This window comes from Streptomyces liliifuscus, assembly GCF_016598615.1.
Lineage (GTDB): Bacteria > Actinomycetota > Actinomycetes > Streptomycetales > Streptomycetaceae > Streptomyces > Streptomyces liliifuscus.
Map to the genome: position 1 here is coordinate 4,828,278 of NZ_CP066831.1, position 227,105 is coordinate 5,055,382.

At 70.9% G+C, this 227,105-nt stretch carries 199 protein-coding genes, 1 tRNA gene, 4 pseudogenes and 1 riboswitch (2 of these 205 cut by a window edge); of the genes and pseudogenes, 103 read left to right on the forward strand and 101 right to left on the reverse strand.

The window, feature by feature from the left end:
- The 5 genes from JEQ17_RS20350 to JEQ17_RS20370 form a co-directional block, all read right to left on the reverse strand.
- On the reverse strand, window positions 1-500 hold the 5' portion of the coding sequence (locus JEQ17_RS20350) for an SDR family oxidoreductase (RefSeq protein WP_200396566.1). Its footprint begins 259 nt before the window's first position; only the first 500 of its 759 coding nucleotides appear in the window; its start codon is at window positions 498-500; its stop codon lies beyond the left edge, outside the window.
- A 318-nt stretch (window positions 501-818) separates the two neighbouring features.
- Window positions 819-2,270 carry an aldehyde dehydrogenase family protein gene (locus JEQ17_RS20355; RefSeq protein ID WP_200396567.1) on the reverse strand — a complete coding sequence of 484 codons (1,452 nt, stop codon included), beginning with the start codon at window positions 2,268-2,270 and terminating at the stop codon, window positions 819-821.
- Window positions 2,271-2,307: 37 nt separating this feature from the next.
- Window positions 2,308-4,038 carry an N-acyl-D-amino-acid deacylase family protein gene (locus JEQ17_RS20360; protein ID WP_200396568.1) on the reverse strand — a complete coding sequence of 577 codons (1,731 nt, stop codon included), beginning with the start codon at window positions 4,036-4,038 and terminating at the stop codon, window positions 2,308-2,310.
- 128 nt (window positions 4,039-4,166) lie between these two features.
- Window positions 4,167-5,285 (reverse strand): LLM class flavin-dependent oxidoreductase, encoded by a 1,119-nt coding sequence (locus JEQ17_RS20365; RefSeq protein WP_200396569.1) that lies wholly within the window; start codon window positions 5,283-5,285, stop codon window positions 4,167-4,169.
- Window positions 5,286-5,395: 110 nt separating this feature from the next.
- Window positions 5,396-6,172, reverse strand: a complete 777-nt coding sequence (locus JEQ17_RS20370) for an SDR family NAD(P)-dependent oxidoreductase (protein WP_200396570.1) — start codon at window positions 6,170-6,172, stop codon at window positions 5,396-5,398.
- A 277-nt stretch (window positions 6,173-6,449) separates the two neighbouring features.
- On the opposite strand from JEQ17_RS20370, the gene JEQ17_RS20375 reads away from it, so the two are divergent.
- Both JEQ17_RS20375 and JEQ17_RS20380 read left to right on the forward strand, forming a co-directional pair.
- Complete coding sequence (locus tag JEQ17_RS20375; protein ID WP_200396571.1) at window positions 6,450-7,184, forward strand: hypothetical protein; 735 nt, start codon at window positions 6,450-6,452, stop codon at window positions 7,182-7,184.
- A gap of 90 nt (window positions 7,185-7,274) precedes the next feature.
- Window positions 7,275-8,066: a hypothetical protein gene (locus tag JEQ17_RS20380; RefSeq protein WP_200396572.1), complete on the forward strand. Its 792-nt coding sequence runs from the start codon at window positions 7,275-7,277 to the stop codon at window positions 8,064-8,066.
- Window positions 8,067-8,229: 163 nt separating this feature from the next.
- On the opposite strand, the gene JEQ17_RS20385 is transcribed toward JEQ17_RS20380, so the two are convergent.
- The 3 genes from JEQ17_RS20385 to JEQ17_RS20395 form a co-directional block, all read right to left on the reverse strand.
- Window positions 8,230-9,018, reverse strand: a complete 789-nt coding sequence (locus JEQ17_RS20385) for a response regulator transcription factor (RefSeq protein ID WP_407700067.1) — start codon at window positions 9,016-9,018, stop codon at window positions 8,230-8,232.
- A gap of 115 nt (window positions 9,019-9,133) precedes the next feature.
- Window positions 9,134-10,036 (reverse strand): LLM class F420-dependent oxidoreductase, encoded by a 903-nt coding sequence (locus JEQ17_RS20390; RefSeq protein ID WP_200401610.1) that lies wholly within the window; start codon window positions 10,034-10,036, stop codon window positions 9,134-9,136.
- 65 nt (window positions 10,037-10,101) lie between these two features.
- A complete protein-coding gene (locus tag JEQ17_RS20395) occupies window positions 10,102-11,334 on the reverse strand; it encodes an amidohydrolase family protein (RefSeq protein ID WP_200396574.1) in 1,233 nt (410 codons plus the stop codon).
- A gap of 223 nt (window positions 11,335-11,557) precedes the next feature.
- Between JEQ17_RS20395 and JEQ17_RS20400 the strand changes: the two genes are divergently transcribed.
- The 3 genes from JEQ17_RS20400 to JEQ17_RS20410 all read left to right on the forward strand — a co-directional run bounded on the left by JEQ17_RS20400 (window position 11,558) and on the right by JEQ17_RS20410 (window position 15,367).
- A complete protein-coding gene (locus JEQ17_RS20400) occupies window positions 11,558-14,524 on the forward strand; it encodes an AfsR/SARP family transcriptional regulator (protein ID WP_200396575.1) in 2,967 nt (988 codons plus the stop codon).
- A gap of 215 nt (window positions 14,525-14,739) precedes the next feature.
- A complete protein-coding gene (locus JEQ17_RS20405; RefSeq protein WP_234048289.1) occupies window positions 14,740-15,024 on the forward strand; it encodes a hypothetical protein in 285 nt (94 codons plus the stop codon).
- 190 nt (window positions 15,025-15,214) lie between these two features.
- Window positions 15,215-15,367, forward strand: coding sequence for a hypothetical protein (locus JEQ17_RS20410; RefSeq protein ID WP_200396576.1), 153 nt, complete (start codon window positions 15,215-15,217; stop codon window positions 15,365-15,367).
- A 109-nt stretch (window positions 15,368-15,476) separates the two neighbouring features.
- On the opposite strand, the gene JEQ17_RS20415 is transcribed toward JEQ17_RS20410, so the two are convergent.
- The 3 genes from JEQ17_RS20415 to JEQ17_RS20425 form a co-directional block, all read right to left on the reverse strand.
- The gene (locus JEQ17_RS20415; protein ID WP_200396577.1) at window positions 15,477-16,685 is read right to left on the reverse strand and encodes a serine hydrolase domain-containing protein; all 1,209 of its coding nucleotides are present in this window, start codon (window positions 16,683-16,685) and stop codon (window positions 15,477-15,479) included.
- 201 nt (window positions 16,686-16,886) lie between these two features.
- On the reverse strand, window positions 16,887-17,546 hold the full coding sequence (locus JEQ17_RS20420) for a response regulator transcription factor (protein WP_200396578.1): 660 nt from the start codon (window positions 17,544-17,546) through the stop codon (window positions 16,887-16,889).
- Complete coding sequence (locus JEQ17_RS20425) at window positions 17,534-18,817, reverse strand: sensor histidine kinase (RefSeq protein ID WP_200396579.1); 1,284 nt, start codon at window positions 18,815-18,817, stop codon at window positions 17,534-17,536. The genes JEQ17_RS20420 and JEQ17_RS20425 overlap by 13 nt, the downstream gene beginning before the upstream one ends.
- Before the next feature lie 204 nt (window positions 18,818-19,021).
- Between JEQ17_RS20425 and JEQ17_RS20430 the strand changes: the two genes are divergently transcribed.
- From JEQ17_RS20430 to JEQ17_RS20440, 3 genes are read left to right on the forward strand one after another with little or no spacing between them, the layout of a single operon-like run.
- Entirely contained in the window at window positions 19,022-19,321 is a 300-nt protein-coding gene (locus JEQ17_RS20430) for a hypothetical protein (RefSeq protein ID WP_200402116.1), read from the forward strand.
- Window positions 19,318-20,082: an ABC transporter ATP-binding protein gene (locus tag JEQ17_RS20435; protein WP_407700068.1), complete on the forward strand. Its 765-nt coding sequence runs from the start codon at window positions 19,318-19,320 to the stop codon at window positions 20,080-20,082. The genes JEQ17_RS20430 and JEQ17_RS20435 overlap by 4 nt, the downstream gene beginning before the upstream one ends.
- Window positions 20,083-20,086: 4 nt before the next feature.
- Window positions 20,087-22,690: an FtsX-like permease family protein gene (locus JEQ17_RS20440; RefSeq protein ID WP_200396580.1), complete on the forward strand. Its 2,604-nt coding sequence runs from the start codon at window positions 20,087-20,089 to the stop codon at window positions 22,688-22,690.
- A 98-nt stretch (window positions 22,691-22,788) separates the two neighbouring features.
- On the opposite strand, the gene JEQ17_RS20445 is transcribed toward JEQ17_RS20440, so the two are convergent.
- Window positions 22,789-24,411: a FadD3 family acyl-CoA ligase gene (locus tag JEQ17_RS20445; RefSeq protein WP_325176273.1), complete on the reverse strand. Its 1,623-nt coding sequence runs from the start codon at window positions 24,409-24,411 to the stop codon at window positions 22,789-22,791.
- A 102-nt stretch (window positions 24,412-24,513) separates the two neighbouring features.
- Between JEQ17_RS20445 and JEQ17_RS20450 the strand changes: the two genes are divergently transcribed.
- From JEQ17_RS20450 to JEQ17_RS20465, 4 genes are all read left to right on the forward strand, one after another.
- Window positions 24,514-25,668: a lipid-transfer protein gene (locus JEQ17_RS20450; RefSeq protein WP_200396581.1), complete on the forward strand. Its 1,155-nt coding sequence runs from the start codon at window positions 24,514-24,516 to the stop codon at window positions 25,666-25,668.
- 41 nt (window positions 25,669-25,709) lie between these two features.
- On the forward strand, window positions 25,710-26,135 hold the full coding sequence (locus tag JEQ17_RS20455; protein ID WP_200396582.1) for a Zn-ribbon domain-containing OB-fold protein: 426 nt from the start codon (window positions 25,710-25,712) through the stop codon (window positions 26,133-26,135).
- Complete coding sequence (locus tag JEQ17_RS20460) at window positions 26,132-26,902, forward strand: enoyl-CoA hydratase/isomerase family protein (RefSeq protein WP_200396583.1); 771 nt, start codon at window positions 26,132-26,134, stop codon at window positions 26,900-26,902. Before JEQ17_RS20455 ends, JEQ17_RS20460 begins: the two co-directional genes overlap by 4 nt.
- A 114-nt stretch (window positions 26,903-27,016) precedes the next feature.
- Window positions 27,017-27,517 (forward strand): hypothetical protein, encoded by a 501-nt coding sequence (locus tag JEQ17_RS20465; RefSeq protein WP_200396584.1) that lies wholly within the window; start codon window positions 27,017-27,019, stop codon window positions 27,515-27,517.
- Between the two features lie 416 nt (window positions 27,518-27,933).
- Here the strand turns inward: JEQ17_RS20465 and JEQ17_RS20470 are convergent, their stop codons facing one another.
- Both JEQ17_RS20470 and JEQ17_RS20475 read right to left on the reverse strand, forming a co-directional pair.
- A complete protein-coding gene (locus tag JEQ17_RS20470) occupies window positions 27,934-30,309 on the reverse strand; it encodes a serine/threonine-protein kinase (protein WP_200396585.1) in 2,376 nt (791 codons plus the stop codon).
- A 290-nt stretch (window positions 30,310-30,599) separates the two neighbouring features.
- On the reverse strand, window positions 30,600-31,358 hold the full coding sequence (locus tag JEQ17_RS20475) for a VOC family protein (RefSeq protein ID WP_200396586.1): 759 nt from the start codon (window positions 31,356-31,358) through the stop codon (window positions 30,600-30,602).
- A 135-nt stretch (window positions 31,359-31,493) separates the two neighbouring features.
- Here JEQ17_RS20475 and JEQ17_RS20480 point away from each other — a divergent pair, with 135 nt between their 5' ends.
- A complete protein-coding gene (locus JEQ17_RS20480; RefSeq protein ID WP_107015451.1) occupies window positions 31,494-32,141 on the forward strand; it encodes a TetR family transcriptional regulator in 648 nt (215 codons plus the stop codon).
- Between the two features lie 65 nt (window positions 32,142-32,206).
- On the opposite strand, the gene JEQ17_RS20485 is transcribed toward JEQ17_RS20480, so the two are convergent.
- Both JEQ17_RS20485 and JEQ17_RS20490 read right to left on the reverse strand, forming a co-directional pair.
- Window positions 32,207-32,740 carry a nitroreductase family deazaflavin-dependent oxidoreductase gene (locus JEQ17_RS20485; RefSeq protein WP_200396587.1) on the reverse strand — a complete coding sequence of 178 codons (534 nt, stop codon included), beginning with the start codon at window positions 32,738-32,740 and terminating at the stop codon, window positions 32,207-32,209.
- Window positions 32,740-33,999 (reverse strand): acyl-CoA dehydrogenase family protein, encoded by a 1,260-nt coding sequence (locus tag JEQ17_RS20490; protein ID WP_200396588.1) that lies wholly within the window; start codon window positions 33,997-33,999, stop codon window positions 32,740-32,742. The genes JEQ17_RS20485 and JEQ17_RS20490 overlap by 1 nt, the downstream gene beginning before the upstream one ends.
- Window positions 34,000-34,123: 124 nt before the next feature.
- Here JEQ17_RS20490 and JEQ17_RS20495 point away from each other — a divergent pair, with 124 nt between their 5' ends.
- On the forward strand, window positions 34,124-35,320 hold the full coding sequence (locus JEQ17_RS20495; RefSeq protein ID WP_200396589.1) for a thiolase C-terminal domain-containing protein: 1,197 nt from the start codon (window positions 34,124-34,126) through the stop codon (window positions 35,318-35,320).
- Window positions 35,321-35,574: 254 nt separating this feature from the next.
- Here JEQ17_RS20495 and JEQ17_RS20500 read toward each other — a convergent pair whose 3' ends face one another.
- The gene (locus JEQ17_RS20500; RefSeq protein ID WP_200396590.1) at window positions 35,575-36,192 is read right to left on the reverse strand and encodes a dihydrofolate reductase family protein; all 618 of its coding nucleotides are present in this window, start codon (window positions 36,190-36,192) and stop codon (window positions 35,575-35,577) included.
- 110 nt (window positions 36,193-36,302) lie between these two features.
- Window positions 36,303-36,893, reverse strand: a complete 591-nt coding sequence (locus tag JEQ17_RS20505) for a GtrA family protein (RefSeq protein WP_234048290.1) — start codon at window positions 36,891-36,893, stop codon at window positions 36,303-36,305.
- Window positions 36,894-37,160: 267 nt separating this feature from the next.
- Between JEQ17_RS20505 and JEQ17_RS20510 the strand changes: the two genes are divergently transcribed.
- Both JEQ17_RS20510 and JEQ17_RS20515 read left to right on the forward strand, forming a co-directional pair.
- Complete coding sequence (locus JEQ17_RS20510) at window positions 37,161-37,586, forward strand: pyridoxamine 5'-phosphate oxidase family protein (protein WP_200396591.1); 426 nt, start codon at window positions 37,161-37,163, stop codon at window positions 37,584-37,586.
- Between the two features lie 27 nt (window positions 37,587-37,613).
- Window positions 37,614-38,297: a pyridoxine/pyridoxamine 5'-phosphate oxidase gene (locus JEQ17_RS20515; protein WP_200396592.1), complete on the forward strand. Its 684-nt coding sequence runs from the start codon at window positions 37,614-37,616 to the stop codon at window positions 38,295-38,297.
- Between the two features lie 177 nt (window positions 38,298-38,474).
- Here the strand turns inward: JEQ17_RS20515 and JEQ17_RS20520 are convergent, their stop codons facing one another.
- Genes JEQ17_RS20520 through JEQ17_RS20530 form a run of 3 tightly spaced genes read right to left on the reverse strand, consistent with a single transcriptional unit; the run spans window position 38,475 to window position 40,011 of the window.
- A complete protein-coding gene (locus JEQ17_RS20520; protein WP_200396593.1) occupies window positions 38,475-39,071 on the reverse strand; it encodes a GNAT family N-acetyltransferase in 597 nt (198 codons plus the stop codon).
- Window positions 39,072-39,098: 27 nt separating this feature from the next.
- Window positions 39,099-39,548 (reverse strand): Zn-ribbon domain-containing OB-fold protein, encoded by a 450-nt coding sequence (locus JEQ17_RS20525; protein ID WP_200396594.1) that lies wholly within the window; start codon window positions 39,546-39,548, stop codon window positions 39,099-39,101.
- Window positions 39,549-39,561: 13 nt separating this feature from the next.
- A complete protein-coding gene (locus JEQ17_RS20530) occupies window positions 39,562-40,011 on the reverse strand; it encodes a DoxX family protein (protein ID WP_200396595.1) in 450 nt (149 codons plus the stop codon).
- Between the two features lie 209 nt (window positions 40,012-40,220).
- Here JEQ17_RS20530 and JEQ17_RS20535 point away from each other — a divergent pair, with 209 nt between their 5' ends.
- On the forward strand, window positions 40,221-41,426 hold the full coding sequence (locus JEQ17_RS20535) for a flavin-containing monooxygenase (protein ID WP_200396596.1): 1,206 nt from the start codon (window positions 40,221-40,223) through the stop codon (window positions 41,424-41,426).
- Window positions 41,427-41,622: 196 nt separating this feature from the next.
- Here JEQ17_RS20535 and JEQ17_RS20540 read toward each other — a convergent pair whose 3' ends face one another.
- A complete protein-coding gene (locus tag JEQ17_RS20540) occupies window positions 41,623-42,954 on the reverse strand; it encodes a COG1361 family protein (protein WP_200396597.1) in 1,332 nt (443 codons plus the stop codon).
- A gap of 372 nt (window positions 42,955-43,326) precedes the next feature.
- Between JEQ17_RS20540 and JEQ17_RS20545 the strand changes: the two genes are divergently transcribed.
- The 6 genes and pseudogenes from JEQ17_RS20545 (at window position 43,327) to JEQ17_RS20565 (ending at window position 50,602) form a co-directional block, all read left to right on the forward strand.
- Window positions 43,327-45,552 (forward strand): acetate--CoA ligase family protein, encoded by a 2,226-nt coding sequence (locus JEQ17_RS20545; protein WP_200396598.1) that lies wholly within the window; start codon window positions 43,327-43,329, stop codon window positions 45,550-45,552.
- 451 nt (window positions 45,553-46,003) lie between these two features.
- Window positions 46,004-46,783: an enoyl-CoA hydratase/isomerase family protein gene (locus JEQ17_RS20550; RefSeq protein WP_200396599.1), complete on the forward strand. Its 780-nt coding sequence runs from the start codon at window positions 46,004-46,006 to the stop codon at window positions 46,781-46,783.
- Between the two features lie 86 nt (window positions 46,784-46,869).
- Window positions 46,870-47,253, forward strand: coding sequence for an effector-associated constant component EACC1 (locus JEQ17_RS20555; protein WP_200396600.1), 384 nt, complete (start codon window positions 46,870-46,872; stop codon window positions 47,251-47,253).
- Window positions 47,240-47,896 (forward strand): annotated as a pseudogene (locus JEQ17_RS50080) (caspase family protein); the annotation flags it as partial. The gene JEQ17_RS20555 and the pseudogene JEQ17_RS50080, both read left to right, overlap by 14 nt.
- A 381-nt stretch (window positions 47,897-48,277) precedes the next feature.
- Window positions 48,278-49,675 (forward strand): annotated as a pseudogene (locus JEQ17_RS20560) (Hsp70 family protein); the annotation flags it as partial.
- Between the two features lie 306 nt (window positions 49,676-49,981).
- Window positions 49,982-50,602 (forward strand): flavin reductase family protein, encoded by a 621-nt coding sequence (locus JEQ17_RS20565; protein ID WP_200396601.1) that lies wholly within the window; start codon window positions 49,982-49,984, stop codon window positions 50,600-50,602.
- 24 nt (window positions 50,603-50,626) lie between these two features.
- On the opposite strand, the gene JEQ17_RS20570 is transcribed toward JEQ17_RS20565, so the two are convergent.
- Entirely contained in the window at window positions 50,627-51,973 is a 1,347-nt protein-coding gene (locus JEQ17_RS20570) for an MFS transporter (RefSeq protein WP_200396602.1), read from the reverse strand.
- A 71-nt stretch (window positions 51,974-52,044) separates the two neighbouring features.
- On the opposite strand from JEQ17_RS20570, the gene JEQ17_RS20575 reads away from it, so the two are divergent.
- Window positions 52,045-53,025 (forward strand): GlxA family transcriptional regulator, encoded by a 981-nt coding sequence (locus tag JEQ17_RS20575; RefSeq protein WP_200396603.1) that lies wholly within the window; start codon window positions 52,045-52,047, stop codon window positions 53,023-53,025.
- A gap of 169 nt (window positions 53,026-53,194) precedes the next feature.
- On the opposite strand, the gene JEQ17_RS20580 is transcribed toward JEQ17_RS20575, so the two are convergent.
- The 3 genes from JEQ17_RS20580 to JEQ17_RS20590 all read right to left on the reverse strand — a co-directional run bounded on the left by JEQ17_RS20580 (window position 53,195) and on the right by JEQ17_RS20590 (window position 56,405).
- Window positions 53,195-54,244: a Zn-dependent alcohol dehydrogenase gene (locus tag JEQ17_RS20580; RefSeq protein ID WP_200396604.1), complete on the reverse strand. Its 1,050-nt coding sequence runs from the start codon at window positions 54,242-54,244 to the stop codon at window positions 53,195-53,197.
- 10 nt (window positions 54,245-54,254) lie between these two features.
- A complete protein-coding gene (locus JEQ17_RS20585; protein ID WP_200396605.1) occupies window positions 54,255-55,415 on the reverse strand; it encodes an acyl-CoA dehydrogenase family protein in 1,161 nt (386 codons plus the stop codon).
- Window positions 55,416-55,499: 84 nt separating this feature from the next.
- Window positions 55,500-56,405: an SDR family NAD(P)-dependent oxidoreductase gene (locus JEQ17_RS20590; RefSeq protein ID WP_200396606.1), complete on the reverse strand. Its 906-nt coding sequence runs from the start codon at window positions 56,403-56,405 to the stop codon at window positions 55,500-55,502.
- Between the two features lie 96 nt (window positions 56,406-56,501).
- On the opposite strand from JEQ17_RS20590, the gene JEQ17_RS20595 reads away from it, so the two are divergent.
- A complete protein-coding gene (locus JEQ17_RS20595) occupies window positions 56,502-57,428 on the forward strand; it encodes a cyclase family protein (protein WP_200396607.1) in 927 nt (308 codons plus the stop codon).
- A 540-nt stretch (window positions 57,429-57,968) separates the two neighbouring features.
- Here JEQ17_RS20595 and JEQ17_RS20600 read toward each other — a convergent pair.
- The 4 genes from JEQ17_RS20600 to JEQ17_RS20615 form a co-directional block, all read right to left on the reverse strand.
- On the reverse strand, window positions 57,969-58,463 hold the full coding sequence (locus JEQ17_RS20600) for an ATP-binding protein (protein WP_200401615.1): 495 nt from the start codon (window positions 58,461-58,463) through the stop codon (window positions 57,969-57,971).
- 495 nt (window positions 58,464-58,958) lie between these two features.
- Window positions 58,959-59,843 (reverse strand): acyl-CoA dehydrogenase family protein, encoded by an 885-nt coding sequence (locus JEQ17_RS20605; protein WP_200396608.1) that lies wholly within the window; start codon window positions 59,841-59,843, stop codon window positions 58,959-58,961.
- A 4-nt stretch (window positions 59,844-59,847) separates the two neighbouring features.
- Window positions 59,848-61,002: an acyl-CoA dehydrogenase gene (locus tag JEQ17_RS20610; protein ID WP_200396609.1), complete on the reverse strand. Its 1,155-nt coding sequence runs from the start codon at window positions 61,000-61,002 to the stop codon at window positions 59,848-59,850.
- The gene (locus JEQ17_RS20615) at window positions 61,002-62,195 is read right to left on the reverse strand and encodes an amidohydrolase family protein (RefSeq protein WP_200396610.1); all 1,194 of its coding nucleotides are present in this window, start codon (window positions 62,193-62,195) and stop codon (window positions 61,002-61,004) included. The genes JEQ17_RS20610 and JEQ17_RS20615 overlap by 1 nt, the downstream gene beginning before the upstream one ends.
- Before the next feature lie 156 nt (window positions 62,196-62,351).
- Here JEQ17_RS20615 and JEQ17_RS20620 point away from each other — a divergent pair, with 156 nt between their 5' ends.
- Window positions 62,352-63,860, forward strand: coding sequence for a class I adenylate-forming enzyme family protein (locus JEQ17_RS20620; protein ID WP_200396611.1), 1,509 nt, complete (start codon window positions 62,352-62,354; stop codon window positions 63,858-63,860).
- Here JEQ17_RS20620 and JEQ17_RS20625 read toward each other — a convergent pair.
- Both JEQ17_RS20625 and JEQ17_RS20630 read right to left on the reverse strand, forming a co-directional pair.
- Window positions 63,839-64,351, reverse strand: a complete 513-nt coding sequence (locus tag JEQ17_RS20625) for an EF-hand domain-containing protein (RefSeq protein ID WP_200396612.1) — start codon at window positions 64,349-64,351, stop codon at window positions 63,839-63,841. The two genes, JEQ17_RS20620 and JEQ17_RS20625, sit on opposite strands and share 22 nt — an antisense overlap.
- Window positions 64,352-64,527: 176 nt before the next feature.
- Entirely contained in the window at window positions 64,528-64,902 is a 375-nt protein-coding gene (locus JEQ17_RS20630) for an STAS domain-containing protein (protein WP_200396613.1), read from the reverse strand.
- A gap of 410 nt (window positions 64,903-65,312) precedes the next feature.
- On the opposite strand from JEQ17_RS20630, the gene JEQ17_RS20635 reads away from it, so the two are divergent.
- Window positions 65,313-65,873: a sigma-70 family RNA polymerase sigma factor gene (locus tag JEQ17_RS20635; protein WP_200396614.1), complete on the forward strand. Its 561-nt coding sequence runs from the start codon at window positions 65,313-65,315 to the stop codon at window positions 65,871-65,873.
- Window positions 65,870-67,219, forward strand: coding sequence for a zf-HC2 domain-containing protein (locus JEQ17_RS20640; protein WP_200396615.1), 1,350 nt, complete (start codon window positions 65,870-65,872; stop codon window positions 67,217-67,219). Before JEQ17_RS20635 ends, JEQ17_RS20640 begins: the two co-directional genes overlap by 4 nt.
- Before the next feature lie 220 nt (window positions 67,220-67,439).
- Here the strand turns inward: JEQ17_RS20640 and purU are convergent, their stop codons facing one another.
- Entirely contained in the window at window positions 67,440-68,306 is an 867-nt protein-coding gene (purU, locus tag JEQ17_RS20645) for a formyltetrahydrofolate deformylase (RefSeq protein ID WP_200396616.1), read from the reverse strand.
- Window positions 68,307-68,453: 147 nt separating this feature from the next.
- Complete coding sequence (locus JEQ17_RS20650) at window positions 68,454-68,954, reverse strand: SCO4402 family protein (RefSeq protein WP_200396617.1); 501 nt, start codon at window positions 68,952-68,954, stop codon at window positions 68,454-68,456.
- Window positions 68,955-69,071: 117 nt separating this feature from the next.
- Here JEQ17_RS20650 and JEQ17_RS20655 point away from each other — a divergent pair, with 117 nt between their 5' ends.
- The gene (locus JEQ17_RS20655; RefSeq protein ID WP_200396618.1) at window positions 69,072-70,367 is read left to right on the forward strand and encodes an ABC transporter substrate-binding protein; all 1,296 of its coding nucleotides are present in this window, start codon (window positions 69,072-69,074) and stop codon (window positions 70,365-70,367) included.
- A gap of 55 nt (window positions 70,368-70,422) precedes the next feature.
- On the opposite strand, the gene JEQ17_RS20660 is transcribed toward JEQ17_RS20655, so the two are convergent.
- Both JEQ17_RS20660 and JEQ17_RS20665 read right to left on the reverse strand, forming a co-directional pair.
- On the reverse strand, window positions 70,423-72,618 hold the full coding sequence (locus tag JEQ17_RS20660; protein WP_234048291.1) for a hypothetical protein: 2,196 nt from the start codon (window positions 72,616-72,618) through the stop codon (window positions 70,423-70,425).
- 213 nt (window positions 72,619-72,831) lie between these two features.
- On the reverse strand, window positions 72,832-74,217 hold the full coding sequence (locus tag JEQ17_RS20665; protein WP_200396619.1) for a transcriptional regulator: 1,386 nt from the start codon (window positions 74,215-74,217) through the stop codon (window positions 72,832-72,834).
- Window positions 74,218-74,540: 323 nt separating this feature from the next.
- Here JEQ17_RS20665 and JEQ17_RS20670 point away from each other — a divergent pair, with 323 nt between their 5' ends.
- The 3 genes from JEQ17_RS20670 to JEQ17_RS20680 all read left to right on the forward strand — a co-directional run bounded on the left by JEQ17_RS20670 (window position 74,541) and on the right by JEQ17_RS20680 (window position 77,799).
- Complete coding sequence (locus tag JEQ17_RS20670) at window positions 74,541-75,200, forward strand: bifunctional DNA primase/polymerase (protein ID WP_200396620.1); 660 nt, start codon at window positions 74,541-74,543, stop codon at window positions 75,198-75,200.
- A gap of 179 nt (window positions 75,201-75,379) precedes the next feature.
- Window positions 75,380-76,174, forward strand: a complete 795-nt coding sequence (locus JEQ17_RS20675; protein ID WP_200396621.1) for an ABC transporter ATP-binding protein — start codon at window positions 75,380-75,382, stop codon at window positions 76,172-76,174.
- Window positions 76,171-77,799 carry a transporter gene (locus tag JEQ17_RS20680; RefSeq protein WP_200396622.1) on the forward strand — a complete coding sequence of 543 codons (1,629 nt, stop codon included), beginning with the start codon at window positions 76,171-76,173 and terminating at the stop codon, window positions 77,797-77,799. The genes JEQ17_RS20675 and JEQ17_RS20680 overlap by 4 nt, the downstream gene beginning before the upstream one ends.
- 95 nt (window positions 77,800-77,894) lie before the next feature.
- Here the strand turns inward: JEQ17_RS20680 and JEQ17_RS20685 are convergent, their stop codons facing one another.
- Both JEQ17_RS20685 and JEQ17_RS20690 read right to left on the reverse strand, forming a co-directional pair.
- Window positions 77,895-78,815 carry an alpha/beta fold hydrolase gene (locus JEQ17_RS20685; RefSeq protein ID WP_200396623.1) on the reverse strand — a complete coding sequence of 307 codons (921 nt, stop codon included), beginning with the start codon at window positions 78,813-78,815 and terminating at the stop codon, window positions 77,895-77,897.
- Between the two features lie 662 nt (window positions 78,816-79,477).
- Window positions 79,478-80,170 (reverse strand): metal-dependent transcriptional regulator, encoded by a 693-nt coding sequence (locus tag JEQ17_RS20690; RefSeq protein ID WP_200396624.1) that lies wholly within the window; start codon window positions 80,168-80,170, stop codon window positions 79,478-79,480.
- A gap of 283 nt (window positions 80,171-80,453) precedes the next feature.
- Between JEQ17_RS20690 and JEQ17_RS20695 the strand changes: the two genes are divergently transcribed.
- A complete protein-coding gene (locus JEQ17_RS20695) occupies window positions 80,454-81,209 on the forward strand; it encodes an SIS domain-containing protein (protein WP_200396625.1) in 756 nt (251 codons plus the stop codon).
- Window positions 81,210-81,602: 393 nt separating this feature from the next.
- Here the strand turns inward: JEQ17_RS20695 and JEQ17_RS20700 are convergent, their stop codons facing one another.
- Window positions 81,603-83,009: a PAS domain-containing protein gene (locus tag JEQ17_RS20700; protein ID WP_200396626.1), complete on the reverse strand. Its 1,407-nt coding sequence runs from the start codon at window positions 83,007-83,009 to the stop codon at window positions 81,603-81,605.
- Window positions 83,010-83,266: 257 nt separating this feature from the next.
- Between JEQ17_RS20700 and JEQ17_RS20705 the strand changes: the two genes are divergently transcribed.
- The 3 genes from JEQ17_RS20705 to JEQ17_RS20715 all read left to right on the forward strand — a co-directional run bounded on the left by JEQ17_RS20705 (window position 83,267) and on the right by JEQ17_RS20715 (window position 86,454).
- A complete protein-coding gene (locus tag JEQ17_RS20705) occupies window positions 83,267-83,818 on the forward strand; it encodes an RNA polymerase sigma factor (protein WP_200396627.1) in 552 nt (183 codons plus the stop codon).
- Window positions 83,815-84,855, forward strand: a complete 1,041-nt coding sequence (locus tag JEQ17_RS20710; RefSeq protein ID WP_200396628.1) for a hypothetical protein — start codon at window positions 83,815-83,817, stop codon at window positions 84,853-84,855. Before JEQ17_RS20705 ends, JEQ17_RS20710 begins: the two co-directional genes overlap by 4 nt.
- A gap of 573 nt (window positions 84,856-85,428) precedes the next feature.
- Window positions 85,429-86,454 (forward strand): isopenicillin N synthase family dioxygenase, encoded by a 1,026-nt coding sequence (locus JEQ17_RS20715; RefSeq protein ID WP_200396629.1) that lies wholly within the window; start codon window positions 85,429-85,431, stop codon window positions 86,452-86,454.
- A gap of 100 nt (window positions 86,455-86,554) precedes the next feature.
- On the opposite strand, the gene JEQ17_RS20720 is transcribed toward JEQ17_RS20715, so the two are convergent.
- Window positions 86,555-87,655, reverse strand: a complete 1,101-nt coding sequence (locus tag JEQ17_RS20720) for a citrate synthase 2 (RefSeq protein ID WP_200396630.1) — start codon at window positions 87,653-87,655, stop codon at window positions 86,555-86,557.
- A 301-nt stretch (window positions 87,656-87,956) separates the two neighbouring features.
- On the opposite strand from JEQ17_RS20720, the gene pdxH reads away from it, so the two are divergent.
- Window positions 87,957-88,622, forward strand: a complete 666-nt coding sequence (gene pdxH, locus JEQ17_RS20725; protein ID WP_234048292.1) for a pyridoxamine 5'-phosphate oxidase — start codon at window positions 87,957-87,959, stop codon at window positions 88,620-88,622.
- A gap of 22 nt (window positions 88,623-88,644) precedes the next feature.
- On the opposite strand, the gene JEQ17_RS20730 is transcribed toward pdxH, so the two are convergent.
- The 12 genes from JEQ17_RS20730 to JEQ17_RS20790 all read right to left on the reverse strand — a co-directional run bounded on the left by JEQ17_RS20730 (window position 88,645) and on the right by JEQ17_RS20790 (window position 106,484).
- The gene (locus JEQ17_RS20730; RefSeq protein ID WP_200396631.1) at window positions 88,645-89,310 is read right to left on the reverse strand and encodes a hypothetical protein; all 666 of its coding nucleotides are present in this window, start codon (window positions 89,308-89,310) and stop codon (window positions 88,645-88,647) included.
- A gap of 90 nt (window positions 89,311-89,400) precedes the next feature.
- Complete coding sequence (locus tag JEQ17_RS20735; RefSeq protein ID WP_234048293.1) at window positions 89,401-90,084, reverse strand: TetR/AcrR family transcriptional regulator; 684 nt, start codon at window positions 90,082-90,084, stop codon at window positions 89,401-89,403.
- A complete protein-coding gene (locus JEQ17_RS20740) occupies window positions 90,072-90,806 on the reverse strand; it encodes an enoyl-CoA hydratase family protein (RefSeq protein ID WP_200396632.1) in 735 nt (244 codons plus the stop codon). Before JEQ17_RS20740 ends, JEQ17_RS20735 begins: the two co-directional genes overlap by 13 nt.
- Window positions 90,803-92,368 carry a 4-coumarate--CoA ligase family protein gene (locus JEQ17_RS20745; protein ID WP_200401619.1) on the reverse strand — a complete coding sequence of 522 codons (1,566 nt, stop codon included), beginning with the start codon at window positions 92,366-92,368 and terminating at the stop codon, window positions 90,803-90,805. Before JEQ17_RS20745 ends, JEQ17_RS20740 begins: the two co-directional genes overlap by 4 nt.
- Before the next feature lie 46 nt (window positions 92,369-92,414).
- Window positions 92,415-93,575, reverse strand: a complete 1,161-nt coding sequence (locus JEQ17_RS20750) for an acyl-CoA dehydrogenase family protein (protein ID WP_200396633.1) — start codon at window positions 93,573-93,575, stop codon at window positions 92,415-92,417.
- Between the two features lie 105 nt (window positions 93,576-93,680).
- Entirely contained in the window at window positions 93,681-95,552 is a 1,872-nt protein-coding gene (locus JEQ17_RS20755; RefSeq protein WP_200396634.1) for an acetyl/propionyl/methylcrotonyl-CoA carboxylase subunit alpha, read from the reverse strand.
- Window positions 95,553-95,560: 8 nt separating this feature from the next.
- Window positions 95,561-97,159, reverse strand: a complete 1,599-nt coding sequence (locus JEQ17_RS20760; protein ID WP_200396635.1) for an acyl-CoA carboxylase subunit beta — start codon at window positions 97,157-97,159, stop codon at window positions 95,561-95,563.
- Window positions 97,156-98,904, reverse strand: coding sequence for an acyclic terpene utilization AtuA family protein (locus JEQ17_RS20765; protein ID WP_200396636.1), 1,749 nt, complete (start codon window positions 98,902-98,904; stop codon window positions 97,156-97,158). Before JEQ17_RS20765 ends, JEQ17_RS20760 begins: the two co-directional genes overlap by 4 nt.
- On the reverse strand, window positions 98,901-99,701 hold the full coding sequence (locus JEQ17_RS20770) for a TIGR03084 family metal-binding protein (protein ID WP_200396637.1): 801 nt from the start codon (window positions 99,699-99,701) through the stop codon (window positions 98,901-98,903). Before JEQ17_RS20770 ends, JEQ17_RS20765 begins: the two co-directional genes overlap by 4 nt.
- 595 nt (window positions 99,702-100,296) lie before the next feature.
- Window positions 100,297-101,307 (reverse strand): EamA family transporter, encoded by a 1,011-nt coding sequence (locus JEQ17_RS20775; protein WP_407700069.1) that lies wholly within the window; start codon window positions 101,305-101,307, stop codon window positions 100,297-100,299.
- A 153-nt stretch (window positions 101,308-101,460) separates the two neighbouring features.
- Entirely contained in the window at window positions 101,461-102,927 is a 1,467-nt protein-coding gene (gene rox / locus JEQ17_RS20780) for a rifampin monooxygenase (RefSeq protein ID WP_407700070.1), read from the reverse strand.
- Between the two features lie 329 nt (window positions 102,928-103,256).
- Entirely contained in the window at window positions 103,257-106,484 is a 3,228-nt protein-coding gene (locus JEQ17_RS20790) for an FAD-binding and (Fe-S)-binding domain-containing protein (protein WP_234048294.1), read from the reverse strand.
- Window positions 106,485-106,674: 190 nt separating this feature from the next.
- Here JEQ17_RS20790 and JEQ17_RS50085 point away from each other — a divergent pair, with 190 nt between their 5' ends.
- From JEQ17_RS50085 to serC, 6 genes are all read left to right on the forward strand, one after another.
- The gene (locus tag JEQ17_RS50085; protein WP_234048295.1) at window positions 106,675-108,945 is read left to right on the forward strand and encodes an ATP-binding protein; all 2,271 of its coding nucleotides are present in this window, start codon (window positions 106,675-106,677) and stop codon (window positions 108,943-108,945) included.
- A gap of 113 nt (window positions 108,946-109,058) precedes the next feature.
- Window positions 109,059-109,448, forward strand: coding sequence for a roadblock/LC7 domain-containing protein (locus JEQ17_RS20800; RefSeq protein ID WP_234048755.1), 390 nt, complete (start codon window positions 109,059-109,061; stop codon window positions 109,446-109,448).
- Complete coding sequence (locus JEQ17_RS20805) at window positions 109,445-109,801, forward strand: DUF742 domain-containing protein (RefSeq protein ID WP_200396640.1); 357 nt, start codon at window positions 109,445-109,447, stop codon at window positions 109,799-109,801. Before JEQ17_RS20800 ends, JEQ17_RS20805 begins: the two co-directional genes overlap by 4 nt.
- Before the next feature lie 235 nt (window positions 109,802-110,036).
- Window positions 110,037-110,720 (forward strand): GTP-binding protein, encoded by a 684-nt coding sequence (locus JEQ17_RS20810; RefSeq protein ID WP_200401621.1) that lies wholly within the window; start codon window positions 110,037-110,039, stop codon window positions 110,718-110,720.
- Window positions 110,717-111,961: a cytochrome P450 gene (locus JEQ17_RS20815; RefSeq protein WP_200396641.1), complete on the forward strand. Its 1,245-nt coding sequence runs from the start codon at window positions 110,717-110,719 to the stop codon at window positions 111,959-111,961. Before JEQ17_RS20810 ends, JEQ17_RS20815 begins: the two co-directional genes overlap by 4 nt.
- A 305-nt stretch (window positions 111,962-112,266) precedes the next feature.
- Complete coding sequence (gene serC / locus JEQ17_RS20820; RefSeq protein ID WP_200396642.1) at window positions 112,267-113,385, forward strand: phosphoserine transaminase; 1,119 nt, start codon at window positions 112,267-112,269, stop codon at window positions 113,383-113,385.
- 96 nt (window positions 113,386-113,481) lie between these two features.
- Here serC and JEQ17_RS20825 read toward each other — a convergent pair whose 3' ends face one another.
- From JEQ17_RS20825 to JEQ17_RS20835, 3 genes are all read right to left on the reverse strand, one after another.
- Window positions 113,482-115,047: a cellulase family glycosylhydrolase gene (locus JEQ17_RS20825; protein WP_200396643.1), complete on the reverse strand. Its 1,566-nt coding sequence runs from the start codon at window positions 115,045-115,047 to the stop codon at window positions 113,482-113,484.
- Between the two features lie 176 nt (window positions 115,048-115,223).
- Window positions 115,224-116,069, reverse strand: coding sequence for an ABC transporter permease (locus tag JEQ17_RS20830; RefSeq protein ID WP_200396644.1), 846 nt, complete (start codon window positions 116,067-116,069; stop codon window positions 115,224-115,226).
- Entirely contained in the window at window positions 116,066-117,085 is a 1,020-nt protein-coding gene (locus tag JEQ17_RS20835; protein ID WP_200396645.1) for an ATP-binding cassette domain-containing protein, read from the reverse strand. The genes JEQ17_RS20830 and JEQ17_RS20835 overlap by 4 nt, the downstream gene beginning before the upstream one ends.
- Window positions 117,086-117,215: 130 nt before the next feature.
- Here JEQ17_RS20835 and JEQ17_RS20840 point away from each other — a divergent pair, with 130 nt between their 5' ends.
- Window positions 117,216-117,980, forward strand: coding sequence for a TetR/AcrR family transcriptional regulator (locus JEQ17_RS20840; protein ID WP_200396646.1), 765 nt, complete (start codon window positions 117,216-117,218; stop codon window positions 117,978-117,980).
- A gap of 70 nt (window positions 117,981-118,050) precedes the next feature.
- Here JEQ17_RS20840 and JEQ17_RS20845 read toward each other — a convergent pair whose 3' ends face one another.
- Window positions 118,051-119,043, reverse strand: a complete 993-nt coding sequence (locus JEQ17_RS20845) for a WD40 repeat domain-containing protein (protein WP_200396647.1) — start codon at window positions 119,041-119,043, stop codon at window positions 118,051-118,053.
- Window positions 119,044-119,131: 88 nt separating this feature from the next.
- On the opposite strand from JEQ17_RS20845, the gene JEQ17_RS20850 reads away from it, so the two are divergent.
- The 3 genes from JEQ17_RS20850 (at window position 119,132) to JEQ17_RS20860 (ending at window position 121,023) form a co-directional block, all read left to right on the forward strand.
- The gene (locus JEQ17_RS20850; protein WP_200396648.1) at window positions 119,132-119,815 is read left to right on the forward strand and encodes an SGNH/GDSL hydrolase family protein; all 684 of its coding nucleotides are present in this window, start codon (window positions 119,132-119,134) and stop codon (window positions 119,813-119,815) included.
- 88 nt (window positions 119,816-119,903) lie between these two features.
- The gene (locus JEQ17_RS20855; protein WP_200396649.1) at window positions 119,904-120,491 is read left to right on the forward strand and encodes a Uma2 family endonuclease; all 588 of its coding nucleotides are present in this window, start codon (window positions 119,904-119,906) and stop codon (window positions 120,489-120,491) included.
- A gap of 61 nt (window positions 120,492-120,552) precedes the next feature.
- Window positions 120,553-121,023: a MarR family transcriptional regulator gene (locus JEQ17_RS20860; protein WP_200396650.1), complete on the forward strand. Its 471-nt coding sequence runs from the start codon at window positions 120,553-120,555 to the stop codon at window positions 121,021-121,023.
- 66 nt (window positions 121,024-121,089) lie between these two features.
- On the opposite strand, the gene JEQ17_RS20865 is transcribed toward JEQ17_RS20860, so the two are convergent.
- The 3 genes from JEQ17_RS20865 to JEQ17_RS20875 form a co-directional block, all read right to left on the reverse strand.
- Complete coding sequence (locus JEQ17_RS20865; RefSeq protein ID WP_200396651.1) at window positions 121,090-121,698, reverse strand: SMI1/KNR4 family protein; 609 nt, start codon at window positions 121,696-121,698, stop codon at window positions 121,090-121,092.
- Window positions 121,699-121,799: 101 nt separating this feature from the next.
- Window positions 121,800-122,840 carry a hypothetical protein gene (locus tag JEQ17_RS20870; protein WP_200396652.1) on the reverse strand — a complete coding sequence of 347 codons (1,041 nt, stop codon included), beginning with the start codon at window positions 122,838-122,840 and terminating at the stop codon, window positions 121,800-121,802.
- 106 nt (window positions 122,841-122,946) lie between these two features.
- A complete protein-coding gene (locus JEQ17_RS20875) occupies window positions 122,947-123,366 on the reverse strand; it encodes a hypothetical protein (protein ID WP_200396653.1) in 420 nt (139 codons plus the stop codon).
- Window positions 123,367-123,485: 119 nt separating this feature from the next.
- Between JEQ17_RS20875 and JEQ17_RS20880 the strand changes: the two genes are divergently transcribed.
- The 7 genes from JEQ17_RS20880 (at window position 123,486) to JEQ17_RS20910 (ending at window position 131,235) form a co-directional block, all read left to right on the forward strand.
- On the forward strand, window positions 123,486-124,262 hold the full coding sequence (locus tag JEQ17_RS20880) for a helix-turn-helix domain-containing protein (RefSeq protein WP_200396654.1): 777 nt from the start codon (window positions 123,486-123,488) through the stop codon (window positions 124,260-124,262).
- Window positions 124,259-124,462, forward strand: coding sequence for a DUF397 domain-containing protein (locus JEQ17_RS20885; RefSeq protein WP_200396655.1), 204 nt, complete (start codon window positions 124,259-124,261; stop codon window positions 124,460-124,462). Before JEQ17_RS20880 ends, JEQ17_RS20885 begins: the two co-directional genes overlap by 4 nt.
- A gap of 128 nt (window positions 124,463-124,590) precedes the next feature.
- Window positions 124,591-124,965 carry an effector-associated constant component EACC1 gene (locus JEQ17_RS20890; RefSeq protein ID WP_200396656.1) on the forward strand — a complete coding sequence of 125 codons (375 nt, stop codon included), beginning with the start codon at window positions 124,591-124,593 and terminating at the stop codon, window positions 124,963-124,965.
- On the forward strand, window positions 124,962-126,893 hold the full coding sequence (locus JEQ17_RS20895) for a caspase, EACC1-associated type (protein ID WP_200396657.1): 1,932 nt from the start codon (window positions 124,962-124,964) through the stop codon (window positions 126,891-126,893). Before JEQ17_RS20890 ends, JEQ17_RS20895 begins: the two co-directional genes overlap by 4 nt.
- 217 nt (window positions 126,894-127,110) lie before the next feature.
- Window positions 127,111-128,274: a 4-hydroxybenzoate 3-monooxygenase gene (locus tag JEQ17_RS20900; protein ID WP_200401622.1), complete on the forward strand. Its 1,164-nt coding sequence runs from the start codon at window positions 127,111-127,113 to the stop codon at window positions 128,272-128,274.
- A gap of 132 nt (window positions 128,275-128,406) precedes the next feature.
- The gene (locus JEQ17_RS20905) at window positions 128,407-130,110 is read left to right on the forward strand and encodes a methyltransferase (RefSeq protein WP_200396658.1); all 1,704 of its coding nucleotides are present in this window, start codon (window positions 128,407-128,409) and stop codon (window positions 130,108-130,110) included.
- Window positions 130,111-130,242: 132 nt separating this feature from the next.
- Window positions 130,243-131,235, forward strand: a complete 993-nt coding sequence (locus JEQ17_RS20910; protein ID WP_200396659.1) for an aldo/keto reductase — start codon at window positions 130,243-130,245, stop codon at window positions 131,233-131,235.
- Window positions 131,236-131,488: 253 nt separating this feature from the next.
- Here the strand turns inward: JEQ17_RS20910 and thpR are convergent, their stop codons facing one another.
- On the reverse strand, window positions 131,489-132,085 hold the full coding sequence (gene thpR / locus JEQ17_RS20915; protein ID WP_200396660.1) for an RNA 2',3'-cyclic phosphodiesterase: 597 nt from the start codon (window positions 132,083-132,085) through the stop codon (window positions 131,489-131,491).
- A gap of 128 nt (window positions 132,086-132,213) precedes the next feature.
- Between thpR and JEQ17_RS20920 the strand changes: the two genes are divergently transcribed.
- On the forward strand, window positions 132,214-132,975 hold the full coding sequence (locus JEQ17_RS20920) for a bestrophin-like domain (RefSeq protein WP_200396661.1): 762 nt from the start codon (window positions 132,214-132,216) through the stop codon (window positions 132,973-132,975).
- Here JEQ17_RS20920 and JEQ17_RS20925 read toward each other — a convergent pair.
- Window positions 132,972-134,321 (reverse strand): MFS transporter, encoded by a 1,350-nt coding sequence (locus JEQ17_RS20925; RefSeq protein WP_325176274.1) that lies wholly within the window; start codon window positions 134,319-134,321, stop codon window positions 132,972-132,974. The genes JEQ17_RS20920 and JEQ17_RS20925 overlap by 4 nt on opposite strands.
- Window positions 134,322-134,381: 60 nt before the next feature.
- Window positions 134,382-134,819 (reverse strand): MarR family winged helix-turn-helix transcriptional regulator, encoded by a 438-nt coding sequence (locus JEQ17_RS20930; protein WP_143639706.1) that lies wholly within the window; start codon window positions 134,817-134,819, stop codon window positions 134,382-134,384.
- Between the two features lie 155 nt (window positions 134,820-134,974).
- On the opposite strand from JEQ17_RS20930, the gene JEQ17_RS20935 reads away from it, so the two are divergent.
- Window positions 134,975-135,157 (forward strand): hypothetical protein, encoded by a 183-nt coding sequence (locus tag JEQ17_RS20935; protein WP_055616674.1) that lies wholly within the window; start codon window positions 134,975-134,977, stop codon window positions 135,155-135,157.
- 3 nt (window positions 135,158-135,160) lie between these two features.
- Here the strand turns inward: JEQ17_RS20935 and JEQ17_RS20940 are convergent, their stop codons facing one another.
- Window positions 135,161-136,612: an NCS2 family permease gene (locus tag JEQ17_RS20940; RefSeq protein WP_200396662.1), complete on the reverse strand. Its 1,452-nt coding sequence runs from the start codon at window positions 136,610-136,612 to the stop codon at window positions 135,161-135,163.
- Window positions 136,613-136,799: 187 nt separating this feature from the next.
- Here JEQ17_RS20940 and JEQ17_RS20945 point away from each other — a divergent pair, with 187 nt between their 5' ends.
- A complete protein-coding gene (locus JEQ17_RS20945; RefSeq protein ID WP_200396663.1) occupies window positions 136,800-137,063 on the forward strand; it encodes a DUF2530 domain-containing protein in 264 nt (87 codons plus the stop codon).
- Between the two features lie 170 nt (window positions 137,064-137,233).
- Window positions 137,234-139,642 carry a cation-translocating P-type ATPase gene (locus tag JEQ17_RS20950; protein ID WP_200396664.1) on the forward strand — a complete coding sequence of 803 codons (2,409 nt, stop codon included), beginning with the start codon at window positions 137,234-137,236 and terminating at the stop codon, window positions 139,640-139,642.
- A gap of 381 nt (window positions 139,643-140,023) precedes the next feature.
- On the opposite strand, the gene JEQ17_RS20955 is transcribed toward JEQ17_RS20950, so the two are convergent.
- The gene (locus JEQ17_RS20955; RefSeq protein ID WP_200396665.1) at window positions 140,024-140,953 is read right to left on the reverse strand and encodes a hypothetical protein; all 930 of its coding nucleotides are present in this window, start codon (window positions 140,951-140,953) and stop codon (window positions 140,024-140,026) included.
- Window positions 140,954-141,682: 729 nt separating this feature from the next.
- On the opposite strand from JEQ17_RS20955, the gene JEQ17_RS20960 reads away from it, so the two are divergent.
- Together JEQ17_RS20960 and JEQ17_RS20965 are read left to right on the forward strand one after the other, a co-directional pair.
- Window positions 141,683-142,753: an amidase domain-containing protein gene (locus tag JEQ17_RS20960; protein WP_200396666.1), complete on the forward strand. Its 1,071-nt coding sequence runs from the start codon at window positions 141,683-141,685 to the stop codon at window positions 142,751-142,753.
- A gap of 14 nt (window positions 142,754-142,767) precedes the next feature.
- A complete protein-coding gene (locus tag JEQ17_RS20965) occupies window positions 142,768-143,214 on the forward strand; it encodes a hypothetical protein (protein ID WP_200396667.1) in 447 nt (148 codons plus the stop codon).
- 101 nt (window positions 143,215-143,315) lie between these two features.
- Here the strand turns inward: JEQ17_RS20965 and JEQ17_RS20970 are convergent, their stop codons facing one another.
- On the reverse strand, window positions 143,316-146,465 hold the full coding sequence (locus tag JEQ17_RS20970; RefSeq protein ID WP_200396668.1) for a sacsin N-terminal ATP-binding-like domain-containing protein: 3,150 nt from the start codon (window positions 146,463-146,465) through the stop codon (window positions 143,316-143,318).
- Window positions 146,466-146,939: 474 nt separating this feature from the next.
- Complete coding sequence (locus tag JEQ17_RS20975; protein ID WP_200396669.1) at window positions 146,940-147,863, reverse strand: DUF3027 domain-containing protein; 924 nt, start codon at window positions 147,861-147,863, stop codon at window positions 146,940-146,942.
- A gap of 477 nt (window positions 147,864-148,340) precedes the next feature.
- Between JEQ17_RS20975 and JEQ17_RS20980 the strand changes: the two genes are divergently transcribed.
- The 4 genes from JEQ17_RS20980 to JEQ17_RS20995 all read left to right on the forward strand — a co-directional run bounded on the left by JEQ17_RS20980 (window position 148,341) and on the right by JEQ17_RS20995 (window position 152,134).
- Window positions 148,341-149,762 (forward strand): MFS transporter, encoded by a 1,422-nt coding sequence (locus JEQ17_RS20980; protein WP_200396670.1) that lies wholly within the window; start codon window positions 148,341-148,343, stop codon window positions 149,760-149,762.
- 228 nt (window positions 149,763-149,990) lie between these two features.
- Window positions 149,991-150,479 carry a hypothetical protein gene (locus tag JEQ17_RS20985; protein ID WP_055610285.1) on the forward strand — a complete coding sequence of 163 codons (489 nt, stop codon included), beginning with the start codon at window positions 149,991-149,993 and terminating at the stop codon, window positions 150,477-150,479.
- Window positions 150,480-150,498: 19 nt separating this feature from the next.
- A complete protein-coding gene (locus JEQ17_RS20990) occupies window positions 150,499-151,242 on the forward strand; it encodes a futalosine hydrolase (RefSeq protein WP_200396671.1) in 744 nt (247 codons plus the stop codon).
- Window positions 151,243-151,306: 64 nt separating this feature from the next.
- A complete protein-coding gene (locus JEQ17_RS20995) occupies window positions 151,307-152,134 on the forward strand; it encodes a 1,4-dihydroxy-6-naphthoate synthase (RefSeq protein WP_200401624.1) in 828 nt (275 codons plus the stop codon).
- 71 nt (window positions 152,135-152,205) lie between these two features.
- On the opposite strand, the gene JEQ17_RS50710 is transcribed toward JEQ17_RS20995, so the two are convergent.
- Window positions 152,206-152,589: a cold-shock protein gene (locus JEQ17_RS50710; protein WP_055610283.1), complete on the reverse strand. Its 384-nt coding sequence runs from the start codon at window positions 152,587-152,589 to the stop codon at window positions 152,206-152,208.
- Window positions 152,590-152,776: 187 nt separating this feature from the next.
- On the opposite strand from JEQ17_RS50710, the gene JEQ17_RS21005 reads away from it, so the two are divergent.
- Window positions 152,777-153,025, forward strand: a complete 249-nt coding sequence (locus tag JEQ17_RS21005) for a hypothetical protein (protein WP_055610282.1) — start codon at window positions 152,777-152,779, stop codon at window positions 153,023-153,025.
- Window positions 153,026-153,080: 55 nt separating this feature from the next.
- Here the strand turns inward: JEQ17_RS21005 and JEQ17_RS21010 are convergent, their stop codons facing one another.
- On the reverse strand, window positions 153,081-153,713 hold the full coding sequence (locus JEQ17_RS21010; protein ID WP_200401625.1) for an HAD family hydrolase: 633 nt from the start codon (window positions 153,711-153,713) through the stop codon (window positions 153,081-153,083).
- A 186-nt stretch (window positions 153,714-153,899) separates the two neighbouring features.
- On the opposite strand from JEQ17_RS21010, the gene JEQ17_RS21015 reads away from it, so the two are divergent.
- From JEQ17_RS21015 to JEQ17_RS21025, 3 genes and pseudogenes are all read left to right on the forward strand, one after another.
- Window positions 153,900-154,892 (forward strand): FecCD family ABC transporter permease, encoded by a 993-nt coding sequence (locus tag JEQ17_RS21015; RefSeq protein WP_200396672.1) that lies wholly within the window; start codon window positions 153,900-153,902, stop codon window positions 154,890-154,892.
- A gap of 122 nt (window positions 154,893-155,014) precedes the next feature.
- The gene (locus JEQ17_RS21020) at window positions 155,015-156,013 is read left to right on the forward strand and encodes a FecCD family ABC transporter permease (protein WP_234048756.1); all 999 of its coding nucleotides are present in this window, start codon (window positions 155,015-155,017) and stop codon (window positions 156,011-156,013) included.
- 34 nt (window positions 156,014-156,047) lie between these two features.
- A pseudogene (locus JEQ17_RS21025) lies at window positions 156,048-156,830 on the forward strand (ABC transporter ATP-binding protein); the annotation flags it as partial.
- 214 nt (window positions 156,831-157,044) lie between these two features.
- Here JEQ17_RS21025 and JEQ17_RS21030 read toward each other — a convergent pair.
- Window positions 157,045-158,052, reverse strand: coding sequence for a hypothetical protein (locus tag JEQ17_RS21030; RefSeq protein WP_200396675.1), 1,008 nt, complete (start codon window positions 158,050-158,052; stop codon window positions 157,045-157,047).
- 335 nt (window positions 158,053-158,387) lie between these two features.
- On the opposite strand from JEQ17_RS21030, the gene JEQ17_RS21035 reads away from it, so the two are divergent.
- Both JEQ17_RS21035 and JEQ17_RS21040 read left to right on the forward strand, forming a co-directional pair.
- Entirely contained in the window at window positions 158,388-161,000 is a 2,613-nt protein-coding gene (locus JEQ17_RS21035) for a helicase-associated domain-containing protein (RefSeq protein WP_200396676.1), read from the forward strand.
- 427 nt (window positions 161,001-161,427) lie between these two features.
- Window positions 161,428-161,652, forward strand: a complete 225-nt coding sequence (locus tag JEQ17_RS21040) for a hypothetical protein (protein WP_234048296.1) — start codon at window positions 161,428-161,430, stop codon at window positions 161,650-161,652.
- On the opposite strand, the gene istB is transcribed toward JEQ17_RS21040, so the two are convergent.
- The gene (istB, locus tag JEQ17_RS21045; protein WP_407700071.1) at window positions 161,630-163,009 is read right to left on the reverse strand and encodes an IS21-like element helper ATPase IstB; all 1,380 of its coding nucleotides are present in this window, start codon (window positions 163,007-163,009) and stop codon (window positions 161,630-161,632) included. The two genes, JEQ17_RS21040 and istB, sit on opposite strands and share 23 nt — an antisense overlap.
- Window positions 163,010-163,231: 222 nt before the next feature.
- Between istB and JEQ17_RS21050 the strand changes: the two genes are divergently transcribed.
- A complete protein-coding gene (locus tag JEQ17_RS21050; RefSeq protein ID WP_189836852.1) occupies window positions 163,232-164,875 on the forward strand; it encodes a DNA repair helicase XPB in 1,644 nt (547 codons plus the stop codon).
- Between the two features lie 137 nt (window positions 164,876-165,012).
- Here the strand turns inward: JEQ17_RS21050 and JEQ17_RS21055 are convergent, their stop codons facing one another.
- Entirely contained in the window at window positions 165,013-165,201 is a 189-nt protein-coding gene (locus JEQ17_RS21055) for a hypothetical protein (protein ID WP_200396677.1), read from the reverse strand.
- Window positions 165,202-165,540: 339 nt separating this feature from the next.
- On the opposite strand from JEQ17_RS21055, the gene JEQ17_RS21060 reads away from it, so the two are divergent.
- A complete protein-coding gene (locus JEQ17_RS21060; protein ID WP_200401628.1) occupies window positions 165,541-167,595 on the forward strand; it encodes a HelD family protein in 2,055 nt (684 codons plus the stop codon).
- A 136-nt stretch (window positions 167,596-167,731) separates the two neighbouring features.
- Here the strand turns inward: JEQ17_RS21060 and JEQ17_RS21065 are convergent, their stop codons facing one another.
- The gene (locus JEQ17_RS21065) at window positions 167,732-168,421 is read right to left on the reverse strand and encodes a copper homeostasis protein CutC (RefSeq protein WP_200396678.1); all 690 of its coding nucleotides are present in this window, start codon (window positions 168,419-168,421) and stop codon (window positions 167,732-167,734) included.
- Window positions 168,422-168,542: 121 nt separating this feature from the next.
- The gene (locus tag JEQ17_RS21070; RefSeq protein WP_200396679.1) at window positions 168,543-169,214 is read right to left on the reverse strand and encodes a maleylpyruvate isomerase family mycothiol-dependent enzyme; all 672 of its coding nucleotides are present in this window, start codon (window positions 169,212-169,214) and stop codon (window positions 168,543-168,545) included.
- Between the two features lie 125 nt (window positions 169,215-169,339).
- Between JEQ17_RS21070 and JEQ17_RS21075 the strand changes: the two genes are divergently transcribed.
- From JEQ17_RS21075 to JEQ17_RS21085, 3 genes are all read left to right on the forward strand, one after another.
- Window positions 169,340-169,993 (forward strand): HD domain-containing protein, encoded by a 654-nt coding sequence (locus JEQ17_RS21075; protein WP_200396680.1) that lies wholly within the window; start codon window positions 169,340-169,342, stop codon window positions 169,991-169,993.
- Window positions 169,994-170,095: 102 nt separating this feature from the next.
- On the forward strand, window positions 170,096-171,337 hold the full coding sequence (locus JEQ17_RS21080) for a Cmx/CmrA family chloramphenicol efflux MFS transporter (protein ID WP_200401629.1): 1,242 nt from the start codon (window positions 170,096-170,098) through the stop codon (window positions 171,335-171,337).
- An 18-nt stretch (window positions 171,338-171,355) separates the two neighbouring features.
- A complete protein-coding gene (locus tag JEQ17_RS21085) occupies window positions 171,356-172,441 on the forward strand; it encodes a GNAT family N-acetyltransferase (RefSeq protein ID WP_200396681.1) in 1,086 nt (361 codons plus the stop codon).
- A gap of 22 nt (window positions 172,442-172,463) precedes the next feature.
- On the opposite strand, the gene JEQ17_RS21090 is transcribed toward JEQ17_RS21085, so the two are convergent.
- Window positions 172,464-172,739, reverse strand: a complete 276-nt coding sequence (locus tag JEQ17_RS21090) for a DUF4031 domain-containing protein (RefSeq protein ID WP_200396682.1) — start codon at window positions 172,737-172,739, stop codon at window positions 172,464-172,466.
- A complete protein-coding gene (locus tag JEQ17_RS21095; RefSeq protein ID WP_200396683.1) occupies window positions 172,736-173,161 on the reverse strand; it encodes a hypothetical protein in 426 nt (141 codons plus the stop codon). The genes JEQ17_RS21090 and JEQ17_RS21095 overlap by 4 nt, the downstream gene beginning before the upstream one ends.
- 164 nt (window positions 173,162-173,325) lie before the next feature.
- On the opposite strand from JEQ17_RS21095, the gene JEQ17_RS21100 reads away from it, so the two are divergent.
- The 4 genes from JEQ17_RS21100 to JEQ17_RS21115 all read left to right on the forward strand — a co-directional run bounded on the left by JEQ17_RS21100 (window position 173,326) and on the right by JEQ17_RS21115 (window position 176,564).
- Window positions 173,326-174,243 carry a MurR/RpiR family transcriptional regulator gene (locus JEQ17_RS21100; RefSeq protein ID WP_200396684.1) on the forward strand — a complete coding sequence of 306 codons (918 nt, stop codon included), beginning with the start codon at window positions 173,326-173,328 and terminating at the stop codon, window positions 174,241-174,243.
- A gap of 184 nt (window positions 174,244-174,427) precedes the next feature.
- Window positions 174,428-175,417, forward strand: a complete 990-nt coding sequence (gene murQ, locus JEQ17_RS21105) for an N-acetylmuramic acid 6-phosphate etherase (protein WP_200396685.1) — start codon at window positions 174,428-174,430, stop codon at window positions 175,415-175,417.
- Between the two features lie 37 nt (window positions 175,418-175,454).
- A complete protein-coding gene (locus tag JEQ17_RS21110; RefSeq protein WP_234048297.1) occupies window positions 175,455-175,946 on the forward strand; it encodes an HIT family protein in 492 nt (163 codons plus the stop codon).
- A 30-nt stretch (window positions 175,947-175,976) separates the two neighbouring features.
- Window positions 175,977-176,564, forward strand: coding sequence for a hypothetical protein (locus JEQ17_RS21115; protein ID WP_200396686.1), 588 nt, complete (start codon window positions 175,977-175,979; stop codon window positions 176,562-176,564).
- 16 nt (window positions 176,565-176,580) lie between these two features.
- Here JEQ17_RS21115 and JEQ17_RS21120 read toward each other — a convergent pair.
- Window positions 176,581-176,787: pseudogene (locus JEQ17_RS21120) on the reverse strand (subtype B tannase); the annotation flags it as partial.
- Window positions 176,788-176,869: 82 nt separating this feature from the next.
- On the opposite strand from JEQ17_RS21120, the gene JEQ17_RS21125 reads away from it, so the two are divergent.
- Window positions 176,870-177,382, forward strand: a complete 513-nt coding sequence (locus JEQ17_RS21125; RefSeq protein ID WP_200396687.1) for a MarR family winged helix-turn-helix transcriptional regulator — start codon at window positions 176,870-176,872, stop codon at window positions 177,380-177,382.
- Between the two features lie 66 nt (window positions 177,383-177,448).
- On the opposite strand, the gene JEQ17_RS21130 is transcribed toward JEQ17_RS21125, so the two are convergent.
- Window positions 177,449-178,099, reverse strand: a complete 651-nt coding sequence (locus tag JEQ17_RS21130) for an FMN-dependent NADH-azoreductase (protein ID WP_200396688.1) — start codon at window positions 178,097-178,099, stop codon at window positions 177,449-177,451.
- A gap of 156 nt (window positions 178,100-178,255) precedes the next feature.
- Between JEQ17_RS21130 and JEQ17_RS21135 the strand changes: the two genes are divergently transcribed.
- The 3 genes from JEQ17_RS21135 (at window position 178,256) to JEQ17_RS21145 (ending at window position 180,524) form a co-directional block, all read left to right on the forward strand.
- A complete protein-coding gene (locus JEQ17_RS21135) occupies window positions 178,256-178,921 on the forward strand; it encodes a nitroreductase (RefSeq protein WP_200396689.1) in 666 nt (221 codons plus the stop codon).
- 74 nt (window positions 178,922-178,995) lie between these two features.
- Entirely contained in the window at window positions 178,996-179,793 is a 798-nt protein-coding gene (locus JEQ17_RS21140) for a DUF899 domain-containing protein (protein WP_200396690.1), read from the forward strand.
- Window positions 179,794-179,828: 35 nt separating this feature from the next.
- Entirely contained in the window at window positions 179,829-180,524 is a 696-nt protein-coding gene (locus JEQ17_RS21145) for a uridine kinase family protein (RefSeq protein ID WP_234048298.1), read from the forward strand.
- On the opposite strand, the gene JEQ17_RS21150 is transcribed toward JEQ17_RS21145, so the two are convergent.
- Complete coding sequence (locus JEQ17_RS21150) at window positions 180,498-181,085, reverse strand: TetR/AcrR family transcriptional regulator (protein WP_200396692.1); 588 nt, start codon at window positions 181,083-181,085, stop codon at window positions 180,498-180,500. The two genes, JEQ17_RS21145 and JEQ17_RS21150, sit on opposite strands and share 27 nt — an antisense overlap.
- 76 nt (window positions 181,086-181,161) lie before the next feature.
- On the opposite strand from JEQ17_RS21150, the gene JEQ17_RS21155 reads away from it, so the two are divergent.
- Window positions 181,162-181,857, forward strand: a complete 696-nt coding sequence (locus JEQ17_RS21155; RefSeq protein ID WP_200396693.1) for an alpha/beta fold hydrolase — start codon at window positions 181,162-181,164, stop codon at window positions 181,855-181,857.
- Window positions 181,858-182,002: 145 nt separating this feature from the next.
- Here the strand turns inward: JEQ17_RS21155 and JEQ17_RS21160 are convergent, their stop codons facing one another.
- The gene (locus JEQ17_RS21160; protein ID WP_200396694.1) at window positions 182,003-183,127 is read right to left on the reverse strand and encodes an NADH:flavin oxidoreductase; all 1,125 of its coding nucleotides are present in this window, start codon (window positions 183,125-183,127) and stop codon (window positions 182,003-182,005) included.
- A gap of 278 nt (window positions 183,128-183,405) precedes the next feature.
- Here JEQ17_RS21160 and JEQ17_RS21165 point away from each other — a divergent pair, with 278 nt between their 5' ends.
- Window positions 183,406-185,898, forward strand: coding sequence for a phospholipase D-like domain-containing protein (locus JEQ17_RS21165; protein ID WP_200396695.1), 2,493 nt, complete (start codon window positions 183,406-183,408; stop codon window positions 185,896-185,898).
- A 145-nt stretch (window positions 185,899-186,043) separates the two neighbouring features.
- On the opposite strand, the gene groL is transcribed toward JEQ17_RS21165, so the two are convergent.
- From groL to thrC, 4 genes are all read right to left on the reverse strand, one after another.
- Window positions 186,044-187,666, reverse strand: a complete 1,623-nt coding sequence (gene groL, locus JEQ17_RS21170; RefSeq protein ID WP_200396696.1) for a chaperonin GroEL — start codon at window positions 187,664-187,666, stop codon at window positions 186,044-186,046.
- A 337-nt stretch (window positions 187,667-188,003) separates the two neighbouring features.
- A complete protein-coding gene (locus tag JEQ17_RS21175; RefSeq protein ID WP_007493268.1) occupies window positions 188,004-188,210 on the reverse strand; it encodes a cold-shock protein in 207 nt (68 codons plus the stop codon).
- Between the two features lie 455 nt (window positions 188,211-188,665).
- Entirely contained in the window at window positions 188,666-188,941 is a 276-nt protein-coding gene (locus JEQ17_RS21180) for a MoaD/ThiS family protein (RefSeq protein ID WP_200396697.1), read from the reverse strand.
- Window positions 188,942-189,066: 125 nt separating this feature from the next.
- Window positions 189,067-190,371: a threonine synthase gene (thrC, locus tag JEQ17_RS21185; protein ID WP_200396698.1), complete on the reverse strand. Its 1,305-nt coding sequence runs from the start codon at window positions 190,369-190,371 to the stop codon at window positions 189,067-189,069.
- Between the two features lie 17 nt (window positions 190,372-190,388).
- Window positions 190,389-190,546, reverse strand: a riboswitch (SAM riboswitch).
- 216 nt (window positions 190,547-190,762) lie between these two features.
- Here thrC and JEQ17_RS21190 point away from each other — a divergent pair.
- Both JEQ17_RS21190 and JEQ17_RS21195 read left to right on the forward strand, forming a co-directional pair.
- Window positions 190,763-191,710: a glucosyl-3-phosphoglycerate synthase gene (locus JEQ17_RS21190; protein ID WP_200396699.1), complete on the forward strand. Its 948-nt coding sequence runs from the start codon at window positions 190,763-190,765 to the stop codon at window positions 191,708-191,710.
- Between the two features lie 128 nt (window positions 191,711-191,838).
- Entirely contained in the window at window positions 191,839-193,248 is a 1,410-nt protein-coding gene (locus JEQ17_RS21195) for an alpha,alpha-trehalose-phosphate synthase (UDP-forming) (RefSeq protein ID WP_200396700.1), read from the forward strand.
- A 104-nt stretch (window positions 193,249-193,352) separates the two neighbouring features.
- On the opposite strand, the gene otsB is transcribed toward JEQ17_RS21195, so the two are convergent.
- From otsB to JEQ17_RS21210, 3 genes are all read right to left on the reverse strand, one after another.
- The gene (gene otsB, locus JEQ17_RS21200) at window positions 193,353-194,207 is read right to left on the reverse strand and encodes a trehalose-phosphatase (RefSeq protein ID WP_200396701.1); all 855 of its coding nucleotides are present in this window, start codon (window positions 194,205-194,207) and stop codon (window positions 193,353-193,355) included.
- Between the two features lie 299 nt (window positions 194,208-194,506).
- Window positions 194,507-194,746, reverse strand: a complete 240-nt coding sequence (locus tag JEQ17_RS21205; protein ID WP_200396702.1) for a DUF3263 domain-containing protein — start codon at window positions 194,744-194,746, stop codon at window positions 194,507-194,509.
- 136 nt (window positions 194,747-194,882) lie between these two features.
- Entirely contained in the window at window positions 194,883-196,148 is a 1,266-nt protein-coding gene (locus JEQ17_RS21210) for an ABC transporter substrate-binding protein (RefSeq protein WP_456115131.1), read from the reverse strand.
- A 191-nt stretch (window positions 196,149-196,339) separates the two neighbouring features.
- Between JEQ17_RS21210 and JEQ17_RS21215 the strand changes: the two genes are divergently transcribed.
- The 3 genes from JEQ17_RS21215 (at window position 196,340) to JEQ17_RS21225 (ending at window position 199,608) form a co-directional block, all read left to right on the forward strand.
- On the forward strand, window positions 196,340-197,323 hold the full coding sequence (locus tag JEQ17_RS21215) for an ROK family protein (RefSeq protein WP_200396703.1): 984 nt from the start codon (window positions 196,340-196,342) through the stop codon (window positions 197,321-197,323).
- Window positions 197,320-198,534, forward strand: a complete 1,215-nt coding sequence (gene nagA, locus JEQ17_RS21220; RefSeq protein ID WP_234048299.1) for an N-acetylglucosamine-6-phosphate deacetylase — start codon at window positions 197,320-197,322, stop codon at window positions 198,532-198,534. Before JEQ17_RS21215 ends, nagA begins: the two co-directional genes overlap by 4 nt.
- Window positions 198,535-198,678: 144 nt before the next feature.
- Window positions 198,679-199,608, forward strand: coding sequence for a 1-phosphofructokinase family hexose kinase (locus tag JEQ17_RS21225; protein WP_200396704.1), 930 nt, complete (start codon window positions 198,679-198,681; stop codon window positions 199,606-199,608).
- Window positions 199,609-199,798: 190 nt separating this feature from the next.
- Here the strand turns inward: JEQ17_RS21225 and JEQ17_RS21230 are convergent, their stop codons facing one another.
- The gene (locus JEQ17_RS21230; RefSeq protein ID WP_200396705.1) at window positions 199,799-200,773 is read right to left on the reverse strand and encodes a carbohydrate-binding protein; all 975 of its coding nucleotides are present in this window, start codon (window positions 200,771-200,773) and stop codon (window positions 199,799-199,801) included.
- Between the two features lie 118 nt (window positions 200,774-200,891).
- On the reverse strand, window positions 200,892-202,574 hold the full coding sequence (gene cdgB / locus JEQ17_RS21235) for a diguanylate cyclase CdgB (RefSeq protein WP_200396706.1): 1,683 nt from the start codon (window positions 202,572-202,574) through the stop codon (window positions 200,892-200,894).
- A gap of 401 nt (window positions 202,575-202,975) precedes the next feature.
- Between cdgB and JEQ17_RS21240 the strand changes: the two genes are divergently transcribed.
- Window positions 202,976-203,539, forward strand: coding sequence for a flavin reductase family protein (locus JEQ17_RS21240; protein ID WP_200396707.1), 564 nt, complete (start codon window positions 202,976-202,978; stop codon window positions 203,537-203,539).
- A 3-nt stretch (window positions 203,540-203,542) separates the two neighbouring features.
- Here the strand turns inward: JEQ17_RS21240 and JEQ17_RS21245 are convergent, their stop codons facing one another.
- Both JEQ17_RS21245 and arfB read right to left on the reverse strand, forming a co-directional pair.
- Window positions 203,543-204,538 carry a sigma-70 family RNA polymerase sigma factor gene (locus JEQ17_RS21245; protein ID WP_200396708.1) on the reverse strand — a complete coding sequence of 332 codons (996 nt, stop codon included), beginning with the start codon at window positions 204,536-204,538 and terminating at the stop codon, window positions 203,543-203,545.
- Between the two features lie 124 nt (window positions 204,539-204,662).
- The gene (arfB, locus tag JEQ17_RS21250) at window positions 204,663-205,091 is read right to left on the reverse strand and encodes an alternative ribosome rescue aminoacyl-tRNA hydrolase ArfB (protein ID WP_055617568.1); all 429 of its coding nucleotides are present in this window, start codon (window positions 205,089-205,091) and stop codon (window positions 204,663-204,665) included.
- A 216-nt stretch (window positions 205,092-205,307) separates the two neighbouring features.
- Between arfB and JEQ17_RS21255 the strand changes: the two genes are divergently transcribed.
- From JEQ17_RS21255 to JEQ17_RS21265, 3 genes are all read left to right on the forward strand, one after another.
- Complete coding sequence (locus JEQ17_RS21255; protein ID WP_143639602.1) at window positions 205,308-205,883, forward strand: TerD family protein; 576 nt, start codon at window positions 205,308-205,310, stop codon at window positions 205,881-205,883.
- A gap of 118 nt (window positions 205,884-206,001) precedes the next feature.
- Window positions 206,002-206,517, forward strand: a complete 516-nt coding sequence (locus tag JEQ17_RS21260) for a GNAT family N-acetyltransferase (protein ID WP_200396709.1) — start codon at window positions 206,002-206,004, stop codon at window positions 206,515-206,517.
- Between the two features lie 178 nt (window positions 206,518-206,695).
- Window positions 206,696-206,893, forward strand: a complete 198-nt coding sequence (locus JEQ17_RS21265) for a DUF5708 family protein (protein WP_200396710.1) — start codon at window positions 206,696-206,698, stop codon at window positions 206,891-206,893.
- Window positions 206,894-206,900: 7 nt separating this feature from the next.
- Here the strand turns inward: JEQ17_RS21265 and JEQ17_RS21270 are convergent, their stop codons facing one another.
- On the reverse strand, window positions 206,901-208,313 hold the full coding sequence (locus tag JEQ17_RS21270; protein ID WP_234048300.1) for a M1 family metallopeptidase: 1,413 nt from the start codon (window positions 208,311-208,313) through the stop codon (window positions 206,901-206,903).
- A gap of 37 nt (window positions 208,314-208,350) precedes the next feature.
- On the opposite strand from JEQ17_RS21270, the gene JEQ17_RS21275 reads away from it, so the two are divergent.
- Window positions 208,351-208,851 carry a hypothetical protein gene (locus tag JEQ17_RS21275; protein ID WP_200396712.1) on the forward strand — a complete coding sequence of 167 codons (501 nt, stop codon included), beginning with the start codon at window positions 208,351-208,353 and terminating at the stop codon, window positions 208,849-208,851.
- 385 nt (window positions 208,852-209,236) lie between these two features.
- On the opposite strand, the gene JEQ17_RS21280 is transcribed toward JEQ17_RS21275, so the two are convergent.
- Window positions 209,237-209,938 carry a pentapeptide repeat-containing protein gene (locus tag JEQ17_RS21280; RefSeq protein ID WP_234048301.1) on the reverse strand — a complete coding sequence of 234 codons (702 nt, stop codon included), beginning with the start codon at window positions 209,936-209,938 and terminating at the stop codon, window positions 209,237-209,239.
- Window positions 209,939-210,099: 161 nt separating this feature from the next.
- On the opposite strand from JEQ17_RS21280, the gene JEQ17_RS21285 reads away from it, so the two are divergent.
- Together JEQ17_RS21285 and JEQ17_RS21290 are read left to right on the forward strand one after the other, a co-directional pair.
- The gene (locus tag JEQ17_RS21285) at window positions 210,100-211,299 is read left to right on the forward strand and encodes an NAD(P)-binding protein (protein ID WP_200396714.1); all 1,200 of its coding nucleotides are present in this window, start codon (window positions 210,100-210,102) and stop codon (window positions 211,297-211,299) included.
- Window positions 211,300-211,428: 129 nt separating this feature from the next.
- Window positions 211,429-212,439, forward strand: coding sequence for a zinc-binding dehydrogenase (locus JEQ17_RS21290; protein WP_200396715.1), 1,011 nt, complete (start codon window positions 211,429-211,431; stop codon window positions 212,437-212,439).
- Window positions 212,440-212,459: 20 nt separating this feature from the next.
- On the opposite strand, the gene JEQ17_RS21295 is transcribed toward JEQ17_RS21290, so the two are convergent.
- On the reverse strand, window positions 212,460-212,942 hold the full coding sequence (locus JEQ17_RS21295) for a GNAT family N-acetyltransferase (protein WP_200396716.1): 483 nt from the start codon (window positions 212,940-212,942) through the stop codon (window positions 212,460-212,462).
- A 135-nt stretch (window positions 212,943-213,077) separates the two neighbouring features.
- Window positions 213,078-213,908: an aminoglycoside phosphotransferase family protein gene (locus JEQ17_RS21300; RefSeq protein ID WP_234048302.1), complete on the reverse strand. Its 831-nt coding sequence runs from the start codon at window positions 213,906-213,908 to the stop codon at window positions 213,078-213,080.
- A gap of 70 nt (window positions 213,909-213,978) precedes the next feature.
- On the opposite strand from JEQ17_RS21300, the gene JEQ17_RS21305 reads away from it, so the two are divergent.
- From JEQ17_RS21305 to JEQ17_RS21315, 3 genes are all read left to right on the forward strand, one after another.
- Window positions 213,979-215,445, forward strand: a complete 1,467-nt coding sequence (locus JEQ17_RS21305; protein WP_200396718.1) for an NAD(P)/FAD-dependent oxidoreductase — start codon at window positions 213,979-213,981, stop codon at window positions 215,443-215,445.
- Window positions 215,446-215,471: 26 nt separating this feature from the next.
- Window positions 215,472-216,200, forward strand: a complete 729-nt coding sequence (locus JEQ17_RS21310; RefSeq protein ID WP_200396719.1) for an alpha/beta hydrolase — start codon at window positions 215,472-215,474, stop codon at window positions 216,198-216,200.
- 314 nt (window positions 216,201-216,514) lie between these two features.
- Entirely contained in the window at window positions 216,515-217,156 is a 642-nt protein-coding gene (locus JEQ17_RS21315) for a helix-turn-helix transcriptional regulator (RefSeq protein WP_200396720.1), read from the forward strand.
- Window positions 217,157-217,182: 26 nt separating this feature from the next.
- On the opposite strand, the gene JEQ17_RS21320 is transcribed toward JEQ17_RS21315, so the two are convergent.
- Window positions 217,183-217,259: transfer RNA gene (locus JEQ17_RS21320), tRNA-Thr, on the reverse strand.
- A gap of 259 nt (window positions 217,260-217,518) precedes the next feature.
- On the opposite strand from JEQ17_RS21320, the gene JEQ17_RS21325 reads away from it, so the two are divergent.
- From JEQ17_RS21325 to JEQ17_RS21335, 3 genes are all read left to right on the forward strand, one after another.
- On the forward strand, window positions 217,519-218,655 hold the full coding sequence (locus JEQ17_RS21325) for an ABC transporter ATP-binding protein (RefSeq protein ID WP_200396721.1): 1,137 nt from the start codon (window positions 217,519-217,521) through the stop codon (window positions 218,653-218,655).
- 236 nt (window positions 218,656-218,891) lie between these two features.
- A complete protein-coding gene (locus JEQ17_RS21330; protein ID WP_200396722.1) occupies window positions 218,892-219,374 on the forward strand; it encodes a hypothetical protein in 483 nt (160 codons plus the stop codon).
- 150 nt (window positions 219,375-219,524) lie between these two features.
- Window positions 219,525-220,256 (forward strand): nucleotidyltransferase family protein, encoded by a 732-nt coding sequence (locus JEQ17_RS21335; RefSeq protein ID WP_143639575.1) that lies wholly within the window; start codon window positions 219,525-219,527, stop codon window positions 220,254-220,256.
- A 158-nt stretch (window positions 220,257-220,414) separates the two neighbouring features.
- On the opposite strand, the gene JEQ17_RS21340 is transcribed toward JEQ17_RS21335, so the two are convergent.
- The 6 genes from JEQ17_RS21340 to JEQ17_RS21365 all read right to left on the reverse strand — a co-directional run.
- The gene (locus JEQ17_RS21340; RefSeq protein WP_234048303.1) at window positions 220,415-222,082 is read right to left on the reverse strand and encodes a DoxX family protein; all 1,668 of its coding nucleotides are present in this window, start codon (window positions 222,080-222,082) and stop codon (window positions 220,415-220,417) included.
- 193 nt (window positions 222,083-222,275) lie between these two features.
- On the reverse strand, window positions 222,276-223,232 hold the full coding sequence (rlmB, locus tag JEQ17_RS21345; protein ID WP_200396723.1) for a 23S rRNA (guanosine(2251)-2'-O)-methyltransferase RlmB: 957 nt from the start codon (window positions 223,230-223,232) through the stop codon (window positions 222,276-222,278).
- A 122-nt stretch (window positions 223,233-223,354) separates the two neighbouring features.
- Window positions 223,355-224,752: a cysteine--tRNA ligase gene (gene cysS / locus JEQ17_RS21350; RefSeq protein ID WP_200396724.1), complete on the reverse strand. Its 1,398-nt coding sequence runs from the start codon at window positions 224,750-224,752 to the stop codon at window positions 223,355-223,357.
- A gap of 300 nt (window positions 224,753-225,052) precedes the next feature.
- Window positions 225,053-225,583 (reverse strand): 2-C-methyl-D-erythritol 2,4-cyclodiphosphate synthase, encoded by a 531-nt coding sequence (gene ispF, locus JEQ17_RS21355; protein ID WP_200396725.1) that lies wholly within the window; start codon window positions 225,581-225,583, stop codon window positions 225,053-225,055.
- Window positions 225,573-226,325 carry a 2-C-methyl-D-erythritol 4-phosphate cytidylyltransferase gene (gene ispD, locus JEQ17_RS21360; protein WP_200396726.1) on the reverse strand — a complete coding sequence of 251 codons (753 nt, stop codon included), beginning with the start codon at window positions 226,323-226,325 and terminating at the stop codon, window positions 225,573-225,575. The genes ispF and ispD overlap by 11 nt, the downstream gene beginning before the upstream one ends.
- Before the next feature lie 345 nt (window positions 226,326-226,670).
- On the reverse strand, window positions 226,671-227,105 hold the 3' portion of the coding sequence (locus tag JEQ17_RS21365) for a CarD family transcriptional regulator (protein ID WP_003953493.1). It continues 48 nt past the right edge of the window; the window shows 435 of its 483 coding nt (coding positions 49-483); the start codon falls outside the window, past its right edge — the gene reads right to left on this strand; the stop codon is at window positions 226,671-226,673.

A 227,105-nucleotide genomic window follows, 5' to 3' on the forward strand; every position in this document is an offset into this window, starting at 1 on the left:
ACGGCGCCCTTGCTCGCGGCGTACGCGCTGTAGCCGGGGATGGCGAGGGCCAGCACGGAGCTGGAGAAGTTGATGACCGCGCCGCCCTCGCGCAGCCGGCGCACGGCCTGCTGGTCGACGACGAACGTGCCGCGGATGTTCGTGCGGTGCATCCGGTCCAGGGCGTCGAGGTCGAAGTCGGCGAGCGGGGCCAGTGTCATGACACCGGCCGCGTGGACGACCACGTCGACCCCGCCGTACGTCGACTCCGCGGTGTCGAAGAGTGCCGCCACCTCGGTCTCGTCCGCCACGTCGGCCCGGAAGGCGAGCGCCTGTCCGCCCGCCTCGGTGATCGCCGCGACGGTCTTGTCGGCCTCGGCCTGGTTCCCCGCGAAGTTCACGACGACCGCGAATCCGTCGGCGGCGAGCCGCTCCGCGGTCTCTCGCCCGATCCCACGGGATCCGCCGGTGACGACCGCGACGCGGTCAGTGGTGGGGGTGATGGGCTGCTGGTCGCTCATGACGGGGCTCCTGTCGTGGCGGGGGGAACGCGTTTCGCTCCCCGACAGAAACAACGCTAACACTGATTCGATAGCAACGCTACCCTTGACCGTAACGTCGCTACGGTGTCGTGGCCCGAACGGATTTCGCCCCCGCCGCCCCTACCCATTCCCGTCCCTGACTCAGGGGCTCCGCCCCCGAACCCCCAAAAGACTGCGCAGTTCCCCGCGCCCCTAGGCACCTAGGGGCGCGGGGAACTGCGCTACCAGCCCCCACCGGGCCCGCACCCGAAATCGCTACGGACGGGAACGGGTAGGGCGGCGGGGGCGAGGGAATCCTCAGCCCGGCCACACCAGTGACTGCACCTCCGAGTACGCATGCAGCGCGTACGAGCCGACATCTCGGCCCACCCCGCTCTGTTTGAAGCCGCCGAACGGCGCCTCCATGTTGCGCCCGACCGTGTTGATGCCGACGCCCCCGGCCCGCAACTGCCGGGCCACACGGAAGGCGCGGGCTACGTCACCGGACCAGACGTAGTCGATGAGGCCGTAGTCGCTGTCATTGGCGAGTTCGACGGCCTCCTCCTCGTCGTCGAAGGGGAGGACGACGACGACCGGGCCGAAGATCTCCTCGCGGACGACCCGCATGTCGGGTGTGCAGTCGGCGAGGAGGGTCGGGGCGACGTAGAAACCCCGGTCGGACGGCGGCCGTTCACCGCCCGCGACCACCCGCGCCCCCTCCTTGCGGCCCAGTTCGACGTACGACTCGATCCGGTCCCGGTGGGCCGCGGAGATCACCGGGCCGACGACCGTGTCCTCCGCCCGCGGATCGCCCACCTTCAAATAGCCGATGTACGCCGCCAGTTGGGACACCAGGCGGTCGTAGACCGGACGCTGCGCGAGCACCCTCGTCGGGGCCGTGCAGATCTGGCCGCTGTAGAACGAGAAGGTGGTTCCGATGCCGCGGACCGCCGACTCCAGGTCCGCGTCCTCGAAGACGACCGCCGCGCCCTTCCCGCCCAGCTCCATCAACTGCCGTTTCATACCGCGCCCGCACACCGCGGCGATACGCCGCCCGACGGCGGTCGAGCCGGTGAAGCTCACCATGTCGACGTCGTCCGAGTCGACGGCCGCCTCGCCGACCTCGGCGCGCGAACCGCTGACGACGTTCACGACCCCGGGCGGCACACCCGCGGCCTCCAGCGCCTGAGCCATCCGGTACACGGACAGCGGGTCCTGCGGGGCCGGCTTCACGACGACCGTGTTGCCCATCGCGAGCGCCGGGGCGATCTTGCCGGCCGGGTTCGCCCAGGGGTTGTTGTACGAGGTGATGCAGGTGACCACGCCTACTGGTTGGCGCACGGCCAGGGCGCCCATCACCGCCGCCCTGCCGAACGGGCCCGCCTCGTTGATCTGCGGGGGCAACGGCTCCTCGACCGGCTCCACGCGCGCGTACCGCTGGAATCGGGCCGCCCCGACCCCCACCTGCATCCCGCGTGCGGTACCGGTCGTGGCCCCGGTCTCGGCCTGGGCCAGCTCGGCGTACGGGACGAGGTTGCGCCGGATCTCCGCGGCCGCCCGGTGCAGGACGGCGGCCCGCTCCTCGGGTGCCGTGCGCGACCATGACCGGAAGGCCTCGCGGGCCGCGGCTGCCGCCGCGTGCACCTGATCCCGCGAGGCCTCCGGAGCCGGCCCGACGACTTCCTCGGTCGCCGGGTCGATCACCTCGTAGTGGCCGCCGTCCGGCTCCACCCACGAGCCGCCGATGAACAGCCGCTGCCCGTCCGTCACCTGTCCCCCAACGTCCGCCGGCACCGTCGCCGTCACGTCACTTCGTGCTTACCGTTCGCGTGTCACGGCCCGAGCGCAGCACCTTGCCCGGTACGGCCCCGGTCACCACGTCGCCCCGTATCGCCTCGACTCCGTTGACCCAGACGGCCGTTATGCCGATCGCCTTCGAGTCGAGGCGCGGGCTGTCTCCCGGCAGGTCGTGCACCAGGGTGGCCTTGCCGGCGTCGATGCGGTCCGGGTCGAAGAGCACGAGGTCCGCATGGAAGCCCTCCGCTATCCGTCCGCGCTCGCGCAGCCCGAAGAGCCGGGCCGGGTCGTCCGTGAGCATCTTCACGGCCTGTTCGAGAGTCGTCAGCTTCCGGCCCCGCAGACAGTCCCCGATGAACCGGGTCGTGTACGGCGCCCCGCACATCCGGTCCAGATGGGCGCCCGCGTCCGAGCCGCCGAGCATCACGTCCTCGTGCCGCCACGTCTCCTGGCGCAGCGCCCACGAGTCGGGGTCGTTGTCGGTCGGCATGGGCCAAAGGACCGTACGCATACCGTCGTTGGCGCAGATCTCGACGATGCACTCGAAGGGTTCCTGGCCGCGCTCGGCCGCGATGTCCCGTACGACCCGTCCGGTGAGCCCCTCGTTCTCCGCGCTGTAGGTGTCGCCGATGACGTACCGCCCGAAGTCGGCGAGGCGCCGGAAGACACCGGCCTCCTTGGAGTCGGCCCGCCGCAGCATCTCCGAACGGACCACGGGGTCACGGAGTTTCGCGATCCGCTCGGGTACGGGGAGGCCGAGCACCTCGCCCCAGCCGGGAATCAGGTTCAGCGCGCAGAAGGTTCCCAGCGACATGTTCATCGGCGTGAGGATCGGCATCGTGAGCGCCACGATCCGCCCACCGGCCTTACGGGCACGCTCACTTGCCGCCAGCTGACGCGGTACGCGCTCGGGGACGGACGCGTCGATCGTCAGGACGTTCCAGTTCAGCGGACGGCCCGCCGCCGCGCTCATCTCCACGAACAGATCGATCTCGTCGTCGCTGAACTGGTCGAGACAGCCCGCCACGATGGCCTCGATCTGCGTGCCCTCGTGATCGCCCACCGCCTGGGAGAGCGCGAGCAGTTCGGCGGGCTTCGCGTGCCGCGAGGCGACCGGCTTCCCGTCCCCGTCGGAGTGGGTGGACGACTGCGTGGTGGAGAGCCCCCAGGCACCGGACTCCATCGCCTCGTGGAAGAGCGCCAGCATCTGCTCCAACTGCTCGGGCGAGGGCTGCCCGCCGACGGCGTCCGGCCCCATCACATACCGCCTGAGCGCGCAATGCCCCACCATGAAGCCCGCGTTGACCGCGATCCGCCCCTCCAGGGCATCCAGGTACTCCCCGAAGGAGTGCCAGCTCCACGGCGCCCCCTCCTCCAGCGCGACCAGCGACATCCCCTCGACCTTGGACATCATCCGCCGCGTGTAGTCGGCGTCCTCGGGCCGCGCAGGATTCAAGGGCGCGAGGGTAAATCCGCAGTTGCCCCCGGCGACCGTCGTCACTCCGTGGTTGAGCGAGGGCGTCGCATACGGGTCCCAGAACAGCTGCGCGTCGTAGTGGGTGTGGGGATCCACGAACCCCGGCGCGAGTACGAGCCCGGAAGCGTCCTCCGTCGTACGAGACGGTTCGGTGACGTCACCGATGACGGCGATCCGCCCGTCCCGTATCCCCACGTCAGCGGTATAGGAGGGCGCACCCGACCCATCCACGACGGTCGCGCCCTTGATCAGATGGTCAAGCATGCTTACGCCCTTTCCGGCTCTCTGCCCTGTCCGGCCGGCTGCGCAGTCTGCGTCCACATGGGGCGCCCCTTCAGGGGCGCGGGGAACTGCGCGACCAGCCACGACAAACCCGTGCCCTCCGACGAACCTCAGACCGCCCCGCGGAACCGAGTCGTCCGATGCACAGGATCCGTATCGATCTTCGGAATCACGTGCTCCCCGATCAGCCTGATCGTCTGAAGCGTCTCCTCCTTCGGCACCCCGACCGGCAGGCCGAACGACAATTGGTCGGCCCCCGCCTGCTCCCACCGCTTGCACTGCGTGAGCACCTCGTCCGGGTCCCCGCAGATCAGCAGCTCCTCGGAGATGAGCAGTTCGATGAACTCCTCGTTGTACTCGGGCAGCGTCTCCGGCCAGACGGGGAACCCCTCGGGCCGCGGGAACGTGTCGTGGTACCGGAACACCAGCGACGGCAGATAGTGCAGCCCGCCGCCCACGGCGATCCGTATCGCCTCGTCGTGCGTGGGCGCGCAGATCGCCGTCGTCGTCACCATCACGTTGTCGTTGACGAAGTCCCCGATCGGCTCCGCCTCCACGACGGCCGTCTTGTACTGCTCGAGGACCCACTCCATGTCGGAGACCTTCTGCACGCTGAAGCCGAGCACCCCGAGCCCCTTGCGGGCGGCCATGGAGTACGAGGGCGGCGACCCGGCGGCGTACCACATGGCGGGGTGCGACTTCCCGTACGGCTTGGGCAGGACCTTGCGCGGCGGCAGCTGCCAGTGCTTGCCCTTGAACCCGACGTACTCCTCCTGGAGCCACATCTTCGGGAACTCGGCGATGGTCTCTTCCCAGATCTCCTTGGTGTAGTTCATGTCGGTGATGCCGGGGAGGAAGCCGAGGATCTCGTGCGAGCCGGCCCCGCGTCCGCTGCCGAACTCAAAGCGGTTCTCGGTGAGATGGTCGAGCATGGCGACCTTCTCGGCGACCTTCACCGGGTGGTTGACCTGGGCGAGCGGGTTGAAGATGCCCGACCCGAGGTGGATGCGCTCCGTCGCGTGCGCGAGATAACCGAGGAAGACGTCGTTCGCGGAGAGGTGGGAGTACTCCTCCAGGAAGTGGTGCTCGGACGCCCACGCGTACTTGAAGCCGGACTTGTCCGCCTGGATGACGTACTCGGTCTCCTCCATCAGCGCCTTGTGCTCCGCGAGCGGATCGGTCTCGGCCCGCTTGCCCACGTATCCCTGTACAAAGAGCCCGAATTCCAAGGAGGTTCACCGTCCCCTGTCCGTCACCCTGCCGAACCTGACGCACCGTCAGATTCATCTGCCGCCGACTGTTGCACCGCGCCCGCGAGGCGTCAATACCTGATGGACCGTCACATGACGCTCACACCCGCCAGCCAGCCCCCGTCGATCACGAACGGCTGCCCGGTGATGTACGAGGAGTCCTCCGAGGAGAGGAAGAGGGCGAGCCTGGCCACCTCCTCGGGCTTCCCGATCCGGCCCATCGGCACGAGCTTGCGGTAGAGCCGTTCGACACCGGCCGAGGACGCCTCGACGTCCGCCGTCGGATCCAGCAGTGCCGGGTTGCTCATCGCGGTGTCGATGGCGCCCGGACAGACGGCGTTGACACGGACGCCCTTGGGCGCCAGCTCCAGCGCGGCCACACGCGTGAGGCCGACTATCGCGTGCTTGGTCGCGCTGTACGCGCCGACGTACGCCATGCCGGTCACCCCGGTGTACGAGGCGGTGTTGACGACGGTCCCGCCGCCGGCCGCCTCGATCTCGGGGGCGAGGGTCTTGATACCGAGGAAGACACCGACCTGGTTCACCTGCACGACCTGCATGAACTCGTCGAGGGGCGTGTCGACCAGCGAGTTGAACCGCAGGATGCCCGCGTTGTTGACGAGCCCGTCGACCTTCCCGTACGCCTCCTTCGCGGCGGCCACCGCGGACGTCCAGTCCTCCTCCCGGCTCACGTCGAGGTGGACGTAGAGCGCGCCCAGTTCCTTGGCCAGCTTCTCCCCCGGGTCGTCGAGCACGTCCGCGACGACGACCCGGGCGCCCTCGGCCGCGAAGAGCCGCGCCTCCTGCTCGCCCTGGCCTCGTGCGGCGCCGGTGACGAGTACGACCCGCCCGTCGAGCTTGCCCATGGGTTTCTCCTTCGGAGACGCGGACGCGTGGACCACTTCTGACACACCGTCACACAAGTGACAGGCATGCCCATGGTCGTATCTGACGGATCGTCAGGCAAGGGGTCGATGGCGAGCGCCGAGCAGGCCCCGGGCGTGCGTGGGGGTTTCGGGGTGTGTCGCAATGCACACGTCAAGTAACCGGCCGGTAGGGACATTTGACTCTGTCGGGCCTGTCGGCGCGGACCAATAATCCTTTCTCGGCAAGGCAAAGAAGCCCCCAAGGACGGAGCAAGTCATGGCCAAGAGGGCCTTGAAGAACAAGAAGATCCGGCTCGTCGCCATTGGGTCCGCGCTCGCCACCGGCGCGGCGGTCGTCACCCTGCTGCCCTCGGCGAACGCGGCGGAGGAGAAGACACCCGAGCAGATCATGACGATGTGCGAGAGGTCCGCGGTCGTCAGCGGCAAACAACGGTCGGTGCGCGATTTCGGGGGCGCCTTCGCGGACGGCTTCCAGGCCGACAACTGCGATTTCGCAGAGACGAATTTCGAGACCTTCGACGGCCCCAAGGAAAAGGCCTCGATCGACTTCCCGAACTGCGAGCCGAACGCCACCGACCCGGCGAAGGTCAGCATCACCTGGAAGGCGACCGTCGGCCAGGGCGAGGGCAAGTACACCTCGACACAACAGGGCGCCGGCGGAGGCCTCTTCGGCTTTCTGAGCGGGTCCTGGCTCAAGCACAAGGGAACGACCGACCTGACCGTCAGGTCGGTGACCGCGGGCGACACGGAGACGAGGGAAGTCCCGGTCGGCAAGGTCCTGCACATGGAGTTCACGCCGAAGATGCAGCGCATGACGGGCGAATGGCGCGTGCGGATCGACGCCGATCCGGGGAGCTTCGCCGTCAATCCCAGCCCCGAGCAGAACTTCGTGGCGCCCGAGGTCATCGAGGGACCCGTCGTCCTGGCGGGAGCCGCCGGCGCCCCCGGAATCGCGGACGGTGTGGCCAAGCCCGTCCTGACGGACTGCTGACGGACGGCTGGGACAGGCCCCCTCACCGGCCCACCCGAACCCGACACACCCGACGCACCCTCCCCCACAATTCCCCCAAGGAGACGCACCATGACACGCACCGGCCGCAAGGGACATCACCGGAGCAAGAAGAAGCGCATCGCCCTCATGCTGGCCCCGGTGGTCGCCGCCGCGGTGGCCGTTCCGCTGATGAACCAGGCGGGTGCCGCCACCCCCTCCGAGGTGTCCAAGGACTGCGCGGAGGACTCCGCGAAACTGGACAACTGTGAATTCGTCGACGTCCAGGTGAAGCGGAACAGCCTGGGCGCGAACAAGCGCGTCTCCACCGTGACGGACAACTGTGGATCCACGACCGCCGCCACGAAGGACTTCAGCGTGTCTGCCTCGGTGACGAGGTCCATCACCCTCGAGGACGGGTTCACCGCCGCCGCGGACTCGAAGCTGGGCAACTCGTTCTTCGAGATCGGCGCCAAGTTCAACACGACGGAATTCAGCATCAAGCGTGACGACACGGGAACCGGATTCGACTTCTCCAGGACCGACACCGTGAAGGCCGACCATCTCGGGTTCTTCATGTGGTCCGAGAAGCGCACCGATGTGAGCGGGTTCCTCAAGGCCACGTACAAGGAGGAGCAGAACGGCCAGAAGGTGTTCTTCTCCCCCAGCGAGGGCGGCACGAGCGTGCACGTCTTCTATCCGCAGCTGCTGAAGAACGGCACCCCCGACGGCCGCCTCTGGCTGCGCAACGTGAAGTGCGGGACTCCCGAGGCGAGCGGAATCCAGAACTCGTCGAACAGCATCCGCACGGAACCCGGCTTCGAGGAGGGCGGCACGAACGTCTCGGACGTCGAGATCCCGCTGTCCGAGATCCCGGCGCCGTAGACGGGAGCGACAGCCGTACAGCGGAAGCACCCGCCGTAATCGGGAGCGACCGCCGGTGAAGTACGGCAAGAGCAACGGCAACAAGGCACGAACGGCCCCCGCGCATCACGCGGGGGCTTCTCCGTGCCGTGAGGCGACGGACACCTTCCGTGCCGCCCGCCCCTCAGTGCGCGGTCGACCCCAGGGCGCCCAGGCTGTCGCTGTACGGGGCCCCGAGCCACCGCAGCACCGCGTCCGTGCCGCCGCGGGCGTCCAGCTTGGCGTAGATGTTGCTGAGGTTGTTGCGCACGGTCTTCCCACTCAGCCCCAGTCTCAGACCGATCTCCTGCGCGCCGAGCCCGGTCGAGAGCAGTTCCATGATCTCCCGTTCCCGGGGCGAGAGCAGGGCGCGCATCCGCTCCGTCGCCTCCCCGCCGCCCGGCATCCGCCGGGCCGCGTCGCGCAGGGCGGCGCACGCGGTCGGCGAGAGGTAGGTGTGGCCGACCGTGGCGGCCATCACCGCCGAGGACAGCATGTGGGTGCAGTACTCGCCCTCGACCAGATAGCCCGCGCCGCCCCGGAACACCTCGACCACCGTCTCGGTGTCCCGCCGGGGGCTGAGGACGATCACCGGGGCGCTCATCGCGCCCATGGCCTTCAACAGCCCCGCGAAGGCGGTCGACGGGTCCTCGCACCGGAGAACGACGACGTCCACCGAGCCCTCCGACGGACCTTCCCGGAGCGCGCGGTAGGGCGGCGACAAGGACAGCACCCGGCCGACGTACGGATCGTCCGGGGCCGGCCAGTCCTCGTGCGGCCAGTCGCCGTCGGCGCAGGCCAGGGCGACGGACAGCTTGCTGGAGGAACCCGCCGGAGCGGTGGTGCCGACGTGCTCGGAGCCGTGCTGTGCGCTGTGCTGCGTGCCGTGCTGTGCGCTGTGCGTGGAAGTTCGGACGTGCCGGGGGGATCGCACTTCGCGTGTCCTTCCGCCGTAGCCATGACGTCCTTGCATACGCGGCGCGGGCGGAAGTTGTTCGAAGTTTCAATAAAGAACTGTCTGGCTGTCAGACAGGTTCCCCGGGGGCGGCCTACAACAACGGGGCGACCTCGGCGCCGAACGCGGCCATCTGGTCGGTGAGTTCGGTGCGGCTCCGGCTGCGGAACCGTACCTGGATCTGGTGCACCCCCATAGCCCGGTACGCGCGCAGCGACTCGGCGAGCGCCTCGGGAGCCCCGGCGAGAGTGCGGCGGCCCACGCTCCACTCCGGCTCCCCCACGTACAGCGGCTCGGTGATGGCGCCGACGGTGAGGGGCTCGACGACCCCGGCCTCCTCCCTCAGCCGTCGGACACGGGCGATCTGCTCGGGCAGCCGCTCCCGCGGGTCCCCCTGCGGGAGCCACCCGTCCCCCTTGACCGCGGCCCGCCGGACGGCGGCGGGCGAGGACCCGCCGACCCAGACGGGCACCCGTTCCTGCGCGGGCCTGGGCCGCTGCCCGAGCCCTTCGAAGTCGTACAACTTCCCGTGGTGGGTGGGAAATTCATCGGGCCCGAGCGCGGCCCGCAGCGCGTCGACACACTCGTCGAGCACGGCCCCGCGCCGCTCGAAGTCCACCCCGAGCACCTCGAACTCCTCCTGTACGTGTCCGGCGCCGACCCCGAGGATCAGGCGCCCGCCGCTCAGGTGGTCGAGGGTCGCGTACTGCTTGGCGGTGAGCAGCGGGTGCCGCAGCCCGACGACCGCGACATGGCTCAACAGCCGTATGCGCTCGGTGACTCCGGCCAGGAAGGCGAGGGTGGCGACCGGGTCGTACCAGACCGTGCTCATCGCGGACGCGAGGCGGCGCGGTATGGCGACGTGGTCGCAGCTCGCGATGTAGTCGAAGCCTGAGCGGTCGGCGGTGCGGGCGATCTCGACGAGGTCGGCGGGACCCGCGTCCGCCTCCCAGGCCTCCGCGTAGAGGGTGCTCTGGGACTGGACGGGAAGCTGGATCCCGTAGCTGAACGCCGTACTGCCGGAAGTTGTGTTGCCGGAGGACGCGTTGCCGGGAGGGGTGCTCAACTGGCACCGCCCGGTCCGGCCCACAGCCCGTCGTCGGTCAGCCCGAGGAGCTCGATCGCGTTGCGCCGTACGATCCGGTCGACGACGTCCGCGTCCAGGTGGCCCATCTGTGCCTCGCCGACCTCGCGCGACTTGGGCCAAGTGGAGTCGGAGTGGGGGTAGTCGGTCTCGTACAGCACGTTCCCCACACCGATGGCGTCGAGGTTCTTCAGCCCGAAGGCGTCGTCGAAGAAGCAGCCGTAGACGTGCTCGGTGAAGAGTTCGGACGGCGGGCGGTGGACCTTGTCGGCGACGCCGCCCCAGCCGCGGTTCTCCTCCCACACGACGTCCGCGCGTTCGAGGATGTACGGGATCCAGCCGATCTGGCCCTCGGCGTACATGACCTTGAGGTTCGGGAAGCGCTCGAACTTGCCGCTCATCAGCCAGTCCACCATCGAGAAGCAGCAGTTGGCGAAGGTGATGGTGGAGCCGACGGCAGGCGGGGCGTCGGCGGAGGTGGAGGGCATCCGGCTGCTCGACCCGATGTGCATGGCGATGACCGTGCCGGTCTCGTCGCAGGCGGCGAGGAACGGATCCCACTCGTCCGTATGAACGGAGGGCAGTCCGAGGTGCGGAGGTATCTCGGAGAAGGCGACGGCCCGTACTCCGCGGGAGGCGTTGCGCCGCACCTCCTGCGCGGCGAGTTCCGCGTCCCACAGAGGTATGAGGGTGAGCGGTATCAGCCGGCCCCGGGCGTCGGGGCCGCACCACTCGTCGACCATCCAGTCGTTGTAGGCGCGCACCGAGAGGAGTCCCAGTTCCCGGTCCTTGGCCTCGGTGAACGTCTGGCCGCAGAAACGGGGGAAGGTGGGGAAACAGAGGGCGGACTGGACGTGGTTGACGTCCATGTCGGCCAGCCGCTGCGGGACGTCGTACGAACCCGGGCGCATCTGCTCGTACGTGATGACTTCGAGTTTGATCTCGTCCCTGTCGTAGCCGACGGCGGTGTCGAGACGGGTGAGGGGGCGGTGCAGGTCCTCGTAGACCCACCAGTCGCCGATCGGGCCGTCGTCCCCGGGGTTGCCCATGACCGGGGCGAACTTGCCGCCCAGGAAGGTCATTTCCTTGAGCGGGGCGCGGACGATGCGCGGGCCCCGGTCCCGGTACTGCGACGGAAGCCGGTCCCGCCAGACGTTGGGGGGCTCCACCGTGTGGTCGTCCACCGAGATGATCTTCGGGAAGGTCTCCATGGGTTTTACGGTAGCGCCGATCTGACGGCCCGTCAGCTATCGTGCGGCGGCTCTCTGGAATGCGGGAACCTCGTCACGGGGTTGCGAGGAGGGGGTGTGGGCCCTGTGAGGGCTTGCGCCACTCGGCACGGCGGCCTGTGATCGGTATCTCCCACGGCTGACGCATCCGCCATGAACAAGGCAAACTGGCCTGGTTGTCATGACGTTTCGGCAGGGGGCAGCGATGGACGGTGTACCGCGAGTACCGGAGCAGTGGCGTCCCGATGATTCGGCGGCGCTCCGCTTCAGCGTGCTCGGCCCGGTGCGCGCCTGGCGTGGGGCGGATTCCTTGCCCACCGGGTCCCCCCAGCAACGTGCCCTGCTGGCGGCCCTGCTGCTCCGCGAGGGCCGCACGGCGACGGCGGGCGAACTGATCGACGCGCTGTGGGGCGAGGATCCGCCTTCACAGGCGCTGGCGGCGGTTCGTACGTATGCCTCGCGGTTGCGGAAGGTTCTTTCGCCGGGGGTGCTGGTGAGTGAGTCGGGCGGGTACGCCGTCCGGCTCACCGACGAGTCCGGCGTGGGTGCCTCGCTGGACCTCGCGCTGGCCCAGGAGCTGGCGGCCGACGCGGAGAAGGCGAAGACGACCGGGGATCTGTGCCATGCGCGCGCCCTGCTGAACAAGGCGCTGAGCCTGTGGGACGGGGAGGTCCTGGCGAGCGTTCCCGGCCCGTACGCGGAGACCCAGCGCGCCCGCCTGGAGGAGTGGCGGCTCCAACTCGTCGAGTCCCGACTGGACATGGACCTGGAACAGGGCTGCCACGCGGAGGCGATCTCCGAACTCACGGCGCTCACGGCGGCCCATCCCCTGCGGGAACGGCTGCGGGAGCTGCTGATGCTGGCGCTGTACCGCTCGGGCCGGCAGGCGGAGGCCCTGGCCGCCTACGCGGACACCCGCCGGCTGCTGGCCGACGAGCTGGGCGTGGACCCGCGGCCCGGTCTGCAGGAACTGCAGCAGCGCATCCTTCAGGCGGACCCGAGGCTCGCGGAACCCTCGGCCCCGCTGGCTCCCGAGACCGCGGCCGCGCCGGTTCGGCCCGCCCAACTCCCCGCCACCGTCTCGGACTTCACCGGCCGGTCGTCCTTCGTGACCGAGCTGAGCGAGGTACTGGCGGCGGCGTCGGCGGCCGAGGGCCAGGTGATGGCGGTATCGGCGCTGGCCGGTATCGGCGGCGTGGGCAAGACGACGCTGGCCGTCCATGTCGCGCACCGGGCCCGGAGCGCCTTCCCGGACGGGCAGTTGTACGTGGACCTCCAGGGAGCGGGCTCGCGGGCGGTCGCGCCCGAGACGGTCCTCGGCGCCTTCCTGCGCGCCCTGGGCACGGCCGACGCGGCGATACCGGACTCCCTGGAGGAGCGGGCGGCCCTGTACCGCTCGACCCTGGACGGCCGCCGGATCCTGGTGCTGCTGGACAACGCACGGGACGCGGCCCAGGTACGGCCCCTGCTGCCCGGCATGGAGGGGTGCGCGGCGCTGGTGACGTCGCGGATGCGGATGGTCGACCTGGCCGGGGCCCATCTCGTCGACCTCGATGTGATGTCGCCGGAGGAGGCGCTCCAGCTCTTCACGAAGATCGTGGGCGAGGAGCGGGTGGCCTCGGAGCGCGAGTCGGCGCTCGACGTGGTGGCGGCGTGCGGCTTCCTGCCGCTCGCCATCAGGATCGCCGCCTCCCGCCTGGCGGCCCGGCGTACGTGGACCGTCTCGGTCCTCGCCGCGAAGCTCGCCGACGAACGACGCCGGCTGGACGAACTCCAGGCGGGCGACCTGGCCGTCAAGGCAACCTTCGAGCTCGGCTACGGACAGCTGGAGCCGGCCCAGGCCCGCGCGTTCCGGCTGCTCGGACTGGCGGACGGCCCGGACATCTCCCTGGCCGCGGCCGCGGCGATGCTCGATCTGCCCGTCGAGGCGACCGAGGACCTCCTCGAATCCCTCGTCGACACCTCACTCCTGGAATCGGCCGCGCCCGGCCGCTACCGCTACCACGACCTGGTCCGGCTCTACGCGCGTGCCTGCGCGGAACGGGACGAACAGCCACCGAGCGAGCGGGCGGCCGCGATGTCGCGGATGCTCGACTTCTACCTGGCCACGGCCGCCGGGGTCTACGCGATCGAACGGCCGGGGGACCGGCTGGTGGATCACCTGGAGCCCACGGAGTACCCGGGGCTGCGGTTCACCGACGGCAGCGCCGCCCTCGACTGGCTCTACAACGAGGCCTCGCCGCTGCTGGCCTGCGTGCGGCAGTCGGCGGACACCGACCGGTTGCGACGGGCGGTGGATCTGCTGTGGGCCGCCAAGGACCTCACCGAGTCCGGGGCCAACTCCCACCAGTACGAGACGACCGCGCGGGCGATGTGCGACGCCACGCGAATCGCGGGGGACGCGCGTGCGGAGGGCAGAGCGCGGACGACCTTCACCAATGTCCTTCTGGTCTCCGGCCGTATCCAGCAGGCCGCCGAGCAGGCGCAGCTCGCCATGGACCTCGCCGCCTCCGCCGAGGACGCCATGGCCATGAGCTGGGCGGCCAACGACCGCGGGCTCACCCTCATGCACCAGGAGCAGTACGCGGACGGCAAGCCGTTCTTCGAGCGCGCGATCGAGGGGTACGCCACGATCGGCAACCGGCCCCTCGAAGCGCTCAGCCTGTGCAACCTGTCGCGGGCGCACCTGGGCATGGGGAACATCGCCATGGCGGTGGAGATCGCACAGCGCGCCCTCGCGGCATACCTGGAGATCGGTCAGACCCTGCGCCTCGCCAACGGTCATTTCACCCTGGGCATCGCCCTGACGAGGGCCGGCCGTCACACCGAGGCCCTCAGCCAGTTCTCCGACGCCCTGTCCGTCTTCGGCAGCCACCGGCAGCGGCTGTGGGAGGGGACGACCAACTTCCGGATCGCCGAGGTGCACCTGGCCGCCCGCCGCCCCGCGCAGGCGGCCCAGCACGCCGAGCAGGCCCTCGCGCTCGGCTGCATCGGCGGCGACCGGATGCAGGGCACCGTGCTGACGCTGCTGGGCCGGGCCCTCACCATGCTGGGGCAGGTGGACCGGGCCAGGGTCTGCTGGCGCGAGGCGCTCAACCTCTACGAACAGCACGGCGGTGCGGCGCAGGCCGAGGAGGTACGCGCGCTGCTCACACCCGCCACCGCGGCGTGAACGGCGTGCCGGCGACCGGGCAGTAGCGGACGTTCAGCATTCGTTTATCTCCGCCCGGCACTCTCGTACGTGTCACACCGTCGCGTCGGGGGGCAGACGGTCTGACCAGGAGCCCAACGGCTAATGTGCGGCTCCGAACGCCCGTCCAGCGACCCTCGGGGGAGTTTCTGGGCGGGCGTTCCTTACTCGTCACCACAACGGAGGGATTCAGGCCCATGAGCGAGACGAAGAAGGAAACGGACCTCACCACGCAGGACAACGGCATGCCCACGCCGCCCGCCAAGGACCCGGTCGTGACTCCGCTCGACAACGGGATGCCGACGCCGCCCGCGAAGGGCTCGGACGCCACCACGCAGGACAACGGGATGCCCGCGCCGCCGGTCAAGGACCCCGAGGTCACCCCGCTCGACAACGGTATGCCCAGTGAGCCGGCCGACATCCGGACGATGGACAACGGCATGCCCTCCCCGCCGGCGCTGGACCTCGACGGCAGCAAGTAAAGACCTTCATCCCGACGGGGATCGGCCGCGGTGGCGCGGAGGGGGAGCCACCGCGGCCGAGGTCTGTCCGGGCACCGGCACGGGTACGGGCCAACAGGCGGCCCGAACCGTTCGATGCCGTCGAACGAACATCCCGCCTGTCGCCAGCGTCCCTTGATGTCCGGAAGTCCCCTCTCCCACAGGAGCCGGCATGACCCGAGCCAAGAAGATCCTCACCACGATCGCCCTGATACTCACCGCAGCCGCGGTCTCCGCGAGCCCGGCCCTGGCCGACAACTCCATGCCTGCACCCGCGCCGAACTCGCCCGCCTCCGTGACCACACCGGCCGACTCGGCACCGTAGAAGACCCGATGGGGGCCGACCTGGGCGGGCTCGGCCCCCATCGCCTTGAACCGGTTCAAGGCCGCGACGACCCCGGAGGGTGGGTCGTCGCGGCCGGGGCAACCCGGTCTCAGGCGCAGAGTTCGCCGTCGATCAGGTCGTTCTGGGCCTGCTCGGTGGACAGGTCGGAGGCGCCGTCGCCGGTCGCGTGCAGGACCACGGCCCGGCGGCCGTCGGGGCTGACGCCGTTGCGCGTGGTGTAGCCGGGGAAGTCGCCCGCGTGGCTGTAGTAGGAGCCGCCGCAGGTCAGCGGGACCTTCAGCAGGCCCAGGCCGTAGCGCGCACCGGGCCACACGGGGTCGAGGTCGGCGGCCCGTACGGTCGTCTTCATCTCCGCGAGCTGCGCCGGGCGCAGCAACTTGCCGCCCAGGAGCGCCTGGTAGAAGCGGGTCAGGTCGGCCGTCGTACCGATCATGGCGCCGGCCGCGCCGGCCGCGGACGGGTTGAACCCGGTGGTGTCGATCGTCGGCCCGGTCTTCCCGAAGTCGGAGTAGCCGTGCAGGTGGCGGCCGGGGATACGGGAGTCGGTCGTCGGTGCGGAGGTGTCGCGCAGGCCCAGCGGGCGGATGATGCGCTTGGTGACCTGCTGCTCCCAGCTGTGCCCGGTGACCTTCTGGATGATCATTCCGGCGAGGATGTAATTGGTGTTGGAGTACGCCCACTTGGCGCCGGGCTCGAAGTCCGGGGCGTGCCCCATCGCGATGCCGACCAGCTGCTCGGGGGTCCAGGTCGTGTAGCGGCCCGCCTGGTAGTCGTCCACGCTGGCCAGCACGGGGAGGTCCGCGGTGTAGTTGAACAGTCCGCTGGTGTGCTGGAGCAGCTGCCGCACGGTGATCGCGCTGCCGTCGTTGCCGTTGCCGGACACCACTCCCGGCAGCCAGTGCTCGACCGTGTCGTCCAGCGACAGACGTCCCTCGCCCACGAGTTGGAGTACGACCGTGGCGACGAACGTCTTGCTCGCGCTGGCCATCCGGAACCGGTCGCCGGAGCGCGCGGCCGCGCCGGTGGCCTTGTCGGCCACCCCCGCGGTGGCGTACCGCGAGCCCCGCGGCCCCGTCGACTGGGCCACGACCCCCACGGTCCCGGTCTTCAGGATCGCGTCCACGCCGGCCTGCAGCGCCTTGTCGTGCGCCTTGCCGTACGTCTTGTTGAGCGTCCTGTCGTGCGCCGGCTTCGCCGCCTGCCCCGTCGCGCCCGCCGCGGGCAGGGTCAGGCCGATACCGGCCAGGGCGGTCACCAGTGTCGTGGCCACAATGCGGGACGTGAGCTTCGTCTTCATGCGGGCGGGCTCCTTGCGGGTCGGTCGTCGTACCGCCGTTGCGGTGTGATCACCAACCTAGGAATTCCGGCCCCGCGTCACGATCCGGCAGCCTGGCCGTTCGGTACGGGTGCCCACTCCCCCTCGGCGGTAGTGCCTGCTGTACAGAAGCCGCCCTGACCTCGGCCAACTCCGCCCACATCAAAGGTCAGTGACTGTACGTCAGGTGCGTCGGCGTGCGTCGTCGAGGTAGCGCAGGACCGCCGCGACCCGCCGGTCCACCTGGTCGGCGGGCGACAGGTCGAGCTTGGCGAAGATGCTGCGGATGTGTTTGTGGACGGCGCCGTCCGTGACGACGAGCCGCTCGGCGATGGCGCCGTTGCCCAGCCCCTCGGCCATCAGCCCGAGCACGTCGCGCTCGCGCGGGCTGAGCCGCTCCAGGCGGGTGTCCTGGCGGCTGCGTGTGAAGAGCTGCGCCACGACCTCCGGGTCGATGGCCGTGCCCCCGCCGGCCACCCGGTTGAGCGCGTCGAGGAACTCCTCGACCCGGCCGACCCGTTCCTTGAGCAGGTAGCCGAGCCCGGTGACCCCGCCGACGAGCAGCTCCGTGGCGAAGGACTGCTCGACGTAAGCCGACAGGACGAGGACCGCGAGATCGGGCCTGCGCCGCCGGGCCTCGACGGCCGCCACGATCCCCTCGTCGGTATGCGTCGGCGGCATCCGTACGTCAAGGATGGCGACGTCGGGCTTGTGGGTGTCGATGGCGTCCAGGATGCCGTCGGCGGTTCCGGCGGTGGCCACCACGTCGAGGCCCTCGGCGCGCAGCAGCAGCGCGAGCCCCTCCCGCAGCAACGCGTCGTCCTCGGCGATCACAATCCGCATGGCAGGTCCACCTTGAGAGTCGTCGGGCCGCCGGGCGGGCTGGCCAGGTCGAGGGTGCCGTCGTGGGCCGCGATGCGGCGGCGGATGCCGGTGAGCCCGGAGCCGCCCGCCTCGTCGGCGCCGCCGCGGCCGTCGTCGGTGATGTCCAGTCGCAGCCGGCCGCCACGGCTGCGGACCGTGACGGTGGCGCTCTTCGCACCGCTGTGCTTGGCGATGTTGGTCAGCGTCTCGGCGACCACGAAGTAGGCGCTGGCCTCAACGGAAGCGGCGCACCGCTCGGGCGCCTCGACGTCGATCCGGCAGGGCACCGGGCAGCTCGCGGCGAGTCCGGTGAGCGCACCTTCGAGGCCGCGGTCGGCCAGTACGGGCGGCAGGATGCCCCGGGCGACCGAGCGCAGTTCGGCGAGGGCCTGCTCGGCGGCGCTCTGGGCGCGTTCGAGGAGTTCGTCGGCGCCCGCCGGATCGCGGGCCACCATGCGGCGGGCCGCGCCGAGCAGCACGGTGACGGTGACGAGCCGGTTCTGGGTGCCGTCGTGCAACGAGCGCTCGATACGGCGCAGTTCGGTGGCGTGGGCGTCCAGGGCGGCCGCCCTGGTGGCGGTGAGTTCCGCGACGCGCAGGGACAGGTCGGTGTCGGGTCCGGCCGCGAGGAAGGCGCGTCCCGGGCGCGCCTGGAGCCGTGCCATGGCCGGGGTGAGGCCCAGGATGATCGCGATCCAGCCGAGCCCCAGCAGAGTCACGCCCAGGGCGTCGGCCCAGCCCTGGGCATGGCCGAGGCCCACGGACGTACTGGTCGAGCCCTCCGGCATCAGGCGCCAGTACAGCGGGAACAGCGCGTCGCGTACGGCCATCAGCGGCAGCAGCAGCGCGATCAGGCCGAGCAGCAGCCCGAGCGTGCCGTGCCGTGACAGCCAGCGCAGCTCCCGCCGGGTGGTCGGGTCGACGAGGGCGAGCCGCAACCGGGTCGGGCCCGGGTCGGGCGCGATGATCTCGGGACCCCACCGGGCGAGCCGGTGGCGTTCACGGTCGGCGAGGGAGTGCAGGACGCGCAGCGCTGCGGGGGCCATGAGCAGCCCGACGCCCACGACGGACGTCACGGCGGCGACGGCCAGCCAGACCAGTACGGCCAGCGCGAGCATCGCGGTCCCGAGCCCGCCGATGAGCTGTCCGAGCGCGCCGCCGGCGGCCTCGGCGGTCCGGATCGCGCTTGCCCTGATCCCGGGCCGGCCCGCGTCGGCCGGCTCACCGTGCCGGGTCGTGGAGGTCGACATTCCGCCCCCTCCCTTCCTTCTTGCCTTCACACCTTCGCCAACGGCCTTCTACGGTCGTGCGGTTCTGACGGCCCACAAGCCCGGGGCTCGGTCGGGAGCGAGCCGGGGGGCTCGGTCAGGAGCCTAGAGGTACAGCCTGCTGTACCCCGAGTCGGGCTGCTGGCGGGCTCGGCCGCGCAGGGTGCTGATCCGTAGCTTCGGTGCATGACAGCGGGACCGGTCAAGGTCCCCCGGAACGCGACGAGTTCGGAGAGAACAACGATGACGGCCACGGACCCCTACCGCCTCACCATCGGCACCGAGACCCCGGACGAGAGGGGGCCCGGCGTGCAGCGGGCCGACATCGTGCGTACGGTGCTCTGGCTGGTGCTGGTCATCAGCACCGTCGGCAACATGGTGGCCTCCTACGGCGCCGCCTCCACCCAGCTCCACCTCGCCTGCGGCGTCGTCACCGCGCTGTGCGTGACCGCGCTCGTCACCCGCCACCTGCGGGGCCGGCGATGAGCGGCGCCCACGCGGGAGCCGGCCACCCGATGGTGGCCCGGACCGCTCCCGCCATCGAGCTGGCGAACGTCAGCAAGACGTACGCGGGGGGCGTCCACGCCCTCGACGACGTGTCGCTGGCCGTGGAGCACGGCACGTTCCTCGCCGTGATGGGGCCCTCGGGGTCCGGCAAGAGCACCCTGATGCACTGCGCCGCCGGTCTTGACTCCCCGACCTCGGGGAGCATCCGCATCGGCGGCCAGGAGATCGCCGGGCTGAACGAGACCCGCCGCACCGAACTGCGCCGCGAGCACATCGGGTTCGTGTTCCAGTCCTACAACCTGGTCCCCGCCCTCAGCATCGCCGACAACATCACGCTGCCGCTGCGCCTGGCGGGGCGGGCCCCCGACCGGGAGTGGCTGCGGGCGCTGGTCGAGCGGGTCGGTCTCGCCGACCGGCTGTCGCACCGGCCCGCCGAGCTCTCCGGCGGCCAGCAGCAACGGGCCGCGATCGTACGGGCGTTGGTGGCCAAGCCGGCCGTCGTGTTCGCCGACGAGCCGACCGGCGCACTGGATCTGCGCAGCGCCCACGAGGTGCTGGGCCTGCTGCGCGAACTCGTCGACGAGCTGCGTCAGACGGTGGTGATGGTCACCCACGACCCGGCCGCCGCCGCCCAGGCGCACCACGCCGTGGTGATGGCCGACGGCCGGGTGGTCGAGCGCCTGTACCAGCCCACCGCCCCCGAACTGGCCGACCGTCTCGTCAAGCTCGGAGAGGTCTAGAACCATGCTGCATCTCGCGGTCCGGATGGCCGGACACCGGATCACCGCCCTGCTGGCGGTGGCGTGCGCGGTCCTCGGCGGAGCGGCCCTGATCACCGGCACCGGAGTGATGGCCGAGTCCGGGTTCCGCTCCCAGCTGCCGGCCGGGCGACTCGCGGGCGCGGCGGTCGTGGTCTCCACCGAACAGAGCTTCAGTTCGGGCCCCGACCTGCCGATCGCTCTCCCGGAGCGCGGCAGGGTCCCGGCCGAGCTGGTCGACGAGCTGGCCCAACTGCCCGGCGTCACCGCGGCGGTCGGCGACATCGGCTTCCCCGCCGCCCTCGTCGACGCCGACGGTCGGGTCGTACCGACCGAGGACCCGCGGACGGCCGGGCACGGCTGGTCCTCGACGAAGCTGCTCGTGGACGGGAAGGTCGACGGATCCGCTCCGGCCGGCACCGGCGAGGTCGCCCTCGACAGCGCGACGGCCGGAGCCGCGGGAGTCCGGGCGGGCGACAGGGTCGAGGTCGTCGTGGCGGGCCGGGCCGCAGCCACGTACCGCGTCACCGCGCTGGTCGACGCACCGGACGCCGGAATCCTCTTCGCCGACCCGACGGCCGTACGGCTGTCCGGCCGCGCCGACGGAGAGCGCGCCGGAACCGTGGACCTGGTCGCCCTGCGCACCGAGCCCGGCGCCGAGAACTCGGTGGCCGCAGCGGCCCGCGAAAAGATCAAGGACACCGCCAAGGACACGGACACCGGCGTCGGCACCGACGCCACCACCTCTGCCCCCGCCCCCGCCGACCTGATCGTCTCCACCGGCTCCGAGCGCGGTGACATCGCCTCCCCCGGCGCGGGCGCCGCCCGCTCCCTGCTGATCCTGCTGGCCAGTTCGCTGGCCGGGGTCATCATGCTGATCATCGGATTCGTGCTGGCGAGCGCGCTGGCCGTGTCGGTCGGCGGCCAGCGCCGCGATCTGGCCCTGATGCGGGCCGTCGGCGCAACTCCCAGGCAGATCAGGCGACTTGCGGCCGGACAGGCCTCCATCATCGCCGCGGTCGCGGTCGTGCCCGGAGTCGGCCTCGGCTATCTGCTGGCCGGGCAGTTCCGCCGGATGCTCGTCGACCGCGGAGTGATCCCGGAGGCCCTGCCGCTCACGTTCAGTCCGCTGCCCGCGCTCGCCACCGTGCTGCTGCTCGGTCTCGCCGTGCAGGTGTCGGCCCGCAGCGCCGCGTGGCGCACCTCGCGCATGCCGGCCACCGAGGCGGTCGCCGAGTCCCGCAGCGAACCCCGCACGCCGTCGAGGATGCGGGCCCGGTTCGGGCTGCTGCTGATCGTCGCCGCCACCACGCTGTCGGTCGTACCGCTGCTGAGCCGTACGGTCCTCGGCGCCACGGCCACCTCCATGGCCGGCATCATCGGCGCGATCGGTCTGGCCCTGGCGGGACCCGCGCTGGTCCGGGGCATCGGCGACGCGGCGGGCCGGCGGCTGCGGCCCGGGGTCTCGGCACCGACCTGGCTCGCCGTGTCCAACATCCGCGGATACGCGCTGCGGCTCTCGGGGGTCGTCAGTGCCCTGGCCATGGCGGTCGTGTTCGTCCTGACCTACACCCTGGCCCAGACGACCGTCATGAGCGCCACCGCACAGGACACCCGCACCGGCACCCTCGCCCAGCAGCGCCTGACCGCGCCGGGCCTCGGTGGTCTGCCCGCCGGCACCCTCGCCGCCGTCACCAGGACCTCGGGCGTCGAGGCGGCGGCCCCGGTCAGCGACACCACCGTGATCCGGGAGTACAAGCAGTTCGGTGACCCGGTCGTCGAATCCGGCTCGGCGATGATCCTGACCCCGGCCGCGTCGGGCGTCCTCGACCTCGGCGTACGGAACGGCAGCCTGGCCGAGCTCACCGGCGACACGGTCGCCGTCAGCACCGAGGTCGCCCGCTCCCCCGGCTCGGGACTCGGCAGCCGCATCACCCTGGTCCTCGGGGACGGCACCCGGGTCAGCCCCAAGGTCGTCGCCGTCTACGACCGCGGCCTCGGCTTCGGCCCGATCGCCCTCTCCCACGACCTCGCCGCGGGCCACACCACCGCGGGCCTCGACCAGAGCGTCCTGGTCCGCACCGACGGCACCGACGCGGCCCAGCAGGCTCTCACCGCCCTCGCCACGACCCGCCCCGGCCTGGCCCTTGAGCCCACCGACACCGGATCGGACGTCGGCCTGAGCGACGCGCCGCCAGAGGTCTGGATCAACCTGGCCCTCATCGTCGTACTCCTCGGCTACCTCCTCCTCAGCATCGCCAACAAGCTCGTCGCCACCACCGCCCAGCGGCAGGGCGAGATCGCCACGCTCCGCCTCAACGGCACCACTCCGCGCCAGATCCTCTCGATGATGCGCCGCGAGGCCGCGGTGATCGGGGCCGCCGCCCTCACCACCGGCCTGCTGCTCTCCGCGATCCCCCTCGCGCTGCTCGGCATCGGCTTCCTGGACAGGCCGTGGCCTTCGGGCCCGGTGTGGCTGCTCCCCGCGGTCGCGCTGACCGTGATCTGCACGGCCTTCGTCACGGTCGAACTCCCCACCCGACAGGCACTGCGCACGGCACCCGCCCATGCGCTGTCCGCCCGCGAATAGGCAGGACGACGGAACCAGGAGTACGGGCAGACGCGCGGCCGGGACGATCCGGCCGCGCGTCTGCCCGTACTCCCGACCGGACCAGCCCTCAGTGCCGCTCAGCGGCCCCGCAGCTCACCCTTGACCACCTTGCCGCTGGCGTTCCTCGGGAGTTCGCCCACGAACTCCACCGTCCTGGGCACCTTGTAGTTCGCCATCTCCCGTCGGGCCCAGGCGATGAGGTCGTCCGCGGTCGCCACGGCTTCCGGCCGCCGCACGACGTACGCCCTGCCGACCTCGCCCAGCCGCGAGTCCGGTACGCCGATGACCGCCACGTCGGCCACGTCCGGGTGCAGGCCGAGGAGTTGCTCTATCTCCGCCGGGTACGCGTTGAAGCCGCCGACGATGAACATGTCCTTGAGGCGGTCGGTGATGCGGAGGTTGCCGGCCGGGTCCAGGACGCCGATGTCGCCGGTGCGGAGCCAGCCGTCGGGGGTGAGGACCTCGGAGGTGGCCCGGGCGTCCTCGTAGTAGCCGCCCATGACGTTGAAGCCGCGGACCAGGACCTCGCCCTGGGAGCCGGGAGCGACGGAGGCGCCGGCCGCGTCCACCACCCGCACCTCCGTGCCCGGGATCGCACGGCCGGACGTCGACGCGATCACGCCGGGCTCGTCCCCGCGTCGGCACATCGAGACGATCCCGCTCGCCTCGGAGAGGCCGTAGGCGGTCAGCACGGTCCCCACCCCGAGTTCCTCCCGCAACCGCTCCACCAGGCGCAACGGCACCACCGCGGCGCCCGTCACCACCAGACGCAGGGGCGTGAGGTCGTACGCGTCACGGCCCGGGTGGTCCAGGAGCGACTGGTGGAGGGTGGGCGGGCCGGGCAGGACGGAGATCCGCTCCGAGGCCACGTTCGCGAGGACCGTGTCCACGTTGAACACCGGCTGCGGGATCATCGTCGCGCCCCGCATCAGACAGGCGATGACACCGGCCTTGTAGCCGAAGGTGTGGAAGAAGGGGTTCACGATCAGATAGCGGTCGCCCTCGCGGAGGCCCGCGAGATCGCTCCACACCTCGTAGGCCCGCAGTGTCTGCGCGTGGGTGATCACCGCACCCTTGGGGCGGCCCGTCGTGCCCGAGGTGTAGACGATGTCCGAGGGGGAGGACGACTCGACCGCCGAGGCCCTGGCCCGTACGTCCGCCGCGTCCACGCCGTCCCCGCTGGCCAGGAAGTCCTTCCAGGTGCGGAAGTCGGCGGGGGCGTCGTCCGAGAGGACCACCACCTGTTCGAGATCCGGAAGCCCGGCGAGCGGACCCACGGAACCCGACCCTCGACCCGCGGAATCCAGTCCGTCCCCGGCCGCCCGCCGCAGCGAAGCCACGTACGAGGTCCCCAGGAACGTCCCCGTCACGAACAGCAGTTTCGCCCGGCTCCGGGAGAGGATGTACGCCGCCTCCGTGCCCTTGAAGCGGGTGTTGAGCGGGACGAGGACCGCGCCGGCCGACACCGCGCCCAGCGAGGAGACGATCCAGTCCAGGGTGTTGGGCGCCCAGATGGCCACGCGGTCACCGGGTTCGACGCCGTTCGCGACGCAGGCCGCCGCCGCGCGTTCCACCCGGGCGCCCAACTCCGCGTACGAGACACGGGTGCGGCCCTCGACGACGGCCTCCACATCGGCGTACCGCTCGGCCGCCCCCCGCACCAGCCCGGGAATGGTGCCCCACTCCATGTCACCGCGCACGGCGAGCCTCCCCACGGTCGACACCCACTAGCTGACTACCCGTCAGATTAGCTGTAGCCTGACGCCCTGTCAGCATTCGTGGACCACGGTGGAGGTGCGCCCATGACAGGGGCAGGACTCAAGGACGCCACGGCCGTCGTAGGGATCGGGCAGACCGCCTTCGCCAAGCAACTCCCCGAGAGCGAGAAGGCGTTGGCCTGCCGGGCGATCCTCGCCGCTCTCGACGACGCCGGGATCTCCCCGGCCGAGGTGGACGCGCTCGCCTCCTACACGATGGAGGAGACCGACGAGGTGGAGGTGGCGAAGGCCGTCGGCTTCGGCGACCTCACCTTCTTCAGCAAGGTCGGCTACGGGGGCGGCGGTTCGTGCGCCACCGTCGCGCATCTGGCCGCCGCGGTGGCCACCGGGCAGGCGACGGTCGGGGTCGCCTGGCGCTCACGCAAGCGCGGCAGCGGACCGCGCCCGTGGAAGAACACGGCCGTCCAACTCCCCACCCCCGCCCAGTGGACGCGCCCTTTCGGCCTTCTCCGCCCGGCCGACGAGATAGCCATGCTCACCCGCCGTTATCTGCACGAGTACGGGGCGACCCGCGACCATCTCTTCAACGTCGCCCTCGCCTGCCGCAACCGGGCCAACCAGAACCCCGCGGCGATGATGTACGAGCGCCCGCTGACCCGGGACATGTATATGACCTCGCGGTGGATCAGCGAGCCTCTCTGCCTCTTCGACAACTGCCTTGAGACAGACGGCGCGTTGGCCTGCGTGGTGGTCTCCGCCGAACGGGCCCGCGACTGCCGCCGCCGGCCCGTGTACGTCCACTCCGCCGCCCAGGGCCTGCCCGCCCAGCACCACGGCATGGTCAACTACTGGAACGACGACCCGCTGACGGGCCCCGCCTGGGCAGCCGCCCGCCATCTCTGGAAACACGCGGACTTCACCCCCGAGGACGTGGACGTCGCCCAGATCTACGACGCGTTCACCCCTCTGATCCCTCTCTCCCTGGAGGGCTACGGCTTCTGCGGCCGGGGCGAGGGCGGCGCGTTCACGGAGGGCGGCGCCCTGGAGATCGGCGGACGGCTGCCGCTGAACACGAGCGGCGGGGGCCTCTCGGAGGCGTACGTCCACGGCTTCAACCTCATCAACGAGGGCGTGAAGCAGCTCCGGGGCACAAGCACCGCACAAGTCCCGAACGCGGCCACCTGCCTGGTGACAGCGGGCGAGGGCGTACCGACGTCAGCCCTCCTCCTGAGAACCTGACCGCCCGAGCATCCACCCGACCAAGTATCCGAAGGGCCGACATGCTGACACCTGTCGTGGACGACGACGGCGCCCCCTTCTGGGAGTACGCCGCCCGGGGCGAGCTGCGCGTCCAGGCCTGCGCCGAGCCCGACTGCGGCGAACTCCGCTTCCCGCCCCGCCCCTGCTGCCCGCACTGCCACTCCTTCGACAGCGAGTGGCGCAGGATGACCGGCAAGGGCCGCGTCTGGTCGTACGTGATCCCTCATCCCCCTCTCCTGCCCGACTACGCGGCGCAGTCCCCGTACAACGTGATCGTCGTCGAATTGACAGACGCCCCCCGCATCCGGCTCGTAGGCAACCTGGTCAGCGCCCCGGAGGCACCGCTCAACTCCGTAGCCCAGGAGCGAATCAGAATCGGGGCGAAGGTACAGGTGGTCTTCACAGACGGCGAGGGGCTGCCCCGCTGGGTACTGGAACGCCCATGACCCTTCACCTCTCCACCGACAAGGACACCGGCGTCGCGGTCGTCACCCTCGACCGCCCGAAGAAACTCAACGCCATCGACCTGGACACAGCGGCCGAATTGACGTCCGTCTGGCGGGAGTTCAGATTCGACGACTCCGTGCGGGCGATCGTGCTCACGGGCGCGGGCGGACGGGCCTTCTGCACGGGTCTCGACCGCGGCGCGGACGTCCCGCAGCCCAACTCCCCCTACATGGTGGACGATCCGCTGATCGCCATCGGCCCGAAGGCGTGCGACCTGTGGAAGCCGGTCATCGCCGCCGTGAACGGGATGGCCTGCGGCGGGGCCTTCTATCTGATCGGCGAGGCGGACTTCGTGATCGCCGACGAGACGGCCACGTTCTTCGATCCGCACACGACGTACGGCATGGTCAGCGCGTACGAGTCCATCCTCCTGGCACAGCGGATGCCGGTCGGGGAGGTCGCCCGGATGGCGCTGATGGGTACGACCGAGCGGGTCTCCGCGCGGCGGGCGTACGAGATGGGGCTGGTCAGCGAGCTGACCACGCACGGTGAGGCCCTGGCCGCCGCCGTGCGGTGCGCGGACGTCATCGCGTCGTACCCGACCGAGGCCGTGCAGGGGACGGTCCGGGCACTGTGGGCGGCGAAGGAGGCGACGCGGACGGCGGCGCTGGCACACGCCCCGCATCTCGTGTCGATGGGCAACCTGCCGAGCGAGGCACAGGCGGACCTGTTCGCCGACCGCCACGGCGAGTACCGGACCCGCTGACCCCCACGCCGAGCCTCCCCCACCCCGACCGTCACCGAGCGTGGCCGTCGCGTGGCGGAGGTCGGCCACCCGGCGTAGCGTCTGCACCGAGAGCCCGGGAACGGAGGTCCGCGCATGGTCCGCAACCTGCTCGGGGCCGTCCTCGCTCTCGCCGGAGCGACGGCCGCCGTATGGAGCCCCTTCCGTGCCTGGTACGACGGCCGTCACGGTCGGCACTACCGGCTCGGGGACCTCTTCTCCTCGGGCGGCGTCACGAACGTCCCCGCGGAGCTCTTCGCCTCGCTCTTCCTGCCCTTCGTGGGCGCCGCGCTGGTCACGCTGGCCGGGCTGCTGCTTCGGTCGCGACTGCTGGTGGCTCTGGCCGGCGTGATCGTCCTCGGCTTCACCGTGCTCTGGCTCATCCGGGTAGGCCAGGCCGCGGGCAGCCTCGTCATCTCCGGCGCCCCGTCCAACGGCCTGGGCCCCGGCACGGGCCTCGCCTTCGGCGGTGGTCTGGTGCTGCTCCTGGCTTCCCTGGTCCTACGCGGACGGGGGGTCCGGGCGGAGCCCGTATACGCACCTCCCCCAAATCCGACGGTACCGACACTCGACGGTCCGACCGCGGACTATCACTGAGCGCAGCCACCGTTTGATGGTCTGTGCGGGTCCGGTGGGGGCTGGTCGCGCAGTTCCCCGCGCCCCTAAAAGCCAAAAGATTGCGCAGTTCCCCGCGCCCCTGGGGGATGGGGGCCTGAGGCCGGTGCGTAAGTGCGGGTGCGTCGTGGCTGAGCGCGCAGTTCCCCGCGCCCCTGACGGGGCGCGGCCCCTCCTGCAAGTTGCCCCACCCAGCGGCAGTCGCCCCTCCGGCCGAAGGGGTCGTGTCGGGGTTTCCGATCGCAGCACGACCTCCCGAGGGCGCCCAACAGAACAGGGGATGACACAGCTGCGATCGGATGCCCCGTCGCGGCCCCGACCCGACGACGAACGGCAGGCGCATCTTTCAGGGGCGCGGGGAACTGCGCGACCAGCCACAACGCACCCGCACACACCCCTCAAGAACGGGCAGTCCCCGTCCCCTTCTCCGCGTCCAGCGCGTACACACACCGATCCTTGCTGCACGCGTACACCACCCCGTCCTTGACAACGGGCGCCCCAGTGATCTCCCCACCGGTGGCCAACTTCCACCGCAGCCGCCCATCGTCGGCCTTCAGCGTGTACAGCAGATGATCGGTCGACCCGAAGTGAATCCGCCCGTCGGCAACGGCGGGCGCACCCACCACGTCACCCCCCGCCTGGAAACGCCACTTGGGCGTACCAGTGACGGCATCAAGCGTGTAGAGCCCCTTCCCGGACCCCACATGGACATGCCCCGCGGACACGAGCACAGGATCGAGCGAGGACCGCGCCTCCGTGGCGATACGCCACCGATCACGCCCATCCGTCGCATCGAGCGCGTACACCGTGCCGAGATAGTCGGCGAGATAGATCCCACCACCCGTGACAGCGGGCCCAGGCGCGAAGGTAGGCGGGCTCAGGAAGACCGCCGGCGCCTCGAAATGCCAGCGCACATGCCCACCGGCGACATCAATGGCAAGCACCCGCGTACCGGCGGACACGTACACGTACCCGTCGTCGGCATGGGTGATACGGACGGGCACGCCACCGCAGGACGCAGCGTCCCCGATGGGATACGACCACCGCTCCTCACCGGTACGCGCCTCCAGGGCCCGCAGCCGCGCGTCCTTCCAGACATAGACCGTGCCGTCGTGGACGGCGGGCCCGGCCTCGGGCGACTCGAAGTCGGTCTGGGCGCCGGTGATCTCCCAGAGCTTCTGCCCGTTGGCGGCCTCCCAGGCCTGTACGCCACCACCGCGGGTGCCGGTGACGACCGTGCCGCGGTCGGCCTTGAGGGAGTACACCCAGGCGTCGGTCGGCAGCCGCCACAGGTCGGTGCCCTCGCGGGCGTCGAGGGCGAAGAGGGTGGGGCCGTCGGAGGCGTGCACGCGACCTCCGGCGACCGCCATCGACCAGGCGACGTCCCGGGTCTTGAAGCGGCGCCGCCCGGTCGCCACGTCCAGGGCGTGCACCTCGAAGGACGTGACGTAGACGAGGTCGCCGGCGACGGCGGGGGTGCCCCACACGTCGTTCGACATACGGAACCGCCACGGCCGCCAGGAGGTGGCGGAGTCGGCGCCGGGGGCCGCCGCGGGCGCGGGTACGGGAACGGGCCCGGCGCCGGGTACGACGGGGTCGGCGCCGTTCACGCCGGGGCGCGGCCGGGACCAGGAGGCGGCGAGGCCGGCTTCGGGAGGAGGTGCCTTCACGGCGGCGGCGCGGGCGTCGGCGACCCGCGGGCCCGGCCCGATGGGCACCTGGGCGCCCGCGAGGCGTACGGGCCCGGTGTCGGGCGCGCCGCCGTGCCGGCCCGTGCCGACGCCGACCGGGACGGGAGGCGGGTCGTGGGGCGGCGGGGGCGGCACCACGGGGGCGCCGCGTCCGCCGCTGCGCCCGGAGGACGGCTTGGCCGCCGGTCGGCCCCCGCGGCGCTGCTCGATGAGGCCCACGGCCCGCTCGGGCAGCCACGCGGACGCCGTACCGCTGTCGTCGGAGCCGGATCCGAAGAGGTGGGGTGCGAGCTGGGCCTGGAGGTCGGCCGGGTTGGGGCGGCCCGTCGCCTCCATCTGCATACAGGACTCGATGAGCGGGCGCAGCTCGTCGGGGAGGCCTTCGAGGTCCGGGCCCTCGCGCAGGAGCATGAAGACGGTCTCGACGGGGTTCGCGCCGTGGAAGGGCGCGTGGCCGGTGGCGGCGAAGACGAGCATCGAGCCGAGCGAGAAGACGTCGCTCGCGCCGGTCACGCTGCGGGAGTCCTTCGCCTGCTCGGGCGACATGTAGGCGGGGGTGCCGACGGCGACGTTGGTCATCGTCAGACGTGTGTTCGACACCCCGGAGGCGATACCGAAGTCGATGACGCGCGGCCCGTCCTCCACGACGAGGACGTTCGAGGGCTTCAGGTCGCGGTGGACGAGACCGGCCCCGTGGATGGACTGCAGGGCCTCCGCGACACCCGCCGCGAGCCAGCGGACCGCCTGGGCCGGCAGCGGCCCGCACTCGGTCACTATCTCTTCGAGGGAGGGCGCGGGCACATAGGCGGTGGCCAGCCAGGGCACGGCGGCGCGCGCGTCGGCGTCGACCACGGCGGCCGTGTAGAAGCCGGAGACGGCACGGGCCGCCTCCACCTCGCGCGAGAAGCGGACCCGGAACAGCTGGTCCTCGGCGAGCTCCGTCCTGACCGTCTTGATCGCCACCCGCCGGCCCGAGGCCGAGCGCGCGAGATAGACCAGCCCCATGCCGCCGGCTCCCAGCCGTCCCAGCACCTCGAACGGCCCGATCCGCCGCGGATCGTGCTGTGTCAGCTGATCCACCACTTGCCTGCCACCTCCCCGTACGCGGCCGCGCTTCCAGCCACCGCTCCAGCCGCAGCTTCAGCCACTGCGCAGCGTCTCACCACCGAACCGCTCCGGCGGCACGCACCCCCGATTCTTCCTGGCCGCGGCTCCGGTTGCGAACCCGGGCCCGAATCGGGATGTCTCAGCGCGTCCCGGGACAAAAGACCCGAGCTTGCCTTGCTTTTCAACGCCGCCCGGGGTTTTTCGACGCCTTTCGCAGCTTTGCGCACGCCGTTCGTAGGCCCTTCAGTGCTGAAGCACCGCGAATTTCAAGTTTGCAGCAGGGCAAAGGACGCCCCCTGGTTGTCCGTGACGACGGCCACGCGCCCGTACGAGGCGTCGAAGGGCGGCGCCTGGACCCGTCCGCCGAGCCGTACCACCGTCCCGAGCAGCGCCTCGCAGTCGTCCACCCCGAAGTGGACGAGGAAGTGGGGCGGCATCTCGGCCGGGAAGGCCTCGGTGACGAGGACCCGGCCGAAATCCCGGGTGGTGCCGGGGCCGAAGAGGGCGTCGTGGAAGAGACCGGCGTAGAAGGAGTCGGCGACGGCCGTGTCGCGCGCGTACAGCTCGACCCAGCTGAAGGAGCCCGGCCCGTGCCGTCTGCCGAAGCCGGGGAGCGTGCCGCTCTCCCAGAGCCCGAAGACCGCGTTCTCGGGGTCGGCGGCGAGCGCCATCGTGGCGTACGGGCCCACCGGCACCGGTGTCGTGATCACCTGGCCGCCCGCCTCCCGGATCCGGCCGGCCAGGTCGTCGGCGTCCGGGGTGGCGAAGTACACCGTCCACACGGTGGGCATCCGGCCGTCCCTCTTCGGTACGAGGGCGGCCACGGGCTCGCCGTCGAGGTGCGCCCGTACGGAGCCGGCGTACGGGGACGGCCCCGTCGGCTCCGCCGTCTTGTCGAAGGGCTCGAAGGTCCACCCGAACAGCTCGCCGTAGAAGCGCTTGCCCGCCTCGACGTCCGGAAGCTGGGCGTCGATCCAGCAGGGGACGCCCTCGGCGAAAGCGGCAGAGCCTTCAGATCCAGCCATGCGGCCAAGCTAACGGCCTTTCACGCATCCCGCAGAGCGGGCGGCACCTCTCCCCCACACCCTCTCCGAAGGCCCGCGCACCCCATTTGCAGTCGGCCGAATCGCGCTCCGATCACCCCTCGGTAAGCTGACGGCATGACAGGACAAGTGCGTACCGTCGACGGCCGTGTGGCCGGTCGGCGCGGGCAGGCGACGCGGCAGAAGCTGCTCGACTGCCTCAGCGAGATGCTCAGCTCCTCGCCCTACCGCGACGTCAAAGTCATCGACGTCGCGCGGAAGGCGGGCACTTCACCGGCGACCTTCTATCAGTACTTCCCGGACGTCGAGGGCGCCGTCCTGGAGATTGCAGAGCAAATGGCCGCGGAGGGCGCCGGGTTGACCGAGCTCCTCGAAGGGCGCTCCTGGGTCGGCAAGGCAGGCTGGCAGACCGCGCAGGAACTCGTGGACGGCTTCCTGGAGTTCTGGCGCAAAAACGATGCCATCCTCCGAGTCGTCGACCTGGGCGCCGCCGAGGGCGACAAACGTTTCTACAAGATCCGTATGAAGATCCTGAACTCCGTGAACAACTCCCTCACGGACACGGTCAAGGAGCTTCAGGCGAAGGGCAAGGTCGACAAGGACGTCAGCCCGGCCGCGATGGCGGGTTCCCTCGTCGCGATGCTCGCGGCGGTGGCCTCGCACCAGAAGGGCTTCCAGACCTGGGGCGTGAAGCAGGCCGAACTGAAGCCGAACCTCGCCCTGTTGGTGCATCTGGGTGTGACCGGCAAGAAGCCGACCAAGTAGTCCGCCGCACCCCGCGCCGGACGCCGGGTTTTTCCAGGCACAAGTCCTGTCACGCAGGCGGCAGTTCACTCAGGTGGGCTGCCGCCTGTCGCGTTCCCGGGACTACCGGGTGCGTCCCGCCGGACGATCCGGAACAGCCGGATCTCCCGATCGACCCGCGCCTGGTACGTCGCGTACGGCGGCCAGAACTCCAGCAGCGCCTTCCAGACCGTGTCCCGCTCCTCGCCCCGCAGCAGACGCGCGGTGACCGGGATGTCCCTGCCCTTCCAGCTGACCTCCGCGTCGGGATGGGCGAGAAGGTTGGCGGTCCAGGCCGGATGGTCCGTACGCCCGAAGTTGGACCCGATGAGGATCCAGCTCGCGCCCTCCCTCCCCTTTCCTCCCTCCGGCATGCAGGCCAGTGGCGTACGCCTGGGCAGTCCGCTCTTCGCGCCGCGCGCGGTGAGGATGACGCCGGGCAGCATCTGGGCGCTGAGCAGGACCTTTCCGCGGGTGAGCCGGTGCACGGCACGGTCCATCGCGGGGATGAGATGGGGTGCGATCCTCGCGAACGCGGGTGTCGAGGACACCTTCTGCACGATCCGGACTCCGGCACCCATCAGACCGCCACCTCTCCGCCGCCGAACAGCCGGGCCGCGTCCGCCGCGTGCTCCCGCAGCCGGTGCCCCGGCCCGAAGAGCAGCTCGTCGCCGGCCGCCCGCTTGAAGTACAGATGCGCCTCGTGCTCCCAGGTGAACCCGATGCCGCCGTGCAGCTGCACGGCCTCGGAGGAGGTGATGCGCAGCGCCTCCAGCGCCTGGGCCAGCGCGAGCCCGCCCACCCGTTCCTCCCCGGCGCCCGTCGCCCAGGCCGCGTAGTACGCCGCCGAGCGTGCCGCCTGCACCTGTACATAGAGGTCGGCGAGCCGGTGCTTCACGGCCTGGAAGGACCCGATCGCCCGCCCGAACTGCTCGCGCTGCTTGACGTATTCGACGGTCCGCTCCAGTACGCGGTCGGCGGCGCCGACGGCCTCCGCGGCGAGGACGGCGGCGGCCGAGTCACCGACAGCGGCGAGCGCCCCGGCCACATCGGCGGACCCGCCCTCCTCACCGAGCAACTCGGCTTCCACATCCCGCAGTTGCACCCGCGCCTGCGACCGCGTCCCGTCGAGCGAGGTGAGCCGCACACGAGTCGCCCCCGCACTCCCGGAACCGCCCCGGCCGGGAGAGTCCCGTACGAGAGAGCCCTGCACGAGGGCGTCCTGCACGAGGGCGTCCCTCACGAGAAAGAGAAGGGTGCGCGAGCGGGCGAAGCCTCCGGTGTGCGCGGGGACGACCAGCAGGCCCGCGCTGTGCCCGTCGAGCACCTGGTCGGCCTGCCCGTACAGCCGCCACCCGCCGTCGGTCCGCCGCGCCTGCACGCCCCCCGCGCGTCCGCCGCCCGCCCAGTCACCGCGGTTGTCGCCGGTCAGCCCGAGGGCGGTGGTCAGGCTCGCGCCAGACACCGCGAGGGCGGCGGTGAGTTCGCCGGAGGCGATCCGGGGCAGCAGCGCGGCCCGCTGCTCCTCGCTTCCCAGGGCCAGCAGCAGAGGCGCACTGAGCACGGCCGTGGCGAGAAGCGGCGAAGGAGCGAGACTCCGCCCCAACTCCTCGCTGGCGAGGGCGAGTTCGGTGACGGAGCAGCCGACCCCTCCGTACGCCTCGGGAAACGCGAGCCCAGGCAGCCCGAGTTGCTGCGCCAGGGTTTCCCAGAGCGCGGGGTCGTACCCGCCCTCGGTCTGCACGGCGGTCCTGACCTCCTCAGGGCCACAGCGTTTGAGGAGGAGCTCACGGAGGGTGCGGCGGATCTCGTCCTGCTCCGCGGTGAAGGTGGCGTCCATGGGCAGCACACTCCTTCGCATCTGACGGCGCGTCATGTTAGAGCGGCGACGGCCAGATGCACAGAGGTGTGACGCCCTGTTGCACCCTGCCGAAGGCCACCGGATCTGATGTACCGTCAGATTCATGACTGGGACCCGGACTCGAACCCGGCCGCGGCCGCGGCCTCGGCGGAAGGTGGCGGTCGTCGGCGTGTCCCTCTCCGACTGCGGCCGGGTGGACGAGGCGACGCCGTACGCGCTCCACGCCCAGGCCGCCCGCCGGGCCCTGGCCGACTCGGGCCTGGACCGCTCGGTGATCGACGGCTTCGCCTCGGCGGGCCTCGGTACACTGGCGCCGGTCGAGGTGGCCGAGTATCTGGGCCTGCGGCCCACCTGGGTCGACTCCACCTCCGTCGGCGGCTCCACCTGGGAGGTCATGGCGGCCCACGCGGCCGACGCGATCGCCGTCGGGCACGCCAACGCGGTCCTGCTGGTGTACGGGTCCACCGCCCGCGCGGACATCAAGGCGGGCCGCCGCACGGGCAACCTGTCGTTCGGCGCGCGCGGCCCCCTGCAGTTCGAGGTCCCGTACGGCCACACGCTGATCGCCAAGTACGCGATGGCCGCCCGCCGCCACATGCACGAATACGGCACCACGCTGGAGCAGTTGGCGTCCGTGGCGGTGCAGGCGCGGGCCAACGCCGCGCTGAATCCGGACGCGATGTTCCGGGACCCGATCACGGTCGACGACGTCCTGTCGGGCCCTATGATCGCGGACCCCTTCACCAAACTGCACTGCTGCATACGGTCCGACGGCGGGGCGGCGGTCCTGCTGGTGGCCGAGGAGTACGTCCAGGACTGCCGTACGGCTCCTGTCTGGGTCCTCGGCACCGGGGAGCACGTCTCCCACACGACGATGTCGGAGTGGCCCGACTTCACGGTGTCACCGGCGGCGGTGAGCGGCCGAACCGCGTTCCAGCGAGCGGGGGTTGCTCCGCAGGACATCGACTTCGCCGAGATCTACGACGCCTTCACCTATATGACCCTCGTGACGCTGGAGGACCTCGGCTTCTGCGAGAAGGGCGAGGGGGGTGAGTTCGTGGCGAAGGACCGCCTGAAGGTCGGCGGCGACTTCCCCGTCAACACGGACGGGGGCGGCCTCTCGGCCCAGCACCCCGGCATGCGGGGCCTGTTCCTCCTCGTCGAAGCGGTCCGCCAACTCCGCGGCGAGGCGGGCACGCGCCAGATCCACCGCCCCGACGGCCACCTACCGGAACTGGCGGTGGCCTCAGGAACGGGCGGCTGGTTCTGCTCGTCGGCAACGGTGGTACTTGGCCGATGACCGTCCTAGTACAACCTGCGGGCCGGTGGGGGCTGGTCGCGCAGTTCCCCGCGCCCCTGGGTGAGTGGGGGTTGGGCGTGGTGTGTTGGGTGCGGGTTCGTCTGGGCTGAGCGCGCAGTTCCCCGCGCCCCCAACGACGAAGGCCGGGGCTGCGCCCTCCGGCCTTCGTCGTTGGGGGGCGGTAGCCCCTGCTTTTAAGGGGCGCGGGGAACTGCGCGACCAGCCCCCACCGGCCCGCACCCGACAACCGCCCCCTACTCGCTCTGCGGGAGATGGCCCTTGGCCTCCTCATACGTGCCGCCACCCGCGGCCCCCGCCTCGTCCGGCCCATAGACCAGGCTCACAACCCCCGTCTCAAAGGTCTGCGAAGAGAGCAGCTTCAGCGGAATCGAGGAGTCGCTCTCCTCGAACAACCGCATCCCCTTGCGCACGGCAATCGGATGCACGAGCAGATGCAACTCGTCCAACAGCCCCGCCGCCAGCAACTGCCGTACGACCGAAACAGAACCGCTGAGGGCGATATCCCCACCCGCCTCGTTCTTCAGCGCGGCGACGGTCTCCACGAGGTCCCCCTCCAACTGCTCGGAGTTCCGCCAGGTGAACGCCAGCTTCTGCCGGGACGCGACAATCTTCCGCACATCACCGAGCTGCTTCGCGAACCCCGCGTCCTCACCGCCGGCGGCCTCCCGCTCGGGCCACGCCCCGGCGAAGCTGTCGTACGTCGTACGGCCGAACAGCATGGTGTCGGCCGTACCGAAGGTCGCACCGACGGCCGCGCCCATCTCGTCGTTGAAGTATGGGAAGTGCCACTGGTCGGGCGCCTCGACGACGCCGTCGAGCGAGATGAACAGCCCCGCGGTGATCTTCCTCATGAGGTTCCTCCAGGTTCCGCCAGAGCTGGTCGGTCAACTCTGTGTCGTCGGGTTGGACCCCGAGGGCGGGAGAAACTAATCGGTGAAACCCTCGACTCGCAATCCGAAGCTCATGATCCGACCGCGAACGCCGCGGGGGTGAGGACACGGTCCGGCAGGCGTGTCGGCACGGAGACCACCCGACGCCGGGCCACGGCGCCCGTGCGGACGAAGGCCCGCTCCTGGCCCCGGTCCCAGTCCGGGTTCCGGTCCTGCTCCTGGTTCCGGCCGCCCGCGAAGACGAACAGCCGCAGCACCAGGAAGCGGCCCATGCCCGCGAGCCCGGAGGCGCCGAGGTAGACGACCTGCTCGGTGACCAGGCCGGGCGACGACTGCACGAGGTGCAGGATCAGCATCGCGAGGGAGGTCACCGCGTACGCGGCCGTGGCCGACCCGGCGGACTGCCAGTGCTGACGCCAGCCGGCCCGCTTGCCGGTCCCGAAGGTGAAGAGCGCGTGCAGCTCCGTGCAGAGGACGGTCGAGGCGACGGTGATGACCGCGTTCGCCACCACCCAGGGCATCGTCCCGGCCAGCAGGGCCACCGCGCCGCTGGAGAGGACCCCGATCCCGCCGCCGCACACCACGAACCGGACGAAGGAGGCGAACGGTCCCGGAGCAGCTTCGCCCACCGTCTTCGCCTGCTGCGCGAGCTGCGGCTTCATGGGGATTTCCTTCCGGGCGGCGGGGCCGTGAACCCCTGCGATCAACTGGGTTCAACAATGCCGTCGCCCGCCCGCACCCACGAGACAGCCCACACCCGAACCCATGGTGGTGCTGGCTCCACCATGGAAGGGGGGTCCGCCCACCGAGCGGCCCCGAACGCCCTCCGCGCGGCACCACGTTTCCGGACCGCGGAACCGGAATACGGGACTGGACAGAACACGCTGAAACGACTGGACGGAACACACCGAACCGGCTGGAGGACCCGCATGGCCCTGACCCGTGAAGAGCGAGAGACGTTCCTCAAAGAGCCGCACATCGCCGCGTTCGCGGTGGACGCAGGGGCGGGCCGCGCCCCGCTCACGGTGCCGATCTGGTACCAGTACGAGCCCGACGGCACCGTATGGATCCTGATCCAGGCGGACTCCCGCAAGAACCAACTGATCGGCGCGGCGGGCCGGTTCTCCCTCATGGTCGACCGGGTCGAACCCACCATCCGGTACGTGTCCGTCGAGGGCCCGGTCCTCGACACGACCCCCGCCACCCGCGAGCGGCTCCACGAGATCTCGGCCCGCTACCTCCCGGCCGACAAGGTCGACGGGTACGTCGACTTCTCCTGGAAGGAGCACGGCACCCAGGTGGTCGTCAGGATGCGTCCCGAACACTGGCTCTCGTCGGACCTCGGGGCGGTCTGAGCCGGAGGCAGGCGCGACAATCGCCCCATGAGCACCGAGCCTTCCTCCTCCCCGCCCCCCTCCGAGTTCGTACGGCTGCTGAGGACCCAGCGGGTCTGGGACACCGAGCTGCCGGGCTTCACCCCGGACACCGCCCCGGCGGAGCCGTTGCCGCTGTTCGAGCAGTGGTTCGCGGAGGCGGTGGCGGCCGGGCAGACCGAGCCGCACACGATGTCCCTGGCCACGGCGGACGAGGAGGGCAGGCCCGACGTACGGATCGTGATGCTGCACGGCGCCGACGAGGAGGGCTGGCACTTCGCGTCGCACGCGGGCAGCCGGAAGGGACGGCAGCTGGCGGCCCGGCCGTACGCGGCGCTCGGCTTCTACTGGCCCGTGCAGGGCCGGCAGATCCGGGTGCGCGGCCGGGTGACCGTCGCCCCGCCCGAGGTCGCCCACGCCGATCTGCACGCCCGCTCGACCGGCGCGCTCGCCTCGGCGCTGGTGGGCCGCCAGAGCGAAGTCCTCGGTTCCTCCGAGGAGTTGGAGCGCGCCTCGGAGGCCGCCTGGCGCCGGGCCCAGGAGGAGCCGGGCGCCCCCGCGCCCTCATGGACGGTGTACGTCCTCGCCCCCGACGAGGTCGAGTTCTTCCAGGGCGACCCCCACCGCCGCCATGTACGCCTTGCGTACCACCGCACCAAGTCCACTTGGCACCGGGAACTGCTGTGGCCGTAGCCGCGACCACGTTTGTCCTTCGCCTGCAGGCCGGTGGGGGCTGGTCGCGCAGTTCCCCGCGCCCCTAAAAGATAAAAGCCCGGGGCGCAGCCCCGCTTTCAGGGGCGCGGGGAACTGCGCGCTCAGCCAAAACCCACCCGCAGCCGCCCAAACAACCGAAGCCCCCTGCCCGGGGCGTCACAAAACAACAGCGTCCGTCGCGAGCCGCGCATGCAGGTGCACATCCCGAAACGCATCCTGCCGCCCCGCCTCGAACATCGCCCCCCGCAAAGTCCCCTCGTACAAAAACCCACACCGCTCAGCAACCCGGCACGACACATCGTGCCCAACCGCATGGCCCAGCTCCAGCCGATGCAGCCCGAGCCCCTCGAACCCCCACCGCCCGGCCAGCGCCAGCGAACGCGTCGCGACCTGCCGCCCCCGCGCCTCCGGCAGCACCCAGTAGCCGACCCGCGCAACGCGTATGACGTGGTCGATGTCGTTGAGCCCGATGTGCCCGAGCGTCACGCCGCTCTCCGCGTCGGTGACACGGAAGGAGGCCCCGACACCTTCCGCGGCCGCCTTGGCCCGGGCGCGCAGCGACTCCCGCGCGCTGTCCAGGTCCTCGATCGCCCTCAGCGGGGTGTTCCACCGCTTGAACTCGGGGTCGGAACACCCCCGCAGCCACGCCTCGACATCCGAGTCGGCCTCCGCGTCCCACGGCCGCAGCCGCAGACCGTGACCGTGGAGTTCGGGAAAGGGACGGGCGGCGTGGGACTCGTACAAGTCGGTCATCGTTCCATTCAACAACGGGCGCCCGGGCTAGCCGGAAGCGGGCCGGAACACAGGAACCGCGACCGCGCCCTTACCCTCCCCCTCCCCCTCGCCCGCGCCTTCGGCGCCACCGGCCCGGAAGGTCACCTCCAGCGCCATCCCCACCCGCAGCGACTCCTCCCCGCACCCCACCACCTCGGTCATCATCCGCGGCCCCTCCGCGAGATCGACGACGGCGGCGACGTACGGCGTGCGGGAGCCGAAGGGCGGCAGGTCGTTGCGGTGGACGACGGACCAGGTGTAGAGCGTGGCGCGGCCACTGGCCCGTTCCCAGGTGACGTCCTCGCTCCAGCAGCGCGGGCAGAACTCGCGGGGGTAGTGGTGGGCCCGCCCGCACGCCCCGCACCGGCGCAGAAGCAGCAGCCCCTCGGCGGCCGCGTCCCAGTACGGCTGCGTAAAGGCGTCGGCCTCCGGCAGATCGAACCGCGCCCCGCTCACGACAGCACCCCCATCAGAAGAAGCCCACCGCACTGTCCAGCGACCACGTCTGCCACGACATCGCGAAGAGGGCGACGAGGGAGATCAGCGCCATCATCGCGTTCTGTCCCTGCTCGGCCCAGTCGTGGATCATCAGCACGAGGTAGAGGAGGTTGAGGAGCAGCCCGCCGACCAGGGCGATCGGGGTCAGGAAGCCCACGACCAGGCCGAGCCCGAGGGCGAGTTCCGCGTACACGACGACGTACGCCATCGTGCGCGGCCGTGGTGCGACCACCACCTCGAAGCCGCTGCGCACCGTGTTCCACCGGTGCTTGGCCGCGACGTCCGCCGCCCACGCGATCCCGGTCCCGCGCTCGAACCAGCCCTTTTTGTCCTTGTGCCGCCAGCTCTCCAGCCACCACAGCCCGAGACCGATACGGAGCACGGCGACCCATTCCGCCCCGGTGAGCCAGATCGTGTCCATGAACTCCCCTGCCGCCGAACGGGATCTGACGGTACGTCAGTTCAGCGTACGGACGGCGTACGCGCAAGAGCCGCGTCTCACCAAGCCCTCACAACCAGACGCCCTACGCCACGAGCCCCACGCACTCCTCCTACAGCCGTGATCAATCCGCAACCAATTCCGGGCTTGACCGAGACCCATCAAGTGAGCACATGAATACGCTCTGGCACATGGCCGACTCCACAGCGCCCGCGGACCCCGCGGCACAGCCCCTCGCCGACCGCCCCGTGTACGTCATCGGCGGCGGCCCGGGCGGTCTCGCGGCGGCGCACGCGCTGCGCGCCCAGGGCGTACGCGCCGTCGTGCTCGAGAAGTCCGAACGTGTCGGGGCGTCCTGGCGAAGGCACTACGACCGGCTCCATCTGCACACCACACGGCGGCTGTCCGGGCTGCCGGGGCTGCCGATGCCGCGCTCGTTCGGGCGGTGGGTGTCGCGCGACAACGTGGTGCGGTATCTGGAGAAGTACGCCGAGTACCACGAGCTGGAGATCGTCACGGGTGTCGAGGTCTCCCGCGTGGAGCCCTCCGCGGACGGCAGCGGCTGGCTCCTGCACGCCACCGGCGGGCGGGAGCTGACCGGCAGCGCGGTGGTCGTCGCCACCGGGTACAACCACACGCCCCACGTGCCGGACTGGCCCGGCCGCGACGCGTTCAAGGGCGAACTCCTGCACGCGGGCGAGTACCGCAACCCCGCCCCCTACGCCGGACGCGACGTCCTCGTCGTCGGGATCGGCAACACCGGCGCCGAGATCGCCGTCGACCTCGTCGAGGGCGGCGCCTCGCGCGTACGGCTCTCGGTGCGGACCGCGCCCCACATCGTGCGCCGGTCGACGGCCGGCTGGGCGGCCCAGTTCACCGGGATCCTCTGCCGGCGGCTGCCGGTCGGCCTGGTGGACCGGATGGCCGGGCCGCTGGCCAAGGTCAGCGTGCCCGACCTGTCGGCGCAGGGGCTGCCGCGACCCGACACCGGGCTGTACTCCCGTGTGAACGAAGGGGCCATCCCCGTGCAGGACGTCGGCCTGATCGACGCCGTCCGCAAGGGGCGCGTCGAGGTCGTGTCCGCGGTCGACGGCTTCGAGGACGGCAAGGTCGTCCTCGCGAACGGCGACCGGGTCGGCCCGGACGTCGTGATCGCCGCGACCGGTTACCGGCGCTCCCTTGAGGGCGTCGTCGGCCACCTCGACGTCCTGGACGCCCGGGGCCGCCCGGTGGTACACGGCCCCCACACCCCGAAGAACGCCCCCGGCCTCTACTTCACCGGCTTCACCAACCCCATCAGCGGCATGTTCCGCGAACTCTCCATAGACGCCGAAAAGATCGCAAAAGCGATATCCCGAGACAGAGACCACCGACTCCCGTCCCGCCTCACACACTGACCCGCGCCCTTCAGGGGCGCGGGGAACTGCGCAGTCTTTTGGCTTTCAGGGGCGCGGGGAACTGCGCAATCCTTTCGCTTTCAGGGGCGCGGGGAACTGCGCAATCCTTTCGCTTTCAGGGGCGCGGGGAACTGCGCGACCGGCCCCCACCGGCCCGCAGCCAAAGAACAACCCCTCCCCACCCCCCGCGGAGCGCCTAGTTCACAACAAGGCTCGCCGAGTTGTTCGAACCGACCGGGTCGAACGGGAAACTGTCCCCCCGCTCCGGACGAACCGTGACCGCCCCACTCGCCCCGGGCACCACCGCATCCACACGCAGCTTGAACGCGTACGCACGCTCCGCACTCTCCGAAACCCAGTACGGCAGGTTGCACACATAACGCGGGGCCCCCGTGGACCCCGGGTAGTAACCACCGTCCAGCGTCCGCGGGAAGCAACCGGAAGGCACTCCGGTCACCGTCGTGCCCTGCGGAACACGCAGGTCGACACTGGCCACCGGGTCACCGGAGCCGAGGTTGCCGACCCAGGCCGGCCCATTGTTCCGGAAGGCGATCGAGGCCGTCACCGTGTCACCGGCGGCACCCGAGACCGCGGCACCGCGCACCGCGAAGTCCGCCGTGTTGGCGGCCCCGATCTGCAGCGCCACATAGTTGTCGTCGTTCCAGAGGTCGGTGGCACCGCCACCGGGCTCGACGCTCAGGTCCAGCCGCTCGTTGAACGCGTGCTCCGCGATCGCCACCTTCAGCGGCTCGGGCAGCTCGAACGACTCACCGGGCGCGAGGACTTCGTCGAACGTGCAGGTGGCGTGCGCGACCGGAACGATGTCGGTGTACTCGCACTCGGGGTACGTCGACACGAAGTCGAGCCCGTAGGACGCGTACATCGTCAGCGTGAAGCCGTTCGACGCCTCGTTGCCCTTGTTGGACAGCGCGAACGGGATCGTCTCGGTCGTCCCCGGCTCGGTCTCGCCGATCGGCGGCTCGTCACGGATCGAGAGGTCGGGGCCCGACGCCACGGTGAGCGTCGTGTCGAAGCTGTCGTGCGGCGCCACGAGGGTGCCGTCCGGACCGCCGGTCGCGGTCGCCTCGTACGTGATCCGCCCCTGCGCACCGCCCGCGGCGCCGTCGGCCGCCCGCACCCCCAGATGGATCTGCCGGCTCTCGCCCTCCCCGACGACGGGCACGTCCGGTACGACGCACACGGCGGTCGTGCCGCTCGGCGTGCAGTTGTCCGGCCAGGTCACCTCGGCGACCCCGGCGAGCCCCGAGACGTCAACGGTGAGCCTGCCGTCGGTCACGGTGAAGTTGCTGTTGTCGTGATACATGCCCAGGTCGAGCGTCCGGGTCGGTGGCTCACCGCCGTCCGTGCCGAGCGGCAGGCTCTGCTCGTACGGCGCGTTGATCCACAGCTGGTCGGTCTCCGGTTCGTCGGCGGCCGCAGGCAGGGCCAGGCCCACCGTCAGCAGGCCGGTCATCGCACCGGTACAGGCTCCGAGGCGCAGGGCGCGCCGGACGGAGTCGGGTCTCATGTCTCCCCCAAGGGACTCGGTCGTGTCTCCTTCGACATGTGCAACATCTAGACCAGCGTGGGTGGTTGAAGGTTGCGCCCGGACTGTGCGGAACCTGTGCGCCGGGTCCAGGACCGGATGCACCGGACCGGATGCGCCGGAGCGGACACGCCGAGCCGGTTGCGCCGTACCGAACACGCCGGACCGGACGCGCCGAGCCGGATGCGCCGGACCGGATGCGCGGACCGCGCGGGTTCCCGGGCAGGCGCCGCCGGGTACAAACCCTGTGCTCGCCACAAGTTCTTTGCGTGCAGACCCGTTCCTGACGCGCCGTCAGTTCAGTAATCTGACACTGCGTCAGTTATTGGCAGCCACACAGGAGCGGGCGGACCGATGCTTGGATCAACCCACGGCACCCTCACCACCGACTCCCGCCGGGCCCGCGTCATCGCCTGCGGCGAGCAACCGGCCCCTGCCGTGCACGGCAGGCCCGCCGCCACCGACGACCTCGACGTCAGCGGCCGGCCGCTGTACGCCGGCGTACCCGATCTGGACCGCTTCTTCCGCCCCGAACGCGTGGCCGTCGTCGGCGCCTCGGACGCCGAGGGGCGCCCGAACACCGGCATCACCCGGCAACTGCTCGCCTGGTCCGAGCGGGTCGGCGCGCGGCTGTATCCGGTGCATCCGACGCGTGAGTCGGTCTTCGGCATCCCGTGCGTCGCCGCCGTCGGGGAGCTGCCCGAAGAGGTCGACCTGGCCGTGCTGCTGGTCTCCGATCCGCTGCCCGTGATCGAGGAACTCGCCGAGGCCAAGGTGAGGTTCGCGGTCGCGTTCGCCTCCGGGTTCGCCGAGACGGGCGCGGAGGGAGCCGCCGCGCAGGCCCGGCTCGCCGCCGCCGTGGAGCGGTCCGGGCTGCGGCTGCTCGGCCCGAACACCAACCTCAACGCCTTTGAGAAGTTCCGAGAGGATCTGGACGGTCCCGCGATCGCGCTGATCACCCAGTCCGGGCACCAGGGGCGTCCCGTCTTCACCATGCAGGAGCTGGGCGTACGGCTCTCGCACTGGGCGCCCACCGGCAACGAGGCCGATCTGGAGTGCGCCGACTTCATCTCCTACTTCGCCGAGCAGCCCGAGGTCGGTGCCATCGCCTGTTACGTCGAGGGGCTCAAGGACGGGCGGTCCTTCCTGCTCGCCGCGGACCGGGCGGCGCGGCGCGGGGTGCCGGTGGTGGCGGTGAAGGTCGGCCGCACCGAGACCGGCGCCCGTACGGCCGCCTCGCACACCGGCAAGCTGACCGGCGCCGACGCGGTGGTGGACGCGGCGATGCGGCAGTACGGCGTGATCCGTGTCGACGGTCTCGACGAACTCCAGGACACGGCCGCGTTGTTGGCGCGGGCCCGCCCCCCGTCCGCCGACGGGGTGGTCGTCTACTCCATCTCGGGCGGCACGGGTGCGCACTTCTCGGACCTGGCGTCGGAGGCGGGGCTCTGTCTGCCCACGCTGTCGGCCGGCAAGCAGGCCGAACTGCACGAGTGGATACCCGAGTATCTGGACGTGTCCAACCCCGTCGACAACGGTGGGCATCCGGTGGGCGACTGGCGTGGCCGGAAGATCATCGACGCGATCCTGGCGGACCCGGCGGTGGGGGTGTTGATCTGTCCGATCACGGGTCCCTTCCCGCCGATGAGCGACAAACTGGCGCAGGATCTGGTGGACGCGGCGGAACAGACGGACAAGCTGGTGTGTGTGGTGTGGGGGTCGCCCGTCGGCACGGAGGCCGCGTACCGGGAGACGTTGCTCGGGTCGTCCCGCGTGGCCACGTTCCGTACGTTCGCGAACTGCATCACGGCGGTGCGGGCCCATCTGGAGCACGCGCGGTTCTCCTCGTTCTACCGCTCGCCGTTCGACGAGGCGCCGCGTACGTCGTCTCCCTCGTTCCGCAAGGCGCAGGCGCTGATGCGGCCGGGGCAGCAGTTGAGCGAGCACGCGGCGAAGCAGTTGCTGCGGGCGTACGGGATTCGCGTGCCGCGGGAGCAGTTGGTGACCAGTGCCGCGGCGTCCGTCCGGGCGGCGGGGCTCGTCGGGTACCCCGTCGTGATGAAGGCCTCCGGGGCGCAGCTCGCCCACAAGACCGAACTCGGCCTGGTGAAGATCGGGTTGACCTCCGCGAGTCAGGTCCGCGACGCGTATCGCGACCTCACGGACATCGCGCGGTACGAGGATGTGCCGCTCGACGGGGTGCTGGTGTGCCAGATGGTGGAGCCCGGTGTCGAGATGGTCGTGGGTGTCACGCAGGACGCGCTGTTCGGGCCGACGGTGACGGTGGGGTTGGGCGGGGTGCTCGTGGAGGTGCTGCGGGATACGGCTGTGGGGGTGCCGCCGTTCGGGGAGGATCAGGCGCGGGCGATGTTGTCGGAGCTCCGCGGGCGGGCGCTGCTGGATGGCGTCCGCGGGCGGCCTCCGGCCGACCTCGACGCGCTCGTCGAGGTCGTGCTGCGGGTTCAGCGCATGGCGCTCGAACTGGACGGGGAGCTCTCCGAGCTGGACATCAATCCGTTGATGGTGCTGCCTCGGGGGCAGGGGGCGGTGGCCTTGGACGCGCTGGCGGTGTGCCGCTGAGGGGGCGTGCGGTTTGTGTGTCGGGTGCGGGTGCGTTGTGGCTGGTCGCGCAGTTCCCCGCGCCCCTAAAAGATGCGCCTGCCGTTCGTCGTCGGGTCGGGGCCGCGACGGGGCATCCGATCGCAGCTGTGTCATCCCGGGCCTACGGGGTGCCCTCGGGAGGTCGTGCTGCGATCGGAAACCCCGACACGACCCCTTGCGCCGGGGGGCGACTGCCGCTGGGTGGGGCCGCGCCCCGTCAGGGGCGCGGGGAACTGCGCGCTCGGCCCCCACCGGGCGGGAAGGTGCGCACGGTCCTCAGCCAGGCTCTTCGGGGGCGCGGGGAACGGCGCAATCCTTTGGCTTTTAGGGGCGCGGGGAACTGCGCAGTCTTTTGGCTTTAGGGGCGTGGGGAACTGCGCGATCAGCCACAACGAAGCCGCACTCGTCCACGACCGGATCGGATCACCCCTTGATACTCCACACCACCACCAACCACGTCTCCTGGATCACCCTCAACCGCCCGGAAGCCATGAACGCCCTCACCCCGGACCAACGCGACCACCTGATCCGGCTGTTCGAGGAAGCCTCCGCGGACCCGGACGTAAGGGCGGTCGTAGTCACGGCAACAGGCCGAGGCTTCTGCGCAGGCGCAGACCTCCGCGGCGGCGGCCCACGAACGGACCGAGTGGCCGGAGACGTAGCCCGAGTGATCAGGCAGGGAGCCCAACGCCTGATCACCGCAATCCTGGACTGCGAGAAACCAGTGATCGCGGCGGTGAACGGCACCGCGGCCGGCATAGGCGCCCACCTCGCCTACGCCTGCGACCTGGTCATAGCGGCCGAATCGGCAAGGTTCATAGAGGTGTTCGTACGCCGAGGCCTCGTCCCGGACGGCGCCGGCGCCTACCTCCTCCCCCGCCTGATAGGCCCCCAGCGGGCGAAGGAGCTGATGTTCTTCGGCGACGCCCTGACGGCCTCGGACGCGGAACGCCTCGGGCTCGTCAACAGAGTCGTACCGGACGAGGAGTTGGAGAAGGCGGCCCGCACCTGGGCCGAACGCCTCGCAGCCGGACCCACCCGCTCGATCGCCCTCACCAAGCAACTGGTGAACGCGTCCCTGGACACCGACCGCTCGACCGCCCTCACCGCCGAGGCCACCGCACAGGAGATCAACACGACGACGGCGGACGCGCAGGAAGGGGTGGCGTCGTTCGTGGAGCGCAGGGGACCAAAGTTCCACGGCCGCTGAGCGCAGGCACCAGGCGAATCGCCTGTCAGCCCGCCCCAGAAGCAAGTAGCGTGACCCACGACACAACGGCTTTCGGGGGAGGCACCATGAAGCTGGTTGTCGAGGCGGGGAGCCCCGCGTCAGCGGCGGACGAACTGGTATCACTGGCGGACTGGCTGCGCCACGAGGACGAACTGCGCGGTCGGATCGGGCTGGAGCGGGCGAAGATCGAGGAAGGCCGGATGGGTGGGCTGCCCGAGGCCGTCGTCGTGGCGTTGTCCGGGGGAGGAGCCGCAACGGTACTGGCCAGGGCCGCCGTCGAGTGGGTCAAGCAGCGCCGGAGCGATGTCGTGCTCAAGGCGGTCCGGCCCAACGGGGAGACGTACGAGATCGAGGTACGCGGCACGAGGTCCCCCGAAGAACTGATCAGCGGATTCCACGAGTTCGTCCAGCGGAACCAGGCCGCCGCCGACAACTATGAGACTCCCTGACGGCGAGCGATCCCGTGTAGTCCTGATCGGCACGGCGAGCTACACGGCGGACCCCGAACTGCCTGGCCTCCCCACGGTGGTCAACAACCTGGCCGACCTCGCCCAGGCGCTCGGCGAGCCGGTGCACGGCTGGCTGTCCCCGCGCACCTGCACGATCATCCAGGATCCCGGCACTCCGTCTGAACTGGGCCGGCAGCTGGGTGAGATCACGCCTCTGGCCGAGGATCTACTGCTCATCTACTACGCCGGACATGGCCTCCTCAACCGGGCTGGAGACCTCTATCTCGGGCTGTCCGAAACCCATGCGTCCGACCTGCAACTGCGATACACGGCGATGCCGTTCGACGGCATTCGGGAACTGGTCGCCAACAGCCCGGCCAGTAACCGGGTCGTTGTCCTCGACTGCTGCTTCTCCGGGAGAGCGATCGACGTCATGGCCTCGGTCGACAACCTCGTCATGAGTCAGACCGGCATCACCGGTAGCTACACCCTCACCGCCACGCCCTCGGGCGTCACAGCCCTGGCCCCTGCCGGCCAGCGCAACACCGCTTTCACGGGAGAGCTCCTGGACCTGCTGCGGAGTGGAGATCCGGACGCGCCCGCCGAACTGACGCTGGATCACATCTACCGATTCCTGTATCGCCGACTACGAACTCGAGGCCTGCCCAAACCCCGGCGGCAGGGCACGGACACGGTCGCCGACCTGGTACTCGCGCGCAATGTGGGCTACCAGCCACCGCCCGAGACGAAGCGGAGATCGACCGCTGGCGGCGGCAACGACACACCGTCCCGGCTGCTCCTCGACGAGGAAGAGCTCCTCGGGCGGGACGGTGATCCCGCCGAGGCCGCCCGTCGCTACGGCGACATCGCCGGAGTGCTGGTACGGCTGTACGGCACCGACCACCCCGACGCCCGGGCCGCGGAACTCAGCCGTGCCTACTGGATGGTGTACCGGACTCCCGCGGAGACTCGGACACCTTCTTCTGAGGAGGACCGGGCCTTCGCGGGCAAGCGGGCCGTCGGCATCGACCTCGGCGGCGCCAACTCGGTGATCTGTGCCATCGACTTTGGCGAGCCGGAGGTCGTCCTCAACGCGGAGGGTGCCAGGACCACTCCGTCCGTCGTCGCGTTCACCGAGTCCGGTGAGGTGCTGGTCGGCGAGGCCGCCCGACGCCAGGCCGTCACCAACCCCGACCGGACCGTCCAGTCGTTCGTACGTCACCTGGGTACCGACTGGCGTTTCACCATCGGCGGCAGGGAGTTCGGCGCGCCGGAGATCGCCTCGTTCGTCCTGCGGAAACTGAAGCAGGACGCGGAGGCCCGACTCGGCCAGGAGATCACCGAGGCCGTTGTCTGCGTGCCGGCGGGAGCGAACTACGACGTGATCCTGGCGACCCGCGAGGCCGCCCGGCTGGCCGGGCTGCAGCCTCTGATCGTCGCTCCCAACGAGTGGCTGATCGCTCTCGGGCACGGACGGTGGGAGGACGAGGATCTGATCATGATGGTGCTGGACCTCGGAGCCACGTCCTTCGGAGTATCGGTGATCGAGGTCGGTGACGGTGTGGTCGAGGTGAAAGCCGTCGGGGGCGACAGCCGACTTGGCGGTGACGACTGGGACCAGGTCCTTGTCGACCACCTGGTGGAGCGGTTCAGGTCCCACCATGGTGTGGACCTGACCCAGGACAGGATGGCGCTGCGGCGCCTGCGCGAGGCCGCGGAGAGGGCGAAGATCGAGCTGTCCTTCTCAACGGAGACCTCGATCGACCTGCCCTACCTCGTGGTGTCCCCCGAGGGGCAGCTGCATCTGGAGGAGAAGGTCACCCGAGCCTGGTTCCAGGAGCGGACGGCGGACCTGCTGGCCCGCTGCGACAGCGCGATCCAGCAGGTGCTCAGGGACGTCGGCATCCGGCTGTCCGGGCTCGGCCATGTGGTCCTGGTCGGCGGTTCGACACGAATGCCGGCAGTCGCCGAGTTCGTGAGGAAACTGACCGGCATGGAGGCCAACAGGGGGGTGAACCCGGACGAGATCGTCGCCATCGGCGCCGCGCTCCGCGTCGGCGTCCTCAAGGGTGAGGTCAAGGGCGTCCTGCTCCTCGACGCGGCCCCACTGTCCCTCGGCTTCGAGACCAAGGGGGGAATCATGACCAAGCTCATCGAGCGCAACACCACGATCCCGACCAAGCGCTCGGAGGTCTTTACCACCACCGAGGACGACCAGGTGTACGCGCAGATCCCGGTCTACCAGGGCGAGCGCGAGATCGCGGCGTACAACAGGATGTTGGGCCTGGTCGAGCTGACCGGTCTACCGAGGGCCGCGCGCGGCGTCCCGCAGATCGAGGTCTCCTTCGACATCGACGGCTGGGGGATGCTCTCCGTCACTGCGAAGGCCTTGCCCGACGGCGAGGCGCAGTCCGCGTTCGTCGGTGACACCGACAGTTGGAGCACCTCGCCCCGGCGCCCTGACGCCCTCCTGGCGTACGCGCTCCCGCCTGGAGCCGAGGACGCGAAGCCGCACGACCCGTACGGCGCCGCACAGGAGGCTCAGGCACGGGACTCCCAGGGGCCGGCCGGACAGGGCGGGAGTTCGTCATCGGAGAACACCACACGAAACAAACGATGGTGGTCACGCTAGGACGGCCTCCGCGGCTCCCCGGAACCGAGAAGAGCGAAGACCAGCGGGTGACACGACTTCCAATCTGACACCCCGTCAGCTTCAATGGGCAATGTGATGGGACACGCAGGAATGGCCGCCGCGGCGGTCCGCTACCTAAGGTCGGCCGGAGCCCCGGGCACCGAGGGCCGGGTCGAACCCCTCCCGCGCCCGGACCTGCGAGCGGTCGGCGACGACGAACGCGCACCGATCGACCCGGCCGAATTCCGCCGCGTACTGGGCAACTTCGCCACGGGCGTGACCGTGGTGACCGCCCCGGCGGGTGAGGGAGAGTCGGCAGGACCGGCCGGCTTCGCCTGTCAGTCCTTCTCCGCCCTGTCCCTCGACCCACCGCTGATCGCGTTCATGGTCGCGCGTACGTCGACGACCTGGCCCCGCATCGCCCGCGCGGGTGTCTTCTGCGTGAACGTCCTGGGTGCCCACCAGGGCGACCTGTGCCGCGGCTTCGCGGTGAGCGGCGCCGACAAGTTCGCCGGGGTCGCCCACGATCCGGCCCCGGTGTCCGGCTCGCCCCGCCTCGTCGGCGCCCCCGCCTGGATCGACTGCACGATCCACGCCGTCCACACGGGCGGCGACCACCTGATCGTGGTCGGCAGGGTGGACGCCCTGGGCACGGCCGACGGCGACGGCGCGCCCCTGCTGTTCCACCGCGGCCGGTTCGGCCGCCTCACCGACTGAGGCCGGGACACACTTCGTCCGCACTCAGGCGAGAACCGCCACCGGCCGCCGCCTGATCACCAACGCCATCAGCGCCGCCGCCGCGCACAGCGCGCCCGAGGCGTACCACATGACGTCGTACGAACCGAAGGTGTCGCGGGCGACTCCGCCGAGGAAGGCGACGAGGGCGGCGCCGACCTGGTGGGAGGCGAGAACCCAGCCGAAGACGATGGCGCTGTCGTCGCCGTAGTGCTCGCGGCACAGGGCGATGGTGGGCGGGACCGTGGCGACCCAGTCGAGGCCGTAGAAGACGATGAAGAAGATCATCGGCGGGTGGACGGACGGGGCCAGCAGCATCGGGAGGAAGAGGAGGGAGATGCCGCGCAGGGCGTAGTAGACCGCCAGCAGGCGGCGCGGTTCGAAGCGGTCCGTGAACCAGCCGGAGGCGATCGTGCCGATGACGTCGAAGACGCCGATGACCGCGAGGAGCGACGCGGCCGCCGTGATCGGCATGCCGTGGTCGTGGGAGGCGGGCACGAAGTGCGTCTGGATCAGGCCGTTGGTCGAGGCCCCGCAGATCGCGAAGGTGCCGGCGAGCAGCCAGAACGGGCCGGTGCGCGCGGCCGAGAAGAGGACCTTCACCGCACGTCGTGCCGCGCCGGGTACGGGTGGCGGCTTCTCGACGAACTCCGTTGCCCCGTACGGCTTCAGACCCACGTCCGCCGGGTGGTCGCGCAGCAGCAGCCACACGAAGGGGACGACCGCGAGGGCCGCCAGGGCGACGGTGACGGCGGCCGGACGCCAGTCGTGCTCCGAGACGATCCAGGACAGCACCGGCAGGAAGATCAGCTGGCCGGAGGCGGAGGCCGCGGTGAGGATGCCCGTGACCAGGCCACGCTTCTCGGTGAACCAGCGGTTCGTGACGGTCGCGGCGAAGGCGAGCGCCATCGAGCCCGAGCCCAGCCCGACGAGCAGGCCCCAGCACAGCAGCAGCTGCCACGCGGTCGTCATCCACACCGTCGCGCCGGAGCCGACCGCGATCACGATCAGGGCGACGGCAACCACCCGGCGGATGCCGAACCGGTCCATCAGCGCCGCGGCGAACGGCGCCGTGAGCCCGTACAGCGCGAGGTTGACGGAGACCGCGAGCCCGATCGTGCCGCGCGACCAGTGGAACTCCTGGTGCAGCGGGTCGATCAGCAGCCCCGGCAGTGAACGGAAGGCCGCGGCCCCGATGATCGTCACGAACGTCACGGCGGCGACGAACCAGGCCCGGTGTATCCGCCGCCGGCGCTTGCCGCCGCTGGGCTCCTCGACGCCTGCGGATGCGACCGTGGTGGCGGCTGCGGGTCCATCCGCGACTGCGTCTGCGGCATCGGTTGTCTGTGTCACGTCATAGAGCTTCCGGCCTGCGGACTCTTCGAACGAGTGGCCAGAAGGACAGCATTCGTTAGAATCGGGCCATGGGTACGCACTCTCCCGTCCACCCCCACCGCGTGGTCGTCCTCGCCCTGGACGGCCTCCTCCCCTTCGAGCTGGGCATCCCGCAGCGGATCTTCGGCCGCGCCAAGGACGCCGAGGGGCGCCACCTGTACGAGGTGGTGACCTGCTCGATCCGGCCGCCGGGCCCGGTCGAGGCGGAGGCGGACTTCTCCATCCTCGTGGAGAACGGCCCCGAAGCCCTTGCCACCGCCGACACCGTCGTCGTTCCGGCCTCGTACGAGCTCGGCCCGGTGCACGACGAGGGCGTACTCACGGAGGAGCTGGCCGCGGCCCTCGCGCTGATCCGGCCGGGCACGCGGCTCGTCTCCATCTGCACGGGCGGGTACGTGCTGGCCGCCGCCGGCTATCTCGACGGGCGCCCGGCGACCACGCACTGGGCGTCCGCGGAGCACTTCCAGCGGGTCTTCCCGAAGGTGCGGGTGGATGCGGACGTGCTGTTCATCGACGACGGTGACGTGCTGACGTCCGCCGGGGTCGCGGCCGGAATCGACCTGTGCATCCACATCGTGCGCCGGGATCACGGCACGGCGGTCGCCAACGAGGTGGCCCGCCGTACGGTCGTGCCGCCGCACCGTGACGGCGGGCAGGCGCAGTACATCCAACGCCCTGTTCCGGAGCCCCAGTTGGCGTCCACGACGGCTGCCCGCGCCTGGGCGCTGGCGCGTCTGCACGAGCCGATCCAGCTGCGCGACATGGCCGAGCAGGAGTCCATGTCGGTACGCACCTTCACCCGGCGCTTCCGCGAGGAGGCCGGCATCAGCGCCGGCCAGTGGCTCACCCAGCAACGCGTCGAACGCGCCCGCCACCTCCTGGAATCCACCGACCTCTCAATCGACCAAATCGCCCACGCCGCAGGCTTCGGCACCCCCCAATCAATGCGCCAACACCTCCAATCAACCTTGGGAGTAACCCCCACGACTTATCGCCGAACCTTCCGCTGACCACATTTACTGTCCAGGCGGCCGGCCCACTGTTTTTCAGCCCGTCCGGCGTTTGAGGACGAGCGCGGAGCGCGATACGGGGGTTCGGGGGCGGAGCCCCCGAAAAGGGACGGGAACGGGTAGGGGCGGCGGGGGCGAAAACCCCTCCGGCGACGCGGCGCGACACGGCTCAGAACGTAAGAACGGCGCGGGCAACCCGCCCGGCCCCCGCATCGGCCGCAGCCTTCTCGAAGTCCTCCACCGGATACGTCTCCGTCACCAACTCGTCCAACAACAACCGCCCCTCGCGATAAAGCTCCGCGTACAACGCGATATCCCGCTGCGGCCGAGCCGACCCGTACCGACACCCCAGAATCGACTTGTCCAAGTACATCGAGGAGACAAGAAAGGACGCCTCGGCCGTAGCCGCCGGAACCCCGAGCAGAACCGCCTGCCCATGCCGGTCGAGCAGATCGACGGCCTGCCGAACCAGCTCCACCCTCCCCACACACTCGAAGGCATGATCGGCCCCCGTGGGCAGAACCTCCCGCACCCCCTCCGTAGAAGTCAGAAAGTGAGTCGCCCCGAACCGCCGAGCCACCTCCTCCTTCGCCGGATTGGAATCCACCGCCACCACGGTCAGCGCCCCGGCGATCCGCGCCCCCTGGATCACATTGAGCCCGATCCCACCGGTACCGATGACGACCACGCTGTCCCCGCGATCCACCCGCGCCCGGTTGAGCACGGCCCCGACCCCCGTCAGCACCCCGCACCCGATCAGGGCGGCGGAGGTCATCGGAATGTCTTCGGGAATCCGCACGGCCTGCACGGCCTTCACCAACGTCCGTTCGGCGAAGGCGGAGTTGGAAGCGAACTGGTACAACGACTGCCCCGCCCGCGTGAACGGCCGCTGCGGCATCCCGATGGCCTTGCGGCACATGGTGGGCCGCCCCCGGTCGCACTCCGCGCACGTACCGCAGTTCGCGAGTGTGGACAGCGAGACATGGTCTCCGGGCTGGACATGGGTGACGCCCACACCCACCGCCTCCACGACCCCCGCCCCCTCATGGCCGAGGACCACAGGTACGGGGAAAGGTATGGTCCCGTCCACCACGGAGAGATCGCTGTGGCACAGCCCCGCCGCGGAGATCGCCACCAGCACCTCCCCCGGCCCCGGCTCCCGTATCTCCAGGTCGTCGACCACCTGGGTCTGCCTGCCGTCGAAGATCACACCTCGCATCCCGCCCACCTCAACCCTTCGGTTCCCTGGGAAGGCCGAGCACGCGCTCGGCGATGATCGTGCGCTGAACCTCGTCCGAACCGCCGTAGATCGTGTCGGCCCGGCTGAACAGGAACAGGTGCTGCAGCGCGTCCAGTTCGTAGGGCGCCGAGGCGGACCAGTCCGCGGGCCCCACCGCCGCCCCCGCGCCCCTCACGCGCATCGCCAGCTCCCCGAGCCGCTGATGCCACCGCCCCCACAGCAGCTTGGCCACACTGGGAGCACCCTGGACCTGGACCTGGTCCGCCGAACTCCCCAGCGTCCGCAGCGCGTTCCACCGCATGACGCGCAACTCGGCCCACTGGCGCACGAGACAGTCCCGTACGACGGGATCATCAGCCGCACCCGTCGAGACGGCCGCCTCCACCACCCGCCCCAACTCCTGGGCGAAGCCGATCTGCTGGGCGAGCGTGGAGACACCCCGCTCGAAGCCGAGCAGGCTCATCGCGACCTGCCACCCGTTGCCCTCGCCCCCGACGACATGCTCCACGCGCGCGTGCGCCCCGTCGAAGAAGACCTCGTTGAACTCGCTCGTCCCCGTCATCTGACGAATCGGCCGCACCTCGATCCGCCCCGGCTGATCCATCGGTACGAGCAGAAAACTCAGCCCGCGATGCCGCCGCGACCCCGCCTCCGTACGGGCCAGGACAAAACACCAGTCCGCCTCATGGGCGAGCGACGTCCAGATCTTCTGCCCAGTGACCCGATACACGCCCGCGTCGCCGTCCCGCACGGCCTCCGTACGAATCCCCGCGAGGTCCGACCCGGCCCCAGGCTCGCTGTACCCCTGACACCAGAGCTCGTCACCGGACGCGATCGCGGGCAGAAACCGGGACTTCTGCTCGTCACTGCCATGAGCGATGAGAGTGGGCGCAAGCAGGTTCTCCCCGATGTGCCCGGAGCGCGGAGGGGCCGCCGACCGCGCGTACTCCTCGGCCCACACAACCTGCCGACTCAGCCCGGCCGGCCGATTCCCATACCCACCCTCACCCCACCCGAGCCCGATCCACCCGGCCGCACCGAGCGTCCGTTCCCACGCCCCGCGTTCCCCGGCTCCGGCTACGTGCTCGGCGAGCCAGGCATGCGCTTCGGCCCGAAACGCCGCGTCCTCCGGCGTGAACCCGAAATCCAAGGTGTCCTCCCACCGCCCCGAAAGGGGCGCGGGGAACTGCGCGACCAGCCACAGCCAACCCGCACCCGCCCACCACCCCAGCCCCTACGGCGCCTTCTTGGAACGCGCCGCGCGAGCCATCTCCTCCACCTGCGCAAGCAACGGCATGGGGTCCGTCCCCACACTCCCCGGCAGAAAGTCCGCGATCCGCTCGGGCGTCCAGGACCCCTCCGCGTACCCCGAACGGAGTTCCCTCGGCTGCGCCCACACCGCGATCTTCGGCCCGGCGATCGTGTAGACCTGCCCGGTGATCCGCTCCTCCCGCGCCCGCTCGGACAGCAGGTACACCACGAGCGCGGCAACGTCCTCGGGTTCGCCGATCTCCTTCAACTCCATCGGCACGTTCGCGGACATACGCGTACGCGCGACGGGCGCGACCGCGTTCGCGGTGACCCCGTACTTGTGGAGCCCCAGCGCGGCGCTCCGCACGAGCGAGATGATCCCGCCCTTCGCGGCGCTGTAGTTGGCCTGCGAGACAGAACCCTGGTGGTTGCCGCTGGTGAACCCGATGAGCGTGCCGGAGCCCTGGCGCCGCATCACGGCGGACGCGGCCCGGAAGACGGTGAACGTGCCCTTCAGATGCGTGGCGAGGACCGGATCCCACTCCTCCTCGGACATGTTGAAGAGCATCCGCTCGCGGAGGATCCCGGCCACGCACACGACGCCGTCGATCCGCCCGTACGTCTCCAGTGCCGTGTCGACGACGCGCTGTCCGCCCGCCATCGTCGAGATGTCGTCGGCGACGGCGATCGCGTCCCCGCCGGCCGCCTCGATCTCCTTGACCACGGCCTCGGCTATCCCGCTGGTCGGCTCCGCGCCCTCGATGGACACCCCGTAGTCGTTGACGACGACCCGTGCGCCCTCGGCCGCGGCGGCCAGCGCCACCGCGCGCCCGATGCCCCGTCCCGCTCCGGTCACGGCGACGACCTTGCCTGCCAAGAAGTTCCCCACGCCCCGGCCCCTTCCCGCAGTTTCTGACGGTCCGTTAGATTCGACTCAGATTCTACGACCCGTCAGATACCTGGAGACAAGCCCCGGGGAGCACTCATGTCGATGCCGGCCGAGTTCCACGAGATCGCCAAGCGCGTGAACAACTGGGGGCGTTGGGGCGCCGACGACGAGATCGGCACGCTCAACCTGATCACCGACGAGGTGGTGCGCGAGGCCGCCACGACCGTGCGTACGGGCCGCCGCGTCCCGCTCGCACTCCCGCTCCGGGAGGACGGCGTGCAGACCGGGATGATCCCGGGCCGGGTCAATCCGCTGCACGCGATGGTGCAGATCAACCAGGAGTTGTTCGGGCCCGGCACGGTCGCGTGCAGCGACGACGTCGTGACCATGGGCCTCCAGACGGCCACCCACTGGGACGCGCTCACCCACGTCTCGCACTCGGGGAAGATCTACAACGGCCGCCCCGCGACCACCGTCACGGCCCACGGCGGCGCCGAGTTCAGCGGCATCGACAAGCCCCGGCACATCGTCTCGCGCGGCATCCTCCTCGACGTGGCCCGCGCGCTCGGCAAGGACCGCCTCGACGGCGGCCACGCGGTGACCCCGGAAGACCTCGAAGCGGCCGAGGAACTGGCCGGGACGAAGGTCCGCGCGGGCGACATCGTCCTCGTACGCACCGGTCAGATCCAGGTCTGTCTGGCGGGCGACAAGCACGCGTACGCGTTCCCGTCGCCCGGCCTGTCCGTCCGTACACCGGAGTGGTTCCACGCACGCGATGTGGCCGCCGTCGCGAACGACACCCTCACCTTTGAGATATTTCCGCCTGAAATAGAGGACTTGTGGCTTCCCGTGCACGCCCTCGATCTGGTCGAAATGGGCATGCTCCAGGGCCAGAACTGGAATCTCGAAGAGTTGTCCACAGCCTGTGGAGAACTTGGCCGTCATACGTTCCTGCTGTCGGCGATGCCCGAACCGTTCGTCGGCGCCACGGGAACCCCCGTGGCACCTGTCGCGATCCTCTGAGACACCCTGCCGACTCCGCCGGCCCTGTCGGCCCGGTCGGTGGAGGGTCGGCTGGCGGCGCGCCTCCCCCAGACTCGGCCGCGCCCGGGCGGGAGGGACCCCACCTCCCCCGAGCACGACACCGCGCGCCGCCATCCGGCTCCGGCGTACCCGCCCTGCTCCCGACCCTGGAGGAGCCGACGCCGATCGCGACCCACGCTCGCCAAGGGCTCCCGTCACCGGAACCCTCGCCGTCCCCTCACGGCGAATCGCTGACCACAAGCGTGATCAAACGGACACGAATCGTCAACACCTGTTCGGGGATTCACGGCTTACGCCCCTCTTTGTGCCGCGACGGGTGGAAGCACGGTACGGCGCATCGGGCAGCACGGGACGGGTGGGGTGCGGCTCCTGTGCTTCCGTGCTCCGCCTGGATGTCCGGATGTCATGTGCGGGTCGCGGGGGGCCGGTCGCGCAGTTCCCCGCGCCCCTGAAGGGGCACGGCCGTTCGGCCACGTAGAAACATGACGGCCCGGTCGCCGTGAAGGGACAACGCCCCGCTCAGACCACCTCGAACGCCAGGTCCCCGTAAGCGGCCGGGGCCGCGTCGCACGTCACCGCGGTCGCCGCCGTTGCCGAACAGCGGTCCACCTCGCACCAGATGCGCTTGCCCGCGCCCTCGCTGCTCCAGCCCCAGCGGTCGGCGAGCCCGTCGACGAGGGCCAGGCCGCGGCCGTTGGTCTCGTCGCCGTCCGCGCAGCGGGGGCGGGGCGGCCGGGCACTGGCGTCGAGCACCTCTAGGCGGACGGTGGCCACGGCCTCCGCCACGGCACGCTCTCCGGCGGTCGGGCCCGTCGCGAAACTCGGCAGCGACAGGCGCAGCACGGCCGGACGGCCGGTGTGCACCACCGCGTTGGTGACCAGCTCGGAGACGAGCAGGATCAGCGTCTCGGCAAGCGGCTCATCGGCCTCTATCCCGGACCCCGCGAGCCGCGAACGGGCCCACCTCCGGGCCCGCCCCACCTCTGCGGGGTCGGGCCGGATCTCCAGCTGCACTTGAAGCACCTGCACCGCTCACACCATCCGAACCGGCGGACACATCGCCTCGCGCCTCGCAAGGGCCACGATCGTGGTCAGAAAAGGGTTCACGGAACGTGATTCCCTTAGGAGACAGCATGGTTGACGTACAGTCACCCCAACAAGCGCTTCGGGCATATTCCAGCGCGAAGGAGTACGCGTGCGGCATACTGTGCGACGCTCGTCACGGGGAGTCGAACAGGCAGGAACGGTCCTGCTTCCCGCCTCGCGAGCGGTACGCATCGCCGGATCCGGAGCTGCCTCAGGGGCAACACCGTGATGGCCCGGCCTCAGAACCACTCGCATCCCACACAAGGTACCGGAGCACAGCTCCGACTCCAGGCCGTGACGAGTCACGCATAGGACACAACCCGATATCAACGCTCGGTAATTCCGGTATGCCACGTTCGGTGACATCCGTCCGTTCGGGCCCGTTCCGTCATGCCACGATCGACGGCAATGGACGTGCACAGTTCACGTCCGGGGCCCCGGGGCGGCAGCCACCAGATCCTCCGCGAGTGCCTCCTCGGCCTCGGCCGCGCTCTGCCCGCGACGGGCCCGCAGCCAGGCACGTTTGAGGTGAAGGTGCACGTCGGACTCCCATGTGAAGCCCATGCCTCCGTGCACCTGGAGGCAGTCCCGGGCGCCGAGCTCGGCGGCCTCGTCGGCCAGCAGTCCCGCCGCCGCGATGTCGAGCGGATCGGCCGTGACGGCGGCCGCGTACACCGCACCACGCGCCACCTCCACGCGCACCAGCATCTCGGAGCACAGGTGTTTCACCGCCTGGAAGGCTCCGATCGGCTGCCCGAACTGCTCACGGGTCCGGGCGTGTTGCACGGCCAGTTCGCAGGTGCGGGCGGCGGAGCCCAACTGCTCGGCGGCGGTCAGCAGCGCGGCCACCGGGTCGGGCGGCGCGGGGCGGGACACCCGGTGCAGCGGAGTGAGCGGGTCGGCCGAGCGCATCGGGACGGCTCCGGTCACATCTCCTCGTACGACGTCGGCCTCGTCCAGCCATTCGACGAGCGTGCCGTCGACGGCCGCGACGACGCTCTCGCCGGTGGCCGCTCCGGGCACCTCGCCGGCCGCGAGGTGCGTGGCCACGAGCGGTCCGGTGAGCAGGGCCCGGCCGGCCTCCTCGAAGGCCAGCACCGCCTCCGGGAGCCCCAGTCCGACCCCGCCCTGCGCCTCGGGCAGCCGCAGCGCGAAGAACCCCGCCTCGCCCAACTCCCGCCAGAGCGCACGGTCGAGCTCCGGAGCGTCCACGGCGGCCCGCAACTGCTCGCGTCCGAAGCGCCGGACCAGCAGTTCGCGTACCCCCGCCCGCAACGCCCTTTGATCATCAGTGAGTTGGAAATCCATACGGTCATCGCCCCTTCGGGAGGCCCAGGATCCGTTCGGCCACGATGTTCCGCTGGATCTGCGAGGTGCCGGCCGCGATGGTGTACGAGAGGGAGGACAGCCGGTCCAGCGTCCACGGGCTGTCGAGGTCGAGCGCCTCGGGGCCGAGCACGTCGGCCGCCGCGTCGTACAAGTCCTGCCGCGCGCGCGAGTACCTCAGTTTGAAAACCGAACCCCCGACACCCGGCACTCCGCCGGACCGCTCCGACTCGCTCACGTTCCACTGGGTGAGCCGCCACAGCGCGCGGAACTCCGCGTTCAGCCGCCCCAGCCTGCGCCGCAGTGGCACATCGTCCCAGCGGCCGTTCTTCCGTGCCTCGCGCGCGAGTTCGCCGAGGACGCGCCGGCAGGCCACCACCTCGCCCACGAAGGCCGTCCCGCGCTCGAAGGACAGCGTCACCATGGTCACGCGCCAGCCGTCGTTCTCCTCGCCGACCCGGTTGGCGACGGGCACCCGCACCTCGTCGAGGAACACCTCGGCGAACTCGGTCGAACCCGCGAGCGTACGCAGTGGACGTACCGTGATCCCCGGCGCGTCCATCGGCATCGCGAGCCACGAAATCCCGCGGTGCTTGGGCGCCTTCGCGTCCGTCCGCACCAACAGCTCGCACCAGTCGGCGACTTCCGCGTGGGAGGTCCAGATCTTGGAGCCGCTCACCACGTAGTCGTCGCCGTCCCGCCGCGCGCGCGTGCGCAGTGCCGCGAGGTCCGAGCCGGCGTCCGGCTCACTGAACCCCTGGCACCACACCTCCTCGCCGCGCAGCACGGGCGGCAGCCAGCGCGCCCGCTGCTCGGCGCTCCCCTCGGCCGCGATGGTGGGCCCGGCGTGCAGCAGCCCCACGAAATTGGCCCCCACGTAGGGCGCGCCCGCCTTCTCCGTCTCCTCCAGGAAGATCAGGTGCTGGGTGGGCGTGGCCCCGCGGCCCCCGGCGTCGGCGGGCCAGTGGAGCCCCGCGTACCCGGCGTCGTACAGCATGCGCTGCCATCCGAGGTCGTACGCGCGTCTGCCGGGCCAGTCGTCGGGCGAGGGTTTCGGAGGGAGTCCGGGGAGCACCTTCGCGAGCCACTCCCGCAGGCGCGCCCGGAACTCCTCCTCCTCGGGCGTGTAGGAGAGGTCCATTACTTGTCGAGGTCCAGGCCCAGCATGCGGATGGCGTTGCCGCGCATCAGCTTGTAGATCGTCTCGTCGTCGAGGCCCTTCACATGGTCGAGGGCGACCTCCTTGGTGTGCGGGAAGGTCGAGTCGACGTGCGGGTAGTCGGTCTCGAAGGTCGCGTTGTCCCGGCCGACCACGTCCAGCGAGGCGACGCCGTGCTTGTCGCGGAAGAAGCAGCAGAAGATCTGCCGGTAGTAGTAGGTGGAGGGCGGCTCGGGGATCAGGTCCCTGACCCCGCCCCAGGCCCGGTGCTCCTCCCACACGTCGTCGGCGCGCTCCAGGGCGTACGGGATCCAGCCCATCTGCCCTTCGGAGTAGGCGAGTTTGAGCTGCGGGAACTTCACCAGCACCCCGCTGAACAGGAAGTCCATCATCGAGGCCATGGCGTTGTTGAAGCTGAGCGAGGCCTGGACGGCGGGCGGCGCGTCGGGCGAGGCGGCGGGCATCTGGGAGCTGCTGCCGATATGCATGTTGACGACCGTGCCGGTCTCCTGGCAGACGGCGAAGAACGGGTCCCAGTAGCCGGAGTGGATGGACGGCAGCCCGAGGTGGGTGGGGATCTCGGAGAAGGTCACGGCCCGCACGCCCCGGGCGGCGTTGTGCCGGATCTCGGCGACCGCGAGGTCGATGTCCCACAGCGGGATGATGCACAGCGGGATCAGCCGACCCCCGCTGCCCCCGCACCACTCCTCGACCATGAAGTCGTTGTACGCGCGCACGCAGGCCAGCGCGACCTCCTTGTCGTGCGCCTCGGCGAAGGTCTGCCCGCAGAACCGCGGGAACGTCGGGAAGCACAGCGACCCCTCGACGTGGTTCGCGTCCATGTCCTTGAGCCGCTCGACCGGATCCCAGCACCCCGGCCGCATCTCCGCGCGCGTGATGCCCTCGAGCGTCATCTCGTCGCGATCGAAGCCGACGGCGGCGATGTTGCGCTTGTACGGGAACTTCAGGTCCTCGTAGATCCACCAGTCGGTCGGCGGCCCGTCCGGGTCCATCGTGATCTGGTACTTGCCCGCCACGTAGGCGAGTTCGCCGATCCCGGCCGTCAGCGGCTTGGGGCCGCGGTCCTGGTACTTCTTCGGCAGCCAGGTCTCGAAGAGGTTCGCGGGCTCGATCACATGGTCGTCGACGCTGATGATGCGGGGCAGTTCGGTCATGAGTCCCCTCCGCCTTGGCCAATCGCAGATATCTGACGGACCGTCAGTTGTTGCTCCCCTAGAAGGCTAGCCCCGCACCTCTGGACCGACAAGGCACCGAGCCCTACGCTCTCCAGCCAATCTGACTACCCGTCAGCTGTGAGGAGTACCGGGCAAATGACCGACACCGCACACGCACTGGGCGCCTCCCGCACCTTCTGGGAACTCGTCGAGCGCCGCGCCGCGCTCACCCCCGACCGCCCCGTCCTCCTCCAGGACGACCGCACACTCACCTTCGAGGAGCTGCGCTCGGGCGCCGAGCGGACCGCGGCCGGCCTCCACGACCTGGGCGTACGCCCAGGCACGGTGGTCGCCTGGCAGCTGCCGACCCGCATCGAGACGGTCGTACTGGCGATGGCCCTGGCCAGGCTCGGGGCGGTCCAGTCCCCGGTGATCCCCTTCTACCGCGACCGCGAAGTCGCCTTCGCCGTACGGGAGTCCGGGGCCGCCCATTTCGCCGTGCCGGGCGAGTGGCGCGGCTTCGACCACACGGCGATGGCGGAACGCATCGGCGCACGCGGCGTCTTCGAGGCGTACGACTCCCTCCCCGAGGGGGACCCGTCCGTCCTTCCCCCACCCCCCGCCACGGGCACGGACGTGCGCTGGATCTACTGGACCTCGGGGACGACGTCCGACCCCAAGGGCGTACTGCACACGGACCGTTCACTGATCGCCGGCGGCTCCTGCCTCGCCCACGCGCTGCACCTGACGGCCGACGACATCGGCTCGATCGCGTTCCCCTTCGCGCACATAGGCGGCCCCGACTACCTGGTCATGCTGCTGCTGTACGGGTTCCCGGCGGTCCTCTTCGAGAAGTTCGCGCTGCCGGACGCCCTGGAGGGCTATCGCAAGCACGGGGTGACGGTGGCGGGCGGCTCGACGGCGTTCTACTCGATGTTCCTGACCGAGCAGCGCAAACAGCCGGACACCAAGCTCATCCCCACCCTGCGCCTCCTCGCGGGCGGCGGGGCACCGAAGCCACCGGAGGTGCACCACGCCGTCGTACGGGAGATGGGCGTCCAACTGACCCATGGATACGGCATGACCGAGGTCCCGATGATCACGATGGGCTCGCCCGACGACTCGGCGGAGAACCTCGCGACGACCGAGGGAAGGCCGCCGGAGGGCATGGAGATCAGGATCGTGGACGGAGAGGTCAGACTGCGCGGGGAAGCCGTCTGCACGGGCTACTTGGATCCCGCGCAGTCCACAGAAGCCTTCGACAAGGACGGTTTCCTGATCACGGGCGACCTCGGACACCTCACACCAGGCGGCCATCTCGTCCTGACGGGCCGCCTGAAGGACGTCATCATCCGCAAGGGAGAGAACATCTCGGCGAAGGAGATAGAGGACCTGCTGCACCGCCATCCGGCGGTCGGCGACGTAGCGGTGATAGGCCTGCCGGACGCGGAACGCGGCGAACGCGTATGCGCGGTGATCGAACAACCGGACAAGACCCCGCAGTTGACGCTCTCCGCCATCACCGACTACCTACGCGCGGAAGGACTGTCCGTGCACAAGCTGCCGGAGCAGCTGGAGGTGGTGGACGCCCTTCCGCGCAACGAGACCCTGCGGAAGGTACTCAAGTACAGGCTCAGGGAACGCTATTCGGGCACCGTGAAGTAGCGGGCGAAGGCGCTCACGATCTCCGGCTCGGTGACCTGGCCGTCGGCGTCCGCGTCGAGCGCGCCGGCCGCGGCGGTGGCGACGGCCTCGGGCGCGCCGAGGGCCTTGAGGGCCCGTGCGATCTCGTCGACGGTCGCCGCCGAGTCCCCGTCGCCGTCCGCGATGGCGAGCGCCGCGTCCAGGAAGGGGCGGGCGATCTCGGCGAAGCGGTCGGGGTTGTCCCGCAGTCGCTTCACCGCGCCGCCCACGAACTCCTCGCGGGTGATCCGCTGGTCGCCGTCCCGGTCCGCGATTCCGGCCATGCCCTGCCAGAAGGCCTCCGCGCCGATGTAGAGGGCCTGGCCCTTGTCGGACCGGGCCGCCGTGTCGAACTCGGCGAGCAGCGCCTTGGTCGCCGCGTTGAAGTCCTCGCGGTCGATATAGCCGTTGCCGTCCTGATCGAAGGTGGCGAACCGGGCGGCGATCTTTCGCTCGTACTCGGTGCTGACCATGTCTTTTCGGGCCGCCTTACATCACGTGGGTACGTCTGGCAGGGAGCGTACGACGACCGGGGCCCTCGGGGAGCGGGAAAACGACGCTTGTGCCAAGACCGGGGGAATTCCGCGACAACCGTGTCGCGGAGTCACGGGACGATCTTGCCCTGCACGCGACCCGCACGTGACGCGAATCACGCCGACAGGGAATCCGGTTCGTCGTCGACGGCGGCACCGACATCGGGATAGACATCGAAGAGTCGGCGCACACCCAGGGCGCCCAGCACCCTGTTGACGTGGGATCCGTCCACGGCGCCCTGCGCGGGAAGGATCAAGCGGAGGCGTCCCTGACAGGAGCGGAGCAGTCGCCGGCTGGCGATCAGCACCCCCACACCACTGGAGTCGCAGAACAGGACTCCGGAGAGATCGAGGACAACACTGTGCCGCCCGTCGGCCACGGCGTCGTGCACGCGCTGCCGCAGCACCGGTGACGTCACCAGATCCATCTCGCCCGACACCCGGAGCACGGCCCAGCCGCGCTGCTCGCCGTCGGTCACCCTGAGCGTCACGCGCCTGCCCCTCGCTCGACGTTGTGGACCCTGACGGCCCGACGACGTCGGACCCGGAAACGGAACCGGAAGTGGTCCTGTCACTTCCCTGGTGCGCGGCTGCCCCACCCTCACTCCATGAAACACCGGATGCGGAATCGAAGCGTGCCCCAGTTGGGCTGTTTCGGTCGAGAACGGTCTAGTACGGTCGATCCTGATCGGGCCGAGCCACGGCAGACACACGCACACCGTGAGGAGCCGCACGCACAGCGTGATCGGGGCACTACCATCCGCAGCTCCGCGAGGGGCGCGCATTGCCACAAAGGGGCGTGCGTTGTCAGGGGTGCCGACTACATTCGGGAGGAAGCCGGAGAGGAGAATCCGGTGGACACAGGGACAGGCGCACCGCACGACCGGGGGTGAGGGGCCGCATGACCAAGAAGGACGCGCCGCCCCGCTGGGACCGCAAGATGCAACAGCGGCTCGCACGCGGGGAGGCGGCCGCGCTCGGTGAGCTCTACGACCGATTCGCTTCGCTCGTGCACGGCCTCGCCCACCGCGTGCTCGGAGACGACCGGGCGGCCGACGGCGTCACCCGCGAGGTCTTCGCCCATGTCTGGGAGAACCCCGAGGCGTACGACCCCAAGCAGGGCCCCCTGCGCTCCTGGGTCGCCACGCTGACCCACCGCCTCGCCGTGCAGCGCCTGCGCGCGACGGAGACCGCCGCGCTCGCCCAGGACGGCTCGGGCAGTACCGAGGAGCTGGAGCGCAAGGTCCGCCGCGCCTCGGTGGCGGCCCGCGCCGACTACATCGTCACGTCCATGCCGACCCCGCTGCGCACGGCCCTTGAGCTCGCCTACTTCCAGCGCCGCGACTACCGCCAGACCGCCGCCGACCTCGGCGTCACCGAGGACGAGGCCCGCCGCCGCCTGCGCCTGGGCCTCCAGCTCCTGTCCACGGCCCACGACACGGGCTCCGGGGGTGCGCGATGAGAGGCATCGAGGCGCACGACGGATACGAAGAACAGCCGGACCCGGAGGACCACAACAGCCGAGTGGGCCCCCAGAAGGACACCTCACCCCCGGGGAACGGCCCGTCCGGCCCAGAACCCCCCGAGCCGCCCAGCAGCTCTCGCACCCCCGACGAACCCCAGCCCCCACGCATACCCATGCCACGCTCGTCGGTCGAGGACACGGGCCTCCCACTCCCGGAGCCGGCCCCGGCCCCGCTGTTCCTCGAACACCGGGTCCTGAAGGCCCTGCTCGGCGCCTGGGCGCTGGCGGCCTGCTCCCCCGAGGAGACGGCGGCGGTGGAGGACCACCTGGGCACCTGCGGCGCGTGCGCGGACGAGGCGCTGCGCCTGCGCGACGCGGTGGGCCTCCTGCACCCGCCGGAGAGCCTCGACCTGGACCCCACCCTCCGCACCCGCGTCCTGGAGAGCTGCCTGGACCGCCGCCCGCCCCGCATCCCGGTCCCCGAATGGGCAACACCGTACGACGCGGAGACGGCCCGCCTGGACGCCCTGCTGCAGGACATCGGTGACGCGGAGTGGCACGCTCCCGTACGCCTGCGCTGGTTCGAGGGCGACGAACAGACCAGCCGCCGCACCACCGTCGCGGGCGTGATCGCCCACCTCCTGACCGTGGACGGCCTGGTAGCCGTGACCCTGGGCCTGGACGACCCCCTCGAAGCCCAGGCGAACACCCCCACCCCCGAGGCCCGCACAGAGGCCTTCTGGACAACCTCGCACTTCCCGCCCACCCGTTCCGTACGAACCCCCTGGCGCGAGCAGGCCCACAACCTGGTCCGCACGGTCGCCTTCGCGGGCGGCGGCTCGGGCCGCCTCCCGGTCTCGTACGGCGCCTTCGAACTCCCCCTGCGGGACTCGATGCTGGACCGTGCCTTCGAGACCTGGGTCCACGCGGGAGACATCGCCGAGGCGGTCGACTACCCCTACGAACCGCCGTCGCCCCGCCACCTGCACGCCATGATCGACCTGGGCGCCCGCATGCTCCCCACAGCCCTGGCCGCCCGCCGCCAGGCAGGCCTCGCCGCCCCCGGCCAGACCCGCCACCTGGTCCCCGCCGGCGCCCCCGGCCGCAGCCTCCGCCTGGAGATCGAGGGCCTGGGCGGCGGCGAATGGCTCATCCCCCTGGACTCCCCCGGCGCCCTGCCCTCCCCCGACCACGAGGTGGCCCACATAGCCCTGGACGGCGTCGAGTTCTGCCAACTGGCAGCAGGCCACGTACCACCCGAGGAAGCGGCAGCAGGCCAGGTAGGAGACCGAGAGGCAATCAGAGACGTCCTCTTCGCAGCAGCATCACTGAGCCGCATGTAGCGCGCAGCCCCTGCCCAGACCTGCCCGCACCCGCCCCACGCACGGGAGCGGGCCGTGCCGGTACGTCGAAAGTCCGCCGCATACGGCTCCTCCAGGAACGGTCTTCCTGGAAAACCAACAGCCGTACACCCCGCCGCGGCGGACTCGACGTACCGGCACGGCCCGCGCCCCACGACAACGCGAGGCGCGACGCACCTCGGCCGAAGACGACGGCCGGGCTTCAGTCAAAGACGACGGTCCGCCGCCCGTTCAACAGAATCCGCCGCTCCGCATGCCACTTGACGGCCCGGGCAAGCGCCTGGCACTCCACATCACGCCCCACAGCGACAAGCTGCTCAGGCGTGACCTGGTGCCCCACCCGCTCGACCTCCTGCTCGATGATCGGCCCCTCGTCGAGGTCGGCCGTCACATAGTGCGCGGTCGCACCGATCAGCTTCACACCACGAACGTGCGCCTGGTGATACGGCTTCGCGCCCTTGAAGCTAGGCAGGAACGAGTGATGGATATTGATGATCCGCCCGCTCAACTGCTTGCACAGATCATCGGAGAGCACCTGCATGTACCGAGCGAGCACAACGAGCTCGACGCCCTGCTCCCGCACCAGCTCCAACAACTGCGCCTCGGCCTGCGCCTTATTGTCCTTGGTGACCGGAATGTGATGAAACGGCACATCATAAGAAGCCACAAGCTCGGCGAACTCCGTGTGATTCGAAACCACAGCCGCGATCTCAACAGGAAGCGCCCCGGTCCGAGCCCGGAACAGCAGATCGTTCAGGCAGTGCCCGAACTTGCTGACCATCAGCACGACCCGCATCTTGTCCTCGGCCCGGTGGATCTGCCACTCCATCTGGAACGAGTCACCGATCGCCGCGAAGCTGGCCCGCAGCTTCTCCACCGTCACCGGCGACTCCGCCGAGAAGTGGACGCGCATGAAGAACAGCCCCGTGTCATGGTCACCGAACTGCTGACTGTCCTCGATGTTGCACCCGGTCATGAAGAGATAACTCGACACGGCGTGCACGATGCCCTGCTTGTCGGGACAGGAAAGCGTAAGAACGTACTGCTCGGTCACGGACTGCTCATTCATGCACGCCAGGGTCCCACAAATGGAACCGCACCCGGCCACACGTCCCGCCTGCCGGACGCCCAAGGCCTGGACCCTTCAGGGGCGCGGGGAACTGCGCGACAAGCCCCCACGGCGCCGCACGCACAACAGACCTCAGCAGCCCAGCCCTCAGGCAGACCGAGTCATGATCCGCAAAACCTCAAGCGTCCGAGGCGGCACATCAGGATCCTCCCCATCACTCACCGCCATCCGAACGTGCGCATCCCGAGCAGCCCGCACAGCCTCAGGCCACCCCTGATGATCGAGATAGACGGAGACGGCGGCATCAGGCCCCACCTGATGCATGATCCGCAGCACCCGAAGCACGGCGCTGTCGACGAGCGCCGCCTCCTGCGAGTCCCGGAAGATCGTCCCCACGTATTTCTCGGCGGACCAGTTGTCCAGCCAGGTGTCCTCGACGAGGCGATAGACGGCGTCGGTCACATCCCCGTACCCGTCGACCCCCGCGAGCCAGACCCCTCGCTGGAACTCGGTGTCGGAAAGCATGTGCAGCGCGGAGCGCACATTGCTGCGCCAGCGCCACCACGGCATGTCGTTCAGTGGCATGCCGCCCATGGTGGATGAGCGACGCCCGCGACGGGAAGAGTTCTCCGAACCTTGCACGGTCACCGATCGTACGTTCTCGCCGATTCGTCCCGCCCCGCACCCCGGAGTTCACCTTCTGGTCACCAAGCGTTGACCATGGGTCACACCGGCCGTAGCGATGTGACGGAATCGTGCGTGTCCATGACCGGCAGGCGACGCACCCGCACCTTCCTCCCCGCCCACCATCGTCCCGCCAAGGCCAGAGTGCTGTCCGCGGGCGCGTTGGCGGCGTGTGCGTCCATAGCCGTCGGATGCGGTGTCGTCCCCGGTACCACGGGGGGTTCCGGGGACGACCCCATAACGGTCATGACGTGGGCGCCCGAGGGGACGAAGGCGACCAACAAGCCGGGCATGCCCGCCATGGCGCTGGCCTACGCGCGCTGGATCAACTCCAAGGGCGGCATCAACGGCCGCAAGCTCAAGGTCCTCACCTGCAACGACCACAACGACACGGTGGCCGCCGCCAACTGCGCCCGCCGCGCGGTCGACGAGAACGTCGTCGCGGTCGTCGGCTCGTACAGCCAGCACGCCCGCTCCTTCTTCTCCCCGCTGGAGGCGGCCGGCATCCCGTATCTCGGCGGGTACGGCGTCACCGACGACGAGTTCACCAGCCCGCTCTCCTACCCGGTCAACGGCGGCCAGCCCGCCCTCCTGGCCGGCCTCGGACAGCAGCTCGCCAGGAACTGCGGCCCCGTCACCCTCGTACGCCCCGACACGATCGCCGGCGACGAGCTGCCCGTCCTGCTCGACTCCGGCCTCAGCGCCGAGGGGCATTCGGCCGCCGTCGACCAGCGGGCCGCCGAGGACGCCACGGAGTACTCGAACCACGCCGACCAGGCGCTGCGGCGGGTCACGGCGGATCCGACGGAGGAGGGGTGCGTGGTGCCCGCGCTCGGGGACCGCACGGACACCTTCATGGACTCGTTCCGGCGTGCCCGCGAGGCGTACCCGACGGTGCGGACGGCGTCCGTGCTGGGCAGCGTCGACCAGTCGGTGATCGACGCGACGGGCAACGCGTACGAGGGCTCGTACGTCACCGGCTGGTACCCGGCGTCGCGCGACAAGCGGTGGAAGCCGATGCGCGCGGTCATCCGCGAGGAGGCCTTCGGCGACAACCGGATCGACGCGTCCGACCCCGGGGTGCAGACGACCTGGGTCGCCTACACGGTGCTGAAGAAGGCCGTCGAGTCGCTGGGCGACGGCGAGGTGTCCTCGCGGACGCTCCGGCGGACGCTCGACGACGGCTTGAAGATCAACACGGGCGGGCTGACGCCGACGCTCAGCTGGAGCTTCGACGATCTGACCGCGGCGAGCGGCTTCCCCCGGCTGGTCAATTCGGACGTGTCGTTCCAGGTGGTGCGCAAGGGTCAACTGGTCTCGGCCCGCAAGGGGTTCGTCAACGTGTCGAAGGTGCTGGAGAACACGGAAGCGTCGTAAAGCAGGCCGGTACCGACCAGGTACCGGCCGCCGCCAACGCCGTAGTAGACCCCGGTCACAGCTGGCCGGGCTGGCGCTCCGTCAGTCCGTACGTCTGGGCGATGGAGTTCCACAGCTTCGCGGCCTTGGCCTTCTGCGTGGTCGCGGTGCCGCTCTCCCGGTTGCCCGCCGCGGTCTGGCCCGTGTTGCGGGCCTGGCCCTTGCGGCAGCCCTTCTTGTCCGCGGTCTGGTCGGCCCAGGCCGCGTAGTGGGTGTCCGCCGCGGAGGACGCCTTCCAGGCGCTGTTGAGCGCGGCGGTCAGCTGCGCGTGGTTCGGCAGCTTGTCGACCGCGAGGTCCCCGAGGCTGGTGACCAGGCCGTCGCGCTGCTTGGCCGCGTTGCGCAGATCGGTGGCCGCCTGGCCGAGGTTGGCGCACTTGCGTACGTTGCCGACGGCCTTGACCACCGAGTCGCGGCTGTCGCCGCTGTCCGCCAGGAGCTTGTCCAGGGCCACGGCCTGCGCCTTGGCCGGGTCGGCGGACGCGGAGGCCGATTCGTCCGTGGCGGGCGCGGTCGCCGCCACCGTCTTGTTGTCGTCGCTCTTGTCGCCCCCGCCGCCGCTGAGCAGGGCGCCCGCGCCGATGCCGAGTACGGCGATGCCCACGCCGACCGCGGCGATCACGGGCACACGGGAACGGGAGCGGCCGCCGCGGCCGTTGTCACCGTCCGCCGCGCCTCGGCGTGCGCCGCGGCCTGCGGGTCCCTCGGGTGCGCCGGGGCCGCCGGGGGCACCGGGACGGTTCGGGGAGCCGAAGCCGGCCGCGGCGCCCTGTCTCCCCCGCGGCTGGTCGACTCGGGGCAACTGCTGCGTGGAGCCTCCGGCGTCGGCCCGGAAGAGGTTGTCGAACTCGGCCGGCGGCTGCTGCTGCCGCTCCTCGGGTACGCCCGGGCGTACGCCGTACTGCGCCGCGCCGGGCTGGGCCGGTACGGGCGCGATGAACTGGGTGGGCTGGGCGTCGGGGTCGACGGCGGGCGGCAGGGGGCCCGCGCCGCTGCCTCCGGTCGCCGGTCCCGGCCCGTCCGGCCGGACCCGGCCGAGGTACCGCGTGGACTCGGAGGACATCGCCGCGGGGGCCGCACCCGCGGGAGGCATCTCCGGCGGCAGCGCGCCGGGGCCCACCGGGGGAAGAAGCTGCGTGGCACCCTCGTCGACGGCCGGCGCGGCGGGAACCGGCGGCAGGTACTGGGTCGCACCCTCGTCCATGGCGGCAACGGGCGGCAGCGCACCGGAGCCGGCACCGGCGCCCGCACCAACGGGCGGCAGCGGCGCGGCGGTCTGGCCACCGGGGGCGTACGGCGCGGGCGTCTGGCCACCGGGAGCCTGCGGATAGCCGTAGCCACCCGGTGTCTGCGACTCGGCGGAACCGCCCTGCGGCTGCTGCTGAGGTGCCGCGTGGCCCGCGGGAGGCTGGGGTGCCGCCTGGCCGCCGTGGGCCTGCGGATAGCCGTAAGTACCCGGAGCCTGTACCCCGGCCGGGCCCTGTGCCTGTATGTGTGCCTGTGCGTTCTCGGGGGCGTACGGTCCCGGCGTCTGCGGAGCGCCGTACCCGTTCGTCGGTGCGCCCTCGTGCGGGAGAGGTGTCCCGCCGCCCGGCTGCTGCTGGGGCACGGAGCCCGCTCCGGCGGTCTGCGGCGGAAGCTGGCCGCCGCTGTTCGGCGCCTGCGGACCGCCCCACGGGCCGCCCGCCGTGCCCTGTGCCCCGTACTGGACCGTCGGCTCGGCGTACTGCGACGGCTGGCCGCCGTAGCCGACCTGCGCACCGGGGCCCGGGGCCGACCCGTCCCAGCCCGGAGCCTGGGCTCCCGAGCGTCCCTGGCCTTCCGGTCCCGAAGCGGTCGTGCCCCAGCCCGACGGCTGCGCTCCCGCGTCCGGAGCCTGGGCGGTCCAACTCGAAATCTGCGGGGGCGCCTCGGGCGTCGGAGCGGCCCCGCCCTGGTCCGCGTGCTGCGTGCCCCAGCCGGGCGCCTGCGCACCCTGGTCCTGCCCCGCATTACCCCATTCACCGGTAGGCGTCCAACCCTGTCCGGGCTCCGGAGAGGCCCCCGGGGCGGGTCCCGGACCCCACGGCTGGTCCCAGGCCTGACCGCCCGCGGGGACGGCGCGATCGCCCGTCTGGCCCGGCAGGAGGGGTTCGCCGCCGTCGGACGGCAGCACGATGCCTTCGTGCGCGGGCCGCGCCGAGGGCTCGTCGCCCTGTCCGTTGTGCGTCACCGGGACTCCTACGAATGGGGGACCTTCGGAATCGTCGGTTCACGCTACCGGGTCCCCACAACCCGGTGCCACGCAGCACAGGTCGTGACAGCCGTCTCCGGGGGCGGCAGTAACGAATCCGCCCCCCAAGACGCTGTTCATGCCTCCTTTCGCCTCACAGCCCTCCGTTCACCCCGCGTTCACTCCCGCGTAGAGCCCAGCCCGTCCGGCGGATCAGGCCGCCGCCTGCAACTCCATGCGCGCCCCGAACTCCCGTACCACCGGCTCGTCCCGGTAGGGATCCAGGCGCTGTTGGAAGTCGTCCAGATACTCCGCCCCGCGGTTGGACCGCAGCGTGCCGAGCAGTTCGACCGCGCGCAGGCCCGTGTTGCAGGCCTGCTCGACCTCGCGCTGCTGGACCTGCGCGGTGGCCAGCAGTACGTACCCGATGGCGCGGCGCCTCGCGCGCGTCTCGGGGTGCCCGGCGAGGGACTCCTGGGCGCATCGCGCGGCCGCCTCCGACTGCCCGAGGTCCCGGTGACAATGCGCCAACTCGTCGGCCAGATACGCCTCGTCGAAGTGCGCGATCCACCGCGGGTCGTCGCCGGAGTCCGGATCGGCCTGCTCCAGCGCCGCCACGGCCCGCCCGGACGCCGCCTGTGCCGAGCGCGCGTCACCCATCAACGCATGCCCCCGCGCCTCCGCGGCGTGGAACATCGACTCCGCGCGCGGTGTGACCCGCCCGCGCGCCCCCTCCTGCGCCGCCCGCGCCAACTGCGCGATCTCACGCGGATTCCCGAGCTGCGCCGCCAGGTGGCTCATGGACGCGGCGAGCACGTACCCGCCGTATCCGCGGTCGCCCGCCGCCTGCGCGAGCCGCAGCGCCTGGATGTAGTACCGCTGCGCGAGCCCCGGCTGTCCGGTGTCGACCGCCATGTAGCCGGCCAGCTCCGTCAACCGCGCGACCGCCGCGAAGAGTTCACGCCCGACCGCTTCCCGGTACGAGCCCGCCAGCAGCCCGGAGACGACGCTGTTCAGGTAGTGCACGACGACCGGGCGCACATGCCCGCTGCCGTACTGGTGGTCGAGGTCGACCAGCGCCTGGGTCATCGCGGTCACCGCCGCCACGTCGGACTGCCCGACCCGTGGCCCGGCCGCACGCGACACCTGCGCGTCCGGCGAGGAGATCAGCCAGTCCCGGCTCGGCTCGACGAGCGCGGAGGCCGCGACGGACGAGCCGGACAGGAAGTCCCGCCGCCCCACGTCGCTGCGCCACAGCTCGCAGACCTGCTCGATCGCCCCGAGGACGGTCGGTGAGAACTGCAGCCCCACACCGGAGGCGAGGTTCTTGCCGTTCGCCATGCCGATCTCGTCGATCGTGACCGTCCGGCCCAGTTTGCGGCCGAGCGCCTCGGCAATGATCGCGGGCGCCCGCCCACGCGGCTGCTGTCCTCGCAGCCAGCGCGCCACGGACGTCTTGTCGTAACGCAGATCGAGACCGTGCTCCGCGCCGCACATGTTGACCCGGCGGGCCAGCCCGGCGTTGGAACAGCCCGCTTCCTGGATGAGCGCCTGCAGTCGTTCGTTCGGCTGCCGCGCGACGAGAGGCCTTGCGGCCATTGGCGTACCCCCTGTGGCTGCGGTGCCTGCCCACGCACCGAGTTGACGGTCCTCAGTGACCGGGACCTCCCGCACCCCTGCGGGGAGCGAAAAGATCCGGCCTCGAAGATCAATGCCCCGCGGACATACCGAAGATGCGAGACATGTGAGGATTGCCGGGGTAAAGGCTGCTGCCCGCCCCTCCGGTGGCTACCCACCCCCCGCTGCCGCCTCCCATGCGCGCCCCCACAGATGCATCCATGCGCCCCACGTGTGGAATCGGTGCTCCTCCCCCGCGCGCGTGTGAGCCGTAACCCCTGGTGGGTGCGGGAGTTGAGTTCAGCGTGGAAGAGACGATCGCAGGCACCGAGACCGCCCAGATCCCGAAGCAGCGAGGCGAGTCGCTGCAGGACATCGCCGTGCGCTATGCCGAAGAGCGCCATTGGGACGTGTTCCCAGGCACTTGGCTGGAAGCCGCCGACGGGGTGCAGCGCTGCTCGTGCGGCGAGCCCTCGTGCGCCCTGCCCGGCGCGCATCCGGCGCGGGAGGACTGGGCGACGCAGGCCACGGGCAGTGCGACCGTCGCGCGTCGGCTGTGGGCGAAGCAGCCGTCGGCGTCGATCCTGCTGCCCACGGGGCGGACGTTCGACGCGATCGACGTCCCCGAGACCTCGGGGTTTCTCGCGCTCGCCCGGATGAGGCGGATGGAGCTGACGCTCGGGCCGGTGACGTGTACGCCGGATCGGCGGATGCAGTTCTTCGTGTTGCCGGGTGCCGCGGTGAAGGTGCCCGATCTTGTGCGGAAGCTCGGGTGGCCGCTTGCTTCTCTTGATCTGAATGTGCTGGGCGAAGGTACGTATGTGGCTGCGCCGCCTACTCGGTTCGGGGCGCGGGGGGCTGTGCAGTGGGCCTGTCGGCCGACTCCGGCGAATCGGTGGCTGCCGGATGCGGAGGAGTTGATCTCGCCCTTGGCTTACGCCTGCGGGCGGGATGCTCGTCGGTAGGGCGCCGTTTCAGTCTGGTGCGGCTGCCGTCTGCGGGTCCGGTGGGGGCTGGTCGCGCAGTTCCCCGCGCCCCTGGGTGGGTGGGACTTGAGGTTGTGTGCCGTCTGCGAGGCCGCTTGGTCTGAGCGCGCAGTTCCCCGCGCCCCTAAAGGGGCACGGCCCCCCGTATCGTGCCCTGCATGGTGGAGGGAGTGCGGGTGAATGATGCGGTGGCCGTGCGGGTGCGGGGGCTGTGGAAGCGGTTCGGGGAGCAGGTCGCCGTCGCGGGGATCGATCTGGAGTTGCCCGCGGGGCAGTTCATCGGACTGGTCGGGCCCAACGGGGCGGGGAAGACCACGACTCTGTCGATGGTGACCGGGCTGCTGCGGCCCGATCAGGGGTCCGTGGAGGTCGTCGGGCACGATGTGTGGCGCGACCCCACGGAGGTCAAGGCCCGGATCGGGGTCCTGCCCGAGGGGCTGCGGCTCTTCGAGCGGCTCTCGGGGCGGGAGCTCCTCGCGTACACGGGGCGGCTGCGCGGACTGCCCGGTACCGAGGTCGACAAGCGGGCCACCCAGCTGCTCGACGTGCTCGACCTCGCCGGCGCCCAGCACAAACTCGTCGTCGACTACTCGACCGGTATGCGCAAGAAGATCGGGCTCGCGGCTGCCCTGCTGCACAACCCGGAAGTGCTGTTCCTGGACGAGCCGTTCGAGGGGGTCGACCCGGTCTCCGCACAGACGATCCGCGGGGTCCTGGAGCGCTACACCGCCTCCGGCGCGACCGTCGTCTTCTCCTCCCATGTGATGGAGCTCGTCGAGTCGCTGTGCGACTGGGTCGCCGTGATGGCCGCGGGCCGTATCCGCGCCCACGGTCCGCTCACCGAGGTGCGCGGCGAGGCGCCCTCCCTCCAGCAGGCCTTCCTCGAACTCGTCGGGGCGAACGCCCGCGACACCGGCTCCGACCTCGACTGGCTGGGCGGCGGCGCCCGATGAGCACCGGAACCGCCACGAAGGCCGCCACCACCTCGACCGCGTCCATCACCCCCGTCGTCGTACGCCTCAAGGTGTCGCTGCTGCGCAACGGGCTGCGGCAGTCGTCGGGGCGGCGGGCGGTGTACGTGGCGTCGCTGGTCATCGTGCTGCTGTTCGCCGCGCTCCAGCTCATCGGGCTGATCGCGCTGCGCGGCAACACCTACGCGATGACCGTGACGGTGCTGCTCACGGCCGTGCTGGCGCTCGGCTGGGCCGTAATGCCGCTCTTCTTCTCCGGCGGCGACGAGACCCTCGACCCGACCCGCCTGGTGATGCTGCCGCTGCGCCCACAGCCGCTCGTACGCGCGCTGCTGGTGGCCTCGCTGGTCGGCATAGGCCCGCTGTTCACGCTGTGCCTGCTCGTCGGTTCGGTCGTCGCGATGGCGCACGGGGCGGCGGCGTACGTCACCGGGGTCGTCGCGGTCGTCCTCGCGCTCCTGGTGTGCGTGGCCCTCGCGCGGACCGTCGCGACCGCCAACACCCGGCTGCTGACCAGCCGCAAGGGCCGCGACCTGGCCGTCCTGAGCGGTCTGGTGATCGCGGTGGGCGCGCAGGTCGTCAACTTCGGTGCGCAGAAGCTCAATTCGTCGGGCATGTCCACGCTGGACCCGGCGGCGGACGTGGTCCGCTGGGTGCCGCCCGCGTCGGCGCTCGGAGCGGTGGACTCCGTCAGCGAGGGCTCGTACGCCGTCGGCCTCGCCCAGCTCGCCGTGAGCGGCGTGGCACTGGCGGTGCTGCTGGCCTTCTGGCAGCGGAGTCTGACCCGGCTGATGACCTCGCCGGACGGCTCGACACTGCAGGCCGCCGAGCCCTCCCGGGACAAGGCGGGCCGTTCCTCCGGACTCGGCCGGCTGCTGCCCGCGGGGCGCACGGGCACGGTCATGGAGCGCAGCCTGCGGTACGTGTGGCGGGATCCGAAGACCAAGGCCGCGTGGGTGACCTCGCTCGCGATCGGTCTGATCGTGCCGGTGTTCAACGCGCTGCAGGGCACCGGCTCGGTCTACTTCGCGTGCTTCGCGGCGGGCATGCTCGGCATCCAGATGTACAACCAGTTCGGGCAGGACACGTCCGCGTTCTGGATGGTCGCGATGACGATCTCGTCGACCCGGGACGCGTATGTCGAGCTGCGGGCACGGGCGTTGGCGCTCCTGGTGATCACCCTTCCGTACGCGGCCCTCGTGTGCGTCCTGACGACGGCGCTGCTCGGCGACTGGGCCGCGCTGCCCGAGGTGTTCGGCCTGTCGTTCGCTCTGCTCGGCGCGATGCTGGCGACCGGGGCCTGGTCCTCCGCCCGCTTCCCGTACTCGATCCCGCAGGAGAGCTACAAGAACGTGGCTCCCGGCCAGGCCAGCCTCGCCGGATTCTCGATCTTCGGCGGCATGATCGCGGCGGCCCTGCTGTGCGCGCCCGTCATCACCCTCACCATCTGGCTGAACGTCTCGTCGGACGGCCAGGACTGGACCTGGCTCCTCCTCCCGATCGGAACCGCCTACGGAGCGGCGATCGCCCTGGCAGGCCTGCACCTCGCCGCACCACGAACAGCCCGACAACTCCCGGAGATCCTGGCGGCGGTGAGCAAGGGCTGAGCCCCCAAGGGGCGCGGGGAACTGCGCGACCAGCCCCCACCGGGCCGCGGGCGAAGGACAACCCGCGGCGCACCGGCGCCATCCTGTCCAGGCGCCTAACGGAGCGCCTCGTCCAAGAAGGGCTCAACGGCCGCGCGCCACGCCTCCGGCTGGTCGTAGTGGACGAGATGCCCCGCATCGGCCACCTCCGCATACTGCCCGTTGGGCAGAACCCGGACCATCTCCTGGGACTCGGCCCGACCCAGCTCACCGTCCAGGCCACGCACCACGAGGGCGGGGCACCGGACTTGTGTGAGCTCCTCCCAGTGCGCGTCGTACACCCACGTCTCGCGGGACTTGAGCATCTGCTCGGGCTCGAAGACGGGCCGCCAGCCGTCCGGCGACTCGGCCATCACCTCGGCGTAGAACTCACCGCGCGACGGGTTCGGGCGCTCCACCCAGGGGTCGTCCTCGCCGAACCACTTCCGCACATCGGCGAGTGTGGCGAACGGGACCGGCCAGGCCTTGAACCAGTTCTCCCACTCGCGCTGCGAGGCGGCTCCCAGCGCCGAGGCCCGCATGTCGCAGATGACCAGGCCGCGCACGAGGTCGGGGCGCTTGGCGGCGAGCTGCCAGGCGGTCAGGGCGCCCATGGCGTGACCGATGAGGACGGCCGGGCCGAGGCCCAGCTGTTCGAGGGCGGCCTCGGCGTCCTCGACGTACGCCTCGCGGGTGTAGGACGCCTCGGGCGGCTTGTCGCTCTGGCCGTGGCCCCGCTGGTCGAGCGCGACGGCACGGTGCCGCTCGGCGAGCCAGCGGGCGGTGGGCGCCCAGTGGGATGCACGGCCCATGAGGCCGTGCAGTAACAGCACGCCGGGTGCACGCTCGATCTCTCCCGACGCGGTGCCGGTCGCGGCCCCGGACGCATCGGCCCCTGTGGGATCGGTCCTGGGCGGATCGGTCTTGGGAGAGTCGGCGAACTCCCAGGCGGCGAGGCGTACGCCACCCGCACCGCTCACGTCGATGCGCCGCACCATACGTTGGCACCCCCCTTGATCCGCTCGGCCGGGTCGTCCCGCACGAACCGGCCGGCCCACTCGTACCGCTGGTCGTACCGGTGCTTCTGCTGGTTCTTCCTGCGTAATCCGTAGTGGTTCCGTCACCCATACGCTATCGAATGCGCATTCGAAGATGGGGGTCTTGGCGGCAACACCCCTCCTTCGAGTGACGTCGCTCAAGGATTGACCGCCGCCGAGGGGAGATCTTCAACGGGAGGCGGGCCGCTCGGGGAAAACGGTCCGTGGGGAATGACCCTGGGAGCTCGGGGCTCCGGGTCAGCACAGGGGAGGACAGGCCCCGGCGCCTCAGGGCGCCGGGGCCCTCCTCATGTCCGCGGCACATCCTCCCGCCCCCTCCCCGACCGCGCACCGGCGCCGCTGCCGCCACGGTCAAGAGCCCTCAGGTCATATGCCTCTCGCGACAGCCTCGCACGCAAACGGCCCGACCGCTGCGATTCCGCGCACTGAATCTTCATTTCTGAGCGAACAACGAGGTGGGACAACTGGGTTGTGTGTTACGGGAGTTGATGACGGTCCCGCAAACAGCCAGGGCAGCACAGGGGCGCCCCGAAAGGGGCGCGGGGAACTGCGCGACAAGCCCCCACCGCCCGCGGACGAAGAACCCGCAGCCAAGCGGAGCGCTACCGCTTCGCGACGAAAACGTGCGAAGCCACGTCCGCCTCCAGCTCCGCCGCTTCACCGCCACTGCCGACCAGCACCCCGCCCGCGGACTCCGTCACACTGACGACGGACCCGGGCTGCACGCCCGCCCTCCGCAGCGTGTACATCAGCTGCGCGTCCGTCTGGATCGGCTCACCGATGCGGCGGACGACGACCGTCTTGCCGTCGAGCCCGGGGTCGAGATCGGCCAGCGACACCATGCCCGCGTCCAGGAAGGGGTCCGCCCCGTCCTTCTCGCCCAGCTCCTCCAGGCCCGGGATCGGGTTGCCGTACGGCGACTCGGTGGGGTGGCGCAGTAGTTCGAGCACGCGCCGCTCGACCGCCTCGCTCATCACGTGCTCCCAGCGGCAGGCCTCGGCGTGGACCTGCTCCCACTCCAGACCGATCACGTCGACGAGCAGACACTCGGCGAGGCGGTGCTTGCGCATCACGCGTGTGGCGAGCCTGCGGCCCTCGTCCGTGAGCTCCAGGTGCCGGTCGCTGGCGACGGACACCAGGCCGTCGCGCTCCATGCGTGCCACGGTCTGGCTGACCGTCGGCCCGCTCTGGTCGAGCCGCTCGGCGATCCGGGCGCGCATGGGGACCACACCTTCCTCCTCCAGCTCGAGGATGGTGCGGAGATACATCTCCGTGGTGTCGATCAGTCCGGACATACGTGCCCCTCGATTAGCTCTGCCGGAGGCTGAGTGGCTCACCGGCGTGTGCGCTGGCCCTGGCACCAATTCTGACGCATCCCACTGACAACCGTGCCGCGCAGGTGAAACCGCGTGGTGACGAGTGCCGGCGCGAACGGCCGGACATGAGCTCGGCCGGGCGGGAACGGGGGCCCTCAGCACCCAGTGTCGCCCCTGCCGACCGTATTGACACAGCACTGGTCCAGACCGCAACGTGATCCGCGACACGAGCGGGTGTGGACGGGGAGAGAGGGCTTCGCGCATGGGCGACAGCAAGCTGGCCGGGCAGTTCTTCGACGCCGCGATCGGCCTGCTGCAGCGGGTGCGGGACGAGGAGGCCGGGGCCGTCGAGGCTGCCGGGACGCTGATCGCCGACACGGTCGCCGACGGCGGACGGCTCTTCGCGTTCGGCGCCGGGCACTCGTCGCTGGCCGCGCAGGACCTGGTGTACCGGGCGGGCGGCCTCGCGCTGATGAACCTGCTCGCCGTGCCGGGTGCCGTCGGGGTGGACGTCGTGCCGGCGACGCTGGGCTCCGCGCTGGAGCGGGTCGACGGCCTGGCGAGCGCCGTCCTCGACACCAGCCCGGCGCGCGCCGGCGACGTACTCGTGATCGTCTCCCTGTCCGGGCGCAACGCGCTGCCCGTGGAGATGGCGATGAACGCCCGTGCGCTGGGTCTCAAGGTCATCGGGGTCACGTCTGTGGCGTACGCCTCCGAGACGAAGTCCCGGCACACCTCGGGTACGTATCTGAAGGACCACTGCGATGTGGTCCTCGACTCGAAGATCGCGATCGGTGACGCGGAGCTCACGCTCGACACCGTTCCGGCGCCCTTCGCGCCCGCCTCCACGGTGGTCACCTCCGCCCTCCTCCAGGCCGTCATGGCCACGGCGGCGGGCGCCCTCGCGGACCGCGGCATCGAGCCCCCGCTCCTGCGCTCGGGCAACGTGGACGGCGGCCACGAGTGGAACGGCCGCGTGTTCGAGGAGTACGGGGACCGGATCTTCTACCGCCGCTGAGCGCCCCGTGGAGTGCCCCGCGAAGCGCTCCACGGGAAAGGGCGTATCGAACCTGCGGGCCGCCCGTGGCTGATCGCGCAGTTCCCCGCGCCCCTAAAAGCCCCAGCCCGCCCGACCACTTCCAGCCGGTCCGGCGTTTGAGGACGAGACCGCTGAGGCCGATCTCCCACGCACCCACCTCTCAGCCGGTCCGGCGTTTGAGGACGAGGCCGTTCAGGCCGATTTCCCACCCACCCACGGTCGACCCACCCACCCCCATCAGCCCCCCGCCCACCTCCCAGCCCGTCCGGCGTTTGAGGACGAGCGCGGTGGCGCGATGCGGGGGTTCGGGGGCGGAGCCCCTGAGTCAGGGACGGGAATGGGTAGGGGCGGCGGGGGCGAGGAAACCCCCGCTCAACCCCTCCGTTCCAGCGTCTCCCCCAGGTCCAGGGCCGTGGCGATGCGGACGGCGACGTCCTCGGCGTACGTGGCGTCGAGCCGCTCGAACTGCGTACGACTGGCCCCACGCAGAAACGTGACGACACCCAACGTCCGCCCCCGACTGCGCAGAACCGCACACAGCGCATGGACGGAGTCCGCGGGCCACTGCCGGGCAACGGCCCACTCCCGCGCCCGCTCGGGCTCACCGGCCCCCGCCCCCGCACGCGCAGCCCCCGCACTGGCCCGCACGGACCCGATCCGCTCCACGCACTGGAGCGCCGGATGCCCGTCGGCGTACCGCACGGGCAGCCCCGCCCGCCCCGCGGGAAGGCTCGGCCCCGGCGCCCCGGAGGGCGTGGCGGCGGCCCGTACGAGCCGGACCGGCCCCTCGCCGTCGGGCACGGAGCCACCGGCCACCCGGTCGATGAGCGCGTGGTCGGCGAAGCCGGCCAGCGCGAAGTCGAGGTGGATGCTCGCCGCCTCGGCCGGGTCCTCGCACTCGGCGGCGGCCCGCGCGGCCCGGTGCAGCTGGTTGGTCCTGAACCGCAGGAGCGCCGCCTCCTGCTCGGTCTGCTTGGCCTCGGTCACGTCCTGGAAGAGCCAGCCCACCCCGAGCGGAACCGGTTCTTCCGCGAGCGGCGAGGCGAGCCGCAGGAACCCGCTGCGCCAGCACCGCCGCTGTTCGCCCTCGGCGGTCCGCACGGTCACCCACATCTCGGCGGGCGCGGGCGGAGCGCCCTCCGCGAGGACGTGCGTGAGCGCGCTCTCCAGCTCCTCCACGCCCTGCGCGAGGAGCTCACCCAGGGGGCGCCCCAGTACGGCCGTACGCCCCGCGCCGAACGCGCGCGCCGCGTGCGCGTTGACGACGGCGGGCCGCAGATCGGCGTCGACGAGCACGACGCCCCAGGAGGCGTCGTCGAACAGCGCCTCGCTCAGCGCGATCGACCGCTCCAGATCGATCTGCGCGTGCACCTCGCTGAAGGCGCAGTACACCCCGGCCGGTTTCCCGTCGGGACCCGGCACCGCGGCGGACTGGGTCCGTACGAGCACCCGGCCGCCGTCCTTGGTGAGCAGCGCGAACTCATGGACCTGCCGTCCGGGTGCCTGCATCGCGGAGAGCAGCCGGCCCTCGACCTCCTCGGCGTCCGCGGGCCGTACGGCCCAGCCTGCGAACCCCTGCCGTCCGACCGCCTCGGCCGCGCTCCAGCCGAGGATCCGCTCCGCCTCCCGGTTCCAGTGCGTCACCACTCCGTCGGCGTCGAACGCGCACAGCGCCGCGTCCATCCCGTCGAGCAGAGCGGCGAGCAGATCGGCCCCGTCCCGCTCGGGCTCCTGCGGCCCGAGCTCGTCCGTGGTCCCGCTACGCCGGGAAGCACTCACCTGGCACCCCCTGCAGGCCGTGTCGGCGTGTCCTGCGCGGTGTGCCCGCGCGTCTGATCACTCACTTCACTCACTACGAATCACTCACTAGGAATCATTCAACTCGAACGTGACGCAGCCCACATCTGGTTCCCACAAGATTGAGGAAATCGTTGTGTGGACCCCATCGGACCCAGGTCGGCGGCGCGAACGCTGTCGGCGGCTCTCACCAAGTACGGGGTGAGACCGCCGACCGGCGGTCCGGAGACGGAGGTCCCATGACACCCGGCCTGGGCGACGAGGAGCTGCTGGGCCGCACGGCGCGCGACCCGGCCTCCTTCGAGCCACTGGTGGAGCGGCATTCGGCTGCCCTGCACGGATATTTCGCGCGCCGCGCGCCCGGGGCCGCCGACGATCTGCTCGCCGAGCTGTGGCTCCAGGCGTACGCGACGCGACGCGGTTTCGACCCGGCCCGCGGTTCCGTACGGGCATGGCTGTTCGGCGTGGCCAGGAACGTGCTCTCCACCCACTGGCGGCGGCTCGCGTCGAGGCGCCCCGACCTCCCGCGGTCCACCGACGACGACCCCTGGGAGGCCGTGGACGACCGGCTCGTCGCGGAGGCCGTGGCCCCCAGACTGCGCGAGCTCCTCGCGAGGCTCCCCTCCGACGAACGCGAGCTGCTGCTCCTGGTCGCCTGGGAGCAGCTGACGCCCAGCGAGGCCGCGGCCGTGGTCGGCATCCCCGCCGCGACGGCCCGCACCCGTCTGCACCGCGCCCGCAACCGCATGCGCGCGGGCTCGCCCTTCGACCTGACCGGAGACCCGAAATGACCGATACGACGGAACGCGACGACTTTCTCGACTTCCCGGGCGCCGACGAGCTGGTCGGGGCCGGATCCGTGGCCCCGCCGTCACCCGGCAGGATCGCGGCCGTACGCGAAATACTGGCCCTCGTCGCGGATCGCGAGACCGAGCGGATGTCGGCCTCGGCGCCCGAGGGAGTGCTGCCGACCGCCGTGGCGGGGCGAGGGGGCCCCAAGGCATCCCTCCCGCCTCCGGAGGATGCCCTGGTCGTCCTCCGGCCCGGAGACGGAGACCCGTCGTGGACCGCGGCGCGCGGGAGCCGCGGCGCGCGGCGCCGGCGGGTGCTGATCGCCGCCGCGGCGGTGGCCGCGATCACCGTGGGCGCGGTCCTGTATCCGGTGCTGGACGTGGGCGACAAGCCGCCGTCCACCGCCTCGGCGGCGGCCACGTTCCTGAACGAGATGGCGGAGGTCTCGGCGGAGTCGTCGGCGACGCACGCGAAGTACTGGAAGGTGGGCACGGAGGGGGAGAAGGCCGGCACGAAGTGGAAGTCGACCGTGTACTTCGACCGCGCGGGCCGCACCTGGGAGCTGAACCAGGCAACCGGCAAGCCGGAGCCGAAGCGGGACAGGACCAAGTGGCCGGTGGGCGACAAGTACCTCGCCTGGTCCGAACTCGACAAGCTCCCCACCGACCAGAAGCGGCTCACGGCCCTCTTCCCGAAGGATGCCGCCATGCGCTTCTCCCAGGCCGCCGAACTGCTGGGGGACTCGCCCGCGCGCCCCGAGCTGCGTGCCGCGCTGTTCCGGATCATCGCGGACAGTCCGTCGGTGACGCTGACTCCCCGGGCGAAGGACCACAAGGGGCGTCGGGGCACCGCCGTCCAATACCGGCGGATGAGGACGGAGACCTTCCCCGACGGCCGGACGGTGACGTACCTGGAGTACCGGCACTGCATCGTCGATCCGAAGACCGCCCGCGTGCTGGAGGCCTCGTACGCGCCCAACAAATCCCTGGTCTACAGCCTCTGGCTGGAGGTCGGCCCGACCGATCGCCTCGGCTGACCTGCGGCCCTGGGGCGGTGGACGTCCGGCCGTCCGGCCACTGTCCCGAAAAACAGTTGAGGGATGCGGATCGGGTTCCTAGTGTGTGTCGCACGCCGAAAGGAGGTGATCGGGTACATGTCTGAAACCCGGACCAGCGAGGTGGCTGCGGGCTAGCGGCCCGTCACCACATTCAGTGCGGTGCCGGACCAGCGCGTGAGACGAGCGTGCAGCCGGCCCAATCTCAAGCAGTCACCCGACCCGCGAGCTCGCCGGTAAGTCCGGCCGGCTCCCTCCTCGGAGGGAACCAGAGTTCGCGGGTCGTCTGCGTCACGGGTCATCTGGGTTTCGAGTCATCTGGGTTTCGCAGGTTTGTGAGGCACGGCACTGGCGTATTGGGCGAGCCGGAGTACGCTTGCGCCATGCTTCCGATGCTCGTTCGACGCCGACACGTGGACTACGTGCGCGTCACGAGCATGGGCTGTCGGCCTTCCGCCTGACCTCAGCCCCCTTCAGCTCTCTCACCTGGCACCCGTGGCCCCCGCCCCACCCTCGGCGGCCGCCCCGGGCCCGTAACCCATGCGGACGCACACCATGACGAACCCGTTGAATCAGCCGTATCAGCAGCTTCCGATCATTGATCTCTCCGCGGCCGGCCGCGGGCCGCAGGCGCGTGCGCTGCTGCACGCGCAGTTGCACAGTGCCGCGCACGACGTGGGGTTCTTCCAGCTCGTGGGGCACGGGGTGAGCGAGGCCGAGACTGCCGCCCTGCTCGACGCGATGCACCGCTTCTTCGCGCTTCCCGAGGCGGACCGGCTCGCGATCGACAACATCAACTCGCCGCATTTCCGCGGCTATACGCGGACCGGCGACGAGCGCACCGGCGGCAGCCGGGACTGGCGCGACCAGCTCGACATAGGGGCGGAACGGCCCGCCCGGAGGCCCGGTCCCGGTGAGCCCGCGTACTGGTGGCTGGAGGGGCCCAACCAGTGGCCCGCCGCGCTGCCGGAGCTGCGTACCGCCGCGCTGGCGTGGATCGACCGGCTCAGCTCCGTCGCGGCGCGGCTCCTTCGTGAGCTGCTCACGGCCATCGGCGCGCCCGCCGGTTTCTACGAGCCCGTGTTCGGCGAGCGTGCCCATCCCCATCTGAAGCTGGTCCGGTATCCGGGCAGTGCGGGGGACGGCGCGGGTCAGGGGGTCGGGGCGCACAAGGACTACGGGTTCCTGACGCTGCTGTTGCAGGACCAGGTGGGCGGGTTGCAGGTGCAGCGCGAGGACGGGCTGTTCCACGACGTGCCGCCGATCCCGGGTGCGTTCGTGGTGAACCTGGGCGAGCTGCTCGAAGTGGCCACCGACGGGTATCTCGTCGCCACCAATCACCGGGTGGTGAGCCCGGCAGGAGCCACCGAGCGGTTCTCCGTTCCCTTCTTCTACAACCCCCGGCTCGACGCCCGGATCGAGCCGCTGCCCTTCCCGTACGCCTCCGCCGCACCCGGGGTGACGAGCGACCCGGCGAACCCGCTCTTCGCGGAGTACGGACGCAACGAGCTGAAGGGCAAGCTGCGGGCGCATCCGCTGGTCGCGGCCCGCCATCACGCGGAGCTGCTGGTCCCGGCGTGACGCGCATGACCCCCATGCCCCGCGCAGGACAGGTGTGGCGGCTCCCCATGGAGAGCCGCCACATGGGCCGTGCGCACATGTGCTGGGCACACACGAGAAATCAGTGGGCGATGTCCTCGTAGCCCTGGATCTCGCCCGGGTTGCGGGTGCCCGGTCCTACATAGCGTGCGGAGGGCCGTACGAGCCGGCCCGTGCGCTTCTGTTCCAGGATGTGCGCGGACCAGCCGGCGGTGCGGGCACAGGTGAACATCGACGTGAACATGTGGGCCGGGACCTCGGCGAAGTCCAGGACGATGGCGGCCCAGAACTCGACGTTCGTGGCGAGGACGCGGTCCGGGCGGCGGGCGTGGAGCTCCGCCAGAGCCGCCTTCTCCAGGGCCTCGGCGACCTCGAAGCGAGGGGCGCCGAGCTCGCGGGCGGTGCGGCGCAGGACGCGTGCGCGGGGGTCCTCGGCGCGGTACACACGGTGTCCGAAGCCCATCAGCCGCTCGCCCTTGTCCAGAGCCTGCCGGACGTAGGCGTCGGCGTCGCCGGTGCGCTCGATCTCCTCGATCATGCCGAGGACTCGGGAGGGGGCGCCGCCGTGCAGCGGTCCCGACATGGCTCCGACGGCGCCCGAGAGGGCCGCCGCCACGTCGGCGCCGGTGGAGGCGATGACGCGGGCCGTGAAGGTGGAGGCGTTCATGCCGTGCTCGGCGGCGGACGTCCAGTACGCGTCGACGGCCGCGACGTGCTTGGGGTCGGGCTCCCCGCGCCAGCGGATCATGAAGCGTTCGACGACGGACCTGGCCTTGTCGATCTCGCGCTGCGGGACCATGGGCAGGCCCTGGCCACGGGCGGACTGGGCGACGTACGAGAGGGCCATGACGGCGGCGCGGGCGAGGTCCGCGCGGGCCTGCTGCTCGTCGATGTCGAGGAGCGGCCGCAGGCCCCACACGGGCGCGAGCATGGCGAGCGCGGACTGGACGTCCACGCGGATGTCACCGGAGTGGACGGGGATCGGGAACGGCTCGGCGGGCGGCAGGCCGGGGTTGAAGGCTCCGTCGACGAGCAGTCCCCAGACGTTGCCGAAGGAGACGTGGCCGACCAGATCCTCGATGTCGACGCCCCGGTACCGAAGGGCGCCGCCCTCCTTGTCCGGTTCGGCGATCTCCGTCTCGAAAGCGACGACTCCTTCGAGCCCGGGTACGAAGTCGGACATCAGGCGGCTCCTCATGATGTGTGCGACAGATGGTTTGCGGGGTGTGCGAGGGTGCTCGTGACCATATGTCTGTGATGGTGGTGGCCGTCCGGTTCCGCGGTCGCCTCGTGGACTCGCGGTCCGTACGTCACCCCGGTGATGCCCCGTCCGGATGGCGGTCACCCAACCGTTTCGGAAGCAGGACGATATCCCTTGGTGTCACCTTTGGGGAGAGTACGCGGCACTGAGTGCCATGGCGTGATGAAGGCCACGCCCGTCGGGTGCTCCTCTGCCGCCGTTCGGAATACGGCAGGATGACCGCGTGACCGACCGTGAACCCGTCCTCGACCCGGCGTTGATGCGCAAGCACTACCGGGCCGAGGGAATCGACGAGACAGAGCTGGCCGACCACCCGATGGAGCAGTTCGGGCGCTGGTTCGCCCTGGCCGCGAGGGACGGCCTGCTGTACGAGCCGAACGCCATGGTCGTCTCCACCGCGGACGCCGAGGGACGGCCCAGCTCCCGCACGGTCCTCATGAAGCAGTACGACGAGCAGGGGTTCGTCTTCTTCACCAACTACGAGTCCCGCAAGGCGCGCGACCTCGCCGCCAACCCGCACGTCTCCCTGCTCTTCCCCTGGCATGCGGTGGCCCGGCAGGTCATCGTCAGCGGGACGGCCCGGCGCACGGGCCGCGACGAGACGGCCGCGTACTTCCGCACCCGTCCGCACGGCTCCCAGCTCGGCGCCTGGACCAGCACCCAGTCCGCGGTGATCTCCTCCCGCGCCGAACTGGACTCCGCTTACGCCGAACTGGCCACCCGCTACCCCGAGGGCGAGCAGGTCCCGGTCCCTCCGAACTGGGGCGGATTCCGCGTCGCCCCCCGATCGGTCGAGTTCTGGCAGGGCCGCGAGAACCGCCTCCACGACCGCCTGCGCTATGTGACGCGGGAGGACGGGTCGTGGCGGGTGGAGCGGCTCAGTCCCTGAGACCACGGGGCCGGCGTCCGGGTCAGAGCTTGCCCCAGACGTGGCCCGTGCGGTGGCCGCCCAGCAGGCGGGATATCTCCTGGATGAAGTCCGGCCTTAGTTCCGGCCAGTTCCAGAACTCCAGGCCGAGATGGCCGAACGCGTAGTAGTCGTCCTCCCAGATCCAGTCCGTGAGGGCGACGGGACGGGCGCACGCGGGGCAGTCGACGGTCGCCGCGCCGGTCTCGTGCCAGGTGCCCATCGCGGCGGCGAAGTTGGGCCATCCGCCGTTCTCCGGCTCGTCCTCGCCGGAGTCCGCCCCGTCCGAGTCCGCCCCGCCCGCCCGGCTCTCCCCGGAAGCCTCGTAGTCCTCGTCGTAGGGCTCGTCGTAGGTCTCGCCGCTCAGTGGAGTCGTCGCCCTGCAGCGGGGGCAGGTGACGGACTCGGGGCCGCCCTGGCCGCTGTCGAAGACCGTCCGCCCGGTGTGCACGGCGAGACCGTCCCACGGATCCCAGTCCGGGGACTCCTCCACCGCGCGCCGCCAGTTCGGCCCAGGCGGATGTCCGAGCGGCTGCCCAAGCACGCAGTCCGTGCGCTCGCCGAGCACGATCCCCTCCGCGACCAGCCACTCCACGACCCGTGCCGCGAGCGCCCGCGCCTCGTCCGCCGTCGCGTCGACGTCCACGACCGTCTGGAAGTGGTCCCCCATGCCGCTGCCCCCGCTGTCACCGATCCGCCACCGGTCTCGAACGCTACGCGCCGCCACTGACAACGCCCCTCGGCTCTCCCGGAAGGGCCCTCAGCCCAGCACCCCGTCGAGGATCTCCGACCACTGGGCGACCACTCGTTCGCGGCGGGCCTTGTCGTCCGTGAGGAGGTTGGCCAGGCCCAGGCCCCGGGACATGTCGAGGAGGCCCTGGACGGTCTCCCGGGCGCCGGGGCGGGTTTCGTCGGCGTTCAGGAGCTCCACGGCTATGCGGTGGGTCTCGCGGCCGACGCGCGCCTCCAACTCCGTTACGCGGGGCCGTAGTTGCTCCTCGTTGGAGGCGGCCACCCAGAGGTGGAGGGCGGCGCGGAAGAGGGGGCCCGTGTAGAGGTCGACGAGGGCGGCGACGACCGCGTGGCGGTCCGTGGGGCCGTCGGGGAACAGGTCGCGCAGGGCGGTGGAGCGTTCTTCGGCGACGTACTCGACGGCTGCCGTGAAGAGGTCCTCGCGGGTCGGGAAGTGGTGCTGGGCGGCGCCCCGGGAGACGCCGGCGCGTTCGGCGACGACGGAGACCGTGGAGCCCGCCCAGCCGTGTTCGGCGAGGCAGGCGACCGCGGCTTCGAGGAGGCGCTGCCGGGTGGCCCGGCTGCGGTCCTGCTTGGGGACGCGCTCGACCGGCGGCGCGCCGTTCACCACGCCGCCGTTCACCACGCTGCCGGTCGTCGCGCCGTCCGTCGTCGCGCCACCGGTCGTCGCGCCGCCGTTCACCACACCCATGAGGGATCCCGTCGTTCGAGGAAGGCCGTCATTCCCTCGCGGGCCCCCGCGGAGGAGAACAGCCGGGCCGAGAGCGCGGTGAGGTCGGCCGCGTCCCGGTCAAAGGTGTCCAGCACCTTAGCCGTGAGCAGCCGTTTCGTCTCGGCGAGCCCCTGCGGGGAGGATCGCCGCAGTCCGTCGAGCACGGGCGCGAGTACGTCGTCGGCGTCCTCGCCCGCCGCGGTGACGAGGCCGATCCGGGCGGCCTCGTCCGCGTCGAACTTCTCCCCGGTGAGGTAGTAGCGGGCCACCGCGCGCGGGTCGAGCCGCGGCAGCAGGGGCAGCGAGATCACGGCCGGGGCGACCCCGATGCGTACCTCCGTGAAGGCGAACGTGGCCTCCTGGGAGGCCACGGCGATGTCGCAGGCGCCGAGCAGTCCGAGGCCGCCCGCGCGCACATGGCCTGTGACGCGGGCGACGACGGGTTTGGGCAGTTCGACGATCTGGCGCAGCAGGGCGACCAGGACGTCCGGGTCCGGCGGGTCGCGCAGGTCCGCGCCCGCGCTGAAGGTGTTGCCGGTGTGGGTGAGGACGACGGCTCGTACGTCGCCGTCCTTGCCGCACTCCGTGAGCGCGTCCGCCAGCTCCCCCACCAGCTGGGCGGAGAGGGCGTTGCGCCGCTCGGGCGCGTCGAGCGCGAGGGTGGTGATCCCGCGCTCGTGCGCCCGTCGTACCACCGTCATGCGCGCTCCCTCAGTTCCCGCCGCAGGATCTTGCCGGAGGCCGCCCTGGGCACGCCTTCGATGAAGACGACCTGCCTGATCTTCTTGTACGGGGCGACGCGCTCGGCGACGTACCCCATGACCTCGTCCTCGGTGAGGTCCTCCGCGGCCGGCTGACGCACCACGTACGCGTGCGGGCGCTCGTTGTTGTCGCTGTCGTAGACCCCAATGACGGCGGCGTCGGCGATGCCCGGGTGGGTGAGCAGGAGGGCCTCCAGTTCGGCGGGGGCCACCTGGAAGCCCTTGTACTTGATGAGTTCCTTGACGCGGTCGACGACGTACAGCCAGCCGCCCGCGTCGACGTGCCCGACGTCCCCGGTGTGCAGCCAGCCGTCCTCGTCGATCATCGCGGCGGTCGCCTCGGGGCGGCCGAGGTAGCCCTTCATGACCTGCGGTCCGCGGATGACGATCTCGCCGCGCTCGTCGACGCCGACGTCCTTGGCGGGGTCGTCGAGGGAGACGATGCGCATCTGGGTGCCTGGGATGAGTTTTCCGACGCTTCCGGGCGGCGGGTTCACGCTGTCCCGGGGTACGACGTGTGTGCCGGGCGACAGTTCCGTCATGCCGTACGCCTGGCCGACGGGCGGCAGTCCCAGCCTGCGCGAACAGGCCTCCGCCAGCTCGGCGTCCAGGGGCGCGGCCGCGCTGATGATGTACTCCAGGGACGACAGGTCGTAGCCCTCGACGGCCGGGTGCTTGGCGAGGGCGAGGACGATCGGCGGGGCCACGTACAGGCCCGTGATGCGGTGTTTCTCGATGGCCGCGAGGAACGTCTCCAGGTCGAATCGCGGCAGTACGACGACGGTGGCGCCCTGCCTCAGCGGCGCGTTCATGAGCGCGGTGAGCCCGTAAATGTGGAAGAACGGCAGGACGGCGAGGATACGGTCGCCGGGGCCCATCGGCATGGTGGGCGACAGCTGCGCCAGGTTGGTGGCGATGTTCCGGTGGGTGAGCATCACGCCCTTGGGGACACCGGTCGTCCCGGAGGAGTACGGGAGGGCCGCCACGTCCTCCACCGGGTCGATGTCGATCTCCGGCTCGGGGGCCGTGGAGCCCAGCATGTCGAGCAGCGAGCGGTGTCCGGGTGCCTGGTCGCAGACGAAGATCTCCCGTACGCCGCCCGCGAGTTCGGCCGCCGTACGGGCCGTGTCGAGGAGCGGTGACACGGTGACGATCCACTCGGCCTTGCAGTCCCGCAGCTGCTTGGCGAACTCCTCGGGCGTGGCGAGCGGATGCACGGTCGTGACCGACGCCCCCGCGCGCGTGGCGGCGAAGAACGCCACCGGGAACGCGACGGTGTTGGGGCTGTGCAGCGCCAGCACGTCCCCCTTGCCGACGCCGAGGTCGGCGAGTTCGGCGGCGATCCGCCGGTGGAACGTGTCGAGTTGGGCGTAGGTGAGGGTCATCCCGTCCACGCCGTCGATCAGCGCGGGGGTGTCGCCCCGGGAGGCGGCGCGGCCCAGCACCGCCTCGTGGATGGGTTCTTCGACGGCGGGGACGTCTTCGTACTCGCTGCGGAACACCATGGCGGGCCCTTTCCAGGAGCCGGAAGTTGTAGAGGAGATAGTGCTAGTAGGACTTCGGCAGGCCCAGGGTCTGGTGCGAGACGTAGTTGAGGATCATTTCCCGGCTGACGGGCGCGATCCGGGCCACCCGGGATGCCGTGATGAGGGACGCGAGGCCGAACTCGCCGGTCAGGCCGTTGCCGCCGAGGGTGTGCACGGACTGGTCGACCGCTTTCACACAGGCTTCGCCGGCCGCGTACTTGGCCATGTTGGCGGCCTCTCCGGCTCCCGCGTCGTCCCCGGAGTCGTACAGGAAGGCCGCCTTCTGCATCATCAGACGGGCGAGTTCCAGGTCGATGTGCGCCTGCGCCAGGGGGTGGGCGATGGCCTGGTGGGCGCCGATCGGGTCCCTCCAGACGGTGCGTTCGCGGGCGTAGGTGATGGCCCTGGAGAGGGCGTAGCGGCCCATGCCGATCGCGAAGGCCGCGGTCATGATGCGCTCGGGGTTGAGGCCCGCGAAGAGCTGCAGCAGGCCCGCGTCCTCGTCTCCGACGAGTGCGTCGGCGGGCAGCCGTACGTCGTCGAGGGTGAGCTCGAACTGCTTCTCCGCGCCGTGCAGTTCCATGTCGATCTGCCGCCGCTCGAAGCCGGGGGCGTCGCGCGGGACGATGAACAGGCAGGGCTTGAGCTTGCCCGTACGGGCGTCCTCCGCGCGGCCGACGATGAGCGTGGCGTCCGCGATGTCCACGCCGGAGATGAAGACCTTGCGGCCGGTGAGGATCCAGTCGGTGCCGTCCCGGCGGGCGGTCGTGGTGATGCGGTGGCTGTTGGAGCCGGCGTCGGGTTCGGTGATGCCGAAGGCCATGGTGCGGGTTCCGTCGGCCAGGGCCGGGAGCCAGTCCTGTTTCTGGTCGTCCGTGCCGAAGCGGGCGATCACTGTGCCGCAGATGGCCGGGGAGACGACCATCATGAGGAGGGGGCAGCCCGCGGCGCCCAACTCCTCCAGGACGATGGAGAGTTCGGCGATGCCGCCGCCTCCGCCGCCGTATGCCTCCGGCAGGTTGACGCCCAGGTAGCCCAGCTTGGCTGCCTCTGACCAGAGTTCGTCGGGGTGGGCGCCGGCGGCGATGACCTTGGTGAGGTATTCGCGGCCGTAGCGGTTGCCGAGGGCCGCCACGGCTGCTCGGAGGGCCTTGTGTTCGTCTGTTTCGAGGACGGTTGTCATGGGGCTCCTCAGGGGGAGGGGTGTCCTGTTGTGTGGAGGGTGCGGGTTCGTTGTGGCTTGTCGCGCAGTTCCCCGCGCCCCTAGAAGCAGCCGGTCTCGACGCCTCTAAAGGGGCGCCTCTTGCTGGACGACCGCCAACAAGGCGCCCACCTCCACCTGTTGGCCGGGGGCGGCATGGAGGGCCGTGAGCGTGCCTGTTGTCGGGGCTGTGATCTTGTGTTCCATCTTCATTGCCTCCAGCCAGATGAGGGGGTCACCGGTCTTTACGGCGGAGCCTGTGGTCAGGCCGTCTGCGATTCGGGCGACCGTGCCGGGCATGGGGGCCAGGAGGGAGCCGGGGGCCTGTTGGGCGGTGGGGTCCGGGAAGCGGGGCAGCGCGGTGAGCGTGGTGGTGTTCACATAGACGCGGTCGTCGTGGCGGGTGACGTCGAACTTCCGGCGTACGCCGTCGATTTCGAGTACGACGAGATCCGCGGCGGCGCTCAGCACGCGGACGCCGTCTGCGGTCAGGCCCTCGCGGGTGTGCCGGTAGTGGACCTCGTGTTCGCCGTCCGCCGAGGCGTAGCGCTTGGTCTGGGGCCGGGAGGGCAGGTTGCGCCAGCCGCCGAACCGGGAGCGGCCGTGGGCGTCCGCGAGGGCGGCGGCCAGAGGGGCGTACGGGTCCGGGGCGGCCGTGGTGAGGTCGGCCAGGTGGCGGTCGTAGAACGCCGTGTCCATGCGGGCCGTCGTGAACTCCTCGTGGCGCAGGGAGCGTACGAGGAGGTCGCGGTTGGTGACCGGGCCGTGGATCGTGGCCCGCTCCAGAGCTCCGGCCAGTCGGCGGATCGCCTCCGCGCGCGTGGGGGCGTATGCGACGGCCTTGGCGAGCATGGCGTCGTAGTGGACGCCGATCGTGTCGCCGTCCTCGTAGCCGGTGTCCAGGCGGATGCCCGGTACGGACAGGCGGTGCAGGGTGCCGGTCTGCGGGGCCCAGTTCCGGGCGGGGTCCTCGGCGTAGAGGCGGGCCTCCACCGCGTGGCCGGACGGCTGCGGTGGTTCGCCGTCCAGTCGTGCTCCCTCGGCGACGCTCAGCTGCAGGGCGACCAGGTCGATGCCGAACACGGCCTCCGTGACCGGGTGTTCGACCTGGAGGCGGGTGTTCATCTCCAGGAAGTGGACGTCGTCCCCGGAGACCAGGAACTCGACGGTGCCCGCGCCCGCGTAGGTGATCGTGCGGGCGGCGGCCGTCGCCGCGGAGTGCAGGCGTTCCTCGACACCAGGGGCGAGGCCGGGCGCGGGTGCCTCCTCGATCACTTTCTGGTGGCGGCGCTGGAGGGAGCAGTCGCGGGTGCCGTAGGCCCATACGGTGCCGTGGGTGTCGGCGACGATCTGCACCTCGACATGGCGTCCGTGCTCGACGTACGGCTCGACGAATACCGTGCCGTCCCCGAAGGCGCTCCGGGCCTCGGCCGACGCGGCCTCCAACTCGCCCTTGAGGTCGGCGAGTTCGCGGACGATCCGCATGCCGCGGCCGCCGCCGCCCGACGCCGCCTTCACCAGGACCGGCAGATCGGCCCCGGTCACCGCGTCGGGGTCCAGGGGGGCGAGCAACGGCACCCCGGCGGCCGCCATCAGCTCCTTGGCACGGGTCTTGGAGGCCATCGCCTCGATCGCCTCGGGCGGCGGGCCGATCCAGACCAGGCCCGCGTCGAGGACGGCCCGCGCGAAGTCGGCGTTCTCGGACAGGAAGCCGTACCCGGGGTGCACGGCCTCCGCGCCGGCCGTCAGCGCGGCCTTCACGATCAGCTCGCCGCGCAGATACGTCTCGGAGGGTGTCGATCCCGGCAGGCGTACCGCGGCGTCGGCCACGCGCGCGTGGAGGGCGTTCTCGTCGGCGTCCGAGTAGACGGCGACAGTTCGGATGTCCAACTCACGGCAGGTTCGGAAGACTCGGCAGGCGATCTCGCCCCGGTTGGCGACCAGCACACTCGAAATCATGGGACCTCTCACATCCGGAAGACGCCGAAGCCGCCGCGTGCGCCCTCGTAGGGCGCCGTGTGGATCGCGGACAGACACAGGCCGAGGACGGTGCGGGTGTCGCGGGGATCGATGACCCCGTCGTCGTACAGCCGCCCGGACAGGAACATCGGCAGGGACTCGGACTCGATCTGCTGCTCGACCATGGCGCGCAGGGCGGCGTCGGCGTCCTCGTCGTAGGGCTGCCCCTTCGCGGCGGCGGACTGCCGGGCGACGATCGACAGGACGCCCGCGAGCTGCTGGGGGCCCATGACGGCGGACTTGGCGCTGGGCCAGGCGAAGAGAAAGCGGGGGTCGTAGGCGCGGCCGCACATGCCGTAGTGCCCGGCTCCGTACGACGCGCCCATGAGCACGGAGAGATGGGGCACGCGGCTGTTGCTCACCGCGTTGATCATCATCGCGCCGTGCTTGATGATGCCGCCCTGCTCGTACTCCTTGCCGACCATGTAGCCGGTGGTGTTGTGCAGGAAGAGGAGCGGGATGTCCCGCTGGTTGGCCAGCTGGATGAACTGGGCCGCCTTCTGGGACTCCTCGCTGAACAGCACGCCCTGGGCGTTGGCGAGGATGCCGACCGGGTAGCCGTGCAGGGTCGCCCAACCGGTGACCAGGCTGCTCCCGTACAGCGGCTTGAACTCGTCGAAGTCGGAGGCGTCGACGAGGCGCGCGACGACCTCGCGGGGGTCGAAGGGCGTGCGCAGATCCCCGGGGACGATGCCGAGGAGTTCGTCCTCGTCGTACTTGGGCGGGGCGGCCGGGCCCGGATCGCCGTACGCCTTGCGGTGGTTGAGACGGGCGACGACGCGCCGCGCCTGCCGCAGGGCGTCCTGCTCGTCGACGGCGAAGTAGTCGGCGAGGCCCGACACGCGCGCGTGCATCTCGGCGCCGCCCAGCGACTCGTCGTCGCTCTCCTCCCCGGTGGCCATCTTGACGAGAGGCGGACCGCCGAGGAAGACCTTCGCCCGCTCCTTGACCATGATCACGTGGTCGGACATGCCGGGGATGTACGCGCCGCCCGCGGTCGAGTTGCCGAAGACGACCGCGACGGTCGGGATGCCGGCCGCCGACAACCGTGTGATGTCACGGAAGATGGCGCCCCCGGGGATGAAGATCTCCTTCTGGGAGGGCAGGTCGGCGCCGCCGGACTCGACGAGGCTGATGCAGGGCAGACGGTTGGCGAGCGCGATGTCGTTCGCCCTGAGCGCCTTCTTCAGGCTCCAGGGGTTGCTGGCACCGCCGCGCACGGTCGGGTCGTTCGCCGTGATCAGGCACTCCACGCCCTCGACGACCCCGATGCCGGTGACGAGCGAGGCGCCGACCGCGTAGTCGCTCCCCCAGGCGGCGAGCGGCGACAGCTCCAGGAACGGTGTGTCGGGGTCGAGGAGCAGCTCGATGCGCTCGCGGGCGAGCAGTTTGCCGCGCTTTCGATGCCGGGCGACGTACTTCTCGCCGCCGCCCGCGAGGGCCTTCGCATGCTCGGCGTCCAGCTCGGTGAGCTTGGCGAGCATGGCCTCGCGATGGGCGGCGTAGTCCGGGGAGGCGGTGTCCAGCGCGGACGCCAGGACCGTCACAGCAGTACCTCCGGGATGTCGAGGTGGCGGGAGCGCAGCCATTCGCCGAGGGCCTTGGCCTGCGGATCGAAACGGTGCTGGGCGGCGACGCCCTCGCCGAGAACGCCCTCCACCACGAAGTTGAGGGCGCGCAGGTTCGGCAGGACGTGCCGTACGACGGTCAGGTCGGCGGTTTCCGGTAGGAGTTCGCGGAACCGGTCGGTGGTGAGGGTGTGCGCCAGCCAGCGCCAGGCGTCGTCCGTGCGGACCCAGACGCCGACGTTCGCGTTGCCGCCCTTGTCGCCGCTGCGGGCTCCGGCGACGAGGCCGAGGGGGGCGCGGCGGGTCGATCCCGGGGGTTCGGGCAGTGGCTCCGGCAGCGGGGGTTCCGCCGGCGGCTCCAGTACGCGGGTGTCCTGGGCCGGCATCACATGGATCCGGTGCCCGTCGTGGAGGACGGCCATATGGTCCACGTCGCCATGGGGGACGTACACGTCCTCGAAGACCCCATAGGGCGCGCCCTTTCCGGGTGGCGCCAACACATGGAATCCGGGGTAGCTGCCGAGCGCCAGCTCTACGGCGGCTCCGCTGAGGGTCCGGCCCACCATGTCCTGGTCGGGGTCGCGGACGACGAGCCTGAGGAGGGCGCTGGCCGTCTCCTCGGTGGGGGCGTCGGGCTGGTCGGTGCGGGCGAGTTCCCAACGGACGTCGGCCGGGCGGGACTTGGCCGCCATGAGCGCGGTCTCCAGCTGGGCCCGTACGAGCGCGGCCTTCTTCTCGATGTCGAGCCCGGTCAGGACGAAGACGACCTCGTTGCGGAAACCGCCGAGCCGGTTGAGCCCGACCTTGAGGGTGGGCGGCGGGGCCTCGCCGCGCACACCGTCGATCCGTACCCGGTCGGGGCCCTCCTGGGTGAGCCGGACCGAGTCGAGACGCGCGGTGACGTCGGGGCCCGCGTACCGGGCGCCGGACGTCTCGTACAGGAGCTGGGCGGTGACCGTGCCGAGGTCGACGACGCCGCCGGTGCCGTCGTGCTTGGTGATGACGCTCGTGCCGTCCTCGTGGAGTTCGGCGACGGGGAAGCCCGGGTGGTGCAGGCGGTCCGGGTCGTGCTCGGCGAAGAAGGCGTAGTTGCCGCCGGTGGCCTGCGTGCCGCACTCCAGGACGTGCCCGGCGACGACGGCACCCGCGAGCCGGTCGTACGCGTCCGGTGCCCAGCCGAAGTGGGCGGCGGCCGGTCCCGTGACCAGGGCGGCGTCGGTGACTCGGCCGGTGACGACGATGTCCGCGCCCTCGCGGAGGCAGGTGGCGATGCCTTCGCCGCCCAGGTAGGCGTGCGCGGCGAGGCTCTTGGGATGGCGTGCGGTGAGGTCGTCGCCCTCGACGTGCGCCACCCGCGCCGGGATGCCGAGCCGCTGGGCCAACTCCCGTACGGCGTCGGCGAGTCCGGCCGGATTGAGGCCGCCGGCGTTGGCGACGATGCGTACGCCCTTCTCGTGCGCGAGCCCGAGACACTCCTCCAACTGCCGCAGGAAGGTGCGCGCATAGCCGCCTGCCGGGTTCTTGAGGCGGTCGCGGCCGAGGATGAGCATGGTCAGCTCGGCGAGATAGTCGCCGGTCAGGACGTCCAGGGGGCCGCCGGTGAGCATCTCGCGCATCGCGTCGAACCGGTCGCCGTAGAAGCCGGAGGCGTTGCCGATACGGAGGGTACTGGCCACAGGGGCCGGTGTTGATCCTGTCGTGGAACGGACCCCTGAGCCGGTCATCCCGTGGCCCCCTTCGGTGCGCGGCCGGTGCCGGGCGGACCCGCGAAGGCCTGCGCGATGTCGAGCCAGCGGTCGGCGTCGGGGCCCTGCGCCCGTACGGCGAGATCGGCGCGGTGGGCCCGCCGGGTGACGAGCAGGCAGAAGTCGAGGGCGGGGCCGGTGACGCGCTGGGTCGCGTCCTCGGGGCCGTACGTCCACAGCGCGCCGTCGCCGGAGGGTGCCGTCAGTTCGACCCGGAACTCCTCCTCCGGCGCGTCCAGCCCCTGTACCCCGAAGGCGAAGTTCCGGGCTCGCACCCCGATGCGCGCCACATGCCGCAGCCGGTCGGTGGGTGGCCTCATCACATGCAACGCGTCGGCGATGTCCTGGCCGTGGGCCCAGGTCTCCATCAGCCGGGCCGTCGCCATGGAGGCGGCGGACATCGGCGGCCCGTACCAGGGGAAGCGCACTCCTCTGGGTGCCGAACACAGCACCTTGTGCAGGGCGTCGCGCCCCGCGCGCCACTCGGCGAGCAGCCGTTCGGGCGGCAGTCCGGCGCCTTCCTCGGCACCCTCGTCGACGAACCGGTCCGGGGCGGCGAGCGCCTTTTCCACCTCCGCCCCGAAGGCCGCCAGGTCGGTCGCCGCGAGCAGCGCCGACCGGTCGGTCCAGGTGAGATGCGCGATCTGATGGGCGACGGTCCAGCCCACCGCCGGGGTCGCGAGCGCCCAGGCGTCCTCGCTCAACTCCCCCACCAGCCGGTCGAGTTCCTCGCTCTCGTCGCGCAGGTCGTCGAACACGGGCGTCGGATCGGTCACGATGCGCTCCCCTCGGACACGGCGGTGTGCGGCGCGGTGTGCCCAGGAGCATGGCAGCGACCGAAGAAACAATCAAGCGTGCTTGGATTATTGAAACCGGGATGGCGGAGGGCAGGTCTGGAGGCGGGGCCGGGACGGAGGCCGGGGCCGGAGCCGGGGCGGAGGCCGGGGCCGGAGCCGGGGCGGAGGCCGGGGCCGGAGCCGGGGCGGAGGCCGGAGCCGGGGCGGAGGCCGGGGCCGGAGCCGGGGCGGAGGCCGGGGCCGGAGCCGGGGCGGAGGCCGGGGCCGGAGTCAGGGCCGGGGCCGGAGCCGGGGCCGGGGCCGGGGCCGGAGCCGGGGACGGAGTCGGAGTCGGGGCCGGAGTCGGAGTCGGAGTCGGAGTCGGGGCCGGGGAGAAGCGCATCGGCCGGAGGGAACCCTCGTCGGCCGGGGAGGAGCCCGCCGACTGGCGCCCGTCGGTCGGGGAGAAGCCCATCGGTCGGAGAGAACCCCGCCGGCTGGGGAGAAGCCTGCCGGTCGAGGGGAAGCCCGCCGGGCGGAGAGAAGCCCGTCGGTCTGCGGCCGGGGCAGGCCCCTCACCGGCGGGGCGGCGCGTCTAGGAGTCGAGCCCCTTGGCCCTGCCCCGGCCCACCTGGGTTCGTACCGCCCCCATGCTTGCCGCGATGACGAGTGTGATCGCCAGGGCCTCTGTCATGGACAGGGTCTGGCTCAGGACCAGGAAGCCGGCGATGGACGCGACGGCCGGTTCGAGGCTCATGAGGACGGCGAAGGTGGAGGCGGGCAGGCGGCGCAGGGCGAGGAGTTCGAGGGTGTAGGGGAGCACGGAGGAGAGGACGGCGACGGCCGAGCCCAGCGCGAGCGTGGTCGGATCCAGCAGCTTCGAGCCGGACTCGACGAGCCCGAGCGGCAGGAACAGCACGGCCGCGACCGCCATGGCCAGCGCCAGCCCGTCGGCCTGCGGGAAGCGCCGCCCCGTACGGGCACTGAAGACGATGTACGCGGCCCACATCGCACCGGCCGACAGGGCGAACGCGACACCGACCGGGTCGAGGCTGTCGAAGCCTCCGCCGCCGAGAAGGAAGACGCCACCGAGGGCGAGGCCGGCCCAGACGAAGTTGAGGGCGCGGCGGGAGGCCACCACCGAGAGCACGAGGGGGCCGAGCACTTCCAGCGTGACGGCGGGGCCGAGCGGGATGCGGGCGACCGACTGGTAGAAGAGGCCGTTCATCGCGGCCATCGTGATGCCGAAGACGACGACGGTCCCCCAGTCGACGCGCGAGTGCCCGCGCAGCTTGGGGCGGCAGACCACGAGCATCACGATCGCGGCGACCGCGAGGCGCAGCGTGACCACGCCGAGCGCTCCGGTGCGCGGCATGAGCGTCACGGCGAGGGCGCCGCCGAACTGGACGGAGATGCCCCCGGCGAGCACGAGTCCCACGGGGCCGAGGGCCCGGATCCCGCGCGGACCGTCCGCCGGGCTCCCCGTCGAGCCCTCCGCCGAACCGGTCGTCGGGCCGGCCCCCGGGTCGGACACGGGGGCCGGCCCGGCGACGGCGGCCGTGGGGTCGGCGACCGACGGGGACCGGTCAGCGCTGGGGATGTTCACGGGGCCGTCCAGGAAGTTCGGGTCGAGAGCTGTTGCACGTTGCAGTGCATCGTAGTGGACTTTCCGGTCCAGGGTAATGGACTCAGTCAGGTCTGTACAACAGTTTTGCAGCTTACGACGCGGTGAAATGTCCTGGGTGACCCGGCGCCGGAATCAGTTGGCGGGCCTGCCGAACCAGCGGGCGAGGTGGTCGTCCAGGTCCCGCTGGTCGTCGCCGATCCAGGCGACGTGGCCGTCGGGGCGTAGCAGGACGCACGGAACGTCCAGTGCCGCGGTGGGATCCGAGAGGTGATCGACCCGGTCCGACCAGCCGCCGACGGTCAGGCGTTCGGTACGGTCCAGCAGCAGGCCTCGGCCTCGGTGCAGCAGGCCGAAGAGGTGGCCCTGTCTCACGTCGATGTCGCGCAGGCGGCGGCCGAGCAGGTCGGGGCCTTCGCCGAAGTCGTAGCGGATGCCGATCGCGGTGATCTTCTCGATCAGGTGGCGGTTCACCTCGTCGAAGTCCATCAGTTCGGTGAGCAGCCTGCGCAGGGCCTGCGGGCCCGGTTCGGTGGAGTGCAGTTCCATCTGGGCGCGGGTGTTGTCCAGCACGTCCTCGGCGACCGGATGACGTTCGGCCTGGTAGGTGTCCAGCAGCGTTTCCGGCGCCCAGCCGCGGATCTGTGCGGCCAGTTTCCAGCCGAGGTTGAACGCGTCCTGAACGCCCAGGTTGAGACCCTGTCCGCCGACGGGTGGATGGATGTGTGCCGCGTCGCCGGCCAGCAGCACCCGCCCGACCCGATAACGCTCGACGAGCCGGGTGGCGTCCCCGAAGCGGGACAGCCAGCGCGGGGAGTGCACGCCGAAATCGGTTCCGGCGATCGCCCGCAGCTGCTGCCTGAAATCCTGGAGGGTGGGCGGTTCCGCGCGGTCGCCGACTCCCGCGGCGGGAACTACGACGCTGTACGCCTTTTCGCCGAAGGGCCTGAGCCAGAACCGCTGATTGGTCCCGCCGATTTCGGCCACCTTGGCGGCGACCTCCTCCTGCGGCACACCCACTTGCATCTCGCCCATAAGCGTCTCGGTCCGCGAGGGCTCGCCGGGGAAGCCGACGCCGAGCAGTTTGCGTACCGTACTGCGCCCGCCGTCACAGCCGACGAGATAACGCGCACGCACCTGCTCGCCGTCAGCAAGGTCGACGGTCACGCCCTCGTCGTCCTGTTCGAGACCAGCCACCGCACAACCGCGCCGGACCCGCGCACCCAGTTCGATCGCGTGCTCTTCGAGCAGGCGGACGACGACCGGCTGCGGGATGCCCAGCAGATAGGCGTGCGCGGAATCCAGGCCCTCGGGCGCGGGTTTGTGGATGGCGGCGAAGAATCCGGCGGCCGGACGCTTTCTTCCGTGTTCGAGAACGCGATCCAGCAGTCCGCGCATTGCCATCAGCTCGACACTGCGAATGTGCAGACCGACGATGCGGACGAACGAGGCGGGCTCGGTTTCCTTCTCCAGGACGAGTACCCGCACATCGTGCAGCCGCAGTTCGGCGGCCAGCGTCGCGCCGGTCGGCCCGCACCCGGCAATGATCACGTCGAACGTGGCCGTATCCAGATCCGTCGCCGTATCCGTATCCGCATCCATATCCGTATTCGGATCCGTATTCGGATCCGTCGGCGACGGCTCGGCGGTGTGTGGAGAGTGCATAGGTGTTGCCTTTCGGGAGTGCCTCGTTGGCAAGGCGCTCCCGGCGACACCTACGTCAATCGCCCGGCCGTGACGGGAAGGGGGAGCACCCACGTCGATACAGCGTTCATGGGTCTCACCTCCTCGGGCGGTGTCACGGTCGCCTGGAAGCTACTGGCCCGAGCGTCATCCGGTCCAGCCCTTTTCGGCGCGGGGCCCGGCTGGTCCCTGCCACGGTCGACGAACCGGGTCGCGTCGGCGGTCGTGCAGTGGGCCTGAGCGCGTCCCTAGATCTCGGGGTCGTCGAGACCCTCCGCCAGCACCTCCGCCAGGTGTCTGCCCTTCCGGCCTCCGAGCTGTTCCAACTGTTCCAGCTGGGTGCGGCACGAGAAGCCGTCCGCCAGGACCACCGGTTCCTCCCCGGCTGCCCGGACCGCAGGCAGCAACTGCTCCTCCGCGCAGGCCACCGACACTTCGTAGTGCCCCTTCTCGAAGCCGAAGTTGCCTGCCAGGCCGCAGCAGCCGCCGGAGAGTTCCCCGGTCAGGCCCGCTGCCGTGCGAAGGCGGCGGTCCGGGGCGTCGCCGAGGATCGCGTGCTGGTGGCAGTGGGTCTGGCCGACGACAGGGCGGTCCAGTCGGGGTGGGGTCCAGTGCGGGGCGTGGCGTTCGAGCGCCTCCGCGAAGGTCAGGACCGCCGACGCCACGCGCCGGGCGCGCGGATCGTCGGGCAGCAGCTCGGGCAGGTCCGTACGCAGGGCCGCGGCGCAGCTGGGTTCGAGGACGACGATGGGCGGGGGTTCCCCGGGGATGGACGGGTCCACGAGCGGATGCAGCAGGTCGAGGGTCCGGCGCATCACCTTGCGGGCGCGGTCCAGCTGCCCCGTCGAGACATAGGTCAGCCCACAGCAGACCCGGCCACGGGGAGCCGCCCGCGGGCCGACCGACAGGTTCGGGACGACTGGCGGGCCCGGGGCGTCCTGCGGGCCCGGGGCGTCCTGCGGGCCCGGAGCGCTTGACCGGCTCGGGACGGCCGACAGGCCCGGAACAGTGGGCGAGTTCGGGGCGGTCCGCGGGTTCGGAGCGCCCGACAATCCGTCGCCGGGCTCCCGGCCCCACGGCTGCTGCCGCCCACCCATGCCCGGTACCCACCGAAGCCACCCGCCCACGGCCGGCATCCACCGAAGCCACCTGCCCATGCCCGGCACCCGCAGAAGGCGTTTCTCCCTCGGAGGCCACGGCAGCACTCTCAGCCCCGCCGCCTCCAGGACCCGTGCGGCCGCCTTTCCGACGGACGGTGACAGGTACTCCGTGAAGGTGTCCGGCCAGAGAACGACCGTCCTGGGCAGGCCGTCCGGGTGCTCTTCGTACGCGACGCCCGCGCGCGTTTCCCGCCGTACCCGCGCCCTGGCCCTGCGGCCCCACCATCGGGTGAAGGTCTCCCCCGCCACCCGTGGAATCTCCCGCTCGGGCGCGATCCCGCCCAGCCGCTTGGCGACGGCCGCCAACGGACGTACCGAAGCAAGGAAGTTGACCGGCCCGGCCAGGCGCAGGCGGGACACCGTGCCGAGCCAGACCGGCAGCCACCCCATCGCATAGTGCGCGGCCGGTCGTCGACGGCCCGCGTAGTGGTGGTGCAGGAACTCCGCCTTGTACGTGGCCATGTCGACGCCGACCGGGCAGTCGGAGCGGCAGCCCTTGCAGGACAGGCACAGGTCCAGCGCGTCCCGGACCTCCGTGGACGCCCAGCCGTCGGTGACGACCTCACCCGCGAGCATCTCGTGCAGCAGCCGGGCCCGCCCGCGCGTGGAGTGCTCCTCCTCGCCGGTCGCACGGAAGGAGGGGCACATGACGCCGGAGCCCGGACCGGCCGTCTCCGTACGGCACTTGGCGACGCCCACGCATCTGCGGACCGCCGCCGAGAAGTCCCCGCCGTCGTGCGGATAGCCGAAGGCCACGTCCACCGGCTCGCGCGGAAGCACGGCGAACCTCAGGTTCTCGTCCAGCGCGGCGGGCCGGACCAGCATTCCCGGGTTGAGCAGGTCGTCCGGGTCCCACACCGACTTCGCGCGCTCGAAGAGGGCGACCATCTCCTCCCCGTACATCTTCGGGAGCAGTTCGGCCCGGGCCTGTCCGTCGCCGTGCTCCCCGGAGAGCGAGCCGCCGTGGGCGACCACCAGCTCCGCCAGCTCCTCCGAGAAGCGGCGGAAGCGGCCGATGCCCTCGCGGGAGAGCAGGTCGAAGTCGATACGTACGTGGATGCAGCCGTCCCCGAAGTGCCCGTACGGCGTGCCGCGCAGTCCGTGGGAGGTCAGCAGCCCTCTGAAGTCCCGCAGGTACGGGCCGAGTCGGGCCGGGGGCACCGCGCAGTCCTCCCAGCCGGGCCAGGCCTCGGTGCCGTCCGGCATCCGCGTCGCCGTGCCGCTCGCGTCCTCGCGGACGCGCCACAGGGCCCGCTGACCGGCCGGGTCGGTGACCACGAGGGAGTCGACGACGTCCGCGGCGCGCACGATCGTGTCCGCACGCGCGCGTGCCTCCGCCGCCGTCCCGCCGCCCGTCTCCACGAACAGCCAGGCACCGCCCCTGGGCAGGCCGGCGTCCGCCCGTACGAGATCGGCCGCCATGCCCTCCACCGTCAACGGCCGTCCCCCACGCTCGGCTTCGCTCGCGCGGGGGGACCCCCATGGCAGCAGGCCCGCCGCAGCCTCGGCCGCCGCGCTCTCGTCCGCGTACGCCAGCACGGCCAGCGCACGCGCGCGTGGGGCCTCGACCAGGGCGACGACTGCCTCCGTCAGCACGCCCAGGGTGCCCTCGGATCCGCAGAAGGAACGGGCGACGTCGGCGCCCTTCTCGGGGAGCAGCGCGTCCAGCGCGTACCCCGAGATACGGCGGGGCAGGTCCGGGAAGCCGGTGCGCAGCCGCTCCAGCTCGCCCTCCACCAGGGCCCGCAGCCCCTCCGGAGCGCCCGCCCAGGATCTGCCCGGTGACAGGAACTCGCCCCTCGCCGTCACCACGGACAGCTCGCGCACGCTGTCGGCCGTCGTGCCCCAGGCCACCGAGTGCGACCCGCACGAGTTGTTGCCGATCATCCCGCCGAGCGTGCACCGGCTGTGCGTCGACGGGTCGGGTCCGAAGCGCAGGCCGTGCGGCGCGGCGGCCTCCTGGAGGCGGTCCAGAACGACCCCCGGCTGGACCACGGCCGTGCGCTCCTGCGCGTCCAGGGACAGGATCCGGTTCATGTGGCGGGTGAAGTCCAGCACCACACCCGTGCCGGTCGCCTGTCCCGCGATCGACGTACCACCACCGCGCGCGACGACCGGCACGCGGAGACGGGAGCAGACGGACAGCGCCGCCGCGACGTCGTCGGCGTCTCTCGGGGCGACCACGCCGAGCGGCACACGCCGGTAGTTGGACGCGTCCATGGTGGTCAGCGCCCTCGCCGTCACGTCGAAGGCGACCTCTCCGCGCACGGCTTTGCGCAGCTCCGACCGCAGCTCCCCGAGATCCATTTCCGTCATGCCTCCAAGAATGCCCCCCGTCACTGACAGTGACCCCCGGCACGCGAAGCAGGGTCTGCCCCCGGATTGGGGACGACTTGTGAAAGCGGGCACGAATCCTGCCCGGTCCGATCACGAACTCCCATATAGTGACCGCCAGTTGAGCACCAGGTGTCGCATCCCGCCCAGGACACGACCGAGGACACGATTGATGACCGCGCCCACCCCGCAAGCGCGCCCCACCCCGGATCGGCCGTCTCCGGCACACCTCGGCGGGGAACGACCTCGTCTGCGTGCCGTCGTGCTCGCCCCGCTCCTGGCCGCCGTACCCGCGGCGCTCGCCGTCGGCGCCGCGGTCGCCCTGGCCCCCGCGTCGGTGCGCGTGCCCCTCGCCTGGGGCGGCAGCGCGGCCGTCGTCCTGCTCTGCGCGGCCGTCGCCCTGGCGAGCCGCGCCACGGCGACGTCGCGATTACTCGTCCGCCGCCTCGAAGCGGTGTCCCAGGAGGCCGGCCGGCTGCTCCAGGAGCACGCCCGCCTCACCGAGGAGTCGGCCCGCGAACGCGCGCGTCTGACGGACGAGTACACGCGGGAACGCGCCCGCCTCGCCGAGCAGAACACCCACCAGAAGGTCCGTCTGGCCGCCGAACTCGACCGGGAGCGCATCCGCCTCGGCGCCGAGCACGCGCGCGTGGCCGACGAACTGCGGCAGGCGAGAACCGACCGCGCCGCCGCGATCTCGGCGGCCGCGAACACCGCGGGCCGGCTGCAGGCCCTGGCCACGAGCATGCTGGCCGACCTGCGCGCCATGGAGGAGCGGCACGCCGACGAGGACGTCCTCACCGACCTCCTCCACCTCGACCACCGCACCGCACAGGCGGGCCGTCTCGCCGACTCCGTCGCCGTCCTCGCGGGCGCGCGTTCGGGCCGCCGCTGGGCGCGGCCCATCGTCATGGAGTCGATCCTGCGCGGCGCGATGGGCCGTATCAGCGGCTACCAGCGCGTACGCGTGCACTCGTCGAGCGAGGCCGCCGTGGCCGGGCACGCCGCCGAAGGCGTGATGCACGCACTCGCCGAAATCCTCGACAACGCCGCGAACTTCTCTCCTCCGACGGCCGAAGTGCACGTCTACGTAGAGGAGGTTCCGGCCGGAGTCATCATCTCCGTGGAGGACAGCGGGCTGGTGATGGGCGACGTCCAGCTGCGCCGCGCCGAACGCGCCGTCTCCGGCGAGGAGGCGGAACTCGGCGGCCTCAGCGGCACCCGGCTCGGCCTCGCGGTCGTCGGCCGCCTCTCCCGCAAGTACGGCCTGAAGGTCTCCTTCCGCCCCTCCGCGCGCGGCGGCACGGGTGTGCTGGTGCTCATCCCCCAGGACATCCTGGCGAGCGCGGCGTCGACCGCGGCACAGACGCCGCCGCAGGCTGCGGCTTCGACGCAGACCTCGGGTTCGATGCCGACATCGGGTTCGACGTCGGCTTCGGCTTCGACGTCGGCTTCGATGCCGGCTTCAGGTTCGGCTTCGATGCCGACTTCGGCGACTGGCTCGGCTCCGGATGCTGCCTCGACGCCGGCTTGGGCCTCCACCGAGACTCCGACGCCGGCCTCGACAACTGGCGCCGCCCCGACGCCGACTTGGGCTCCCACCGAGACTCCGACGCCGGCCTCGACGACTGGCGTCGCTGGCCCGACGTCGGCTTGGGGCTCGTTCTCGTCTTCGGCCTCGTCCTCGGCCCCGGCGCCTACCCCGACGTGGGCTTCGGCGTCGGACCCGGACCTGGCATCGGCATCGGCATCGGCATCGGCATCGAGCCACGTACCGGCCGTGCCCCAGGTACCCACCGCGAACCCGGCCTCGACCCCTGCCTCGGCACCCGGCCCGGCCGTGGCCTGGGTCCCGATTCCGGCCACGCACGACGCCCCTGAGGTCAATGGGACCCATGAGACCAATGGGACCCACGGCGCTCACGACATCCGCGACACCCACGCCGCCCTCGACGCCCACGCCTCCCGTCACGGTCACGAGCCCGAGGCGTCGGCCCCGGCGCCCCAGTCCTGGCCCCAGCCCCAACCCTGGCCCCGCCCCCAGGAGTCGTACGCCGCCGCACACGCCCTGACCGACCTGGACCCGGAGCCCGTGCCGGCCCACGGCTCCCCGCTCCAGCCGGTGGTCGCCGACCCGCTCGTCAGCCTCCCCAAGCGCCACCGGGGCCGCACCCTCGCCGAGGCAGAGGCCGAAGTGGAGGCCCAGCGCTCCCGCAGCAGACCCCCGACCGCGCGCGACAGCCATGACGGCTCCGCCGGTTCCGACCGCTCCGGCGCCCTCTACCCCCCGGAGGCCACCGGCTCCGCGCCCGACGACGTGATGACCCGCGCCGCCCGCTTCAGCAGTTTCCGCCAAGCCGTCCGAGGGACGTCGGCGGAGGAGCCCGTCCAAGCCCGTACGAGCCCTGCCACCTCCCACCCGGAAAGCGACCCCACTTCATGACCGGCCCCACCGGCCCCATCGGCAGCACGGCCACGGCCGCCATCGCCGCATCCGCATCCGCCTCCCCCACCGCCTACTCCTCCGCCTCCACCGAGGAGAAGCTGACCTGGCTCATGCAGGGCATGCTGGCGCGCACCCCCGGCGCCCGGCACGCGCTCGTCCTCTCCCGGGACGGCCTGAAGCTGTGCCGTACGCCGGAACTCTCCGTCGACCAGGCCGACCAGCTCGCCGCCATCGCCGCCGGAATCCAGTCGCTGTCCCACGGGGCGTCCATGGAGTTCGGGGACGGCACCGGGGGCGTACGGTCGGCGATGGCCGAGTTCTACGGCGGGGTCCTGTTCATCGTGGAGGCGGGCGAGGGCGCGCATCTGGCCCTGGTCACGGCCGAGGAGGCGGACCCCGGGCTCGTCGGGCACAACATGGCCGAACTCGTGGAGCAGCTCGGCGAACACCTGAGTTCACAGCCTCGTACGTCACTGAGCGCGCAGCCACGTACGTCATGAGCCGGCCGGGCAGGGACGACGCCCCCGACCGGCTCTACACCGTCACGCAAGGACGCAGCCGGTCCATGCCCGGAACCCCGTTCGACCTGGTGACCCTGGTCGTCGCCGAGTGCGACGCGGTCCCCGGCATGCAGTCGGAGCACGCGGCGATCCTGCGCCTCGCCGAACGGCCCACCGCCGTCGCGGAGGTCGCCGCGGAGCTGCGGCTGCCGGTCAGCATCACGAAGATCCTGCTCTCCGACCTCCTCGCCGAGGGCCGTGTCAGCGCCCGCCACCCGCGCAGGGCCGCAATCGCCGGCCGCCCCGATCCCGACATCCTGGAGCAGGTGCTCGTTGGACTCCGCAACCTCTGAACCGACCGCCGCCGCCCGTACACCGGACACGGGTACGGCCGACACGGGTGCGCCCGACGCCGGTACGCCCGGCTCCGGTACATCCAGCGCCCGTACGCCCGAGGCCCGTACGGCCGAGGAGCATGCACCCGAGGCCCGTACGCCCGCAGACCGTGCGCCCGACGCGCGTGCGTCCCAGGACCGTGCGCCCGACGCGCGTGCGTCCCAGGACCGTGCACCCGAGGCTCGTACGCCGCTGGAGGCGTCCGCCGACAACGGGCTGAAGATCGTGGTCGTCGGCGGTTTCGGCGTCGGCAAGACGACGATGATCCACTCGGTGAGCGAGATCCGCCCCCTCAGCACCGAGGAGACGATCACGCGGGCCGGCGAGACGGTAGACGACGTCAGCGCGGTGCCCGGCAAGTCCCAGACGACCGTCGCCTTCGACTTCGGCCGCATCACGCTCAGCGCCCGCACGGTGCTCTACCTCTTCGGCGCGCCGGGCCAGGAGCGCTTCTGGTACCTCTGGGACCGGCTCTTCACCGGGGCGCTCGGCGCGGTCGTCCTCGTCGACACCCGGCGCATCGACGACTCCTGGTACGCCATCGACCGGCTCGAACGCCTCGGTACGCCGTTCATCGTCGCCCGCAACGACTTCGGCGGCCCCGCCCATCCACTCGAACAGGTCCGCGACGCCCTCGACCTCGCCCCGCACATCCCGCTCGTCGACTGCGACGCGCGTTCCCGCGACTCCGGCAAACGTGTCCTGATCACGCTGGTCGAGCACATCAAGAGCCTGTACCTCGCCGAGGACCCGCAGGTCATCGAAAGGGTGCGGGCCGCCAGGAGTCCGTACGCGGCCGAGGGCGCCGCCGGTACGCCGCAGGAGCAAGTCACCGCACCCGCGGTCACCGCACCCGCGCCGGAGTTGACGCAGTGAACCCCGCCCCCGTACGTCTCAACGGGCCCCGGTTCCTGGCCGAACCCGCCGAGTTGTACCGGGAGTTGAGGCGTGAGCACGGTGCCGTGGCGTCGGTGCTGCTCGACGGGGACATCCCGGCCTGGCTCGTGCTCGGCTATCGCGAACTGCACCAGGTCACCGGGGATCCCGTGCTGTTCAGCCGCGACTCCGGCCTGTGGAACCAGTGGGACCGGGTCCCCGACGACTGGCCGCTGCTGCCGCTGATCGGCCGCGGCCAGCCGTCCATCCTCTACACCGTCGGCGAACGCCACCGCGAGCGGGCCGCGATGGTCAGCGACGCCCTCGAAGCCGTCGACGCCTTCGAACTGCGTACGCTCGCCGAGCGGTTCGCCGACGAACTGATCGACGCGGTGTGCGCCAAGGGCGCCACGGACCTCGTCGCGGACTACGCGGCCCTGCTGCCCGTACGCGTCCTCGCCACGCTCTACGGCTTCGCCGACGAACAGGGCCCCGGGCTCGTCGCCGCCCTGAACGACATGGTCGACGGGCACGAGGGCGCCATCACCGGGCAGTTGCACGTGGCCGCCGCGATGGCCCGCCTGGTGGCGGACCGGGCTGCGCGGCCCGCGGACGACGTGGTCAGCCGGATGCTCGCGTGGGGACACGCGGGAGGGCATGCCGTCTCGCCCTTCACGCACGAGGAGATCACCCAGGACCTGATGGTCATGATGGCCGCGGGGCACCAGCCGACCGCCGACTGGATCGGCAACTCGCTGCGGCTGATGCTCACGGACGAGCGGTTCGCGGCCTCGCTCTTCGGCGGTCGGCGCAGTGTCGCCGAGGCCATGAACGAGGTGCTGTGGGAGGACACGCCCACGCAGAACGTGGCCGGGCGCTGGGCCGCGCGCGACACGCGGCTCGGGGGGCGGGGTGTGCGTGCCGGTGACCTCCTGCTCCTCGGCCTCCAGGCGGCCAACCACGACCCACAGGTCCGCACCCACAGCTCCGCCCTCACCGGCGGCAACAGCGCACACTTCTCCTTCGGCCACGGCGAACACCGCTGCCCGTTCCCGGCCCAGGAAATAGCGGAGGTCATAGCCCGCACAGCCATCGAGGTAGTCCTGGACCGCCTCCCGGACATAGACCTGACGGTCCCCGCCACGGCTCTGACCCGCCGCCCCTCCCCCTGGCTCCGGGGCCTGACCTCCCTCCCGGTCCACTTCACCCCGGCCCCACCGCTCGGCGGCACGCGCGCATAGCAACGGCTTTTCCTCGCCCCCGCCGCCCCTACCCATTCCCGTCCCTTTTCGGGGGCCAGCCCCCGAACCCCCGCTCCTCAAACGCCGGAGAGGCTGAAATACCAAAGGGGCGCGGGGAACTGCGCGACAAGCCCCCACCGGGCCCGCACCCGAAAACGCACCCACGGGGCCTGGGGCGGAGCCCCAGAAGGATGGGACGGGTAGGGGCGGCGGGGGCGAAGAAAAACCCGGCGGCACCCCCGGAGGGCGTCTCATCGGCCGGACGACGTTTCACCCACGTTTCCGGAAACGGCTACGCTCCCGTCGTGGCTGATATCCAGATCCCCGCTGACCTCAAGCCCGCCGACGGCCGTTTCGGCGCGGGCCCCTCCAAGGTGCGTACGGAGTCGCTCACCGCGCTCGCCGCGACCGGCACGTCCCTGATGGGCACGTCCCACCGCCAGGCCCCGGTGAAGAACCTCGTGGGGAAGGTCCGCGAGGGAGTGCGCGACCTCTTCCAGCTCCCCGAGGGCTACGAGGTCGTCCTCGGCAACGGCGGCTCCACCGCGTTCTGGGACGTCGCGACGCACGGCCTGATCGAGAACAAGTCGCAGCACCTCACCTTCGGTGAGTTCAGCTCGAAGTTCGCGAAGGCCGCCAAGCTCGCCCCCTGGCTCGCCGACCCGGACGTCATCACCTCCGAGCCGGGCACGCACCCGGAGCCGGTCGCCCAGTCGGGCGTGGACGTGTACGCCCTCACGCACAACGAGACCTCCACCGGCGTCGCGGCCCCGGTCAAGCGCGTCGCGGGCGCCGACGAGGGCGCGCTCGTCCTCGTGGACGCGACGAGCGGCGCGGGCGGCCTGCCGGTCGACATCGCCGAGACCGACGTCTACTACTTCGCCCCGCAGAAGTCGTTCGCCGCGGACGGCGGCCTGTGGATCGGGATCTTCTCCCCGGCCGCCATCGAGCGCGCCGAGCGCGTCCACGCGAGCGGACGCCACGTCCCGGAGTTCTTCAGCCTGCCCACGGCGATCGACAACTCCCGCAAGAACCAGACGTACAACACCCCGGCCCTCGCGACCCTCTTCCTGCTGAACGACCAGCTGGAGTGGATCAACGGCCAGGGCGGCCTCGACTGGTCGGTCCGCCGCACGGCGACCTCCTCGCGCACGCTGTACGGCTGGGCCGAGGACGTCAAGTACGCGAACCCGTTCGTCACCGACCCGGCCAAGCGCTCCCAGGTCATCGGCACGATCGACTTCACCGACGACGTCGACGCGGCCGCCGTCGCCAAGGTCCTGCGCGCCAACGGCATCGTCGACACCGAGCCCTACCGCAAGCTCGGCCGCAACCAGCTCCGCGTCGCCATGTTCCCCGCGATCGACCCGGCGGACATCGAGTCCCTCACGAAGTGCATCGACTACGTGATCGAGAAGCTGTAGCAGTCCTTCGTACGGCAACTGGGGCGCCCGGCACGGCAATCGTGCCGGGCGCCCTTGTCTGTCCTGTCTCATATCGCCCGGCCTAAGTCACCCGGCCTACGTCGCCATACAGCTCACCGTCGGTGTCCCCCCGCCGCCCGGCGTGCCCCCGAACCCGAAGCTTGCTGAAGCGCCCACCGCGATCGTTCCGTTGTGGGCGGCGTTCGACGCGGTCACCGTCGAACCGCTCTGTGTGTACGAGGCGTTCCACATGTTGGTGATCTTCTGGGTGCCGGGCCAGGTCCAGGTGGTCTTCCAGGACTTGAGGGGGGTGGTGCCTGAATTCGTTACTTTGACCTCGGCGTTGAAGCCGCCGCCCCAGTCGCTGCTTACGGTGTAGGCGGCGGTGCAGGCCGCCGTGCCCCCGCCAGGGTCACCAGGGTCGCCGGGATCGCCCGGGTCACCCGGATCGCCCCCTCCGCCCGCGAAGCCCGGTGCCTTCACGCTCGCCAGGTAGCCGTCCTTCACCGTGTCCACGGTCGTCCAGTCGTCCTTGAGGATTCCGCCCGTGTCACCGGAGTTGGGGTTCCAGGACCAGAAGGTCCAGGAGATGCTGTCGGCGCCGTACGTGCCCGTGGGCCGGAGGTAACTCACCAGAGCGGCAAGCCACTTCTGGTCGATCGTCGACTGGAGTGTCGTGCCGAACTCGCCGATCCACACCGGAGCGATGTTCTGCTTGAAGATGTAGCCCCAGTACTTGTCCCAGATGCCCGGCATGTTGGCGGGGAAGGACGGGTCGCTGAACCAGCTCTGCTGGGCCACGCTCGTGGCGTAGTCGTGGGCCGAGTAGACGACCCGGTTCGGGACGTCCAGCTGGACCGGATACTGCGCCACGCCCATCAGGTTGCCGCCCCACCAGCCCGACACTCCGTTGAAGGTCTGCACGCCCTCGACGAAGACCAGCAGCTCGGGGTTGACCGACAGGACCGCGTTGCCGGCGCGCTGGGCGGCCAGGCGCCAGTCCCTCGTCGTGTCTCCGCAGCCCCAACAGGCCGGATCGTGCGGCTCGTTGTGGAGGTCGATGCCGATCACCGTGGGGTTGCCCCGGTAACGGGTCGCCAGCGCCTTGAGGTTGGCGATCCACGTCGACTCCGGGACCGCCGACGTGTACCAGAGCGCCGACTGGCCCGCCGCGTCCGGACGATGCCGGTCCAGTACGACCTTGAGGCCGCCCTGACCCGCGTACGCCACGATCCTGTCCATGATCTGGAGGGAGCCGAGGCCCTGGAGGTCGGCGTTCTTGCCGCCGGAGAAGTCGATGCTGTTGGGTACGGTGCCGCTCTTGAAGAGGTCGTCGCTGTACGGCAGCCGGATGGTGTTGTAGCCGAGCGACTTCATCTGGTCGATCATGCTTTTGTAGTCGCGCGCCCAGAGGCCGTGGGGCGTGTGGTTGGCGGTCTCGAAGCCGAACCAGTTGATGCCGGCGATCCGTACGGGCTGACCGGCCGCGTCCAGGATCTGCCGACCGCTGGTGTGCCAGTAACCGGCTCCGGGGGCCGCCGCCGCGGCCGCCCGGTCCAGGGCGTCCGCCGGGTCGGCGTGGGCGGCCGTCTGCACACCGGCCAGCGGTAACAGGAGCGCCGCGGCGGCAGCACACAGCGCTCTTCGCAAGCTGCGGAACATGTCGCTGCTTCCTCTCGGGAGGCGCGGGCCCGGAACGCATGGGAGCGCTCCCACCACCCCACGCACCCCCATGGAAGAGATCCTGCGTGGACACGTCAAGAAGTCGTGCGGTATTCGGGACACTTGAGGTCCCGAATACCGCACGCCGCCCACAACCGCGCAAGCGCGACCGACTACTACTTGCTGAGCTTCTGGAACCTCCGTACCGCCAGCGGAACGAAGATCAGCGTGAGGACCAGCGGCCAGACGGCCGCCATCAGCAGCGCGTGCTGCTCGACCCACGAGTCGCCGCTGCCCACCGGCGTGCCGAACAGTTCGCGGGTGGCCGCGGCCGTCGACGAGATCGGGTTCCAGGCCGCCACATGGCCGAGCCAGTCCGGCATCAGCTGCGGGGCGACGAAGATGCTGGAGATCATCGTCAGCGGGAACGCGACCGCGAACAGACCGCCCGCCGCCTCCGGGTTGGGCACGAGCAGCCCGAGCCACACCCCGAGCCAGATCAGCGCGAACCGCAGCCACAGCAGCAGCGCGAAGGCCCCCAGGAAGGCGAAGCCACCATCCGGCCGCCAGCCCATGGCGACCGCGGTGAGCATCAGGATCGTCAACTCCGCGCAGGCGACGATGAGATCGGTGACCCCGCGCCCCGCGACGACGGCGGACGGCGCCATCGGCATGGAGCGGAACCGGTCGATGACGCCCTTCGTGGAGTCGTACACGACGAGTGTCGCGGTGTTGATGAACCCGAAGGCCATCGTCATCACGAACATGCCCGGCATCAGGAAGTCCCGGTAGTCACCGCCGCCGGGCACCTGCATCGCACTGCCGAAGACGTACCCGTACAGCAGCACCGACAGGATCGGGAAGCCCAACTGCCAGGCGATGTTGATCGGTTGGCGCTGGTAGTGGGTGAGCCCGCGCCGGACGACGTTCCAGCAGTCGGCCAACACCCAGTACGCGCGGCCGTGTTCGTCGACGGCCGACGTCCCGGTCGGCGTCCCGGTCGCTTCGAGCGTGCCGCTCATGCCACGGCCTCCTTCGTGTCCTCGGCACCCTGAGTGCCCTTCACGCTCTTCACGTTCGGCTCGTCCTCGGTGACGTCCGTGCGGTGGCCGGTCAGGCGCAGGAACACGTCGTCGAGGCTCGGCCTGCGCAGGCCGATGTCCTCCACGCGCACGCCCTCGTCCTGGAGGGTGCGGGCCACCTCGGTGAGCGCCGCGACCCGGTCGGTCACGGGCGCGTGCACCCTCAACTCTGTCTCGTCCGACTCCGGTTCGCCGTCCGAGACCCGGGCGACGACCTTCACCGCCCGCGCGATGTCGGCCCGCTCGGCGACGACGACCTCGATCCGGTCGCCGCCCACCGTGCTCTTCAGCCCGTCCGGGGTGTCGTCGGCGATGGACCGCCCCTGGTCGATCACGGTGATGTGCGAGGCGAGCTTGTCGGCCTCCTCCAGATACTGCGTGGTCAGCAGCACGGTGGTGCCGCCGGTCACCAACGCCCGTACGGAGTCCCAGACTTCACCCCGGCCGCGCGGGTCGAGGCCGGTCGTCGGCTCGTCCAGGAACAGCACGCGCGGGGTGAGGATCATCGACGCGGCGAGGTCCAGGCGCCGCCGCATGCCGCCGCTGTACTTCCCGACTCCCTTGTCCGCGGCGTCGGTCAGGTCGAACTGCTCCAGCAACTCGCCCGCCCGCAGCCGCGCCCGGCGCCCGCCCAGGTGGAACAGTCGCCCGAACATCTCCAGGTTCTGCCGGCCGGTGAGCACCTCGTCGACCGCCGCGTACTGACCGGTGAGCCCGATCCGCGCCCGCACCTCCCGGGGCTGCCGTGCGACGTCCAGGCCCGCCACCCGGGCGCTTCCCCCGTCCAGCTTCACCAGCGTGGAGAGGATGCGGACGGCGGTCGTCTTGCCCGCGCCGTTCGGCCCGAGCAGGCCGTGCACCGTGCCCTCCCGCACGGCCAGGTCGAAGCCGTCGAGGGCCCGCTTCTCCCCGTACCTCTTCTCGAGCCCCTCGGCCCTCACCGCATAACCGCTCACAGCACTCCCCCATCCATTGAAGCCCGTTCCTGAAACCCGTTCCTGAAGTCGATCCCTGAAACTGGGTACGCCGTACCCCATTGAGAGTACACCGTACCCAGTTTTGACCCAAGGGATTATTCTGAGATCCATGACAAGCGGCTCGGGCGGCACGGAGACCAGCGGGAGCGGAGACATCGTCCGCACCCTTCACCTGCTGTGGGACACGGGCCCCCGGCGCAGTCGCGGGCCGAAGCCGGGCCTCACGCTGGACCGGATCGTGGAAGCGGCGGTCCGGATCGCGGACACGGAAGGTCTGGAGGCCGTCTCGATGCGCCGGCTCTCCACGGAGCTCGGCACCGGCACGATGTCCCTCTACCGGTACGTTCCCGGCAAGGGCGAGCTGCTCGATCTGATGCTGGACCGCGTCCAGCGCCCGAACGGCGACATGTCCGCCTACGGCGAGAACTGGCGCTCGGCCCTGGAGGCCGTCGGCCGCGAGAGCCTCGCCCTCTACCAGCGCCACCCCTGGCTGCTGAAGGTCAACCAGTCCCGCCCGGTCCTCGGCCCCAGCGCCATCGACGGCATGGAGAAAGTGATCTCCTGCATCAAGCCCATGGGCCTGAGCGACCCCGAGCTGGTCTCGGTGGTCATCATGATCGACTCGTACGTCACCGGGGCCGCCCGCTCCCAGCTGTACACGCAGGAGGCGGAGCGCAGGACGGGCCTGACGGACGCGGAGTTCTGGGCCGCCCAGAGCCCCATCCTGGAGAAGGTCATGGCCGGCGGCGACTACCCCGTGATGGCCGCACTCTCAGCAGAAGCCTTCGGCCCGGACTTCGACCACTTCGACTTCGGCCTGCAGCGGATCCTGGACGGCTTGGAGACACTGGTGGACCGCAGGGGCGCCCCGTAAGGGGCGCGGGGAACTGCGCGCTCAGCCCCCACGAACCCGCAGCCGTCGAACGGCCCCTCCAACGGCGTACTCAGTCGCGCCGCAGCAGTCGCTTGAGCCCGTAGATGACGGCCAGGGCGACCACCAACGCAACCGCACCCATCTTGATGTCGGCGTTCATGCCGTCGCCACCCCCACCCCCGTCGGCCGAACTGCCTTCCCCGGAAGGCGACTTACCGTCTCCGCCACCCCCGCCCGGTACGTTCCCCGGCTCCACGGAACTGTCCGAGCCCTCGCTCCCGTACAGCAGTGTGGATCCGTCGGGGGTGTACGCCATCGACTCGCCCTGCCCCTGGAGCGGCACGCTCAGCCGCCCCTCGCGCTTCACCTTCCCGCCGTTCCAGTCGTACGCGAGGCCGCCGAAGTAGCCGCGTACGGCGAGCTGCTTGCCGTCGGGGGAGAAGGCGCCGTCGGTGACCCAGAGGTCGATGGCGCCGATGCGTTTGAAGGTGTTGGTGCCGGAGGGGGTGAGCTTGGCGGGCCCCTCGTAGAGCCCGCCCCCGTCCTCGTTCTTCGAGACGATGTAGACGCGCCCGGTCTTCGGGTGGACCATCAGCGCCTCGGCGTCGCGTGCCCCGTCGGCGTACTTCACGTCGTACTGCGTGGCGCGGACGGTCTGGTTCTTGAGCTGCTTGGGCTCGGGCAGCTCGTAGATCCAGACGTGGTCCCAGGTGCCGCCGAGGTTGTCGCCGATGTCGCCGACGTAGAGGTGGCCGTTCGGGCCCATGGAGATGGCCTCGACGTCCCGGGGCCGGCCGACGCCCGTCATGGTGACGGTGGCGACGGTCTCACCGGTCTTGCTGTCGACGGCGTAGAGGAAGGCCCCGTCGTCGCTGTCGTTGTGGGTCCAGTAGATGCCGGGGTGGGCGCGGGAGGCGACGAGCCCGCTGGACTCGGTGATCCGGGGATCCTTGATCGTGAACCCGTCCGCCCCCTCCGAACCGGCGCTGTCGGCGGCAACGGCGGGCGCGACGAGCACCCCGGCGAGGAGGGCCCCGAAAAGGAGCGCAAGCGAGCGACGCATGCCCCAAGCCTGCCATCCCCGACGCCGGTTCAGCGGGCGTGTCCAGCCTCACACCCTGCCTCTCACGCTGATCGTCCATGATGAGCGGATGCTCAGGTTCATGCCCGTAGGCGATTCCATGACCATCGGAAGCGCGGGCGAACACACATGGCGCTACCGGATGTGGCAGCACCTGCGCGCGACGTACGGCGGCCCCTTCAAGATCGTCGGCCCTCGCGAGACGCTCTACGACAAGGCCACGGAGACCGCCGACTCGTACGAGTACGCCGACCAGGACTTCCCCCGCGCCCATCTGGCGGGGTGGGGCGAGGGCTGGCACCACCTGACCCCGCTGATCGCGGACACGGTCCGCAAGTCGCGCGCGGACGTGCTCCTCGTCTCCCTCGGACTGATCGACCTGGGCTTCTACACGAACGCGGCCCAGACGGCGGAGAACGCCCGCGCCTTCATCGCCGAGGCCCGCTCGGCGAACGCCCGCGTGGCGATGGTCCTCCTGCCGGTGATCCCGAACGCGAGGGCGGAGACCGACGCGCCCTTCGCCCGCGAGGTCGCCCTCTTCAACGAACTCCTCGCGAAGACGGTCGCGGACCTGGACGAGCCCGGGTCCCCCCTCCTGCTGGCCTCGGTCCCGCCCTCGTACGACATCAACCACGACACGTACGACGGCACCCACCCCAACGCCTCCGGCGAACACAAACTGGCGGCGGCCTTCGCCGAGGCGATGCACCAGGCGTGGGACGTGGGCGCCCCGTACGAGGCCGAAACCGCCTGACCGAATCGGGGCGTGGCCTGGTCACCGTGCGTATCGTTGTACCGCGCGGCTGCACTCGTCCGAGGAGCGGCCGGGGAGGAGCGCCACGATGACCGTCCTGGAAGACAGGATCGAGATGGCCGACACGAACGTCGATCGCCTGGACGAGTGGTTCGAGCGACTTGAGCGGATGCCCGTCCCCGAGGGAATCAAGGTTGAGATCGTCGGGGGTAACGTCTTCATGACGCCGCAGCGAAGCGTCCACTGGCACGTCATCCGGAGGATCATCCGGGCGTTGGAAGACAGGTTCGGCATGGACGTCGAGGCGTTGTCCGACGTGCGGATCGACTTCCCCGGTCACGAGAACGGCTTCTGCCCCGACGTGGTCAAGATGCGTGACGGCGCTACGGATGGCACCGAAAGCCGCTGGCGTCACGATGATGTCGAATTCGTCGCCGAGGTCATCTCAAGGGGAACGGCCCAGAACGACTACGGCCCCAAAAAGGACGCCTACGCCGCCGCCGAAGTCCCCGTCTACCTCATCGCCGACCCGTACCAGGGCAAGTGCCACCTCTACACACAGCCCAAGGACGGGGAGTACGTCATCGAAACCTCCGTCGCCTTCGGCGCGGACGTCGACATGACGGGCACGGTTCTCGACCTCACCCTCAAGACGGACGAGTTCCCCCGGGACTGACGCCCCGCCTCGCCCTCGGCCCTCTTGACCTCAACCAAACTTGAGCTCCTACGGTCGGCCCATGACCACACAGCAGCTCACCCCGTACCCCCGTCAGCAGCTCGCCGCCCAGCCCATCGGGTACTGGACGGGCGCCGCCCACCGTGAGGTGGTGGGCCGGATCCGCAGGGAGCTGGCGACGGAGTCGCTCACGCAGCCCCACTGGTGGATCCTCAACCACGTCGCCGCGGCCCCGGCCCACTGGACCCGCTCCGCACTCGCCGCCAAGCTCACCCGCTACGACGACCAGGGCATCGACTTCGCCGAGGTCTTCGCCGACCTGGCGAGCCGCGGCTGGACGACTGAGGACACCACCGGCACCCTCACCCTCACCGAGGCGGGAGAAGCCGGTCGCGTCCGCGCCAAGGAGCGCAACCTCCGGGCCCACGAGGAGACCCACGCCGGGATCACCGAGGAAGAGTACGTGGCCACGCTCGATGTGCTGCGTCGGGTGATAGCGAATCTGGGCGGGGACAGCGACCTGCCGGAATGACCGGCCGGAGTGACCGGCTGGAAGCGTCGGCCGGGATAGTCGGCCGGAACGGGCTTCGGCGGTGCGTCAGGAGCTGTTGCCGTCGTCGGTGAACCCGAACCGGCGGTTGAGACTGTTCATGTCCCAGTCGGCAGGTTCGCCGGCTTCGTCCGTCCAGGAGAGGGTGCCGGGGAAATCGGCGTCCTCGTGCGTCGCCTCCCACTCTTCCCCGCCCGGCAGCATCGCGATCCACGGCGGGGAGGAGTCCAGCGCGTCCGCCACGAATGCCAGCAGGGCCGAGAACGACGCCCCGAGCGGATCGTCGTCCCGGACGTACCCCTGCACGGGGTCGTAGCTCCCGATGTGTCCCGTCCTCGTGTCGACCGTCATCTCCAGCGGGCCGAGGCTGCCGATGGGCACGTACACGGGCTCGTCGCTCTTGAGGACGTGCCACTCGGTGTAGGAGCGCGCGATCTCGTCGACGCCGTACAGAACGAATCCGGGCGGGACGACCGTGACGAGCCCCGAGCCGTTGTGCCGGAGCAACGACTGTTCGATGTCCGGCGGAAGGCGGATGCCGGCCTGCTCCGACAGTCTCGCGAGGTCGTCCCGCCCGGCCGGCTCCGGCAGTTCGTCCTCGGGCGCATACCGCGCCAGCCACCGCTCGACCTTCTCCCACGACTCGTCGACCGTCACGAGACCGCCCCCTTCAGTCGCGCGTCGCCGCCCCGCTCTCAGCATGCCCTCGGCCACGGCCCCCGGTGCGCGAACTCACGGGCCCAGTACGGCCGGAGGCGCTATGCACCCGCGGCACACTCCTGTACGCGCGTCCGCCACTGTTCCGAGAGCGGCTGGAGTTGGAGTGTCGTCTCGAAGGCGGCGGCTGTGCGGCAGCGGAGGCAGTGGGTTTCGTCGTTGCGGGGGCGGAAGACGTGTTCGGTGCCGGGGCCGGGGCAGGTCACCAGGCCCCGCCTGGCCGGGGGAGCTGCCCCGGCCTGCTCGGGCGGTGGGGTGGGAGTCACCTGGCACCTCGCCGCCGGGAGCTTCTGGATCAGGCGGTGGCGCAGGAAGCCGACCGCCGAGCGGATGCCGTCCGCCGGAAGGCCGGTCGTCAGGGCGCGGCGGAGGTCCGGCACCGAGACGCCCCGCCGCAGCCACTCCGCCGCCGCGTCGGCCAGCAGACGGGCCTCGCGTACGCCGAGGAGCAGGTGAGGGTGCGCGTGACGAAGAGACAGCAACACGCCTTCTGCCTCGGCAAGTTCGGCGGGAGCGGACCCGAGTTCTTCCTCGGGTCCGGGTCCGGGTCCGGGTCCGGGTCCGGGTCCGGGTCCGGTCTCGGTTCCTTGGGGTGGTGGGTGGGGAAGGTTCTTCTCTCCCGAGTCTTCTGTCAGGGGAGAGTCACCGACCGTCCGCTCGCCCGGCCGACCGACCGTCGGCGGACGCCCACTCGGTACGCCGTCACTCATGCCCAGGTCCGCGTCCACGCCCGCGTCCATGTCCGCCCCTCCCTCTCGGGCCCGGGACGCCTCGTCACGCGTGAGGGTGACATTGGTGAGGAGTTGTTCCGTGATCCAGCGGCCACGCGCGCCCTGCTCCCGCCACTCGTGCAAGTAACCGCAGTCGGCGAGGAGTTGCTTGGCCTTCTGGTAGGCCCGGCCCTTCAGCCCCAGCCTGACCGCGTGTTCGCTGAGCGGCTTGGGGGCGGCGGCCTCGGACTCGGGGAGCCCCTGTACGTACAGCAGCAGAACCTTCGCGTCACTGTTGAGCCGCGAGTGCCGTACGACGTCGTGCGAGGCTTTCGTGTAGCGCCGAACCGGCGCGATAGCATGCCGAAGCATTTCTGGTGGAGTTCCCGTCCACTGGTGGTGAAGGTCCTCGGGCGGTGTTGGTAGCACCTCCGGGGACCGCTCCGTACACGGATGCGTACGGAGCGTGATGTCGCGGTCACCGTACAGCACCGATCAAGCGACTCACCACTTCGTGCAGCAACCCCACCTCCACGAACGGCACTTCAGCCGTCGGCTCCGACCGCCACTCCAGCGGCCAGGTCAACCCACCCAACGCGGGCACCCCCACGTACGCCCATCCCTGCGCGTCCCGGCCCAGGGCGCGCACCCCGGCGGGCCAGCGGTGGCCCGTGGCGCTTTGCGGGGGCAACAGGAAGTACATGTACCGGCACCCCGTCGCCTCCCGGACGATCGGGCCCGCCTGGAAATCCGTGAACTGCATGAGCTCGTACGCCACTTGCTCTGCGAGTACGCCCGCGATCCGTACGGCGTCGAAGTGGATGCCCGCGTGACGGAGCCCGTGTCCGGAGGCCGGGATCCAGGCGTGAACGGTGGCGGGGGAAGTTTTCGGGTTCATGGAGCAAATGCTTACGGGCCGTCACATACTGTGACCAGGGTTACGCAAGGTCCGTGCACCTCTGTGCACTTGGGGAGGTCGTTGTGCACTCCGGTGATCAGGGTTCGGGGAACCAGGAGATGTTCGGCTCGTTGCTTCGGTTCTTCCGCGAACGGGCCGGTCTGACGCAGGAGGGGTTGGGCGGGCACGCCGGTTACTCCAAGTCGCAAGTCGCCATGGTGGAGCGGGGCGAGCGTCCGCCCAAGGGCAGGCTCGTCGAGATCGCGGATGAGGTGCTGGGTGCACAAGGTGCACTTCTTGCGGCGGGCAAGAAGCTGAGGGCCAGTCGCTTTCCCGCATGGTTCGAGGACTACGCCGAGTTGGAGGCCAAGGCCGGCGTCATCAACATGTACGCGAACCATGTGGTCCCCGGCATGCTCCAGGCGGAGGCGTATGCACGGGCGATCATCAACTGCCACTGCCCGCCCTTCGAGGACGAGGAGGTCGAGGCCCACGTGACAGCCCGGCTGGAGCGTCAGAAGGTACTGCAGCGCAAGCCCGCGCCACTCGTGGCCTTCGTACTGGAGGAGCACACCTTGACCCGGCCTGTCGGCGGCCCCACGGCTCTCAAGGAACAGCTGAGCCACATCCTTGAGATCGGCCAGCGGCGCAATATCGAGATCCAGGTGATGCCGCACAACCGCGAGGTCCATGCCGGGCTCAACGGTCCGATGATTCTGTTGGAGACCGCCGAGCGCAATCAACTTGCCTACGTGGAGGGACCGGGCGGAGGCTACTTCGTGGACCAACAGCCCAACCTGGGTGACCTGTTCGCGCAATATGGCATTCTGCGAGCTCAGGCCCTCAGCCCAGAGGAATCCACGAAGCTGATCGAACGGGTGGCAGACGCGCTATGAGCACTGACCTGAACTGGTTCAAGAGCAGCTACAGCGGCAGCCAGGGCGGCGAATGCCTAGAGATAGCCATAGCCCAGACCGCCCCCGCCGCCATCCCCACCACCATCCACGTCCGCGACTCGAAAACCCCCGCCGCCCCCACCCTCAGGGTCACCCCCGCGCCATGGACCGCCTTCCTCGCCCACGTCACCGCGTCGTGAGCGATTCGGGCGCACTCTAAGTCGCCCGTCCGGGCCGGACCTGCCGTCACCGGATCTTCCATCCGGACGAGGTATCCGCCCCCTGATTCCCGCCCGTCGTACCGCCCCTCACATGAAGCTTGGGCGTCATGGAGATCCGGATCACGATGGACGGAGCTCGGCACGACTCCGAGCGGCGTTCCCTCTACAAGTGGCTGCGCGACGACCGGGAGTTGAGGGGGGTCGTCGAGGTCGCGATGGTCGGCTCGGAACCCGAGGAGCCGGACACCGACACGATGGGGGCCGACTTCGAGACCATCGCCGTCGTCCTGAACACCGCGCTGCAGCTCGGCAGCCTCACCGTGGCGATCGCGGCGTGGCGGCAGGGACACGCACCCCGTTCGACGATGGTCATCGAGCGCGACGGAGTGAGGATCACGCTCCCCGACGGCCGTCTCGACGACGCCGAGGCACTCCTGCGCGCCTTGGAGGACCGGGGCGAGGACGGGGAGGGTCGCCGATGAGCGGGGAGACCAACTCCCGGATCGATCCGGCGCGTTCGGCCTGCGTGCTCATCGGGGTCGACGCGTACACCGCCCTGGATCCGCTGCGGGCCGTACGGAACAACCTCACCCGGCTCGAAGAGGCGTTGACGGACCCGGGTATCTGGGGCGTAGCCCGGGAATCGTGCCAGGTCGTGTCCAATCCGGCGACACAGCAGGAGCTGATCGGCCCGGTCCGCAAAGCGGCCACGGCCGCTCAGGACACTCTGATCGTCTACTACGCGGGCCACGGGTTCATCGACCACTCGGACGGCAGTCTCTATCTGACGCTTCCCGGGACGGAACCCGGGGAGATCGACGGGGCGGTGCCCTACGAATGGCTGCGCCGCGCCATTCGCGACAACGGCTCGGCCAAGCGTCGCATCGTGGTGCTGGACTGTTGCTACAGCGGCAAGGCGCTCGACGGCATGTCCGCCGCGGGGACCCTGCAGGTCACGGCCCTCATGAACGACGTCGAGGGGTCGTACGTGGTGGCGGCCTCGGCCGCGAACCGACTGGCGCTGTCCCCCCGGGGCGAGGAGTGCACGGCTTTCACCGGTGAACTCGTGAACGTCCTGGGGCACGGCATCCCGGGCGATCCGGAGGTGCTGCCCCTGGGCAGGGTCTTCCACCACGTCCGCACCAGTCTGCAGCGCAAGCGGCGGCCGCAGCCCGAACTGCAGGACCGCAACGGCATCGGCTCGCTGCTCTTCGTCAGGAACCGGCAGCACGTCGCGCAGGCCGTCCCACCGCCGTCCGAAGGGGCACCGACCGCACCCGGGCGCGGGCGGCGCGGATACCTGGTGGCAGCCGCGGTGGCGGTGGTCGCGGCTCTCACGACGGCGGGGGCCATGTTCTGGTGGCCCGCCGAGGAGGCGGCCGGGCCCTGCTCGGAGACCGCGTCTCTGCTGAGCGTCTCCGACGCCCTGGGCAAGGTCGACGATCCGAAGTACCAGCGGGCCCCTCTGGACGGCCTGTCCGCGATCGCGCTGGACGGACCGGCTCACGCATGGGTATTGGCCGACAACGACCCGGGCCGGATGTTCCACGTCGCGCTCGGCACCCCCGACCGCCTCGATCCCGATCCCGAGAGCGGCGAGGGAATCCGGACCCTCAAACGCAAGGACGGCACCCCGTACAGGCGAGGCTTCGACGGTGAGGGCCTGGTCGTCGAGAAGGGCGCCGACACCATGCTGATCAGTGCGGAGCGGGACTCGGCGATCCATCGGTTCCGGATCGCGGACGGCAAGGAGCTGGGCACCCTGCCCGTCCCCGGACCCTGGCGGAACATCCCCTCCGGAGGGCGGGCCGACGGAAACCGCAACGTCGAGTCCCTGACCGCCACGTCGGACGGCCGCCACCTCTACACGGGCCTCGAAGGGCCGCTCGCCGGCGACGGCGACTCGGCGGGCCGCAACCTGTTGCGCATCCAGCGCTACACGGGCTCGCCGGGCGGCTCGTACGCCCTCGACGGCCAGTACGCGTACGAGGCCGACGCGGGCGCCTATCTGGCGGAACTCGTCGCGGTCGACACCGACCGGCTGCTCGCACTGGAGCGCACGTACGCCGCGGGCATGGGCAACAGGATCCGCGTCTACGACGTCACGCTCACCGGCATGAAGGACGTCACGAAGGTCAAGTACCTGACCGACGAACTCCCCGACACCTTCGCCACCGAGAGCAAGCGGCTCGTACTCGACCTGGCCGACTGCCCCTCCGGAGACCTCAAGGCACCCGAGGGACAGACCCAGCCGAACCCGCTCCTCGACAACGTGGAGGGCATGGCTCTCGGCGGCCGCCTCACCGAGGGGGAACACCGTGGCCGCCGCCTGCTCTATCTGATCAGCGACAACAACAGCAGCCCGAAACAGGTCACCAGGGTGTACGCCCTCAGCGTGTCCCTGAAGTGACTCCCGCGCCCGGCAAGGTGTCCGGAACTCCTGGCCCCGAAGGCGAAGGAACAGCGCCGCGCGTCAATACACCCGGCGTCCGCCCGCTGTGGTGATCTTGGCGGTCAAGCCAGGCATTCAGGTGATTTCGGTGGGACAACCGGTTTTAGGCTACTTAATATCTGGTTCCGTGACAGACGGGAAGAGTCGGCGGCGAGCGGCCGAACACGCGACCGGTGTGGTCGTCCTCGGGGCCGGGCCGGCCGGGCTCGTGCTCGGCAACATCCTGGTGGACAGGGGGATCGACTGCGTCGTCCTGGAGCGGGCGGAGCGCACGCATGTGCAGACGCGGGCGCGTGCCGGGTTCCTGGCCGCCAACACCGTGCGGATCCTGGAGCGGCACGGTCTCGCCGACGGGCTGCACCGGCGCGGGCAGCTCCACAGCACCTGCGAGTTCCGTACCGAGGACGGCCGGTTCCGGCTGGACTACGGCGGGCTCGGGCAGGGGGAGCCGCACACCGTCTACCCCCAACAGGACCTGGTGACCGACCTGTTGACGCGGTTCCTGGACCGCGGCGGACAGATCCGTTTCGGCAGCGAGGCCGTGGCCGTGCGCGCCGCCGACAGCGAGCGGCCCGAGGTGGCCGTGCGTGAGGCCGACGGGCGGCCCGCCCTGTGGCGGGCACGGTACGTGGCCGGCTGCGACGGGCGGCACGGCGCTGCCCGGCGTTCACTGCCGGCCGGTACCGTCCGCCACCACCGCGACCACGGCGTCACCTGGCTCGGCCTGCTCGCCGAGGCGCCGCCCAGTCTGGACGCCGTCGGATACGCGGTGCACGAGCGCGGGTTCGCCGGGCACATGGCCCGTACCAGCGAGGTCACCCGCTACTACCTGCAGTGCGAGCGCGGCACCCCCGCCGACGCCTGGTCCGAGGAACGGATCTGGGACGAGCTGGAGCTGCGGATGCGGGCGCGCACATACGGTCCGCTGCACCGCGGGCGCCTCGTGCAGCGTTCCGTCGTCGACCTGGAGTCCGACGTGCTCGAACCGCTGCGCCACGGCGCCCTGTTCCTCGTCGGCGACGCCGCCGGTCTGATCAGCCCCTCCGCCGCGAAGGGCGCCAATCTCGCGGTCCTGGAAGCGGAGGTCCTGGGCCGCGCCCTCATCGACGACCTCGTCGTCGGGGACTCCAAGGGCCTCGACGCCTACTCGGCACGGTGTCTGACGCACATCTGGCGTGCGCAGGAGTTCTCGCACTGGATGATCGGGCTGCTGCACGGCCCGTCCGGCGCGGACGGCGAGTCGCTGTTCCACAACTCCCTGCGCCGCTCCCGCCTCACCTCGCTGCGCACCTCGCGCAGCCAGCAGGACTGGTTCGCCGAGCACTACGTCGGCGTGTAGCCCCCCATATCCCGTCGCTGCTTCCCCGTACCCGGTCGCTGCTTCCCCCCTGTCCCGCCACTGCTTCCCAACTCCGCACCCGCGTACGTCCGTACGTGTACATCCGAACCCCGGAATGAGGATCCACCCGCAATGATCACAGCATTGTCGGGCGATACGTCCCGCCTGCGCGCGACGGTCGGCTTCGTCAAGGAACAGGACACCGCCACACTGCTCCAGCTCCTGCTCCCCGGGCTCGACGGCCCTGAGCTGCGGGCCCTGGCGGAGCGCTGCGACTTCTCGCACGCGGCGCTGCTCGTCTTCCCGCCCGACGAGGCGGCGCTGAGCGCCACGCTCGCCGCCTGCGGGCTCGAAGCGGACGCGCCACCGCGGCCCAGTGTCATCGTGCGCGAGCGTCTCGCCGTACGGCACAAGCGCAGTGCGGCGGAGCTCGACGTCGGCATTCTGCGCCCCGCGGTGGAGTGCCTGGACGGGGCGCGGCGCATGGTCGAGGTGTTCGCGCTGACCGTGCCGCCGGGGTCGGACCTCGACTCGGTCGCCGCGCACGAGCGGGAGCAACAGCACGAGACGCATGTCGCGTTCGAGGTCGCCACACCGGACCCGCTGGTGCTGCGCGGCCTGTGCGCGGCCTTCGGGCGGTACGGCGCGTCCCCTGACGGCGGCGGCTACAACCCGCACGAGAACGGCACGGTGTTCTACTTCAGCGCGCCCGCCGAGGCCAAGGCGGCCGGGTACCGGCGCGTGGAGCTGTACGTCCCCGGCGACCACCGCGACGTCCTCGCCGCCCACCTCGACGAGCACCGCAGGCGACAGCCCGCCGAGACCCTGCTGCGCCTGCTGACCGGGGCGTGGACGACACAGGCCCTGGCCGCGTTCGCGCGCCTTGGGGTGGCCGACGCGATGGACGAGGAACGGGCCGTCGGCGTGGACGAACTGGCGCGGGACATCGGTGCGTCGGCGCCGAACCTGGCCACCCTGCTGCGCTATCTCGCCATGCTCGGCGTGGTGGGCGAGGACCGCGACGGTTTCCGGCTCACGGACACCGGCGGGCTGCTGCGCACGGACGCCGAAGGGTCGATGCGGGCGCTGGCGCTGATGTACGGGGGACCGTTCTACGAGTCCTTCGCCGGGCTCGACCACACCGTGCGCACCGGACAGGTCGCCTTCGAGCAGCGCTTCGGCGAGAACCACTTCGACCACTTCGCCCGCGATCCCGAACTCGCCGAACTCTTCGACCGGTCCATGGCCGCCGGTTCACGGATGTTCGACCCGCTGCCCGTCCACCCGGTCCTCACCGCGGCGGCGGAAGGGGACACCGTGGTCGACATCGCCGGCGGCAACGGGGAACTGCTCGGCCGAATCCTTTCCGCACATCCCCGCCTGCACGGCATCCTGCTGGAGCGCCCGCACACCGTGGAGACCGCCCGCCGCCTCCTCGGCGCGGCCGGCCACGCGGAGCGGTGCGCCTTCCGGGCGGGCGACTTCGCGGACGTACCCGCGGGCGGCGACGTCTACGTCCTGTCCCGCGTGCTGCACGACTGGGACGACGACCGCTGCGTCGAGATCCTGCGCCACTGCGCCCGCGCGATGCCCCCCGCCGCCGATCTGCTCGTCGTCGAACGCGTCCTGCCCGCCGACGGCTCGGCCTCGCTGGCCACGGCCTGGGACCTGCACATGATGTGCAACGTCGGCGGCCGCGAACGGAGCGCCGACCACTACGCCCGGCTGTTCGCCGACGCGGGCCTCACCCTGGTGGGCGTGTCCGCACTGCCCCTGGACGGCAGCGTGCTGCACGTCCGCAGGACAGGGGCGACGAACACCGGGTCCAAACCCTAGGAGTTGAGCTCCTTCTCGCACGCGGGGCGGACGTCCGCCCCGCGTGCGAGCACGCGTGCGCGACATGATCGGCCGGACGTGTCCCAGGAGTGGTGTTGCCTAGAGCGCACTCCACCACGTTGGCTATGAGCCATGAAGTACACGCAGCTGGGACGCACAGGACTCAAGGTCAGCCGACTCGTGCTCGGCACCATGAACTTCGGTCCGCAGACCGACGAGGCCGACAGCCACGCGATCATGGACGCGGCGCTGGACGCGGGGATCAACTACTTCGACACCGCCAACGTGTACGGCTGGGGCGAGAACAAGGGCCGTACCGAAGAGATCATCGGCAACTGGTTCGCCAAGGGCGGCGAGCGGCGCGACAAGGTCGTGCTCGCCACCAAGGTGTACGGGAACATGGCCGCCGACGGCGACGCCTGGCCCAACCACGACAAGCTCTCCGCGGTCAACATCCGCCGTGCGGTCGACGCGAGCCTCAAGCGGCTCCGGACCGACTACATCGACATCTACCAGTTCCATCACATCGACCGCCGCACTCCCTTCGAGGAGATCTGGCAGGCCATCGACGTGCTCGTACAGCAGGGCAAGATCCTCTACGTCGGGTCCTCCAACTTCCCCGGCTACAAGATCGCCCAGGCCAACGAGATCGCCGCCCGGCGCGGCGGCACCATCGGGCTCGTCAGCGAGCAGTGCCTCTACAACCTCGCCGAGCGCCGCGCCGAGATGGAGGTCATTCCGGCCGCGCAGGAGTACGGGCTCGGTGTCATCCCGTGGTCCCCGCTGCACGGCGGTCTGCTCGGCGGGGTCATCAAGAAGGAGGTCGAGGGCGGACGCCGGGCGAGCGGCCGGGCCGCCGACTCCCTCGCCAACACCGCCATCCGCGCACAGATCCAGTCGTACGAGGACCTGCTCGACAAGCACGGCATCGAGCCCGGCGAGGCCGCCCTGGCCTGGCTCCTCACCCGCCCCGGCGTCACCGGCCCGATCGTCGGACCGCGCACCGCCGAGCAACTGGAATCCGCCCTGCGGGCCGTCGAACTGGAACTGACCGACGACCTGCTGACCGGCCTCGACGAGATCTTCCCGGGCCCGGGCCCGTCCCCGGAGGCCTTCGCCTGGTAGTGGCACGTGGAAAGGGCGCCCCGGCGGGGGCGCCCTGAAGGGGCGCGGGGAACTGCGCGACCTGGGGGCACCTCCCGGCCGAAGGCTGGGGGACCACAACGGGCCCGCGGCCAACAACCCGCCGCCGGAGGCAAACGGCTACCTACCGACCGCGGCCGCCATCGCCACCACAACGAACATCAGCACAAGAACACCGGCCATGATCCGGTTACGCGTCTTCGGGTCCACACCACCGAGCCTAACCGCCCCTCCCTCAGCCACCCCCGGCGAGGGGTCCGTCGACCGGCCCGCCGAGGGGCCACCGCCCGTGCACCTCGTACCGCGGCTGCTCCCCGGGCACCCCCGAGACGGGCAGCCGACTCCGCATCAGACACAGATCGGCAACCGTCCACGCCCGCCCCTCGAACCCGTCGAGCAAGGACACGTACGGGGCGAGGTCCGCCTCCTCCCGGCTCCGCGCCAGCGTGAGATGCGGCCGGTACCGCCGGTGCTCCTCCCGCTCCACCCCCGCCTTGTGCCCGGCCGCCCCCGCCCGCTCGGCGAGCAGCCGCAACGTACGTACGTCCCCCGCGGCGCCCGCCCACAACGCGCGGCCCCCGAAACGGCCGCCGCCCCGCAGGGACAGGGGGAAGGGGTCCGTCCGCCGCGCCGCGCGTTCCAGGCGGGCCGACAGATCCGGTACGAGCCCGTCGTCGACCTCTCCGTAGAACGCGAGCGTGAAGTGCCAGCCGGGCAGGCCCGTCCAGCGCAACCCCGGGCCCGGCTCGGGCAGGTTCCTCAACTCATCGACCACCGAGGCGAGTTCGGCGGTCACGTTCTCCGGGGGCAGCACGGCGGCGAAGAGTCTCATGGCGTCACCCTTCCAGGGAATGGATCACCGGGCACACGGCCCCGCACCATGGATGTGCAGGCGTACACGGACGTGCAGGCGTACACCGACGTGCACTCGTCTGCGGGGGACTACGGGGGGACGTCCACATGCCGGTGCTCGGGCTCTTGCTGATCATGGTGTGTTCGGCCGCGGCGACGGCCGTCGTCTTCGTGGTCGCCCGTGTCGTACCGGTCGCGCGGCGGAAGGCGCACAACGACGTTCTGGGGTTCGTGTACGCGGAGATCGGCGTGATCTACGCCGTGGTGCTCGCGATGGTCGTGGTGGGGGTCTGGGACACCCGGTCACAGGCCCACGAGAACACGTACACGGAGACGAACGCGCTGCTGCAGATCGCCTGGTACGGCCGTACGCTCCCGGCGCCGGACCGCGACCGCCTCGGCGACCTCACCGAGCGGTACACGCGGACGGTGATCGACGACGAGTGGCCGCTGATGGGCGAGCAGCGTGACGCCGCCGCGGCGTGGACGCTGTTCACCGAGATCCGCGAGACGGTCAACTCCGCCCAGCCGGACACCCTCGCCGACCAGGCCCGTTACGACGTCGCCCTCGAAGCGGTCGCCCAGCTCGGCGACGCGCGCCGGGAGCGGGTGAACGAGGCCGCGACGGCGGGCGTGCCCGACCTGCTGTGGGCCGTGCTGCTCATCGGCGCCGCGGTCAACATCGGCTTCGTCTTCCTCTTCGGCATGGAGAGCCTGCGCGCCCACGGAGGCGTGGCGTTCGCCCTCACCGTCACCGTGGGCGTCATGCTCCTCATCGTCTACGAGTTCAACTATCCGTTCAACGGGCCGCTGAAGGTCGAGCCGACGGCCTTCCGCCTCGCCCTGGAACGGATACGGGCGATCGCCTAGGCGGCAGTCGCCAGCGCACGCTCCCTCGGCACGAAGCGGACCTGCGGATGGCCGTGGTGCCAGCCGACCGACAGGCGCAGGCCGCCCACGCGGGCCAGGGCGAGGCCGACGGTGACCGCGGCCAGGGCCGAGACGACTCCGCCGACGGCGAAGCCGACCCGGGGGCCGTAGGCGTCCGTGATCCAGCCGACGACGGGCGCCCCCAGCGGCGTACCGCCCATGAAGACCATCATGAACAGGGCCATGACGCGGCCGCGCATGGCCGGGTCGGTGCCCATCTGGACAGCGGTGTTCGCCGTGACGTTGACCGTCAGGCCGGCGATCCCGATCGGGACCATGAGCAGGGCGAACAGCCAGTAGGACGGGGCCAGGGCGGCCACGATCTCCAGGACACCGAAGGCGACGGCCGCCGCGACCAGCACCCGCGCCCGGGCCGTGCCGCGCCGGGCGGCGAGCAGCGCGCCCGCGAGCGAACCCACGGCCATCAGCGTGTTGAAGAGGCTGTACGCGCCCGCGCCGGCGTGGAAGACGTCGTCCGCGTAGGCCGAGAGCCAGACGGGGAAGTTGAAGCCGAAGGTGCCGATGAAGCCGACGAGGATGATCGGCCACATCAGGTCGGGGCGCCCTGCGACATAGCGCAGGCCCTCGCGGAGCTGGCCCTTGCCCCGCGGGGTGCGCTCGACCTGGTTCAGCTCGCGGGAGCGCATCAGGAGCAGACCGGTGATGGGCGCGACGAACGACAGTCCGTTGAGCAGGAACGCCCAGCCCGTGCCGACGCTCGTGATGAGCAGGCCCGCGACGGCGGGGCCGACGAGACGGGCGGACTGGAAGTTGGCGGAGTTGAGGCTGACCGCGTTCTGCAGCTGCTCGGGGCCGACCATCTCGGAGACGAAGGACTGCCTGGCCGGGTTGTCCATCACCGTGGCGAGGCCGACGGCGAAGGCGGCGACATAGACGTGCCAGACCTGGACGTGGCCGGAGATGGTGAGGAAGGCGAGCGCGAGGCCGGTGAGGCCCATGGCGGTCTGGGTGGCCAGCAGCGTCGGGCGCTTCGGGAGGCGGTCCACGAGGACACCGCCGTAGAGGCCGAAGAGCAGCATCGGCAGGAACTGCAGGGCCGTGGTGATACCGACGGCGGCGGAGGAGCCGGTGAGGCTCAGCACCAGCCAGTCCTGGGCGATTCGCTGCATCCAGGTGCCGGTGTTGGAGACGACCTGGCCGGTGAAGAACAGCCGGTAGTTCCTGATCTTCAGCGAGCTGAACATCGAGGAGCGGGGCTTGGGAGCGGACGGGGAGTTGTGGGCGGCAGGTGCGGGGGCGGAGTCTGCTCCGGGTCCCGTACTCAACGGCGTTCGCCTCCTTGGACGGGGATGGGTTCGGTGCGCGCGGCGTGCGGGTGCGCGCGGTTACAGATGCGCGAGCTTCTCCAGGACGGGGGCGGCCTCGCGGAGCTTCGCCCAGTCGTCCTCGTCGAGGCCCTCGACCAGTCCGGCCAGCCACGCGTTCCGCTTGCGGCGGCTCTCGTCGAGCATGGCCTCGGCCCGCTCGGTCTGCGTGACGACCTTCTGGCGCCGGTCCTCGGGATGCGGCTCCAGCTTGACCAGCCCCTTGGCTTCGAGGAGCGCCACGATGCGGGTCATCGAGGGCGGCTGCACATGCTCCTTGCGGGCGAGCTCGCCCGGGGTGGCCGTGCCGCAGCGGGCGAGGGTGCCGAGCACCGACATCTCGGTCGGGCTCAGCGACTCGTCGACCCGCTGGTGCTTGAGTCGACGTGACAGGCGCATCACGGCGGATCGCAGGGAGTTCACGGCGGCAACGTCGTCGCCATGGGTGAGGTCAGGCATGTTCCTTAGAGTAACTCATTACTCTCGCTAAAGACCACCCGGGTGCACGCCTGATGCCCGTGAAACGGGCCACTGACGCATTTCATCACTCATACGAGTGAGACCGCTCCGGAAAGTGACCCGAGGGGCGGCCGGATACGGCAACCCTCGACCGCATGGGGACCAGTGTGCTCAGCCTGCGGATAGACGGGGAGCTGCTCGATCGGCTCCGGCACCATGCGGCGAAAAGGGGAATGAGCGTCCAGGACTACGTCGTCCGGACGCTCGTGCGCGACGACTTCGACGAGCGGTTCCAGACCGCGGTCGAGGAGACGGAAAAGTTCTACGGCGTCACCTGAGGCTCAGGTCAGGCCCAGCGCCGGCATCAGGTAGTAGAAGACGAACACCGCCGACACCACGTACATCGCGACCGGTACGTCCCGCCCGCGCCCGGCCGCGAGCCGCAGCACGACGAACGTGATGAAGCCCATGCCGATGCCGTTCGTGATCGAGTACGTGAACGGCATCATCAGCATCGTCACGAACGCCGGGATCGCGATGGTGTGGTCGCTCCAGTCGATCTGGCGGATCGAGCCGGACATGATCAGGAAGCCGACCGCGAGCAGTGCGGGCGTGGCGGCCTGGGACGGGACCATCGCGGCGACGGGGGTCAGGAAGAGCGCGGCACCGAAGAGCGCGCCGGTGACGACGTTCGCGAAACCGGTGCGCGCGCCCTCGCCGACGCCTGCCGTGGACTCCACGAAGCAGGTGGTGGCGGAGGACGAGGTGGCGCCGCCCGCGGCGACCGCGATGCCGTCGACGAAGAGCACCTTGTTGATGCCCGGCATGTTGCCGTCCTTGTCGGTCAGCTTCGCCTCGTCGCCGATGCCCATGATCGTGCCCATCGCGTCGAAGAAGCACGACAGCAGCACGGTGAAGACGAACAGCACACCGGTCAGTACGCCGACCTTGCCGAAGCCGCCGAAGAGGCTGACCTGGCCGACGAGTCCGAAGTCGGGGCTCGCGACCGGGCTGCCGGGCCACTTCGGGGTGGTCAGACCCCAGGAGGGCACCGTGGCGACGGCGTTGATGACGACCGCGACGACGGTCATGGCGACGATCGAGATCAGGATCGCGCCCGGCACCTTGCGCACGATCAGCGCGAGGGTGAGGAGCGTGCCCAGGACGAAGACGAGTACGGGCCAGCCGTCGAGGTGACCGGTCCCGCCGAGCTGCAGCGGCACGGTGGTCTGGGCGGCGTCCGGGATGCGCGAGACGAAGCCCGAGTCGACCAGGCCGATCAGCATGATGAACAGGCCGATGCCGATCGCGATGCCCTTGCGCAGGCCGAGCGGCACGGCGTTCATCACGCGCTCACGCAGACCGGTGGCGACGAGCAGCATCACCACGAATCCCGCGAGCACCACCATGCCCATGGCGTCCGGCCAGGACATCCGGGGCGCGAGCTGGAGCGCGACGACGGTGTTCACGCCGAGACCGGCGGCGAGCGCGATCGGTACGTTGCCGATGACGCCCATCAGAAGCGTGGTGAACGCCGCGGTCAGCGCGGTCGCGGTGACCAGCTGGCCGTTGTCCAGCTGGTGTCCGTACATGTCCTTCGCGCTGCCCAGGATGATCGGGTTCAGCACGATGATGTAGGCCATCGCGAAGAAGGTGGCGAAACCGCCACGGATCTCGCGCGACAGCGTGCTGTGGCGCTCGGAGATCCGGAAGTAGCGGTCGAGCGCGCCGGAGCCGGACCGGGGGTCCGGCTGCTTGGGCGCGGAGGCCTTGGCGGGGGCCGAGGTGGGCATGCGGGGACCTCATCGCCGGCGGACATCCCCGATGCCCAGGTGGCGTTTCGTGATTTGGAGTTTCATACGAACAGAACTGGCCAGAAACAAACAGTTTCAGTATGAACATACGTCATCGAGAACGCTATCTCCGCGCGTAGACATGACCGCCCGCGCATGGTCCTGATCACCTCGTAAGCTGTCCCCCATGGCAGGGTTTTTTTCGGGATCCCCGAAACACGAGGCGCCGGAGCCCCTGGAGGGTCCCGTGGTCGCCACCATCACGGGTGGCACGATCCTCTGGTTCGTCCTCTTCCTGGCACAGCTCCCCTTCTACAACTGGTTCGACGACCACGGACACCTGTGGTGGCTCTGGACCTGCCTGGCCGGCGCGGGCCTCGGCCTGATCGGCATCTGGTACGTACGAGGCCGCGAAGCGGCGCTGAAGAGGGACGAGGCGACGCCCCGTTAGGGGCGCGGGGAACTGCGCGACCAGCCCCCACCGGGCCGCGGACACATCCCCGCCCCCCGCCCCAGCGGAGCGCCTCCGTACAACCACGGAACCATTCCGTGTCCTCCCCTGGTCGGATCTTTGCCGCACTCGGCGGGTGAAGCCGTATATCCCCCCGTACCGTCGGATGCATGACGCACATCGACGCGGGTGCCGAACTCGACCCTGTGCATCCCACACCCATACCCGCCCCCGCCCCGAGGCCGGTGGGCCTCACCGCGGCCGAGGTCGCCGAGCGGGTGGCGCGGGGCGAGGTCAACGACGTACCCGTGCGCAGCAGTCGCTCCATGGCCGACATCGTCCGGGCGAACGTCTTCACCCGGTTCAACGCGATCATCGGCGTGCTCTGGCTGATCATGATGTTCGTCGCGCCGTTCCAGGACAGCCTGTTCGGCTATGTGATCCTCGCGAACACCGGGATCGGCATCATCCAGGAGCTGCGCGCGAAGAAGACCCTGGACTCGCTGGCGGTGATCGGGGAGGCGCGGCCGACCGTCCGCAGGGACGGGGTCGCCGCCGAGGTCGGCACCTCCGAGATCGTGCTCGGGGATCTGATCGAGATCGGACCCGGCGACAAGATCGTCGTGGACGGCGAGTGCGTCGAGGCCGACGGTCTGGAGATCGACGAGTCGCTGCTCACCGGTGAGGCGGACCCGGTCGTCAAACAGCCCGGCGACCAGGTCATGTCGGGCAGTTTCGTGGTGGCGGGCGGCGGCGCGTTCACCGCGACGAAGGTGGGGCGCGAGGCGTACGCGGCGCAGCTCGCCGAGGAGGCGAGCCGCTTCACCCTCGTCCACTCCGAGCTGCGGACCGGTATCTCCACGATCCTCAAGTACGTGACGTGGATGATGATCCCGGCCGCGATCGGCCTGGCCATCACCCAACTCGTCGTCAAGAACGACGACTTCAAGGACTCGATCGCGCGGGCCGTCGGCGGCATCGTGCCCATGGTCCCGGAGGGGCTGGTCCTCCTCACCTCCGTCGCCTTCGCGATCGGGGTCATCCGGCTTGGCCGGAAACAGTGCCTCGTCCAGGAACTACCGGCCATCGAGGGCCTCGCCCGCGTCGACACCGTCTGCCTCGACAAGACGGGCACGCTGACCGAGGGCGGCATGGACGTCACCGAGCTGCGCCCCCTCAACGGCAGCGACGAGTCGTACGTACGGAAGGTGCTGGGCGCCCTCGGCGAGTCGGACCCGCGGCCGAACGCCTCGCTCCAGGCGATCATCGACGCCTACCCGGACGGCGAGGGCTGGCGCTGCGTCGAGTCGCTGCCCTTCTCCTCCGCGCGCAAGTACAGCGGGGCGTCCTTCAGCGAGGGCGACGGCGCGTCGAGTACGTGGCTGCTGGGTGCCCCGGACGTGCTGTTGCCGTCCGAGGACCCGGCGCTCGCCGAGACCGAGCACCTCAACGAGCAGGGGCTGCGGGTGCTGCTGCTGGCCCGCGCCGACAAGGACCTCGACGACCCGCGGGTCCAGGACGGCGCCCGGCCGGCCGCGCTCGTCGTCCTGGAGCAGCGGCTGCGGCCCGACGCGGCGGACACCCTGCGGTACTTCGAGGAGCAGGACGTACGGGCCAAGGTGATCTCCGGCGACAACGCGGTGTCGGTCGGCGCGGTCGCCGCCAAGCTCGGGCTGCCCGGTGCCTCCGCCACCGTCGACGCGCGGCGGCTGCCCACCGAGAAGGAGGAGATGGCCAGGGCGCTGGACGAGGGGACGGTGTTCGGGCGGGTCACTCCGCAGCAGAAGCGGGACATGGTGGGGGCGCTCCAGTCGCACGGGCACACGGTCGCGATGACCGGTGACGGCGTCAACGACGTGCTCGCTCTCAAGGACGCCGACATCGGGGTCGCGATGGGGTCCGGGTCTGAGGCGACCCGGGCCGTCGCCCAGATCGTGCTGCTGAACAACAGCTTCGCGACACTGCCGTCCGTCGTCGCCGAGGGGCGGCGGGTGATCGGGAACATCACTCGGGTCGCGACGTTGTTCCTGGTCAAGACCGTGTACTCGGTGCTGCTCGCGGTGATGGTGGTGTGCTCGCAGGTGGAGTACCCGTTCCTGCCGCGGCACTTGACCCTGTTGTCGACGCTGACGATCGGTGTGCCGGCGTTCTTCCTGGCCCTGGCGCCCAACAAGGAGCGGGCTCGGCCGCACTTCGTGCGGCGGGTGATGCGGTACTCGATTCCGGGCGGGGTCGTCGCGGCGGTGGCCACGTTCGCCACGTATCTGATCGCTCGTCACCACTACACGGGGGAAGGGGCGTTGGACGCGGAGACCAGTGCGGCCACGTTGACCTTGTTCCTGATCGCGATGTGGGTCCTTGCGATCATCGCGCGGCCCTACACGTGGTGGCGGGTGGGGCTCGTTGCCGCGATGGGGCTCGGGTTCGTGATCGTGCTCGTCGTGCCGTGGCTCCAGGAGTTCTTCGCGCTCAAGCTGGTCGGAACGACGATGCCGTGGACTGCCGTCGGCATAGCGGTGGTGGCCTCGGCATCACTGGAACTCGTGTGGAGGTGGGTCGACCGGAGGTTCCCCGCGTAGGGGTGGGTGGATCGGTCGGTTGGCGGGGTGCGGGTTCGTCGTGGCTTGTCGCGCAGTTCCCCGCGCCCCTGGGTGGGTGGGGGTCGGTGTCGTGTGTCGAGTGCGGGTGCGTTTCGGCTGAGCGCGCAGTTCCCCGCGCCCCTAAAGACAAAAAGCCAGGGGCGCAGCCCCGCTTTTTAGGGGCGCGGGGAACTGCGCGGGCAACCCCCACCGGCCCGCGGTGAACCCAGTACGTCAACCACGCACCTCCCAGGGGCGCGGGGAACTGCGCGACAAGCCCCCACCGGGCCGCACCCACAACACACCCCCCGCCAGCCCCCTCAACGCCACTGGCCCCACGCCTGTCGAGGTGTGGGGCCAGTGGCTGGTGAGGCGGGAGGGCTAGTTCACGTCGACGAAGTCGCCTGCGGCCTTCACGGCCGGAGTGGTCGTCGTGCCGGCGAAGTTGTAGCGGAAGTAACCGTCGGCCGCAGCCTTGACAGTGGTCTTCAGGGCACCGGCCGAACCGGACTTGACCGTCTTGACATCCACGTACGTGGACGTGCCCTTCTTCTTGAACTGGAGCTTCACCGACTGGACGGTGTACCCCGCGTACTTGTTGGTCTCCCAGTTGGCCCGCGTCAGGTTGCCCTTGACCGTGATGGTCTTGCCCTTCTTCACGGGCTCCGGCGAGGCGTTGACGGTCAGCTTGGAGAAGCGCTGGACCTTGGTGGTGCCGACCTTGGCGACCTCGGCGACACCGACCTTGGTGACGTCGAAGTCCTCGGCGGACGGGTCCTGGCCGTTGAAGGCGACGGCGTAGGCGTTGGCGTTCCACGTACCGGCGTGGGAGTTGAGGAGTTCGCCGTCGCCCGGACGGACATCGATCGTGCCCTTGCAGGACGCGACGGTGGTGGAGACCGGCGTGCAGGTCGGGTACAGGTCACCGAACAGGTAGTTGTCCGGCGACTCGTAGGAACCGCGGTAGATCTCCAGGTCGACGACGAAGTCGGCCGCGGCGATGTCGACGTCGGCGGCGTGCGTCAGCGTGAACGTCGTCGGGACGGTGACCTGCTTGCTGGTACCGGCGACGATCGCCTTGCCGCCATTGATCTTGACGTTCGAGAAGCTCGCGTCGAGAGCGTACGGCGCGTCGGCCTCGGCGGCGGCGATACGGGCGCCGCTCTTGCCGGAGACGGCGTGGGCGGAGTCGAGCACCTTCGCGACGTCCGCGCGCGAGATGGCGGAGTCGTCGGCCTGAGCGGCCGGAACGGCGAAGGCGGAGAGAGCCAGGGCGCCGGTGACGGCGGCCACGGTGGCACGTATGCGCATGCGTTCCCCTGATGGAGAAAGGGCCCCGGACGGCATCGTCCTCACGTCGGGGCCGAAGTGATCAAGAGTCTGTTGACCCGAGTGATCAGATGCGTGACGGGGGTGAATGGTTGTACGCGAGGTGAATCTTTTGCGTACACGTGACCAAGGTCATCTTCACCACTCACCCCGACACACCCGAGGGGCCTACTGCACGTCGATGAAGTCACCCACTACGCCACCCTTCTCGGCGCAGTCGGCCCTGCTGAAGTTGGCGTCCGGGGCTTCCCGGTCCACGCCGTCGCCGAAGAGGATTTGCGCCAGCTCGTCGTACGAGCCGCGGTAGACCTCGACGCTCCGGGCTTGACGGTGAACGTCACCGGGCGGTCACCTTCTGGCCGGTGCCCGCCACGATCGGCTTGCCGAATGCGGCCTCATGGTAGTGCCCGGGCGTCGGATACGGCGCCCCAGACGGGCCCGCCGGAGGTCGAGATTCCGCACCCGAACCGGCCACATGCAGGCAGGTTTCGGCCGTTCGTCGACCAAGATCTTCACTTTTCACGGACCGCCAACATATCAATGGCGTCGACCGATAAAAACATTCCGGGGGGAAATCCTGTGCATTCGCATGCACGCATTAGAAGCGTATACTGCGCAACCATCCTTTCTCTCGCGACCATTGGTCTCTCCGCACCTCACGTCGAGGCGGCACCTGCCCCGGCAGCGCTTTCGAGCGACGACACCGCGGGAATGATGGACATCACGTCCGAATATCTCAAGGAACGCGCGAACGTCATCACCGCCGAGGGAGCAGAAAAGGCGAAGAAGGCGGCACCAGCAGCGTCCGCAAAGGGAAAGATGACCGCTGCGCTCGCGGCCAAAACCGCAAGGGAATATGCAGCATTGGCGCTCCTGCGCGCGCAACTCAATCGGGATAACGGCGGCTACTCTCGTGCTGAAGTGAGCGTCACTGCGGTGACAACCACAGTGGAGGCCGATACGGCCACCATGGAAGCCACGGAGGATGCGCGGCTCTATTATCCCAACGTGCCGGCCGGGGATCCCGAGTACGAGGAGTATTCGGTGCCTCATACCCTGACCTTCGTCCGAGCGTCCGACGGAGGCTGGCTCCTGGACAGCGACACGATCGATGCGAGCCTGACCGGGCCAGGTCCGGTCACCCAGCCCGGCCAGCCCGGAAGTGCCACACCCTCAGACGCTGAGAGCGAGGGCCAGTTGGAGGCAGGGGGCAGCACTGTTCCAGTGACTGACGTCGAGGACGACAAACCACTGGAGACCGACCCCGCGGAGGGATCGGTCCGCACAAGGGCTGCCAACGCCGGCTACAGCTACGGCAAGATGGTGAGCTACGCGAACAAGTACTGGAAGACCGCGAACTCGGACTACCGGAAGTACGGCAGCGACTGCACGAACTTCATATCGCAAGCCATGCGCTCGGGCGGCTGGAACACCACGGCCGGGAGCTTTGTCACCCGCAAGGACAACAAGAAGTGGTTCTACGGCTCATTCGAGTCGACGACCAGTTACACCTGGGCAGGGGCGGAGAACTGGTACTGGTTCGCCAAGAAGCACTCCAAGCGGACCAGAATACTGAGCAACGTTTGGCAGCTTCTTTCGGCCGATGTCCTCCAGGCCGACTGGAAGCGGGATGGCATCATCGACCACACCATGATCGTAACCAAGCGCGGAAGCAAGGGAGAAATCTATCTCACGTACCACACTCCGAGTAAGCACAATGTGAAACTGAGCACTCTCCTGAGAAAGTACCCGAACGCCGCCTGGTACGCGCATCGCACGTGACAAGGGAGCAGCACATGACTTTCCCGAAGGGCACACTCTGGGTTGCGGCTCTGGTCGGAGGTGTTGTGCTGAGCGGCTGCTCCAGTGACGGTTCCTCCGATGTACAGCGGACGGAACAGGAAACCGCCAAAGCCTATATCTCCGCTCTCAACGACCAGAATGTCACCAGTCTGGTGGGACTGGCTCCATCGGGGCACGAAGGAACAGAGCAGGAAGCCCGGGACATCATCGCGGAGCACGGCGGACGTGGTCTGAAGATCAAGAGCATGGACGTGTCCCATGATGTCGGCCCTGACGAGGCCAGTACACAGGTCTCGGGCACGGACCGTCAGGGGAAGAAGTTCAGTACCTACATCCAGATGTCGCGCGAGAAGGACACTTGGGTTGTTGTCCTCGGGCAAGCGTCTGGTTTTGACCAGAGCGGCAAGAGCCCGGCGTCCACCGATCCCGCGGCTGGATAGAACGCGATTCCGGCCACGCAGAGGCCCCCACGGTGGGAGGCCTCTGCGGCTCAATCTCAAGTCGGTGCCATCGTGGCATCACGAAAGCCGCACGGCGGTGGTCAGTCGAACCAGCGGTCCCGTGCCAGTTCCTCCGTCCTGGACGGGTCCTCCAGGAGGGCGCCGACCTCGAAGCGGCGGGGCCACTGGCCGGCCGCCCAGGCGAGGCCCGCGGCGACGCCCTCCACGGTGGCGGCGTGCAGTACGCCGTCGCGGGTGCGGCGCCAGTCGAGTTCGGTGTCGTCGACGAAGAGCTCCTCGTGCTCGACGTACGTCGTCGGGGTCGAGGGGCCCAGCAGGACCCGTACGGACTCCGGGACGTCGTGTTCGACGCCCTCGCTCGTGACCTCGCCGGTCACGGACTCGCTCAGCCGCCGGACCTGGAACAGCTCGGCGAGGTCGGCGGCTCGGGACGGGCGGACGGGGAGCAGCGGGGTGCCGGTGGTGAAGGGCAGCAGGTCGGGCGAGTCGACGACCACGGCGTCGGCCGCGTCCACGACGGTCACCCGGCCGTCCACCACGGCCCGCAGCTCGTCCGGCAGGGTGACCTGCTCGGGGTCGAGATCCGCCAACGCGCTGTAGAGGGCGTGCAGTTGGGACGAGGTGACCTCACGGTCGAGGTCGGCCAGGCGGTCCAGGAGCTCGGCGGCCCCGCCCGGTTCGGCGAGGAGGGCGGCGACGGACGTGCGGACGCCGAGCGCCCGCAGGACCTGCTCGTCGTTGAAGCCGGTGGCGTCGGCGGCGTCGTACAGGCCGTGCAGGAGCGGGTCGCCGCCCTCGGCGCGCAGGCCGGCCGGGCGGCGGCCGTCGAGGACCGGGTTCCCGCGCAGCCACCAGGCTGTGTACGGCCGGACGATCTCGTGCGTCCCGTCGGGCAGCAGGATGCGGACCGGCTGGGTGAGGGCGTCCCGCAGCGGCGGCCGGGAGAGCAGGGCGAGGGCCTCTGGCCAGCGGTCCTCGTCCACCAGGTCGAGGTCCCGTACGGCGACGAGTTCCGTGGCGACGGGCGGCACCGGCGAGTCGGGCAGCCGGTCCAGGACGTCCTCGCACCACACGTCCACGGCATCGAGGAGCCCCGCGTCGTCGGGCTCGGCGAACTCCCCTTCCCGCGGCTCCAGTTCGTCGGGGTCGAGAACCACGTCCGTGGCGCGTACGAGGGTGAAGTTGGCCAGCACACCACAGGCGGCGAGCGGCTGTTCGCCCCAGCGCTCGGCCAACTCGGCGTCCACGGAGGCGAGTTCGTCCTCGCGCATCACCTGGGCGAACGGGCTGCCGGGGAGGACGAGTTCGCCGGCCGGGGCGAGTTCACCCTCCTCGTCTGGGAGGGCGAGGGCGCCGAGCCAGGGTTCGTCGCCGGGTTCGAGGCGTGCGTCGCGGACGAGCGCGAGGACGGTGTCGGCCAGTTCCTCGGCGTCCGGGGCGTCCTCGTCCCAGGCTCCGCCGTCGTCGTCGAGGGAGGCGGCGACGGCCGCGCGGACCTGCGGGGTGGTGAGGACGGCTCGCGGGGTGGCGGGCAGGGCGCCCAGCTTCTCCAGGAGCGGATGGGCGGCGTCCGGGTGGGCGACCTTGAGGCCGAGGCGGGCGAGGCGCACCAGGGCCTCCGGGGCGGCCCGCTCACCGTCCGCGGCGGGCAGCAGGACCTGCCGGGGCCCGATCGTCGTACGCCCGTCCGCCAGCGGCACCGGGAGCCCCGTGAGCCGGTCCGGGTCGACACCGGCGAGGCTGTCGTAGAGCCGCCGCCACCACTCGGGGTCCTTCTCCAGTCCGGCCAGCCGGTCGATCGCCTCGGTCAGCGGCACGCGCGCGACGCCCAACGTCCGCAGTTCCGCCCGGCGTTCGAGACCGGCGGGCAGCAGGCTGGGCAGCACCTCGGCGAGGACCTGCACGGTTTCGGCGCCGGCCCCCTCCACCACCTCGGCGTCACGGGGCCGCAGGGCCTCCGGAAGGTCGGAGTCGTCGTCCTCGTCGCCGGTCGGCTCGACCGCGGGCGGCAGGAAGGCGGTACGCGGCAGCCGGTCGAGGATCGCCTGCCGCAGCGTCCCGTCGAGCTCGCCCTTGCCGAGCGAGCCCGGCACCAGGCCGATGATCCCGGTGGTCACCGGCCGCCAGTCGGCCAGCAGTTCGGCGTACGCGTCCGCCGCGCGCTGCATCAGGAAGTCGGTCAGCGGGCCGGGAGCGGCGTGCCGGCGAGTGGTGTCGAGCGGGAGCGAGGCGATCAACAGCGCGGGCACGCCGAGGGGTTCGTCGCTGGGCGTGGGCGCGTGCACGACGGGGCTGGTGCGGGGCTTGGCCGGTGTCCCGTCGGCGTCGACCGGGACGGCCCAGGTGACCGACCAGTGGGGGCGCAGCCGCTCCTCGACGGGCCGGTCGGCGAGCAGCGCGGGCTCCAGCGCGCCGTGCGCGGAGACGGTACGCCAGCGGGTCGTGCCGTCGCGGGAGTCCTCGACGACCACATCGCCCTCGGCGTCCGCGTCGACGCGGCGCCGGATCGTCCGTACGCTCCCGTCCCCGGCCTCGACGACGACTTCCGTCAGCCCGGGCAGGGCCAGCAGCAGCGCGTCGTCGACGCCCCCGAGGAGCCGCTCGGCGAGATCCTCGGCCGCCGCGTCCCGCAAGGGCAGGATCACGACGCTGTCGTACGAGTCCGGGGCGGTGCCCTCGGCCGCGAACGGCAGCCTGAGCAGCGGCACATGACCGTCGCGGCGCCGCAGTTCGTCGCCGAGCCCGGGGCTGTGGCGGGCGATGTCGGTGGCGAGTTCGCGGGCCTCGACGAGAGACCAGCGGACGCCTCCGTGCCGTCCCACGAGGGCGGGTTCGTCGGTCACGGCGAGCACGGCCGCGAAGCCGACGCCGAAGCGGCCGACCGCGCTGTCGTGGTCGTCGCGCTTGGCGGAGGCGCGCAGCGTGGAGAGGGACTCGACGCCCGTCGCGTCCAGCGGGGCGCCGGTGTTGGCGGCGACGAGGACGCCGTCGCGGAGGGTGAGCCTGAGCCTGCCGGGTACGCCGGCGCGGGCGGCGGCGTCGGCGGCGTTCTGAGCGAGCTCGACCACCAGCCGGTCCCGGTAGCCGCCGAGGACCAGGTCCTCCTCGGCGTTGGCGTCCTCGCGGAACCGGGCCGGGCTCGTCGCCCAGGCGTCCAGCACGCCGCGCCGGAGCCGCGCCGTCCCGAACGGGTCCGCGCCCTCGGCAGCCGGCCGCACGAACTTGCTCACGGTTCACTCTCCCTCTCACGTTGTACGGCCGCACGCGGTGGCTCGGTCGCGGCACGAAGGTACCGCGCGGGTCCCCTGCGGGGGGCTCGGCGGGTGGGGTGGGTAGTCGGGTGCGGGTTGCCTGTGGCTGATCGCGCAGTTCCCCGCGCCCCTGGGTGAGTGGGTGGCTGACGTCGGGGGTTCACCGCGGGCCGGTGGGGGTTGCTCGCGCAGTTCCCCGCGCCCCTGGGTGAGTGGGTGGCTGATGTCGGGGGTTCGCCGCAGGGCGGTGGGGGTTGCCCGCGCAGTTCCCCGCGCCCCTGAAGAGCGGGGCTGCGCCCCTGGCTTTTTGTCTTTAGGGGCGCGGGGAACTGCGCGCTCAGCCGAAACGCACCCGCACTCGACACACGACACCGACCCTCACCCACCCAGGGGCGCGGGGAACTGCGCGACAAGCCACGGGCAACCCGCACTGAACAGCGAGCCGGCGGCAGCCTAGGAGTGACCGAACTCCGACGACGGCTCGTCCGGGCCCACCGACACCGACCCCGAGTCCGGCGAAGGTCGCAGGGGGAACGGGTCCACCCGGGTCTCGTCGATCACCGGCGGCGCGGGCCGCGGCGGTTTCGGCATGACCGCGGCCTCCGAATGGCCACCGCACCCGTAGGACAGCGACACCACACGCCCGTCCGCCGGCGAGAACTCATTCGCGCACAGACCGAACGCCTGCCCGAGCGAGCCCCCGATGGGATTGAGGAAGCCACAGCTGACGCAGGTGGCGGGAGCGGCCTGGGCCATCGCCGTCTTGGGCCCGTACGAGTCCTCCCAGCGGTCGGCGGCGACATGCAGCCCGTACCGCGACAGCACCCGCGCCCGCCGCATCCCGAGCTCCTCGGCGACGGAGGCGATCGACCCACGGGTCGGTACGGCCGGCAGCGTGGCCGGCGTCCCGGCCGTGACGTCGGCGTCCTCCGCCTCCACGAGCTCGGCCATCTCCTCGGAGATCGGCGAGTTCGGTGCGGGCTCGTCCTCGCCGGAGAACCCCGCCTCCAGGCGCAGATCCTCCGCGTCCGTGGGCAGGAGGTCCCCGGGGCCCATGTCCCCGGGCCGGAGCCGCTCACTCCAGGGCACCCACTCGGGTGCCTGCAGCGCGTCCGGTCCTGGCAGCAGAACCGTCTCGTCCAGGGTGACGAGCTTCGCCCGCGAGGCCCGGGCCACGGTCACGGCCCAGCGCCACCCGCGATAGCCCAGGTCCTTGCACTCGAAGAAGTGCGTGACGACGCGATCCCCCTCGCTGACCATCCCCGCGTGCTCCCCGACGACGCCGGGCACGGCGGCCTCCTCGGCGGCGGCCCGGGCGAGGTCGACGGCCTCGGCACACAGACGGTCGGGGGTTCGGCTTCGCGTTGTCGCGCTCACAGGTATCGCTTCTCTCCTACGCCGTCTCACGAGTGCGCCGTCCCTCGACGGGGGTGCGGACGGAGCGGACCGGAGGGCCGCGTCGACGTCCGCGCCCGATCGCACTCGGGCGCACCTACGTCATCCATTCTGCGGGATGGCCGAGAGGCGCGCGGCCGAGAACAACCGCCGCGGGCGCGCTACGCACGCTACCGTCTCGTCGGCGCCTGGCCTACACCGCGGTCTCTTCGCCGCTCATCGGCGTGGCCTTTGCGGGCTCCGCGATGGGTGCTTTGCCCGCTCCCGCGACGGATGGCTCCGCCCACCAGCCAGGCCGTTCTTCGCCGCTCAGTGGCGAAAACTCGCCGGTCCGCCCGTCCGCAGCAGCTCCACAATCCCCCGGAACCAGCCGCTCAGCGGCGAACTCACAGCGCCCACTCAGCCCCTATACGCGCGGTAACCGCGCTACATGAGCCGTTCTCGGGGCACTATTGCGGAGTGGCAGCCGCAAGGTCGCCCCATGGTGCCACCGGGATCGGTGGGGCCGGGGCGGGACGAACGAGCGGATCGGGCCCGGTGCGAGGGGCCGTCCGTTCCGTCGGGCGTGCCCTGCACCTGCCGTTCACGGGGACGGCCAGGGGCATCAGAAAGGCGACACACGCGCACGGCGCGGGCGAGTCGGGCCTCGGCAAGCTGATCGAACTGCACGGGGTGAACGGCGCCGGCGACATGATGATCACCGTCGCGCTCGCCTCCACGGTCTTCTTCTCGGTGCCGACGGACGAGGCCCGAGGCCGCGTGGCGCTCTACCTCGCGATCACCATGGCCCCGTTCGCACTCCTCGCCCCGGTCATCGGGCCGCTCCTGGACCGCCTCCCGCACGGCCGCCGCGCCGCGATGGCGGGCGCGTTCATCGCCCGCGCGTTCATGGCCCTGCTGCTGTCGAGCGCGGTCGTCACGGGCAGCATCGAGCTCTACCCGGCGGCCCTCGGCGTCCTGGTGGCGTCGAAGGCGTACGGCGTGGTCAGAAGCGCCGTGGTGCCCCGGCTCCTGCCACCCGCGTTCTCCCTGGTGAAGGCGAACTCACGGGTCACGCTCGGCGGCCTCCTCGCCACCGGTGTGGCCGCCCCGATCGGGGCCGGACTGCAGGCCCTCGGGCCGCGCTATCCGCTCTACGGCGCCTTCGTGATCTTCGTGGCCGGTACGTTCCTGTCGTTCCAGCTCCCGCACAAGGTGGACTCCGCCAAGGGCGAGGACAAGGCCCTGCTCGCCGCGGACGAGCAGCACCTGCACGGGCCGCACCTGAAACCGCCGAAGCGCCCGGGGCTGCGTACGGTCGGCACGGCGGTCACGCACGCGCTCGCCGCGAACGCGGCGCTGCGCTGTCTCTCCGGGTTCCTGATCTTCTTCCTCGCGTTCCTGCTGCGCGAGCATCCGCTGGCCGGTGCGAGCGCGGCGGTCTCGCTGGGGATAGTGGGTGTCTCGGCGGGCGCGGGCAACGCGCTCGGCACGGCGGTCGGGGCGGCGCTGAGAACCCGGTCCCCGGAGCTGATCATCGTGACGGTGATCGCGGTGGTGCTGGGTGTCGCGATCACGGCCGCGGTGTTCTTCGGGGTGATCCTCGTCGCCATACTCGCCGCGTTCGCCGGGTTCGCGCAGGCGCTGTCCAAGCTGTCGCTGGACGCGCTGATCCAGCGGGACGTGCCGGAACTGGTCCGGACGTCCGCGTTCGCCCGCTCGGAGACCATCCTGCAGATGGCCTGGGTGGTCGGTGGGGCGATCGGCATCGCGCTCCCGCTCAACGGCACGCTGGGGTTGTCCGTGGCCGCCGCGATCGTCGCCGCCGGCTGGCTCACCACGGTCCGGGGACTGCTGGTCGCGGCCCGCCGCGGTGGACGGCAGCACGCACGGGTGGCGTGAGGGCCTCGGCCCCTGAAGGGGCGCGGGGAACGGCGCGGTCTTTTTAGGGGCGCGGGGAACTGCGCAGTCTTTAGGGGCGCGGGGAACTGCGCGACCAGCCACGACGGGCCCGCGCCTCTCATCACGGACCCGCCACCCCCCAGCCCGTCCGGCGCGAGGACAAGCGCGGCGCGCCGCGTACCCCACCCGCGTAGGTGGGGCGCCAGGGCCGCCCGATAGCCTTCGGGCATGAGCTCCCAGCGTCCCCTTGCGCGCCGTCGCCGCGCCGTCGCCGCCGCAGGCGCCGTTTCCGCCGGACTTCTCGTCCTGTCCGCCTGTGACAAGCCGACGCCGATGGCCACCGTCACGATCGGCAACGACTCGGTCAGCACCGAGGCCGAGTGCTACAAGGACGGCGACAACATCGGCCGCGCGGAAGCCGCCAAGTGCGCCCTCAAGAAGGCCTCCGACACGATCAGCGTCCCACAGGGCGAGACGCTGCGGATCGGTGTCGACCCGGAGATCGCGGACGAGGGCTGGGCCCTGTGGATCAACGGTCAGCGCGTCACCGACCCGTTCAAGAAGACGTACTACTCCTTCGAGGGCGTCGACCTCTTCGCGAGCCAGCAGGGCCAGCCCGCGCCGAAGACGCTGAACATCAGCATCGTCCAGCAGAACAAGGCCGACTCGAAGTTCGCGGGCGTCTGGAACTTCAAGCTCGAGAACGCCGACGCTTGAGCCGCCCGGTCCGCCGCCCATGCGTGTCCTCGTAGCCACCGCGGTCCTCGTCGAACGGGACGCGGTGGCCGCGGCGTTCGCGCCCTCACCGGCCCGGGAGTACGCGATTCCGGGGGCGACCCTGAGCAGGGTGACGCCCGCGGAGGGCGGCCCCGTCGTCCTCGATCTGCTCGCCGCGGGCGTGGGCCCGGCGGCCGCCGCCGCCGCGACCGCGGCGGCGCTGACGGCAGCCGCTCTGGATGAGCAGCCCTCCGGACCGTACGACCTGGTCGTCTCCGCCGGTATCGGGGGCGGCTTCCAGCCCGAGGCACCCGTCGGATCGCTCGTCCTCGCCGACGAGATCACCGCGGCGGATCTCGGCGCCGAGACCGCGGACGGATTCGTACCGGTCACCGAACTGGGCTTCGGGGCTGTCACCCACCGTCCGCCGGAATCACTCGTACGAGCGGTCGCGGCCGTCACCGGAGCGCGTACCGGTGCTGTTCTCACCGTCAACACCGTGACCGGAAGCGCCGACCGCGCCGCCGAACTGCGCCGGCGCCATCCAGGGGCGCTCGCCGAGGCGATGGAGGGATTCGGGGTCGCTGAGGCCGCCGCCGCGCACGGTGTGCCCGTACTGGAGCTCCGTGCCGTGTCCAACCCCGTCGGGCCCCGCGACCGCGCCGCCTGGCGGATCGGGGACGCCCTCGCGGCACTCACCGGGGCGTTCGGGAAGCTCGCGCCCGCATTGGAGAGTTGGAATCCACATGACCGCACTCAATGAGAACGAGACCGACGCCGACGCCGGTGCAGGCACCGGCGGCTCCGGTGGCACCGAGCCGCTGAAGATCGCGTACTCGCCCTGCCCGAACGACACCTTCGTCTTCGACGCCTGGGCCCATGGCCGGATCCCGGGGGCGCCCGCGCTGGACGTGACCTTCGCGGACATCGACATCACCAACGGCATGGCGGAACGCGGCGAGTTCGACGTCCTGAAGGTGTCGTACGCCGTCCTGCCGTACGTCCTGGACGAATGGGCCCTGCTGCCCTGCGGGGGCGCGCTGGGGCGGGGCTGCGGGCCGCTGGTGCTGACCCGGGAGCCCGGCGTGGACCTCACCGGCCGCACGGTCGCCGTGCCGAGCGAGAGGTCGACCGCCTACCTGCTGTTCCGTCTGTGGGCCGCGGACACCGTGCCCGGCGGGGTCGGCGAGATCGTCGTCATGCCGTTCCACGAGATCATGCCGGCGGTGCGGGACGGCAAGGTCGACGCGGGCCTGGTGATCCACGAGGCGCGCTTCACCTACCAGAACTACGGGCTCCACAAGCTCGCGGACATGGGCGAGCACTGGGAGTCGACGACGGGGCTGCCGATCCCGCTCGGCGCGATCATCGCCAAGCGGTCGCTGGGCGAGGACACGTTGCGGCTGCTCGCCGAGTCCGCCCGTACGTCGGTGCGGGCCGCCTGGGACGACCCCGAGGCGTCTCGGGCGTACGTCATGGAGCACGCCCAGGAGATGGACGTCTCCGTCGCGAACCAGCACATCGGGCTGTACGTCAACGAGTTCACGGCCGACCTCGGGGAGGACGGGTACGCGGCGGTTCGGGGGCTGTTGACGCGTGCGGCGGCCGAAGGGCTGGTGCCGGCTCTTGCGCCGGACGCGCTTTCGTTTCCCTGAAAAGCTGCGCCCGCTCCCCTGAAGGGGCGCGGGCGCAGAAACCCCGTACCGGGAGTCTGCGAAGCAGGTCCCTAGACGTCCAGTTGGTCCGCCACCGCTCGGAGCAGGCCCGCGATCTTCGCGCCGGAGGCCTTGTCGGGGTAGCGGCCCCTTTCCAGCATGGGCGTGATGTTTTCGAGGAGGGTCGTCAAGTCCTGCACGATGGACGCCAGTTCATCCGGCTTACGGCGCTGGGCGGCCGCGACGGACGGGGTCGGGTCCAGGATCGTCACCGAAAGCGCCTGGTCACCGCGCTGTCCGGCGACCACGCCGAACTCCACGCGCTGACCCGGCTTGAGAACATCGACTCCGGCGGGCAGGACCGAGGAATGAACGAAGACGTCGCCGCCGTCGTCGCGGGAGAGAAAGCCGAAGCCCTTCTCGCTGTTGAACCACTTGACCTTGCCGGTAGGCACGTCTGTCCTCGTCCTCGTACTCGTCGGGAAACTGCGTCTGAAAACTGCGGCCGAAACTGCTCGGGAAACGGGTCCGTATAGCACTACAGCGGGTCGTCGGACCCGCCGGTACCAAGGCTAATGGTCCGGCGGCTGCTGACAAGACGTCGCCGGATTGTTCCTCCGCGCAGGGAACTACCCTGGTCGGGTGCGTGACAAAACCCAAACGAATTCCGCCGCGGCCGGAGACGGACTGATCCGTGCCGGTGCCATCGTGTTCTTCGTCGGCGCCTTGGCCACACTGGTCACCGTTGCCCCACTGTTGCTGGGTACGACGCCCTTTCCCACGTACATGTTCGGGTTGAGCATGTTGATGGGGGTCGGGTTCCTGATTGCGGGGGCGGGGGTGTTCCAGTCGATTGCCAGTGGGCGGCGCCAGGCGCGTGAGGGGTCCTGAACGGTCGTTCGTCGACCGCGGGCCGGTGGGGCCGGTCGCGCAGTACCCCGCGCCCCTATCGGGGCGCGCCCACGTATCCCACCAGCCAACTCGGGAACTCCGTCAGGTCCGTGAGGATCACGTCCGCGCCCGCCTGCCGTAGTTCGTCCGCGTCGCACGGGCCCGTGGCGACGGCCACGGACAGGGCGTTCGCGGTGCGGGCGCCCCGTACGTCGCCGGTGTGGTCGCCGACGTAGACGCCGGCGTCGTACTCGCGCAGGGCCTCCGCCTTGCGTTCGGCCCACAGGTCACCGATGACGGCGTCGGGCTCGATGCCGAGGTGGCTGAGATGCAGCTTGGCATTCGGCTCGTATTTGGCGGTGACGACGATGGCCCGGCCGCCGGCCTCCCGTACCGCCGCTATGGCCTCGCGGGCGCCGGCCATCGCGGGCGTCGCGGCGATGGCGTGTGTGGGGTACATCTCCCGGTAGACGTCCGCCACGGCCGCGACCTCCTCGGCCGGGAACCAGTTCACCAGCTCCTCCGCAAGCGGCGGCCCGAGCCGTGTGATGGCCAGATCGGCATCGATGTACGTCCCGGTCCGCGCGGAAAGTGCCTGGTAGCAGGCGTGGATACCGGGCCGGGAGTCAATGAGGGTCATGTCGAGATCGAAGCCGACGGTCAGCACACGAGAAGTCATATGGACCATTGTGCCCAGCAAAGATGGCTCTCCTGTGATGCCCCGGTGACCATCAGCGCCCCTTCAGGGGCGCGGGGAACTACGCGATCAGCCCCCACCGGCCCGCGGCCGACAAGCGCCCCCAACCGGCCACATACACTCAGCCAAGCCTTACCAAACCAGCCAGCCAGCCACGCACTCCCCGGAGCACCAGCCATGCAAGCCAGACGCCCAGTCGCCCTGGCGGCAGCCGTCCTGGCCCTGCTGCTGGCGATCCTGTTCAGCCTGGCCTTCGGCGCCCGCGCCATCCCACCCTCCGCCGTGCTGGACGCCCTCCTGAACGGCGGCCACAGCGACGCCGCCGAAGTCGTACGCGGCCTCCGCGTCCCCCGTACCGCCATCGGCCTCATGGTCGGCGCGGGACTCGCACTCGCCGGCACGGTCCTCCAGGGCATCACCCGCAACCCCATCGCCGACCCCGGCATCCTGGGCATCAGCCAGGGCGCATCGGTCGGCGTCGTCCTCGCCATCGCGTTCGCGGGGATCCACACGCTCACGGGGTATGTGTGGTTCGCCTTCGTGGGCGCGGCGATCGCTTCGGTCGCGGTGTACGCGATCGCGTCGAGCGGGCGGGGCGGCGCGACGCCGGTGAAGCTCGCCCTGGGCGGCGCCGCGATCAACGCGCTGCTCGTGTCGGTCACCACCGCCGTGCTCACCACCAAGGCGTCCGCGCTGGACGAGTTCCGCTTCTGGCAGGTGGGCTCGCTGTCCGGGCGGGACGCGGAGATCGTCGGACAGGTGTGGCCGTTCCTGCTGGTCGGGGCCGTGCTCGTGCTGTCGGTGGCCCGCGGGCTCGACGCGCTCGCGCTCGGCGAGGACGTCGCCCGGGGGCTGGGGCAGCGGGTCGCGACGGTACGGATCGTCGGCGGGCTCGGAGCCACCGTCCTCACCGGGGTCGGCGTCGCCGCGGCCGGACCCCTCGCCTTCATCGGGCTCGCCGTTCCGCACATCGCCCGCGCGATCGTGGGGCCCGACCACCGCTGGGTGCTGCCGCTCGCCGCGCTCCTCGGCCCGACCATGCTGCTCGTCTCGGACACCGTCGGCCGGGTGCTGTTCCCGCCGAGCGAGGTCCCGGCGGGCGTGATGACGGCTCTGATCGGGGTGCCGTTCCTGGTCGGGCTCGTCCGCAGGAAGGCGGTACCGGCGTGACGACGGCCGCGACGAGCCACAAGACCCCAACGCCCCCCACGACCAAGACCTCCACGGCCGGAAGGGCGACCACCACCGCCTCCGCCGGCTACTCCGTACTCCGCGTCCGGCGGGCCACCTTCCTGCTGCACCGGCGGGCGGTCGCCGTGGGCGCGGGCCTCGCCGTGCTGCTCGCGGCGACCTGTCTCGCGTACCTCTGTGTCGGCGAGAGCTTCGTCGCGCCCGGTGAGGTGCTGAAGGTCCTGGCCGGGCGGCCGTCGGCGGACGAGCTGGTGGTCGGGACGCTGCGGGCGCCCCGGCTGGTGGTCGGGCTGCTCGTCGGGGCGGCCTTCGGGGTCGCGGGCGGGCTGATCCAGACCGTGGCCCGCAATCCGCTCGCCAGCCCGGACATCATCGGGATCAGCCAGGGCGCGAGCGCGCTGACGGTGGGCGCGATGACGTTCGGGGTGACGTCGTACACGGTCCTGCCGTATCTGTCCGTCGCGGGCGGGCTGCTGGCCGCCGCGCTCGTGTACGTCTTCGCCTGGCGCGGCGGGCTGCACGCGACACGGTTCGTGCTCATCGGGATCGGGTTCGCGATCGCGCTGCGCTCGGTGACCACGCTCTTCATGACGAAGGGCGACTATCTGGTCGCGCAGCAGGCGCAGATCTGGATGACGGGCTCGCTGAACGGCCGTGGCTGGGCGGAGGCCGCGCCGCTGGGCTGGACGCTGCTGGTCCTCGTACCGGCCGTCGCGTGGGCGGCCCGGGCGCAGCGGGCGGTCGGTCTGGACGACGACACGGCGACGGCGCTCGGTGTGCGGCTGAACCGGGTGCGGCTGGGGCTCGTGGTGCTCGGGGTCGTCCTCGCCTCGGTGGCGACCGGGGCGGCGGGGCCCGTCGACTTCGTGGCGCTGCTCGCTCCGCAGATCGCCCGGCGGATGACCCGTACCGCGCAGATCCCGCTCGTGTGCTCGGCGTTGCTGGGTGCCGTCGTCGTCGTGCTCGCCGATCTGCTGGGGCGGAAGCTGTTCTCGCCGACCGAGGTGCCGGTCGGGGTGTTCACGGCGGCCGTGGGGGCGCCGTATCTGATCTGGCTCATCGTCCGGAGCCGTACCGTCCGTTCTGGGGTCAAGGCGTGAGGCAGAGCATGGCAATGGGCAAGAGGGGCAGGGCATGAGCAGGCTGGCTGCGCGTGAGCTGACGCTCGCGTACGAGGACCGCACGGTGGTGCGCGAGCTGGATCTCGCGATTCCGGACGGGCGGGTGACGGTCGTCGTCGGGCCCAACGCGTGCGGCAAATCGACCACTTTGCGTGCGCTCGGGCGGCTGCTGAAGCCGAAGGGCGGGGCCGTGCTCCTTGACGGGACCTCGCTCGCCAAGCTGCCCACCAAGCGGATCGCGCAGCAGATCGGGCTGTTGCCGCAGACGCCGGTCGCCCCCGAGGCGATCACGGTCGCGGACCTCGTCTCGCGCGGCCGGCAGCCGCACCAGAGCTGGTGGCAGCAGTGGTCGGAGGCGGACGAGCGGGCCGTGACCGAGGCGATGGAGCGTACGGACGTGGCCTCGCTGGCCGAGCGGCCCGTGGACGAGCTGTCGGGCGGGCAGCGGCAGCGGGTCTGGATCGCGATGGCGCTCGCGCAGGAGACCGAACTGCTGCTCCTGGACGAGCCGACGACGTACCTGGACATCGCGCACCAGGTGGAAGTCCTCGACCTGGTGCGCCAGTTGAACCATGACCGCGGCCGCACGGTCGTGGTCGTCCTGCACGACCTCAACCAGGCCGCCCGCTACGCCGACCACCTCGTCGCCATGAAGGAGGGCCGGATCGTCGCCTCCGGGACGCCGTCGGAGGTCGTCACGGCCGATCTCGTACGGGAGGTCTTCGGGCTGGAGTGCGTGGTCGTGCCGGATCCGGTGACCGGGTCGCCGCTGGTGGTGCCGGGGGCGCCCTGGCGGGGCGGCGATGCCGGTGTTCCGGGCGCGACGAGCGGCACCGAGGCCCCGGTCCCGGCGGGCGAGGCCGGAGCGCCGAGCCCGGAGGGCACCGCGGAAGTCCCCGGCCCTGCGGGCGGGGCCGAGACGGCCGGCCCCGCGGAGGTCCCGGACGACCCGGAGGTCCTGGAAAGCCCCGGAGTCCCGGTCCAAGGTGGTGCCCCGGAGGGGGACTCCGCTACCTCGGGCGCTGAGACCTCCACACCAGATACAGCGCCGAAGCGATAGCCGCGCCGCGCAGGACCCAGGGCCAGGTCTCGGCGACCGCGTCGTTCATCCGGCCGTCCGCGATGGGCGTGCCCCAGCGGCCTTCCGTACGGCCCCAGAGCCAGACGATGCCCGCGGTGGCGGCCAGGCCGGGGACGCCGAGGACGGCCCACTTCGACTCGGTGGGGCTGAGGCGGCGCGAGAGGTAGGCGATGAGCCAGCCGAGGCCGAGCATCACGAGGTTGCCGATGGCGGCGCCGGCGACCAGGAGGGCCGCGGCGAGCAGCAGGAGCGGGTTCGTCCAGCCGCCGCCGACGGGGCGCAGCCGGGGGACGAGGCGGCGGGTCTTCTTCCCGGCCGCCGCGTCCGCCTCGGCCGCCTCGACGGGCGCGGCGGGCGCGGCGGGTACGACGGGCGCCGCGGGCTTCGGGTCCGGCTCGTCCGTCTCCCGGGGCGGCGGCTTGAGCAGTTCGGGGATCTCGATGCCGCCCGTGAACCCGGGCACGCTGTCCACCGACCCGAACGGGCTGCTCTCCACCCGCCACCAGTCGGGCTGCCCTGACCCGAGTTCCTCCGCGCTCGCGAGGTGCGGCGGGGAGGGCGCGGCGTCGGCCGTCGCGGGGACGTCCGGCTCCGCGGGGCGCGGCCGGGGGACGACCCGGCGCAGGCGCTTCGACCGCGGCTCGGGCTCCTGGGCGCGCTGGGTGGGGACGGCCGCCCGGGGCTCGGCCGGGCCCTCTCCCCCGCTGGTGTCGGCGTTCGCGGCGGCGACGACCGACTCGGGGGTGCCGAGCCGTTCGAGGATGCGGCGGACCGCGGCCGGACTGTCGATCGTCGCCTTGGCCCGGCGTCTGTCGATCTCGTTGCGCAGCTCCGAGACCAGGCGCATGCGGACGCCCGACGGCAGCTGCCGTTGCTGGGCCACGTCTCCGACACGGCTCAGATACTCGTAGACGACCTGGTCGCTCTCGATACCCACGAAGTCCCCTCCGGGGCGGGTGCGTCGAATACCCCGTGGGACGACGTTAGCGCAGGGGGACGGGCACGGACGCGGGTCAGGTCGGCTCCCACACGCGTCGAAGTCGGGGACGGCCCCCGGATCCCCCAATCCCCTTGACCTGCCGAGCAGTTGAACGAGAGCCCGGAGTGACCGGTGGGGGTGGAGTGTCGACAGAAGTGCCGTGTTCCTCCTGACGATGGTCGTCCCGCGGCCGTCCGGGAAACGTTCGGTCCGCCCGGCGTCCGCCCGGCACACGGGTTCCGCGCCCTGGTACACGGCCCCTGGCGGGCCCGCCACCCGCTACCGTTGAGCGGATGAGCAGCGATGAGAAGCAGGTGGCCCCGCGGTCCCTCGCGGAGGCGCTCCGCGCGAAGGACGACGGTTCCCTCGCCGCGCTCCTGCGCGCCCGCCCGGACCTCATCACGCCCGTCCCCACCGACCTCACGCAGCTCGCGACCCGCGCAGGCACCCGTGCCTCGGTGATCCGCGCCCTGGAGCGCCTGGACCGGTTCACGCTCCAGGCGGCGGAGGCGCTGGCGGTGGCCCCGGAGCCGGCGGACCGCGAGACGCTCCTGGCGCTGCTGGCCGGCGACGAGAACGACCCCGCGGTCGTCGGTGCGTTCCCGCACGCCCTGGCCGCCCTGCGCGAACAGGCCCTGGTGTGGGGCCCGGACGACCGGCTCCGCCTGGTCCGCACGGCCCGCGAACTGCTCGCGCCCTCGCCGCAGCACCCGTCCCCGACAGGTCTCGGGCCGACGGTCGCGGAGGCCACCTCGGGCATGTCCCCCGGCCGGATCCAGGAGATCCTCACGGCGGCGGGGCTGCCCACGACGCACGACGCGGTGTCGGCGGTGGCTTCCCTGACCGCCCTGTTCACCGACCGCGCCCGGATGGCGGAGCTGCTCGCCACGGCCCCGCCCGACTCCCTGGACGTCCTGTCCCGGCTGGTCTGGGGCCCTCCCTACGGCCAGGTGACCGCCGATCCCGCCTCGCGTCTGCGCTGGCTCCTGGACCGCGGTCTGCTCCTGCCGACGGCACCCGGCACGGTCGTACTGCCCCGCGAGGTCGCCCTCCATCTCCGGGCGGGCCGCGCCCATCGCGACACCGAGCCCCTGCCACCGGCGGTCGAGCCCGCCGCCACGCACCGTCCACAGGTTGTGGACACGACGGCGGCCGGCCAGGCGTACACCTCGCTCGCGACCATCGAGGAGCTGCTGAAGGACTGGGACGAGGGCGGCCCGACGGTCCTGCGCGCGGGCGGCCTGAGCGTACGGGACCTCAAGCGCACCGCCGTGGCCCTGGACGTCCCGGAGCCGGTCGCCGCGTTCTGGGTCGAACTCGCTTACGCGGCAGGCCTGTTGGCGTCGGACGGCGAGGCCGACGAGCGGTACGCGGCGACCCCGGCGTACGACGAGTGGCTGGAGCTTCCGTCGGCGGAGCGCTGGACGCTGCTGGCCACGGCCTGGCTGTCCGCCACCCGCACGGCGGGCGTGATCGGCGGCCGGGACGCCAAGGAGCGCACCCTGTCGGCGCTGGGCCCTGGCCTCGACCGCTCGGCCGCCCCCGAGGTCCGCCACCGCGTCCTGACACTCCTCGCCGCGCTCCCCGAGGGCGCCTCCGCGTCCCCCGACTCCCTCGTCGCCCGCCTCCACTGGGAGCGCGCGCTGCGCGGGGCCGCCTCCTCGGACGACCTGCGGGCCCGGCTCGCCCGGTGGACGCTGTCCGAGGCCGAGTCGCTGGGGATCACCGGGCGGGGGGCGCTGTCGGCGCACGGCCGGGCGCTGATCGGGGCGCAACCGGGCGCGTCCGCCCCGGAGACGAGGCCGGGAACGGAGCCGGGGACGGGAACGGGAGCAGGGACGGGGACTGAGACGGGGGCTGAGGCGGACTCCGGCCCGGGCGACAAACTGCCCGTCCACCACCACAGGCACCACCCCGCGCCCCCTCCGCAACCCCGCTCGCCCGCCGAGCTGGCCTCCGCCGCCGCCCGCGCAGGCAAGCTGCTCGCGCCCCTGCTGCCCGAGCCCCTCGACCACGTCCTCCTCCAGGCGGACCTGACGGCGGTCGCCCCCGGCCCGCTGCAACGCCCGCTGGCGGACACGCTGGACGTCCTCGCGGACGTGGAGTCGAAGGGCGGGGCGACGGTGTACCGCTTCACACCGGGCTCCGTACGCCGGGCCCTGGACGCGGGCCGCTCGGCCTCGGACCTGCACGCCTTCCTCTCCGAGCACTCCCGTACGCCGGTTCCGCAGCCGCTCACCTACCTGATCGACGACGTGGCGCGCAGGCACGGGCATCTGCGGATCGGCTCGGCGTCGGCGTACGTGCGCTGCGACGACGACGCCCTGCTGAACGAGATCATCGCCGACAAACGCTCCCAGGGGCTGCGTCTGCGCCGTCTCGCGCCCACGGTGCTGGCCGCGCAGGCCGACCCGGCGACACTGCTCGAAGGGCTGCGCTCGATGGGCTTCGCACCGGCCGCCGAGTCCGCCGAGGGCGATGTACTGATCACCCGCGCGCACGCCCACCGCACGCCCCCGCGCACGGCGCCCGAGCCGGTCCCCGACGGTCCGCCGTCCCCCGACACCACCCTGCTGGGCGCCGCGATCCGGGCCATCCGCGCGGGCGACCTGGCCTCCACGACCCCGCACAAGCCCACCGCCTCCGCCGCGCCCGGCCGCAACGGCACGCTCCCGCGCACCACCTCCGCCGAGACCCTCGCCACCATGCAGGCCGCCGTCCTGACCGGCGACACCCTCTGGATCGGGTACGTCAACGCCGAGGGCTCCGCCAGCCAGCGCGTCATCGCCCCGATCAAGGTGGAGGGCGGCTTCGTCACGGCGTACGACCACACCGCGGACGAGGTCCGCACCTATCCGCTGCACCGGGTGACGGGCGTCGCGGAACTGGCGGACGAGCAGGCCTGAGCCCGGCCCCGGCCGGAGCTCCGCCCCGGTCTCACTCGTCCGGGTGTACGCGGCGGTTCATGCACGCCACGCCGGACGCTTCCCACCCATGAGGGACCTTCGGGGACCTCCCGCATCGCGGCGCGAGTCGCGGGGCAGCCACTGGACGTCCTGATCGGGCACCGGCCTGATCACACCACCAGGAGGTAGTCCCATGCGCACTGCTCGCCGTGTCGCCACCGTTCTGATCGGTACCGCCGCGCTGCTCGGCGCACTCGCGTCACAGGCCGCCGCGATCGGCATCGATCTGGGCGGGGGCCTGACCCTCTGAGGCCGCCCCCGCACGTCCCGTACGCCCCGCGGGCCGGACTCGGCACCCGAGTCCGGCCCGTCCCCTCCGAGGGCCCCCACCCCCGCTCAGCAGCGTTCGAAAGGCTTCAGAAACCCCATGCGTTCCACGCTCCGGACCCGCACCGCGATCCGTACCGCCGCCGCCACCGCCACGCTCTTCGCCTCGGCCGCGCTCATCGGCGTGCTCGCCCCGCAGGCCGCCGCCGCGCAGCCCGCGCTGCCGCTGCCCATCCCGGTCGCGGCCGTCGAACCGCTCGTCACCGAGGGGGTCAGCATCGAGGGACCACTGGTCAACAACATCACTCTGCCCACGCTGAAGTAGCCCGGCGCATCCGGTAGCTGTCCCCTTCGAGGCGGACGATCTCCGCGTGGTGCGCGAGGCGGTCGACCATCGCGGGGGCGGCGGCGCCGAAGATCTCGTCCCAGCGGCCGAGCGGGCGGTCGCCGGTCACGATCAGCGAGGCCCGTTCGTAGCGGTGCGCGACGAGCTGGAAGAAGAGGTGGGCGGTGTCCGCGTCGAACGGGGTGTAGCCGACCTCGTCCACGATCAGCAGCGGGTGGGAGTCCAGCGCGGCCAGCTCCTCGGCGAGCCGCCCGGCCGCCCGCGCCTCCCGCAGCCTCGCGGCCCACTGCGCGGCGGTCGCGAACAGCACCTGGTGGCCCGCCTGGCAGGCCCGCACGCCGAGGCCGACGGCCAGATGCGTCTTGCCGGTGCCGGGCGGCCCGACGAACACCACGTTCCGCCGCGCGGCGACGAAGTCCAGCTTGCCGAGCCGGGCCAGCACCTCCCGGTCGAAGTCCCGCGGATGATCCTCGTCGAACTCCTCCAGCTGCTTCCGGGAGGGAAAACGGGCGGCACGGATCCGGGTCTCGGCCCCCGTTTCGTACGACGAGGAGTTCTCGTACGAGGGCGGGGACAGGTACGAGCCCGTCGCCTGGGCCGGGATCGGGACCTGCACCTGAGCCGGGACCGGGGCCTGTGCGGCCGCCACCGAGGTCGAGAACTCGGCGGGGACGGCCGTCGGGGCGCAATGCCCCCCGCCGCATCCGTCCTGCCCCGGCGCCGGCCCGTGCCCCTTGTGCGCGCGGTCCCCGTGCTCCGCCATCGGCCCCGACATGTACGCCAGGATCGCCGCCGAGGCGATGAAGGCCATATGGATCACCGTCCCCCACAGCAGCGAGTGCTGCGAGGTGTGGTGCACGTCCACGAACATCTGGAGCAGATGGACGGAGGAGATGCCCACGATGGCGGTGGCGAGCTTCACCTTCAGAACGTTGGAGTTGACGTGCGAGAGCCATTCCGGCTGGTCACGGTGGCCCTGGAGACCGATGCGGGAGACGAAGGTCTCGTACCCCCCGACGATCACCATGATCAGCAGGTTCGCGATCATGACGACGTCGACCAGCTTCAGCACGGCGAGCATGACGTACGTCTCGTTCGCCTGCCCGGTCACGCACCGGAGAATTAAATTCCACAGCTCGTTGAAGAACTTGTAGACATACACGCCCTGCGCGGCCACCAGCCCGAAGTAGAGCGGGGCCTGGAGCCAGCGGGTGGCGAAGAGTGCGTACCCGAGCGTCGTGGACGGCTGGGAGACGACCGGCAGCGGAACAGTCGGTGAGGCCGGCGGAGGCGCGTGCGGCGGGGCATGGATGTGGCTGTGACCGGGTCCGGACAACGGTGGCTCTCCCTGGGCGGGACCTGGGGCAGTGACCTGCGGGGATCGCCATTCTTCGGGTCCGCGGCGGTAAATCTGAATTCCCACCACTCATTGGAATGAATAGACATCCAGTAGGACAGGACGGGGCGCCACCCGGTTCGAGGCGTGCGACGTGGACGATCAGGCACACTGGACGTTTGGCCGTGCACACCGCACAGCTGTGCAGAAGGGGACGCACGCGTGAATGGTCCACTCATCGTCCAGTCCGACAAGACGCTGCTCCTGGAGGTCGACCACGAGCTGGCCGACGAGTGCCGTCGTTCCATCGCGCCCTTCGCGGAGCTGGAGCGGGCGCCGGAGCACATCCACACCTACCGGCTGACGCCGCTCGGGCTGTGGAACGCGCGGGCGGCCGGGCACGACGCCGAGCAGGTCGTGGACGCGCTCGTGCAGTACAGCCGTTACCCGGTGCCGCACGCGCTGCTGGTCGACATCGCCGAGACGATGGACCGCTACGGCCGCCTGACGCTGAGCAAGGACCCGGCGCACGGGCTCGTCCTCACGACCACCGACCGGCCCGTGCTGGAGGAGATCCTCCGCTCGAAGCGCGTCATTCCGCTGGTCGGCGCCCGGATCGACCCTGACACGGTCGCCGTGCACCCCTCCGAGCGCGGCCAGATCAAGCAGACGCTGCTGAGGCTGGGCTGGCCGGCCGAGGACCTCGCCGGGTACGTGGACGGCGAGGCGCATCCCATCGAGCTGGCCGAGGACGGCTGGGCGCTGCGGCCGTACCAGAAGCAGGCGGTGGAGAACTTCTGGCACGGCGGGTCGGGGGTCGTCGTACTCCCCTGTGGCGCCGGAAAGACGCTGGTCGGCGCCGGGTCCATGGCCCAGGCCAAGGCCACCACGCTCATCCTCGTCACGAACACCGTCTCCGCCCGGCAGTGGAAGCACGAGCTGGTGAAGCGGACCTCGCTGACCGAGGAGGAGATCGGGGAGTACAGCGGTACGCGGAAGGAGATCCGGCCGGTCACCATCGCGACGTACCAGGTCCTGACGACGAAGCGGAAGGGTGTCTATCCGCACCTGGAGCTGTTCGACTCCCGCGACTGGGGTCTGATCGTCTACGACGAGGTGCATCTGCTGCCCGCGCCGGTCTTCAAGTTCACGGCGGACCTGCAGGCGCGTCGGCGGCTGGGTCTGACGGCCACGCTGGTGCGGGAGGACGGCCGTGAGTCGGACGTGTTCTCGCTGATCGGCCCGAAGCGTTTCGACGCTCCTTGGAAGGAGATCGAAGCGCAGGGGTACATCGCGCCCGCGGACTGTGTGGAGGTCCGCGTCAATCTCACGGACGCCGAGCGCCTCGCGTACGCGACCGCCGAGACGGAGGAGAAGTACCGCTTCTGCGCGACGACCGCGACGAAGCGGAAGGTGACGGAGGCGCTGGTGCGGCGGTTCGCCGGGCAGCAGATCCTTGTCATCGGGCAGTACATCGACCAACTCGACGAGCTGGGCGAGCACTTGGACGCGCCCGTCATCAAGGGTGAGACGTCGAACGCGCAGCGCGAGAAGCTCTTCGAGGCGTTTCGGCAGGGCGAGATCAGTGTGCTCGTGGTGTCGAAGGTGGCGAACTTCTCGATCGACCTGCCGGAGGCGACCGTCGCGATCCAGGTGTCGGGGACGTTCGGGTCCCGCCAGGAGGAGGCGCAGCGGCTCGGGCGGGTGCTGCGGCCGAAGGCCGACGGGCACCAGGCGCACTTCTACTCGGTGGTGGCTCGGGACACGATCGATCAGGACTTCGCGGCGCATCGGCAGCGGTTCTTGGCTGAGCAGGGGTATGCGTATCGCATCGTGGATGCGGATGAGTTGCTTGCGGACAGCTGAGCAGGGGGTTCGTGGGGAGGGGTTCGTCGGGAAGGTGCGGGTCGGTGAGGGCTGGTCGCGCAGTTCCCCGCGCCCCTAAAAACCAAAAGCCAAAAGACTGCGCCGTTCCCCGCGCCCCTGAAGGGGCATCGGCGTGCTTACCGGCGGCGTACGCCTGCTTCCTCTTCGTATTCGCCCAGGAGCACCACGCTCAGGGTGGCGGTTGCGAAGACCTTTACGGCGCGGAGGGCGTCGCCCAGGCGGTGGCGGTGGCTGCCCTGGAGGGCGGTGGCTCCCGAGGGGGGTCCGGGACTGACGGGGGCTGGGGTGAAGGTCGCTGCACTCATGTATCCATAGTGGAATTTCCGCCCTCCGCTTTCATCGGCCTGTGGACCGAACCTCCGTCGTCGCCTCGTACGACTCCGGAGTGAGCCGTCCCCCGTAGGGAGGGGGACCGCGTCCCCTAGGGGATGCCGCGATAAATGGTTGGCCCCCGCCGCCTCCCCTCGCCTAGGATCTCCGCTCTTGCCCGCCTCCCTCGCGGAGTGCCGCCGACCGGACGGAAACCGGTCGGCACACAGCCCGGCCATACGGCGGCAGCCCCGCCCTACGGCGACGAGGCACACCCACGCAGCAGGCTCCAGGCCCCGGAGGCATCACCCGTGTCCACCCCGCCCGACTCCGCCATGCCGGTCCCCGATCCGTCCGACGACCCGCTCTCCCGCGAGCGCGCCCACCTCACACACTCCCGTGCCGCCCTCCGCTCGATGCGCGAGGACGTCGAGTCGCTCGACATCCGGGACGTCACCGCGAACTGGGTCAACGCGGAGGTCCTCACGCGCCAGATCGACGAGCGCATCAAGGCCCTCGCCGACCTCTCGCACACCCCGCTCTTCTTCGGCCGCCTCGACTATCTGCACTCGCCGGGCGCCGACCGGGCGGAGGGCGCGGAGGGCGAGCGCTTCTACATCGGGCGCCGGCACGTGCACGACGCCGACGGGGACCCGATGGTGATCGACTGGCGCGCCCCGGTGTCCCAGCCCTTCTACCGGGCCTCCAAGAAGAACCCGCTGGACATCGCGCTGCGCCGCCGCTTCGGGTACACGGCCGGCGACCTCACCGCGTACGAGGACGAGCACCTCTCCGACCCCTCCGAGGCGGCCGCCACCAGCAAGCTGCTCCAGCAGGAGATCGAGCGCCCGCGCGTCGGCCCGATGCGCGACATCGTGGCGACGATCCAGCCCGAGCAGGACGAGATCGTACGGTCCGGTCTCGGCGGCTCGGTCTGTGTGCAGGGAGGTCCGGGCACCGGAAAGACGGCGGTCGGTCTGCACCGGGTCGCCTATCTCCTCTACGCCCACCGCGACCGGCTCGCCCGCACCGGCACCCTGGTCATCGGGCCGAACGCGTCCTTCCTCCACTACATCGAGCAAGTGCTCCCCGCCCTGGGCGAGTTGGAGGTCAAGCAGGCCACGGTCGACGACCTCGTCGCACATGTGGAGGTGCGGGGCAGGGACGAGGCGGCGGCCGCGGTCGTCAAGGGCGACGCACGGATGGCCGAGGTGCTGCGCCGGGCAGTCCGCTCGCACGTGACCATGCCCACCGAGCCGGTCATGGTGGTCCGCGGCTCACGCCGCTGGCGCGTTCCGGCGTACGAACTCGAAGTCATCGTCCGTGAGTTGCTCGACCGGGACATCCGGTACGGCGCCGCCCGCGAGGCCCTTCCGCAGCGCATCGCGCACGCCGTGCTGGTGCAGATGGAGCGGTCGGGCGAGGCCCCGGACGACCGCGTGCAGGACGCCGTGGCCCGCAACACCGCGGTGAAGACGGCGGTGAAGGCGGTCTGGCCGCCGGTCGACCCGGCGAAACTCGTGCTGCGCCTGCTCTCCGACGCCGACTTCCTGGCCGCCCACGCCGAGGGCATCCTCACCGAGGACGAGCAGAAGACGATCCTGTGGGCCAGGCCCGTACGGTCGGTGAAGTCCGCCAAGTGGGCCGCCGCGGACGCCGTGTTGATCGACGAGGCCACCGATCTCGTCCAGCGCACGCACTCCCTGGGGCATGTAGTACTCGACGAGGCGCAGGACCTCTCGCCCATGCAGTACCGGGCGGTGGGGCGGCGCTGCACGACCGGTTCGGCGACCGTGCTCGGGGACCTGGCACAGGGCACGACCCCCTGGGCTACCCGGAGTTGGGAGGAGGCGCTGACCCATCTGGGCAAGGGGGACGCGGTCGTCGAGGAGCTGACGGCCGGTTTCCGTGTGCCGACGGACGTCATCACCTACGCGTCCCGGCTCCTCCCCCACATCGCGCCCGGCCTGACCCCGGTGGCGTCGGTCCGCGAGAACCCCGGCTTCTTCGAGGTCCGCCCGGCCACCGCGGACACCGAAGTGGTCGCCGCCTGCGAGGAGTTGCTGCGCAACGAGGGTTCGGTCGGCCTCATCGCGGCCGACGCGCGCGTACCGCTGCTGGCCGAGGCCCTGACGGCGGCCGGGCTCCCCTATCTGGGCCCCGGCGAGGAGACGACCCTCACCACCCGCCTCACCCTGGTCCCGGCCTCGCTCGCCAAGGGCCTGGAGTACGACTACGTGGTCCTGGACGAGCCCCGGGCCGTCGTCGACGCCGAACCGGACGAGCGCACCGGCCTGCGCCGCCTGTACGTATCCCTGACCCGAGCGGTCTCGGGCCTGATCGTCACACACACGGCCCCACTGCCGCCCCAGTTGTCACAGGGTCGTTAGGGCCCGGGGAACTGCGCAGCCTTTCGGCTTCCAGGGGCGCGGGGAACTGCGCAGTCTTTGGCTTTTAGGGGCGCGGGGAACTGCGCGACCAGCCCCCACGGACCCGCAGACGAACACCCGCACCCCAGCGGAGCGCTCACGCGTCCAGCGCGGCCCGCCACTCCCGTACCGCCGCCGCCGAGACCGGTACGTCCCAGCCGCCGGGCCGGGCCGCTCCGCCGATGTGGAAGGCGTCGACGCCTGCGGCCCGCAGCCGCGGTACGTGGTCGAGACGCAGGGCACCGCCGACGAGGAGCCGCGGCTCGTACCCCGGTTCACCGCGGCGGGCCGCCTCCGCGAGGAGCGTGGCCAGGCCCTCGTCCACGCCCGCCGCGGACCCCGCCGTGAGGTACGCGTCCAGGCCGGGCAGATCGGCGAGGCTCTTGCGCAGCGCGTCCCGGTCGGCCGCGCGGTCGATCGCCCGGTGGAACGTCCAGCGGCAGCCGTCCAGTTCGGCGAGCACCGCCTCCAGCGCGGGCAGGTCCGGGTCACCGGTCTCGTCCAGGAACCCGAGCACGAACTCGTCCGCCCCGGCGGCCCGCAGCTCCCGGGCCGCCCGCCGGAGTTCCCGTACGTCCCCGGCCTCGAAACCGTCGGCCAGGCGCAGCATCACCCGCAGCGAGATGCCGACGGCGGCCCTGATCTCCGCGAAGGTCGCGACCGGCGGGGTCAGCCCGTCGGCGGCCATGTCGGTGACCAGCTCCAGCCGGTCCGCGCCTCCGGCCTCGGCGGCGACCGCGTCCTCGACACCGAGGGCGATCACCTCCAGGACTGCACGCTCACTCATAGGACCTCTTCCCTCGGGCGGCTACAGGTCTAGTCCAATAGTCAGCCTACGCGCTCGACGCCGCGGACCGACGGACCGGGCCCGGCCGGCCGGGCCGGAGCCCGGAACCGCCGCCGGGGGCTCAGTCGAACAGATCGAGCTCCGCCTCCGTCGCCCCCGCCAGCTCGTACCGCGTCCCGGTCAGCGGGCGCCCCGCGTGCAGCCGTACGAGGGTGGCCGCGTCGCCGAGGTAACGGGCGGGCGGCCGGTCGCCCGAGGGCGCGCCGAGCAGCAGCGGCTCGTCCATGTCGTCGAGGTCGGCGTGCAGGGCGGGCCGCCCCCGGTCGCGGGTGATCCACGCCAACAGGTCGAGCGCGGGCCCCACTTGGGCACCCGCGTACGCTCCGGGCTCGCCCCAGGCGTCCCGTACGTCTCCCGCGTGCACCCACTCACCGAGCCCGACCCCGTCCAGCGCGCCGCCCGCCTTGGCGATCACGGGGCCCGCGTCGGTCATGCCCCGCTCCAGCTCGTCGACGATCTCCGCGAGGGACCGGCCGGACCGCTCGGCGATGTCCCGGTCGTTCGCCTCGGGGCTGAACACGTCCTTCTCGTAGCGGCTCTCCACGACCCGCGACAACGCGGCGGAGCAGTGTGCGAGGAGGTGTCTCACGGTCCAGCCCGGACAGCAGGTCCTGACCTCGAAGTCCTGCTCGGGTCGGCCTCGCAGAAGGGGGATCAGGACGTCCCGTTCCGCGGCCAGCAGCTTGCCCGGCAGTTCCGGGTCACGTACGGGGTGCGTGTCTGCAGCAGTCATGGATCCACGCTAGGCGCTCCGCGGGGAGCGGGGGCATACGGTCGTGGAAACCTGCGGGCCGGTTGTGGCTGGTCGCGCAGTTCCCCGCGCCCCTACGGGGCCGGAGCGCGATGAACAATGGGCCCATGGCCGATCTCGACTCCCTGCGTGCCCGCTGGTTCCGTGCTCTGGAAGGAGCCCGTGACGCCGACGCCCGGGCGGACCCCGCCCCCTACGCCGACAACCTCATCTCCCGCTGGTCGGAGCCGCAGCGGCGGTATCACACGGTGGAACATCTGACGGCGGTTCTGGACCACGTCGATGTGCTGGAGGCGCACGAGAAGTACGCGGCGGACGCCGACCTGGTGCGGCTGGCCGCGTGGTTCCACGACGCCGTCTACCTCCCCGACCGTTCCGAGAACGAGGAGCGGTCCGCGCGGCTCGCCGAGCGTGCGCTGCCCGAGGCCGGTGTCTCCGCGGCCGGCACGGCGGAGGTCGCCCGGCTCGTCCGCCTGACCGTCACGCACGCCCCGGCCGACGACGACCCCAACGGCCAGGTCCTCTGCGACGCCGACCTCGCCATCCTTGCGGCGCCCCCGGCCGCGTACGCCGACTACACGGCCGCCGTCCGCGAGGAGTACGCCTTCGTCCCGCCCGAGGCCTTCCGCGAGGGCCGCGCGGCGATCCTGCGGCAGCTCCTGGAACTGCCCCGGCTCTTCCACACCCCTTACGGGACAAGGGAATGGGAGGGTCCGGCGCGCCGGAACCTGGAGGCGGAGCTCAGCCTGTTGACGGGCTGAACGGCACCCGATGGAATGACAGGCCCATCCATGAGGTTGGCACCTGATATGCCCGTCCCCACGAGCGTCGGCTCCGCCACGCCCACCCGCACCCGCACCCGTATGCCCCTGGCGGTCTACGTCCTCGGGCTCTCCGTCTTCGCACTGGGCACCAGTGAGTTCATGCTCTCCGGGCTGCTGCCGGCCGTCGCGGACGACATGAACGTGTCGATTCCGCGCGCGGGACTCCTGATATCCGCCTTCGCCGTCGGCATGGTCGTGGGCGCGCCGCTGCTGGCCGTGGCGACGCTCCGGCTCCCCCGCCGTACGACCCTGATCTCGCTCATCGCGGTCTTCGGGGTGGGCCAGATAGCGGGCGCACTCGCCCCGAACTACGCCGTGCTCTTCGCGTCCCGTGTCGTGAGCGCGCTGGCGTGCGCCGGATTCTGGGCGGTCGGCGCGGCCGTGGCCATCGCCATGGTCCCGGTCAACGCCCGGGCCCGCGCCCTCGCCGTGATGATCGGCGGCCTGTCCATCGCGAACGTCCTCGGTGTCCCGGCCGGCGCCTTCCTGGGCGAGAGCCTCGGCTGGCGGTCGGCGTTCTGGGCGGTCGGCGCGGCCTCCGCGGTCGCGCTGGTCGGAGTGGCCACGCTCATCCCCCGTATCCCGCTCCCCGACGAGAAGCCGCAGCTCAGGCGGGAGCTGCTGATCTACCGCGACCGGCAGGTCTGGCTGTCCATCTCGCTGATCGCGTTCGCCGCGGGCGGTGTCTTCTGCGCCTTCAGCTATCTCGCGCCGCTGCTCACCGACGTGTCCGGGCTCGACGACAGCTGGGTGCCCGTGGTGCTCGGGCTGTTCGGCGTCGGGGCGCTGATCGGCACGATGATCGGCGGCCGGATCGCGGACTCGCACCTCTTCGGGGTGCTGCTCTCCGGTATCGCGGCCTCGTCCGTGCTGCTGGTCGCGCTGGCGCTGCTCGGGCAGCACGCCGTCGCCGCCGTGACCCTCGCTTTCCTCCTCGGCGTCTCCGCCTTCTACACGGCCCCGGCCCTCAACGCCCGGATGTTCAACGTCGCGGGCAAGGCCCCGACCCTGGCCGGTGCCACCACCACGGCCGCGTTCAACCTCGGCAACACCGGCGGCCCCTGGATCGGCGGCGCCGTCATCGACGCGGGCCTCGGCTTCGCCTCCCCGGCCTGGGCGGGCGCGGCCCTGACGGTCACGGCGGGCGCGGTGACGGCGGTCTCGCTGCGCCTGCACCGGCGTACGGCGGCCTCACGGGTGGTGATCACCGGAGCCCCCGCCTCCACGTCCACCGCCACGGCACCCGGCGAGCCGATTAATCAGTCTCGCTCGGCGAACTGATCACCTATCCTCACCGGCATGCTGGCCATGGGCGGGGATCAGGTGGAAGAGGCGGTCGCGGACGCGGTGGCGACGCTGCGGGGGGTGGCCGACCGGGACTGGAGCGTCAAGGCGGGCCGCCTGGACTGGAGTTGCCGCAGGACGGCGGAGCACATCGCGTCGGACTGCATCGCGTACGCGGGCCAGTTGGCGGGCCTCCCGACCGACCGTTACGTACCGTTCGACATCACCTTCGACGAGTGCGAGAGCCCCGAGGACGTCCTCCAGGTCGTCGAGGCGACCGGCACCCTGCTCGCGGCCGCCGTCCGGACCGCCCCGCGCGAGGCCCGCGCCTTCCACCCGTACCCCTTCCGCAGCGCGAACCGCGAGGGCTTCGCCGCGATGGGCGTCACCGAGGTGCTCGCGCACACGCACGACATCGCCGAGGGTCTGGGCATTCCGTACGAGCCGCCGGCGGCGCTCTGCGAGGCGGTGCTCACCCGGATCTTCCCGCACGTCCGGCCCGCGCCCGGCGACGCCCACTGGCGCACGCTCCTGTGGGCCACGGGCCGCGGCGACCTGCCCGGCCGCGCGCCCCTCACCGAGTGGCGCTGGAACAACAACCTCGTCATACCCGCCGACCGCCTCACCCTCCAGGGCGTCACCCCCGCGGCCGCCGCCGACCTCGGCGCGGGCGGCACCGGCGGCTTCGAGTGGACCGAGGACGGCCCCTTCGAGGGCACCCGGGACGCCGCCGGCATGGTCACGAAGGCGTACGAGGCCGGTGTGCACCGCCCGGAGTTCGGCCTGTTCGTCCTCGTACGCCGCGAGGACGGCCGCGCGGTCGGCGGCATGGGCTTCCACGGCTCCCCCGACGAGGACGGCCGCGCCGAGGTCGGCTACGACCTGGCCGAATCCGCCCGCGGCAACGGCTACGCGGCCGAGGCCCTGCGCACCCTGTCCGCCTGGGCCCTCTCCCGCGACGACGTCACGTCCCTCTTCGCGACGGTGGACCGCGTCAACGCCCCTTCCCAGAGCGTGCTGTCCCGCGCGGGCTTCACCCGGGTGAGCGCGGAGGGCTGGGACGGCGACGGCGAGCAGTACGCGTACGAGCTGAAGGGCTGAGGCGGAACGTCGTCGGGGCCTGTCAACTCCCGGGCACGGCACGGCCCTTGGGTCTGCGCAGACCGGAGGCGAGCAGCAGCCGCACCACCTCGCGGCTGCGGACCTGCACGGCTCCGGCCGCCACCGCGTCCTCGTACCGGTGCGAGGGGATGTCGTAGTGATCACGCTCGAAAGCCCGGGCGGGGGCGCCCAGCCGGCGGGCGAAGTCGTGCAGTTCGTCGTACGAGACGTCGCTGACGAGGTGGGACCACATGCGGCCGTGCCCCGGCCAGTCGGGCGGGTCGATGTAGACGGTCACGAGGAGTGCGTCCCTCCGCCGGACCCGTCGCCAGGGCCCGCGCCGGCCGCCTCGAGCGCGCCGACCGCCGAGACCTTCACCCCCGCCTTGTGGCACACCCAGTGCGGGTCGGGCCCCAACTCCGGCTCCACTTCCAGGGCGTGGGGGTCACCGGCACCACAGACGGGACACAGCGGCCACCGTCCGTACCGCTCGAGAAGCGCGTCCTGTACGTCCTGGGCGACGAGCCCCGCCACGTAGTCGACCCCCTCCGGCCACTGCTCCACCCACCAGCGCCGCTGCACCACCGACTCCTCGACGAACGAGACGACATCCGGCTCGGCGACCTCACCCGCGGCAAGATCGGCCAGCACAAGCGCCCGCGCCGCGTGCAACGCCTGCTCCAAGGGGCTGATGGGATGGGGAGAGGGCGGAGAATCCATAGGTCCATTGTGCGCCACCCGAGCCGCGCCATGCCGGGCCCCGTAAGGGGCGCGGGGCTGTATACATATGCGGCTCCGCCGCGTGGGCGCGACCAGCCCCCACCGACCCGCGCACGCAGGACCCACCCCTTGACCCTCCCCCGTGGCGAAAATATCTTTCATACGTGACCCATGAAGTGAAGGAAATTTTCGCGGGCGAAACCCCGCCGGCCCCCGCGGCCCTCGCCGCCAAGGTCCGCACACTCGCCCCGTCGATGACCCGCTCCATGCAGCGCGTGGCGGAGGCCGTGGCCGCCGACCCCGCCGGCTGCGCGGCCCTCACGGTCACCGGCCTCGCGGAACTGACCGGCACCAGCGAGGCGACGGTCGTCCGTACGGCCCGTCTCCTCGGCTACCCCGGCTACCGCGACCTGCGCCTGGCCCTCGCCGGACTCGCCGCCCAGCAGCAGTCGGGCCGTGCCCCCGCCGTGACGGCCGACATCGCGGTCGACGACCCGATCGCGGACGTGGTCGCCAAGCTCGCGTACGACGAACAGCAGACGCTCGCCGACACGGCGGCCGGGCTGGACACGGTCCAGCTGGGCGCGGCGGTCGGCGCCCTCGCGGCGGCCCGCCGTATCGACGTGTACGGCGTCGGGGCGTCCGGCCTCGTCGCGCAGGACCTGACCCAGAAGCTCCTGCGGATCGGACTCATAGCGCAGGCGCACAGCGACCCGCACCTCGCGGTGACCAACGCCGTGCAGCTGCGGGCCAAGGACGTGGCGATCTCGATCACGCACTCCGGGTCGACGGGGGATGTCATCGAGCCGTTGCGGGTCGCGTTCGAGCACGGGGCCACGACGGTCGCGATCACCGGGCGTCCGGACGGTCCCGTCACCCAGTACGCGGATCACATCCTCACGACGTCCACGGCCCGGGAGAGCGAGCTGCGGCCGGCGGCGATGTCCTCGCGGACGAGTCAGCTGCTGGTGGTGGACTGCCTGTTCATCGGGGTCGCGCAGCGGACGTATGAGACTGCGGCGCCCGCGTTGTCGGCGTCGTACGAGGCGTTGGCGCATCGCCACCGGAGCGCTTCGCGCTAGCGCTCGCTGGGTGCGGTTGTTTGTCTGCGGGTGCGTGGGGGCTGGTCGCGCCCACGCGTCGGAGCCGCATATGTACACAGCCCCGCGCCCCTCAAAGACAAAGACCAGGCGCCCCGGCACTCTGAAGTCCCGCGGACGAAACCTCAGCACCAGAACCGCCCCGTACCAGAAAGAGCCGTCGTACATGACCTCCAGCGCCGATGCCACCGACGCCCCCTCCCACTCCTCGCGTTCCTCTCACTCCTCGCGCTCCGAATACCGTGATGTGCGGGCCGAGTTGGAGAGTCTGACCACTGAGGCTTTTCGGCCTGAGTTGTCCGAGATCGATCAGTTGCCCACGTTGGACATCGCGAAGCTCATGAACGGGGAGGACGCGACCGTGCCGGGGGCGGTCGCCGCGCAGTTGCCTGGCATCGCGGCGGCGATCGATGCCATCGCGGAGCGGATGGGGCGGGGCGGGCGGCTCGTCTACGCGGGTGCGGGCACGGCCGGCCGGCTCGGGGTGCTGGACGCGTCCGAGTGTCCGCCCACCTTCAACACCGACCCCTCCGAGGTCGTCGGACTGGTCGCGGGCGGCCCGGCGGCGATGACGACGTCGATCGAGGGTGCGGAGGACTCGGCGGAACTGGCCGTGGAGGACCTCTCCGCCCTGAACCTCACGGCGGACGACGTGGTCGTGGGCGTCTCCGCCTCGGGCCGTACCCCGTACGCGATCGGGGCGGTGGAGCACGCGCGGGCGCTCGGTGCCCTCACGGTCGGCCTGTCCTGCAACGCGGACAGCGCCCTGGCGGCGGCGGCCGACCACGGCATCGAGGTGGTCGTGGGTCCCGAGCTGCTGACCGGCTCCACCCGTCTGAAGGCCGGTACGGCCCAGAAGCTCGTCCTCAACATGCTCTCGACGATCACGATGATCCGCCTGGGCAAGACGTACGGGAACCTGATGGTCGACGTACGCGCCTCGAACGAGAAGCTGCGCGCCCGCTCCCGCCGTATCGTGGCGCTCGCCACCGGCGCCTCAGACGAGGAGATCGAGACAGCCCTCGCCGCAACGGACGGCGAGGTCAAGAACGCCATCCTCACCATCCTGGGCAACGTGGACGGCCCCACGGCGGCCCACCTCCTGGAGGAGAGCGACGGCCACCTGCGCGCGGCACTGGCGGCGGCGCTCCGCTGACCGGCCCGCTCCCCTGCCGCCGGAAGGAGCAACGCCCGTGACCGGGAAGCCGGGAACCGACCGAACGACCTGCATGGCCTGCCGGCTCACCTCCGGCACCGAGCACCTCCCGGGCGGGACGGTCCACCGCACCGCCCTGTGGGTCGTCGAGCACTGCGTCGGCCCCCTGGGCGTGGGCACGCTCGTCGTCAAACCGCTGCGCCACGTCCTCCACGTGGCCGACCTGACACCGCCGGAGTCCGCCGAGCTCGGCCCGCTCCTTCGACGGGTCTCCGCAGCCGTCACCGCGGTGACCCGCCCCGAGCAGGTCTACGTCTGCCTCTGGTCCCACGCGGGCGCCGTGCCGGGCCATATCCACTTCGTCGTGCAGCCCGCCCTCAAGGCCGACCTCGACCGGTACGGGGTCCACGGGCCCGCCCTGCAGATGGCCATGTTCGACGCGGGCGCCGTACCGGACGAGGAGGCGGTGGCGGAGGTGTGCGAGCGGATGCGGGCAGAGCTGGACTGTCAGTGGGGCGTGGGAGTCTAGGGAGGTCGAACAGGAAGGGGTACGAGAACCGTGAACCACGCGCAATTGACCGCTCTGGGGCGCGCTCTGCGGGTGCTCGGTGAGCATGGGGACGCCCTGTCCTCCGATACGCGGGACGCGAAACTGCATGAGGTGAAGGCCGATCTCAAGCGGGCGCTCGACCTGCTGGAGGAGACGGTGACGACGGCGGCGCCGACCACGCGCTGCTCGGAGCACCCCACGGGCCCGGTCGACCAGGACGCCCCGGACCTGTGCCTGCTCTGCGAGACCCGTCGCCGCCTCGCCCGCCGTTCGAAGGTCAACGACTCGTTCCCGCAGGGCCGTCCGACCGCCCCGGACGAGATCGTGGAGCGCACGAAGTCGCGTTACGGCGTGCGGGGCGACCGGCCCCAGCCCCAGCAGCGCTGGCTCCCCGAGCTGTGGACCGGCCAGACCTGGCAGCTCTGCGGCACACCCCGCCGCGACAAACAGGAGGCGGAGCTGTATCTCGCCGCCCAGCGCCGGGGCCCCCGCCCGAGCATGGCCTACCGCCTGGTGCACGAGTTCACCGACTACGAGGTGCTACGGATCTGGGGCACCCCCGTGAAGATCGACATCGAGCCGATGGGGAACCTCTAGCCCGGCACCCCGGTTCTCACCCGATCCCCCGGCTCCAGCCCGACACCTCCGCGATCCACTTGATGAAGTCGCCCGGGTCCTGGTCGGCGCCATGACCGGCGTCCCAGTAGTACGCGGTGTCCACGTCGTCGCCCAGGCTCGTCAGACGGGCGGAGAGGTTGCCCGCGACCGAGAGCGAGGTGTCACTGTCCTTGGTGCCGAGGCGGATCCACCAGTGCTTCGACCACGCCCGCACCCACTCTCCCGGGTGCATACCGTTTCAATCGATACCGTATCGATCGAACCAAGAGCGGTAATATGCTCCCATGACCGCCGACGCTCCCCACCCCGCCACCACCGCCTCGCGCCCCTCCACCACCACCGCCTCGCGCGCGACCGACCGGCCCGGGGACACCTCACCCTTCGCCCTCGGTCTGCTGCTGCGGCAGGCGCACTGGCGGGCGGCCGCGGTGATGTCGGAGGCGCTCCGGCCGCTCGGCATCGAGTTGCGGCATTTCGCCGTGCTGATCGTGCTGGTCGACCGCGGACCCACCGTCCAGCGGGACCTGGCGGCGGCGACGGGGACGGACAAGGCGGGAATCATGCGGGTCGTCGACGACCTGGAGCGCAAGGGCCTCGCCGTACGCAAGTCCGTTCCGGGGGACCGACGGGTGCGGGCGGTGGAGATCACGCCACAGGGCATAGACCTCTTCGACGCGGCCCACGCGGGGGCGGCGCCAATGGCCGAGGGCCTGGTCGCCGACCTGGCACCCGGCGAGCCCGAGCAACTGACCGACCTGCTGACCCGGTTCGCCTATCCCACGGACGGCAAGGCGTAAGCACTCCCACGCCCCACGCCTGACGCCTCACGGCCCACGGCCCATAACCCCCGACCTGCGGGCGGGCTACGCGGCGAGGCGTTCCGCGAGCGCCTTGGCCTTGGCGGTCGCGTCCATGAAGGCGCGCTCGCGGGAGGCCTCATAGAGGGGGATCAGCTCGGACATGGCCGGGTTGCGGGGGGCCATGGTGAGTTCCGGGACGATGAATTCGAGGTCCAGGCCGAGGGCGCCCTGGAGGACGGCCCCCAGGTAGTTCTGCACGAACTCGAAGCCCTCGCGCGGGGTGCCCGGCGCGTAGGAGCCGCCGCGGCTGGCCACGACGACGACCGGGGTGCCCTTGGCGGACGGGGTCTCGCCCGCGGTACGACCGAGCAGGAACACGTTGTCCACCCACGCCTTGAGGGTCGACGGGATCGAGTAGTTGTGCATGGGCGCGCCGATCAGGACGACGTCCGCCCGCTCCAGTTCCTCGATGAGCTTCACGCGCCCGGCGAAGGCGGCGGCCTGCTCCGGGGTGCGCTCGGACGGGGCCGTGAAGCCGGCGGACCAGGCGGCGGCGGTGATGTGCGGGACCGGGTCGGCGGCGAGGTCTCGGTGGATCACCGTGCCCTCCGGGTGCTGCTCCTCCCAGGCCCTGCGGAAGGCGTCCGCGACCGAACGGGACGAGGACGCCTCGCCGGGAAGCACGGACGAGTCGATGTGCAGCAGCGTGGTCATGCGCTTTCTCCAAGGAACGGTGCCCGGGCGGGGGCCGGGGGCAGAGGATTCGTACTCCACGACAGTTAAACACGAGAAGGTATCGAATGATACCGTCGCGGGTAAGACGAAGACGGTGACGCCGAGCAGCGGCGAGCGGATGGGAGGTAGGCGGCCTTGGACGTCTATAAGGCGGTCACGAGCCGACGGGCGGTGCGCGGATTCACCGACCGGCATGTCCCGGGGGAGGTACTGGAGCGGGTGTTGTCCGCGGCGGCCCGGGCGCCCTCCGCGTCGAACCTCCAGCCGTGGCACGCGTACGTGCTGACCGGCGGTCCGCTGGCCGAGCTCAAGAAACGCGCCGGTGAGCGCCTGGCCGCGGGCGACCCCTGGGACGAGCCGGAGTACGAGATGTACCCGCCCGCGCTCAAGTCCCCGTACCGGGAGCGCCGGTCCGCCTTCGGCGAGCAGCGCTACGGCGCACTCGGCATTCCGCGCGAGGACCTGGAGGCACGCCAGCGGGCCGCCGCCGCGAACTGGGAGTGCTTCGGCGCGCCCGCCGCCCTGTTCTGCTACATCGACCGCGACCTGGGCCCGGCCCAGTGGTCCGACGTCGGGATGTTTCTGCAGACGGTCATGCTGCTGCTCCGCGCCGAAGGGCTGCACAGTTGTACGCAGATGGCGTGGGCGAAGTACCACCGGACTGTCGCGGAGGTTCTGGCACCCCCGGACGAGCTCATCCTCTTCTGTGGCATGTCGATCGGGTTCGAGGACACCACATTGGGATACACCCGTACGGGCCGGGCTCCGCTCGACGAGACGGTCGTCTTCGTCGAGCCTTGAGTCCGACGGGAGCAGAGAGCCGAGAGCCGCGAGCAGTAACCGGGACAGCGGCGAGAGCAGCTGGGAGGTCCGCGATGGCGACGATGGGGAACCTGCCCGAGGTGGTGTCGCGCGAGGAGTGGCTCGCGGCCCGCAAGGAACTGCTGGCGAAGGAGAAGGAGCTCACCCGGGCACGCGACCGGGTGAACGCCGACCGGCGGCGCCTGCCGATGGTCCGCGTCGACAAGCCGTACACCTTCGAGGGCCCGGACGGGACCAGGTCCCTGCCCGACCTGTTCGAGGGGCGGCCCCAGCTGGTCATGCACCACTTCATGTGGACGTACGACATCGACGCCGACGGCAACGAGCACCCCCGCGACACGGGGTGCCCGAGCTGCTCCTCGGCCGCCGACGGCATCGCCGGACTGCGGCAGCTGCACGCCCGCGACACGACGCTGGTCGCGGTGACCCGCGCGCCGTACGCGAAGCTCGCCGCGTACCGCGAGCGGATGGGCTGGACGTTCCCCTGGTACTCCTCGGCCGGCGGCGACTTCAACTACGACTTCCACGCGACGGTCGACGACCGCGTCGCGCCCGTCCAGGTCTTCCACTACACCGAGGCCGAACTCGCTTCGGCCGGAATGCCCTGGTCGGAGAGCCTGCGGGGCGACTGGCCGGGCATCAGCGCGTTCCTGCGGGTGGGCGACGAGGTCTTCCACACCTACTCGACCTTCGGCCGGGGCATCGAGGAGTTCCACAACGGCTACCCCTACCTCGACCTCACCGCGCTCGGCCGCCAGGAGGCGTGGGAGGAGCCGAAGGACCGCGCGACGCCGCGCGGCATGCAGGTCGGCGGCCCCGGGATGCGCATTCCGGACGAGTACGAGGTCTGAGGCGGGACGAGTACGAGGTCCGAGACAGGATGCCGATGCGTCTGCACCCGGGCGAGACCGAGGCCACCGGCCGGCGGACGGTGACCGTGCTCGACGCCGTCCGGCAACTGCGCGCGGCATCGCCCGGCGTCACCGGACGTCCGCGGGTGATCGCGATCGACGGCCGGGGCGGCGCGGGCAAGACGACCCTGGCCGAGCGGCTGTGCGGGGTGGCGCCCGACTCCGCCGTCGTGCACACCGACGACATCGCCTGGAACCACGCCTGCTTCGACTGGGGCGCCGTGCTCGTCGAGAACGTCCTGCGGCCCCTGCACCGGGGTGAGTCGGTGGACTTCCGCCCCGATGCGTGGATCGCCCACGACCGGCCCGGATCGGTCACCGTCCCCGCCGGTGCCGACTTCGTCTGGGTCGAGGGCACCGGCATCATCCGCGAGGAGCTCGCCCCGTGGCTGGACGCCTCGGTGTGGATGCAGGGCGACCTCGACGAGCAGGAGCGCCTGCTGGCCGTCCGCGACGGCGACTCCCCCGAGCAGCGGGAGCACGTGGCGAACTGGCTGCGGGAGGAACTGCCGTTCATGCTGCGGGAACAGCCGTGGGCACGGGCCACCATGATCGTCGTCGGCCCTCCGTGGACCGGCCACGACCCGGACACCGAGTTGACCGTCGCCCCGCCGACCGGCCCACCGACCGGCCCGCCTGTGGAGCTACGTGTCCGAGGCGCGGGCGGTTGAGCGGGAGCCGCCGGCCAGGTGCTCGACCGAGCCGAGGAAGTCGCGGAAGGCCTGGTCGGTGCGGGTGGAGTCGCCGGTGGCGTCGAGGTCCATGAGGAGACCACGGATGACGGCGAGAACGAGCGTCGCGAGATCCGGCCGGCCGATGCTGCGCAGACCGTCCTCCAGCGGCCCGAGCCAGTCGGTCGTCGCGGTACGCCGGAAGTTGGGCCACAGCTGCTGCTCCGCACTCTCGCGCAGCTGACCGAACATCCGCAGATATGGCTGCCCGTCCGGGCCGGTGATGGCGGTCCAGGCGCGGTTCAGGGTGACCGTGTACGGCTCGTCCGGCCGCACCCGCAGGAGGTCGCCGAACGTGTCGAGCTGACGTTGCCGCGCGCGCCCGAGGACGGCCCGCAGCAGGGCGTCGCGGGTGCCGAAGTGGTAGATGAGCATGCGGGCCGAGGTGCCGGTGGCGCCGGCCAGCGGTTCGAGCCGGTCGGGGAGGCCGTGCGCGAGGGCGTGATCGGCGCAGGCGTCGAGCAGCTTCTCCTTGATGTGCGGCTGCGGTCGTCTGCCCATGCCCCTACTTTTTCACGTAACAACTACTACGTCTATCGTCGCCGGGGAGGCAGTGAAGTCCGACGTGGAGGTGGCGATGAGGGTCGTGTTCGTGCACGGGGCGTGCGTGCGGGACGGGTCGTGGTGGTGGCACCGCACCGCCGAGCTGCTGCGGGAGCAGGGCGTGCCGAGCGTGGCCCCGGCACTGCCGAGCTGCGGCGAGACGGGCCCGCCCGGCGGCGCCGACGGTCCGGGCCTGCCCGAGGACGTTGCGGCGGTCCGCCGGGTGCTGCGGGCCGACGACGAGCCGACCGTCGTGGTCGCCCACAGCTACGGCGGCATCGTCACCGCGGAGGCCGCCGCGGGAATCGATTCGGTACGCCATCTGCTGCTGGTCTCCAGCTACCTGCCCGAGGTCGGGCAGAGCCTGTCGGATTTCGGGGACGGCAGCCCAGCCCCGTTCCTCGACATCGACCCCGGGGCCGGCACGTTCGGGGTCCGCCCCGAGCTGCTCGCGGACACGTTCCTCCAGGACTGCGACCCCGAGATCCGGACGCAGGCGGCGGACCACCTCGCCCGGCAGAGCGTGCAGGTGACCGGGCAGCCGGTCGGAGCGGCCGCCTGGCAGCACCTGCCCTCGACGTACCTCGTCTGCACTCAGGACCGGGGCACCCCGCCACGCCTGCAACACGAGTTCGCCCGCCGGGCCTCCAACGTCGTCGAACTCGAAACCGGCCACCACCCGTTCCTGTCCCGGCCCGCGGCGGTCCGGGACTTGCTGCTGAGCCTGTGACGGGCTTCGGATCCTCGACGCCACCGTCACCGTCGTCCATGTGCTGAAGGTCGGCCGCAGCGCGTGACCGACCCGCGCAACGCCGAGGGCGGCGCCCCGTGAGAAGGGGGCGCCGCCCTCGGCGTACAGCAGCGAGCAGTGGTGGTCAGCTCAGGGAGCCCAGTGCCGCCGCGTCGTATGCCCCCAGTTCGTCGAAGCGGCCGTCGAGGATCTTCGCGGCCCACTGCGGGTCCTGGAGGAGGGCGCGGCCGACGGCGACCATGTCGAACTCGTCGCTCTCCAGGCGGTCCAGCAGGTCGTCGATGCCCCTGGCCGGGGCGCCCTCGCCCTGGAAGCCCTTGAGGAAGTCGCCGTCGAGGCCGACCGAGCCGACGGTGATGACCGGCTTGCCCGTCAGCTTCTTCGTCCAGCCGGCCAGGTTCAGGTCCGAGCCGTCGAACTCCGGGAGCCAGTAGCGGCGGGTGGAGGCGTGGAAGGCGTCCACACCGGCCGCGGCGAGCGGGGCCAGCAGCGCCTCCAGCTCCTCCGGCGTCTCGGCGAGACGTGCTTCGTAGGCCTGCTGCTTCCACTGCGAGAAGCGGAAGACGATCGGGAAGGTGGGCGAGACGGCGGCGCGCACCGCGGCCACGATCTCCGCGGCGAACTGCGTCCGGGCGACGAGGTCACCGCCATACGCGTCCGTGCGGCGGTTCGTGCCCGACCACAGGAACTGGTCGATCAGATAGCCGTGCGCGCCGTGCAGTTCGACTCCGTCGAAGCCGATGCGCTCGGCCGCGGCAGCGGCCTCGGCGAAGGCCTGGATGACGTCGTCCAGGTCCTGCTGGGTCATGGCCCTGCCGGTGACCTCGGCGCCCTCCGTGTGGATACCGGACGGACTGACGGACGGGGCGTCCGTGAACGGCGGCTCGCCTGCCCTGCGCACACTCCCGATGTGCCACAGCTGCGGCACGATCTTCCCGCCCGCCGCGTGCACGGCCTCGGCGACCTTCGCCCACCCGGCCAGCTGCTCCTCACCGTGGAAGCGCGGGATGCTGTCGCTCTGCCCCGCCGACTCGTGGCCCACGTACGTGCCCTCGGTGACGATCAGGCCGACCCCGGCGGCGGCACGGCGTGCGTAGTACGACGCCACGTCCTCCCCCGGAACACCGCCCGGCGAGAACTGCCGGGTCATCGGCGCCATCGCGATCCGGTTCGGAACGGTCAGGCCGTTGATGGAGACGGGCCGGGAAAGGATCTCGGCCGCGCGGGAGGCGGAGGTGGCGACAGTCACGTAGGGGCTCCTCGTGGGGTGGAGTGATCGAGCGGTCGGTCAGTCGGTCAGTCGGTCAGCGGATCCATGCGTACATACGCGCATTCCCGTTGGTATGTGCACACGCATGGATCACTCCTCGCATCAACCACCCCGGTGACCAGGACATTCCTCCACCCCGCCGCCGACCCCCCGTGATCCCGGCCACACCCCCGCGCCCCGATCAAGGCCGACCTGCTGCGCGCGAGTGATCTATAAAGTGTGGTGGCCATCAACACCATTCGAACGCAAGGGAACAGATGGGTAGACAGATACGGTGGGCGGCCGCTCTCGCCGTCCCCCTCGCCCTCGGAGCCACACTGCTCGCTCCGACGACCACCGCACAGGCGGAGACGGTCGTCTCCGGGAACTACACCTCGGTCTTCAACTACCCGAGGCCCACGAGCGCCTACGACTACTCGATCAGCACCGGCGCCGGTGAACTGATCGACCTCGCGGCGCCGGACTCGACCCTCTACATGGGGATGTACTGGTTCAGCAGCGCGGCCCTGCGGGAGAAGCTCGCCGCCGCGCAGACGCGGGGTGTGACCCTGCGCATCGTCGCGGAGGGCGTGAACTCCGGCGACCTGAGCCAGCTGCCGCTGACGGGCGACTCGACCCTCACCCGGTGCAGCAACGGCTGTCTCGGCAACGGCTCGGGCGACACACGCGCGATCAACCACGACAAGTACATGGTGCTCGACGCGCTCACCGACGGCCGCAAGAACGTCGTCTGGCAGAGCTCGCAGAACCTCGCGGGCGGCCAGGACGGCGAGATCAACAACGCGGTCGTCGTGGCGAACAACGCGGCCCTCGCCACCCGGTACCGCAACCACTTCAACGACCAGGTCGAGCACGCAGGCGACAGCCTGCACACGACGTACGACCACACCACGGGCGACCCGAACTCCCCGGTCGAGGCGTACTTCTCCCCGCGCGACACGGCCTCGGACGCCACTCACTACGGCAACGCCGACATCCTCGCCTCGTTCATCGACCAGGTCGACTGCACGCACGACGGCAAGATCAGGATCGCGGCGGCCGAGCTCGACCAGCGCTCCACCCGCCCCGCCGTCTACGAGGCCCTGGAGACCAAGCGGATCGAAGGCTGCGCCATCGAGGCGAACGTCCGCGACCTCAGCGACGGCGGCGGCAACAACGGCGTCAACGAACTCGCCGGCCTCGACATCCCGGCCTACGGCAACCGCCCCGGCGGCTGCCGCTACAAGGCCACGGCGACCTCGTCCTGCAACCGCGGCACCGTGCACTCCAAGTACCTGCTGACGGAGTGGAAGAAGGACGACGGCACCCAGGTCCAGCACGTGTACACGGGCTCCCACAACTGGACCGCGGGCTCGCTGAAGACCAACGACGAGACGATCCTGCGCATCGACGACGCGGGCACCTACCAGGCGTTCGTCGCCAACTTCAACAAGGCCCGCGCCCTCGTGGTCGACATCGACGCCACGAAGTACGGCTCGACGTCCCAGCACTACTCCCGCGTCAACGTGGAAACCAAGGGCGACCAGCACTACAGCGCCGTCGCCTCCGGCGGCACCTCCGCCGTCTACACGGCGGTCGTGTACGAGCAGGGCGACCGGCACGACCCCTCGGACACCGAGCTGGGCACCGACGTGTACATCCGCATGTACAAGGACGGCGTGGCCCTGTGGGACGAGAAGCTGCTGAGCAACAGCGGGACCGGCACCACCTGGTCGCACCAGAAGCCCGACGTCGGCGTGGACGACCAGGGCAACGCGATCGTCGTCTGGGCCAAGGACGACGACGGCAACAAGTACGCCGACATCGCCGTACGCCGGATCACCCCGGCCGGCACGGTCACCACCCTGCCGCGCCCGCACGCCTCCGGTGACGGTGACCAGCTGCGGCCGACGGTCGCCGTGGCCGGTGACGGCTCCTACGGCGTCGCCTGGGAGTCCACGGCCGACGGCTCGACCCTCAACCAGGTGTACGCGAGCAGCTGGTCGCCGACCGGCGCCGCGCGCTACCAGGACGTCCAGGTCAGCACGATCAACTCCGGTGCTGCCGGGTCCAACCGCCGGCCCGACGCGGCGATCGACGACGCCGGGAACATGGTGGTCGCCTGGGAGGAGGACGCGGACGGCAACGGCGGCCTCAACATCGGGGTGGCGAAGCTGACCACCTCGGGCGGCTTCGCCGTGGCCCGCAAGGTGGCCAACTCGCTCACGGACGGGCAGCAGACCAGGCCCGCGGTGGCGTCGGCCGGTGACGGCCGGTTCGTCGTGGCGTGGACGGACGAGTACACCACCGGCACCGGCACCCTGGTCCGGGACCAGCGGATCCAGCACCGCGTCTTCTCGGCGGCCGGCGCCGCCGCGGCGGCCGACCGGCGGACCACCGAGGACGCCACCGTGGACGGCCCCTTCGTCGACGGCAAGCGGCCGATCTCCGACCAGGCCGACGCCGATGTGGCGGTCGCCGACGACGGCAGCTTCGTCGTGGCGTGGAAGGAGGCCTTCGACGCGTTCGTCGGCAACCCCGCGACCCTGCACGCCGGCCAGGACGACGTCTGGGCCCGCGGCTTCAACGCGGACGGGACCGCGACCGACCGGCTCGTTCCCACCCGGATGAACGTGGTGACCGGCGGGGGCCAGGGCGGCCCGGCCGTGGCCCTGGCCGCGAACGGCCGTCTGGCGCTGACGTACTCGGACGACTACGACGGCAACGGCCACAACGAGATGCGCCTGCGGGACGCGTTCAAGAACGCCTGATCAAGGCACCGCCGACGGAAACGCCGGCGAAAACGCCCGAGGGCGGCACCCCTGGAATGGGGTGCCGCCCTCGTTCGCGTAATGCGAAGTACTGCGTAATGCGAACTGCGATGAACTACCGAGCCTTGGCTGCTTGCGCAGGGGCTCAGAAGTCCATGTCACCGCCCGGCATGCCGCCGCCGGCGGGCGCGGACGCCTTCTCCGGCTTGTCGGCGATGACGGCCTCGGTGGTGAGGAACAGCGCGGCGATGGACGCGGCGTTCTGCAGAGCGGAGCGCGTGACCTTCGCCGGGTCGATGATGCCTTCGGCGATCATGTCGACGTACTCACCGGTCGCGGCGTTCAGGCCGTGGCCGACGGGCAGGTTGCGCACCTTCTCGACGATGACACCGCCCTCAAGGCCGCCGTTGACGGCGATCTGCTTGAGCGGGGCCTCCAGGGCGAGCTTCACGGCGTTGGCGCCGGTCGCCTCGTCACCCTCCAGGTCCAGCTTCTCGAAGACCGAGGAAGCCTGGAGCAGAGCCACGCCACCACCGGCGACGATGCCCTCCTCGACGGCCGCCTTCGCGTTGCGAACAGCGTCCTCGATGCGGTGCTTGCGCTCCTTGAGCTCGACCTCGGTGGCGGCACCGGCCTTGATGACGGCCACGCCGCCGGCCAGCTTCGCCAGGCGCTCCTGGAGCTTCTCGCGGTCGTAGTCCGAGTCGGAGTTCTCGATCTCGGCACGGATCTGGTTGACGCGACCGGCAACCTGGTCCGCCGAACCCGAGCCGTCGACGATCGTCGTCTCGTCCTTGGTGATGACGATCTTGCGAGCGCGACCGAGCAGCTCCAGGCCCGTGTTCTCGAGCTTGAGGCCGACCTCCTCGGAGATGACCTCGCCGCCCGTGAGGATGGCGATGTCGTTCAGCATCGCCTTGCGGCGGTCACCGAAGCCCGGAGCCTTGACGGCGACGGACTTGAAGGTGCCACGGATCTTGTTGACGACCAGGGTCGACAGGGCCTCGCCCTCGACGTCCTCGGCGATGATCAGCAGCGGCTTGCCCGACTGCATGACCTTCTCCAGGAGCGGGAGCAGGTCCTTGACGTTGGCGATCTTCGAGTTGGCGATCAGGATGTAGGGGTCGTCGAGGACGGCCTCCATACGCTCCATGTCGGTGGCGAAGTACGCCGAGATGTAGCCCTTGTCGAAGCGCATACCCTCGGTGAGCTCGAGCTCCAGACCGAAGGTCTGGGACTCCTCGACCGTGATGACGCCTTCCTTGCCGACCTTGTCCATCGCCTCGGCGATGAGCTCGCCGATCTGGGTGTCGGCGGCGGAGATGGAGGCCGTCGAAGCGATCTGCTCCTTGGTCTCGACATCCTTGGCCTGCTCAAGGAGGGCACCGGAGACGGCCTCGACGGCCTTCTCGATACCGCGCTTGAGAGCCATCGGGTTGGCGCCGGCCGCCACGTTGCGCAGGCCCTCGCGGACGAGTGCCTGGGCGAGGACGGTCGCGGTGGTCGTACCGTCACCGGCGACGTCGTCCGTCTTCTTGGCGACTTCCTTGACCAGCTCAGCGCCGATCTTCTCGTACGGGTCCTCGAGCTCGATCTCCTTGGCGATGGACACACCATCGTTGGTGATCGTGGGGGCGCCCCACTTCTTCTCGAGGACGACGTTGCGACCCTTGGGACCAAGGGTGACCTTGACGGCGTCGGCGAGCTGGTTCATCCCGCGCTCGAGACCGCGCCGTGCCTCCTCGTCGAACGCGATGATCTTGGCCATGTGAAGTGGTCCTCCCGGACTGGGGTGGAATCTCCAGGACCGCGCCCGCGCCCGCGACGGACGGCCTGCCGACCTCGTGGTTCCTTGCCCCACCCGGCCAGCGGGCCTCACCGACCCGGTCCTCGTTATCACTCTCACCTTCAGAGTGCTAACGCCAATGATTAGCACTCGACCCATGCGAGTGCAAGCGGCTCAGGATGATCCGCAGGTGGGAGCAGGTGGGGCGAGAGTGGAAAGAGGGGGCATGGACGGCGCGCGGGCGTGCCGAAGGGCCCGCACCCCGTGGGGTACGAGCCCTTCGGAAGAAGAACGTCGCTGCAGTAAGTCGGCGCGTGCTTCAGCCGGTCGCCAGTCGGACCATGTCCGCCTGCGGCCCCTTCTGGCCTTGCGAGATCTCAAAATCGACCCGCTGACCCTCTTCCAGGGTGCGGTAGCCGTCCATCTGAATCGCGCTGTAGTGGACGAAAACATCCGCACCACCGTCGACCGCGATGAAGCCGTACCCCTTCTCCGCGTTGAACCATTTGACGGTGCCCTGAGCCATGCCTAACTCCCCTATTACTGGCCCTTGCACAGACCCGCACTTCGCGGATCCGGGTCAGACCTCACCCCCCAACGGTTGGGGGTGTGCGCCGGAACGCGTCGACCGCGGCTGAATGTATCCGTCCAACTGCCGTCTGCAACAGGTCAATCCGACGAGAATTCCGGGCACGACCGATCGGGAATATGTGAAGAATTCACGAAGATTCAGGGCAAGTCGGGCCCCATGAATGCCATAAAAGGCTCAAAAAGGCGGGGCACTTTGGCTACTTCTTGTCGGGCTTCGGGCGGGATCTCAATGCGCCCGGCGTGCAGATCGAAGCAGGTTCCCCAACTGTACCGCGCTCAACCATACAGAATTGCCCCTTCCGCTTCTCTCACGGAGGGGGCAATTCGATGAACTCTCGGTGACGGCCGTTACCGAAGGTAATGATCAGCCCTCGGGGCGCCGCCCGGCGGTCAGCCGCCGGCGACCGCGGGAATGATCGAGACCCCGGCCCCGTCCGGCGTCGCCGTCTCAAGACCCTGCTCGAAGCGGACGTCGTCGTCGTTCACGTACACGTTGACGAACCGGCGCAGCTGCCCCTGGTCGTCCAGGACCCGGGCGGCGATCCCGGCGTGGTTCTTCTCCAGATCGGCGATGACCGCACCGAGAGTCGCCCCCTCGGCGGCAACCTCGGCCTGACCGCCCGTGTAGGTACGCAGGATGGTGGGGATACGAACGTTGACGCTCATGGGGTTGGACCTCCGTCGGAGTGGGTGGCCCCTCCAGGGGCGCGGGGAACTGCGCAGTCTTTTGCTTTCAGGGGCGCGGGGAACTGCGCGACCAGCCCCCACGGCCCGCAGCGAAGGAACAACGACTAACCGAGCCCAGCCTCACGGAAAGAGTCCAGGTTCGGCCGGATCGTCGCAGTCAGCCCCGTGTCGGAAGCAACCGCGTCCAGGGTCTTCAGACCATCACCGGTGTTGAGCACAACAGTGGTCAGACTCGGATCCAGCAGACCGTTCTCGATCAGCTTCTTCGCCACCCCCACCGTCACACCACCGGCGGTCTCCGCGAAGATCCCCTCGGTCCGCGCGAGCAACTTGATCGCGTCGACCACCTGCTCGTCGTTCACGTCCTCCACGGCCCCACCCGTACGCCGGGCGATATCGAGAACGTAAGGACCGTCCGCCGGGTTTCCGATGGCGAGCGACTTGGCGATCGTGTTCGGCTTCTGCGGCCGTACGACGTCGTGCCCGGCCTTGTACGCCACGGACACCGGCGAGCAGCCCTCGGCCTGCGCACCGAAGATCTTGTACGGCTTGTCCTCGACGAGCCCGAGCTTGATCAGCTCCTGGAGCCCCTTGTCGATCTTCGTGAGCTGCGACCCGGAGGCGATCGGGACGACGAGCTGGTCCGGCAGCTGCCAGCCGAGCTGCTCGCAGATCTCGTACGCCAGGGTCTTGGACCCCTCCGCGTAGTACGGCCGCAGGTTGACGTTGACGAAGCCCCAGCCCTCGCCGGCCGGGTCACCGATCAGCTCGGAGCAGAAGCGGTTCACGTCGTCGTAGTTGCCCTCGATGCCGACGAGCTCGCCGCCGTAGACCGCGGCCATGACGACCTTGCCCTGCTCCAGGTCGTGCGGGATGAACACGCAGGAACGGAAGCCGGCGCGCGCGGCGGCGGCGCCCACCGCACCGGCGAGGTTGCCGGTGGAGGAGCAGGAGAGGGTGGTGAAGCCGAAGGCACGCGCGGCCTCAAGCGCCTGGGCGACGACCCGGTCCTTGAAGGAGTGCGTCGGGTTGCCCGAGTCGTCCTTCACGAAGAGCTTGCCGGCCTCGACACCCAGCTCGCGCGCCAGGTTGTCGGCCTGGACGAGCTTGGTCCAGCCGGGGTTGATGTTGGGCTTGTCGGCCACGTCCGCGGGGACGGGCAGCAGTGGCGCGTAGCGCCAGATGTTCGCGGGGCCCGCTTCGATCCGCTTGCGGAGCTCCTCGGTGTCGTAGGCCGAGAAGTCGTACGCGATCTCCAGCGGGCCGAAACACTCCTCGCAGGCGAAGACCGGACCGAGCGGGACGCGGTGGCCGCATTCGCGGCAGGAAAGCGCGGCGGCCGGGCCGAGGTCGACGGAGTTCGCGGCGGGGGTGGAGTTCGTGGTGCTTGCAACTGTCTGCGCAGCCATGGAGGCGAGGCCCTTTCTCCTCATCTTCCTCACGACGCACTTCGCCGTGAGACGGATTTGGCACCTTCCCTAGCCGGGAGCCTCGCTGCGCTGATCGACGATGATCAGGACGAGACCGGCTGGAGGGTTGCCGGGGCTTCAACGGGCCGTATCCCTCTGCCCCTCTGGATGAGCGGTATTCAGTTGTGGTTTTGGTCGTGCTTCTGGTCGTGCTTTTGGTTGTACACGCAACGACCCCCGACATGCGATGGTCATCAGCGTTGTTCAAGACTGTAACCGAAGGCCTGGATGGTGGAGAGAGCCGTCCGAACCGCGAGATGACAGTGACGCAACCCACACTGCAGGCCGCGGCGGGCACACGCATCCCAATGAACGCAAGGGAGAGCCGCACGTGCTGGAAGACGTCGAGCGCTGGCTGAGCACGCGCTCCTGGTCCGTCGAGGACCGCCCGCTCAAGCAACTCATCGCCGCGAAGCGTGCCACCGGCTCCACGGTGAGTGTCGTACTGCCCGCGCTCAACGAGGAGGAGACCGTCGGCGAGATCGTCGCGATCATCCGCCGTGAGCTGATGACCAGGAAGGTGCCGCTCGTCGACGAGATCGTGGTGATCGACTCGGGTTCGACGGACCGTACCTCCGAGGTCGCCGCCGAGGCGGGTGCTCGTGTCGTGCACCGGGACGAGATCCTGCCCCGGCTGCCGGCCGTCCCCGGCAAGGGCGAGGTGCTGTGGCGCTCGCTCCTCGTCACCCGCGGGGACATCGTGGCCTTCGTCGACGCGGACCTGAAGGAGTTCTCGGCGGACTTCGTCTCCGGGATCGTCGGCCCGCTGCTCACCGAACCGGGCGTGGACCTCGTCAAGGCGATGTACGACCGCCCGCTGGGTTCCGCCGCAGGTCAGGGGGGTCGGGTCACCGAACTCATGGCCCGCCCGCTCCTGAACATGCACTGGCCGCAGCTGGCCGGCTTCGTCCAGCCGCTGGGCGGGGAGTACGCGGCCCGCCGCTCCCTCCTCGAACGGCTCCCGTTCCCCGTCGGGTACGGCGTGGAGCTGGGCATGCTGGTCGACTCGCTGCACCTGGTGGGCCTGGACGCCCTGGCCCAGGTCGACGTGGGCGTCCGCAAACACCGCCACCAGGACGGCCAGGCGTTGGGCCGCATGTCCGCCGCGATCTACCGCACCGCCCAGCTCCGGCTGGCCCGCGGCCACATGATCCGCCCTTCCCTGACCCAGTTCGAACGAGGCGAGAAGGGCTTCGAGCCCCGCACGTACTCGGTGGACATGGAGGAGAGGCCGCCGATGGCGGAGATCGAGGAGTACGTGGAGAGGAAAGCCGCATGAGGAGCGCCCCGTAAGGGGCGCGGGGAACTGCGCGATCAGCCCCCACCGGCGGCCGGGCGAGGCACACCTCACGCACCACGGCGAGTGGGAACGTTTGAGCGTTTACACCGGGGGCTAGATTTCGAGGCATGGTCTCCACCCGCGCCACCCACAACATCCTGGTCGCCTCCAACCGCGGCCCGGTCTCGTACACCCTGGACGAGACCGGGGCGCTCACGGCCAAGCGCGGCGGCGGCGGCCTCGTGTCCGGGCTCTCCGCGATCGGCCCGGACGCGGGCGCCCTGTGGGTGTGCTCGGCCCTCGGCGACGGCGACCGCGAGGCCGTACGACGCGGGGTGGGCGAGGACGGCGTACGGATGCTGGACATCGACGCCGACACCCACGAGGCCGCGTACAACGGCATCGCCAACTCCGCGCTGTGGTTCGTCCACCACCTGCTCTACCAGACACCGCTGGAGCCGGTCTTCGACAAGGAGTTCCGGCGCCAGTGGGCGGCGTACGAGACGTACAACCACGCCTTCGCCGAGGCACTGGCCGAGGAGGCCGCGGAGGGCGCTGCCGTCCTCGTGCAGGACTACCACCTGACCCTCGTCCCGCGGATGCTCCGCGAGCTCCGCCCCGACCTGCGGATCGGGCACTTCTCGCACACGCCGTGGGCGCCGCCGGAGTACTTCCGGCTGCTGCCGGACGACATCGCGGCGAAGGTGCTCGGCGGGATCCTCGGGGCGGACCGGGCCGCGTTCCTCACCCAGCGGTGGGCGGACGCGTTCACGGACTGCTGTCACGCCGTCCTGGGTCCCGGGATCCCTTCCGGTACGCGGATCGGGGTGCACGGTCTCGGGGCGGACGCGGACTTCCTGCGCGAGCGCTCGCACCGGCCGGACGTGGACGAGCGGCTGGCGGTACTGCGCGAGCAGATCGGCACGGCTCCTGACGGCAGTGCCCGCAAGGCGATCGTGCGGGTGGACCGGACCGAGCTGTCCAAGAACATCGTGCGCGGGCTGCTGGCGTTCCGGGAGCTGCTGGAGGAGCGGCCGGAGTGGCGCGAGCGGGTGGTGCACGTGGCGTTCGCGTACCCGTCGCGGCAGGACCTGGCGGTCTACCGCGACTACACGGCCGAGGTGCAGCGGGTCGCGGACGGGATCAACTCGCAGTACGGGACGCCCGGTTGGACCCCGGTCCTGCTGAACCTCAAGGACGACTTCGCGCGTTCCCTGGCCTCCTACCGGCTCGCGGACGTGGCCCTCGTCAACCCCATCCGGGACGGTATGAACCTCGTCGCCAAGGAGGTGCCGGTCGTGTCGGACGACGGGTGCGTGCTGGTGCTCTCGCGGGAGGCGGGGGCGTACGAGGAGTTGGGCGAGGATGCGGTTGTGGTGAACCCGTATGACGTTTCGGGGACGGCCCGGGCGTTGCATGAGGCGTTGACCATGCCGGTGGGGGAACGGGCCGAGAGGACCAAGCGGTTGGCTGCGGCTGCCACCGCCTTGCCTCCGGCGCAGTGGTTCTTGGACCAGCTTCACGCGCTGGACTCGTAGGGCTCGCCGGCGCGGGGTTGTTTGGACCGTGCGGGTTCGTTGTGGCTGGTCGCGCAGTTCCCCGCGCCCCTGAAAGCAAAAGATTGCGCCGTTCCCCGCGCCCCTTATCGGGCCAGCTCAGTCGCCAGTGCTGCCAGTAGGCGGACTACCCCCTCCGGGCCGTCCACCACCAGGTCCGCGCGGTCGGAGAGTTCTGTCACCTCGTTGCTGCCGCTGCAGACGAGGAGGCCGTGGATGCCGTCGGAGCGGAGTTTGTCGACGGCGGCGAAGGCGGGGAGGTCGCCGAGGTCGTCGCCGCAGTACATGACCGACTCGGCGCCGACGTCTCGGACGTACTCGCCCAGCGCGACGCCCTTGTCCATGCCGGGCGGGCGCAGTTCCAGGACCATTCTTCCCGGTTCGACGATCAGGCCGTGGCGGGTGGCGAGTTCGGCGAGGGGTTCGCGGAGGGCCTCGAAGGCGGCCTGAGGGTCCTGGGCGCGGCGGGTGTGGACCGCGACCGCCCGGCCCTTCTCCTCGATCCACGTGCCCTGCCAGGCGCCGATGGCGTCGAGGAAGCCGGGGAGTTCGGCGCGGGCCTCGGCCACGCCGGGGTGGGCGGCGGGGGCCTGGACTGTGCCGGTGACGGCGTCCCAGCGTTCCGCCCCGTAGTGGCCGAGCACGACCAGGTGCTCCAGGCCGGGGACTCCGGCGAAGCCGCCGTGGCGTACGGCCACGCCGGCCGGTCGTCCGGTGACGACTGCGACGGAGGCGACCTTCGGGGCTAGTGCCGCCAGGGCGGGTACGGCGTCCGGGTGGGCCCTGGCCTGTTCGGGGTCCGGGACGATCGGGGCGAGGGTGCCGTCGAAGTCGAAGGCGAGGACTGCCCCGGCGGGGCGCGTGATGATGGCTTCGAGGCCGTCTCGGCCCGCCGGGGTCACGGGGGTCGGCATCGACGATGACTCGGGGTGACTGGCCATGCTGCGACCCTATCCGCGGGCACGAAGTCTTTCGCCCCCGCCGCCCCTACCCTCCCCCACTCTCGGCTTCGCTCGAGCGGGGGGACCCCCATCGTCCCTGACTCAGGGGCTACGCCCCCGAACCCCCAAAAAGACCAAAAGACTGCGCAGTTCCCCGCGCCCCCAGGCGCCTGGGGGCGCGGGGAACTGCGCGACAAGCCCCCACCGGACCCGCACCCGAAATCGCAACGGACGGGGTCTGGGGCGGAGCCCCAGAAAGGGACGGGAATGGGTAGGGGCGGCGGGGGCGAGGAAAACCCTCACCCCTCCCTCTCGTCTCGGCGCACATCCCTCACCCGTCGCAGCCGATTGACCGTGACGGGGTCGTGGGCCAGGGCCCGCGGCGCGTCCAGGAGGGCGTTCAGGAGTTGGTAGTAGCGGACGGGGGCCAGCCCCAGTTCCTCCCGTATCGCCCGCTCCTTGGCCCCCGGCGTGGCCCACCCCCGCCGCTCCAAAGCAAGAACGGCAAGCTCCTGGGAGGTCAGCTCCGAGTCATCCATGCCCGGCACGCTAGCCGCTGCCACCGACAGAGCCCCGCCCCGACAGGGGCGCGGGGAACGGCGCAGTCTTTCAGGGGCACGGGGAACGGCGCGACCAGCCCCCACGGACCCGCACCCACCCAGCCGGCGGACAGACCTACGCCGCGTTCTCCTCCGCGGCAGCGGCCCGCTGAAGTTGGCCCAGGATCGCCGCCGGGTTGCCCTTCGGGCCCACGGCCTTGCCTATCTGCTGCTTGATGTCCGCGCTGACGGACGCCCAGGACGTCTTGGCCACGGGATACAACTCGGCGTTGGGCAACTCGTCGAGGAAGCCGACAAGATCCGCGTCGGACTTGTCGGCGGCCATGGCCTCGGACGCCGACGTGGTCACCGGCAGCAGGTCGTACTCGTGCGAGAACTCGAGGACGTTCTTCTCGCTGTAGACGTAGTCGAGGAAGTCCCCGACCTGCTCGGCGTGCCCGGGCTTCTTGAAGGCCATCATCCAGTCGGCGACGCCCATCGTCGCCTTGGACCGCCCGTCGACCCCGGGCATCGGCACCATGCCGAACTTCACGCCCTTCGCCGCGGCGGCCTGCATCAGCGTGGGGTGGCCGTTCAGCATTCCGACCTCACCGCGAGTGAACGCCGCAAACGCCTCCGCACGGTTGAGATTCGCGGGCGCGACGGGTCCGGTGAGTCCCTTCTCGACCAGTTTCTCCTTGAGCCAGGTGAAGGTCTCGACGTTCTGCTTGGAGTCGATGCCGTACGACCCGACCGTGTCGGTGTAGCCGTCGCCGCCGCTCAGCAGCCACATCATCGTCTCGGCCTGCGCCTCCTCGGGGCCCAGCGGCAGCGCGTACGGATACTTCACGCCACGCGACTTGAGGACCTCGGCGTCGGACGCGAGCTGGCTCCAGGTCTGCGGCGGGGTGAGGCCCGCGTCGCTGAAGAGCTTCTTGTTGTAGAAGAGCAGCCGCGTCGAGGAGGCGAACGGCATGCCGTACTGCGTCCGGTCTATCTCGCCGGCCTCGGTGAGCCGGCCCACGAAGTCGGCCTGGGTGTTGATGGAGAGCAGGTCATCGGCCTTGTAGAGCTGCCCCTTCGCGGCGTAGTCGGCGTACGCGCCGATCTGTGCCATGTCGGGTGCGTCACCGTCGGCGACCATGTCCTTGACCTTGGCGTCCACCTCGTTCCAGGAGTAGACGCTCACCTCGACCTTGATCCCGGGGTTCTTCGCCTCGTACGCCTTGGTCAGCGCGTCCCAGTACTTCTGGGAGCTGTTGGCCTTGGAGTCGCCGTAGTCGGCCGCGACCAGTCGCAGCGTGACGTCCCCGGATTCGGTGGAACCGCCGCAGCCGCCGAGGGCCGCCGTCATGCCCAGCGCGGACACCACCGCGATCAGACCTGTCACTCGCCGCTGCACCGCTGCCGCCCCAACCTTCTCGTCCCGCACTGCCGATTCACACTGCCGATTCACACTGCCGGTTCACCCGGCCCGCCCGCACGGCTCGTTCACACGTGCGATCGCATGCTTTCGATTCGCAATTTCGCTCTAAGGTCTACACCACGTGAGTGGACTAGACCTCTCACGGGGTAAGGGGCGACACTGTACCCGTGAGACATGTCATCGCCCTGGACGTGGGCGGCACCGGGATGAAGGCCGCCCTCGTGGGGGCGGTCGACGCCGCGCCCTCCGGAGGGACACCCCCCGTGCTGCACCGGGCCCGCCGCGCGACGGGCCGCGAGCACGGTCCGGACTCCGTCGTCGAGTCGATCCTCGCCTTCGCCGCCGACCTGCGCGCGCACGGCGAGCGCCACTTCGGCGAGCCCGCGGCCGCCGTCGGCGTCGCCGTGCCCGGCATCGTGGACGCCGACCGCGGCATCGCCGCGTACTCGGCCAACCTCGGCTGGCGCGACGTACCCCTGCGGGATCTGCTCAGCGCACGGCTGGACGGGATCCCGGTCGCCCTCGGCCACGACGTACGCACCGGTGGCCTCGCGGAGGGCCGCATCGGTGCGGGCCAGGGCGCGGACCGCTTCCTGTTCGTGCCGCTCGGCACCGGTATCGCGGGCGCGATCGGCATCGACGGCCGGGTGGAGGCGGGCGCGCACGGCTTCGCGGGCGAGATCGGCCACATCGTCGTACGCCCCGGCGGCACCCCCTGCCCGTGCGGCCAGCGCGGCTGTCTGGAACGGTTCGCGTCCGCCGCGGCGGTCAGCGAGGCCTGGGCCGAGGCGTCCGGCGACCCGGAGGCGGACGCGGCGGACTGCGCGAAGGCCGTCGAGTCCGGGGACCCCCGGGCCCTGGTGGTCTGGCAGGAGGCCGTGGACGCGCTGGCCGACGGGCTCGTCACCGCACTCACCCTGCTGGACCCACGCACCCTGATCATCGGTGGCGGTCTCGCCGAAGCGGGGGAAACCTTGTTCACACCGCTACGAGCCGCGGTCGAGCGACGCGTCACCTTCCAGAAACTCCCTTCCATCGTCCCCGCGGCACTGGGCGACACGGCCGGCTGCCTGGGCGCGGGCCTCCTGGCCTGGGACCTGCTGAGCACCCTTTCCGCTTCCACCCCCGCTTCGGAGGTAACCACCCGATGACCATGAACCGGGTTCACGACAGCGCCCCGCAAGGGGCGCGGGGAACTGCGCGACCAGCCCCCACCGACCCGCACGTAGTGGTCCTCTCCGGTGCCAACGTCGTACTCCCCACCGGGACGGTGAACGGCGGCCGCGTCATCGTCGAGGGCACGCGCATCGCCGGGAGCGCTCCCGTGGGCGCTCCGACGGTGAACCTGCGAAACCACTGGGTGGTCCCGGGCTTCGTCGACATGCACAACCACGGCGGCGGCGGAGCCTCCTTCACCTCGGGCACGGTCGAGGAGATCCTCAAGGGCATCCACACCCACCGCCTGCACGGCACGACGACCCTCGTCGCCTCCACCGTCACCGGCGACATGGACGGCCTCGCCCAGCGCGCCGGGCTCCTCTCCGAACTGGCCGAGCAGGGCGACCTCGCGGGCATCCACTTCGAGGGCCCGTTCATCTCCCCGTGCCGCAAGGGCGCCCACTCCGAGGAGCTGCTGCGCGATCCGGACCCGGCGGAGGTCCGCAAGCTGATCGACGCGGCGCGCGGCCGGGCCAGCATGGTCACGCTCGCCACCGAACTGCCGGGCGGCATCGACTCCGTACGCCTCCTCGCCGAGCACGGCGTCATCGCGGCGATCGGCCACACGGACGCCACGTACGAGCAGACGGTGGAGGCCATCGACGCGGGCGCGACCGTGGCGACGCACCTCTTCAACGCGATGCCCACGCTCGGGCACCGCTCCCCCGGTCCGATCGCCGCCCTCCTGGAGGACGAGCGGATCACGGTCGAGCTGATCAACGACGGTGTCCATCTCCACCCGGCCTCCCTCCAGTTGGCGTTCCATCACGCGGGCGGCGACCGAGTGGCGTTCATCACGGACGCGATGGACGCGGCGGGCTTCGGCGACGGCCGGTACATGCTCGGCCCGCTGGAGGTCGAGGTCAGCGAGGGTGTGGCGCGGCTCGTGGAGGGCGGTTCGATCGCGGGCTCCACGCTCACGCTGGACCGGGCCTTCAAGCGGGCGGTGACCGTGGACCGGCTGCCGATCGAGGACGTCGTCTCGGCCATCGCGGCCAATCCGGCCAGGTCACTGGGTCTGTACGACCGGGTGGGCTCACTGGAGCCGGGCAAGGACGCGGACCTGGTGGTGCTGGACGCCGACTTCGAACTCAAGGGCGTGATGCGCCGGGGCGAATGGGTGGTGGATCCCCAACTGGGGTGATTCACACACCTGTTGCTGTACGGCGGTCGGCCCCCGGGACTGGGCCGACCGCCGTTCCCTTTGGCATGATCAGGCCTCCGGAACAACCGGCAGGCGCGTTCCACGCGTCCACTTCACGAATCTCTTCGAGGGAGGCCGGCCCAGGTGATCCTCACGGTCACGCTGAACACCGCTCTCGACATCACCTATCGCGTACGGGGGCTGCGACCGCACACCTCGCACCGCGTCACCGAGGTGATCGAACGGCCGGGCGGGAAGGGTCTGAACGTGGCCCGGGTGCTCGCCGCCCTCGGTCACGAGGTGACCGTGACGGGCTTCGTGGGCGGTGCGACCGGGCGGGCCGTCCAGGACGGGCTCACGCACACCCCGGGTGTCGTGGACGCGCTGGTCCCGGTGGCGGGTGCGACCCGTCGCACGATCGCGGTGGCCGACACGGCGAGCGGTGACACGACTCAACTCAACGAGCCGGGCCCCTCGATCGCCCCGGCCGAGTGGTCCGCCTTCCAGGAGGCGTACGAGGATCTGCTGCGGTCCGCTTCCGCGGTGGCCCTGTGCGGGAGTCTGCCGCCCGGGGTGCCGGTGGGGGCGTACGCCGGGCTCGTGCGCGTGGCCCGGTCGCTCGCCGTGCCCGTGCTGCTCGACACGAGTGGGGAGCCGCTTCGGCGGGGGGTCGCCGCGCGGCCCGACATCGTCAAGCCGAACGCGGACGAATTGGCCGAGCTGACCGGGGCGCATGAGGTGTCGCAGGCGACCCGTGATGCTCGGCGGCGTGGTGCCCATGCGGTCGTTGCCTCGCTGGGCGCGGAGGGGCTTCTCGCGCGTACGCCCGACGGTGACTGGCGGGCCGCTCCGCCTCGCCGGGTGCGCGGCAATCCGACGGGGGCGGGGGACTCCGTCGTCGCGGGGCTTCTGTCGGGGCTGGTGGAGCGGTTGCCGTGGCCGGAGCGGTTGGCTCGTGCGGTGGCGTTGTCGGCGGCGACCGTGTTGGCGCCGGTGGCCGGGGAGTTCGACCGGCCGGCTTATGAGGAGTTGGTGGGGCGGGTGTCTGTGACTGGCGAGACCGCGGCGGCGTGAGCGCTCCGCTCGGCCGTGGGATGTTCGGCTGCGGGGCGGTGGGGGCTGGTCGCGCGGTTCCCCGCGCCCCTAAAAGCCAAAGACTGCGCCGTTCCCCGCGCCCCTTGAGAGGCAGAGTGTCGGCTGCCGGCCGGTGGGGGCTCGTCGCGCAGTTCCCCGCGCCCCCGAGGGCTGCGCCCCTTGCGGGGCGCTAGTCCTTGACCTGGCCCGCCTTCAGGCGTAGTTGGTCCAGGAGGACGTTGCAGTCGTCGCCCTGTTGGCAGGAGATGGAGATGGTGTTGGTGCCCTTGGTGAGGGTGGGCCAGGAGTAGGTCTCGGTCCAGCCCTTCTCCCACTCGTTGTCCTTGGCGCCCGTGAAGTTGCCGAGGTTCAGCTTGCTGCCGAACTCCTTGCCGTTCACGGTGAGCGTCATCTTGGCGTCCTTGCCGGCGACGCTGTACCGCGTGAAGACGGTGTAGGTGCCGGCCTTGGGGATGCCGTTGACGGTCCAGGTGACCTCCGCGCCGACCTGGTTCATGCCCGTCACATAGATGCCGCCGCCGGAGCTCGCGCCCTCCACGTCGGAGGCGGTCGTCACACCGGGGCCCAGCTTCAGGGCCTTCGCGTCGATCTCCGGCAGCTCCGCCGGGTCCGCGGCCGGCTTCGACGCCTCCTTGCTCGGCTCGACGCTGTCGGCGGCCGACGGGGTCGAGCCCGCCGCATCGCCGCCCTTGTCGTCGTCCGAGTCGCCGCCGAGCATCGCGATGCCGATGCCGATCACGACGGCCGCCACGACGGCGACGGCACCGATCAGCAGACCCTTGGTGTTGGGACCGCGGCCCCGACCGCCGCCACCACCGTGGCCATGGCCGTGGTCGGGCAGCGGCTGGTAGGTGGTGGGCTCGCCGCCGTTGAAGGCCTCGGGCGCCGAGTAGTTCGCGTTCGGCTGGCCGTACGTCCCCTGCTGCTGGGGCACCTGTCCGTACTGCGCGGTGGGGGCGGTCGGCGCGGCGGGCTGGCCGTACTGGCGCTCACCGACCGGCCGCACCCTGTTGACCGAGCCGGGGTAGCCATAGCCACCACCGCCGCTCGGCGGCTGGGCTCCGGCGGCCTGCCCGTCGGCGTACAGATAGCCGAACGGGTCGTCGTCCTCGGGCGTGCTCGCGCCGTTGTTGCCGGGCGTCATCCCTAGGTCTCCTAGCGGGTGCGGTTCAGATGCGGTACGGGGGATCGAAAGGCGAGCCTACCCGCTCCCGCTGCCCCAAACGGGTGACTCCGCTCGCATCGCATCGCTGACCTGCGGATCAGCCCGCACGCCTGTGCGCTTTGGGACGAGACCGTTTCTCTATGTACATCCGCTCGTCGGCGGACTGCAAGACCTCGTCCGCCGTCATGCCGCAGTGTGCCCACCCGATACCGAAGCTGGCACCGACCCGCATGGCCCGGCCGTCGACCCTGATGGGCTGGATGATCTCGTTCCGCAGGCGTACCGCGAGGTCCTGCGCGTCGGCGCGGCCGAGGCCGTCGGCGAGCACCACGAACTCGTCGCCGCCGAGCCGCGCGACCGTGTCCCCGTCGCGCACCGCGCCGCCGAGCCGCCGGGCCACCTCGATCAGCACCGCGTCTCCGGCGTTGTGCCCGAAGCGGTCGTTGATCGACTTGAAGCCGTCCAGGTCGCAGAAGAGGACCGCGAGCCCCTTCGTCCCGTCGTCCCGCTCGCCCTCCGGGGCGACGGTGTGCACATGGTGGTCGTAGGCGTCGAAGGCCTCGGGGCCCGGCCGGTAGTCGAAGCCGTGTCCGTTCGCGTCGTACACGCCGACCGCGGTGTGCTCGGCCGGCCCGTGCCCGTACGCCGCGTCGATCGTGTCGACCACGCCGGGCTCGATCGCCGCGGGCCGCGCGCACAGCCGGGCGCCGAGCCTGGAGCGCAGTTCGGCGGAGTTGGGCAGGCCGGTGAGCGAGTCGTGCGAGGCCCGGTGGGCGAGCTGCAACTCGCGGCGCTTGCGGTCCTCGATGTCCTCGACGTGGGTGAGCAGGAACCGCGGCCCGTCGGCGGCGTCCGCGACCACGCTGTTGCGCAGCGACACCCAGAGGTACGTGCCGTCGCGGCGACAGAGTCTGAGTTCGGCGCGCCCGCCCTCGGCGGAGGTCCGCAGCAGGGTGCCGATGTCCTCGGGGTGGACGAGGTCGGAGAAGGAGTAGCGGCGCATCGAGGAGGCGGGACGGCCCAGGAGGCGGCACAGGGCGTCGTTCGTGCGCAGGATCCGGCCGTGCTGGTCGCCGCCCATCTCGGCGATGGCCATGCCGGACGGGGCGTACTCGAAGGCCTGCCGGAAGCTCTCCTCGCTGGCACGCAGCGCCTGTTGCTCCCGCTCCAGGCGGACGAGCGCGCGCTGCATATTGGCTCGTAGACGCGCGTTGCTGATGGCGATGGCGGCCTGGAACGCGTACATCTGCAGGGCCTCGCGGCCCCAGGCGCCGGGGTGCCGGCCGTTGCGCGGCCGGTCCACGGACAGGACGCCGATCAGCTCGCCGCAGGAGCCGCCGGGGACTCCCGGGGTGTACATGGGCGCGAAGAGGCGGTCGGCGGGGTGCCACTCGTCCTCGAAGCGCGGTGCGGGTCCGTCGGTGTACCACTGCGGGACGTCGTCCTCGTCGAGGACCCAGCCCTCCGTGTGCGGTATGAAGCGCAGATCGCCCCACGACTCGCCCATGGTGAGCCGGCGCTCCCAGGAGGCGCGGGAGCCGACGCGTCCGGTGATGAGCGCCTCGGCGGCGGAGTTCCCGGCGAGGGCGGCGACCACGAGGTCACCGTCGGGCTGTACGAGGTTGACGCAGGCGAGTTCGTAGCCGAGGCCGGTCACGACGCCGTCGGCGACGGTCTGCAGCGTGTCGGCCAGGCTGCGGGCCGTGTTCATGTCCGCCATGACCTGATGCAGCTGCCGCAGGGTCGCAAGACGGACGTACGGCTCCGACTCGGTCTCCATGCTCGCTCTCCCCGAGACGCTCGACAGCAACTCCAGAGTTATCCAGGCTTCTCGTCGGTACTCATCGCCTACTGATCGCCTACTGGTCACTCACCGGCCTCTTGCCGGCCGGTCCCACTGATCGCCTACTGCTCGCAGCGTCCCCGCCACTGAATCACAGCGCGCTGCCCACTCGGTACACAGGGTCAACAAAATATGGCACCTGTGACTCAAGTCACAGGTGAAGATGAACAATTGAGTAGAGTTTCTGTGTTTTCGCCGTGCGTTTACTGAACGCAAATTGGTGGGAGATGTGCGCGCGCCTGATAGGAGGCACAAGTCACACTCCTTCCTCGGTCCTAGGACCCGGTTCGGCCCCTGGCCCGATGTGTCGCACGGAGGCCGGAGAATAGCGTCTTCCCGTGCTGAACACTCCCTCTGCCGCTCCTCCCGCCCCGCCCGTGCATGCTGAGGGGGTGAGCAACGACGAGTTCCGCGCCGCCATGTCCCGGCTGGCCGCGGGTGTGGTCCTGGTGACCGCGCACGAGCCACAGCCGGACCCGGACGGCCCGAGCGGCGAGGACGTCGGCATGACGGCGACCTCGTTCATGTCCGTGTCCCTGGACCCGCCCCTCGTCATGGTCGGTCTGCGCGAGGGCTCCCGCATGGACGACCTGCTCGACGAACAGCCCCTGTGGGCCGTCTCCGTCCTCGCCGAGAGCCAGCGCCGGATCGCGGGCCGCTTCGCCATGAAGGGCCGTATCTCCGACCGTCTCCTCTTCGAGGACCTCCTGTGGGTACGCGGTGAGGCGTCCGGGGCCCCGCTGATCGGCGGCGCCCTGGCGACCCTGGAGTGCCGCACCGAACAGCGGGTGACCGCCGGGGACCACACGCTGGTCATCGGCCGGGTCCTGACGTCCTCGGCACCGAACACGGAGGGCGGACCGCTGACGTACTTCCGCGGCCGCTACCGGCAGTTGGGGTAGGCCTCACCCCTCCAGGAAGGTGACGTCGAGCCCGGCCAGTCGCTCCGGCTCCCGGACGATGTCGATCGCCGCGATCCGGCCGTGTACGACTGTGAAGGACAACACGCTGACCAGGCGTCCCTCCATGAGTCCCACGACGCCGACGGACCCGTTGACGAGCGCGGGCCGCCCGACCGCGGCGAGCCGTCCGAACGTGATCGCGCCGGATGCCACGGCCGCCGCGCCGGTCGTCACACCGGCCCCGGACCGTGCCACCACATCCGGGTCGAGCACCGCGACGAGACCGTCGAAGTCACCGTCGCGCGCGGCGGCCAGGAACGCGTCCACGACCTCCCGCTGCCGGTCGGGATCGGCATCGGCCGCGGACGCGCCGCCCTGGACCCGGCGCCGCGCCCGGCTCGCGAGCTGACGGGTCGCGGCGGGCGAACGCCCCACCACGGTCGCGACCTCGTCGAAGGGCACGGCGAACAGATCGTGCAGCACTAAGGCGAGCCGCTCGGCCGGACCCAGGGTCTCCAGGACGACGAGGAGGGCGAGGCCCACCGAGTCGGCCAGCAGGGCCTCCTGCTCGGGGTCGGCCCCGGTGATCGGTGCGAGGAGGGGTTCCGGCAGCCGCACGCCCGGCTCGTCCAGTGGCTCCTCGCGGCGCGTCCGGCGGGAGCGCAGCATGTCGAGACAGATCCGGCCCACCGCGGTCGTCAGCCAGCCGCCGAGGTTCGCGACCTCGCTGGTGTCCGACCGGCTGAGCCTGAGCCAGGCCTCCTGAACGGCGTCGTCGGCCTCGGCGGGCGAACCGAGCATTCGGTGGGCTACTGCCCGCAGACGGGCACGGTGTGTTTCGAACCGCAGGGCGAGAATTTCGGTGCCGACGGCACTCCCGGGGCCGTTCCGGCCGCCGTCCTCGCCGCCGTTCCCGTGCTCGTTCCTTTTGCCTTGCGGCCAGTCTTCCGACTTTCCTTCAGCCTTTTCTTCCGGCGTCAGGAATTCGTCCCCGCTCATGCGCCGCGTCTCCTCTGCCACTGCTGTTTCCGCGCTCTTCCGCGGCCCGTCGATGAGTTGACGGGCCGCGGAGGGCGGATGTGACAGAGGACGCGGGTGCCGGGATCCGGGACGCGGCGGACCCTCAGGTCCAGTCGCGCCCGGAGCGCCCCCGCTTCATGTCCCCGCGCTGCTTCTTCTCGCGCAGCCGGCGCTCGTTGATCCCGCGAGGGATGCGGGTGGCACGGCGGGCCCGCGGCGGCGGGGCGGTGGCCTCGGCGAGCAGCGAGGCGAGCCGGACGGCCGCGGTCTCGCGGTTGCGCCACTGGGAGCGGTGCTCGGAGGACCGCACGCTGACGACGCCGTCGACGAGCCGCCCGGCCAGCTTGGCGAGGGCACGCTCCTTCCACACCGGCGGCAGCGCCTCCGTCTTCGCCAGGTCGAAGCGCAGTTCGACCTGGGAGTCGGAGGTGTTGACGTGTTGCCCGCCCGGCCCGGAGGACCGCGAGAAACGCCACATGAGCTCGGCCTCGGGCAGCGAGACGGAGCCACGGATGACGTAGGGACCGGACATGCCCCCATGGTCCCTTGTCTGTCCGGTCCACGTCACCCGTTTTTCGGCGCGGCGACCGCGCTCCGGGACGAGTAGGTAAAGAAAGTAAAGAGGTGCGGAACCCTGGGGACCCCCTTCGGCGTTCATAGGGGTGCCGGTAGCTTCGTCCCGTACGAAGCCCGACGCGCAGGACCGCACGACCCGTACGTACGTCAAACGAGGGAAGGACTCCCAACAATGGCTGTAAGCCTGTCCAAGGGTGGCAACGTCTCGCTCACCAAGGAGGCTCCGGGCCTGACCGCCGTCACCGTGGGCCTCGGCTGGGACGTCCGCACCACCACGGGAACCGACTTCGACCTGGATGCCTCGGCCATCGCGGTCAACCCCCAGGGGAAGGTCTACTCGGACGGACACTTCGTCTTCTTCAACAACAAGCAGACCCCGGACCAGACCATCGTCCACACCGGCGACAACCGCTCGGGCGAAGGCGAGGGCGACGACGAGGCGATCAACGTCAACCTGGCCGGCCTCCCCGCCGACATCGACAAGATCGTCTTCCCGGTCTCCATCTACGACGCGGAGACCCGCTCGCAGAACTTCGGCCAGGTCCGCAACGCGTACATCCGCATCGTGAACCAGGCCGGCGGCACCGAGATCGCCCGCTACGACCTCTCGGAGGACGCGGCCACCGAGACGGCCATGGTCTTCGGCGAGCTGTACCGCAACGGCGCGGAGTGGAAGTTCCGCGCGGTGGGCCAGGGCTACGCGTCCGGCCTGACGGGCATCGCCCAGGACTTCGGCGTCAACGTCTGACAGCCGAACCCCGCCTGAACGGCACCGAAGGAGCCCCCGATCCGGCACACCCGGACCGGGGGCTCCTCCGCGTCCGCACACCCCGCCCGGGCGCCCCGGCCCGGCTAACCTGCCGCGAGTGATCATCGAACCCCTCGCCCTGACGCCGGACCACGACCTCCCCGGCCCCCTCCTCACCGAACTGACCGCGCTCTACGCGTCGAACCACGAGTTCTACGCCCTCAGCGGCGACTTCCCGGACCCCCACGACATCCGCCCGGAGCAAGTGGCGGCAGCCCTGGCCGACGAACTGACGAACCCGGACGTGGACGTCTTACTGGCCCGCAGCGCCGGCCGGCTCGTCGCCGTGGCGATCACCCTCGCCCACCACCCCGACCCGGCCGACCCGGACCCCTGGATCGGCCTGCTGCTGGTGGACGCGGAACAGCAGGGCAAGGGATACGGCAGACAGCTGGCGGCCCACATCGAGGACCGCTTCCGCGAGACGGGCCAGGACGCCGTCCGCCTGGCCGCCCTGGACAACAACCCCGCGGCCCTCTCCTTCTGGACAGCCATCGGCTACGAGACCATCGGCCACCGCAAGGACCGCCAACTGGGCCGCCCCTGCGCGGTACTGCGCAAGATCCTGCGCTAGCGAGCCCGCGGACTTCCTCGCCCCTGGGCTCCCCGACTCCCTCGAACGATGTAGCCGAAGCTCGTTCACGCGGCCGACGACCCGCTGACCTCGGCGTTCCTACGATGAGACGTGTCCAGTCCGGGCCTGCGTCCAGGCAACCGGTGCATCGGAGCGTCTCCGGGAAGCGAGTCCACCAGTGAGTCCTGCCTCCAAGAACATGGCCGAAGGGGCCGCGACCCTTCTCGCCGGCCTGGCCCTGAAACTGTTCGCCGACGGAGTGGAGATCTCGTTCGTCTCCCTCACCAAGGCCGGGGTGGTCATGATGGTCATCGGTGCGGTCCAGACACTCTTCGGCCTGTTCCAGGCGACACGGACGAGCAGCGCAAGGGGCTGACCCTGCCTCAGGGCCGGTCCGGCCTGCCTTCCCCGTAGAGCCAGTCGGCCCAGATCCGGGAGAAGTCCTCGCCCGGTGCCTTCTTCTCCACGTACGCCGTGAAGTCGTCCGTGTCCGCGTTGCCGTGACGACGAGAGGCGGCCCAGCCCTGGACGATGTCGTAGAAGGTGTCGTCTCCGACCTTCTGGCGGATCTTGTGGAGCACCATCCCGCCCCGCTCGTAGACGGGACTGTCGGAGATACGAGCCGCGCTCGGGGGCTTCGCGGGTGGAAAGGCCCAGACGGCGTCGTTGTCCTCGCGGCTGTCGAAGTAGTCGCCCTCATACAGGGCATCGAAGACGTCCTGGGCCGAGTCACCGCCGTGATCCTCCGCCCACAGCCACTCGGCGTACGTCGCGAAGCCCTCGTTCAGCCACATGTCCCGCCACGTCTTCGGGGTGACGGAGTTCCCGTACCACTGGTGGGCCAGCTCATGCACGAGCAGCTCGACACTCGGGGCACCGGGAAAAACGGGCCGGTTCTGCGTCTCCAGCGCATACCCCGCGTCGTCCTCCCGCTCGACGATCGCCCCCACGGACGAGAACGGGTACGGCCCGAAATTCAGCTCGCCCCACTCCACAACCTCGGGAATGCGCCCGAGCACCTCGCGACTCGCCTTGGCCTCTCCGGGATCCACGGCCACATACACCGGCAGCCCGTGCGGCCCCTTCGACCGGCGCACCTCGTACTCCCCCACGGCAACCGTCGCCACGTACGACGCCATCGGCTCCCCCACGTGCCAGGCGAACGAAGTCCGCCCCCGCTTCGTCACCTCACTCCGCAACTCCCCGTTGGACACGGCCTTCACCCCCTCGGGCACGGTGACGGTGATGTCATAGGTCGCCTTGTCGCTCGGATGGTGACTGCCGGGAAACCAGGCCATGGACCCGGTCGGCTCCCCCAACCCGAGGGCCCCGTCCTCCGTCCGCAGCCAGCCCTCCTCCGAACCGTCCGGGTCGGTGATCGTCTCCGGCGAACCGGAGTAACGGACAACCGTGGTGAACACGGACCCCTCATCGAGATCGTCACGCGGCCGGACGACCAACTCCTGCCCCCCACTGCGGTTGAAGCGCGCGGCCTTCCCGCCCACCTCCACCGACTCGACCTTCATCCCCTTGAGATCGAGGTCGAACGCACTCAGATCCTGCTCCGCCCGAGCCGTGATCTCCGCCTTCCCCGTCAGCCGACGCGCCTTCGGCTCGTAATCAAGGATCAGGCCGTAGTGCGTGACGTCGTACCCCCCGTTCCCGGCCTTGGGAAAGTACGGATCCCGCACCCCGGGCGCACCCGCACTCCCCCGCACTCCCCCGTCACAGCCGACGAGAGCGAGCACGAGCAGAACGGCGACGGTCGCTGGACCAACGGGCACAGATCGGGGCACGACGGTGATCCTAAGACGACGTGACACCATCACCCACGTGCTCGACATCGGCTACGCCCTCTCCGCCCGGTTCCCGGACCCCCCGCAGACCGACTACCGCCGCGCGGACGTCCACGCCCTGCGCCACGACCTCTTCTGCGGGGACGTCTATCTCGCGGACACGAAGGCGGACCGCGAGCTGTCCACAGGCTGGGGATGGGTGCCCGTACTCGACTTCGCGTGGGCCCTGTGCGACATCGTCGAGCAACTCGACAAGGACCCTCTCGGCAGCCGCGCCTCCCGCCCCCAGCGTGCCGAACTCGACTTCACCGAGTCCACCGACCGCATGCTCTTCGAGCGCCGCTTCGGCTGGGTCGACATCGAGTCCGACTGGATGCCCGGCGACGAGCCCCCGCTCACCTTCTCCCACACCGAACTCCGCCGCGAGGCCCGCGACTTCCTCCACGACCTCCTGGCCGACCTCACCGACCTCCACGAGGCGCTCCGCGAAAACCCTGCGATCTGGAGCCTCGAGGCGCGCTTCCCCAGATTGCCGTAACCCTCAGCGTGCCACCCCTGGGGGCTCCGCCCCCAGACCCCCAATCGGCCTGAACGGCCTCGTCCTCAAACGCCGGACGGGCTGAGTGTGCGAGGCCACACCCGAAGCCGCCGGACGGACTCACAACGCAAGCCCCCACCCGCCCCCGGGGACGGGAACGCGCCCGCACTCGTAGCCGCGCCGCCGCCGAAGCCACAAACACACCCGCAGGCGCGATCGCACGGGAGCGGGCCGTGCCGGTGCGTCGAAGTCCGCCGCATACGGCTCCTCCGGTGGGCGGAACTGTCGATGACCGCGGTCGTACACCCGGCAAGCGGCGGGCTCGACGTACCGGCGCGGCCCGCGCCCCACCCCCAACGCCAGGCACCAAGCGACCCAGGCACGGTCAACCGTCCAACCCCACCACCCGAACCCCCATCTCCGCCGCGAACACCCCCGCCAGGTCCATCAACTGAGCCGGACTGATCACGGCCCCCGCCAGCCGCTCGACCCCCCGCGTGAACGACACCTCGGCCGCCCGCCGCAGATCCACGTCCACGAGCGTCGCCCCGCTGAGGTCCGCCCCCTTCAGCACGCAGTCCACGAACTCCACCCGCTCCAGCCGAGCACGCCCGAAGTCCGGCTCGACGAGCACACACCCCTCGAACACGACATCCCTGAGCCGGGCCTCCCGCAGATTCAGGTAGTCGATCTTCCCCCCACGCACGACGACCCGCTCCAGCACGGCCCCGTGCCACTGCACCCCACCCAGCCGGGCATCGACAACCTCCACGTCCCGGAAGGTCGAAGACCCAAGATCCGTACCCACCCCCCGGATCCCGGTCAGCACGGAATCCAGCACCCGCGCCCCGTGCAGCCGAGTCTCATCCACCGCGCACCCCATCAGCGCGCAGTCCATGAACCGCGCACCCCCGCCGTCCTGCCCCACGAAGTCGACGTCGCTGAACCGCAGCCCGTCATAGTCCCCGTCGGGCTCCAGCTCCCCACCCCCAAAAGCCTCAAGCGGCGGCAACCGCACCTCGGGCCGCCGAGCCGCCTTGACCCCCACCTTCGCCACGACCCCCACCTTCGCCACGTTCCTCACCATGCCCCCCATCCTGCACCCACCCACTGACAGCCCACCCGACCAGCCAAAACACCCCCCGATGTCACATTCCGACGCCCCCGAGGAGTCATAGGGACAGAGAAAACACCCACCGGACCCCAGGCACCCGAACCACAGCCCCGGCCCAGAGGAGACCCAAGCCAATGCACAACACGCACCGCACACACCGCACACACCGCATCACCGTCGTCGGCGGCGGCTTCGCCGGCCTCACCGCGGCCATCACCGCCGCGGAAGCAGGCGCCAAGGTCACCGTGTACGAGGCCCACCACACCCTCGGCGGCCGAGCCCGCACCAGCGAGGGCCCGTACAAGACGAACGAGGGCCCCCACGCCCTCTACAAGGGCGGCCCCCACTGGACCTGGCTCAGCCAACGCGACCTGATCGGCGAACTCGCCCCGCTCCCACCCCTGGAGGCCGCCCGACTCCGCCTGCGCCACAAGGGCGTCCTCCGCCGCACCCCACCGTTCGCGATGCTCAAACTCCTGCGCCGCACGGCCGAACGCGCCCCCGTGGACCAGGATTTCAAGACCTGGGCCACGAAGATCGCAGGCGAGGAGGGCGCGACCGCGGCGGCCCACTACTCCGCCGTCGCCGTCTTCCACCACGACCCGGGCGCCCTCTCCGCCGCGTTCGTGCAGGAACGCCTGCGCCGAGCGACAAAGTTGCCCCCCGAGGCGCACTACCCGCGCGGCGGCTGGGCGAGCGTGATCGACAGGATGGCGGCCCGGGCCTGGAACCTCGGCGTACGAGTGGAGACGCTGGCCCGAGTCGGCGAACTCCCGGGCGACCACGGCCCGGTCGTCGTCGCCACCTCCCTCGACGCCGCCCGCACCCTGCTCAAGGACAGCTCCCTGACCTGGACGAGCGGCCGCACGGCCCTGATCGACCTGGCGCTCCGTACCCGCAGGGGCGACGCGTTCGCCGTCTCCGACCTCGACGCACCGGGCTGGATCGAGCGGTTCACGGCCCAGGACCGGACGCTCGCCCCGGCGGGCGAACAGCTCCTCCAGGGCCAGATCCCGATCGCACCGCACGAGTCCCGCGCGGACGGCATCGCCCGCGCCGAGGAACTCCTGGACCTGGCCTTCCCGGCCTGGCGCGACCGCGTGACGTACCGCCGCGAGGCGCTCGCGAACGGCCGCACCGGCGCGGTGGACCTGCCCGGTACGAGCTGGCGCGACCGCCCCCGCATCGACCGGGGCAACGACGTCTACCTGGCGGGCGACCAGGTCGCGGCGCCGGGCGTGCTCTCCGAGGTGTCGTTCAACAGCGCGCTGGAGGCGGTGTCGCTGGCGCTGGGCACGCGAACCAGGTCGGGCCTTGACCTGAAGCACGCTTGAGGTTGAAAGCTGATGACAACGCACCGCGCTCCAGCTCCAACCTCAACCCCAGCCCCATCCCAGGCCCCAGCAAAGCCGAGAGCCCCACCCCGCACCAAGCCATTCCGCCCCGCCCGCCCGAGGAGCCCCATGCAAGCCATCCGCCTCCACACCTTCGGCCCGGCCGAGAACCTCACGTACGAGCGAACGGACGCCCCCCGCCCCGCCCCCGGCCAGGTCCGCATCCAGGTCGCCGCCGCGGGCGTACACCTCCTGGACACGGCGATCCGGGCGGGCATCAAGGGCCCGCTCCCGGAGTTGCCCAGGCTGCCGACGATCCCCGGCCGCGAGGTCGCCGGCACGGTCGAGTCCCTCGGCGAGGGAGTCGCCGCCCTCTGGCTGGGCAAGCGCGTGGTGGCCCACCTGGGCTTCAACCCGGGCGGCTACGCCGAACTGGCCGTCACGGACGTGGACCGGCTCCACGAGATCCCCGCGAACCTGGACTTCGCAGCGGCCGTCGCGATGATCGGCACGGGCCGTACGACGATGGGGATCCTCCAGTTCGCCGACCTCACCGCCGACTCCGTGGCCGTGATCCCGGCCGCGGCGGGCGGCATCGGCACCCTCCTCGTGCAGTACGCGAAGCACGCGGGCGCCACCGTGATCGGCCTGGCGGGAGGCCCCGAGAAGGTGGCACGGGTCGAGAAGAACGGCGCGGACCTGGCCGTCGACTACAGGGACCCGAACTGGCCGGACCAGGTGAGGCGGTTCCTCGGCGACCGCCCGGCCACGATCGTCCTGGACGGCGTGGGCGGCGACACGGCCCGCAAGTCGGTCGCACTGCTCGCCACCCCGGGCACGGCCACGGCCCCGCACACCCTCACCGGCAAGCACCTGGTCTTCGGCTGGTCGGGGGCCGGCCTGCACGACGGCACCCCGTACCTCGTCGAGGGAGTGTCCGAATCGGTCCTCGGCCCCGTGATGACACAGAGGACAGGCGGCCCCAACCCCATCCGCACCCTGGAGCTCCGCGCCCTCGCCGAGGCCGCCGAGGGCCGCCTCACCCCGGCCGTCCAGCGTTTCCCGCTCTCGCAGGCGGCAGCCGCACACCGGGCCCTGGAATCCCGGGACACCATCGGCAAGGTGGTCCTGGAACCGTGACCCCGCCCAGCCCTCGCCCCTCAACGTCGAGCGCCCAGCCCCAGCTCCGCGAGCGGCCCGTCCGTGAGCCGGTACACCGTCCACTCGTCCTGTGGCCGGGCCCCCAATGCCTCGTAGAAGTCGATGGACGGCTTGTTCCAGTTGAGGACGGACCACTCCAGCCGCTCGTACCCCCGCTCCACACAGATCCGCGCCAGCTCCCCGAGCAGCGCCTTCCCGTACCCACCGCCCCGCGCCTGCGGCCGTACGTACAGGTCCTCCAGGTAGATCCCGTGCACACCGCGCCAGGTCGAGAAGTTCAGGAACCACAGCGCGAACCCGACCGGCTCGCCGTCCGCCGACTCCGCGATGTGCGCGAACGCGGCCGGCCGCTCCCCGAAGAGCGCCTCGCGCAACTGCTCCTCGGTGGCTCCGGCCTCCTCCAACGCCTTCTCGTACTCGGCCAGTTCACGGACCATGGAGTGGATCACGGGCACATCTGCGGGAGTCGCCGTACGAATCATGCGGGCAGGCTACGACAGCGCCGCCGCCGGCCAGAGCCGATATTCCGGCGGTCGGCCGGAGCCAACACCCAAGCCCCCCGGGCCCGGCCGACTCCAAAGCCCAAGGCCCAAGCAGCCCCCCACCGCCTCACCGCCTCACCGCCCGAGCAACTCCCGTGCGATGGCAACCTGCTCGTCGTCCAGCCCCTCCCCCTCCTCCACCTGCCACAACGAGTTCTGCAGTACCCGCCCGAGCGTCCAGGCCCGGGCCCGCTCCCGGTCCAGGCCCAGCGTCTCCGTCAGCAGGTCGAAGCGGCGCGTCAGCTGCCCCTCCTCGCAGCGGTTCCAGAGGGCGGGCAGCAGCTCGAAGCCCGGGTCTCCCGCCAACGGCTTGGGGTCGATGACGAGCCACGGTTCGCGCTCGGCCGCCAGGACGTTCTCGAAGTGCAGATCCCAGTGCAGCAGCCGGTCCCCGGGCTCGTCCGCGACCTCGCGCAGAGCCGCCGCACAGTCCTTCAGCAGCCGCCGGTCGCCCTCGTCGCCCTTCCCCTCAAGGGACGCAAGGACGGCCGGCAACCGCTCGAACATCCCCGCGACGACGCCGTCCAGCCGCCGCAGTCCCTCCGGCGCCGGCACGGCCGAGAGCCGGGCCAGCAGCTCCGCGAGGATCGTGGTGGCCTTCATCACGTCCGGCACGGCATCCAACGGCCGCCCCTCGTCGAGCCGTTCGAGCAGCAGGGTGCCCGTCTCCGCGTCCTCGTCCAGCAGCCGTACGACGCCGTCGCCGCCCCAGGTCCGCAGGGCGAGCCCCTCGCCCACGGTCTCTTCGTCCACGTCCTGGAGCTTCAGCGCGGCCCGTGTGCCGTCCCCGAGCACCACTGGCAGCACGACCGAGACCTGCCCGCTCATGGGCGTCCCCTCCTGCCGCAGCCCCCATCGCTCCAGGAACTCATCGCCCCGCTCCAGCAGCCGTGCGTACCGAACCATGACCATCACCTCACGCAACCATGGAATCCGAAGGAGACACCCGCCACCCGGAGAAGCTAACGTCCCGCGCATGAGCAGCACGGAGAACGCGGACCGCGCGACCGACACGGCCCGCGCGGCGCACGCGCCCCGCACCGCCGACGCGCCCCGCACCGTCGTCAACGGCGGCATATCGTTCTGGTACGCGCAGGACGGCCTCCCCGCGCCCCGTGAGCCCCTCCCGGGGGACGCGAGTGCCGATGTGGTGATCGTGGGCGGCGGCTACACGGGCCTGTGGACCGCGTACTACCTGAAGAAGGCCGCGCCCTTCCTGCGGATCACGGTCCTGGAGCAGCGGTTCTGCGGCTACGGGGCGTCCGGCCGCAACGGCGGCTGGCTCTACAACGGCATCGCGGGCCGCGACCGGTACGCGCGCCTGCACGGCCACGAGGCCGCCGTACGCCTCCAGGAGGCCATGAACGCCACGGTCGCCGAGGTCGTGCGGGTCACCGAGGAAGAGCACATCGACGCGGACGTCCACCGCGGCGGCGTACTCGAAGTCGCCTACACCCCGGCCCAGTTGGCCCGACTGAAGGCCTTCCACGAGACGGAGCTCTCGTACGGGGAGAAGGACCGCGAGCTGTACGGCGCGCGCGAGACCGCCGAGCGGATCCGGGTCGCGGACGCGGTGGGCTCGACCTGGACCCCGCACGGCGCCCGGCTGCACCCCGTCAAGCTGCTCAAGGGCCTGGCTGCGGCCGTCGAGGCGCTCGGCGTCACGATCCACGAGTCGACACCCGTCACCGAGATCAGACCGAAGCACGCCGTCACGCCGTACGGCACGGTCCGCGCCCCCTACGTCCTGCGCTGCACGGAGGGCTTCACAGCCTCCCTGAAGGGCCAGCGGCGGACCTGGCTCCCCATGAACTCCTCGATGATCGCCACCGAGCCGCTGACCGCCGAGCAGTGGGAGTCCGTCGGCTGGGAGGGCCGCGAGACCCTCGGTGACATGGCGCACGCGTACATGTACGCCCAGCGCACGGCCGACGGCCGCATCGCGCTGGGCGGCCGCGGAGTCCCGTACCGCTTCGGTTCGCGGACGGACAACGACGGCCGTACGCAGGCGTCGACGGTCCGCGCCCTGCGGGAGATCCTCGTCCGGTTCTTCCCCCAGCTCTCGTCCGTCGCCGTGGCGCACGCCTGGTCGGGTGTCCTCGGTGTCCCGCGCGACTGGTGCGCCACGGTCACCCTCGACCGCTCCACGGGCCTCGGCTGGGCCGGCGGCTATGTGGGCTCCGGTGTCGCCACCGCCAACCTCGCCGCCCGCACCCTCCGGGACCTGATCCAGAGGGATTCCGGCCAATCGGGGGCGACCGACCTCATCACCCTCCCCTGGGTCGAACACAAGGTCCGCAAGTGGGAACCGGAGCCTTTCCGCTGGCTCGGGGTACACGGCATGTACGCGACGTATCGAGCCGCCGACCGCCGCGAACTCACCACCCATGCCGCACAGTCGTCCCGGATCGCGCGTATCGCCGACCGGGTCGCGGGCCGCTGATCCGCCCAGAGACAGGGAGTACCCCCATGAGCACCGCAGTCATGGACACCGTCCGTTACTCCTCCGACGGTCAGCTCCTCGACATCCATCGCGCCGCCGCCACGGACGCCCCGACGGTTCTGCTCTGGCACGGGCGCGGCCCGGCCGAGCGGGACGTCCTGGGCGCCCTGGCCGCGGAGGTGGCCCGCCTCGGCGCCACCGTCATAGTCCCCGACTGGCACCCGGACGCCCCCGACGGCGGCCGCCCCCACCTGGAGGCGTCCCTCCGCTTCACCTGGGACTTCGTACGGGACCCGTCGGAGGTCGTCCTCGTCGGCTGGTCGCTCGGCGGCCGGGCCGCGATGGCGACGGCCCTGCGTCCCGACCCGCCGGAGGGCTGGCGTCCGGCCGCCGTGGTCGGCATCTCCGCCCGCTACAACCAGCCCGAGCCGCTGCTGGGCCTGCCCTCCCCGATGGCCGTCTGTGCCTCCGCCCCGCCGCTGCCCATCCATCTGGTGCACGGCACGGCGGACCGGGTCTGCGACTTCGCCAACGCCCACGAGTTCCAGGCCGTCCTGGCCGCCTGTGGCCGTCCCGCGCCCCTCACGGTGCTCACCACGGACCACTCGGGCGCGGTCATGGCCGAATACGCCTCCGAACTCGGCCGCTGTCGCCCCGCACACTCCGGAAGCGCCCACCGCGAGGGCCTGCGCACGGCCCGCGTCATCGCGGAGGCGGCGGGGCTGCGTACGCGGGAGGACCACGTCAGCGGGTGACCCATACCCCTTGGAGCATCGGCAGCACGGTCGCGGTCGCCCGGATCGTCCTGTCGCGGTAAAAGATGCCCCGCCGCGCAGCCTCCCGACGAACCGGAATGCGCTCCCGCACAGAGGTGGTCACGGCAGTGCTCACGGGCACCCCGATGACGACGGACCACCACTGACCCCTCCGGTCACGCTCGCCCCGCTCGTGCCAGATTTCCCCCTCCTTAACGGAGGAGGGGCCTCTGGAAGCGGAACGAGGCAACCCCGCGTGCCACCATCAACCTCCTGAACGGCATGGACCACTTGGGTTCCCGAATGGGGGGCGAATGCCTCAGCAGGTACTCACAGACACCGTGCGCGTGGCGATCCACGCACCCGACGCCATCGTCCGGGCGGGACTGCTCAGCTATCTCCACAACGACCGCCGCATCCGCGAGGTCCCACCGGACAGGATCCGCGAAGCGGACGTCATCGTGGTCACCGTGGACGTCGCCGACACCTCCACCCTCGACCTGCTGCGCGGCCTGTGCGACAGACCGGACGCACGGTTCGCCGTGGTGGTGGGCAAGGAGTGGCACGCCGACGTCTCGGCCGCGGTCGACCGCGGGGTCCGCGCCGTGCTCTGGCGCGACTCCTTCAGCCAGGCGGCCTTCATCCGGACCCTGCACACCATCGCGGACGGCGGCGGAAGCCTTCCGCCCACCCTCCAGGGCACCCTGATGGAACAGGTCCGCTGGGCCCAACGCGAACTCCTCGCCCCCCGAGGCCTCACGGCATCCGGCATCAGCCCCCGCGAGGTGGACGTGCTGCGCCTGGTGGCCGAAGGCAAGGAACTCGCCGAAATAGCGACGAAGCTCTCCTACTCGGAACGCACCGTCAAATACATCCTCTACGGCGTGATGAAGCGCCTACAACTACGAAACCGCGCCCACGCGGTCTCCTACGCAATCCGGTCCGGCATCATCTGACCCACCACGGACCCGTCCCCACAAGCTGGAGCCCCCTGTCGGATTCGAACCGACGACCTACGCATTACAAGTGCGTTGCTCTGGCCATCTGAGCTAAGGAGGCGGGGCCCGCGCACGGGCGGGCCGGGTGCGTGCACGCATGCACGCCCGAGCAGTGTACCCACGTCACAGCGGGCCCCTGTCGAAAATTTCCTCGAACTTCATCGCTCGCGGAGTACTGACAGAACGTGTGAACGCGAGGTAGCGTCCTGACCCAGTTCACTGGCGTGGACTACACCACTACGGACCGTTCCGTAGTGGTCACACCACCTTTACAACGGATCGTCCGGCACGTTCCTGCCGGTGAAGGGGGCCTACGACCCATGGCCACTGTCTCGTTCAACAAGGCGACCCGCATTTACCCGGGTGGCGACAAGCCCGCCGTCGACCAGCTCGAGCTCGACGTCGCGGATGGCGAGTTCCTCGTCCTCGTCGGCCCCTCCGGCTGCGGAAAGTCCACCTCCCTGCGGATGCTCGCGGGTCTCGAGGACGTCAACGCCGGCTCGATCCACATCGGTGACCGCGACGTCACGCACCTGCCGCCCAAGGACCGGGACATCGCCATGGTGTTCCAGAACTACGCGCTGTACCCGCACATGACGGTCGCCGACAACATGGGCTTCGCGCTCAAGATCGCCGGCGTCAACAAGGCCGAGATCCGCCAGAAGGTCGAGGACGCGGCGAAGATCCTGGACCTCACCGACTACCTGGCCCGCAAGCCGAAGGCCCTCTCCGGTGGTCAGCGCCAGCGTGTCGCCATGGGTCGCGCCATCGTGCGTGAGCCCCAGGTCTTCCTCATGGACGAGCCGCTGTCGAACCTCGACGCCAAGCTCCGCGTCTCGACCCGTACGCAGATCGCGTCGCTGCAGCGCCGCCTCGGCATCACCACCGTGTACGTCACCCACGACCAGGTCGAGGCCATGACCATGGGCGACCGGGTGGCCGTGCTCAAGGACGGTCTGCTCCAGCAGGTGGACAGCCCCCGCAACATGTACGACCGTCCGAAGAACCTCTTCGTGGCCGGCTTCATCGGCTCCCCGGCCATGAACCTGATCGAGGTCCCGATCACGGACGGCGGCGTGAAGTTCGGCAACAGCGTGGTGCCCGTCAACCGCGAGGCCCTCAAGACCGCCGCCGACAAGGGTGACACCACGGTCACCGTCGGTGTCCGCCCGGAGCACTTCGACATCGTCGAGCACAACGGCGGCGCGGCCGCCTCCCTGTCGAAGGACACCGAGGACGCCCCGGCGGGCCTCGCCGTCACCGTGAACGTCGTCGAGGAACTCGGCGCCGACGGCTACGTCTACGGCAGCGCCAAGGTCGGCGACGACCTCAAGGACCTGGTCGTCCGCGTCAGCGGCCGCGCGGTCCCGGAGAAGGGCGCCACGCTGCACGTCGTGCCGCGTCCGGGCGAGACCCACGTGTTCTCGACGTCCTCGGGCGAGCGCCTCTCCGACTGACCGGGTCGGTCGAACCGGCCGGTCCCGACCCGGCCGGTCCCGGAGATTTCACCCAAGTTGACGAAGAAGGCCCCGCAGACTGCTGCGGGGCCTTCTTCGTTGTCGACAAATACCCCGGCAGAACGGGCATTTCGATACCCGTACGTCAACATCAAACTCGAAAACGACGGTTTACCCGTCCCCCGAATTGATTACTAAATGTCGCCAAATCATCACCCCGCGCTACCCTCACTCGCGTGAAGCACTCCACTAACCACTCGACGCGACACGGCCGTGGTCCCGCCGGCCGACCGACACGGCACGGCCGCGGTCCGGCCCGCCGGATCGGCCGTACTCTCGCCCTCGTTCTGCCCGTCGTCCTGGTGCTCTCCGGGACGCTCGCGGTCACCCGAGTCAACTGGTCGGGAAACAGCTCCTCGACGTCGGTGCTCGCCGCATCCGCCGAGGACGTCTCCCGACGCGCCCCGTCCCGCGCCCCGCAGGACATGCTGCGCGACAAACTCCTCCTCGAACTCCAGGAGAAGAACCCGGGCGTGGCCCTCACCCACCTCCAGGAGGCGGTGAACGGCCGTCCGTCGCTCGCCAAGCACTGCGCGTCCATCGCCCGCGCCCTGGGCCGCGCCGCCGTCCGCGCCTACGGCCCGACCCGAGCCCAGTCGTTCGCCCGCCCGGTCTGCGACACATCCTTCGCCACGGGCGTGGCAGCCCAGCACACCTGAGCCGCCAGGAGGGCCCCCCGGGCCCTCTAAGGGGCGCGGGGAACTGCGCGACCAGCCCCCACCGGCCCGCAGATCCCCACCGCACGCACCCCACGCACCCCGCACAAGCCCACCCGCAAAACCCGCGGGGCGCCACGTACAGTTCGGGTCATGACCGATCCGAACGCCGCGTCGCGCCCCGTTCAAGCCGTCGTCCTGGCCGGCGGCCAGGGCTCCCGGCTGCGTCCCTACACCGACGACCGTCCCAAGCCGATGGTCGAGATTCCCGGCACCGGGACCCCGATCATCGGCCACCAGCTGGCCTGGCTCGCCGAGGAGGGCGTCACCGACGTCGTCGTCTCGTGCGGCCATCTCGCCGAGGTGCTCCAGCAGTGGCTCGACTCGGCCGAGCTGCCCGTCTCCGTGACCACCGTGGTCGAGACGGAGCCCCTGGGCCGCGGCGGCGGCCTCAAGTTCGCCGCCAAGCACCTGCCCCACCCGGACCGCCCCTGGTACGCGACGAACGGCGACATCTGGACCCGTTTCTCGCTCCGTGAGATGGCGGACTTCCACACCGAGCGCGACGCGGTGGCCACCCTCGCGCTGGCCCGCCCCCGCATCCCGTGGGGCGCCGTCGAGACCGACGACTTCGGCCACATCACGGACTTCATCGAGTCCCCGCCGACCGCGTACGGCATCAACGCGGGTGTGTACGTCTTCTCCCCCGAGTTCGCCGCCCTGCTGCCCGACCTCGGCGACCACGAGCGTTCCACGTTCCCCCGCCTGGCCCGTGAGCGCCGTCTGGCCGGCTATCCGATCCCGCAGGGCGCCTACTGGCGCGCCATCGACACCGCGAAGGACCTCACCGAGGCCGCCAAGGAGCTGGCGGCACTGGGACGTTGAGGCACTTGTCCCGGTCCACGACCGTGGCATGTACGACGATGGGGCCCGGCACCTGAGAGGTGCGGGCCCCATCGTCGTACGGTCTGCGCCGCCGTACCGGCTGTACGGTCCTGGGCCGCCGTACCGGCTTGGCCGTGCCGCCCTGTCGGCGGGCGGTGTCAGCCCAGCAGGCCGCCCACGAGCCCGGAGCCACCGCCGGAGCCGGAGCCGCCACCGCTGCCGCCGCCCGTGCTCCCGCCGGAGCCGGAGCCGCCGCCACTGCCGGAGCCGCCGCCCGAGCCCGTACCGCCGGTGGTACCGCCCGAGGAGGACGGACCGGCGCTGGTGCTGGGGGCCTGCGGCGGGGCCGACTGCTGGGGCGGGGCCTGACCGGAGCCCTGCGTCTGGCTGGGCTGCCCGGCACCGGCGCCCGCGGTCTCGCGGGCCGCGCCCGGGGTGGTCGCGGCACCCGAGGGGCTCGCGGAAGTGGCTCCCTGGGTGGGCGAGTTGGCCGCCGAGGGGCTCTCCTTGTCCCGGCGCTGGCCGGGCTCCTCCGGGAGCGGGGAACCGGGCAGTTCGTTGCGCGGGGCCTCGCCGGGGCCGGGGACGACCACGCGGTCGGCGTCACGGACGGCGCCGCCGAGCAACGAGCCGATGAGCAGGGTGAGTCCGACGACGATGGTCGTGACGAGCGCGCCCCGGCGCAGTACGCGGCTGCGCAGCTCCCAGATGTCGGCGCGCGGCCCGAGCGTGCGCCAGGCCTCGCCCGCGAGGCGGCCGTCGATGGAGTAGACGGGGGCGCCCGCGATGATCAGCGGGGACCAGGCGGCGAGGTAGATGATGTCCGGCGCGTCGTAGGCGGGGACGGACTTCCAGCTGACGGTGAGGAGCAGCGCCGCCGAGAGCAGCGCGCCGACGACCGCGGCGACCCGCTGCCACAGGCCCAGCACGGTGAGGACGCCGACGATGACCTGGAAGAAGGCGATGAGGAGTCCGGCGCCGACGGGGTGTTCGAGGGCGAACTGGCGCAGTGGCTCGGCGAGTTCCCAGGGGTGCAGGGAGTTGAGCCACTTGACCATGGAGCCGCGTTTGCCGCCGTCGAAGTAGACGGGGTCGCAGAGCTTGCCCATGCCGGCGTAGATGGAGATGAAGCCGAGGAAGACGCGCAGCGGGAGCAGGACGACGCCGAGGTTCATCCGGCGGCCGGGGTAGTACCCGTGCCGGACGGGGGCGGCGCCGTGCCGCTTGAGCGCGCCGTCGTCCTCGTCCCGGTACTCGTCGGCGTCGTAGGAGTCGTCCTCGAACTCGCCCTCCGCGTACGGGCGTTCGTCGATCTCCTCGTACGCGCTGCCCGCGCTGCGCATCTGGGGCAGGAGGCGGGTCTCGGGGCCGCGGACGGTCGGTGTCTCGACGGTGGCGTCGACGTCGAACCCGGGGGGTCCGCCCTCGCCGACGCGCGGGATGACCTGGGTCGCACCGCCGTCACCGGCGGGCGCCTCGGCGCCGTGCCGCAGACTCGTGCTCCGCACCGCCTGCAACAGCCGGGTGGCGCCGGTGTCGTCGGGGGCGGACTTCCCGCTCCAGACGACGGGCGCGCGGCGGCGGGTGCCTGCGGTGGTTCCGACGACGGGGATGCGCGCGGTGTCCTCGCCCGAGCTCAAGTGCCGCGCGGCGCGCGGGGACTGGGCCCGCGGGGCGGCGTTCAGCTGCACGCGGAAGCTCGCATGATTGACGATGACCTGCGCCGGATCGCTCGGCACCTTCACCATGCTCAGCGCGGGAGCGTCGTCGAATCCCAACGAGCGGTCCCCCGTGGGTGTGCGGGGTGTTCTGGTGTCCACACTCATCTAACCGAGTGACGTGTGTTTAGGACACTGCTTTGACCGGCCCGATCTGTCCGGACCCCGTCAAGATCAAACAGCCGCGCCCCGGACCGCGTTCAAGGGCGCGGAACCGGGCCCCGTAAGGGGCGCGGGGAACTGCGCGACCAGCCCCCGCGCACCCGCGGATCACCACGACCCGGCGTCAGCCGAGCCCGTACTAGGCCCGCTTCCGCGAAGCCTCGTACAGCACAACTCCCGCAGCCACACCCGCGTTCAGAGACTCCGTGCCACCCGGCATGGGAATCCGCACCCGGAAGTCACAGGTCTCACCGACGAGTCGGGAGAGCCCTTTGCCCTCGCTGCCGACGACGATGACGACGGGCCCTCCGAGGGCCTCAAGGTCACCGACCTCGGCTTCCCCGTCCGCGGCGAGCCCGACCACGACGAGGCCGGCCTTCTTGTAGGACTCGAGGGCCCGCGTCAGGTTGGACGCACGGGCGACCGGCGTACGGGCGGCCGCACCCGCGGACGTCTTCCACGCACCGGCGGTCATGCCGGCCGCACGGCGCTCGGGCACGACGACCCCGTGGCCGCCGAACGCGGAGACGGACCGCACGACGGCACCGAGGTTGCGCGGGTCGGTCACACCGTCGAGCGCGACGATCAGCGGGTCCTTGCCCTCGTCGTACGCGGCGGCCGCGAGGTCCTCCGGGTGCGCGTACTCGTACGGCGGGACCTGGAGGACGAGCCCCTGGTGGTTGAGGCCGTTGGTCATGCGGTCGAGCTCGGGGCGGGGGGCTTCCATGAGGTGGATGCCGCCGCGGTCCGCGGCGAGCTGGAGAGCCTCGCGCACCCGCTCGTCGTTGTCGATGAACTGCTGGACGTAGAGCATCGACGCCGGGACGCCCTCGCGCAGCGCCTCGACGACGGAGTTGCGCCCGACGACCATCTCGGACGTGCCCTTGCCGCCCCGGCCGCCGCGCGGCGACGGGCGGCGCACGGTCTGCTTCGCGTTGGCCTTGGCGACGGCGCCGGCGATGCGGTTCTTCTTGTGTCCCTTGCGCGCTTCGGCGGGCGGGGTCGGACCCTTGCCTTCCAGGCCCCGGCGTCGCTGGCCGCCACTGCCGACCTGCGCGCCCTTCTTGCCGGACATGCGGCGGTTGTTAGCGGCCATGACCTACCTGTCTGTGTGAAGGCGTACACGCGTACGCCTGTGGTGTACGTGTCTGTGAAATGTCGTGCGTCTACGAGTGTGCCGCCCGGAGACCCGAGCGGCACAATCGATCAAGGAAACGGTCAGCGCGGGCCGAGTGTCCAGCGCGGCCCCTGGGGGCCGTCCTCGATCACGAGCCCGGACTGGTTGAGCTGGTCACGGATGGCGTCGGCGGTGGCCCAGTCCTTACGCGTACGGGCGGACTCGCGCTGCTGCAGCACCAGCCGTACGAGCGTGTCGACGACCCCGTGCAGGTCCTCGCCGCGGTCGCTCTCGCCCGCCCAGTGCGGGTCGAGCGGGTCGAGACCGAGGATGCCGAGCATGGCGCGGACCTCGGCCAGCCGTGCGACCGCCGCTTCCTTGTCGTCGGCGGCCAGCGCGCTGTTGCCCTGGCGGACCGTGGTGTGCACGACGGCGAGGGCCCCCGGGACGCCCAGGTCGTCGTCCATCGCCTCGGCGAAGGCCGGCGGGACCTCGGCCGCGGGCTCGACGGCTCCGGCCTTCTCCATCACCCGCTGCACGAAGCCCTCGATCCGCGCGAACGCGGACTCGGCCTCGCGCAGTGCTTCCTCGCTGTACTCGATGGTGGAGCGGTAGTGCGGGGTGCCGAGGTAGTAGCGCAGCACGATGGGCCGCCACGCCTTGACCATCTCGCTGACGAGTACGGAGTTGCCGAGCGACTTGGACATCTTCTCGCCGCTCATGGTGACCCACGAGTTGTGCACCCAGTAGTGCGCGAACTCGTCGCCGAAGCCCCTGGCCTGGGCGATCTCGTTCTCGTGGTGCGGGAAGATCAGGTCGATGCCGCCGCCGTGGATGTCGAAGACGCGGCCCAGGTACTTGTGGGCCATGGCGCTGCACTCCAGGTGCCAGCCGGGCCGCCCACGGCCCCAGGGCGTCTCCCAGCTCGGCTCGCCGGGCTTGACGGCCTTCCACATCGCGAAGTCCCGCGGGTCCCGCTTGCCGGTCTCGCCGTCCTCGGCGGGCTGGCGCAGCTCGTCCAGGTCCTGGTTGGACAGGGACAGATAGCCGGGCAGGGAGCGCACGTCGAAGTAGACGTTCCCCTCGGCCTCGTACGCGTGCCCGCGCTCGATGAGCGTGCGCATCATCTCGACCATCTCGGTGATGTGGCCGGTCGCGCGCGGCTCGTACGTCGGCGGGAGGCAGCCCAGTGCGGTGTAGCCGTCGTTGAACGCGCGCTCGTTCTCGTAACCGATCGACCACCACGGCCTGTTCTGCTCGGCGGCCTTCCTGATGATCTTGTCGTCGATGTCGGTGACGTTCCGGATGAACGTCACCTCGTAGCCGCGGTGCTCGAACCAGCGGCGCATGATGTCGAAGTTGAGGCCGGACCTGATGTGCCCGATGTGCGGGGCCGCCTGCACGGTGGCGCCACAGAGGTAGATCGAGACACAACCCGGCGTGATCGGGGTGAAGTCACGGATCTGCCGGGCGCTGGTGTCGTACAGGCGAATAGTCACCCCTCCAGGGTAGTGGGCGACGACGTATGCCCCGAGACCCTTCCGACACATGACTCACGATTCGTGACATCCACTACGAGGCCGACCCGCCCGGTCTTTTCTCGCCCCCGCCGCCCCTACCCATTCCCGTCACTTACTCAGGGGCTCCGCCCCCGAACCCCCGCTCCTCAAACGCCGGAGGGGCTGACTATTAGCCCGTCCGGCGTTTGAGGACGAGGCCGTTCAGGCCGATGGCGGGGGTCTGGGGGCGCAGCCCCCAGGGATGGGACGGGTAGGGGCGGCGGGGGCGAGAAAAAGCCCTCAGCCCACCCGGGCCACCAACGCCGTGGCCACCGCCATCAGCCCCTCGTCCCGCCCGGGGAAGCCGAGGCCGTCCGTGGTCGCGCCGGACACCGACACCGGCGCCCCCACAGCCGCGGAAAGAACCTTCTGCGCCTCGTCCCGCCGCTTGCCGATCTTGGGACGAGGCCCCACGACCTGAACGGCCACGTTGCCGATGGTGAACCCCCCGGCACGAACGATCCGCGCCGCCTCCGTCAACAGCACAACCCCCGACGCCCCGGCCCACTCGGCCCGCCCGGTACCGAAGTGCTGCCCCAGATCCCCCATCCCCGCCGCGGAGAAGAGCGCGTTGCAGGCGGCATGCGCGACGACATCCGCGTCGGAGTGCCCGGCCAGCCCGGGCCCCTCCCCCTCCCACTTCAACCCCGCACACCACAGCTCACGCCCGTCCTCGAAGGCGTGAATGTCGGTACCGATACCGACCTGCGGCAGCACAGGCCCTCCGGAAGCCCCCGAACCCTCAGCCCCTTCAGACCTTTCAGAACCCATCGTTCAACCTCCGCCGCGCCAGAACGGCCTCCGCCAGCACCAGATCCAGGGGACGCGTCACCTTGAACGCCTCCTCGTGCCCGGGCACCACGACCACCCGAAGCCCAAGCTGCTCGACCATGCTCGCGTCGTCCGTGACGTTCTCCGTGACGGTCTCGTGCGCGCGCACGAGCGTGTCGCGGTCGAACCCCTGCGGAGTCTGCACGGCGCGCAGCAGCGCCCGCTCCGGCGTGGCGACGACAGGCTCGGGCTCCCCGGCCACGACCGCGGGCTCGACCTGCTTGACGGTGTCCGCGAGCGGCAGCGCGGGCACGACGGCGGGAGCGCCCTCCCGTACGGCCTCGATGACGGCGTCGACCGTGTCGACGGGCACCAGCGGACGGGCCGCGTCGTGCACGAGCACGATGTCGATCCCGGGCGGCAGCGCGTCGAGCCCTATCCGTACGGACTCCTGCCGGCTGTCTCCCCCGGGCACGACGAGGAACTCGGTCCGCTCGGGCAGGGCGTGTGCGTCGAGAAGTGTCTTCACCTCGGCGGCCCCGTCGGGCGGAGCCACGACGACGACGAGGGAGACGGCACGGGACGCGGCCATGGCGCGTACCGCGTGGATGAGCATGGGGGTGCCATTCAGCGCGCGTAGCGCTTTGGGAGCGCCCGGACCAAGGCGTACGCCCCGGCCGGCGGCCGGAATCACGGCCGCCGTACGGGCCCCGGACGGCGAAGGGCGCGAATCGTCAGACATCGGTTCCTGTCAGGTTTGTATGCTCGGCCGACGTGGGTATGGCCTGGGCGTGGTACCCCCGACCGAAGGTTGGGGGAGTGCCGGGCGCGACGCCTTGACCGGACCCTTCCGTGACATCCGGTCGAGCCGCTGCCCGGGCCCGGCACACCAAGTATCGGGGCCGTGAATGTTCGCCGAGAAATCATCGGCAATGAATGTTCTGGGGCACCGAGAGCAAGGTATCCGGGTACGAACATGCCGCAGCGCCCGGCGACAATGGATACGTCATCGGGCACCGCGGCATTTCATTGCGCCGAACCGCTCGTTTCGCCTCTGGTCAGAAAGCGATCAGAGCGCAGACGGGCGTCAGGACGCGAGGACCTCGTCGAGCAGTGCCTCGGCCTTGTCCTCGTTCGTGTTCTCCGCGAGGGCGAGCTCGCTCACCAGGATCTGGCGGGCCTTGGCGAGCATGCGCTTCTCGCCGGCGGAGAGTCCACGCTCGCGCTCACGACGCCACAGGTCACGGACGACTTCCGCGACCTTGATGACATCACCGGAGGCGAGCTTCTCGAGATTTGCCTTGTAACGACGCGACCAGTTCGTGGGCTCCTCGGCATACGGCGCGCGCAGTACCTCGAAGACCCGGTCCAGCCCGTCCTGACCGACCACATCACGTACGCCGACGAACTCCGCATTGTCCGCTGGCACACGCACCGTCAGGTCGCCCTGGGCGACCTTCAGCACCAAGTAGGTCTTGTCCACGCCTTTGATCTGGCGAGTTTCGATGGCCTCGATCAGCGC

What these genes read in the sequence shown, in the direction of transcription:
- JEQ17_RS20360 (WP_200396568.1), bottom strand. Translation starts at nt 4,038, where the DNA reads ATGCTTGACCATCTGATCAAGGGCGCGACCGTCGTGGATGGGTCGGGT.
- JEQ17_RS20370 (WP_200396570.1), bottom strand. Translation starts at nt 6,172, where the DNA reads ATGGGCAAGCTCGACGGGCGGGTCGTACTCGTCACCGGCGCCGCACGA.
- JEQ17_RS20375 (WP_200396571.1), top strand. Translation starts at nt 6,450, where the DNA reads ATGGCCAAGAGGGCCTTGAAGAACAAGAAGATCCGGCTCGTCGCCATT.
- JEQ17_RS20380 (WP_200396572.1), top strand. Translation starts at nt 7,275, where the DNA reads ATGACACGCACCGGCCGCAAGGGACATCACCGGAGCAAGAAGAAGCGC.
- JEQ17_RS20395 (WP_200396574.1), bottom strand. Translation starts at nt 11,334, where the DNA reads ATGGAGACCTTCCCGAAGATCATCTCGGTGGACGACCACACGGTGGAG.
- JEQ17_RS20400 (WP_200396575.1), top strand. Translation starts at nt 11,558, where the DNA reads ATGGACGGTGTACCGCGAGTACCGGAGCAGTGGCGTCCCGATGATTCG.
- JEQ17_RS20405 (WP_234048289.1), top strand. Translation starts at nt 14,740, where the DNA reads ATGAGCGAGACGAAGAAGGAAACGGACCTCACCACGCAGGACAACGGC.
- JEQ17_RS20410 (WP_200396576.1), top strand. Translation starts at nt 15,215, where the DNA reads ATGACCCGAGCCAAGAAGATCCTCACCACGATCGCCCTGATACTCACC.
- JEQ17_RS20415 (WP_200396577.1), bottom strand. Translation starts at nt 16,685, where the DNA reads ATGAAGACGAAGCTCACGTCCCGCATTGTGGCCACGACACTGGTGACC.
- JEQ17_RS20420 (WP_200396578.1), bottom strand. Translation starts at nt 17,546, where the DNA reads ATGCGGATTGTGATCGCCGAGGACGACGCGTTGCTGCGGGAGGGGCTC.
- JEQ17_RS20425 (WP_200396579.1), bottom strand. Translation starts at nt 18,817, where the DNA reads ATGTCGACCTCCACGACCCGGCACGGTGAGCCGGCCGACGCGGGCCGG.
- JEQ17_RS20430 (WP_200402116.1), top strand. Translation starts at nt 19,022, where the DNA reads ATGACAGCGGGACCGGTCAAGGTCCCCCGGAACGCGACGAGTTCGGAG.
- JEQ17_RS20435 (WP_407700068.1), top strand. Translation starts at nt 19,318, where the DNA reads ATGAGCGGCGCCCACGCGGGAGCCGGCCACCCGATGGTGGCCCGGACC.
- JEQ17_RS20440 (WP_200396580.1), top strand. Translation starts at nt 20,087, where the DNA reads ATGCTGCATCTCGCGGTCCGGATGGCCGGACACCGGATCACCGCCCTG.
- JEQ17_RS20450 (WP_200396581.1), top strand. Translation starts at nt 24,514, where the DNA reads ATGACAGGGGCAGGACTCAAGGACGCCACGGCCGTCGTAGGGATCGGG.
- JEQ17_RS20455 (WP_200396582.1), top strand. Translation starts at nt 25,710, where the DNA reads ATGCTGACACCTGTCGTGGACGACGACGGCGCCCCCTTCTGGGAGTAC.
- JEQ17_RS20460 (WP_200396583.1), top strand. Translation starts at nt 26,132, where the DNA reads ATGACCCTTCACCTCTCCACCGACAAGGACACCGGCGTCGCGGTCGTC.
- JEQ17_RS20465 (WP_200396584.1), top strand. Translation starts at nt 27,017, where the DNA reads ATGGTCCGCAACCTGCTCGGGGCCGTCCTCGCTCTCGCCGGAGCGACG.
- JEQ17_RS20475 (WP_200396586.1), bottom strand. Translation starts at nt 31,358, where the DNA reads ATGGCTGGATCTGAAGGCTCTGCCGCTTTCGCCGAGGGCGTCCCCTGC.
- JEQ17_RS20480 (WP_107015451.1), top strand. Translation starts at nt 31,494, where the DNA reads ATGACAGGACAAGTGCGTACCGTCGACGGCCGTGTGGCCGGTCGGCGC.
- JEQ17_RS20485 (WP_200396587.1), bottom strand. Translation starts at nt 32,740, where the DNA reads ATGGGTGCCGGAGTCCGGATCGTGCAGAAGGTGTCCTCGACACCCGCG.
- JEQ17_RS20490 (WP_200396588.1), bottom strand. Translation starts at nt 33,999, where the DNA reads ATGGACGCCACCTTCACCGCGGAGCAGGACGAGATCCGCCGCACCCTC.
- JEQ17_RS20495 (WP_200396589.1), top strand. Translation starts at nt 34,124, where the DNA reads ATGACTGGGACCCGGACTCGAACCCGGCCGCGGCCGCGGCCTCGGCGG.
- JEQ17_RS20500 (WP_200396590.1), bottom strand. Translation starts at nt 36,192, where the DNA reads ATGAGGAAGATCACCGCGGGGCTGTTCATCTCGCTCGACGGCGTCGTC.
- JEQ17_RS20505 (WP_234048290.1), bottom strand. Translation starts at nt 36,893, where the DNA reads ATGAAGCCGCAGCTCGCGCAGCAGGCGAAGACGGTGGGCGAAGCTGCT.
- JEQ17_RS20510 (WP_200396591.1), top strand. Translation starts at nt 37,161, where the DNA reads ATGGCCCTGACCCGTGAAGAGCGAGAGACGTTCCTCAAAGAGCCGCAC.
- JEQ17_RS20515 (WP_200396592.1), top strand. Translation starts at nt 37,614, where the DNA reads ATGAGCACCGAGCCTTCCTCCTCCCCGCCCCCCTCCGAGTTCGTACGG.
- JEQ17_RS20520 (WP_200396593.1), bottom strand. Translation starts at nt 39,071, where the DNA reads ATGACCGACTTGTACGAGTCCCACGCCGCCCGTCCCTTTCCCGAACTC.
- JEQ17_RS20530 (WP_200396595.1), bottom strand. Translation starts at nt 40,011, where the DNA reads ATGGACACGATCTGGCTCACCGGGGCGGAATGGGTCGCCGTGCTCCGT.
- JEQ17_RS20535 (WP_200396596.1), top strand. Translation starts at nt 40,221, where the DNA reads ATGGCCGACTCCACAGCGCCCGCGGACCCCGCGGCACAGCCCCTCGCC.
- JEQ17_RS20540 (WP_200396597.1), bottom strand. Translation starts at nt 42,954, where the DNA reads ATGAGACCCGACTCCGTCCGGCGCGCCCTGCGCCTCGGAGCCTGTACC.
- JEQ17_RS20545 (WP_200396598.1), top strand. Translation starts at nt 43,327, where the DNA reads ATGCTTGGATCAACCCACGGCACCCTCACCACCGACTCCCGCCGGGCC.
- JEQ17_RS20555 (WP_200396600.1), top strand. Translation starts at nt 46,870, where the DNA reads ATGAAGCTGGTTGTCGAGGCGGGGAGCCCCGCGTCAGCGGCGGACGAA.
- JEQ17_RS20565 (WP_200396601.1), top strand. Translation starts at nt 49,982, where the DNA reads ATGGGACACGCAGGAATGGCCGCCGCGGCGGTCCGCTACCTAAGGTCG.
- JEQ17_RS20575 (WP_200396603.1), top strand. Translation starts at nt 52,045, where the DNA reads ATGGGTACGCACTCTCCCGTCCACCCCCACCGCGTGGTCGTCCTCGCC.
- JEQ17_RS20580 (WP_200396604.1), bottom strand. Translation starts at nt 54,244, where the DNA reads ATGCGAGGTGTGATCTTCGACGGCAGGCAGACCCAGGTGGTCGACGAC.
- JEQ17_RS20595 (WP_200396607.1), top strand. Translation starts at nt 56,502, where the DNA reads ATGTCGATGCCGGCCGAGTTCCACGAGATCGCCAAGCGCGTGAACAAC.
- JEQ17_RS20605 (WP_200396608.1), bottom strand. Translation starts at nt 59,843, where the DNA reads ATGGATTTCCAACTCACTGATGATCAAAGGGCGTTGCGGGCGGGGGTA.
- JEQ17_RS20610 (WP_200396609.1), bottom strand. Translation starts at nt 61,002, where the DNA reads ATGGACCTCTCCTACACGCCCGAGGAGGAGGAGTTCCGGGCGCGCCTG.
- JEQ17_RS20615 (WP_200396610.1), bottom strand. Translation starts at nt 62,195, where the DNA reads ATGACCGAACTGCCCCGCATCATCAGCGTCGACGACCATGTGATCGAG.
- JEQ17_RS20620 (WP_200396611.1), top strand. Translation starts at nt 62,352, where the DNA reads ATGACCGACACCGCACACGCACTGGGCGCCTCCCGCACCTTCTGGGAA.
- JEQ17_RS20625 (WP_200396612.1), bottom strand. Translation starts at nt 64,351, where the DNA reads ATGGTCAGCACCGAGTACGAGCGAAAGATCGCCGCCCGGTTCGCCACC.
- JEQ17_RS20635 (WP_200396614.1), top strand. Translation starts at nt 65,313, where the DNA reads ATGACCAAGAAGGACGCGCCGCCCCGCTGGGACCGCAAGATGCAACAG.
- JEQ17_RS20640 (WP_200396615.1), top strand. Translation starts at nt 65,870, where the DNA reads ATGAGAGGCATCGAGGCGCACGACGGATACGAAGAACAGCCGGACCCG.
- purU (WP_200396616.1), bottom strand. Translation starts at nt 68,306, where the DNA reads ATGAATGAGCAGTCCGTGACCGAGCAGTACGTTCTTACGCTTTCCTGT.
- JEQ17_RS20655 (WP_200396618.1), top strand. Translation starts at nt 69,072, where the DNA reads ATGACCGGCAGGCGACGCACCCGCACCTTCCTCCCCGCCCACCATCGT.
- JEQ17_RS20665 (WP_200396619.1), bottom strand. Translation starts at nt 74,217, where the DNA reads ATGGCCGCAAGGCCTCTCGTCGCGCGGCAGCCGAACGAACGACTGCAG.
- JEQ17_RS20675 (WP_200396621.1), top strand. Translation starts at nt 75,380, where the DNA reads ATGGTGGAGGGAGTGCGGGTGAATGATGCGGTGGCCGTGCGGGTGCGG.
- JEQ17_RS20680 (WP_200396622.1), top strand. Translation starts at nt 76,171, where the DNA reads ATGAGCACCGGAACCGCCACGAAGGCCGCCACCACCTCGACCGCGTCC.
- JEQ17_RS20685 (WP_200396623.1), bottom strand. Translation starts at nt 78,815, where the DNA reads ATGGTGCGGCGCATCGACGTGAGCGGTGCGGGTGGCGTACGCCTCGCC.
- JEQ17_RS20690 (WP_200396624.1), bottom strand. Translation starts at nt 80,170, where the DNA reads ATGTCCGGACTGATCGACACCACGGAGATGTATCTCCGCACCATCCTC.
- JEQ17_RS20695 (WP_200396625.1), top strand. Translation starts at nt 80,454, where the DNA reads ATGGGCGACAGCAAGCTGGCCGGGCAGTTCTTCGACGCCGCGATCGGC.
- JEQ17_RS20705 (WP_200396627.1), top strand. Translation starts at nt 83,267, where the DNA reads ATGACACCCGGCCTGGGCGACGAGGAGCTGCTGGGCCGCACGGCGCGC.
- JEQ17_RS20710 (WP_200396628.1), top strand. Translation starts at nt 83,815, where the DNA reads ATGACCGATACGACGGAACGCGACGACTTTCTCGACTTCCCGGGCGCC.
- JEQ17_RS20715 (WP_200396629.1), top strand. Translation starts at nt 85,429, where the DNA reads ATGACGAACCCGTTGAATCAGCCGTATCAGCAGCTTCCGATCATTGAT.
- JEQ17_RS20720 (WP_200396630.1), bottom strand. Translation starts at nt 87,655, where the DNA reads ATGTCCGACTTCGTACCCGGGCTCGAAGGAGTCGTCGCTTTCGAGACG.
- JEQ17_RS20730 (WP_200396631.1), bottom strand. Translation starts at nt 89,310, where the DNA reads ATGGGGGACCACTTCCAGACGGTCGTGGACGTCGACGCGACGGCGGAC.
- JEQ17_RS20735 (WP_234048293.1), bottom strand. Translation starts at nt 90,084, where the DNA reads ATGGGTGTGGTGAACGGCGGCGCGACGACCGGTGGCGCGACGACGGAC.
- JEQ17_RS20740 (WP_200396632.1), bottom strand. Translation starts at nt 90,806, where the DNA reads ATGACGGTGGTACGACGGGCGCACGAGCGCGGGATCACCACCCTCGCG.
- JEQ17_RS20750 (WP_200396633.1), bottom strand. Translation starts at nt 93,575, where the DNA reads ATGACAACCGTCCTCGAAACAGACGAACACAAGGCCCTCCGAGCAGCC.
- JEQ17_RS20755 (WP_200396634.1), bottom strand. Translation starts at nt 95,552, where the DNA reads ATGATTTCGAGTGTGCTGGTCGCCAACCGGGGCGAGATCGCCTGCCGA.
- JEQ17_RS20765 (WP_200396636.1), bottom strand. Translation starts at nt 98,904, where the DNA reads ATGACCGGCTCAGGGGTCCGTTCCACGACAGGATCAACACCGGCCCCT.
- rox (WP_407700070.1), bottom strand. Translation starts at nt 102,927, where the DNA reads ATGGATGCGGATACGGATACGGCGACGGATCTGGATACGGCCACGTTC.
- JEQ17_RS20790 (WP_234048294.1), bottom strand. Translation starts at nt 106,484, where the DNA reads ATGACGGAAATGGATCTCGGGGAGCTGCGGTCGGAGCTGCGCAAAGCC.
- JEQ17_RS50085 (WP_234048295.1), top strand. Translation starts at nt 106,675, where the DNA reads ATGACCGCGCCCACCCCGCAAGCGCGCCCCACCCCGGATCGGCCGTCT.
- JEQ17_RS20800 (WP_234048755.1), top strand. Translation starts at nt 109,059, where the DNA reads ATGCAGGGCATGCTGGCGCGCACCCCCGGCGCCCGGCACGCGCTCGTC.
- JEQ17_RS20805 (WP_200396640.1), top strand. Translation starts at nt 109,445, where the DNA reads ATGAGCCGGCCGGGCAGGGACGACGCCCCCGACCGGCTCTACACCGTC.
- JEQ17_RS20825 (WP_200396643.1), bottom strand. Translation starts at nt 115,047, where the DNA reads ATGTTCCGCAGCTTGCGAAGAGCGCTGTGTGCTGCCGCCGCGGCGCTC.
- JEQ17_RS20830 (WP_200396644.1), bottom strand. Translation starts at nt 116,069, where the DNA reads ATGAGCGGCACGCTCGAAGCGACCGGGACGCCGACCGGGACGTCGGCC.
- JEQ17_RS20840 (WP_200396646.1), top strand. Translation starts at nt 117,216, where the DNA reads ATGACAAGCGGCTCGGGCGGCACGGAGACCAGCGGGAGCGGAGACATC.
- JEQ17_RS20845 (WP_200396647.1), bottom strand. Translation starts at nt 119,043, where the DNA reads ATGCGTCGCTCGCTTGCGCTCCTTTTCGGGGCCCTCCTCGCCGGGGTG.
- JEQ17_RS20850 (WP_200396648.1), top strand. Translation starts at nt 119,132, where the DNA reads ATGCTCAGGTTCATGCCCGTAGGCGATTCCATGACCATCGGAAGCGCG.
- JEQ17_RS20855 (WP_200396649.1), top strand. Translation starts at nt 119,904, where the DNA reads ATGACCGTCCTGGAAGACAGGATCGAGATGGCCGACACGAACGTCGAT.
- JEQ17_RS20860 (WP_200396650.1), top strand. Translation starts at nt 120,553, where the DNA reads ATGACCACACAGCAGCTCACCCCGTACCCCCGTCAGCAGCTCGCCGCC.
- JEQ17_RS20870 (WP_200396652.1), bottom strand. Translation starts at nt 122,840, where the DNA reads ATGCTTCGGCATGCTATCGCGCCGGTTCGGCGCTACACGAAAGCCTCG.
- JEQ17_RS20875 (WP_200396653.1), bottom strand. Translation starts at nt 123,366, where the DNA reads ATGAACCCGAAAACTTCCCCCGCCACCGTTCACGCCTGGATCCCGGCC.
- JEQ17_RS20880 (WP_200396654.1), top strand. Translation starts at nt 123,486, where the DNA reads ATGTTCGGCTCGTTGCTTCGGTTCTTCCGCGAACGGGCCGGTCTGACG.
- JEQ17_RS20885 (WP_200396655.1), top strand. Translation starts at nt 124,259, where the DNA reads ATGAGCACTGACCTGAACTGGTTCAAGAGCAGCTACAGCGGCAGCCAG.
- JEQ17_RS20890 (WP_200396656.1), top strand. Translation starts at nt 124,591, where the DNA reads ATGGAGATCCGGATCACGATGGACGGAGCTCGGCACGACTCCGAGCGG.
- JEQ17_RS20895 (WP_200396657.1), top strand. Translation starts at nt 124,962, where the DNA reads ATGAGCGGGGAGACCAACTCCCGGATCGATCCGGCGCGTTCGGCCTGC.
- JEQ17_RS20905 (WP_200396658.1), top strand. Translation starts at nt 128,407, where the DNA reads ATGATCACAGCATTGTCGGGCGATACGTCCCGCCTGCGCGCGACGGTC.
- JEQ17_RS20910 (WP_200396659.1), top strand. Translation starts at nt 130,243, where the DNA reads ATGAAGTACACGCAGCTGGGACGCACAGGACTCAAGGTCAGCCGACTC.
- thpR (WP_200396660.1), bottom strand. Translation starts at nt 132,085, where the DNA reads ATGAGACTCTTCGCCGCCGTGCTGCCCCCGGAGAACGTGACCGCCGAA.
- JEQ17_RS20920 (WP_200396661.1), top strand. Translation starts at nt 132,214, where the DNA reads ATGCCGGTGCTCGGGCTCTTGCTGATCATGGTGTGTTCGGCCGCGGCG.
- JEQ17_RS20930 (WP_143639706.1), bottom strand. Translation starts at nt 134,819, where the DNA reads ATGCCTGACCTCACCCATGGCGACGACGTTGCCGCCGTGAACTCCCTG.
- JEQ17_RS20935 (WP_055616674.1), top strand. Translation starts at nt 134,975, where the DNA reads ATGGGGACCAGTGTGCTCAGCCTGCGGATAGACGGGGAGCTGCTCGAT.
- JEQ17_RS20940 (WP_200396662.1), bottom strand. Translation starts at nt 136,612, where the DNA reads ATGCCCACCTCGGCCCCCGCCAAGGCCTCCGCGCCCAAGCAGCCGGAC.
- JEQ17_RS20945 (WP_200396663.1), top strand. Translation starts at nt 136,800, where the DNA reads ATGGCAGGGTTTTTTTCGGGATCCCCGAAACACGAGGCGCCGGAGCCC.
- JEQ17_RS20950 (WP_200396664.1), top strand. Translation starts at nt 137,234, where the DNA reads ATGACGCACATCGACGCGGGTGCCGAACTCGACCCTGTGCATCCCACA.
- JEQ17_RS20955 (WP_200396665.1), bottom strand. Translation starts at nt 140,953, where the DNA reads ATGCGCATACGTGCCACCGTGGCCGCCGTCACCGGCGCCCTGGCTCTC.
- JEQ17_RS20960 (WP_200396666.1), top strand. Translation starts at nt 141,683, where the DNA reads ATGATGGACATCACGTCCGAATATCTCAAGGAACGCGCGAACGTCATC.
- JEQ17_RS20965 (WP_200396667.1), top strand. Translation starts at nt 142,768, where the DNA reads ATGACTTTCCCGAAGGGCACACTCTGGGTTGCGGCTCTGGTCGGAGGT.
- JEQ17_RS20985 (WP_055610285.1), top strand. Translation starts at nt 149,991, where the DNA reads ATGAGCTCCCAGCGTCCCCTTGCGCGCCGTCGCCGCGCCGTCGCCGCC.
- JEQ17_RS20990 (WP_200396671.1), top strand. Translation starts at nt 150,499, where the DNA reads ATGCGTGTCCTCGTAGCCACCGCGGTCCTCGTCGAACGGGACGCGGTG.
- JEQ17_RS21010 (WP_200401625.1), bottom strand. Translation starts at nt 153,713, where the DNA reads ATGGTCCATATGACTTCTCGTGTGCTGACCGTCGGCTTCGATCTCGAC.
- JEQ17_RS21015 (WP_200396672.1), top strand. Translation starts at nt 153,900, where the DNA reads ATGCAAGCCAGACGCCCAGTCGCCCTGGCGGCAGCCGTCCTGGCCCTG.
- JEQ17_RS21035 (WP_200396676.1), top strand. Translation starts at nt 158,388, where the DNA reads ATGAGCAGCGATGAGAAGCAGGTGGCCCCGCGGTCCCTCGCGGAGGCG.
- JEQ17_RS21040 (WP_234048296.1), top strand. Translation starts at nt 161,428, where the DNA reads ATGCGTTCCACGCTCCGGACCCGCACCGCGATCCGTACCGCCGCCGCC.
- JEQ17_RS21055 (WP_200396677.1), bottom strand. Translation starts at nt 165,201, where the DNA reads ATGAGTGCAGCGACCTTCACCCCAGCCCCCGTCAGTCCCGGACCCCCC.
- JEQ17_RS21060 (WP_200401628.1), top strand. Translation starts at nt 165,541, where the DNA reads ATGCCGGTCCCCGATCCGTCCGACGACCCGCTCTCCCGCGAGCGCGCC.
- JEQ17_RS21065 (WP_200396678.1), bottom strand. Translation starts at nt 168,421, where the DNA reads ATGAGTGAGCGTGCAGTCCTGGAGGTGATCGCCCTCGGTGTCGAGGAC.
- JEQ17_RS21070 (WP_200396679.1), bottom strand. Translation starts at nt 169,214, where the DNA reads ATGACTGCTGCAGACACGCACCCCGTACGTGACCCGGAACTGCCGGGC.
- JEQ17_RS21075 (WP_200396680.1), top strand. Translation starts at nt 169,340, where the DNA reads ATGGCCGATCTCGACTCCCTGCGTGCCCGCTGGTTCCGTGCTCTGGAA.
- JEQ17_RS21080 (WP_200401629.1), top strand. Translation starts at nt 170,096, where the DNA reads ATGCCCCTGGCGGTCTACGTCCTCGGGCTCTCCGTCTTCGCACTGGGC.
- JEQ17_RS21085 (WP_200396681.1), top strand. Translation starts at nt 171,356, where the DNA reads ATGCTGGCCATGGGCGGGGATCAGGTGGAAGAGGCGGTCGCGGACGCG.
- JEQ17_RS21095 (WP_200396683.1), bottom strand. Translation starts at nt 173,161, where the DNA reads ATGGATTCTCCGCCCTCTCCCCATCCCATCAGCCCCTTGGAGCAGGCG.
- murQ (WP_200396685.1), top strand. Translation starts at nt 174,428, where the DNA reads ATGACCTCCAGCGCCGATGCCACCGACGCCCCCTCCCACTCCTCGCGT.
- JEQ17_RS21125 (WP_200396687.1), top strand. Translation starts at nt 176,870, where the DNA reads ATGACCGCCGACGCTCCCCACCCCGCCACCACCGCCTCGCGCCCCTCC.
- JEQ17_RS21130 (WP_200396688.1), bottom strand. Translation starts at nt 178,099, where the DNA reads ATGACCACGCTGCTGCACATCGACTCGTCCGTGCTTCCCGGCGAGGCG.
- JEQ17_RS21140 (WP_200396690.1), top strand. Translation starts at nt 178,996, where the DNA reads ATGGCGACGATGGGGAACCTGCCCGAGGTGGTGTCGCGCGAGGAGTGG.
- JEQ17_RS21145 (WP_234048298.1), top strand. Translation starts at nt 179,829, where the DNA reads ATGCGTCTGCACCCGGGCGAGACCGAGGCCACCGGCCGGCGGACGGTG.
- JEQ17_RS21150 (WP_200396692.1), bottom strand. Translation starts at nt 181,085, where the DNA reads ATGGGCAGACGACCGCAGCCGCACATCAAGGAGAAGCTGCTCGACGCC.
- JEQ17_RS21155 (WP_200396693.1), top strand. Translation starts at nt 181,162, where the DNA reads ATGAGGGTCGTGTTCGTGCACGGGGCGTGCGTGCGGGACGGGTCGTGG.
- JEQ17_RS21165 (WP_200396695.1), top strand. Translation starts at nt 183,406, where the DNA reads ATGGGTAGACAGATACGGTGGGCGGCCGCTCTCGCCGTCCCCCTCGCC.
- groL (WP_200396696.1), bottom strand. Translation starts at nt 187,666, where the DNA reads ATGGCCAAGATCATCGCGTTCGACGAGGAGGCACGGCGCGGTCTCGAG.
- JEQ17_RS21175 (WP_007493268.1), bottom strand. Translation starts at nt 188,210, where the DNA reads ATGGCTCAGGGCACCGTCAAATGGTTCAACGCGGAGAAGGGGTACGGC.
- JEQ17_RS21180 (WP_200396697.1), bottom strand. Translation starts at nt 188,941, where the DNA reads ATGAGCGTCAACGTTCGTATCCCCACCATCCTGCGTACCTACACGGGC.
- thrC (WP_200396698.1), bottom strand. Translation starts at nt 190,371, where the DNA reads ATGGCTGCGCAGACAGTTGCAAGCACCACGAACTCCACCCCCGCCGCG.
- JEQ17_RS21195 (WP_200396700.1), top strand. Translation starts at nt 191,839, where the DNA reads ATGGTCTCCACCCGCGCCACCCACAACATCCTGGTCGCCTCCAACCGC.
- otsB (WP_200396701.1), bottom strand. Translation starts at nt 194,207, where the DNA reads ATGGCCAGTCACCCCGAGTCATCGTCGATGCCGACCCCCGTGACCCCG.
- JEQ17_RS21205 (WP_200396702.1), bottom strand. Translation starts at nt 194,746, where the DNA reads ATGGATGACTCGGAGCTGACCTCCCAGGAGCTTGCCGTTCTTGCTTTG.
- nagA (WP_234048299.1), top strand. Translation starts at nt 197,320, where the DNA reads ATGACCATGAACCGGGTTCACGACAGCGCCCCGCAAGGGGCGCGGGGA.
- JEQ17_RS21230 (WP_200396705.1), bottom strand. Translation starts at nt 200,773, where the DNA reads ATGACGCCCGGCAACAACGGCGCGAGCACGCCCGAGGACGACGACCCG.
- cdgB (WP_200396706.1), bottom strand. Translation starts at nt 202,574, where the DNA reads ATGGAGACCGAGTCGGAGCCGTACGTCCGTCTTGCGACCCTGCGGCAG.
- JEQ17_RS21245 (WP_200396708.1), bottom strand. Translation starts at nt 204,538, where the DNA reads ATGAGCGGGGACGAATTCCTGACGCCGGAAGAAAAGGCTGAAGGAAAG.
- arfB (WP_055617568.1), bottom strand. Translation starts at nt 205,091, where the DNA reads ATGTCCGGTCCCTACGTCATCCGTGGCTCCGTCTCGCTGCCCGAGGCC.
- JEQ17_RS21255 (WP_143639602.1), top strand. Translation starts at nt 205,308, where the DNA reads ATGGCTGTAAGCCTGTCCAAGGGTGGCAACGTCTCGCTCACCAAGGAG.
- JEQ17_RS21280 (WP_234048301.1), bottom strand. Translation starts at nt 209,938, where the DNA reads ATGGTGAGGAACGTGGCGAAGGTGGGGGTCGTGGCGAAGGTGGGGGTC.
- JEQ17_RS21285 (WP_200396714.1), top strand. Translation starts at nt 210,100, where the DNA reads ATGCACAACACGCACCGCACACACCGCACACACCGCATCACCGTCGTC.
- JEQ17_RS21290 (WP_200396715.1), top strand. Translation starts at nt 211,429, where the DNA reads ATGCAAGCCATCCGCCTCCACACCTTCGGCCCGGCCGAGAACCTCACG.
- JEQ17_RS21295 (WP_200396716.1), bottom strand. Translation starts at nt 212,942, where the DNA reads ATGATTCGTACGGCGACTCCCGCAGATGTGCCCGTGATCCACTCCATG.
- JEQ17_RS21300 (WP_234048302.1), bottom strand. Translation starts at nt 213,908, where the DNA reads ATGGTTCGGTACGCACGGCTGCTGGAGCGGGGCGATGAGTTCCTGGAG.
- JEQ17_RS21305 (WP_200396718.1), top strand. Translation starts at nt 213,979, where the DNA reads ATGAGCAGCACGGAGAACGCGGACCGCGCGACCGACACGGCCCGCGCG.
- JEQ17_RS21310 (WP_200396719.1), top strand. Translation starts at nt 215,472, where the DNA reads ATGAGCACCGCAGTCATGGACACCGTCCGTTACTCCTCCGACGGTCAG.
- JEQ17_RS21315 (WP_200396720.1), top strand. Translation starts at nt 216,515, where the DNA reads ATGCCTCAGCAGGTACTCACAGACACCGTGCGCGTGGCGATCCACGCA.
- JEQ17_RS21325 (WP_200396721.1), top strand. Translation starts at nt 217,519, where the DNA reads ATGGCCACTGTCTCGTTCAACAAGGCGACCCGCATTTACCCGGGTGGC.
- JEQ17_RS21335 (WP_143639575.1), top strand. Translation starts at nt 219,525, where the DNA reads ATGACCGATCCGAACGCCGCGTCGCGCCCCGTTCAAGCCGTCGTCCTG.
- JEQ17_RS21340 (WP_234048303.1), bottom strand. Translation starts at nt 222,082, where the DNA reads ATGAGTGTGGACACCAGAACACCCCGCACACCCACGGGGGACCGCTCG.
- rlmB (WP_200396723.1), bottom strand. Translation starts at nt 223,232, where the DNA reads ATGGCCGCTAACAACCGCCGCATGTCCGGCAAGAAGGGCGCGCAGGTC.
- ispF (WP_200396725.1), bottom strand. Translation starts at nt 225,583, where the DNA reads ATGGGTTCTGAAAGGTCTGAAGGGGCTGAGGGTTCGGGGGCTTCCGGA.
- ispD (WP_200396726.1), bottom strand. Translation starts at nt 226,325, where the DNA reads ATGTCTGACGATTCGCGCCCTTCGCCGTCCGGGGCCCGTACGGCGGCC.